Genomic DNA, 219380 nt, shown 5'->3' with positions numbered 1-219380 from the left:
GGCCCTTGCCGGTCTTCTTGACGGCATACCAGCAGGGTTCATGTTGCCAGTGATAATCACCCCGGCTGAGGACAAGGCGGTCCTTGGCCCAGATGATCTGTGACCGGACGGCGAAACCCGCCGCAACCAGGCTCTCGGCCACCTCGCCCGCATGCAGCGCGCCGTGCCAGACATAGGCCACGTCGCCGGGGAACAGCGCCCATGCTTCGCGCCAGTCGGCCCGGTCATCGTTCAGCACCTTGCCGGTGCGCTTGGTCTTGGCTGCGCCCGCCTGATTGCGCCAAGACGGATCGTATTCGACCCCATACGGCGGGTCGGTGACCATAAGCAGCGGGCGAACATCGCCAAGCAAGCGCCCGACCACATCGGCGGATGTGCTATCGCCGCAGATCAGCCGGTGCGATCCAAGCTGCCACAGGTCACCCGCCAACGACACCGGCGTAACCGGCGGTTCGGGAATGTCGTCCTCGCCCTCGACCGCGTCACCTTCCACCTGATCCGGATCCCGCAGCAAGGCGTCCAAGTCTTCGTCGGTGATCCCCAGCAAAGACAGGTCGAAATCCTCGGCCAGCAGCCCCGCGATTTCATCGCGCAGCATCGCCTCGTCCCATTCGCTCAGCTCGGTCAACTTGTTGTCGGCGATCCGGTAGGCCCGTCGTTCGGCTTCGTCGAGGTGACCGAGCCGGATCACAGGCACGTCGGTCAGCCCCAGCATGGTCGCCGCCAACACCCGGCCGTGCCCGGCGATCAGTTCCCCATCGTCAGCCACCAAGCAGGGCACCGTCCAGCCGAACTTGGCCATGCTGGCAGCGATCTTGGCGACCTGGTCCGTGCTGTGGATCTTGGCATTGCGGGCGTAAGGGCGCAGCCGGTCGAGAGGCCAAGTCTCGATCTGGCTCGGCGCAAAGACCAGGTCCATCGGGTCGCTTCCATCTGGGGCAGAGCGGACACGCCGATGCGCGCTAGGCGATGCCAGCGTCAGAATCAGGATCCGCGATGTGGGGAAAACCAAAGCGCCCGCGAGGGGTTCCTCCGGGCGCAATTCTTCGATGATCAAGGGGTAGGTCAAGGGGGGCAGCTTTGTCAAACGAAAAATACACGCGGATTCAATGGCTTCCCGGCAGGTGGCTTCCGCTGGCTGGCTTCCGACAAGGTGGCTTCCGCAAAATGGATTCCGTGGATTCCGCCAAGAATCCAGCGCGCCAAGATCGTGATTCCGCAAGCCTTTGATAATGAGTCGCTTTTTCCAAGATCACCAGGCAGGTGGATTCCGCCTGGCTTCCCCGGTGAAAATGCCTGTCGCTAGCGAAACGCCGCGCTGCGCCCCCCCGCATACACTTGGGGCCAGGGAGGAACCATGCCAAGGGGGGGCCTACCCGCTGTACCCATCACGTAGTTTCAATTCAACCGACTAAGTCCAACAGTGGGCAATCCACCAATCGGCCGTTTTCCTTTCGCAGGGTCCTTGATGCAGGGCGACGGGATCGGCCGGAGTAGATCGATACGAACTAGAGGCCGGTTTGTTCAGGAAGGAGTCAAATCCGCTCGGACGAGAACCCCATAAACCGCAATAAACGATTCAGGTAATTTTGCCCCATCCAAGCGCGCGCTCTGACGTGATATGACGAAGTGGGGCGGAAGTAGCTCCGTTCTGTACTTGCGACCTGAGCCCTACACTTTGTCACTGCCCAATCCACGCCTCGCTAGATCGTCCGCCTGTTCTCGCAGTTCTAACAGATGTTCCTTTGTGGACTTAAGTAGCGCATCACGCACATCGCTGGGTGGAAGCTTATGCAGCTCTGCCTCATAGTCTTCCCCGTTCCGGACAAACCTCATCGTGGCATCCAGCAAAACACGATAACCGCTACGTTCCCTCGTAGACATTAGTGAACTCCATTCCTCTGTTAAAGATCAAGGCCGCCAACGATCTCTGAAGGAAGAATCGCATAGCTTGCTGTTGGGCTAGGATTGTAAGGCAGTTTTACCCCAAAGTGACAATCTGGCCCCCCAACAACCCTATCATGCGAGGCCGTGCCAACGCGAAGTGAAATGGCGTTGCCTCGACGGGCTGGAAAATTAGCATCAGTCGGCAACATGACAACAACATCTCCCACCTCAATTGCTCCGTTTTCTAAATGAAAACAAACAATGTTCCCTCTAAATTTATGTTGCGGGACCCCCAAATTCTGCAAACGACTCTTCTCTGCACTTAAGCGAATTACTTGATCCTCAAACACCTCATGAAGTGCTCCTCCATACATCCGAAGGTGGTCTACTCGATCAAGTAACAACGAGTGATCTTCAATATCATCGATGCTATTTACGCCATGCGCTATTCTATTTCGACGGGTGACAAGATCATCGACAAACAAAAAAACACTCTTTGCTTCCAGATCTCCAACTGTCGGGGCTTCACTGCCATTTCTTTTCAAATAGAAAGCCTGATAACTCTGTGAATTAATAAGTCGCCTGGGTGTAACGGAGATCCCCATGTTTGCAGCTAAAGTAGTCATTCGATCAAAAGACATGTTGGCTGTTCGGAGAGTAAATGCTCTAGAGTTTAACTCATATCGCATAGCCCGCCCACGGCACATTGCAAGTCGCCGAACGATGACATTGACATCCTCCGGCTCGTGGACCCGTTTCATCTTGATCGCAGTCATATATTCAACCGATAGATCATGATGCTTGAGGCGAATTGCCTCGGGTATATTGTCAAAGCGACCGCAAACTTTTGGTAGAAACCTCAAGTATGACAAAAGCATTGATTCGACGTATTGCTCCATGGCTCCGTAAAGCGCTATTATAATGGAGATGTACTGATACTTGCGCTGAGAAGTTCGCCCCTGTAGGAGGTTTCTAGACATTTCAACGATGTCAGTGTAAGGCTCGCCGAGTGCAGAGATCCGCGGATAGAGAGCGTCAGCGCCCAGATGGGAATTAATTAGCGCGGAAATCTCATCTAGCTCACCTTCAAGTGTGAGAAGATCACTCTTCATGCAATGTTCTCTAATAAGTAGGCTCGGTAGGCTTGTTCGCGTGCCGTAAGATCTGCAGCGTTTACGTTTCGACCACCGAATATTTCATAATTCTTCTTGTAGAACTCCGGAAGGCCATCACGAATTGCGGGCGCAGCAGCCCTTAGGTCCATTGCCCGGTAAGTCAGCGTGCTAAAAACAAACATCAAAGGCTCGTAGGCCGCAAGCGTTGCACGCTGCAGCCAATTCCAGGTTTCGCTACCTTCTTTCCCACGCTTTCGATAGAGCCAGAAAGCTTGCTCACCAAGAACATCTTCGATAAGGTTGATCGTATCAATGAAAATTGTCGATAGCGATGAAATCGTCACATCCGAAAAAGAGGCGTTTCCTAACTGTAAGTAGCGATCAAGAAATCGCTTCAATGAATCACCAGATTGCCTGACCTGCAAGCGCTGCCTATTTGCAAAAAATCGAAGCACCAACTCTACATCGTACATTGATCGAAAATCTTCGTTGCCGATAAGTTCGCTAGGCAAGGTGTAGTCTTTTCTTTCCGCTCGGGCTTGCACTTCATCTTCAGTCGGCTCTGCAATGTTCCAAAGACGGCAGAACGCTGGGGTTCTAGATAGACGCAAACACGCTTCATTTAATGGCCCGTTGAATAGTGCGTTCCTAGATTCTTGGTGAGACAGGCGCACACCACCGCTGTTTAACCGCTCAAAAACGAGCTGCTTTAGGCGCAGCGCTTCAGTGTCGTTCCGTGCAGTCTCTTTGAGAAGAATTATGGAAGAAATATAGCGTCGATCAATTCCCTCACGGACCTTATCTGGCAGTTCCCGATATTTTTTACCGTTTAGTTCGGGCCACTCAGAAAGACCAGAGAGAGAGAATTCATTCTTGTAGTACTCACTAACTGCAGTCAGTCGCTGAAGTCCGTCCATCACTTCATATTTCGAGTAATCATATTCATACAAGAATACTGGTGGTATCGGAACGTTCATTATCAAAGATTCTATTAGTCTAGATTGCTGATCACGACTCCAGCGATGCCTCCTTTGATACTCTGGCGAAAGGGTGTACGAGTCACTTTCGGCCATGGCAGCAACGGTATTGATGGGATATCGAGCTTGCTCAGTGACAATGCGAATGTCGCCCTTTACATATTTTTCGTTGATCACAGCATCTGACATTTTTAATTTCACGCCAGAATCTTCGCTTGGAAGCTCCAGCGCTTCGTCGGGGAGGAGTTGGATTGCAATCTCATCTGACATTCGGGTCGTCTCCTCTGCGTGATCATTGATGCCAGCTGTACGTGATTGTGCTCGCTTAGCTGGTGTATCGCTAATCCGTGGTCTTGTTGATGCTCGGTCGAGTCACTCTGCTGCCGCAAGAATTTCTGGTTCAGCAACTGAGGTCTCGGCGAGGATGCTGGCAAGGCGCTTTTCAATATCCTCGAAAGCAAGGCTCTCATGACCAGCAGCAATCAATGCCTGGCTGGCTGCGATGACAAATTGATCCGCACGAGAAAGTTGCAGCCCACCTGCCCTGAGGGTTTGGCCCAATACACTAGTTCGGCCGATAACCTCTTCTTGACAGTACGGTTTCGGCTCAATGCCAGTGCGCTTTCGGCATACCAGGATAGCATCCAAGCTAATCGGGTCTTTGGCGGCACTCTTGGGACTGGCAGCGCGTAGTTCTGCATGAACAGGGTGCGCGGCTACGACGCTCAGTCCAGCATGAGCCAAAGCACAATAAATGGCGGCCCAACCTTCAGGACGAGAGTGATGGAAACTGAATGCTAGAACGCCGTCGTCTTTCAGTACTCGACGGCTCTCAGCAAAAACATAGCTAAGATGTTTCGCAAACGCCTGGGGATCCTTGTCCTGTACCTCGCCTTTGGCCGAAGAATCTTCGCGCTGAAACCACGGATAGGTGGCTTTGAGGGCAGGTGCTAGCCATGCAAAAAAGAAGTCACTGAGCTCACTGTAATGCACAAAATCGAAGTAAGGCGGATCCGTGATTACCGCGTCGATGCTTCGATCTGGAATAGGTAGTGAGGCGCTGTTGCCATTTAGAATAAGCGCTGCACTGCCATCAATTTCCTCTAGGTCTCGCCAGCTTTCTGACAGTGCCGGTGAGATGGGAGCGCTTGCGATGACCTTCGATGTGCCCGCTCTTGCCCCTAGAAGGTCGTTTTCCAATCTTAGCTCGAAGGGCTCCAGAAGGTAGCGTTTGGCGCGCAGAAGGCGTGACTCAAAAAGTGACGTGAAGGTGCCGCTGCTACGGTTGCTGCCCCATATGGAATTTTCCAGGGGCGTTCGCTCTGGTTTTAGAATATGGTTGGAAAACATATGCCGGACTGCTCCAGTGCCTTCACCCTTAAAACTACAGAACAGGTTGTTAAACTCTAGTGTGCTTGAGAATAGGCACAATAGCTGCTCTCGGATGGCCCGGTCTTCCAATCGCATAATTGCCTTGAGGAGAAGACCAAGACAAAGGAGTTGGCGATCGTTAAAGAAATCACGCCAAGCGTAATAATTGTAGCCTCGCGCTTGGTCGGTATTGTGGCCGGGCCGCACAGGGAATGTAGGGAGCGGGATGTCTTCGGTCTTGAGCCGCTCAGCGGCCTCAGTGAAGAGAGAATGGTCTTCTTCACTGGCAGGGACATAGATTTTCGAGCCGTCTGGACGCAGCGCCATCAGGGCATAGAGACGGTGCCGCGGTGGTGCAGATACAGGTAGAAGACTTTTTATCTTGTAAGTTTTGCCTTCGCATGTTGTCAGGCTTTGTCCAGACGCTGGTCCTTGCTGTGGGTTGAAATGATTTCCGCACCCGGTGCAGACAACCTTGGTGGCATCGTAGCGATCCTGAAAAATAGCCCAGCACTCCGGGCAAACGATTTGCGCACGGGGCTTTTTCTTGGGGTACGCGTCTTGGGCGAACACGTAGCGGGCAAAAAGTGGCACTTCCTTGCCACATGGCGTGTCCAACACTTTAACCCAGAAGGCATAGAGCACTGGAATCAGCGATCCTGTTTCGGGGTCCCGGGTCTGGTAGTAACGCCGAATCTGTGGCGCTATCTCAGCTTCCAGATCTTCAAACGCGCTGCGCAATGCGGTTTCCGATACTGGAGTGAGAGCTTGTCGCACTAGAAAGGTGCTCACTGGGTTAATGTCGCAGCCGACGACTTTCGCGCCTAGTTTGAGGCTTTCGCCCAAGGTGGTGCCACTGCCCATGAAAGGATCGAGCACAATTTTGCCTTTCAGATTATGCGTCTGGTAGAAGTCATCCCACATTCCCTTGCCGGGAGGGCTAAGTGCGGCAAGCGTGATGGCTCGGAAAACAGAACCTAGCCGTGTCGCCCACCATTTGTGGATGTGGTAGAGGGGCCTATTTATCTCTTTGCGCCAACTCTCCTGCTCGCCAAGCTGGCTCACTTCCAAGATCGGAAACCCAGTTTCTAGGGCACTCGTAGGCGCGTATGGTGTTAGGCCGCTCATTCATCATCCCCACTATCTGGGTCTAGCAAATCGAGCGGTATGGGTTTTGCGGCACTCATGCTGACGGGCTTATTAGCCTGCGTTTTGAGGCGATATGCGACGAAATGGTGCTGGGTTCCGGCGCGGGGGTTGGGTATCTTCTCGGCTCTTAACTCGTTGGTGCGCAGGTCAAAAGTGTAGCCTGCGACGAGGCTCGGCGCCTCTACTCGGGTGAGGCGACCGACTTCTTGGAAGCGATCATCCTCACCGAAGCCCTCGGGTACAATGAGGGTCATCATGCCGGTCGTGCCCTGCGTTAGGGCGAACGGGGTCGGTGCGACATACATTTTCCGGTCTCGGATCATGATATCGCCGTATGTACCAAATCCCTTCACGCTCTTATTCTTATGAACATAGTTGTGATCGGCGTTCAAAAAATCGCCATGGCAAACGACAAGGTCAACAACTGGATACTGCTTGCGGCCATTCTCTTGGTCGGCATATGGCTTTAGGTCAGCTGGATAGCGTCCGAAAACGTAAAAGATATCACGTCCGTTATGCTGCCCTGTTGGCACTTGGCTATTGGAATCGTAGTCTCGCTCACGTCCAGGCCAGGCTAGACCTTTGATCTCATAGCCTTCAGTAAACTTTACCAAACTGAAGTCAGGATATGTGTTGCGTCCAGATCCTTCGAAATTAAGGCCAAGAACACTCAGACGCTTTTGAAACCAGTTCTGAAAGTGGAACTCTTTATCATTTGCGCTAACGGATTCAATGAGTTCACCATTGTGAACTGCATCGCTGCATTGCGCGAAGACATCAAAACAAGTCGTTTTTGGCACTATGTTCTCTCTGTTCTTATTCATGATCTACTAGCATCAACCTGTGTTGGGATACTCTCAGACAATGCTGTTGGATGTTCATAGATTGACGCCTTCTTGAAAACCCCCAACTGTCGTGGTGGCGATGGAAGATTAACTCTGGTCGGTAGATGGGAGATAGCCTCGCCATGTTCCTGCTCAGCTTCAGCTAGCTCAAACTGCGCTTGAAGACTCAGCCAAAAATGTGGGTCTGTCTCAAACCAATGCCCTAAGCGCAAGGCAGTGTCGCCAGTAATGCTGCGTTTCCCCGCAATTATTTGGGATATCCGGTTTGACGGAACATCTATTTGTCGAGAGAACTCGGTGGGTGAGATGCGAAGCGCTGCAAGTTCGTCTTTCAGTACGATACCAGGATGTACGGATCGCGCGTTGTTCATGGCCTAGCCCCATTCTGGCGTTACTTTTCCGGAGTCTGGATCACCTGCTTGAGCATAGAGGCTATAGACGATGTACGTCAATCGTCGAAGTCAATATGTTGTCCCTGAGGGCATTTCAGACCACTGCATCTGCGATCCAGCGGCATGCGTTTACCATCTGGTGTTCCTGTCAGCCACTTTGCCAAGGTTTCGCCCTTGGCATCGCCGCCGTCACCTCGACTTCCCGCAGCATCGCGCCCGCAAGCAGCCCATCCTGGACCCAATCCAGCGCCTGCCACCAATCCTCATAGCCGCGTCGGGCGGATGCGATCTGTTCTGGATGTGGCCGCCAAGTGACGGGGCACGCTAGGACATCGACCGTTCGCCACTTGCCGCGCGTTTTCACCCGCTCGGTGCCGACGACGATTGTCGTTGCCCGCTCGCCATGCTGGTTGTTCTTGGTTTCCAACGGGACGCAACGTGGGACGACGCCCGGCATCCAGTCCGGGGTCATGCCTGCACGCGCCAGTTCGGCCACCTGGATAGCCATGCGAATGCCGCCGAGGCTGTCGGGCATGCCTGCGACGGTGGCGGCGATCACTTCGGCATCGGGGTGGGTGTAACTGCCCATCTTGTGCTGGCCGCCGTCCACTTTGCATCCAAGCATGGCGCGTTGCAGCAGGACGTATTCGAGGCCGAAGCCGAAGCCTTCCTCGGTCACGTCCTTTGGCGGCGGCAGTTCTAGTTGCGCCTGTTCCACACGGAATGCCCATTCCAGCGCCGCCTGCACGCCCAGCGCCCGCTTCACTTTCGTGCTGCCTGCGGGCCCAATCCGCCCATAGACGCTCATGGCTGCATCCCCTCAAACAGGGACATCTGCGCAGGGTGCTGGGCCTTGTCCATCGGTCGCCAGATCCAGGGACCCAAGGCCATGGGCAGTTGCGAGAGAGCGCCACGCATGTGCTGCTGCCAAAGGGTGAACTCCGTTGCCGAGCAGGCGCAGAGCGCGTGCCCGATGGGCCAGCCCATCAGCCATCCGACGAAGAGAGGGTTCAGCCGCCGCCGTGATCGGCCCTTCAGGATGCGCCGCGAGACGGCGCGCCCATGCGAGGCAATCATCGAAGCCCAGAGCGGGCGCGAGATCGGGGCGTGCGAGCAGAACCGATGCCCACCCGACGTGATCGCCGGGGCCGGGCGGGTGAAGCCCTGTTCCGCCATGTAATGCAGGATATCCATCCGGGACTTGCCATCCGCCCGGGTGATGCTCGCCTCGCTGGATCCCTTCCAGTTCTGGGCGGCCGGTGTCGGCCATTGTGCCGCCTGCGCTGGCAAGGGCGGTGTCCCGCCCGAGCCATAGCTCTGGCCCGGCCCACCCTTCGCGCCATCTGTCGCCTTGGGCGTCGACCAGTTGGTGATGCCCAGCGCCAGCGCCTCCGCCTTGCGGGTGAAGTCGCTGTTCCCGGCCGGGTTGTAGTTCGCGGTGCCGGGATGCAGGCTCATCGGTGTGGGCCAGGATGAAGACGCGCAGCCGCTGGTGCGGCGCGCCAATTTCTGCCGCCGAGAACAAACCCGCCGCAGGCGTGTAGCCCATTGCCCAAAGCTCTCGCAGGACGGTTTCAAGCCCGAGGGTGAAGTGACCGGGGACGTTTTCGAGAAAGACCCATTGGGGGCGGCATTCCCCGATGACACGGGCGACGTCGGGCCAGAGGTGCCGGGGATCGTCGGCACCAGCACGCTTTCCGGCTGCGCTGAACGGCTGGCAGGGATACCCGGCGAGGATGATGTCGAAGGCGCCGCGGAGGGGACGGGCATCGAAGCTGCGGAGATCATCCCAAATTGGGGCTGGGGCGAAATACCCGGCGCGCTGGGCGGCGATGAGGACCGCGCGCGGCCAGTCCTCCCACTCGACAAAGGCGCGGGTGTGATAGCCGGGTTCGGCGAGCATGAGGCCCAGATCAAGGCCTCCGCCGCCTGCGCAGAGGGACAATCCGTGCCGGGGACGTGACACCATGACATTCACCGCACTCCCCGCATCCGGAGGCGTTCGGGCGTGACGAGGCCGCGCACCAGCATCAGGTCACGAATGCTGTTGTTGATCGCGCTGACCGGCAGGTACCCGTCCGCGTTGACCATCTTGGCGTAAAACGCCGCCTTCTCGTCGTCGCTTAGCCGGGGAGGATCCTCGCGTTTGCGCCGCCGTTTGGCCTTTTGACCCTTGGCGGTTGCGATGGCCGCCTGCGCATCGCGCTGGGCGGCACGTTCCATGAACCGGTCTAGGGCTTTTGGCCCATCGGGCGGGTTCGGATGATCGGCCCGGGTCTCGACGGCGACCTCGACGATCCGTTTCGGCGTCAGACCGAGGTCATCGATCCAGCGCCGAACGTGTGTGCGAGCTGGCCAGCCCTGCCACCAGGCGGGCAGGGTGGCGTTGGCGGCAAAGCCCAGCGCAGCGAGCAGTTCTGCGAAGAACCGATCAAATTCGGCCTCGCGCGCAGCCGCGTCCTCCTCCTCCTTTACTGGTTTACTTAGTGGTTCTCTTACAAGGTTAGTGTCCGGATTCCGGACACGGCTTTCGGCATTTTCCGGACACGGGTCAGGGCAAAATCCGGACACGGGTTCTCGCGGATTGCCGTGTGCGATTTCCGGACACGGCTCGGGCAGATCAGCAGGGATGGTGGCGATTTCAGACGCAGTTTCAGCATCATGGCCGAAGGGCAAAAACCCGTGTCCGGTTTCCGGACATGGCTCTGGATCATGTGGTGCAAAGCCTTCCTCGAACCCCAGGATGTAGCGTGTCGGCAGCTGGCGCTTGGTGACGGGATCGATGCGCGGCACCCGCCGCAAAAGATGTTCGGCTTCCAGCCGGTCGAGATGTTCATTCAGGGTGGACCGGCTGATCTCGCAATCATGGGCCAACCGGTCCTGCGAAGGGAAGCAGCCGAAGTCGGGGTTGAAGCGATCACACAGGTGCCAGAGAACGATCTTGGTCGTCGGCTTCAGCCCGCGCCGCTGGATGGCCCAGTTGGTGGCGTCATGGCTCATCGCGCGGCCCTCCGCGCTGGCAGCTGCACACGGCTGGTGAAGCCATTGTCTGCCAGAGCGCCCAGGGCATCGTCGACCGAGCGCACCAGCGCCCAGCCAAAACCCTGCGCGCAGACGGTGTCGCGGAACACCTTTTGCGATTTGCGCAATCGGCCGGTTTCGCTTTTGACCTCGAGAAACAGCACGCGGCCGCCGGAGATCACGATCAGGTCGGCAAACCCGGCATGCACGCCCATGCCGACAAGGATCGACTGGCGCTTCGCGCCGCGGGGCCCAGCCTCGGTCACCTCGTTGACGCAGTGATGGACGATGGCGTCGCGGGGCAGGGCGAAGCGCAACGCTTGCACGATGGCGCGCTGGGCGTCGGCCTCGGGGGTGCTGCGCCGGTTCATGTGGCACCTCCGTTCGGGAACGCGGCCGCCGCGATGGCATGCAGCGGGCGCCGATCCAGCAAGCGCAGCAGTTCGATGGCGTCACCACATTCGCGGGCATCGTCGGTCTGGCCGACGACGACGCGGGCGGCGAGGATGACCAAGGATTCGGGATGCTGGCTGGCGTCTGCCAAGACGCCGCGCGCTTCGGTCAGGCGGTCATGCATCCAGTCGCCGGTGGCCGACGATGGGACAATGGGCGGGTGGGACAGGAGCTGGTTCATTTCCGCCCCCGCCGTGTCCGCGCAGGGCGGATCTGTTCCTGCGCGCTGATCCAGTCCTGGACCGACGTGCGCCGGTAGAGCACCTTGCGGCCGATCCGCGTGCAAGGCGGGCCGAGCTGGCGGGCCTCCCAGCGAGCGAGCGTGTCGCAGGCAAGGCCGAGTTCACCGGCCAGCTGCTCGCGACTGATCCAGTCGGCCAGCAGATTGAGGGGTTGGTCCTGCGGGGCAGGGGCTGTGGTCTGCATTTGGGTCTCCCATCCAGATCCCGGCAGCGGCCGGAGACGGGGCGAGGGAAGCAGACGGGAAGGACCGGAACCTAGGCAGAGACCGGAATTGGGACGAGGCGAACAATTCCGGTCCTTGTTTCATTGGAGTTTTGGCGCGGGACCGGAACGCGAATCGGAAAGGCCGCCCAGTGCAGTTCCGCCGTTTCCGGTCAGCTGTGCCAGATCGCGCCTGATGATCGTGGATGGCAACCATACCAGCCGGATTTCAGCAGCAGCGCGCGACGCAGACCGGGCGGCGCGGGACAGGACGTGCATGCCGGTGTCAGGGCAGGGAAGGGAAATCACTGCGCCGGTGGGCCTCGACGAGGATGCGGAGTTCAGGCGGGGCAATCACCTCGACCACATCACCCCATTGATAGAGGTGCCACGCCATCTCCAGCCAGCCCCCGGCGGCGAATCGGACGGTCAGGCTACCGTCAGCCTCCTCTTGAACCTTCTGGTCGGGGTGGAAGATGAATGTCCGGGCGACATTGGCGGCTGATGGTGCAAACCGCCATTCCACTGGCGCGTACTCCTCGTCAGAATGGAATGACCCGAAGGCCTGGGCGGCGTGCCTGCCAAGATCAAAGTCAGGATCCCGCACGAAGGAATCCTGCAGCAGCCTGGCGCGGCTGATCCTGTCCAACCGGAAATGCCGATACTTGCCGCCGTTGTCGATCTCGCGGGCGATCAGATAGCCGCGCATCCCGAAGAGAACGCCGTAGGGCTCGACCGCCCGCGACCGTGGCGCGGCATCCTGTGCACCGGCATAGTCGATCTGCATCGTGAACGGGCCCTTCAGTGCGTTGTCGATCGCGCCAAGGACAAGCGCTGAATACTGCGCGCGGGGGCCAGGACGGCAGGCATGACCTCGGGCCTCCAGCACAGCCTCGGCATCTACCTCGGCGCGCCGGGCGAAGGTCGGTGGCATCGTCCCGAGGAGGCGGTTGCGCAACGAGGTCAATGCCGTGACCTCCGTGGTCGCGCCATCGCGTTCGGCACGCCGGATGCCCATTTCCAGCGCCGACAATTCGCTGTCGCGAATGCCCTGAAGGTGCAGCAGGCGGCTGTCAGGGAGCTGCCACCACTTGCGCCTTTCCTTGTCGGTGCGGGTCTGCACCATAGGAAATGCCTCTTCGAGCGCGCGTGACATGCGCTGGGCGGTGCGCAGGGTCACGCCGAAGGTGTCCACGATCTGCACCAGGCTGATGCCGCCCGGCCGGGCGGCCGCCTCTTCAGCCAGACGCATGATGTCGAGGGCCTTGCCCAGACGCTTGTTGTCCATCTTCCATCCCTGACCGAACCTGACAGGGACGTTAACGACAATTCGCTTCAAAAGCGATTGGCTGGCTCTGGTCAGCTCAAGCCGATTCCACCTGTGCGTGTTTCCGATCACCGGGGTGCTTTTCACCCGGATCTCCAGACATGGCTGTTTGAAGACACCTTGAGGCGTGTTCCTGCACAGCGAGCCTGCGGGCAAGCTGCTGTTCGGGAACGCGATCCCTGCCATGCCCGGTGCTGACCCGGGTGTCGCTGAATGAAGTAAGGACGCACGACCCATGAGCCTGCCGCCGAGAGCCTTCTATTCCTTGAATGAGACATCCGCCCGTTGGGGTTGCGCCGCCGCCGACCTGGCGGGATGGGCGGCGACCGACCATCTGACGCTGGTCACCAGCATCGCTTCGGTGATCTGCGGCAAGCAGCCAGTGGCGGGCATCGTGGTGGTCAGCGCCGCCGACATGATGCGGATGTTCCGCCGTCATGGTCCGAGCGAAGAGGAATGCCGGATCTATCGCATCCGGCCGCAGGGCAGCGCGGAGTGGCAATACATCACGGAACCGGCGGATGGCGTCGTGATCAAGATCACCGATCTGTTGCTGCTGGCCGAAGAGGTGCAGAAGTTCGAGGACGAGCGGGACTTGTTGCGTCGCCCTGCCGGATCAGCCGGATCTGCGCCGCGATACGATTGGGAGGGCATGACGATCATGCTGTTCCGGCGGGTCAACGAGCAGGGTGTGCCCGCAACGCAGGCCGAACTGATCGCTGAAGTGCAGGATTGGTTCGCACAGAACTCGCCGAACGGCGAAATCCCCGAGGAAAGCACGACGCGCAAGAAGGTCGCGCCAATCTGGCGGGCGCTGCGCGAACGGGAGTGATCGATGCCGATCCTGCCGTTCAGGCGCTTTTTTGATCCTGATCGGCGTCATGCACAAGCTGCGGGCGGGGCCGGAAGATGCTGGCGACAGCGTTGACCCCGTCGCGCAAGGGCGAGTCCATCAAGTGGGCATAACGCTGGGTCGTCTGCATCTGCGTGTGGCCCAGCAGCTTGCCGATCATCTCCAGCGAGGCCCCGCCGCTGACCAGCAGCGATGCAAAAGTGTGGCGCAGGTCGTGGATCCGGACATCGGGCAGTTTGGCCTCGGTCTGGATCCCGATCCAGAAACGGCGGATTTCCTTGACGGGCTGGCCGGGGGTGTCGCCGGGGAACAGCCAAGGATTGCCGCGTGGCACCAGCAGGGCGCGCTGACGCACGATGGCGGCCACATCGCCCGAGATCGGGATGCGGTGGATCTTGCGTTGTTTGGTGGTCGCCGCCGGTTTTGACCAGCTGCCAAGGTCGAGGTTGAACTGTTCAAACCGCGCCTGCCGCACCTCGCCCGACCGCGCCCCGGTCAACATGCAGAGTCGGATGATGCCGGCCGCGCGCTGGTCCTTTGCCGCGTCCAGCGCCTTGGCCAGTCGGCCGATCTCTTCCGGCGTCAGGAACCGCTCGCGTTCGTTCTCGATCCGGCGGCGGAATCCGCTGGCGGGATTGTCGATACGCATGCCCCAGCCGATGGCCAGCGTAAACATCTTGCGCAGCACCTCACCCACCCGGTTGGCGCGCACCGGCGTGGGCTTCGGCCCCTGCAGCTTGCGGGCCCGATTGTTCGGTTTGGCCTTCGAAGGCCGAGCGCGACCGGCGGCAATCTTGGTCAGCAGCTTTTCTACATCGGCCTTGGTGATCTCGGTGACCAGCTTCTTGCCCCAATCGGGCGCCACCAGCTTGTGCATGATGGTGTGCTGGTCGGCGGCATTGCGGGCGGCGAGGTGCGGCGTGTGTTCCGCCAGATATCGGGCGATCATGTCGTTGACCCGGGGCGCCTCGCGCGATGTTTCCCGCAGGCTGAGGGGGTCGATCCCTTCATCGATGTCGCGCCGCAGCTCCTTGGCCCGCTCCCGCGCTGCCACGGTGTTCCATTCAGGCCAGCGCCCGATGGTCATCCGCCGCTGCCGCCCGGCGATCCGGTAGTCAAGCGTGAAGGCTCGGTTCCCCGAGGGGTAGATCGTGATCGAGAACCCTCGCACGTCGGTGTCGAAGATCTGGTAATCCCGCCCCAGGTTCTCAGCCTCGCGGATGGTTTTCTCATTCAGTTTCAGTCTGTTGACCATGGATCTCACTCCTTCGTTCGTCCGACATGAGGCGTGGATTCGCACCCTTATCAAGCAAAGCATGGCGACAGGACCGGAATGCAGGCAGTGACCGGAATTGGGGAGGGGAGGGGCGTTCCGGGAGCGCAAGGCCAAAGGCGCAAAGTGGAAGGGCTGCATTCGCATATTGAGGTCAACTCGTATAAGTTGATCTTCAAAACACCGCATCAAGGCAAAGTCGTCCTCGAAAAGGTCGAATGTGCGATGCTGGTCGCTGTTACAACAGTTCAACTAGTACAGGCAGAACGTTGACCAAAAGAGGAAGATCGAGGCGCAAAGTACACCCGCAGGGAGGTTCGGCGCGGCAGCCTATTCCCGGCTATGGCGAGGTCGACCTTCAATCGATCACATCCTTGCAAGACAATAGCCCCCAACCGACACTGGCCGAAACCATGTCGCATCTACCGTCTGCACTCAGGGGCCGCGACGTCGTAGCGGTGCTCGCCAAGACGGGCGAGCAAATGCTGAAAGAACTGGGGATGCAGATCGGACCGGGTCCCTCCGGCATGGAGCAGGTCCACGCTGAGGTACTTCAAGCATTCGCCCTTTCGGTTGGGCGGGGCACGTTCGTACCCGCTTCCCCGCGCTCGATGGTGCGTATCTGGTCGCTTGTCCAGAGCAACCTCGACGCCTACCTCCGGTCAACTGCGCCGGGACAGGGGGCGGATGATGATACCCAACTCGCGCGGCGTGTCCGCTTGCGAACCATCTATCACCGCAACGTATTCAACAGCGACGACGCGGCGGAAATTGTGCCTGGACTTTTGTCTCTCATGGATCGCGCGTCGGAGCGCGAGCTTGGCTATCGGCTATCTGACCTTGCGAAAGCGATGTTCGCGCTTATCGATGACGTCGCCGACAGGTTCAGCGTCCGGGTCGAAAGAGAGCGTGCGCTGAGAAATCAGCCTGGGGTTGCGGCTGATGGCGTCATAGAGACGATGATTGAAGAGTCACATATCGCGAGGCGGATGTGGCGCATAGGCCGGGGAGGGTCCCTATCTCCCGAAGGCAGGGCTTGGGCCGGATTTCAGATGGCTGAGATGCTTTGCGCCCCAATCTTTACGTTCACAAGGACCGAACTCGTGACGCGTTTCGGCATCCAAATATCAGACGCGCTTTTTACTCTATCATTAAGCTTTGGCTCAATCCGAGAGGAGGACCTCGGCAAAGTCTTTCTTGCCAATCCGGTATGGGGACGGCCGTTTGTGGCGCTCGACAGCGATACCCTTTTTCTCCCGCTGCCGTTCCTTTTCGTGAGCTTCCCGTTCACTATCGTTGAAGGGCTAATGGCCGGTAACGACACGCTGAACGAGGCATACGGGGTCGCCCGCACGCGATATCTCGAAGACGACATCGAGCGTATAGTCCGAAAGTCGTTGCCATCTGCGCGGGTGCATCGCGGGGTAAAGTGGAAGGATCCCGACACCAAGGTTGAATACGAACATGATGTTATCGCGATCCTTGGCATGCAGGTGCTCATCTTTGAAGCCAAGTCGGGTAAGTTATCACCGTCTGCCAAACGCGGCGCGGCAGACAGGCTGCGCAAGAATTTCAAGGCTCTTTTCATAGAGCCGGGAATTCAGGCAACCCGTCTTGAATCTCTCCTCGCATCCAGGCGAAATGACGTTGAGCTAAAGGATCACAAAGGCGAAGTCGTACAGTTTGAGACGGCAGGCCCCAGCCAAGTGCATAAATTCGGTGTTTGCATCGAACAGATCGCGGGGATCACCGGCAGTCGCCGCTTCTTCCGCGAGCTTGGTCTGCTGGAGCAGGACAGCGCGTGGGCACCGATCCTCACCTTGGGCGAGTTGCGCATGATCGCAGATCGGCTCGATACCGAGGTGTCGTTCCTGCACTACCTAACGAGGCGCATGACCGCCGACGACCTTTTCGACTTTTCGGGTGATGAGCAGGACCTACTCTCAATGTATCTCGTCAACAGGTTCATTATCGATCCGCGCGCGCTGGAAGGTCGGCAACTGCTATTCCACGAGGCAGACGCTGCCGTCCGCGGGCGGACTACGCCTCGCTCCGACCGCTCTGAATTTGCTACTCATGGTCCTGAGTTGCCACCCATGTGGAACCTCATCGCGAAAGAGATCTATCACGACGCCGACCGTCACCGGTTCGACATCCTGATTGCCATTCTTAACCAAAGCCCGGGCGCACTCGAAAGGATCGCGCACGCCGTCCGGCGATGGCGGAGCGGAGGAGGAACAGGAAAAGGAAATACCCTGTCTTCGCGGGCGGATATTGGTAATCGCGCCTACGTGGTGGCCGTCCATATGGCGAGCGAGCTTCCCGGCAGCAGCGATGAATGGCGCGACAAGGCGAGGCACATCGCCTATGATCTCCATGAAAAGATGGGCGCGAGTGACTGCGTCGTCGTACTTAAGTCGCGCCGGTCGAGGTCACCAACGTTCGACGGCATTAGCTTTTTTCGATTTCCGCGCATCGGTCCCGTTTGAATGATGTGATCTATTGCGCGCAGTTTTACCTCAACGCCACCTCAACCCACGTATGCAGTTTTGCCCCGGTTTAACCCCCTATGATCCTGCGAAATCCGTTGACCGTCAGCGAACGACGACCGTCGAATTTTGTGATTTCAAAGGCTTGGGGGTTAAGTGGCTGAATTGTATGTATTTGTGAAAATCTGGGTCCATAGGCTCATAACCTGAAGGCCGCAGGTTCAAATCCTGCCCCCGCAACCAGATTTACTACGCTAGATCGACAGCTCAAGAGCCTCCATCGCGGGAGGCTTTATGCGTTCCAAACCGCAGGTCGGTGCGCGGCATGATAAGGCAACTGGCCTTCGATCCCCTCGCGCAGCGTGCGGGCTTTTCAAACCCTGCGGGCAGGGCCTGCATCGCCCGACGAAAGCGGCGCATCTCCAACGCAATCTCGTCGCGGCGGCGTTTGCCGTCCTCGGCTCCGAACAGGAACTCCAGCGCGTCGAGGCAATCGCGGTAATGATCGCCCTCCTAGGGCGCATCCCCTGCCAGTGTCACCATCCGGTAGGGCGTGGCCGAAAGAAGCAGGGTCTTGACGGTGTTGCCCGCGCCCTCGACATGGTTGAACAACTGGCGTGCCAGATCGGCGGCTTCGCTATCGCCATGCAGCAGGTCGTGAAAGCGCTGGAATTTCGTCAAGGATGATCAGATCAGGCTCCAGCGACTGGACTGAGGCCTGTGCCAGCATCCCACGCAATTCGCCGATCAGGGCGACGCAGGCGTGGCGCAAGTCGCCCTCTACGTGGCGATGCCGGGCGACCTCGGCGCAAAGGTCGTCGATCCGCGCGGTCCGGCCGGGGCTGTTGGCCACGGCCATCTGGAACCGGCCTGCGATTTCTGCATCAACGGTTTCGGTCGCGACGCGCGTGCGCTCTCCCAGCACGGCTCGCCTGACCAGCCCAGAAACTGTCGGATCGCGCCCTTTGGGTGGGCCAGTTGCCCCTGCAGAAGCTGCACGATCAGCGCCTGTTCCCGTTCCAGCGCCCGGTCGCCCGAGGACTTAAGATCAAAAGTCGTGCCCGGTGTCAGGCCCGGCTGCGCCGCTTGATCGCGATCCTGGAGCCTTGGGAAAAATGACGCCGGGCGCACTGGAGACCCCGGTTCCGCTGGCCGATCATCACTAAGTCTAAGCTTTCGCCTCTGGCATTCCTGACGCTCGATGCCTCGATCTGGCAAAAGGCGCGGGCCAATCAGGCCCCGCGAACTTACATCCTGTGCCGCAGCAAAAAGGTTGTTGATCTCTCGGTCCTTGCCGCCCGATCGGTCAGCCATGTGCTCAGCCTGCGCAAGCTGCGACAGATCATGCCCGATTCCGTGCCTGTCATCGTGCTGGGGCCTCTGGCCGTCGATGCCAAAACAGGGAAACGACCTTGGCCGGGGGCTGCGATGAGTCTCCAGTCGACCCGATGGTTCTGGTCCTGCGCACCAAAGATATCAACGCCCTGATCGGCGATTGAGCGACGCCACTGGAAGCACGGTCGGCACCCCTCGCCATCTTGACTTCTCTGTCGCGGTAAAATCGCAATGGACAAATATGCAGCCTGCTCGCTCAACCCACGCCAGCCAGGCTGCGCGTCCGCAAGGCCAGTTCCGTCGCCGTCACATGCGGCGCCACCACATCGTCGGCCCCCAGGTCGAAGGCAATCGCGGCATCCTCGGCCTCGGCCGCGCGGCCCACCACGCAGACTGCCGATGAGACGGCGGTCGCCGGTCCGGCGGGCGGCGGGCCTCAGGCCGTTGCGCGCAGTTTGTGCTGCGGGGTGGGGGCATAGCCGCCACGCCGCGAGGTTCGCAGGCCCAGTCCCACCAGCGCCTCGGCCAGTCGGACGGCGCAGGACACCCCGTCCAGGACGGGCAGGCCGTGGTCCGCAGCCAGCCGGTCGGCAAGGTCGGCCATCCCCGCACAGCCCAGGACGATCGCCTCGGCCCGGTCCTCGGCGACTGCGCGACCGATCTCGGCGCTGATCCGGTTGCAGGCGTCCGAGCCGGCATGTTCCAGTTCCAGCACCGCCACCTCGGACGACCGCACCCGGGCACAGCGCGTCGCCAGTCCGTACTTGTGCAGGTTATGCTCCAGCGCCGGGACCGACCGCGCCAGCGTGGTCACGACCGAAAACTTGTTCGAAAGCATCGAGGCAAAGTGGTAGGCCGCCTCGCCGATCCCGATCACCGGGCGGTCGGTCAGGCAGCGCGCCGCGTCAAGGCCGGTGTCGTCGAAGCAGGCGATGATCACCGCGTCGAAGCCGGGCGTCGTCTGGATGACGTGCAGGAGGCCCGGAACCGACAGCGCCTCGTCGTAATACCCTTCAATCGAGACCGGGCCGCCCAGCGGGTTGACCGCGATGACCTCGGTCCCCGGGCTTGCGACACGGCGGGCGGCGTGGCCGATCTTTTCGGTCATCGAGGCGGTGGAGTTCGGGTTGATCACCAATAGGCGCATGTTCAGAGGTCTCCACCAAGGTAGGCGGCCTTGATCCGATCGTCGTGCATCAGGTCTTTGGAAATGCCGGACAGGACGACCTGCCCGGTGGACATGGCATAGGCGCGGTTCGAGATCGACAGCGCCATGCGGCTGTTCTGTTCGACCAGAAGCACCGAGACACCTTCGTCGCGGCTGATCGACACGATGGCGCGGGCGATGTCCTGTACCAGTTTCGGCGCGATCCCCAGCGAGGGTTCGTCCAAAAGGAGCAACTTCGGTTTGGCCATCAGCGCGCGGCCGATCACCATCATCTGCTGCTCGCCGCCCGACAGTGTGCTGGCCTGCTGGTTGAAGCGTTCCTTCAGGCGCGGAAAACGGGTCAGGATGCTGTCCAGCGTCTGTTCGATCCCCTGCTTGTCGGTGCGGGTGAAGGCCCCCATCAGAAGGTTGTCCTTCACGCTCATCAGCGGGAACACGCGGCGGCCTTCCGGCACCATCGCGATGCCGCGCTTCACGATCTCGGCCGCCGGACGGCCGTCGATCCGGTCGCCGAGATAGCTGATCGACCCGCTCTTGATCTTCCGCAGCCCGGTAATGGCCCGCAGGATCGAGGATTTCCCCGCCCCGTTCGCGCCGATCAGGGCCACCGTTTCACCCTCCATCAGCTCGATCGACACGCCTTTCAGCGCATAGACGTGGTCGTAATACAGCTCGACATTGTCGAAGCTGAGCATCTTTTTGGCCGGTTCCAGTTGGGTCGCTGTCTGGGTCATGTCCTACATCCCGATGGCGGCGTCTTCGCTGCCCAGATAGGCCTCGATCACGCGGGGGTTGGCCTGGATTTCGGCAGGCGTGCCCTCGGCGATCTTTTCGCCGAAGTTGATGCAGACGATCCGGTCGCTGATCTTCATCACCGCCGGCATGTCGTGTTCGACGAGCAGGACCGTCAGCCCCCGCTCGTCGCGCAGGCGGCGCACCATGGCGACCATCCGCATTGTTTCGTCATGGTTCATCCCGGCAAAGGGTTCGTCCAGCAGGATGATCTCGGGGTGCGTCGCCAGACCGATGGCCATTCCCAGGGCGCGCAAGTGGCCTTGCGGCAGGTTCGATGCCGTCTCGTTGCGGATCGCCTGCAGCCCCAGGAAGTCAATGATGTCGTCGGCGGACTTGCCGAACTCGGCCTCATCCGCCTTGGCCTGGCCGGTTCCCAAGAAGAACCCCAGAAGCGACGCCTTCGACCGCAGGTGATGCGAGACGATGACATTTTCCCGCACGGTCATCGACTTGAAGATCGTCGTTTCCTGAAACGTCCGCACCACCCCCAGCCGCGCCACCTTGTGCGGCGGCAGGCCGGAGATTTTCGTTCCCTTGTAGATCACCTCCCCGGTCGTCGGCGTGACGAACCCGGCGATCTGCTTGAACAGGGTGGATTTCCCCGCCCCGTTCGGCCCGATCACCGACAGGATCTCCTGCGGGGCGACGTCGAAGCTGATGTCGTTGTTGGCCGTCAGCCCGCCATAACGCTTGGTGACGCCCTTCACTTGCAGGATCGGGGTCATTTCCGGCCCTCCTTCTTGTCCAGTAGGCTGAGGACCCCGTTCGGCAAGACCAGCATCAGGGCGATCAGCGCGCCGGAGTAGATGAGCAACTGATATTCCCGGGCGATGGAGAGCAGGTCCCAGCCGAAGTACAGCAGCAGCGTCCCCAGCATCGGCCCGAAGACGTAGCCCAGCCCGCCAAGGAAGCAGTAAAGCATGAAGTTCACGCTATCCTGCACCACGAAGGACGACGGGTAGATCGACTGCGAGATGGCGACAAAGATCGCCCCGGCCAGCCCGCCGAAGAACGAGGAGATGGCATAGGCCAGCACCCGCAGCATCGCGGTGTTGACACCGATGGAGGCGGACAGTTCCTCGTTCTGTTGCAGCGACCGGCACAGGTGGCCAAGGCGCGAGTTCACGATGCGCCAGAGGACCAGGTAGGTCAGCACCATCAGCAGCGCAGCCATCAGGTAGAAGGCAAGCTTCGGGTTCTCCAGCGTGGCGAAGTCCGGGATGATGGTCAGGCCGAAGATCGACAACTCGCCCGGCAGCGGGATCGAGGTGATCCCCTTCGCGCCGTTGGTGATGGGCAGGGCGAGGGCGGTCAGGCGGGCAACCTCGGTCAGGACCAGCGTGACCATCGCGAAGTAGACGCCCCGCAGCCGCAGGATCGGCAGGCCGATCCCCACGGATACCAGCGCGCAGAAGATGCCGGCCAGCGGCAGCGTCAGCCAGAAGCTGACCCCGTACTGCGTCATCAGGACGGCCGAGACATAGCCCCCCATCAGCGCATAGGCGCCCTGGCCGATGTTGATGCGGCCGATGTAGAAGGTCAGCCAGACCCCCGCCGCAGCCACCGACAACAGGGCCACCGAGGTGAGCGTGTAGTAGAAGTCCCACCGGCCGCTCAGGCCGATGATGACCGGCACCAGGACGAAGACCGCCAGCAGGAAGGTCCCGATCCCCAGGATGCGTGACATGGACATGGCGCTGCCTTTGACGATGGGGGTGGATTGCGTTTGATCGGTCATGGTCTCAACCCCAGGGCTTGCCCATCAGGCCCTGCGGCCGGATGGCGAGGAAGATCATCAGCGTCACGAAGATCACCAGGTAGGTGACATCGCCATAAGCGGCGAGAAGGGTCAGGCCCACGGACTCCATCATCCCCAGGATGAACCCGCCGGCGATGGCACCCGAGATGACGCCCGCCCCGCCGATCATGATCATCAGGAACGCCTTGACCGAGGTCGGCCCGCCCATCCCCAAGTTGATCCCGGTGATCGTCACCAGAAGCCCGCCGACCAGCCCGGCCAGCATCGCACCCAAGGCAAAGCCGATCATCGAATAGCGGTCGACATCCACGCCCATCAGCTGCGCGGCGACCCGGTCCTGCGCCAAGGCGCGCATCGCGCGGCCGGTGCGGGAGTATTGCATGAACAGGATGAAGCCCACGATCAGCGCCACGGCCAACGCGGCGATCAGGATGCGGTCATAGGGCATGATCAGCCGCATGTCCCAGTTGAACACGCCGTCCACCACCTTGGGCACGCCGCGCTGCTTTTCGCCGAACAGCAGCAGGATCACCGCGTCCAGGAAAAAGGCGATACCCGCTGCCAGAAGCATCGTGGACTCGTCGCGTTTCGAGCGTCGGATGACCGGACGGAACAGGAATTTCTCGATCAGCGCGCCCATCACCGCCAGCACGACGGCCGAGGCGATCAGGCCCACGATGAAGGGCAGGCCCAACTGGGCGACCACGGTATAGGTCACGAACCCGCCGAAGACGTACATCTGCCCATGGGCAAAGTTCAGCACGTTCATCAGCGAGAAGATCAGGGTCAGGCCCAGCGCGATCAGGGCGTATTGCGCGCCCAGATACAGGCCGTTGGCAAGGATCTGTTCCATCGGGGGGTCCTTTGCGACAAAGACAGCGGGGCCCAGACCGGGGAGCAAGCCCGGGCCCTGCATGCAACCATGAGACGTCGTGAGGTCTTAGTCGACCTGGGCGACGAACAGGGTCTCGAACTTGCCGTCCTTGAACTCGTTCACCACCAGCGGGACCGAAACCTGGCGCTTCTGGCCGAACGAGGTGGTGCCGACATAGGTCAGCTTCGCGTCACCGACCATGAAGGGGTTCGGGGCCTCGAAGGCGTCCATCGTGGTCTTGAACTCTTCGACATTGTCGATCGCTGCCGGGTTCGCCTTCAGCGTCTCGATGATGTATTCCAGCGCGTAGACCTTGGTGTTCGACTCGTCGTTGTATTCGCCGAACATGTCCGTGTAGCGCTGCACGAATTCCTTCATCGTGTCGCTGGCAAGCTCGGGCGTCGAGGCCCCGCCGACGGAGATGAAGCCGTTCGCCAACTCGCCCGCGCCTTCCGCCAGCACCGCCGCATCCTGCGCCGTTTCGGTCGAGATGAGCCCGGTATAGCCCAGTTCCCGGGCCGAGCGGATCAGCTGCGGCGCGTTGGCAGGCGAGACACCCGACAGGACCAGAAGGTCCGGCGCGGTCTGGATCACCGGCAGCAGGACCGGCGTGAAGTCAGTAGTGTCCATCTGGTAGGTCACCGTGTCGGACACGACCTCAAGCCCCAGCTCACGGGCCGCGGCAGCACCCGAGTCACGCTGGCTCAGCGGGTCGGACTCGTTGCCGGCGATGAAGGCAACCTTCTTCACGCCCTTGTTTTCCATCAGGTATTTATAGATCGCCGGACCCGACTGGTAGTTCGCCACCATCCCGAGAATCGCGTTCGATGCGGGGGCGACATAAAGTTCCTTCGGGAAGGCATAGGGGAAATACATGATCCCGTTCTGCTCGGCCACCGGGCGGACGGCGGCGGCGCCGTCATCGACGTTCGGGCCGACGACATAGTGGATGCCGTCCTGCGCCATCTTTTCCATGCCCGCGATCGCGCGCTTGGGGTCTTTCTGGTCGTCGAAGGGGACGATCTCGATGTCATAGGTGGTGTCGCCGATCTGGACCCCGCCCAGCTCGTTCAGCCAGGCCGCGCGGGCCTCCATCGAGCGCTGGTTGGAAATCCCCCAGGCCGCCGCCGGACCCGAGGTCACGCCGACAAAGCCGATCTTCAGCTTGGCATTCTCGGCCCAGGCGGCTGTCGACGCCGCGACGGCCAAAGCCAGCGACAACCCGGTCGTCGCAAGGAAAAAGCGTCTCTTCATGGTGGTGCTCCCTGTTGTCAGTCCGCGGAATTCAAGTCCGGGCAAGTCGATTGACGGACGTGCTGACACGATTGTCAACAAAAATGTTCCCGATGGTTCACGGAATGCCTCTTGATGGGCGCAGTTATTCCCCTGTAGCGTGGAAACCAAGCAGTCTTGGAACAGGCACCTGGCATGAGCACCCTCGGCACCGCTGCCGAAGCGGACCTTCGCGACGACGAACTTGGGGAGGAAGAGATCGTCGAGCGAATCTTCGAGGCGATCATCGACCAGCGCCTGCCGCCCGGCACGAAGCTGTCCGAAGCCGCCCTGTGCGAGGCGTTTGGGGTCGGCCGGATGCGGATCCGGCAAAGCCTTCTGTTGTTGGCCAGCCGCGAAGTCGTGGACCTTCTGCCGAATCGCGGCGCCTTTGTCGCCTCGCCTACAGCCGAGCAGGCCCGCGAAGTGTTCGAGGCCCGTTTGATGATCGAGCCGAACGTGGCGCGGCTGGCGGCGGAACGTGCGACGGATGAGAATCTTGCCGCGATCCAGCGGCACCTTCGGTTGGAACACGAGGCCCACCACAGCAACAAGCGCCGCGATGCGATCCGGCTGTCCGGCCAGTTTCATGTGCTGCTGGCCGAAATTGCCGACAATGCGGTCGCGCTGCGGATGGTCAAGGAACTGGTCACCCGCACCTCGCTGATCATTGGCATTTTCGGCAGCCCCGGCGTCTCGAACTGCCGCGACGAGGACCATGACGAGATCTATGACGCCTTCCGCCGACGCGACACCGAGGCGGCGTCGCGGCTGATGGCCGACCATCTGCGCCACATCGAACAGCACCTGGAACTGACGGACCCGGCCGAAGGGGTCAGCGACCTGGTGGCAATCTTCCGCAAATAGCGGCAGCGCGGCATCCGTCCGCCTGGGCCGCCGCCAATGGCGGCCGGAATGGCAGCCGCCGTTGATTTCCCTTTCCCGTCGTGGCCCCGGGCATGATAATTGCTCGGCCGGGGCAGGGGGGCCAGATGACAGGCAGGTGGAAAGGCTTGGCATGGGGGGCCATCGCAGTCGCGGTGGCGGTCCTTATGCTGGGGGTCGAGCGTGTCGCCACCCGCAACGCCCTGGGCGAGGGGCAGGTCCGCGCCGAAACGACATTGCGTCAGACCGTTAACGCGCTGGAGGGGCATCTGCGGCGCTTTGAGGCGTTGCCCGCCCTGCTGGCCCGCAACGACAACATCCGCGCGGCTCTGGCAGCACCAGACGATGCGGGGCGGATCGCGGCCCTGAACCGCTGGCTGGACGAGACCAATACGCTGGTCGAAGCCTCGGACCTTTATCTGATCGACCTGACGGGGACGACAATCGCGGCCTCGAACCACGCCCGCCCCGACAGTTTCATCGGCCAGAACTTCTCGTACCGGCCGTATTTCACTGCGGCAAGGGATGGGGCCAGCGGCCATTTCTTCGCGTTGGGCACGACCTCGGGTGTGCGCGGCTACTACTTCGCCTCGCCGGTGCGCGGCAGTCGCGGGGCCATTGCCGGGGTGCTGGCACTGAAGATCGGTGTGGACGAGATCGAGGCCGGCTGGGTCGCGCGCGATTATCGCATCCTGGTGACCGACCCCGACGGGATCGTGTTCATGTCCACCGATCCCGTCTGGCTGTATCACAGCCTGCTGCCGCTGACGGCGGACCAGATCGCCCGGATCGCCGCCTCGCGCCGCTATGCCGAGGCCGGGCTCAGCGTCCTGGCGACCCAGCGGGTGCGCTCGGGCAAGGTCGATCTGCTGCAACTTGTCGATGGCAACGGGACAGAGCGGGAATATGTGATGACCGCGCGCGAGATGCCGCAAGCGGGCTGGACGGTGCGCGTCTTGCTGGAAACCGCGCCCTTGCGGGCACAGGCGCGGCTTGCGGTCGCCGCGTTCGGGCTGCTTCTGGCCGTGGCGCTGCTGCTGGGCTGGACGGTCTGGCAACGCCGCGCGCGGCTGGCTGAACGGCTGGCGATCCAGGCCACGGCCCAGGCCGACCTGGAACGCCAGGTGGCCGAGCGCACCGCCGACCTGACCCGCGCCAATGACGACCTCCACCGGATGCAGGCCGATCTTGTGCAGGCCGGCAAGCTGGCGGCGCTGGGCCGGATGTCGGCGGCGCTAAGCCACGAGATCAACCAGCCGCTCGCCGCCGCCCGGAACTATGCCGACAGCGCCGGCCTTCTGATCGATCGGGGCGACCTGCCACGCGCGCGAGAGAACATCGGTCAGATCCTGACCCTGATCGACCGCATGGCCGCCATCGCCCGCCATCTGCGCAACGTCGCCCGAAAGCCGAACGAGCCGCTGAAGATCGTCGACCTTGCCGCCGTCGTGCAGGATGCGCTGGCCATTGCCCAGGGTCGGCTGACGGCGGCGGGGGCTAGGGTCTCGGTCGCCCTGCCCGCCGACCTGCCCTTGGTCCAGGGCGGCCCGGTGCGGCTGCAACAGGTGCTGGTCAACGTTCTGTCCAACGCCGCCGACGCGGTCGAGGGCACCGCCGACCGCCGGATCGACATCAGCGCCCAGGCCCAGGGTGACGAGGTGACGTTACAGGTCCACGACCATGGCCCCGGCGTCGCCCCGGCCATTGCCGATCGCATCTTCGACCCGTTCTTCACCACAAAGCAGGTCGGCTCGGGCCTCGGGCTGGGGCTGTCGATCAGCTATAACATCATGCAGGATTTCCAGGGCGACCTGCGCGTCGCAAACCATCCGCAGGGCGGGGCGGTGTTCAGCCTGGTCCTGCGCCCCGCGCGGGCCGGGGCGTTGGCGGCCGAATGAAACAGACCGTCCTCCTGATCGACGACGACGAGGCGATGCGCCGGTCCACCGAACAGGCGCTGGAACTGGCGGACTTCACGGTCCAGTCCTTTGCCAGCGCCGAGGCCGCCCTGCCGCTGATCGGGCCCGGTTTTACGGGCGCGGTGATCTCGGACATCCGGATGCCCGGTCTGGACGGGATGAGCCTTCTGGAACGCCTGACCTTGGCCGACCGCGACCTGCCGGTGATCCTGATCACCGGCCACGCCGAGGTCAGCCTTGCGGTCGAGGCGATGCGGCGCGGGGCCTATGACTTCATCGAGAAACCCTTTGCCATCCAGCCCCTGGCCGCCGTGCTGCGCCGCGCGCTTGACCATCGGGCCCTGGTGATCGAGAACCGCCGCCTGCGCGCCGTCGCGGGCCAGCGCGACGACCTGGAGGCGCGGCTGCCCGGCCGCAGCCCCGCCGTCATCGACCTGCGGCGCCTGGTCCGCACCCTTGGCCCGTCCGAGGCCGATGCCCTGATCACCGGGCCGACCGGCGCGGGCAAAGAGGTCGTGGCCCAGGCCATGCACGACCTGTCGCCGCGCGCGGGCCGCCCCCTTATCGCGATCAACTGCGCCGCGCTTCCAGCGCAACTGATCGAGTCCGAGCTTTTCGGTCACGAGGCCGGCGCCTTCCCCGGTGCTTTGCGGCCGCGCTTCGGCCGCTTTGAACATGCGCGCGGCGGCACGATCCTGTTGGACGAGATCGGGTCGATGCCGCTGGACCTGCAAGCCCGGCTGCTGCGTGTCTTGCAGGACCGGGTCATCACCCGGCTGGGGTCGAACGACCCCATCGCGCTGGATGTCCGGTTCCTTGCCACTTCCAAGGCCGACCTGGCGCAGGCCGCCGTTGCCGGGACGTTCCGCCAGGATCTTCTTTACCGCCTTGCTGTCGCCACCATCCGCGTTCCGCCGCTTGCCGGCCGGCGCGAGGATATCCCGCTGCTTTTCCTGCAGCTTGTGCGCGAAGCCGCTGCGCGCCACAGCGTCCCCGACCGCACCCCCGAACCCGAGCTTCTGGCCCAGCTTTCCGCCCGCGACTGGCCCGGCAACGTGCGTGAATTGCGCAATGCCGCCGACCGCTTCGTCCTGGGCCTTGACTGGATGGAGGGGGCAGGCCCGGAAGCCCCGCGCCTGGCCGACCGCGTCGCGGGGTTCGAGCGCAGCGTGATCGCCGGGGCCATCGCCGCGCATCGCGGGCATCTGCGCAAGGTCTACGAATCGCTCGGGATCAGCCGCAAGACCCTGTACGAGAAGATGCAGAAGCACGGTCTGGACCGCCGCCTGATCGTCGACGGGGACGACGCCGAGGGGTAGCCTGCCCACGATGGGTGGAAATCCACCCATGCTTCGGCGCGGGTTGGGGCGATTTCCACCCAACTCCACGCGTCCAGCACGCGAAAGCCGTCCACTCATGACGACTTTGCTTTGCCACGTGGGCAAAACCGGCGCCCCCATGCTCTCAGCCCGCGCGGAGGAGGAAGCCGCGCGGGGACACCAAGCGACGTCTGGGAGGACTTCATGGCACTGACATCGAAACTCGCCGGCCTTGCCGCCGGCGCGGTCCTGACCGCATCCGCCGCCTTCGCGCAGACCTACCCCGAACGCCAGATCACCATGGTGGTCCCGTTTTCGGCCGGGGGGCCGACCGACACCGTGGGTCGCCTGATCGCCGAACGCATGTCGGCCGACCTTGGCCAGCAGATCATCGTCGAAAACGTCGGTGGGGCAGGCGGCACCCTGGGCGCGGGCAATGTCGCCAGCGCCGAAGCGGACGGCTATACGATCCTTCTGCATCACATCGGCATGGCGACCAGCGCCACGCTCTATCGCAACCTGGCCTACAACACGACCGAAGCCTTCGAGTATGTCGGCCTTGTGACTGAAGTTCCGATGACCATCGTCGCCCGCAAGGACTTCGAGCCGGCCGACTTCGCCTCGCTGATCAGCTACGTCAAGGAAAACGCCGACACGATCACGATGGCCAATGCCGGGATCGGCGCGGCCTCGCATCTGTGCGGGATGCTGTTCATGCAGGCGGTCGAGGCCCCCATCGTGACCGTCCCGTACAAGGGCACCGGCCCGGCGATGACGGAACTTCTGGGTGGCCAGATCGACATCATGTGCGACCAGACCACCAACACGACCGAGCAGATCAAGGGCGGCACGATCAAGGCCTATGCCGTGACCTCGCCCGCGCGGCTTGAAATTTTCCCGGACCTTCCGACCGTGGCCGAAGGCGGGCTTCCGGGCATGGAAGTGTCGATCTGGCACGGCCTTTATGCCCCCAAGGGCACCCCGCCCGAAGTGGTCGAGCGTTTGTCGGCCGCGCTGCAATCCGCGCTGGCCGATCCGGGCATCGCCGAAAAGCTGGCCGAACTGGGCACCGCCCCGTCGCCCGCCGCTGACGCAACCCCCGCCGCGCTGAAAGCCAAGCTTGAAGCCGAGATTGCCCGCTGGAAGCCGGTCATCGAAACGGCTGGCGTTTACGCCGACTGACGACGTCGGGGGGCGCGACCTGCGCCCCCCTTCATTCTGGCGAGGGGGAGGCGCCAAGCTACCATGAAGAACATCACCATCGACTGGACCGACGCGCTTGCGGGGATCCTGTTCATCCTGTTCGGCCTGCTGTTCGGCGTGCAGTCTCTGGGGCTGGAGATCGGCACCGCCTTCCGTATGGGCCCGGGCTATTTCCCGCTGGTCTTGTCCGGCATCTTGATCCTTCTGGGCCTAGCCATCATTGCCAGCGCGATCCACGACCGTGGCAGCGAGGCGATCGGCACGTTGGCCTGGCGCGGGGCCTTCTTCATCCTTCCGGCCCCCATCTTCTTTGGCCTCACCGTGCGCGGCCTGGGCTTCGTGCCGGCGATCTTCCTGACCACGCTGATCGCGGCGCTGGCCTCGTTCAAGATGCGCCCGCACTCGGCGCTTCTCCTCGCTGCCGCGGTCACCGTCTTTGCGACCCTCGTCTTTTCCTACGGCCTGGGCCTGCCGTTCCGCCGTTTCGGCCCCTGGCTTCCGTTCTGAGGCGCATATGGACCTGATTTCCAACCTCTCCCTCGGCTTCGCCACCGCAGCCTCGCCCGAGAACCTGTTCTTCTGCCTGATCGGCGTGATCCTGGGCACCCTGATCGGCGTCTTGCCGGGCATCGGCGCGACCGCGACCATCGCGATGCTTTTGCCGATCACCTTCCAGTTGGAGCCGGTCTCGTCCCTCATCATGCTGGCCGGGATCTACTACGGCGCGCAGTATGGCGGGTCGACCACGGCGATCCTGATCAACATGCCGGGCGAAAGCTCCTCTGCCGTGACCGCCATCGACGGCTACCAGATGGCGCGCAAGGGCAAGGCCGGGACCGCGCTGGCCGTGGCCGCGCTGGGGTCGTTCTTCGCGGGCACCGTGGCCACGCTTCTGGTCGCGCTTTTCGCCCCGCCCCTGACCACCATCGCCCTGAAATTCGGCGCGGCCGAGTATTTCAGCCTGATGGTCCTGGGCCTCGTCTCGGCCATCGCCCTTGCCCATGGCTCGATCCTGAAGGCCCTCGCCATGGTCGTCCTGGGCCTGATCCTGGGCCTGGTCGGCACCGACATCTACACCGGAGCCCCGCGCTTTACCTTCGGCATCACGGAATATGCCGACGGGCTTAGCTTCGTCGCCCTGGCGGTCGGCGTCTTCGGCATCGCCGAGATCCTGCGCAATCTGGAAGGCGAGCAGGACCGCACCGTCCTGGGCACCAAACTTGGCGGCCTTTTCCCCTCACGCCAGGATCTGAAACGCATGGTCGCCCCCATGCTGCGCGGGACCGCCATCGGCTCGGTCCTGGGCATCCTGCCGGGCGGGGGCGCGGTGCTGGCCTCCTTCGCGTCCTACACCGTCGAAAAGCGCATCTCCGACCACCCTGAGGAGTTTGGCCAGGGCGCCATCGCCGGGGTTGCAGGCCCTGAATCCGCCAACAACGCGGGCGCGCAGACCAGCTTCATCCCGCTTCTGACCCTGGGCATCCCGGCAAACCCGGTCATGGCGCTGATGGTGGGCGCAATGATCATCCAGGGCATCGTCCCCGGCCCCAATGTCGCCAGCGAACAGCCCGAGCTTTTCTGGGGCATCATCGCCAGCATGTGGATCGGCAACCTGATGCTGGTGATCCTGAACCTGCCGCTGATCGGGCTTTGGGTGAAGCTTCTGAAAGTGCCCTACCACGTCCTTTTCCCGATCATCATGGCCTTCTGTTCCATCGGGGTCTATTCGGTGAACTCGAACGTCTACGACCTCTACGCCGTCGCCTTCTTCGGCCTCATGGGCTATGCGCTGCTGAAACTGCGCTGCGAACCCGCGCCGCTGCTGCTGGGCTTCGTCCTTGGCCCGATGCTTGAGGAGAACCTGCGCCGGGCGATGATCCTGGGGCGCGGCGATCCGACGGTCTTTGTCACCCGGCCGATCAGCCTGACGCTGCTTCTGCTGACCGTCGCGGTGCTGGTCGTCATGCTTCTGCCCGCGATCCGCAAGAAGCGGGACGAGGTCTTTGTCGAAGCCGACTAAAGCAGGTCCGTCTGCCGCAGGTCGGCGGCCGCAAAGTCGATCAGCGCGCGGATCTTGCGCGGCAGGACGCGGCCTTCCAGCCAGACCGCCCCAAGGGGGCTGGTCTCGCCCGGAAGGTCGGCCAGCACCGGCACCACCAGCCCCGCCGCCAGGGCGTCGCGTGCCGCAAAGCGGGGCGCATAGGCAAGGCCCTGGCCCTTGCCTGCCAGTTCCACCGCCGCGCGGGCCGAGTTCACCTGGAACCGCCCCCGCACCGTCACCGCCTGAACCGCCCCCTCGGCGCCAAAACTCCAGCGCCGGGGGGTGCGGCGGTTCAGGTCCAGGATGCAGTCATGCGCCGTCAGGTCAGCCGGGGCCGCCGGCACCCCGCGCCGCGCCAGATAGTCGGGGCTTGCCACCAGGACCGACCTGAAGCTGCCCAGCTTGCGCAGCTTCAGGGACTGCGTCTCGGTCCGGCCCAGACGGAACGCCAGATCGATCCCCTCGGCCGCAAGGTCGACATGCCGGTCGTCCAACCGCAGATCGAAGCCCAGGCCCGGATGCAGCCGGGCGAAACGCTCCAGCATCCCCGCGACCCAGATCTCGCCAAACGACACCGAGGCCGAGACCCGGATCACCCCCTGGAACCCTTTCGACCCTTCCGAAACCTCGGCAATCAGCGCGTCCAGATCGTCCAGCAGGGCAGGGGCGCGGGCCAGCAAATCCGCGCCCGAAGGTGTCAGCCCGACCTTGCGGGTTGTCCGCTGCAACAGCCGCACGCCCAGCCGCCCCTCCAGCTCGGCCACGTATTTCGAGGTCAGGCGGTTCGACACCCCCAACTGCTCTGCCGCCGCGGTAAAGGACCCGGTCTGCGCCGTGGCGACGAAAGCCTTCAACTGGTCGATCAGGTCCATATTCGGAACGCCATGTAGATAGTCATTCCACAAAGTCCCCGTTTCATGCTGAAGCGTCAAGGCGTAAGGTCTGGCCATGCCACCCGCGAAAGGACCGACCATGAGCGCGATCACCGACCTGCACCGCCTGCGCGACCGGCTGAAGCCCTCGGCCCGGATGCCCGTGGTGTTTCTGGGCCATGGCAGCCCGATGAACGCGGTGGAGGATACGCCCTATAGTCGCGCCTGGACCGCGCTGGGCCAAAGCCTGCCGCAGCCCGCCGCGATCCTGGTCGTCTCGGCCCACTGGATGACGCGGGGCACGACGCTGGTCGATGTCTCGGCCCTGCCCAAGACGATCCACGATTTCTACGGCTTTCCCGACACGCTCTATGCGATGGACTACCCCGCCCCCGGCGCGCCGGACCTTGCGCGCGAGGTTTCGACCCTGCTGGCCAGCCACCATTCCGACACCGACGACACCTGGGGCCTGGACCATGGGGCCTGGACGGTGCTGCGGTTCCTCTATCCGCAGGCCAATGTGCCGGTGTTCCAGGTCTCGATCGACATGGGTCGCGGGCTGGAGCATCAGTTGGAGGTCGGTCGCACCCTGTCGCAACTGCGCGACCGGGGCGTGCTGATCCTGGGCTCGGGCAACGTGGTCCACAACCTGCGCGCCATGCGCTTTGGCGGCCAGCCGCTGGACTTCGCGTTGGAGTTCGACCAGCTGTTCGCCAGCCGCCTGCAGGACCGCAACCTGGCCTCGCTGGCCGACCGTGATGCGCTGGGCAGCCTGCTGCGCATGGCCCATCCGACGGTCGATCACTACATGCCGGCGCTGACCATCGCCGGAACCTCGGACGACCGGGACCAGTTGACCTTCATGACAGATGCGATCGATCTGGGCTCGGTGTCCATGCGGTCCTTCGTGTTTCACCAGGGGGCTTGAGATGCTTGTCGATGGAAAATGGACGGCCGATTGGCAACCGGTGCAGAAGGCCGACGAGAAGGGCCGTTTCGTGCGCCAGACCTCGACCTTCCGCAACTGGATCACGCCGGATGGCAGCCCCGGCCCGACGGGGCAGGGCGGTTTCGCGGCCGAAGCCGGGCGCTATCGCCTCTATGTCGCGCTGATCTGCCCCTGGGCCTCGCGCGCGCTGATGGCGCTGGCGCTGAAGAGGTTGGCGGGGCTGATCCCGGTGACGGTGCTGAACCCCACCCTCGGCCCGCAAGGGTGGGAGTTTGGCGGCTATCCCGGTGCCGACGCCGATCCGCTGTTCGGCGTGCAATACCTGCACCAGATGTACACCCGCGCCGATCCGCAGATCAGCGGCCGGGCGACCGTGCCGGTCCTGTGGGACATGCAGCGGAACGTCCTGGTGAATAACGAAAGCGCCGACATCGTGCGGATGCTGGACACCGCGTTCGAGCATCTTGCCCCGTCCGGCTTGCGGCTTTACCCGGCCGACCTGGCCGACGTGATCGACGCGCTGAACCAGCGGCTTTACGACCAACTGAACAACGGCGTCTACAAGGCCGGTTTCGCCCAAAGTCAGGCCGCCTATGACGAGGCCGTCGATGGCGTCTTTGCCATGCTGGACGAGCTGGAAGAGAGGCTGACCGGCGACTACCTGTTCGGGGACCGCCTGACCGAAACCGACATCCGCGCCTTTGTCACCCTGATCCGCTTTGACGCGGCCTATCACGGCATCTTCAAGACCAACCGCCGCCAGATCGCCGATTACCCCCGGCTTTCGGCCTATATGGCGCGCATCCTGCACCTGCCGGGAATCAGGGATACGGTCAGCCTCGACCACATCACGCGCGGCTATTACTCGATCAAGGCGCTGAACCCGACCGGCATCCGGCCGACCGGCCCGGCGCATGTCCACCGCCTGCTGAACGCCTGACGGAACAATCCGCACCCCCGCCGGTTCACCCCCCGGAACCGGCGGAAAGGATGCAGGCATGGCAGGGAAAAGCAGGGTAGGCTGGGTGATACTGGGCGGGGGCATCGCGGCGCTGGCCGTCCTCGCCTATGCCAATGCCGGCCAGAAACGGGGCAACCGCGACAGCGCCCCCGGCCACACCGCGCGCCGCCGCCGCTGGGGCGACTATGCCGTCGAGGCCTATACCGTCACCATCGCCCGCCCAGGATCCGAGCTTTACGCCTTCTGGCGCCGCTTCCAGAACCTGCCGCAGGTGATGGAGAACGTGGACAACATCACCGAGGACGGCGAGACGACGACCTGGACGATCCGCGCCCCGATGGGCCAGACGGTCGAGGTCAAGACCCGCATCGTCACCGACCAGCCCGATGAGGTCATTGCCTGGCGCTCGATTGAAGGGTCCGAGATCGACACCTCGGGCAAGGTCATGTTCGCCGACGCCCCCGCCGGGCGCGGCACGACCGTCACCGCGATCATCGCCTGGGACCCGCCCTTTGGCCCGCTGGGCCAGATCGTCGCCAAGGCTGCCGGTCGCGAACCGGCGATCCAGGCGCGGCATGAACTCAAGCGGTTCAAGATGCTTATGGAAACCGGCGAAATCGCCACGGCGCACCGCCGCCCCGCAGAATAAGGAGGCCGCAATGCGCGCATTGACCTGGCAAGGCACCAAGGACGTCCGGGTGGAAACCGTCCCGGACCCCAAGATCCTGAACCCCCGCGACGCGATCATCGAGGTCACCTCGACCGCGATCTGTGGTTCGGACCTGCACATCTTCGACGGGGTAATCCCCGGGATGCAGGCCGGCGACATCCTTGGCCACGAGTTCATGGGCCGCGTGGTGGACGTCGGCCCCGGCAGCACCCTGAAGAAGGGCCAGCGCGTGGTGGTGCCCTTCACCATCTCGTGCGGCGGTTGCTTCTTCTGCACCGAGGGGCTGTATTCCGCCTGCGACAACTCCAACCCCGTGGAAAAGCAGGACGCCAGCGAAGCCGCGTTTGGCCATGCGATGGCGGGGATCTTCGGCTACAGCCACCTGACGGGCGGATACTCGGGCGGGCAGGCGGAATATGTCCGGGTGCCGTTCTCGGACGTGGGGCCGATCGTGGTGCCCGACGACCTGCCGGACGACCAGGTGCTGTTCCTGTCGGATATCCTGCCCACCGGCTGGATGGCGGCCGAGAATTGCGACATCCGGCCCGGCGACACGGTGGCGGTCTGGGGCTGCGGCCCGGTCGGCCTGTTCGCGGTCCAGTCCGCGCTTCTGATGGGGGCGGGACAGGTCATCGCCATCGACCACCATCCCCGGCGGCTGGAGCTTGCCGCAAGCCTGGGCGCCAAGGTGGTGAACTACCGTGAGACCCATGTGGCCGAGGCGCTGCTGGAGATGACGGGCGGCATCGGCCCGGATGCCGTGATCGACGCGGTGGGGATGGAAAGCCACGGGCTGGCCCCCGACCGGCTGATGGACCGGGCGAAGCAGGCCGTGGGGATCGGTGTCGACGGCATCCACGCGCTGCGCAGCGCGATCCACGCTTGCCGCAAGGGCGGCCGCGTCTCGGTGCCCGGCGTGCATGGCGGCTTTGCCGACAGCTTTCCCACCGGTGCCGTGATGCAGAAAGGCCTGACCCTGCGCAGCGGTCAGACCCATGTGCAACGCTATATGCCCAGCCTTCTGCACCGCATTGCCGAGGGCGAGATCGACACGACCTTCCTCATCAGCCACCGCCTGCCGCTGGAGGACGCCGCCAAGGGCTATCAGCATTTCCGCGACGACCAGAACACCTGGACCAAAGTGGTGCTGAAGACCCCGGCGTCCGGCTGGACCGGCTAAAGCGAAACGGCCCGGTGGTTTCCCCCCGGGCCGTCCGTTACTCGCAAGCAGCCTACTGGTGAATTCCGTTCAGGCGCGCAGGTCGAAGCGGTCGGCTTCCATGACCTTGACCCAGGCCGAGACGAAGTCGCAGACGAACTTCTCGCGGTTGTCGTCCTGGGCATAGACCTCGGCATAGGCCCGCAGGATCGAGTTCGACCCGAAAACCAGGTCGGCCCGCGTCGCCGTCCACTTCACGGCACCAGTTTTGCGGTCGGTCAGCTCGTAAAGGTTCGACCCCTTCGGCACCCACTTGTAGCCCATGTCGGTCAGGCCGTTGAAGAAGTCGGTGGTCAGCGCCCCCACGCGGTCGGTAAAGACGCCATGCGCCGTGCCGCCGTGGTTGGTGCCGATCACCCGCATCCCACCGATCAGGCAGGTCATCTCATGCGCGGTCAGGCCCATCAGCTGCGCGCGGTCAAGCAGCAGCTCTTCGGCCGAGACGGCATAGTCCTTCTTCATCCAGTTGCGGAACCCATCCGCCAGCGGCTCCAGCACGCTGAAGCTGTCGGCATCGGTCTCGGCCTCGGTCGCATCGCCACGACCCGCGTGGAACGGCACGGTCACGTCAACGCCAGCAGCTTTCGCCGCATGCTCGACCCCCACATTCCCGGCCAGCACGATCACGTCGGCCAGCGAGGCGCCGGCTTCCTTGGCGATCGGCTCCAGCACCGACAGGACACGCGCCAGACGGGCGGGTTCGTTGCCTTCCCAGTCCTTCTGCGGGGCCAGACGGATACGGGCACCGTTGGCACCGCCCCGGTTGTCCGAGCCGCGGAAGGTCCGGGCCGAATCCCAGGCGGTGGTGACCATGTCGGAAACCGAAAGACCCGATGCGGCGATCTTCGCCTTCACCGCGTCCACGTTCCAGGCAGTCGGCCCGACCGGAACCGGATCCTGCCAGATCAGGTCCTCAGCCGGAACCCACGGGCCCAGATACCGGACCTTCGGCCCCATGTCGCGGTGGGTCAGCTTGAACCAGGCGCGGGCGAAGGCATCGCTGAATGCCGCCTGATCCTTGGCGAAACGTTCGCTGATCTCGCGATACTTCGGGTCCATCTTCATCGCCATGTCGGCGTCGGTCATCATCGGCATCACGCGGATCGACGGGTCTTCCACGTCAACCGGCATGTCGGCCGGATCGATGTTGATCGGCTGCCACTGGAACGCACCGGCCGGGGACTTCACCAGTTCCCAGTCGTATTTCAGCAGCAGGTGGAAATAGCCGCCGTCCCACTTGGTCGGGTTGGTGGTCCAGGCGCCTTCCAGCCCCGAGGTGATCGTGTCGCGCCCGACCGACCGCTTGGCATGGACGTTCCAGCCCAGACCCGCTTCCTCAAGCTCGGCCCCCTCCGGCTCGGCACCGATCAACGTGGCATCGTTGTTGCCATGCGCCTTGCCGACGGTGTGGCCGCCTGCAGTCAGCGCCACGGTTTCCTCATCATCCATCGCCATGCGGGCGAAGGTCTCACGCACGTCATGCGCGGTGCGCAGCGGGTCCGGGACCCCGTCCACGCCCTGCGGGTTCACATAGATCAGGCCCATGACCACGGCGGCCAGCGGGTTTTCCAGAGACGAGCGGTCCTCTTTCGTGGGATAGCGTTCGTCCTTCAGCCACTCTTTCTCAGAGCCCCAGTAGACGTCCTTCTCGGGTGCCCAGATATCCTCGCGCCCGAAGCCGAAGCCAAAGGTTTTCAGGCCCATGGACTCATAGGCCACGGTCCCGGCCAGGACCATCAGGTCGGCCCAGGACAGCCGGTTGCCGTATTTCTTCTTGATCGGCCACAGCAGACGCCGCGCCTTGTCCAGGTTGGCGTTGTCCGGCCAGCTGTTCAGCGGCGCGAAACGGTGGTTGCCGGTGCCCGCACCGCCCCGGCCGTCGGCCATGCGGTAGGTCCCGGCGGCGTGCCAGCTCATGCGGATGAAGAGACCGCCGTAATGGCCCCAGTCGGCCGGCCACCAGTCCTGACTGTCGGTCATCAGCGCAATCAGGTCACGCTTCAGCGCGTCAAAGTCCAGTTTCTTGACCTCTTCCTGATAGTTGAAGCCGGTCAGCGGGTTCACCTTGGTGTCGTGCTGGTGCAGGATGTCCAGGTTCAGCGTTTTCGGCCACCAGTCGGTGACCGTCTGGGTGGTGGTGGTGATTGCCCCGTGCATCACCGGGCACTTGCCCGTCCGCCCGATATCGTTGCCGTCCATCTTGCTCTCCTCATGGCTGGGGTCCATCGCCGGAAACAGCAGGACGCGGGCCGCCCCCTGGCTACCCGCGACTCACAGTCCCGTCCTTGGTTGCTGGTAGCACCGCCTTGCGATAAAGGGAATTTTCATTTTCCAATCGTCGCGATAGGTTTTGCATATGTCAGCCCTGACCATGAAACACCTGCGCTATTTCGAGGCCCTGGCCCGCCACCGCCATTTCGGCCGCGCGGCCGAGGCATCGTCGATCTCGCAGCCCGCGCTCTCGCTGCAGATCAAGGAGCTGGAGGATATCCTTGGTGCCCCGCTGGTCGAACGCGGGCCGCGCCAGATCCGCCTGACCGCACTGGGCGAGGATTTCAGTCTGCGCGCCCGCGACATCCTGCGCGCGGTGGACGAGTTGGCCGCGCTGGGCCGCGTCGGCACCGGGCCCCTGACCGGCCGCCTGCGCCTGGGCATCATCCCGACCGTCGCGCCCTATTTCCTGCCGCAGCTGATCCGCCAGCTTGGCGCGTGCTTCCCAAACCTCGACCTTCGCCCGCGTGAGGCAGTGACCCCCCGCCTGATGCGCGACCTGGTCGAGGGGCGGCTTGACCTTGCCATGGTCGCGCTGCCGGTCTCTGAACCCTCGCTGGCCGAATATCCCCTGTTCGACGAGGATTTCCTGCTGGTCCGCCCCGCCGCCCAGGCCACCGATCCGGTCCCGACGCTGGACGACCTGCGCCACATGCCGCTGCTTCTGCTGGAGGAAGGCCACTGCTTCCGCGATCAGGCGATCAGTTACTGCAAGCTGCCCCCGGCCCTTGCGGGCGAGATCATGCAGGGCTCCTCGCTTTCAACCCTTGTGCAGATGGTGGGGGCGGGGATCGGGGTCACCCTGATCCCGGAAATGGCGGCGAGGGTGGAAACCCGGTCGGCCGCCGTGGCGCTGCACCGGCTGCCCGACCCGCGACCCAGCCGAACCATCGGGCTGGTGTGGCGCAAGTCCAACCCGCTGGCCCCGCAGCTGCAGACGCTGGCCGCTGCCCTGACGCCCCCGGACCCGTTGCCGCAGGGGGCCGTCGCCGATTGACCCCGTCCGCACTTTGGCGCAAGCAGGGGCCATGCTGGTGCGGATGCTTCTTCTGGTCCAGCGACTGGCGCTGCTGGTCGCCCTCGCGGTCTCGCTGACCGCGACCGCCTATGCCCATCGCGCGCCCAGTCCCCAGGATGCAGCCCTTGCCTTCATCCTGGCCAACGGCGGCGAGATCTGTGGCCAGGACGGCCATGGCGGCCACATGCCGCGCTCGGATTGCGCGGCCTGCCAGATTGCCGCCGCCCTGCAGCTTCCGGTCCCGTCCGGCCTTCCGCTGCGGCTGGTCCTGCCGATCCCGGCCCCGATGCTTGCCGCGCCGGTTCCGCGCGCCGCGGCGCGGGTTCTGGACCCCGGCCATGGGCCGCAGGGCCCACCCCTGGCCTGACGTCCCCCTCCTGTCGCCCCGGTCCTGCCGGGGATTTCCCAACATTTCACGGATGGAGTTCCGTCATGTCCCGCATCCTGGCCCTGCTGGCCGCCCTTGCCCTTGCCGCCCCTGCCTTCGCGCATGAAATCACGGCGGGCGATCTGCAGATCATCCACCCCCATATCCCCCAGCCCCCCGCCAGCGCCAAGGCCGCCGGCGGCTTCATGGCCATCGTCAACAATGGCACCGAGGCTGACCGCCTGATCGGCGTCGAATCCGGCATCGCCGCCAAGTCCGAGGTGCATGAAAGCCGCGTCGACGCGAACGGCGTCGGCACCATGACCCATATCGAGGCGCTGGACCTGCCGCCCGGCGAGACGGTCAGCCTGGAGCACGGCGGCTATCACATCATGTTCATGGGCCTGATGGCTCCGCTGACCGAAGGCGAGATGCACAAGGCCACGTTGATCTTTGAACGCGCCGGCCGGGTCGAGATCGAGTTCCAGATCGATCCGCCGACGGGGCAAGGCGCGATGAACCATGGCGCGATGGGCGATGCCCCGATGGACCACGGCGCGATGCACGGCGCGACCGACTGAACCGGCGGCGGCGACCGGCCCCGTGCCGGTTGCCGCCACCCCCGCGCCGGGCTAAACCCTGCCCAAAGCAGGGGAAAGCGATGCAGGGATTCCATAGCGAGCCGCGTCACGACAGCTATGACGTCGTCATCATCGGCGGCGCGATCATGGGCTCTTCCACCGCCTGGTGGCTGACCCAGATGGGCTTTCCCGGCCGCATCCTGGTCGTCGAACGCGACCCCAGCTATGAGAAGGCCGCGACCACGCTGTCCTTCTCCTGCATCCGCCAGCAATACTCGACCGAGCTGAACATCCGCATCTCGCAGTTCGGCGCGGATTTCGTGCAGAACCTTCGGGCGCGGATGGGTAACGACCCCCGCGTGCCCGAGTTGAAGATCCAGAACTTTGGCTACCTCTACCTCGCCGACACCCCCGCTTTCGCCGATGTCTTGCGCGCCAACCAGAAGGTGCAGGCGGCGGCCGGGGCGGGGACGCGCCTGCTGACGCCGGATGAGATCAAGGCCGAATACCCGTTTTACAGCGTCGACGACCTGGTCCTTGGCAGCCTGAACACGGTGGACGAGGGGTATTTCGACGGTTCCACCGTCTTTGACTGGTTCCGCCGCAAGGCGCGCGAGGCGGGCGTGGACTACCTCGCGGATGAGGTGACGGGACTGGACCTGAGCGGCCCGCGCGTCACCGGCGTCAGGCTGAAATCCGGCCGCACGGTCGCCTGCGGGCTGGTGGTCAACGCCGCCGGCACGCGCGGGGCCGATGTCGCGGCGATGGCGGGCATCGCCCTGCCGATCCAGCCGCGCAAGCGGTTCAACTGGGTGATCCAGGCCGCAACGCCGCTTGACCGGCCGTTGCCACTGACCATCGACCCCACTGGCGCCTATGTCCGCGAGGTCGGCGGCGGCACCTACATGGCCGGGGGCCACGCCGAACCCGACGGGCCGGCTGCGCTGGACGATTTCACGATGCAGGACGAGGTCTGGATGGACCACATCTGGCCCGCCATCGCCACCCGCATCCCCGCCTTCGAGGCGGTGAAGGTCCTCAGCGAATGGGCCGGCCATTATGACTATAACCTGCTGGACCAGAACGCCGTCACCGGCCCGCACCCCGAGGTTGCGAACTTCATCTTCCTGAACGGCTTTTCCGGCCACGGCCTGCAGCAATCGCCCGCCATGGGCCGGGGCACAGCGGAATGGATCATCCACGGCGGCTATCGCACGCTGGATCTGTCAGCCTTCCACTATGACCGCATCGCCGAAGATCGCGCCATGGTCGAAGGTGCGATCATCTAGGCGTCATTCATCCATGAAGACGGCGCCCGACTGGACCGCGATGGTCTCACGCGGGGCCAGCACGACACCCAGCACACCAAGATACACCACGACAAACAGCGCGACGGCGGCATAGGTGCCATAAGTCCGCGCGCGGCGGGGCAGGGTCTGCGACATATCGGTTTCTCCTGACGTGGCAGCGACTCGGGTTTCCGATGCCTTCTGATAGCACCGAAACGCTCGTCTTGCCTCCCGAAGATTCCGGCGTCGGCGGAATTTCTTCCCGCATGGCGGCGATCCGCGCCTGAAACCCTCCCGCTCAGGGGTGGTTTCTGCACCTGCACACGGATTATGTTCCGCTACTTCAGGCCCGCACACCCGAGAATCGCGTCTGCCAGTCGGCGCGTTCCTCGTCGGTGATCTTGCGGAACAGATTCTCCGGCACCTCGAACCCATGCCCCGCGGGCAGGGCGCGCATCGCGGCCGAGATGTCGGCAGGCCAGGTCCAGTCCTCGGACCCCACCGCCTTCATCATCGCGGCCGAGGCATCGGGGATGAAGGGCGCGGACAGGATCGCATAGACCCGGATCAGGTTCAGCGCCAGGCGGACGATGGCCTGCGCCTGTTCGGGGTCGGTCTTGACCACCGACCAGGGCGCGGCCGATTGCAGGTATTCGTTGCCGATCACCCAGATCGCCCGCAACTCGGCGGCGGCCTTGCGGACCTCCATCTCCTGCATCAGGCGGGTATAGTCGGCGATCCGCGCGCCCAGGTCGGCGATCAGCGCGGTTTCCAGCGGGCCGAACTGGCCGCCGGCCGGCACCTCGTTGCCGAACTTGGACACCGCGAACTTGGTCACGCGCGACACAAGGTTGCCCAGCACATCCGCCAGGTCCTTGTTCACGGCGGTCTGGAAATTCTCCCAGGTGAACTCGCTGTCGCTGGATTCCGGCGCATGGGACAAAAGCCACCAGCGCCAGTAATCCGACGGCAGGATCGACAGGGCCTGATCCATGAATACGCCACGCCCCTGGCTGGTCGAGAACTGGCCGCCGTCATAATTCAGGTAGTTGAAGGATTTCAGGTAATCGACCAGCTTCCACGGCTCGCCCGACCCCAGGATCGTCGCGGGGAAGGACAGGGTATGGAAGGGCACGTTGTCCTTGCCCATGAACTGGTAATAGGTCACGTCCGAGGCACCCTTGTCGGTGCGCCACCAGCGTTCCCAGGCGTCATCGTCCAGGCCGTTCGCATCGGCCCATTCGGCGGTCCCGGCGATGTATTCAATGGGCGCGTCGAACCAGACGTAGAAGACCTTGCCCTCCATCCCCGGCCAGGGCTGGTCGCCCTTCTTGACCGGGATGCCCCAGTACAGGTCGCGCGTGATCCCCCGGTCCTGCAAGCCGTCGCCGTCGTTCAGCCACTTCTTCGCGATCGAGGTCGTCAGGATCGGCCAATCCTTCTTGCTGTCGATCCAGGCCTCCAGCTTGTCCTTCAGCGCGCGCTGCTTGAGGTAGAGGTGCTTGGTCTCCCGCACCTCCAGGTTCGTGCTGCCGCTGATCGACGAGCGCGGGTTGATCAGGTCGGTCGGGTCCAGCTGCTTGGTGCAGTTCTCGCACTGGTCGCCACGCGCCGCCTCATACCCGCAATTCGGGCAGGTGCCGGTGATATAGCGGTCGGGCAGGAAGCGGTTGTCGTCGATGGAAAAGACCTGCTTTTCGCTCACTTCCTCGATCAGCCCGTTCTCCGCCAGCTTGCCCGCGAAATGCTGGGTCAGCTTGTGGTTCCGCTGGCTGGAGGACCGCCCGAAATGGTCGAATGACAGCCGGAAGCCCCGTGCGATCTCGGCCTGCACCTGATGCATCTCGGCGCAATACTCCTCGACCGGCTTCCCGGCCTTGGCCGCGGCAAGTTCCGCCGGGGTGCCATGTTCGTCGGTCGCGCAGATGAACATGACCTCATGTCCCATCGCCCGGTTGAAGCGGGCGAAAAGGTCGGCGGGAAGCTGGCTGCCCACCAGGTTCCCCAGATGCTTGATCCCGTTGATATAGGGAATGGCCGAGGTGATAAGGATGCGTGCCATGTCTGCGCCTTCCGTTCCGGACGCGCGCTTTTAACGCGCGACCGGGCGAAGGACCAGAGGTCACTGGGCGCAGTAGCCGCCGTCGATCAGATGGTAGGACCCGGTGATGAAGCTGGCCCTGTCCGACAGCAGGAACTGCGTCAGATCCGCCACCTCGTCCGACCGGCCAAGGCGGCCGATGGGATGCGCGGCCACCAGTGCCTCTTTCGCGCCGGGGGGCAGGGCGGACAGAAGCGGCGTATCGATGAAGGCCGGGCCGATGGCATTCACCCGGATGCCCTTGGCCGAGTATTCCATCGCCGCAGTCCGGGTCAGGCCCAGAAGCGCATGCTTGGCCGCGACATAGGCTCCCGAATTGGCAAAGCCGACCGACCCCAGGATCGAGGCCATGTTGACGATCGCCCCGCCGCCGGCCTTCAGCATCTCGGGGATGGCATAGCGCATCCCGTAAAAGACCGCGTTCAGGTTCACGTCGATCACCCGCTGCCAGCCGTCCAGGGGGTATTCCCCGACCGGCGCCTGCGGCCCGCCGATCCCGGCATTGTTGACCAGAAGCTGCAAGCCCCCGTTCCACGCCGCCGCCTCGGTCACCATGCGCTCGACCTCGGTCGCATCGGCGACATCGCCGGCGGCGGGGCGCGCCTTGCCCCCGGCTGCGGTGATCGCGGCGGCGACCCGTTCGGCCGCGTCCAGCTTCAGGTCCTGCACGACGACGGCCGCGCCGCTGGCCGCCAGCCCCAGCGCGATGGCCTCGCCGATGCCCGACCCCGCGCCGGTCACCAGGGCGGTCTTGCCGGTAAAGGTGATTTCCATGCCGAGTTTCCTTCTTCTGCTACCCGGTCACCAAGCCTGACCCGGCGCGCAGGTTCCATGATCTGGCGCAAATCGCCGGGGCTAAAGGTCCAGCGCCAGCGGTTCCAGCCGCTCGCCCCCCTCGTCCCGTTGCAGCCGCCACGCGGCCGGGGGCGCCAGCCGCGCCCGCAGCCGGGTCAGCCGCCAGCTTTCCCCCTCGGCCCACAAAAGCCGCGCGCTGGGCAAAGGCGCGATGTGCCAGCGGCTTTCCACCCCCGGCGCGCCGCCCTGGCCCGGCAGCAGGACCAGCCCCACCGGCGCCATCGCCCCGTCGCGCCGCGCCGCCTCGGCCCCGGCTTCGGCGGCCAGATGCAGCCGGCGGATCGGCGTCAGCCCCGGCGGGGCCAGCAGTTCGCCCACCACCAGCGGCACCGCGCCCGAGCGCAGCGCCTCTTCCATCGCCCACAGCAACCCCTCATCCCGCCCGGCTTCGGCAAAGATCAGCCGCGCGGGGTTCGCCAGCGCCTCCAGCCCCGAGGCGTTCAGCTTGTCCGAACCCCAGCCCGGCCGGACCCAGACCACCGGCCCCTCGCATTTGCCCATCACCAGCGCCGCCAGCCGCAGGCGCGACGGCCCGCAGACCTCATGCACCCGGCCCCGGCGCAGGGTCAGCTCCCCCACCATCGGTTGCAGGTCCTGCGGCCGGGGGGCGGCCTGGGTGTGGATCGGCAGACTCATGGCGGCAATTCTACGACGTTCGCCAAATGTTCTCAAGCCAGACCCTTTGCCGCGCCGCCGTTCCGCCCTAGCTTGCGCCCGAACCACCCGGAGGCCCCCATGCAGACCCTGACCCTTGGCAAGACCGGCCTGACCGTCTCGCAGCTTTGCCTCGGCACCATGACCTGGGGCAGCCAGAACACCGAAGCCGAGGGGCACGCCCAGGCCGACCTTGCCATGGACCACGACGTGACCTTCTGGGACACGGCCGAGATGTATCCGACCAACCCCGTCCGCGCCGAAACCGTGGGACGCACCGAAGAGATCATCGGCACCTGGCTTGCCGCGCGGGGCGGGCGGGACCGGGTCCAGATCGCCACCAAGATCACCGGCAAGGGCCAGATCGTCCGCCCTGGCCAGCCGATCACCGGGGCCACGATGCGGGCGGCCGTCGAAGGCTCGCTGCAGCGGATGGGGACCGACTACATCGACCTTTACCAGCTGCACTGGCCGAACCGGGGCAGCTATCACTTCCGCCAGGCCTGGCGCTATGCCCCCACCGGCACCGACAAGGCGGCCGAGACGGCGCATATGACCGACGTGCTGACCACCGCGCAGGCGCTTGTCACCGAAGGCAAGATCCGCGCCATCGGCCTGTCGAACGAAAGCGTCTGGGGCGCCGCGCGCTGGTTGCATCTGGCCGACAGCCTGGGCCTGCCGCGCATGGCAAGCGTGCAGAACGAATACAGCCTCCTCTGCCGCCAGTTCGACACCGACTGGGCCGAGTTTTCCCTGATCGAGGATATGCCGCTTCTGGCCTTCTCGCCCCTCGCGGCCGGTCTCCTGTCGGGCAAATATGCCGGCGGGGTGACCCCCGAAGGCTCGCGCCGCAGCTTCACGCCCGATCTTGGCGGGCGGGTGACGCCGCAGGTCTTTCCGGCGGTCGCGGCCTATCTGGGGGTGGCCGCGCGCCACGGGCTGGACCCCTGCCAGATGGCCATCGCCTTCTGCCTCTCGCGCCCGTTCCGCACCATCCCGATCATCGGCGCCTCGTCGGTGGAGCAATTGCGCACCAACATCCTTGCCGCCCAGGTCACCCTGACGCCCGAGGTTCTGGCCGAGATAGCGGAAACCCACCGGGCCTTCCCCGCGCCCTACTGACGGGTCTTGCGGTGCGGGATGGATCAGGGCACTTCTGGCGCGATGTCGAAAATTGCCCTGCTCTTGCCCCGTCTGCTTGTGGTCCTTGGCCTTTCGGTCCTGGTTTCTGCCTGCCAACTGTCCGGCGGCACGGCAGCGGGACCGGACGACGTGACCCCGAACGCCGTCACCGGTGACGCGATCGAAGTGACGGCGCTGGACAGCCCACCCCCCGCCGCCGCGCCGCCGGCCGGGGCCGAGGCTGCCGGGACCGAGGCCGCGCAGGCCCAGACCGCCCCGACCCCAGCCCCCGCCGACCCAGCGCCCGCCAACCCAGCGCCCCAGGCGACCGACCCCGCTCCGCAACCTGACCTAGCGGTCCAGGTGCCAGAGCCGCCGAAATCGGAACAGCAACTGGCCTGCGAACGGAAAAAGGGCCGCTGGTCCCCGACGGGCAAGGGCAGCCTGCGGGTCTGCGTTTTCAACACCCGTGACGCGGGCAAGCAATGCACCCGCGAAAGCCAGTGCGAAGGCGTCTGCCTGGCCCGCTCGGGCACCTGTTCGCCGGTCCGGCCCCTGCTGGGCTGCCACGAGATCCTGCAGGACAATGGCGCGCGGGTGACCCTGTGCATCGAGTGATCCTTGCCCCTTTGCTGGCCATGACGCTGGTCCTTGCCGCCTGCGCCCCCGCCAGCCAGAAGGTCGCAGGCTTCCGCAAGACGGAAACGCCGATCTGGTCGGCCGCCGCCTTCGCGCCCGGCCAGATCGTCGGCGACTGGCGCCAGGTCGCCGCCCATGCCGCAAGGCCCGACGGCTGCGCGGCGGGCGGGCTGACGATCACGCCCACAGGCGCCGGGCTGCGGCTGGACGGCACGCTTTGCCTCAACGGCCAGACGCAACGGATCGCCACCACCGCCCGACCCATTGGCCCCGGCCGCCTTGCGGTCGAAGGGATGGAGGACTGGTGGATCCTCTGGGTCGATTCCGGCTACCGCACGCTGGCCATCGGCACGCCGTCTGGACGCTTCGGCTTTGTCCTTGACCGGGGTGCCCCCGCGCCCGACCGGCTGGCCGCCGCGCGTGAGCTTTTCGACTTCAACGGCTATATCCCCGCCGCCTTCCGCCCCCTTTAGCGCACCCGCTCCAGCAGCCCGGCCAGATGGCCGACCATGTCGCGGGCGCCCACTTCGGCCTCGCGCACCAGAAGGTCGAAATGCTGGGTGATCGTCTCGACCCGCGCCGTGTCGCGGAAGGCCAGGTAATGCCGGCCCAGATAGATCACCGCCAGCAGCGGGCCGAACACCGTCACCGGGGCCGAAAACAGCTTGCGCGCATCGAACAGGCACAACCGAAGCGAGGGGTAAAGCTGCTCGCACAGCCGCATCAGATGCTCCAACTGCGCCCGCCGCACCGCTGGGGCCAATCCCTCGTAATAGCCCGTGCCGGTGGCAAAGGCGGTCAGCTCATGCATCGGCAGCGCGATCTCGTAATCCGACCCCGCGCCGCGCATCCATTTCAGCCGGTCCTCGAACGCCCCGATCGCCTGCTCGGCCGTCCGTCCCAGCTGCGGCTCGTACTCCCATTCGACCACCGCCCGCGTTTTCAGCATGTCGGGCAGCGTCGCCGGCACATGGCGGATCTTGTAGCCCGCCGCCTCCTGGTGCCAGCCGAAGATCCGTTCGTCGATCAACGCGCGCGGCGCTTCCGTCAGGGATAGCGAGGCGGCCAGCAGGTCAGCAATCGGCTCGGGCCGGCCGGACAGGCCCAGCAGCCAGTCCGCGCTGATCCCCAGCGCCCCGGCGCAATCGGCCGCCAGCTGCGCATTCGGCAGCCGCGTTCCCGCCTGCAACAGTGCCGAGATGGTCGAGCGGTCCACCCCCGTCCGCCGCGCCAGTTCCGCCTGGTTCATCTTGCGGCTGGCCATCGCCTCGGCCAGGCGGGCGCGGAACACCGGGGCGCGGTCACGCTTGTCGATCTTTTCCATCACCTGTCCACTTTTCGAAACTTATGTGGTCTTAAGTTTACAATATCCCGAATACCCGCCCCCCGTCGATCTTGATACGCTTGAGCCAGCAGTTCAGTTCCCAGGCCCCATCTTGCAGACCCAGTCCCGCGCCATCGAATGGCCCACGCTTGCCCTTTTCGTCGCCACCTACGCCCTCTGGGCCGGTGCCACCACAGCCCTCTGGACCCTTTCTCCGCCCCTTGCCATCGTTGTTGCCGCCTTGGCCATCGGGCAGTTCTCCTCGCTGACGCATGAGGTTCTGCATGGCCACCCGTTCCGCAACCAGACCCTGTCCGAGGCGCTGGTCTTTCCCGGTCTGACGATCTTTGTCCCCTACCTGCGCTTCAAGGACCTGCACCTGCAGCACCATTTCGACCCGGCGCTGACCGACCCCTATGACGACCCCGAGTCGAACTACCTCGACCCCGCCGTCTGGGCGCGACTGCCGGGGCCGCTCAAGGCGCTCTTGCGCTTCAACAACACGCTGTTCGGCCGGATGCTGGTCGGCCCGGCGATTTCGACCTGGGCACTGGTCAAGGGCGACCTTGCGGCCATGGGCCGGGGCGACCGTCGCGTCTGGCTGGCCTGGGGACTGCACCTGCCCGGGGTCGCACTCGTCGTCGCCTGGCTTTCCTGGGCCGCGATGCCGGCCTGGGCCTATCTGCTGGCCGCCTACCTGGGGTGGAGCCTGCTGAAGATCCGCACCTACCTGGAACACCGCGCGCACCAGGCGGCCCGGGCCCGCACCGTCATCATCGAAAGCCGGGGGCCGCTTAGCCTGCTGTTCCTGAACAACAACTTCCACGTCGTCCACCACATGCACCCGAATGTGCCGTGGTACCAACTGCCGGCGCTTTATTTCGGCAACCGCGAGCATTACCTGCGGCGGAACGACAGCTACCGCTACGCAAGCTATGTCCCGATCTTCCGCCAGTTCCTGTTCCGCGCCAAGGACCCGGTGCCGCACCCGATCTTTCCGGTGGAAAAGGGCGGGGCGCTAGACCAGCCGGCGGAACTGCGGGGTGGGGCCGGAATTGTCGAAGAACGGCACGCCGGGCTGATCGCCGCCCGCCACTAGCGCCGTGACCTCGGCCAGCACGACCTCGGTGATGAAGGGCAGGTCCAAGGCGCGGGCCTCGGGCAGGGGCAGCCAACGCAGATAGGCCAACTCGCCCGAGGCGGCGGAAAGATCATCGGCGTCGCCCGCAAGGCCGGCGGCATCAGCCAGAAAGAAAAAGGCGTCGAACCGCCGTGGCCGCCCGGGCGGGGTGATCGCGCGGAACACCAGCCGCAGCGGTGGGGTGTCGCGGCGCATGGAAAGCCCGGTCTCCTCGGTCAACTCGCGCAGGGCGGCGGCGACAAGCGCGGCGGCGGGAACCGGCGCGTCACGGTCCAGCCGCGCGCGGCACAGGTCCGAAAGGGGCAGGGGCTCATGTCGCAGCGCGGTGTGGGCGGTCATGTCCTCGGGGTCGACCGCGCCGCCGGGAAAGACGAACTTCGACGGCATGAACACCGCCCCGGCCCCGCGCTGCCCCATCAGCACCTGTGCGCCCTGGGGCGTGTCGCGCCACAGGATCACCGTGGCGGCCGGCCGGATCGGCTCAGACATCCGGGGCGGACCCGAAGCCATGCATCCGCTTGGCCCATTGCAGCGCCACCAGCGCGCCCTTCAGCCGTGGCAGAAGATACAGCGACAGCGCCACCGTGCCCAGCGTCAGGCCCACCGCCAGCCCCAGCGGCTCGGGCCGCCAGGTCGAGTAGACGAACATCAGCACCGGGGCCAGCAGGTGGCCGACGATCAGGATCGTCAGATAGGCCGGCCCATCGTCGGCCCGGTGATGGTGCAACGCCTCGCCGCAGACCGGGCAGGCGTCGCGCACCTGCAGATAGCCGCGCATCATCGGACCCGCGCCGCAGTTCGGGCAGCGCCGCCGCCAGCCGCGCAACAGGGCGGGCTTCACCGGGCGGTCGTCGTCAGGCAGGTCGACAGAGGTGGCAAGGGTCATGGCAGACTCATCGAAAAGGCAAGCTTCACACATAGGCGCAAAACCTGCCGCTGCACAGGGGGCGCGCCTGTGTCGTCCTGTCGCAAATCGCCGCGACGGAAATTCCAGCCCCCGGCGTGTGACTGGCATGGGTCCCGAAGACCGGGACTGATGATGGAGACGAAGATGCAGAAATCCACCAAGACCGCCCTTGTGATCCTCTCGGTTGCCGGCGCCCTTTTTGCCACCGCGACCCTGGCGCAGATGGGACCCGGCGAAGGCATGGGCCAAGGCATGGGCGGCGGCATGGGTGAAGGCATGGGCGACGGCATGCGCGGCGGCCAGATGCTGATGGACCAGTTCGACGCGATCGACGCCGACAAGGACGGCAAGATCACCCCGGCCGAGCTTGCCGCCCACCGCCAGGCCCGCTTCACCGCCGCCGACGCCAACGCCGATGGCAAGCTGGACGCCGACGAACTGACCGCCTTCCACACCGCCCAGATGGCCGAACGCATGGCGACCCGCACCGGGCGCATGATGCAGTGGCTGGACGCGAACGGCGACGGCGCCTTGTCGGCCGACGAAATGCCCGATGGCCCCTCGGCCGAACGGCTGGCCCGGCTAGATGCCGATGGCGATGGCGCGATCTCGAAAGAGGAAGCGCAGGCCGCGATGGAGCGGATGGGCGAGCATCGCAAGCACCGCAAGGGGATGATGGGCAACAACTGACGCTTGCGGCCGCGCCCGGTTCGGGCAAGGCTTCCGGGGATGATGATGGCCTTCGACGCGGATACCGGCTCGGACGAGGCGCTGATGGTGCTCTATGCAAATGGAGACCGCGACGCCGCCCTGACGCTATCCCGTCGCATCACGCCCCGGGTCCTGGCCTATGCCACCCGAATGCTGGGCGGCGACCGGGCCGAGGCCGAGGATGTGGCCCAGGAAACCATGCTGCGGCTCTGGCGCATCGCGCCCGACTGGCGGCAGGGCGAGACCAAGGTGACGACCTGGGCCTACCGGGTCGCCACCAACCTGTGCCTCGACCGGCACCGCGCCCGGCGCAGGAAGGCGCAGACCGCGCTGGACGACGCGCCGGACCTGGCCTCGGCCGACCCCAGCGCCGAGGGCCGGCTGGTGCAGGCCGACCGCATGGCCGCGCTGCAATCGGCGCTGGGCGAGTTGCCGGACCGCCAGCGTCAGGCCGTGGTGCTGCGCCATATCGAAGGGCTGACGAACCCCGAGATCGCCGCCGTGATGGAGATCGGCGTCGAGGCGGTGGAAAGCCTGACCGCCCGTGGCAAACGCGCCTTGTCGGCGATCCTTGCGGGCCGGCGCGACGAACTTGGATACAAGGACGACCCCGATGCCGACCGATGATCTTGACGACCTCTTCGCCGCCGCGCGGGCCGACCGGCCGCAGCCCTCGGACGCGCTGATGCAGCGGGTCCTGGACGATGCGCTGGCCCTGCAACCCCGGCCAGAGCCCCTTGCGCCGCCGCGCGCGCCCGCGCCGCGCCCCAGCCTCTTCGCCCGGCTGTCCCAGGCTTTCGGCGGCGGCCCCGCGCTGGCCGGCGTGTTCAGCGCCGCTGTGGCGGGCCTTGTGCTTGGCTACCTTGATCCCATGACCTACGACTACCTCACCGGCGGGCTGACCGGCGCCGAGGCGGTAGACCTGTTCCCGACCACCGACTTCCTGTCCTCCGAAGGCTGATGCCATGACCGAACCCACTGTTCCGCCCTCGTCCTCTGGCCGCGGCCTGAAGATCGCGCTGGCCCTGTCGCTGGCGCTGAACCTTGGCGTGGCGGGCATGGTGGTGGGGGCCTGGGCCTCGGGCCACGGACCCCGCTCCGAGATGCCGAGGGATGTGTCCTTCGGCCCCTTCTCCGAGGCGCTAAGCGACCAGGACCGCCGCGCGCTCCGGCGTGAGTTCCTGTCGCGCGCCCCCGAATTCCGCGCCGCCCGGCAAGAAGCCCGGAAGGAGTTCCAGGCCCTTCTGACCGCGCTGCGCGCCGATCCCTTCGACCCGGCCGCGCTGTCCACGGCCCTTGCCGCGATCGAGACGCGCAACGCCTCGCGGCTGGAACTGGGGCGTGAGTTGATCGAGGCGCGGCTTGCCACGATGGACGAAAGCGCCCGCCTGGCCTTTGCCGACCGGCTGGAACAGGTGCTGACCCGCCGCCGCCCCTAGGCCGCGCTCAGCCGGTAGGTCACCTGGTTCCGCCCCGCGCCCTTGGATTCCAGCAGCGCCAGGTCCGCCTGCTCGACCAGCCGGTCGACCGAGACGCCCGCCCCCCCCTCCAGCGCCGAGACCGCCACCCCGATCGAGACCGTGACCTTCAGGCTTTGCCCCGTGGCCAGCCGGATCGCGCGCTCGTCGATCGCCTCGCACAGCCGTTCGGCCACCAGCCGCGCCTCGGGGGTGGAACTGTGGGGCAACACCGCCAGAAACTCCTCGCCGCCGATCCGCGCCAGCAGGTCACCCTCGCGCAGGTTGGCCCGCAGACGGCGCGCGACCTCAACCAGCACGGCATCGCCGGCGGCATGGCCGTGCTGGTCGTTCACCGTCTTGAACCGGTCCAGGTCCACCACCATCACCGCAAAATCCCGGCCCTCTTCCAGCGCGCGGGCGGCGATCAGCGGCAGTTGCTGCGCGGCGTGACGGCGGTTGTAGAGCCCGGTCAGCGGGTCCACCAGCGCCAGCCGCAGGTTGTCCTCGATCCGCGCCCGCCGCCGGTCGCCCTGCCGCTTGCGCCGCAACAGGCTGCGCGTCCGCAAGGCCAGTTCCGTCGCCGTCACATGCGGTGCCACCACATCGTCGGCCCCCAGGTCGAAGGCAATCGCGGCCTCCTCGCCCTCGGCCGCGCGACCCACCACGCAGACTGCCGAATGCCGCGTCGCCTGGTGGCTTTTCAACTCGGACACCAGCCGCAGCGAGGCGGCAGCATCCGCGTCCTCGTCATGGATGATGAACACATCCGGCACGCCCTCGCCCCGCCCTGCGGTCGAGGCTTCGGCCAGCGCCTGCGCGCGCGACAGGATCACCAGCCGGTCGCGCAACTGCCCCGACAGGTCACGCTGCAACCGCCGCGCCGCCTCGGCCTGGCCGGTCACCACCGCCACTGTCGCGCAAGGCTCATAGGCCAGCGCCGCCTCGGCCATCCCGGCGGGCTGCAACTCTCCGCCCTCGGAATAGGCGATCTCGGCCCGCGCGCGCAAAAGGTTGCGCACCCGCGCCAAAAGCACCTGGTCGCTGGCCGGCTTCACGATCACATCATCCGCCCCGGCGGAAAACGCCGCCAGCCGCGTCTCGCTGTCGCGCGCGGCGGTCAGCACGATCACCGGAATGTCGCGCGTCCGCAGATCGCCCCGCAGCCGCCGCAGCACCTCATGCCCCGAAATGTCGGGCAGGCTCAGGTCCAGCAGAATCAGGTCTGGCCGCAGCTCGACCGCCAGCGTCAGGCAGCTTTCCCCATCCACGGCCAGAATCGGCTCGTAATAGGCAGCCGCCAGTCGCGCCCGGTAGACGATGCGATTTGTCGCCATGTCGTCGACAATCAGGATGCGTCCGCTCATCTTCCGAAGCCGTGCCTACGTTCCAAGGTTAGTGAAGAGTGTGTTACCGAGAGAGTTAAGAAATCCTTTCCGAATTGCGGCGAAGGCCTTATTTCCCGACCCGAGCAGGAAGAAATCACGATGAAAACCCTCCATAATCAGCGGGAATCCGCGCAAACGCTCGCCTTGCGGGCACTTGCCTGGCTTCTGGCCGACGAAGAGCTGACCGGCCTCTTTCTTAACGCAACCGGGGCAGGTCCCGCGGACCTGCGCGCTCGCGCACTGGATGCGGACTTCCATCTGGCGATTCTCGATTTCCTGCTGATGAACGATGACTGGGTGGTTGCCTTTTGCGACGCGCAGACCCTTCCCTATACCGCGCCGATGCAGGCCCGCATGGCGCTGGGCGGAACCGAGGATTGGCAGGGATGATCGACGGATTGCTTTTCGACAAGGACGGCACGCTTTTTGACTTCCGGCAAAGCTGGGGCGGCTGGGCGGCGGGCTTCCTGACCGCCATTGCGCAGGACGCCGGCCACGCGCGACGGCTGGGCCGGGCCATCGGCTTTGACGCGGCCGCGCGCAGCTTTGCGCCCGACAGCCCTGTGATCGCCGGCACCGCCGCCGAAATCGCGACCGCCCTTCTGCCGGAACTGCCGGGGACCGACCTTGACACGCTGACCGACCGGATCAACGCCACCGCCGGCAACGCCCCGATGGCCGAGGCCGTGCCGCTGCGCCCGCTTCTGTCCACCTTGCGCGACCGGGGCTTGCGGCTGGGCGTGGCCACCAATGATTCCGAGGCTCCGGCACGCCAGCACCTTGCCGCCCACGGGCTGACCGCGCTGTTCGACTTCATCGCCGGCTACGATTCCGGCCATGGTGCCAAGCCCGGTCCCGGCATGTGCCTGGCCTTCGCCCGCCAGCTTGGCCTTGACCCGTCTCGGGTCGCCATGGTCGGCGACAGCCTGCATGACCTGCACGCGGGACGCGCCGCGGGCATGCGCACCATCGGGGTGCTGACCGGCATGGCCAGCGCCTCGGTCCTGGCCCCGCATGCCGATGTGGTCCTGCCCGACATCGGTGCAATCCCCGGCTGGCTGGCCGAACTTCCGGCCTGATCGCGCGAAAACGACGCTTTCACGTCGCTCCTGCGGTTCCCATCCTGGCCGCGCTTCCGTCATCTTCGCCCCAAGACAGCGGAGGGACCGATGACCGAAGAGCCAACCCGTAGAAAGCGCGCCGGTGGACGTGCGGGGATGAAGGTCCGTGCCGGTTCGGCCGCCATCGACCAGATGCCTTGGCGCATCCCGGTCAACCCCGACGCGCCCACCGAACCCCTGGATGCCGACGGGGTGCAGCGCGTCCACAAGACCGCGATGCGCATCCTGTCGGATATCGGGATCGAGTTCCTGAACCCAGACGCGGTGGAACACCTGCGCAAGGCGGGCTGCATCGTCAACGGCACCAATGTCCGCTTTGACGAAGACTTCGTGATGGAGATGGTCGCCCGCGCGCCGGAAACCTTCACCATCACCCCGCGCAACCCGGACCATGAGCTGATCATGGGCGGCAAGCACATGCTGTTCGTGAACGTTTCCTCCCCGCCCAACGCCTGGGACATGGAACGCGGCAAACGCTCGGGCGATTTCGAGACGTTCCGCGAATTCATGAAGCTGACGCAGTATTTCAACTGCATCCACATCGCGGGCGGCTATCCGGTCGAGCCGGTCGACATCCACGCCAGCGTCCGCCATCTGGACTGCCTTTATGAAAAGCTGACCCTGACCGACAAGGTCGTCCACGCTTACAGCCTGGGGGCCGAGCGGGTGGAAGACGTGATGGAGATGGTCCGCATCGCAGGCGGTCTTTCGCACTCCGAATTCGACGCCAAGCCGCGGATGTATACCAACATCAACTCGGTCTCGCCGCTGAAGCACGACTTCCCGATGCTGGACGGCGCGATGCGGATGGCCAAGCGCGGCCAGCCCGTCGTCGTGACCCCCTTCACCCTTGCGGGCGCCATGGCCCCCGTCACCATGTCCGGCGCCGTGGCCCTGTCGATTGCCGAGGCCCTCGCCGCCATCGCCCTTTTGCAATACATCGCCCCCGGCTGCCCGGTCGCCATCGGCACCTTCACCTCCAACGTCGACATGAAATCCGGCGCCCCCGCCTTCGGCACGCCGGAATACATGCGCGCGACGCAGATGACCGGGCAACTGGTGCGTTTCTACGGCCTGCCGATGCGTGCCTCCGGCGTCTGCGCCGCCAACGTCCCCGACGGCCAGGCGATGTGGGAGACGTCGAACTCCCTCTGGTCCGCCGTCCAGTCGCGCACCAACATGGTCTATCACGCGGCGGGCTGGCTGGAGGGCGGCCTGATCGCCAGCCCCGAGAAGTTCATCATGGACTGCGAAGTGCTGCAGATGATCCAGCGTTATTTCGAGGAAGCGACCTTCGCGACCACTGACGACGACCTCGCCTTCGACGCAATCAAGGAAGTCGGGGCAGGGGGCCATTACTTCGGCGTCCAGCATACCCAGGACCGCTATCAGCAGGCCTTCTACCAGCCCTTCGTCAGCGACTGGCGCAATTATGAGGCCTGGCAGGCAGATGGTTCGGTCTGGACGGTCGAACGCGCGCACCGGATCTACAAGCAGATCCTGGCCGAATTCGAAGCCCCCGAAATGGACCATGCTGCGCAAGAGGAATTGACCCGCTTCGTCGCGAAACGGAAACAGGAAGGCGGCGCGCCCACCGATTTCTGACCCGCCCCGCGAACCGGGCGCAGCGAACGGGGCGCAGCGGAAATCGAACGATTTCCGACCCGATTTCCGTTCGGAAATCGGCGTTGCGCCTGGGGAAATGCCGCGCCAGAATTGCCCATGACTCTTGTCGAAGCCTCGCTCGCCGACCTGTCCACCGCCCTCGCGCAGGGCCGCACGACCGCCGTCGCCCTTGTTGCCGAATGCCTCCAGCGCATCGCGGCTTATGACCGGTCCGGCCCCTGCCTGAACGCCGTCCCGGTCCTGAACCCGCAGGCCCTGGCCGAGGCGCATGCCTCTGACCTTCGCCGCGCCAGGGGCGAAACCCTCGGCCCGCTCGACGGCATCCCCTACACCGCCAAGGACAGCTTCAAGGCCCAGGGTCTGACCGTCGCCGCCGGCTCGCCAGCCTTTGCCGACCTTGTCGCCAAGGACGACGCCTTCGCCATCGCCCGCCTTCGCGCGGCCGGGGCGATCCTGATCGGCCTGACCAACATGCCACCCATGGCCAATGGCGGGATGCAGCGGGGCCTCTACGGCCGCGCCGAAAGCCCCTACAACGCCGATTACCTGACCGCCGCCTTCGCCTCTGGCTCCTCCAACGGCTCGGGCACCGCCACCGCCGCCAGTTTCGCCGCCTTCGGCCTGGGCGAAGAGACTTGGTCCTCCGGCCGCGCCCCCGCCGCGCTGAACGGACTTTGCGCCTATACCCCCTCGCGGGGCATCATCTCCACGCGGGGCAATTGGCCCCTGGTCCCGACGATGGACGTCGTCACCCCCCACATCCGCAGCATGGCCGACCTGCTGATCCTGCTCGACACCCTCGTCGCCGATGACCCCGAAACCCGGGGTGATTTCTGGCGCGCGCAACCCTGGGTTTCGCTCCCGAAACCCTCCCAGCATCGCCCCGCCAGCTATCCCGCACTCGCCGCCACGGCGACGCTTGACGGCAAACGCATCGCCATTCCCGCGATGTACATCAACGCCGACCCGCAGGCGGGCGGCCCCGGCATCGGCGGCCCCACCGGCCAGCCGATCCAGACCCGCGCCGCGATCCTTGCCCTCTGGGACGTCGCGAAGCAGGCGATGGAGGCGGCAGGCGCGACCGTCCTCACCACCGACTTCCCTGTGGTCTCCAACTACGAAGCCGACCGCCCCGGCGCGCCCTCCATCGCGACCCGCGGCCTTGTCAGCCCCGACTATCTGAAGCGCGAGATCGTGGACCTCTCCGCCTGGTCCTGGGACGACTTCCTGCGCGCCAACGGCGGCACGCCCGGCACTCTGGCGCAGGTGGACGGGGCGGCAATCTTCCCCCGCCCACCCGGCGCGCTGCCCGACCGCTATACCGGCTTTGACGACGACATCGCCAATTATCCCGACCACATCCGCGCCCACCCCTGCGACGACTTCCGCGCCATCCCGCATCTGGAAGCGGGCCTGCAAGGGCTGGAAGCCACCCGCCAGCAGGACCTGGAGGCGTGGATGGACGCCCTGAACCTTGACGCCGTGGTGTTCCCGGCCCTCGCCGACGTGGCCCCGGCGGATGCCGACACCAACCCCGCCAGCGCCGAGATCGCCTGGCGCAACGGCACCTGGGTCGCGAATGGCAACCTTGCCATCCGCCACCTTGGCATCCCGACCGTTACTGTCCCGATGGGAACGATGCAGGACACCGGCATGCCCATGGGCCTGACCTTCGCCGGCCGCGCCTATGACGATACAGCCCTTCTGCAACTGGCCTGCGCGTTTCAGGCGACGGGCCGTTACCGCCAGCCCCCGCCGCGCACGCCCGATCTGCCTGCCCCGCCGGTGATCCTTCCCGATCCGGCTGGCGCCACCGTCCCACCCCAGCTCACGGTCACCTCGCAGGAGGATGGCGAGCACAGGATGCTGACCCTCCACGCCAGCGCGCCGATGCTCTGGGCCTGGGTCGACGGCCAGCCCGTGCCCGGTCTCCCGGCCACGCGGGCCACCGTCCGGTTGCCCCCCACCGCCCGCCCGCTCAGCCCCTGGGGGCCGCCCGGCGCAGGCCTGGTCGTCGCGCTTTTCGCCGACGGGCAGGGGGCGGCCGTCACCTTCTCTGCCTGACCCTCCTCGTTCGACTGCGTCTCCTCGTCCGGGGGCCCGCCCTTGCGAGGAGTGCACGCAGTGCTCGACGAGCCCGCCCAAGGCTCAGACCCGGACCAGCCGCCAGAACCGCCACATCAGGCTGCCCGCCGCGCAGAACAGGCCCACCACCAGCCCCAGCCACAGCCCCACGCCCCCCATGTCCATCGGAAAGGCCAGCACATAGCTGCACGGGATGCCGATCAGCCAATAGCTGACCGCCGCCAGCACCATCGGCACCTTCGTATCCTGAATCCCGCGCAACAGCCCCAGCGCCATGACCTGCATCCCGTCGGCCAGCTGGAACAGCCCCGCCACCATCAGCAGGACCACGCCATAGGCCAGGATCTCGGCGCTTTCGGGCTTCTCCAGGTCCAGGAACAGCGCCACGATCGGCCGGGGCAGCGTCAGGAACAGCGCGACCGAGGCGACCGCGATTACCAGCGACAGCGCCACCGCGACGACCGCCGCCCGACGCAGGCCGGGCCAGTCGCCCCGCCCCTCGAACCGGGCAACCCGGATCGTCGCGGCGCTGGAAAGGCCGACATGCAGCATGAAGGTCAGCGCCGCCACTTCCAGCGCGATCCCGTGTGCGGCAAGCTGCACCGTGCCGATCCACCCCATCATCAGCGCCGAGGCATGGAACAACCCGCCCTCGGCGACCCCGGTCAGCCCGATCGGCACCCCCAGCCGCCAGACCTGCCGCAGCGCGACCCAGTCCGACCGCCAGAAGCGCTGGAACAGATGGAACCGGCGCAGGGCCGGCAACAGCCCGGCATAAAGCGCCAGGACGATCAGTGAAAAGACCTGCACCGTCACCGTGGCGACCGCCGCCCCCTGCGCGCCCAACTCGGGGAACCCCCAGTTCCCGAAGATCAGCGCCCAGTTGACCGCGATGTTCAGCCCCACGGCGGCCAGCGTGACCCAAAGCACCACCTGCGTCCGCCCGAACGCCGACAGATAGCTTTGCAGCACCGTCACGCACAGCGCCGCCACCATGCCCAGCCCGGCGATGCGCAGGTAATCCTGCCCGATGGCCGCAACCTCGGGCTTCTGGCCCAGGGCCAGAAGGATCGGCCCCGACCACCAGAACACCGGATAGACCACCGCGCCAAAGCCGATCGACAGCCACAGCCCCATCCGCGTGTCACGTCGCACCTGGGTCTCGTCGCCCCGCGCCAGGGCGGCCGCGACCATCGGCAGCACCGCCTTGGCAAAGCCCGAGCCAAGGACAAAGACGATGAAGAAACTCGACGCGCCCAGCACGACGGCGGCCAGCGGCACCACGCCATACCAGCCCATCATCACCACATCGGTGACATGCAGCGCCATCTGCGCCAATGAGGATCCGGCAAGCGGCAGCCCCAGCGCCAGGGTCTCCCGCGCGTGGGTCGAGGTCGTCATCTGTGTCATGGCCGCAGGCTTACGCGGGGCCGCGTGGCTTCACAACCCACCCGCTCCGCCGCAGCGCAGCGTCTAAAGCGACTGCCACAACAGCCCCAGCGCGGCCAAAGCCAGCGCCGCGCCCGCCGCAAGTTCCAGCACCGGCATCGCCCGCGCGACCCGGCCGCCGCCCAGGCCCGCCAAGGCCCCCTCGCGCGCCCAGACCGCCAGCAGGGCGACCCCGACCGTCACCAGCGCGGTCCCCAGGCCAATCGCAAAGGCCCCCGCGATGCCCGCCAGCGCGATGCCCAATTGCCAGGTCACCACCAGCACGAACAGGGCACCCGAGCAGGGCCGCATCGCGATCCCCCCCACCAACAGCGCCGCATCCCGCCACCCCGTCACCCGCGCCACCGCCTCGACCGAGGGGCCATGCGCATGGCCGCACCCCGGCCCATGCACATGCCCGTGCCCGTGATCATGTGCGTGTCCATGGTCATGCCCATGCCCCTCGGCAGGCCCCGCGCCCCCCCGCAACCCGCGCGCCCCACGCCAGACCAGCCACACCCCAAGCGCCGCGATCATCGCATGGCCGAAGGGCGTTACCCAATCATCGGCCGCACCCTCGACCCGCCCACGCTCCAGCCCCAGAACCAGGACCACGCCATAGACCAGCGCCACCGCCACCGCCGCCTGCGCCAGGCTGGACGCAACCGCCAGCCCCGCCAGCCGCCCGACCGGCACCCGCCGCGCGACGCCATAGCCGCCGATCACCAGCTTGCCATGCCCCGGCCCCGCCGCATGCAGCACACCGTAAGCCAGGCAAAGCCCCCAGAACGCCGCCAGCGCCCCCGGATCGCCCCGCCGCAAGGCCCGGATCGCGCCCGCCAGCCGCTCCTGCGCCGCCCGCTGCGCGCCCTGCAGCCAGTCCGCCAACCCTGCCAGCGCCCCGGTCGCCCACAACAGGCCCAGGGTCACCACCAGCACCAGCCCCGCCAGCATCAGGGCGCGGCGCATGTCACCCGCACCTCTTCGGCGAAATTCGCCCCCACGGCCGGAAACTCGGCCTCCAGATCGACGTCGGGAGTGTACTCGGACAGCGCCGCCAGCAACGCTTCCTGCGCCGCGTCCAGATCGGGGACAAAGACCTGCGCCGTGCAGCCCGCGCCGCCCGTCAGAACCGCACGTTCGGGGATCGAATAGGCCACATAATACCCCGGATCATAGGCCTGCACGACCAGCGGCACGTCGCCCACCGGCACCGGCTTTGCAAACACCCGCAGATGGGTCGAGGTGATCTTTCCCTCCGCATAGCTTGCGCCAAACTCCTGCGGCCCCGACAATTCCAGCGGCGCCTCGCCCAAAAGGGCATGGGTGTCTCCGGCAAAGCCCGCGTCCCAGTTCATGTCGAACCCGGACAGACGCGCGACCTCATCCTCGGTCAGCATCTCGTCGCCATCCGGGTCCAGCCCCAGGTCGGCGGTGATGTACAGCGAGTACAACTCGTCATAGGTCCAACCGATGCGAACCCCGGTCGCCTCGTTCCGCTCGTTCAGGATGACCTCGACCTTGGTCTCGATCCAGACATGCGGATGGGCCAGCACCGGGCCGGCCAGACCGCATCCAAGAAGAACCACAGCACAGCGCATGGCGCGCAACCTAGTCAGCCCCGACGCCCCTGCCAAGGGGGCCAACCGCAACCGGCAACAACCCCCGCTTTCCCTTCCCCAAATATCCCGGGGAGCTCGAGGGGCAGCGCCCCTCGTCAGCCGAGGAGGAGGCGAAGCCCGACGACGAGACAAAAGCCGCGCGCGCCAGCGCTCAATTCAGCAACCGTCAGCCCCGGTGCATCGCCGGATGCGTGGCCGAGTCGTAGATTTCCGGCCCCATCCCCAGCACCTGCACCGCCCGGCCCACGATCAGCGGGTCGGGCTGGCCGATCACCGCGTGGTCCTTGTTGGGATAGTCCAGCGTCGACAGGAAATGCCGCATGCAGTTCAGCCGCGCCCGCTTCTTGTCGTTCGACTTCACGATCACCCAGGGCGCGTCGGCGGTGTCGGTGTAGAAGAACATCGCCTCCTTCGCCTCGGTATAGTCGTCCCACTTGTCCAGGGACGCCTTGTCGATCGGCGACAGCTTCCACATCTTCAACGGGTCCGTCTCGCGCGCCAGGAACCGCGCGCGCTGTTCCTCGCGCGTCACGCTGAACCAGTATTTGTACAGCCGGATGCCCGACCGGACGAGCATCCGCTCCAACTCCGGGGCCTGGCGCATGAACTCCAGATATTCGGTGGGCGTGCAGAAGCCCATCACCCGCTCTACCCCCGCGCGGTTGTACCAACTGCGGTCGTAAAACACCATTTCCCCCGCCGTCGGCAGATGCGCGATATAGCGTTGAAAGAACCACTGGCCCTTTTCCACGTCGCTGGGCTTGGTCAGCGCGCAGACCCGGGCATAGCGCGGGTTCAGATGCTCCATGAACCGCTTGATCGTGCCGCCCTTGCCGGCCGCATCACGGCCTTCCATCAGGATGACGAACTTCTGCCCGGTCTCCTGCGCCCAGATCTGCACCTTCAGCAGTTCCGCCTGCAGCTTGGCCTTCTCGGCCTCATAGCTGACGCGGCCCATCAGCCGGGCATAGGGGTAGCGGCCGGATTCAAAGGCCTGGTGCAGCGGCGTCTCCGCGACCGGAAACGCCTTTGGACCCGCAGCCTCGGCCTCGGTCTCAAGGGTAAGGGCCTCCGGGGCAAGGGTTTCGGGGGCAAGCGCCTCCGGAACGGGCGTGGCCACTGCAGGCGCATCCGTGCGGGCGTCGATCATCTGGCTGTCGTCCATGGGCATCTCCCGGATCTGCGGCTTGGAAAGGGTTGGTCCCTTCCAGCACGAAATGCCGCGCGACGCCTTGACGCGGATCAAGCCGGGCGGCGAATTCCGTTGGCGCGCAGGCCGACCGCTGCAGAACAGGAAAGGGCGGCAGGTTCCAGATCCTGCCGCCCCCGCCGCTTTCAAGGATTTGTCGGAAAAGGTCCCGCCGCCAATATCGCGCGACCCCTTCCTGTTAGCTGTCGCTGCGTCAGACGGCATACCCCAAGTTGAGTAGACCGGCGAAAAATCAGTGGCCCGTCCCAACCGCAGCGCCCGCTGCCAGCATCCGCTGCACCGCGTCCAGCACCTGCGGCCAGGCGGCAAAGAACAGAAGCTGTCCGGTCTCGGGCAGGAACTCGACGGCCAGATGCGGATACTCCGCCGCCAGTTCGCGGATCGTCTGCACCGGGGATTGCGGGTCCTGGTCGCCCTGCAGCAGCCTGACCGGCACCCGCACAGCCCGCACCACTGCCGACCAGTCCTTCTCGGACCCGATGCATTCGGCCGTAAAGGCCGCATGGGCCGACCACTTCGCCGACATGCAGACGTCCGAGCCTTCCAGCACCGCCGCCTTCACCTCGGCCAGGGCAAAGGTCGCCATATCGGCCGCACTCCCGCCGTTCACCTGCCGGAAGAACGGCTCTTTCCCCAGCCGCCGCGCCAGGCTGAACCCGGCCTGCACCAGGAAGGGCAGCACGCGCGGGGCGTGACGGGCATTGGCCAGGATGAAGCGCTGCCACTTGTCCATCCGCTCGTATTGCGCCGGCGTGCGGATCGGCAACTGGCAGGCCGCGCCGACGATGCCCCGCACGAGGTCCGGCCGCGTGTTGGCCAGGTGCATCGCAAAGCGCAGATCGGCCCCCAGCGGGATCGCCACCGCCCCCTTCAGGCCGAGATGGTCCAAGACCGCCGCATAGTCCTGCGTCACCCCCTCCAGATGGTCGGCACCCTTGGGCAAGGGATCGGTCCGACCATAGCCCGCCCTGACCGGCACGATCACCCGCAACCCCCGGGCCGCCGCCGCGCGCTCCGCCGCCGCCGGCCAGCGGATCAGCCCATAGTCCAGGTGCATGTACAGAACCGGCTGCCCCGCCGGATCGCCAAAGCTGATCCAGGTCAGCCGCCGTCCGTCCACCGCCCGCATCTCGCGCCAGGGCCGCGGCTCCAGCTCGCCGCGGGCGGCAGGTCCGGCCTGACCCGCGACTGGCACCAGCGCCACATCCATCAGCCCCAGCACCACCCGCACCAGTTCCGCCTGGCTGTGCGTCTCGGTCTTGGCCAGGACCGAGCGGACCTGCGTCCGCACCGTCTCCAGCGACCGCCCCCGCGCCTCGGCGATATCGCGCAAGGGCAGGCCCAGCGTCACGCCGCGCACGATCTCGACCTCGGCCGCGGTCAGCCCGAAGGCCTCTTGCACGGTGGTGGCGAACCCCTCGGGCCAGACCAGTTCGGTCGAGACGACCAGCGCCAGCGGCTTCGGCCCCTCGACCGGGCTGACGCGCAGGATCACCGGACTACCCGTGACGGTCGACCGGATGCGCAGCGTCACCACCTTCTCGGCCTTGCGCAGCGCCACCTTGCGGATCACGCCCTGCAACAGTTCACGGTCCTCGGGCTCGAAGGGCAGGGCGGCAAAGGGCCCGCCTTCGGCAATCCCGAAAGCCAACCCCGCCGCCCGGTTGCAGCCCGCCACCTGTGCCCCGCCATCCGCCAGAAACGCGGCCGAGCGCGGGATCTCCTCCAGCACCGAGGGCTGCCCGTCCCGCACCGCCGCCGCGTCATAGCGGTCCAGAAACACCGTCGCCCGCGCCAGATGCGCCTCGATCTCGGCGTCCTCCAGCGCGATGGCACTGTCGCGCAAGGGCGCGACGCGGCCCTCCCAGACCTCCAGCAACTCTTCCAGCCGGATCGGGTCTACCGCCACGTCATACAACCGCTCGACGATCTCGGCCCGGTGGTCGCGATCGGCGAATGAGGCAGTCGTGGAGGTCGGGCCGGTAGAGGTCATGGCACCAGCAGACAGGGTTAGGGCCGCCGCGCAAGCAATCCCATCTCGGACGGCCCTTTTTCTTGCCTTCTACACCCACTAGGCTGCTTTCGTCACCACAGGAGTCACCCGATGGCCACCCTTTACGGAGTCTTCCGCAGCCGCGCCTCGCGCCCGATCTGGCTGCTGTACGAGTTGGGCGAAACGTTCGACCACGTCCCCGTCATCCAGGCCTACCGCCTGCCCCAGGCCAGCGCGCCCGACGCGCCGCTGAACACCACCTCGCCCGCGTTCCTGCAAGTGAACCCGCAGGGCCAGATCCCGGCCTATGTCGAGGGCGACCTGGTGCTGACCGAGAGCCTCTCCATCACCAACCACATCGCCCGCACCCGGGGCGGCGACCTTGGCCCCCGGACCCCGGCCGAACAGGCGCTGATCGACCAGTGGACGCTGCTGGCCGTGACCGCAGTAGAAGGCCCGGCGCTGGAGATCCTGAACATCCAGGGTGCAGGCGGCGACAAGACCCCGGAAGGGCAGGGCGCCATCGCCATCTGCGCCGAGAAACTCCGCCGCCCGCTGAAGCGGCTTCAGGCGCACCTGTCGGCGCATCCCTGCCTTCTGGGCGACCGCTTCACCGTGGCCGACCTGAACCTTGCCGAAACCCTGCGCTACGCCCAGGGCCACCCGACGCTACTGGGCGAATTCCCGGCCGTGAAGTCCTGGCTGGAGCGGTGCCAGTCGCGGCCCGCGTTCCAGAAGATGTGGGCCGCCCGGATGGCCGAACCGGCGTAAGGGTTGCACCTGCGGAGCGGGGGGTTTCACACCCCCCGCACCCCCCGTGGGATATTTGAAGAAGGGAAAGTGGGCAAAGCGGCGGTTGCTTGCTGCGGCCTGCGTATCAGGTGCCACACCCTTGCTGCGGCATGGTCACGGCAAGAGGGTCATTCGCCGACTGTCGCGCCTCATCCTCGGTTATGAAGCCGGCCTTTGCCATTTCTGCAAGCACGAAATCGCGGCGCTGCAAGGCCTTGTCCGGTCCCTGCGCGGAATCGAACAGGGTTGGTGTTCTTGCAAGTGCGGCGAGAAACGCCATCTCGCTCAGGCGCAGTTGCTCTGGCGGCCGGGCAAAATAGGCCATCGCGGCGGCGTCGACCCCGAAGCAGTTCCGCCCCAGATAGATCCCGGCCATGTACCAGGCAAGGATTTCATCGTGGCTCAGGGCATCCGACAGCGCGATACCGACCTGAAGCTTCCGCAGTCGCCGCTTGATCGATCGGTCGCTGCCGTCGGGCGGGTACCATTGCGCAATCGTGGCCGTCAGGGTTGACCTGGCCGGAACCTCGTCGAAAAAGAATCGGTCTTCCGCCGCAACGAATGCCGTGCCCAGCAGCCGAGGTTGCGTGGGCCGTCCTGCTGTAGCCGCATCATAAGCCATATGAACGGCCTCCGGTGTCAGCGCATCTGCCAGATTGTCGTCGAAGTCGGCCAAGGCGGGACTTGCGACGGCGAAAGCCAGGGCGACGGCCCGCATTCCCAGCCGAATGGCCTGCGTCAAGGATTTCCGACTTCGCATGGCGCCACCGCCCGAACCTTGTCTTGATGTGACATCTGCGCCGTGCCACGAACCTCCAGCAAGGATTGCGCGGCGTCAGCCTTCGGTCAACACCCCGCGGGAGGCCAGGCCAAGCCGCGGGGTGTCTTTCCCTTCGCGGTCATCGGCGTCCCCGCCTGTACCGCCCAGCCATGATGGACCGAGTCGGGTAAACACCCGATTAACGTTAACCCGCGCCGTCTCAAGAATGGCTTTCTCTTCCCGAAATATCTCACGGGGGGTCCGGGGGGTGTGAAACCCCCCGGTCCGGCGCCCGATCAAGGCACATACTTCTGCCAGGGATGCGCTTCCTTGAACCCCAGCACCTCCCGGATCTTGCGGTTGGACAAGAGGCCCTCCCGCTCGCCCACCGGCCGCGACAGGGGGACGTTGGGGAAAAAGCGCGGCAGCAGTTCCGAGTTCGGCTGCGGCACCGCGTTCTCGTCGTTCACCGCGTTGAACACCTGGAACCCAAGGCCATCCGTCTTCAGACACAGGTCCACGATCTGCCCCAGGTCCCGCGCGTCGATGTAGCTGAAGGTGATCCGCCGCCGCAGCCCCGGATCGTCCTTCAGCGCAGGGAACAGCGTCGCATATTCATGCGGTTCCACCACATTGCCGATCCGCAACGCATAGACATCCGCCCCGAAGCGGCGTTGCAGGCTGCGGGCCGTGACCTCGTTCACCTTCTTCGACATGCCGTAGCTGTCCATCGGATCGATGTCGTAATCTTCCTCCAGCGGCAGCACCTTGGGGTCCACCACGCCGTCGCTGAAACAGACGCCATAGGTCGTCTCGCTGGACGCGATGATCACCTTGCGGATGCCCATCTTCAACGCCGCTTCCATGACGTTGTAGGTGCCGACCGTGTTCACCCGGTAGGTCTCGGTATCCGGCACCATCAGATGCCGGGGCACGGCGGCGAAATGCACCACCGCGTCGAAAAGCTGCGCGCCCGCGGGGCTTTCCATCTCGTCATAGCCGGCATGGGTGCGCATCGCCGAATAGACCTGGCCCGCATCGGTGATATCGCCCATCAGGTCATGGACCTCGGGATGCCCCAGCGGGACCTTGTCGAAGTTCAGCACCCGATGGCCGCGCTCCACCAGATAGGGCACCACATGCCGCCCCGCCTTGCCCGACCCGCCCGTGAACAGTATCCGCATCGCATCTCTCCTCTTTGTCCGTGAACCTAGGCCGCCCGGCCGCCCCCGACCAGACCCCACATCTTGCGCCTCTCCCCCGCAAGGTGATCTAATGCGGCCACGCCCAGACAGGACATCCCATGCCGAACGACCTTCTCTCCCAGGCCGCGACCACCTATGACGCCTCCTCGATCGAGGTGCTCGAAGGCCTGGAACCCGTCCGCAAGCGCCCCGGCATGTACATCGGCGGCACGGATGAGCGTGCGCTGCACCACATGGTCGCCGAAATCCTGGACAACGCGATGGACGAGGCCGTCGCGGGCCACGCCAACCGGATCGAGGTGGAACTGCACGCCGACAACGCCGTCACCGTCCGCGACAATGGCCGTGGCATCCCCGTCGATCCCCATCCCAAGTTCCCCGGCAAATCCGCGCTGGAGGTGATCCTCTGCACCCTCCATGCCGGCGGCAAGTTCTCGAACAAGGCCTACTCCACCTCCGGCGGCCTGAACGGCGTCGGCTCCTCGGTCGTGAACGCCCTCTCCGACCGCATGACCGTCCAGGTCGCCCGCAACAAGGAGTTGTACGAACAATCCTTCTCGCGCGGCATCCCCCAGGGCCCGATCGCCAAACTCGGCCCCACCCCGAACCGCCGTGGCACCACCGTCACCTTTCACCCCGACCCCGAGATTTTCGGCTCCCAGACCCTGAAACCCGCCCGCCTTTACAAACTCGCCCGTTCCAAGGCCTATCTCTTCTCGGGCGTCGAAATCCGCTGGAAATCCGCCACCCCCGACGGCGACACGCCGATGGAGGCGACCTTCCACTTCCCCGGCGGCCTGGCCGACTTCCTGAACGAGTCCCTCAGGAAACTCACCACCTACGCCGAACGTCCCTTCGCCGGCCGCGTCTCGTTCGAAGAAAAATATCAGATCCCCGGCTCGGTCGAATGGGCGATCAACTGGACCCCCGCGCAGGACGGCTACCTCCACTCCTACTGCAACACCGTCCCCACCCCCGAAGGCGGCACGCATGAGGCCGGGTTCTGGGCCGCGATCCTGAAAGGCATCCGTGCCTATGGCGAGCGCGTCAAGAACCGCAAGGCCGAGCAGATCACCCGCGACGACCTCCTCACCGGCGGCTGCGCACTCCTCTCGATCTTCATCCGCGAACCCAGCTTCGTCGGCCAGACCAAGGACCGGCTCTCCACCGAGGAAGCCGCCAAATGGGTCGAAAACGCCGTCCGCGACCATTTCGACACCTGGCTTGCCGCCGACCCGAAATCCGCAGGCGCGATCCTCGACTTCCTGGTCCTCCGCGCCGAAGAACGCCTGCGCCGTCGAGAAGAAAAGGAAACCCAGCGCAAGACCGCCACCAAGAAACTGCGGCTCCCCGGCAAGCTCACCGACTGTTCCTCGAAAACCCGCGAGGGCACGGAGCTTTTCATCGTCGAAGGCGACTCGGCCGGCGGCTCCGCGAAAGGCGCCCGCAGCCGCGAGACTCAGGCCCTCCTCCCCCTCAAGGGCAAGATCCTGAACGTCCTCGGCGCCGCCTCTGCCAAGCTGAACGACAACGCCGAAATCCGCGACCTCTGTGAGGCTTTGGGCACCGGCATGGGCACCCGCTTCAAGCTGGACGACCTGCGCTATGAAAAGATCATCATCATGACCGACGCCGACGTCGACGGCGCGCATATCGCCAGCCTGTTGATGACCTTCTTCTTCACCCAGATGCGCCCCCTGATCGACAAGGGCCACCTGTATTTGGCCTGCCCGCCCCTCTACCGCCTGACGCAGGGGGCGCGGAGGATGTACGTCGCCGACGACGCCGAGAAAGAGCTTTGGCTCGCCAAGGGGTTGGGAGGAAAGGGGAAAATCGACGTCCAGCGATTCAAGGGCCTGGGAGAGATGGACGCCAAGGACCTGAAAGACACCACGATGAACCCGGCTACGCGGAAGCTGATCCGGGTGTCGATTGACGAGGACGAACCGGGGGATACCAGCGACCTCGTGGAGCGCCTGATGGGCAAGAAGCCGGAATTGCGCTTCCAGTACATCCAGGAGAACGCGCGGTTTGTGGAGGAGTTGGATGTTTGACGGGCGCTCACTATGATCTATGAAAGCTGGCCTTGGCGGCGCGAGCTCACTCGGACAGCGAACCGAATAACGCAGGTCCTGAATTTCAAATACATTCGGAGTGATACTTTCGATCTTCTGGAGCGGGATATCTTCATCGGGTTCTTCTCTGTGAGGAAGTTGATTGAAGCCGGAGCGAAGATTGAGAAAAGAGTTGCTGAAATGCAAATCCCCGTCGAAAGGTGCAAAGCGCTGCGCCCGATGGGTTCCTATGAACGCTTTGAATTCTATGACTACTTCGACTTAGATAGGCCCTACTTGGTGCAGACAAGTGTAAGCTATCTCGCAAACCAAATGATGCACTCACTTTTATTCAGTTTCGGATCTATTCGTGACGACGCCAGTTTAGGCATCTTCTTCGTTTCGGATAAGGACCGCCTAAAGTTCTGCAACTTTGTCGACCTTGCCACAGTGTCGACGATATTCAGTGAAGTTGCATCGAGTCATGCGAAGCACATAACTCTTTCAAGTTTATCTGGTGGCGGACGTAGCCTAATTGCTACGCAATGATCCATGCATCGCGCTGACCCAAGCAAGCTTAGTGTGTGCCAACCTACCGCCCCAAACCCCGTCAGATTTGCCCAAAGCAAATCTGACCGCTCCATACCCGCCCCCCGGTCGCGGTCCGCTTTGCCCCCCGCCGTCATCCAAGACCCCGCCCCGGGCCTGATCCGGGGCCTCCTGTGTCACCGGGAGACCCCGGCTCAAGGCCGGGGTGGGGTGTCTCCAAGCGACCCCCCGTAGGTCGGGCTTCAGATCGGCTCCCCCAAAAACACCCCTACCATCCGGTTAACGCCCACACTCAACCCCTTGCCGCCGCAAGGAAACTCCAACCCACCCACCGTGGACACTTGCCGCGACCCACCCCCGCCCCATATCCCACCCCATGCGGACATTGGCCCTCCTCCTCTGCCTCGCCACCCCCCTCCAGGCCCAGGAGGTGGACCTCGAACTCGTCCTCCTCGCCGACGCCTCCGGGTCGATCACGCAAGGCGAGATCGACTTCCAACGCGAAAGCATCGCCACCGCGATCACCGATCCCGCCGTGCTGGAGGCGATCTCGAACACCCTCACCGGCTCTATCGCCGTCACCTACGTCGAATGGGCCGCCAACCAGGCCACCGTCGTCGGCTGGACCATCATCGACAGCCCCGAGACGGCCGAGGCTTTTGCGGCCGCCCTCCTCGGACCCCCCCGCCTCGCCACCGGCCGCAACGCCATCGGCAACGCCCTTCTCGAAGGCAAGCGGCTGATCGAGACCAACGACATCCCCTCCCTGCGGCAAGTGATCGACTTTTCCGGCGACAGCACCGGCAATTTTTCCGGCGCCAGTATCGAGGACGCGCGGGCCGAGGTCCTTGCCGCCGGGATTGTCATCAACGGCCTGCCGATCCTGGACGAAGGCCCCGACGACCCCCTGCTGCAAGAGTATCAGGACCGCATCATCGGCGGCCCCGGCGCCTTTGCCATCCCCGCTCTCGGGCGGCAGGATTTCGTGACCGCGCTGCGCCGCAAGCTGATCCTGGAAATCGCGGGCCAGGTGCCAAACCAGATCACCCCCGTCTCGGCCCCCTAAGTGCCGCGTGGACAGGTGTTAAGAAACCCCTAACGTCCGCGACCAAGTTTCGGAAAACAAAAGAAAATCCTAGAATGTCCACCGTGGACACTACCGCCAGAGCCAGGCCCACCCGGCCAGCCACCCCTGCAGCTTCGCCAGCCCCCGGTTGACCGCCCCGGCCCCCAGCCCCTGACCCGACTCCAGCCGATCCAGCACCACCTCCACCGGACAGGCCCGCTTCGAGACCGGATCCCAATACCGCGGATATTCAACCAGCGCCGCGTGAACCAGCCGCTCCAGGCTGACCTTGTCCCGCCAGCCCGGCACCGCCCCCAGATCCCGTGTCAGCCCCCGCCCGGCATAGAACGGCGCCCCAAGGCAGGTTACCGGCACCCCCCGAACCAGCGCCTCGAAGCCCAGAAGCGAGGTCATCGTCCAGACCTCCGCCACCGCCCCCAGCAGCGCCGCGGGGTCCGCCCTTTCGATCACAAGATCGGCCAGTCCCCCGTCCATTCCCCCCGCCCGCAACCCGGCCACCACGTCTGGGTGCGGCTTGTAGATCACCACCGCCGAGGGGTTCGCCTCCCGGACGGCCCGCAGCAGGTCCAGGTTCGTCCGCACCGCCCCCGCCCCCCGCAGGATCGAGGCGTCGTCCTCTACCTGGCCCGGCACCAGGATGCGGTGGCCAGGGGGCAGGGGGGGCAGCGGCGGGGCGGGCAGGTTGTATTTCGAAAAGCCCCCCGCCCGCAGCCGCCCGATCAGCGCCGCAGCCCGCACCTCACCCCCGGGCGGCATCGGACGGGACAGGATGTCGTCCAGCCGCGAGGGGCGCGAGGGGTCGTAGTAGATCCCCCGGTCGTCGGTGACCAGTGACAGGGGCGGGACCAAATCCGCCCCCAACCCGCGCGAGCGCAGGAACCCGTCCTCGACCCGCAGGCAAGGGGCCTTGGGCTGAAAGCCGGGCGGCTCTTTCCCCGCCCAGATCAGCAGGCCGCGGCCTGAAGTGGCAGCCAGTCGGTCGGCGGCCACGGGATCGTCGCGGAACCGCAGCGGCCCGAAGAAGTGCTGCAGATGCGGGCGCTTCCACAGCCGCATCCCGGCCGCGACGTGCCCCCTCCGATCCTCGCGGAAGGCGCGGGTCTCGGCCTCCAGCTGATCGATCACGTCCTCGACCTCGCACAGCCGGTCTCGGCAAGGGTCGTACCACAGCGGCGCGAGGATCATCGCACCGGCGAAAAGCTGTTCAGCCGTCAGTCGGGCGGTCCGGCGGGGCAGGGGACGTGCGTCCTGGGTCAGGCCCCAGCCGGCGTAGAAGGGCTGGCCAAGGACATGCGGGCGGTGACCGTGCAGGATCGCCTCGAACCCCATCTGCGACGAGACTGTATAGACTGCAGCCGCCCCGGCCAGCAGGGCATGGGGCGACACAGGATCGGTGAACAGGGTCACGCGGCCCCCGGCGTCTTGCGGGCCGAAATGTCCGGGGCGAAGGCGCGCAGAAGTCTCGGGGTGGGTGCGGATCAGGATGCGGCGGTCGGGATAGTCGCGGCAGGCGGCGTCGAGGAGAGCGGCGAAGTCGGATGCCTTGGCCCCGGAATGACGGATCGATGCGTCGCCCCGGGTCTGGTCGACGACCAGAACAAAGCCTGGCTCGGGCACGGGCAGTGCGATGTCAAAATTGTTGTATTTTGAAAGGTGAAGATGGCGAATTCGCTCAATTAGTTGGGAGGCACGCAGCAGAAGGTTCGAATTCTGCAAATCCTCCGCAAGAAGTTGCTCCAGCCGAGAGGGTGCTGCACTGTCAAAATGCACGCCAACCGGATCGATCAGCAGCCCCAGTGGAGCCTCGCCCAAGCGGCCGGGATGGATCGAGCGAAGGAAGGCGTCCTCGACCCGGATGAGGGGGCAACCGCGCCGTGCGGCAAGACGCTCTCCGCGCCAGGCGGTTGGGCTACGCCCCCAGACCAGCACGCCGTCGCCCGGTCCGGGCAGGCCCAGGTGCAGCTCGTGCCCGGCAAGTTCCAGGATGCGGTGCAGCCGGTGGTTCCGCGCGATGGAAAGGTTCTGGTGCCAGAGCCGCCGGGGAACCCCGGTCAGCCCCAGCTTCCGCCCCGGCCCATCCACGACGCGGTCAGTTGCTGCCGGAATTGGTGGTGTTCGCCAGGTTCGTGGCCGCACCCGCAGTGCCGGTGATCGCGCCCAGCGTCTTTTGCCACTGCACGAAGGGTGCCTCGGTGACATAAAGCGTGTCGCCGTCGCGGATCTGGAAATCCCGCGCCTCGAACAGGCCGGTCGGCTCGGTCAGGTCCAAGACGTAGACGACGCGCTGGTCGCCCACCAGATCGGTGCGGCCCAGAACGGCATTGGCGATGGCCTCGGTCTCGTCGCGCAGCACGAAGACGCCGGTCGGATCGGCTGATGAGGTCGAAAGCCCACCGACAGTCGCGATGGCCTCAAGCGCGGACATCGTTGCACTTTCGAAGGGGACGCGGCTTTGCGCACCGGTCGCGCCAAGGGCGATGAAGCTGCGGCTGTCTTCCTCGATCACGATCTGATCGCCGGGGCGCAGCGCGATGTCCAGCGACGGGTTCTCGTACAGGTCCTGCAGCCAGATCTTGCCAGTCGCCCCGCCGCGCGTCACGCGGACGATGGCAACCGCCGGGTCGATTGTAACGCCGCCGGACTGGGCCAGCATGGCGCCCAGGGTGCGGGTGCCGGGTTCGATCGGATAGACCCCATTGGCGCCCGCCTGACCGGCGATCGACACGGTCGCGCCGTCGCCGGCAAGGCGGGTCACGGTGATCTGCGGATCGGGCGTCTGGTCCTCCAGTTGCCGGGTGATCGCCTGGCGCAGCCCCTCGGGCGTCTGGCCGGCGGCCTTGATGCGCCCGGCATAGGGGATGTAGATGAAGCCTTGGCCGTCAACCTGGACTTCCTGCAGGGGCGTCACGCGCTGGCCGGTATTGCCCAGAAGCGGGTCATCCTTGACGTTCTCGAACACGGTCACGCCCAGGGTATCCCCGGCGCTGATCACGTCCGAGCCGATGACCCCCGCCTTGCGGAACCCGTCGCTGAAGCCGAAGCTGGGTTGCATCGCAGTTGCACGGCTGACCTGCGGCGTCACGGTCACGATGAACGCATCGCCCTTGCGGTCGACCGAGCCGGCCATGATCTCGCGCTTGTTCGGGCCGCTGCGCGGCAGGCCGCAAGAGGCGACCAAAGCCACCGAGGCCAGAAGCACCACGGCCCTTGCCAACTTCGTGCCGGTTACTCGCACTGCCCGTATCCCCTGCGTTCCGCTTTGCTTTTGTGGCGAAAATCTATCCAAAGCCCCGCGACTTGACCAGCGGGCGCAGCCGATTTCAGCGGACGAGCTGCAACTGTTGCCGTGGTGCCGCGTTCCCCGACAAGAGCGCCTGGTACGGATCCTCGGGCGAGAGCATCAGATCTACCACCTGTCGTAGCAGCGCGCGCCGCCCGCGCGAGGAATAGAAGCCGCCGACCACTTGCGAGGTTTCCAGCAGAAACTGCCGATAGTCGCGATAGGCCCGGGTATCCGGCCGCTTGGGCGTGGTGAAGAACTCTTCCAGCGGCTGGTGCGAGACGAATTCGGGCTTGGCATAGACGGCGGTCCCGAAGGTCCGCAGCGGCAGCCCGCGCCACAGCGCCTGTTGCCCGGCGGTGGAATTCACCGTCACGGCCGAGCGCGCGTCGTTCAAAAGCTGCGCCAGCTTGCCACCTCGGACAAAATGGACGCGGTCGGAAATCCCGTGCAGCCGGGCCAGGCGCCGGATCTCGGGCTTCAGCGGCACGCGGCCATCCTCCAGCGGATGGGCCTTGAAGACCAGGTGGTGATGCTGCGGCGCGCCCTTGGCAAAGCCGTCGATCACCAGGGCCAGAAAGTCGGTCATGCTGGCGAAGGGAGAGTGGTCGCGGAAACTGGCGTCATGCTCCAGCTGCAGGATCGCCAGGTGATAGGGAAAGCCGCCATTGCGGATGCGAAGGGTGGCCAGCCGCCGCTCTAGCCGGTGGAACGGCATCAGCAGGAAACGGGCAAGGTGCAGGCGGAATTCCTGGCCCACGGTCAGCGCGCGATGCGGGCGAAAGTTGCGATAGGCGCGGAAGCCAAGCGCGACGAACCCGTGATACAGCGCGCCCCAGAACATGTGCTGGCGCATGTCGCCCCAGGTGCCGGGCGTGTCGGGCAGGTCGCGGTCCACCCGGTCCAGTGCGGCCTGCATCTGGGCCAGGTCCAACTGCATCAGCCGGGAATGGCCGTTCGCGCCGCCGCGTTCATAGGTCACCCAATAGGGGCGCAGATAGCCTTCCTCGAACACATGCACGGTGATCCCCCGCGCCTGCGCCTGCCGCACGGCCTGCGCATGGATCGGCCGCGTATCGCCGTAGATCACGAGGTCGGTGATGCCCAAACGCTCCATCAGGCTGGCGCAGGTCTGGGGCCAAGACTCTTGGCTGTCGTTGAACGGGATATAGCCCGCGCCGGGCCAGGATACCCGGTCGCCCAGGTTGAAGCCGACGCGCCAGGTCTGGACCCCTGCCGCGCGCAACAGCCCGGCCAGCCGGTAAAACCAGGGGCCATGCGGGCCTTGCAGGAACAGGAAGCGGCGGTCGGTCACGGGGTCCCTCGTCTCGCCCGGTTCTTGCGCCGGAATACAGCGGAAATGGCGGGAAATCGTGAAGAGATCAAGGCGGCGCGGACCGTGGGCTTGCCAGCCGCGCGGGGTCGCTTTACCTCGGATGCAAAGAGGAGAGCGCGGATGTTCACCGGAATTGTCACCGATGTCGGCCGGATCGTCGAGACCAGGGTCACCGGCGACCTGCGGGCGCGGATTGCCACGGGCTATGATACCAGCCGCATCGACATCGGCGCCTCGATCGCCTGCGACGGGGTCTGCCTGACCGTGGTCGCCCTGGGCCCCGAAGGCTGGTTCGACGTGGAAATCTCGGCCGAGACGGTTTCGAAAACCAATCTGGGCGGCTGGGTTCCGGGCAAGCGGGTCAACCTGGAACGCGCGCTGAAAGTGGGCGACGAACTGGGCGGGCACATCGTGTCGGGCCATGTCGACGGGCTGGCCGAGGTGGTGCGCGTGGCGCCCGAGGGCGGGTCAGTCCGCATCACCTTCCGCGCCCCCGACGCCCTGGCCCGCTTCATCGCGCCCAAAGGCTCGGTCGCGCTGAACGGGACCTCGCTGACCGTGAACGAGGTCGCGGGGGTCGAGTTCGGGGTCAACCTGATCCCGCACACGCAAGAGGTGACGACCTGGGGCGAGGTTGCCGTGGGGGATTTCGTCAATCTGGAAGTGGATACGATGGCCCGCTACGTGGCGCGGCTGCGCGAATACGACTGAGGCCGCGCCCTTGCCTGGCCCCGGGGGATTTCACATCCCCCCGCGTCCAGTGGTTCTTGAACCAATGGCGCACCACTGGACGCACCTGTGGGATATTTGTGCAAATGTGAAAGACAATTTGAATCAAATGCCACGGAGATTGTGATGGGCGAGATCGGGCATAACGGAGGGCCCTCGCTGGAGGGCGGGGTAAGCTGGCGGAGGCACTGCTGGTCCTCGGCCCGCGCGCGGTTGTTGCCCACCCTGCCGATCGAGGTGGTGCGCCTGCGGGTCAAGCGGGCGCAGGCCTTGGGGCTGGACTACAAGACCTATGCCGGGGTGCGGGCGGCCACGGGGAATGACGTGGTGGCGTTTCTCTTTTCCTCCAACGCGTTGCGGGTGTCAGTCTTGCGGCCGGCCTTGCCCCAGGACCGGGCGGCGAAGCTGGCGGCGGTGCAATGCGGGCGGCTGGCGCTGGCCGTCGCCCCGCTGACGCCGGGCATGGTCGCTGCGGCCAATCCGGTGCTGGATGGGGTCTGGCCTGCGCCGTACGCGCTGGCGGGGTTCGGCGAGATGCGGGATCGCTTGCGGGCGGCGCTGGGCAAGGTGCCGTCGGATCAGGTGATCCTGGTCGGCGACCTTGGGCTGGAGCGCGACTGGTGCGCGGCGGGGCGGTTGGCGGGCTATCTGCCGGCAGAGCGCTATTTCGGATGAGGCGGGCCGGGGACATCGCGCTGCTGGGCGTGCAGTGGGCGCTGGTGCTGGCCGGGCTTTACCTGCTGCTGATTGCCGCTCATCTCTATGCGACGGGAATGCTGTCCGATGGCAGCGCCGCTGCGATTGCGTTTGGCGACTATTTCGTCGTCCCAGTGTATCAAAGGCTGGTGCAGGCGCTTGTCCACGGGCTGTGTGCGCTTGGCCTTGGTGCGGGGCTTTTCTACCTGCGCCGCTTGTCCTTTGGACGCCAATAGAAAACGGCGGCCCCAAGGGACCGCCGCTCTTTCGTGACGGGTCGGTAGTTCAGGCCGCGACGCGACCGACCAGCACCGAGTCGACCTGCTTGGCGGCCCCGGCTTCATCCACACCCGAGACAGCCGCAACTTCGCGGGTCAGGCGTTCAAGGGCGGCCTCATAGAGCTGACGCTCGGAATAGCTTTGCTCGCGCTGGTCGTCGGCGCGGTGCAGGTCGCGAACCACTTCGGCGATCGACAGAAGGTCGCCCGAGTTGATCTTCTGCTCATACTCCTGGGCGCGGCGCGACCACATCGCGCGCTTGACCTTGGCCTTGCCCTTCAGCGTGTCCAGCGCCTTGGTCACCACATCGGGGGCCGACAGGGCGCGCATGCCGATGTCGATGGCCTTGTGCGTCGGAACGCGCAGGGTCATCTTGTCCTTCTCGAAGGAGATGACGAAAAGCTCCAGCTGAATCCCGGCGATCTGCTGTTCCTCGATCGAGATGATCTTGCCCACGCCATGCGCGGGGTAGACCACGAAATCGTTCGGGCGGAATTCAGGCTTCTTCGACTTGGTCATACGGCACATTCCCCAGTTCGGAGGCCTTTCCGCAACAAACTCCGCCCACCCGGGCACCCCAGCCCTGGTGAATGGAGTTGGATTGTCGCAAAATTAGAGGGCCCAGGCGAAGTGCGCTAAGCCGTCAAGACAGGCTTCCATGCTTGTTTGTAAACAAACCATAACACAAATCGCGGCCGATTCCAACTGCCGTGGAAACGGGCGATCAGAGGCTAAAACCTTGAACTGTCAGCACTATTCCTATTCGGGCCGATTCGGCGCCGCACATGTACCCGAATCGGTCGGCGTTCAGCCGCCGGTTCCGGGCGCTTCCGAGAAATACTTTTCGCGCTTGTTTGGTTCCCCATCCCGGTCCTCATAGCCCGGCATCGGGTCCTTCTTTGTCACGATCACCGGCCACTGCACGGCATACTTGCGATTGAAGGCAACCCACTCATCCAGATTCGGTTCCGTGTCGGGGCGGATCGCGTCGGCGGGGCATTCCGGTTCGCAGACGCCGCAGTCGATGCACTCATCCGGGTGGATGACCAGCATGTTCTCGCCCTCGTAGAAGCAGTCGACCGGGCAAACTTCGACGCAGTCGGTGTATTTGCAGGCGATGCAGTTGTCGATGACGACGTAGGTCATGGTCGTGCCCTGGTGCGAAAGCGTTTGCGCCTGACTAAGCCAGGCGGGCGGATCATTCAAGCGCCTCTGGCGTCGCGGGCGGATCAAGGTCCAGATACATCGCCTGCGCCTCAGCGGCCGGGCCGCGCCGTTCCCCCAGTGCCAGGATGCGCACCACCCGGATGCGGGCGCCCTGGGCGAAGGTCAGCACATCGCCGGCGCTGACATCGCGGCCGGGCCGGCTGATCCGGGTGCCGTTCACCCGGACCGCTCCGGCCTCGATCACCTCGGCGGCCAGGCTGCGGCTTTTGAAGAACCGCGCCTGCCACAACCATTTGTCCAGGCGCAGGCCAGGGGCCGCCGAAGGGTTCGGCTTGCCCGAAGGCCCGGGCAATCAGACCTTGCCCTTGAGCGCGAGTAGCGCGGCAAAGGGGTTGTCCGGGTCGATCGGCTTTTCCGCGCGGGGCGGCCGGGCCTCAAAGCTTTTCTGCCGGTCGTCGCGCTGGGGCTTGCCGCCTTTGCGGTCGTCGCGGCGGTCGCCTTTGGGCCGGTCGTGCTTGGGCCGGTCGCCATCCTGCTTCGGACGGTCGCCACGCGGACGGTCACCCTGGGGCCTGTCGCCCTGCGGACGGTCGCCACGCGGCGCGCCGCCTTCCTTGCGCTCGGGCCGGGGGCCGCGTTCGGCATTGCGCTCGGGGCGCTGGTGGCGCGGCTTCGGGGCCCAGGTGAAGGTGTAGAACACCTCCATCTCGGGCGCGGCCTCCGCCTCGGCCTCGGGTGCCGGGGCAGGGGCCAGGATCGAGACCTCTTCCGGGATCGGCACGCCGGCGGCAATCGCAGCGGCGGCTTCTTCCGAAATCTCGGGGGCCTTCGGTGCCTCGGCCGTCTTGACCTTGGCGCGTTCGCCCTTTTCGCCCTTGTAGCCCAGGCCCGACATCAGGTCGGCGAACTGGTCCAGCGTCATGCCGGTGATCGACAGCATGTCCGGCGTCGCCTCGAACCCGGCGCGCGAATCCTTCTGGCGCAGGATGTCGGCCAGGCGTTCCAGCATGTCGATGCGGATCGCCCGTGCGCCTGCGGGGTGATAGCCGGCCAACGTATAGTGCTGCTTCGGCACTTCCTGGACGTTCGGGATCGTCACCAGGCCGGGGGGCGGCGATTCGGGGAACTCTTGCAGCCCGTTCCACAGCGACCACAGCACAAGGCGCAGCCGCGTGGGTGCCGGTTTCAGCAGGGCGGGCAGGAAGATCGTGAACTGGCCAAAGCGCACACCATGCTTGCGCAGGGCGCCGCGCGCGTCCTGGTCCAGCTCTTTCACCTCCGCCGCGATGGCGTCGCGCGGCAGGACGCCCATCGCCTCACTCAGGCGGAAGGCAAAGCCGCGGGCCAGGCCGGTCAGCGTCTCGTCGCGGGCCATGTTCAGAAGCGGCTCGAACTGGGCCGCGACCTTGCGGTCGATGAAGTGCTGCAACCGGCGGCGGACCTTTTCCACCACCTCCGGCCCGGCTTCCTCATCGACGAAAGCCTCGACCCCGGGTTTCGCAGGCTCGGCGCCCTTGACCAGCTTGCCCACCGCGTTGGTGCCCCACATCAGGCCGCCCTGTTCGGTGAAGTCCAGCTCGGTGTCCGGCGCGTTGTAGAAACGGTCGGCGCGCAGATGGAATTCCGGCTTCAGCGCCTGGATCGCGGCCTGCGCCAGTGTGCGGGCGGCATCGGGCGTGGCGCTGGCATCCTGCTTGAAGCGGAACCCCTCCAGCTTGCCGGCGAATTCGCCTTCGACCGTCACTTCGCCCTTGTCGTTCACTTCGGCCACCAGAGCCTCCTTCTGCTTCAACCGGCGAAGCAGCACGCTCGTCCGCCGGTCGACAAATCGTTGCGTCAGCGCCGCATGCAGGGCATCCGACAGGCGGTCTTCTACAGCGCGGGTTTCGTCGCGCCAATGGGTTTCGTCTTCGACCCAGTTTTTCCGCTGAGTGACGTAGGTCCAGGTGCGGATGTAGGCCAATCGGCGCGACAAAGTGTCGATATCGCCTTCGGTCTTGTCGATCCGCTTGATCGCGGTTGCCAGCCAGTCGGAGGGTATCCGCCCGCCGCCCAGGCCACGGCCGACCAGAAACTCATAGATCCGGGTCAAAAGCGTGGTGTGTTCCGCACCGGAAGAGGAGCGGAAGTCGGGAATCCGGCAGACATCCCACAAAAGCTGCACCCGTTTCGGCTCGGTCAGGCGGTCCTGCACTTCGGGCAGGGCGGCCAGCGCCTTCAGGGCCAGAAGGTCGTCGGCATCCCGCGCGCGGGTCAGCCAGTCGTTGTAGGTCGGCTCTTCCAGGCTGCGGATCAGCCGCTCGGCGCTGCCGAACTCCAGCGATTCGTTGCGCCAGTGCAGCTTTTTCACCGGGGCGAAGCGGTGGGTCTCGATGGCCTCGACCAGGTCCTCGTCAAAGGGCCGCGCCTCGCCAGTGACGCCGAAGGTCCCGTCCTCGGTATGCCGACCCGCCCGCCCGGCGATCTGCGCCAGCTCTTGCGGGTACAAGGGCCGCATCCGCCGCCCGTCGAACTTGGCCGTGGCCGAGAAGGCGACGTGCTTGATGTCCAGGTTCAGCCCCATGCCGATGGCATCCGTCGCCACCAGATAGTCCACGTCGCCGTTCTGGTACAAAGCCACCTGGGCATTCCGCGTCCGTGGCGACAGGGCGCCCATGACCACGGCGCAACCGCCCTTCTGCCGCCGGATCAACTCGGCAATCGCATAGACATTCTCGACCGAGAAGCCGACGATGGCTGACCGCGGTGGCATCCGGCTGATCTTTTTCGACCCCGTGTAACTTAGCGTCGACAACCGCTCGCGCTTCAGGAAGGTCACATGCGGCACCAGCGCCGCAATCGCGCTGCGCATGGTGTCCGACCCCAGGAACAGCGTCTCGTTCAGGCCCCGCGCGCGCAGAAGGCGGTCGGTGAACACATGCCCCCGGTCGGCGTCGGCGCAAAGCTGGATCTCGTCCACCGCGACGAAATCCGCCCCGATCTCCAAGGGCATCGCTTCGGTGGTGCAGACCCAGTACTGCGTCCGTTCCGGCACGATCCGCTCTTCGCCCGTGACCAGCGCCACGACCGAGGGGCCGACGCGGGCGACGATCCGGTCATAGACCTCACGCGCGAGGAGACGCAGCGGCAGCCCGATCACGCCGGTCCGATGGGCGAGCATCCGCTCGATCGCATAGTGGGTCTTGCCGGTGTTCGTCGGTCCAAGGACCGCCGTCACACGGCGCGGGGCGTCCATGACTTAAAGCTCCTGACCCGTCTCCTGGGCCTCAAGCCGCTGAATGGCTTCGGGCACGCCTTCCAGATGCGGGTGAATCTCCAGCGCCGCCTTGTAGGCCGCCAGCGCCTTTTTCGGGCTGTCACTCTCTTCCAGCATCGAGGCCAGCCCGGTCAGCGCGCCAAAGTGCCGCGGGTTCAGCGTCAGGACGCGGGCGATATCGGCCAGCGACGGCCCGAACTCTCCCGCCTGATAATAGGCCGTGGCGCGGGCGTTCCAGCCTTCGGCAAAGGCGGGGTCATGGTCGATGACGGCGGTGAAATGGTCGATGGCCTGGGCGGTGTCGCCCATCTCCAGCGCGTCGCGCCCGCGCTGCAGCAAAAGGTCGATGGCGGGGGAACCCGATTTCGACCATTCGATCCAGATTTCCGTCTCGATCCGACCCGCCTCCTGGGCCGGGGCGGTCTTCAGCCGCGTGAACAGATCGTCCAGCTTGGCGGTATCCTCGGCCCAGGCCACGGCGCAAGTCAGGAAAAGCGGCACAAATGCCGCAACGATACGATTGAGAATGGCGGCCCGGACACCCATAACACGAAAGTAACCGATCCGCGGCAGATTGCCAGTGCCGCCGGGGTCACGAAGGAGAGACTTGCATGAGCGAAATGATTGATGCGGCCGTCAAGGCGCTGTCGGCCAAGCTGTCGGGGGGCTATGACGGGGTGGCCAAGTTCGTGATCCCGGGCGAGGGTGCGATCATGCTGGACCACGCCGGCGTCCGCGCCGGGGATGAAGAGGCGGACGTGACCCTTACCGCCGAAGCTGACGTGTTCCGCGCGATCCTGGATGGCCAGATGAACGCCACGATGGCCTTCATGACTGGCAAGCTGAAGGTCGATGGCTCGATGGGGCAGGCGATGAAGCTGGGCGCGGTCCTGGGGTGACAGGGGCCCCGTTCCACGCCGCAGTTGCCGATGGCCCACCCGGCGCAGTCTGCGTCTGGGCCGAGGCCGGGTCGGCCCGGATTCGCCTGGCCTGGTGGCCGGGCGGGACCAAGGGGACCGTGCTGCTGCTGCCCGGCCGCACCGAATGCGTCGAGAAATATGGCCGTGCCGCCGGCGACCTTGTGGCGCGCGGCTATTCGGTCGCCACGATCGACTGGCGCGGCCAGGGGCTGGCCGACCGGGCGCTGCCCGACCGGATGGCCGGGCATATCGGCGATTTTTCCGAATACCAGCAAGACCTTGACGTGATGCTGGACGAGGTGCGGCACGCCGGGCTGCCGGAACCCTATTTCCTCATGGCCCATTCGATGGGCGGCTGCATCGGCCTGCGCGCGCTGATGCGCGGGCTGCCGTTCCGCGCGGCGGTGTTCTCGGCGCCGATGTGGGGGATCTCGATGGCCGCTTGGCTGCGGCCGGTGGCGACCGTGGTGGCGGCGCTCTCCGGCCCCTTGCGCTATGCACACCGCTATGCCCCGACCACGGGCGGCGAAGCTTACCTTCTGACCGCGCCGTTCCAGGGCAATGTGCTGACCACCGACCGCGAGATGTGGGACTATATGGTCCGCCAACTGCGAGAGGTGCCGGATCTTGCCCTGGCCGGTCCGTCGATCGCCTGGCTGCGGGCGGCGCTGAAGGAATGTGCCGCCCTGGCGGCGCTGCCAGCCCCCAAGCTGCCGGCGATCTGCGCCCTTGGCACGGCGGAAAAGGTGGTCGACGTGGCCCCGGTGCATCTGCGGATGGCCGCCTGGGCGAATGGGCAACTCGACCTTTACCCAGGGGCCGAGCATGAAATCATGATGGAAGGCCCGGCGGTCCGAAAACGCTTTTTCGACCGCGCCGCCAGCCTGTTCGACGCCAACCGCTAGGCCGCCGGGGGTGGGCGGATCGCCCACCCTACGCCCGCGCCGGCATCACCCTCGGCTGTCCAGCTTGCGCTCGATCTCGGCCAGCCGCGCCAGCACCTTGTCCTCAAAGGCCTGCGTTTCCTCGCGGGTTTCCTCTGACGCCGCCTCCTGCATCGAGTTCACGATCAGGCCGACGATCAGGTTCATCACCGCGAAGGTGGTCATCAGGATGAAGGGCACGAAGAAGGCCCAGGCATGGGGATAGACCTCCATCACCGGGCGCACGATGCCCATCGACCAGCTTTCCAGCGTCATGATCTGGAACAGCGAATAGGCGCTGGCGCCAAGGCTGCCGAACCATTCGGGGAAACTGAACGCGAACAGCTTGGTCGCGATCACGGCGGCGATGTAATAGATCAGCAGGATCAACAGAAAGACCGACCCCATCCCCGGCAGCGCCCGGCCCAGGCCATCCACCACGCGCCGCAGGCTTGGCGTGACCGAGACGACGCGCAGCACCCGCAAAATACGCAGCGCCCGCAGCACCGAGAACCCGGCCCCTGCCGGGATCAGCGAGATGCCGACGATCACGAAATCGAACAGATTCCAGCCGTTGCGAAAGAACCGGGCGCCTTGCGCGTAAAGCCGGGCCGCCAGTTCGACGACAAAGATCGTCAGGCAGGCCCGATCCACGGCCAGCAACAGGCCGCCGGCCTGCTCCATCACCGCGGGGACCGTCTCCAGCCCCAGGGTCACGGCGTTCAGCAGGATCACGGCGATCAGGAAGCGGGTGACCTGGGGGCGGTCCAGGAACAATCCAACGGCGGCGCGGCTAAGCATGATGTCTTTCTGCAAGGCTGGGGTTCCGACCGCATATGGAGTGCCGTCCCTGCCGCGTCCAGCCCCGTCCGGGATGTGGTGGCCGACCTGCACGGGCGTAGGGTGGGCAATCTGCCCACCTTGCGCCGTCGGCCCTATTTTTTCGGCGGGCAGGTCGCGCAGCGGGTCAGGCTGTTCATCCGGTCGATGACATATTCCATGCTCTGCCCATCGGCCCCGGTCAGCACAAGATTGCGGCCGCCGATCAGCTTGACCTCTTGCATCTGTCCCAGCGCCGTGAAGAAGGCCTGTTCCTCGGCCAACCGGTCGCAGGCCATCCGCGTGGCGCGGATCGGCCCCAACGCCAGCGCGGGCAGGGTCGCGCTGTTGCGGCTGCCCCAACTGTTGCAGGGCGCCTTGCCCGAGACCGCGCCATCCGCCTCGATCTTCAGCGTGGCGGCATAGTCCACGACCACGCCATCCACCGCCAGCAGCTCCCAGGTCCGACCCAGAGGGTCATCGGCCAAAGCGGGAAAGGGAAGCAGGGCCATTGCCAAACTCAACAGGGTCTTGCGCATGTCGCGGGGCTCCTTAGCCAGGTTGCATTCCCCTTGGACGCGTCAGAAAGCCTCGGGCTTGGCCTCGCGTGCCATGTGGTCAAGGACGGCATTGACGAACTTTGACTCTTTTCCCTCGGGGAAGAAAGCCTTGGCCACGTCGACATATTCGTTGATCGTCACCTTGGGCGGCGTGACCATGTCGACCAGCTCTGCCCCCGCCGCGCGGAACAGGGCGCGCAGGACCGGGTCGATCCGGTCGATCGGCCAGGCCGCAACCAGCGCCCGGTCGGTCATCTGGTCGATCTTCGCCTGCCAGTTCACCGCAGCCGCCACCACGGCGCGGAAGTGGTCCACGTCGCCCTCGGCAAATTCGCCCTCGTCATAGGTCGCGCCAAACCGGTGCGTCTCGAACTCGCGCGTGACGGCCTCGACCGTCTGGCCCGAGACCTCCATCTGGAACAGAGCCTGCACCGCATAAAGCCGCGCGGCGGATTTCATCTGGCGCTTTGCCTGTCCCTTGTCCGACGTCATGCCCGGAAACCGATCCCCTTGGATTTTCCGGCCCATTTGCGCGAAAGCGCGATCAGGTGCAAGGCCGCCGCTGCGGCACCGCCGCCCTTGTTCTGACCGGCCGGGTCGGCCCGCACCTCGGCCTGCGCGCGGTTTTCCACCGTCAGGATGCCGTTGCCGATGCAGGCGCCCTGCAGGCCCAACAGGCTGATCGCCCGGCTGCTGTCATTGCACACCGTGTCGTAATGCGTCGTCTCGCCCCGGATCACGCAGCCAAGCGCCACATAGCCGTCATACTCCGCCAGCCGTTCCGCCATCGCGATGGCCGAGGGCACCTCCAGCGCGCCGGGAACCTCGACAAGGTCCACCTCGGCCCCGCAGGCAGCCGCCACGGCCCGTGCCCCGGCGACCAGGTTGTCGGCGATGTCCTTGTAATAGGGCGCGACGACGATCAGCAGCTTCACCGGCTTGTCAAAGCTGGGCAGCGGCAGCGTGTAGTGGGTTTCGGTTCCGGCCATGACCTTACTCCGTGATCGCGCGGGTGCCCGCGATGGTCAGCCCATAGGCGTCCAGCCCCACGAACTTTGGCGCCACCGAATTCGTCACCAGCGTGATCGCCGACAACCCCAGCGAGGACAGGATCTGCGCCCCCAGCCCGTATTGCCGCAGCGTCTGGGGCGAGTGTTCGCCGGGCGCCACCATCTTCATCGTCGTGTCGCGGAGCAGAACGACCACCCCGCGCCCCTCGGCCGCGATCAGCCGCATGGCGGCCGGCAATTCGCCGCCCCCGCCCACGCCCAGCACATCCTCCAGCGGGTTCAGCGCATGGACCCGCACCAGCACCGGGCCGGGGGCGGCAAGGTCGCCCTTGGACAGCACGATATGCTCGTCGCCATGGGTTTCATCGGCATAGACCCGCATCAGCCAGTCGCCGCCATGCACCGACTGGACCGAGGTCACGGCCTTCTCGGTGATCAGGTTGTCGTGCCGGCGGCGATAGGCGATCAGGTCGCTGATCGTGCCGATCTTCAGCCCGTGCTTCTGGGCAAAGCTGATCAGGTCCGGCAAGCGCGCCATGGTGCCGTCGTCATTCATGATCTCGCAGATCACGCCGCTGGCGTTCAGCCCGGCCAGCCGGCTGACATCCACCGCCGCCTCGGTATGGCCCGCGCGGACCAGCACGCCACCATCCCGCGCCCGCAGCGGGAAGATATGCCCCGGCGTCGCAATATCCGCCGCGCCCTTGGTCGGGTCGATCGCCACCGACACCGTCCGCGCCCGATCCGCCGCCGAGATGCCCGTCGTCACCCCCTCACGCGCCTCGATCGACAGCGTGAAGGCCGTCTCGTGCCGGCTGGAGTTCTTCGGGCTCATCAACGGCAGGCCAAGCGCGTCGATCCGCGCCGCCGGCAGCGCCAGGCAGATCAGGCCCCGGCCATGCGTCGCCATGAAGTTGATCGCACTTGGCGTGCACATCTGCGCCGGGATCACCAGGTCGCCCTCGTTCTCGCGGTCCTCGTGGTCCACCAGGATGAACATGCGCCCGTTGCGGGCGTCTTCGATGATCTCTTCGGTCGAGGAGATGGCGTCGGCGAAATCGGACATGGGGCGGCTTCCTGCAGGCTCTCCCGCTTCCTCTAGCGCGGCGTGGCCCCGATTGCCAGAGGCCGCACCCCTGCGCCCGCGCAGCCTTACCCTGCGCGGGCGGCCAGCACGGCCAGGCAGGCGGCCTCGGCCAACTGCTGTGACGCGCCCAGGATATCGCCGGTCTGCCCGCCGATCCGGGCCTGCGCCGACCGCGCCAGCCAGCCCGTCACCAGTGCCACCGCCAGGACCATCGGCAGCATGGCCCAGCCCGCAAAGACCAGCGCCAGCACCAGCGCAAGACCCGTCCCCGCCAGCGCCACGCCGGCCGAGGGGCGGCCGGTCGCATGGGCCAGCCCCGCGCCGCGCGCATTGGGCAGGGCGGACATGACCAGCCCCATCGGTGCCCGCGACAGGGCCCCCACCGCGACCAGCGCCAACAGGTTCCCCGCCGCCAGGATCGTCACCAGCGCCGACCAGCGCGCCAGCGTGACCAGGACCAGCGCCAGCACGCCATAACTGCCGACCCGGCTGTCCTTCATGATCTCCAGCCGCCGCTCGCGCGTCCAGCCGCCGAACAGGCCATCCGCCGTGTCCGACAGCCCGTCCTCATGCAGGCCCCCGGTCATCAGTGCCCCCAGGACCAGGACCAGAACCGCCGCCACGCCGGGCGTCAGCCCCAGCCACAGCGCCAGCCCGCCGGTGAGTGCCGCCAGTGCGCCCAGGACCGCGCCCACCACGGGCCAGGCCCAGGCCGAGGCCGCGCCGCTGGTCTGATGGTTCGGCACCGGCAGCCGCGTCAGCAACGCATAGGCCGACCACAGGTCGGGCAGAATCCGGGGGGCGATGTCGCGGTTGGTGGGCAAGGCGGCTGTTCCCGGCTGGCATTCGCAAGGACCCTGGGGTAGCCCCAAGCGCATCAAGGATCAACAGCCGAGACGCCCATGCCCTTCCAGACCCTCGCCGAGTTTCGCGCCCTCCTGTCCCGGCTTCCCGCCGCCGACCAGACCGCCATCGCCGCGGCCCAGACGCGCAACGGCCAGCTTACCAAGCCGCCGGGGGCGCTTGGCCGGCTGGAGGGGCTGGCGATCTGGCTTGCAGGCTGGCAGGGGACCGAGAAGCCCCGCGCCTCGGCGCCGCAAATCGCGATCTTCGCCGGCAATCACGGGGTTACTGCCAAGGGCGTCTCGGCCTTCCCGGCCGAGGTCACGGTGCAGATGGTCGCGAATTTCGCCCATGGCGGGGCGGCGATCAACCAGCTTGCCCGCGCCTTTGGGGCCAAGCTGGACGTCCATTCGCTGGACCTCGACCGCCCGACCGCCGATTTCACCGAAGCCCCCGCGATGACAGAGGCCGAGGTTGTCGCCGCCCTCCGCACCGGATTTGCGGCCGTGAATCCCAAGGCCGACCTCTTCGTCGCCGGCGAGATGGGCATTGGCAACACCACTGCCGCCGCCGCCATCGCCACCGCGCTTTACGGCGGGCTGGGCTGGGCCGGGCGCGGGACCGGGGTGGATGACGACGGCTTGCGCCGGAAAGAGGCCGCCGTTGCCGCCGGGCTGGAGTTGCACCGGGCGCAGCTTGCCGACCCGTTGCAGGTGCTGCGCTGCCTTGGCGGGCGCGAGATTGCCGCGATGACCGGCGCCATCCTGGGCGCGCGCATGGCGCGGGTGCCGGTGATCCTGGACGGGTTCATCGTCTGTGCGGCCGCGGCCGTGCTGGAAAAGGCGATGCCGGGCGCGCTGGACCATTGCGTCGCCGGCCACCAAAGCGCCGAGGGGGCTCATGCCCGGCTTTTGGAGAAGCTGGGGAAAGAACCGCTCTTGTCGCTGGGCCTGCGGCTGGGCGAAGGCTCGGGCGGGGCGCTGGCGATCGGGGTGGTGCAGGGCGCGGTGGCCTGCCATTCCGGCATGGCGACCTTTGCCGAAGCCGGGGTTGCCGCTGGCTGACGGCTCCTCGTGCGACTTCGTCTTCTCGTCGCGGGGTGCGGTGCGCGCCCCTCGCGAGGAGTGACGAAGTCATCGACGAGCAAACCTTGCCAAACGGTTAATGCCCGCGGCCAAGTTCTTGATTTGATTGCGCAATCAGAAAATGCCCACCGTGGACAGCGTCAGGCCTTCGGCATCTTCAGGCTGATCAGCCGCCCGCCCTTCTGATAGCGGACCTCGGTCTCGGTGATCGCTTTCACCGTCCCCCCATCGATCCGGTCGCCGACCGAGACCTTCTTGAACCGCCCGTTCGACTGCCGGATCAGCGCATACCGGCGCGAGTCGGTGCCATAGGTGCCGATCAGGTTGATCTTCGACAGGTTGATCGCATTCGCGAAGGTCGCCTGCTTGGCGACGCTGGCCCGGGTCGGGATCGACGGCGCCGCCGCCGCCACCTCCGGCTCGTCCGAGGTCGCCTCGTCCAGTTCCTCGGGCTTCAGGTCCGGGGCCGGCGCCGTTGCGGCGACTTCCTCGGGTTCCGGCGCGCGCACGGCGGCCGCCACCGCAGCCTCGACCGCCCTGCTGAAGTCGCGCGGCCGCGCCTCGGGCCGGCGCGAGATGGCCACGACCGAGGGATTGCGCGCCTCCAGCGCGGCGGCGGCGGCCAGCTCGGCCTCGGCCTGCGCGGTCAGCGAGGCACCCTGTGCCCCAAGGTCAGCGGGGGCGGCAGCGGGGGCAGCGGCAGCTGCGGCGGCGAGGATAACCTCGGGCCGGGGCAGGGGGCGCTTGCCGGCGAACTCTGCGGCCACGGCGGGGTCGGGGTCCAGGCTGGCCCCGTCGTCGGTCGCCGGGACAGCAAGGCTCTCAGGCCGGGCGCGGGGGCGGAAGCCGGCCAGGGCCGGGTCGGAGGCAACGGGGGTCTCGGCAGCCCCGGCGACCGTCTCTGCCGCGTCGGTCGCGCCTGTCGTCACCAGCGAGGCGTCTGCGGCGGTGGTCGGTGCGGGTCCGCCAGCGGGGTCGGCGGCGGGGTCGACCGCTGCGGCCACCGGCTCATCGGCGGGGTCGGCAACGACCGGAGCTGCAGCGGCGGCCAGCGCGGCGGCGGCCTCGCTGCGTGAAGGCGGGACCAGCGGCGGCGGGCCCGCGATCAGCAGCACCCCATCCGGGCTGACGATCCCCTCGGGCGTCGGGACCAGCAGACCCTTGGCATCGAAACGATAGACCGTCCCGAAGGCCGGCGGCGGCATGACCGGGGCTGGGGCGGCATCTGCGGTGTCGATCGGCGCGGGCAGCGCCAGGGCATCAAGCGCGGGCGGCGGCGCGTCCATCGCGGACAGGAAGATCTCGTCCTGGTCCTCAGCCGGGGCTTGCGCTGCCGTCACATCGGTGGCGACGGCAGTGCCCGGAGCAGGCTCGGGCGCGGCAGCAGCGGCCTCGGCTTCCGCGGCAGTTTCGGCTGCGATCAGCGCCGGGTCCTCGGCCGCCATGTTGACGGCACCCGGATCGGGAGCCGTCTCGGTGGCCAAGGTGGCGAGATCGACGCCATCTGCCACGGCCTCGGCCTCGGGAAGCGGCTCGGTCAGGCCCTCGGGGTCCTGCATGTCGGCCAGCATCTCGTCCTCGACCGCGGGGGGCGAAGTCCCGGCCGGATCGGCATCGGCGATCGCCGCGACCTCGGTGGCGGATGCTTTCGTATCGTCGGCCGAAAGATAATAGGACGACCAGGCCGCGATCAGTGCCAGGAACAGAAGCAGCAAGGCGACGAGGATGGTGAACACCATGCCGCCGCGACCCCGAGCAGGGGCGGCGGTACCGAACGTGCCGCCGGGCCGCGCCGGGGATCTCACCGTTGTCGGTCCGGGCCCGATCGGCCGGGGAATCTCGGCGCCGGGTTTGGCCTTGGGCTTGCCGCGCGTGCCGGGGATCGACGGTGCCGTCACCAATCCCTGGACGGTCTTGGCCGGGGCCGGACGGACCGGAGCCGGCGTCGCGGAACCAAGCTTGGCCGCGCCAGAGGCGTCGGGCCGGGCGGTGGATGGGGCAGGAACGGCCGGCGCGGCCCCGGCAGTGGCACGCCGACTGGCGAAAGCCACCATCGCGGCCGAAGGCGGTGCGGGCGGAATATCGTCGTCAAGTTCGGTCGCGGTGACGCTGGTCTTGGGTCCGACCCTGGGCGGCGCGGCCGGGGCCGGATCAATGGGGGCGGGACCCTCATCCTCGGCCTGCGAGTCGGGGACATGGGCAAACGGCGCCTCGTCCGCCTCATCAGACTGACGCGAGTCGACCGTCTTGGCTGCGGGTTGCCCGGTTTGGGTGAACAGAAGGCCGCCTGGCAGGTCGTCGGCCAAGTCCTCCTCCGGGGCGGGCGGTTCCGCGGCGGGGGCAGATGCACTTGGGGCCAGTGCTACCGGGGCCGTCGCACTGGGGGCCGATGCAATGGGGGTTGGCTCTGGCTCGGGCAGATCGGCGTTCAATGCCTCTTCGAGACCGGGAAGTGGATCATCGTCGGGCTGGACATGGGCCGGGGGTGGGGCCGGGGCCGGAGTGTCGGGTTCCGGTGCTACGGCTGCGGCTTCGGGCGTCGAGAGATCGGCTGCCGAGCGTTCCGCAGCTGTGGGCTGCGCGGGTTCGACCGATGCCGGTTCAGGCGCTGGTTCCACCGCCTCGGTCACCGGATCTGCGTCCCGAGGTGCGGCAAGTGGTGCGGCGGCGGGAAGTTCGCGTTGCAGGATGCTGACCGGCTCGCGGTCCTTTTCGACGGTCTCACCCTCGGCCAGCAGGGTGGTGGCGGCGGCAGTCGGTCCGAAGAACGGCTCGCCGACGAATTCGTCACCCTCGGGGATCGCGACGAAGCCGACCGGGTTCAGCTTGTGCTGGACGGCAAAGGCCTCGGCCTCGTCCAGGGTCTCGCGGGCGACGACGGCGACCTTGACTGTGGCACCCTTGCCGGACCAGTCGAACACCAGATCGGCCACGTCATAGGGCGTCCGCCCCTCAAGCGCGGTGGCGATCTGGCGGCGCTTCTCGTCGCGGCTGGGGCCGGGGGCGGTGACCTCGGTATACAGGATCTGGCTGTTCGGCAGCACGATCTTGGTGGCAAGGCCCAGCGGCGACAGGCCAAGCGCGGTCTTGCGCAGGTAATCCAGCGCCTCGTCCAGGTCGGGGGCGTCAAAGGCCACCTCGCCGACCGAAAGCCAGCCCTTCGGGGTCCGGTGCAGCAGACCCACGACGTCGCGGGTCAGATCAAGTGCGAAAGTCGGTTTCATGCGGCGGGTCTAGCACGGATTCTTTAGGCGCGGGAACGTGCCGCGCAGGGCTGGCGCAGAACTACAGCAGCTTTTCGCCGAATGAAAGGAAAACGGCCAAGGATCGGCTTGCAGGAAACGTCACAAGTCCGAAATCTGCCGCGCAACCAAGGAGAAACCCGATGCGTGTCCTTTCTGCCCTTGCCCTGGCCTCGGCCCTGGCGCTGCCTCTGTCCAGCCCCGCTTTGGCACAAGACGCCCCGGCCCCGCTGCTGAACGTCACCGGCATCGGCACGGTCGAGGCCGCGCCCGACATGGCCAGCCTTTCGATCGGGGTGACCACCCAAGGCGAGACTGCCGTGGCCGCGCTGGCCGCGAACTCTGCCGCGATGGAGGCGGTGATGGCGCGCCTGGCCACTGCCGGGGTCGAGGCACGGGACATGCAGACCTCGAACCTGTCGGTCAATCCGAACTGGACCGGCTATGACAGCGGCAGCCCCACCATCTCGGGCTATCTCGCGGCGAACATGCTGACGGTGACGATCCGCGACCTTGCCGGGTTGGGGCAGGTGCTGGATGCGGCCGTACAGGACGGGGCCAACACGTTGAATGGATTGAGTTTCGGCTTCGTCAATCCCGGTCCGCTGCTGGACGAGGCACGGAAAGAGGCGGTGGCGGATGCCCGCGCCCGGGCCGAGTTGCTGGCGGCGGCGGCAGGGGTCAAGCTGGGCCGGATCGTGTCGATCAGCGAAGGCACGGCGTCCGAAAGCCCGATCCCGCTCTACAAGGCCGAGCTGGCCGCCGCCCCGGTGCCGGTTGCCGGGGGCGAGATGAACGTCGAGGCGGCGGTGACGATCTTCTACGAGATTGTGCAATAAGCGCGCTAAGCCAAGGGAATCAGGCCGAAATCGCAACTGTTCCGCCGTTTCGGCCTGATTTCGCCCAAGTTTGACGGGATGAGGGCGCTGACGCCGGACAAGGGGCAGGAGCAGGCAGATGGTGCGCGGTCCGATCAGCATGGCAATCGTGGGTGCGATTGCGCTTGCGGCCGTTGCGCTTGTGGTCGGCGGACCCCGGGCTTTCGAAGGCATCTTGCCGCCTCAGGTGCTGGATATGGTCGAGGCCATGGCCCAGCCCACCGACTTTGACCTTGCCGGCCGGTCAGGCGATTCGCCCGCGGACTTTCTGGACGATGACACCGATGGTCTGCAGGCCAAGGGGCCGATCGCTGCGGCCGCAGGGAACGAGCCGGTCTTCATCAAGGATGTGATCACCGGCTATACCACCCGCGCAGGCAGCGATACCCCGGCCGAGATCACGACGATTCGTCAGATCATGGGCTGCCGTCCGACACCACCGCAGGCGGGCAGCACCGTCGCGCATGTGCGGGCCGGGGCCAGCAAGATCGACCTGGCGATGTCGACCTATAACGACAGCCATCTTGCCGCTGCGGTCCAGCAACTGGTGAACGCTTACCGCAGTTCCGGGACGACGGCGCTGCTGAACCTCTCCGGGCCCAGCTATCAGGCCTATGACGTTGCCGTTACGGAAACTGCGGCCCCGATCTATCTGGTGCTGGAAACCGGGCCGGGCCTGCGGATGTGGAACCTGCACCTTGCCCCCGGCGCCCGGATCGAAAGGGTGGTCCTGCTGGGCGGCAGCCAGGCCGGGATCGCCAACCTGGACCCCGTGGTCCCGGTCGAGGTCATTCTGGACGATGGCCTGCAATCCTGCGGTATCCAGCCTGCCTACGCCTTGAACCAGGGCGCCATGTTCTTTCAGTCGGTCGAACTTGGCGTGATCTCGGACGAGGAAGCCGAAACCCGGCTGGCGCAGATCAACGACCGCGTGGCGGCCTATGATACCTGGTTTCGCGATACGTTCGGGATCGAAGCCTCGACCAGCCGCATCGGCTTTGACCAGGGCACCCTTTCGGTTGTCGGGCCGGTCCCCGCGGCAGAGGAGCCGAAAGCCGTCTACGCCTCGATCGAAGGTGCCAAGATCCGCATGACCCAGGACCGCTTCTTCGAAATCCGTGGCCAGGTCGCCGAGGGCGAGGATTTTGCCGCCCGCGTCAAGGCTATCGCCCTGACCTTCGCCTTTGGCGATCTTCAGTACCTGCGCCAGGGGGCAAGTTTCTGATGCTGCGGCTGCTGATCGGAACCGGGGTGCTGTTGATGGCCGTGGGCTTTGGCGCGGCCGGCTGGCAATACTACCAGTCGCTGCCCGCCAGTGCCGCCGAAGCGCCTGAGATATCCCCCGATCCCGCCGTGCCGGTGCCCAGCCAGGACTGGCTGATTTCGCCCTCGGGCGGGCTGGTGCCCCGGGCCGAGGCGTTGGCCTATCTGCGTCAGGACCGGTTCCGGCCCGAACGGACCGCAACGGTCGTCCGGTCCGCCCGGCTGATCGACCTGCTGGCCCAGGGCGAAAAGTTGCCCGACGAACCCTATCTTCAGGTGCTGGCCGATATCCGCGCCCCCATGCTGGCGGCGTCGCTGTGCAAGGTGCTGACCGACTCGGTCGCGGCCGATTGCGCCGTCAATGCCGCCCGTGTCGAAGAGGGCAGCGTCGATCCTATCCAGGGGACGGCGCGCTTTCGGCTGGAACTGGTCTATCGCCTGCAACCCGAGGCCGAGCCGCTGCCCGACCTGGGTGCGCATGTGCTGAACATGAACCGTGTGCAGGTGGAACTGGACCCCGGCGTGGACGGCACGGCGACGGTCGAGGCCGCGCTGGCCGCCGCAGTTTCGCAAGCGCAAGCCGCCTGTCCCGAGGGGGGTCTTACCTGCCGGATGCAGTCGCTGACGGTGGATTGGGCCCCGGGTGCCCCGGCCCGGCTGACGGCCCGGATCGCATGGCTTGCGCCGCTGCCCGACGGTGTTTTCCCCGCCCCGCCGCTAGAGGCAGCCCCTGGGGGCTGACCTCCTGCTTTTGCGGACTTATGCGGTGGCCTTGGCCAGCGCCTGATCCAGGTCGGCGATGATGTCACGCACATCCTCGATCCCGATCGAGACACGCACCACATCCGGCGCGGCCCCCGCCCTGACCTGCGCCTCTTCCGACAACTGCCGGTGCGTGGTCGAGGCCGGGTGGATCACCAGCGACCGGGTATCGCCCAGGTTCGCGACGTGGCTGAACAGTTTCAGGTTGTCGACCAGCTTCACGCAGGCCTCGTACCCGCCCTTGATGCTGAAGGTGAACAGCGCCCCCGGCCCCTTGGGCGTGATCTTCTGCGCCAGATGGTGAAAGGGCGAGGATTTGAGGCCCGGATAGGTGACCTTGCCGACCCGCGGATCCTGCTCCAGCCATTCGGCCACGATCTGCGCGTTCTCGATGTGACGCTGCATCCGCAGGGCCAGGGTCTCGATCCCCATCAGGGTGTAGTGGGCACCCTGCGGGTTCATCGTCATGCCCAGGTCGCGCAACCCGATGGCGATGGAGTGGAAGGTGAAGGCCATGTTGCCCAGCGTCGGGTGGAAAACCAGGCCGTGGTAGGCCGGCTCGGGCTGGGAGAGCGAGGGGAACTTGTCGTCCGCCGACCAGTTGAACTTGCCGCTGTCGACCACGATGCCGCCGGTGACGGTGCCGTTGCCGGTCAGGTATTTGGTCGCCGAATGGACGACAAGGGTCGCGCCGTGTTCAATCGGGCGGCACAGGTAGGGGCTGGCGGTCGTGTTGTCGACGATGAGGGGGATGTGCGCCTGATCGGCCACGCGGGCGATGGCGGGCAGGTCGGACAGCGCGCCGCCCGGGTTGCAGATCGTCTCGCAGAACAAGGCCCGGGTGTCGCCGTCGATGGCGGCCTCGATGGCCTTGGGGTCGTCGAAGTCGACGAATTTGGCCGACCAGCCGAACTTGCGGATGGTATTGCTGAACTGCTGGATGGTCCCGCCGTACAGCTTGGTGGAGGCGACGATGTTGCGGCCGGGGGCCATGATCGGAAACAGCGCCATGATCTGCGCCGCGTGGCCCGAGGAACAGGCGATGCCGCCCGCTCCGCCTTCAAGTGCCACCACCCGGTTGGCGAGGGCCGACACGGTTGGGTTCGTCAGGCGCGAGTAGATGTAGCCGACTTCCTGCAGATTGAAGAGCTTCGCGGCGTGGTCGGCGTCCCGGAAGACGTAGGCGGTGGTCTGGTAGATCGGCACCTGCCGCGCGCCGGTCGCGGGGTCCGGCTCGGCGCCGGCATGGATGGCGAGGGTTTCAAAGGCGAGGGGTCTGTCGGTCATGGGGTCCTCCGATGTTCGGGGCGGGAGGGTAGGGGGGAATGGCCCGGCTGGCAACGGGGTGCTGTCCACGGTGGACAGCCGCCTGGAGATTAGGGAAATCAATGGCTTGGCTTCGGGTGTTTACGGAATTTTCATCCTTTCCGGGGCCTTTCGGCAGAAGGATTGTTGCGGCGGGCAAGCCTTCCTGCTTGGATTGCCCGGCCGAAACCCGGAGTGCGCGCGATGCTGACCCCCTTCCACCTGGCCTATCACGTCACCAGCCTGAACGAGGCGCGCGCCTTCTACGGCGGCATCCTTGGCTGCCGCGAGGGGCGCAGCACCGACACCTGGGTCGATTTCGACTTCTTCGGCCACCAGATCAGCCTGCATCTGGGCGAGCCGTTCAAGACCACGAACACCGGCAAGGTTGGTGACCACCTGGTCCCGATGCCGCATCTGGGGCTGGTCCTGCACCTGCCGGACTGGCGTGTGCTGGCCGACCGGCTGACGGCGGCGGGCGTGGACTTTGTCCTGCCGCCGCAAGTGCGCTTTCAGGGCCAGCCGGGCGAGCAGTGGACGATGTTCGTCCGCGACCCCAGCGGCAACCCGATCGAGGTGAAGGGGTTCCCCGAGATGGAGGCCGTGTTCAAAAGTTAAGCGAAGCGATCCAGCACGCTGACCTGATACTGGGAAAAGGCTGTCGCCTTGATCTGCTCAAGCGCCAGATAAGCCGGGCTTTCAAAGACCTGACGCAGGGCAGCTTCGGACGGATACTCCATAATCGAGACAAAGCGTGCCGGGATGGTGCCAGCCAGGGTATCTGCGACCGAATGACGGCTGACAAGGCGCGCGCCGGCAGCCTGCATCAATGGGCCAACCACATCCAGATAGGATTGCAGGGCCATCTCGCCGCCAGGGCGAGGGGTGGTGAGCGCAAGGACGGTCACGGTCATGCTTGATGGTCCCGAATAAGTTGACTGCCTGGTTCATTCAAGGTGCGCAGGCGCAACGGCAAGTGCGCCATTCCAGACCAGGGCCGCGTGGGCGTCAGTAGTGATACCGGCACTGGGCAATCTGGATGCATTGGTCGGAGCCAGAGCCTGACACGCGATAGACCTGCCGATGTTCCGAGGTGATGCGGCGCGACCACCAGCCGGTGAGGTCGCCCTTCAAGAGTTCAGGCTTGCCGGTGCCGGTGAAGGGGTGGCGGCGACATTCCTCGATCAGGGTGTTGATCCGGGTCAGGATGGGGGGCATTGGCTTGCCATTGCAGGTCATCAGCCCAGGCGTGGGCCGCGAAGATCAGTTTCAACCAAGCGTCCGTCCATCGTCGCCACCGGCGTTCAACTGGGCGATGGCGTCATGCAGACGAGACGCGTTGCGCGGCGAGGACAAGAGATGCAGCGTCGTCTGGATCGCATCCCATTCACTTTGCGCCACCAATACGACGGATTCGCGCCCGGGACGGGTGATTATCGCAGCCTCCCGGTCTTGCACGACGCGGTCCAGTAGGCTGGCGAGGCCGTTGCGGGCGTCGGTATAGGTAAGGATGGTCATCTGCCGGCGTCCTGTGGTTCGTCACTCCTGTACGTACAGAATTCTGTACGGGTCAAACCCTAAGCCCGGTCATCCTTCGGGCTGCCCATCACCACGAAGGTGGTGATCGACTGAACCTGCGGCAGGACGCCAAGGACCTCGGTGTGCCAGTGCTTGTAGGCCGCAAGGTCGGGGGTCTCGATGCGCATAAGGTATTCCACGGTGCCGGTGATGTTGTGGCATTCGCGGACCTGCGGCGCGCGGGCGATGGCGCGTTCAAAGCTTTCCTGCGCCTGCTTGGTATGGGCGTTCAGGCCCACGGTTACATAAGCGACAAAGCCGATCCCCAGCTTTTCGGGGTCCAGCACGGCCCGGTAGGAACGGATCACGCCAGCACGCTCCAACGCCTGCACCCGGCGGAGGCAGGCGGAGGGCGAAAGGCCCACCCTCTCGGCCAGGGCCAGGTTGGGCTGGCGCGCGTCGCGTTGCAGTTCGCGCAATATCCGCTGGTCTGTGTCGTCAAGCTTGGTCATTTGTTGCGAAAGATGCGTCATGGGCCGCATCTTTGCAATCCCGACGCGGTCCGAACGGTGCAGGATTGCGCGCATGACACAAGAACTGCTTCTGGCCCTGCTGGGCTTTGCCTTCGTCACCTCGGTCACGCCGGGGCCGAACAACATGATGCTTCTGGCCAGCGGGGTGAACTTCGGCTTTCGCCGGACCGTGCCGCATATGCTGGGGATCAGCGTCGGCCATTCGCTGATGGTGTTCCTGGTGGGCCTGGGGCTGGCCGGAGTGTTCCAGACCTGGCCGCCGCTGCTGACCGGGCTGAAGCTTGCCTCGGTTGCCTATATGCTGTGGCTGGCCTGGAAGATCGCCCATGCCGGCGCGCCGGGCGAGGGGCGGGTGAAGCCGCAGCCGATGAGCTTTTGGCAGGCGGCGGCGTTCCAATGGGTGAACCCCAAGGCCTGGGCCATGGCGCTGGGCGCGGTAGCGGCCTATGTGCCCGAGCCTTCGGTCGCGGGCTATGCGATGGTGGCGGGGGTGTTTGCGCTGGTGAACCTGCCCTCGGTGTCGGTCTGGGCCGGGGCGGGGCAGGCGGTGCGGCGCTGGCTGGAGGCGCCGGGGCGGCTGGCGCTGTTCAACTGGACGATGGCGGGGCTGCTGGTGCTGTCGCTGTGGCCGGTGGTGACGCTGGAGATGTAGGGTGCGACGCGCCCTACCGCAGCCAGAGGCCCTCGCGTTTCAGGGTGTTGCGGATCACCTGCTCGCGGTGGGGCAGCCGGTCGCGGTCGAACAGCGCGCGGGCCTTGCGGCCCTTGTTCTGGTAGACCATCGCCTTCATCGCCTCCCAGTCGCGCAGGGTGGGACGCAGGGCCTTGTCCTTGGCCACCTCCTCCAGCACGGCGACGGCCAGGTCGCTTTCGCGGGCGTAAAGCAGGGGCAGGGTGCGGTAGTGGCAGGTCGCGGTTCCGTCCAGCGCCGCCAAGTCCGGGCCGGGCCGCCCGCCGCCCAGCGAGTGGATGACCAGCGGCAGGGCGATCTGGTCCAGCCAGGGGAAGATTTCCTGGCAGACCAGTTCGGCGGGCGGGTTGTCGCGAATTTCCTTGGCCCAGGCGAGGAAGCGGTTGCCAAAGCGCGCGGGGCTTTCGTGGAAGAACCAGCCCGCGTTGAAGTAAAGGTGGCGCTGCCAATAGTCGTCGGGCTGTGTCGGGTCGAGCGAGCTTTCGAAGTCCAGCCCGAACCGGTCGTAGAGCGCCTTCCAGGTCTGGGCCAGGCTGGGGCCGTAAAGTTCGACCTTGGGCCAGGTATTCTCGCGCCGCATCGAGGCGGCGGGGCGGGCGAAATCGAAGGGGATCGCGGACAGCGGGCCGGTGATCAGCGTGTCGGTGTCCAGGAACAGGAACGGCGCGTCGGGCAGGGCCTGCAGTGCCTCGATCTTGTTGCCGTGCGGGTAGTCCTGGCCGAAGAAGCGCGCCTCGAACGGCAGGATCTCAGCGCTAAGCTCGGCCAGAAGCGCGCGGCTGCGCGGGGCCATGCGCGGGTCTTTCGGCCATTTGCCGCCCGGCTGCGGTTCGGCGATGAACAGCGTGCCGGCAAAGCCGGGGTCCGCGTGGCGCAGCGAGGCGGCCAGAAGGATCGCCTCGTATTCCAGGCGGCCGGCCTGGCCGACGGCGAGGATGTTGAAGCTCATTTCTGCGGGGTGAAGCGCAGCGAGAGGCAGGACATGCCGCCGTCCAGCTTGGCGCATTCGGAATTGCCGATCTCGCGCACGGTAAAGCCCGCTGCGGCGATGGCGTCGCGGGTCTTGGGAAAGCCCGCGGGCATCAGCACCAGGTCGTTGAAGCGGATCGTATTGGCGGCCGCCTCTTCGCCGTCCGGCACGTCGATGACCCGGTATCCGGCAAAGCAGCCCGAGGCGGACAGCCGGGTGGTCGAAAGGATCGTCTCGGCATCCAGAAGCGAGCAGTCGGTCTTGAAATGCAGCACGCCGGGGGGCGTGTGGACCTCGCGGACCTTGTGGCCCCAGGGGGCGGTCAATGCGGTCAGTTCGGCGATCCCGGCGGCATTGGTGCGGGCCGAGCGGCCGACCAGGATCTCGCGTTCCGTCACCAGGATGTCGCCGCCTTCGATGAAGCTGTCGGCGCCGGTGATCGCGACCACCTGGCCGTAAAGCGCGCGGAGGTGCGGGGCCATCTCGGCCGCCTCGCCGAGGCGCGAGGGCGCGCCGGGGCGCATGACGACGGCGCCCTGCGGCAGACAAAGCGCGGTATCCTCGACAAAGACCGAATCGGGATAGGCCTCCAGCGGCGGCAGTTCCACGACGGTCGCCCCAGTCTCGCGCAGGGTGGCGATATAGGCGTCGTGGTGGGCCTGCATCAGGGCCAGGTCGGGCGTGCCGATGTCGACAGCGCGCAGGCCGCGGATGATGCTGGCCGCCGGGCGGCGGGTGATGGCATGGGTGAAATGGGTCGAGACGGACATGGGGCACCGGGCCTTGCTGGTTTCTGTCTGTGTCGCATCGCTTTGGTGCAGGGCGCAAGGGGCGGTCTTGCAATGGACGCTGGAACCATGGCGACCTGCGGCGGGCAGGACGGCAGGGGCGGCCGTCGGCAAAATGACGGGAACGGCTGCGGCGACGCGACGGACCGAGTACACAGGACGCGCGGCAAGCAGACGGGGATGCAGGGGTCATGAAACCGGCCAAGCAGATGCGCAGCACGCGCGACCGGCTGCGCCATGCGGTGCTGTTCGAGATGATCGCGCTGGCCCTGGTCGCCCCGTTGGGCGGCTGGGTCTTTGGGGTTGCAGCCGGGGAGTTTGGCGTCGTGGCGCTGGTCAGCACGACGCTGGCAATGCTGTGGACCTATGCCTACAACCTGGGTTTCGATCATGCGCTGGTCCGGCTGGGCCTGGACCTGCGCAAGACGCTGCGGATGCGCATGCTGCATGCCGTCCTGTTCGAAGCGGGGCTTCTGGTCCTTTTGGTGCCCTTCATCGCGTGGTATCTGGCCGTGCCACTAGGCCAGGCCCTGCTGATGGACCTGTCGCTGGCCGGCTTTTATCTGGTCTATGCGTTCGGCTTCAATTGGGCCTACGATCTGTTGGTGCCTTTGCCCGGTCCGGCTGATGTGCCGGGACCGGGTGCCAGAGGCGAAGGACAAGCGGCGGGGCCGCAGAAAGGGCGCGCGCCATGACCATCACCCGGGCCGAGGAACTGGCGGGCTTGCAAGCCATCGGCCGCATTGTTGCCGACACCCTGCACACCATGGCCCGCGCGATGGAGCCCGGGATGACCACGCGGGAACTGGACGGCATCGGTCGCGCGCTGCTGGAGGCGGCGGGCGCGCGGTCGGCACCTGAGGCGACCTATGGCTTTCCGGGTGCCACCTGCATCAGCGTGAACGAAGAGATTGCGCATGGCGTTCCCGGTGACCGGGTGCTGGCGGCGGGCGATCTGGTGAACATCGACGTCTCGGCCAGCCGCGACGGCTATTTCGCCGATACCGGGGCCAGTTTCCCGCTTGGCCCGGTGCGCCCCGAGGTGGCCCGCCTGTGCCGCGACGGGCGGCGGGCGATGCAGACCGGTATCGCGGCGGTCCGGCCCGGCCGGCCACTGGCGGACCTGGGCAATGCCATCGGCCGCTTTGCCGAGCGGCGTGGCTATACGCTGATCCGCAACCTGGGCAGCCACGGGATCGGCCGCGCCCTGCACGAGGCGCCCGAGACGATCGCGACCTGGCCGAACCGCGACCGGCGCCGCATCCAGCGCGGGGCGGTCTTTACGGTCGAGCCGTTCCTGTCGCTGGGCGGGCATTGGGCGGACACGGGCAGCGACGGCTGGACGTTGCACGCGCGCCCTGCGGCGCTGGCGGTGCAGTATGAACATACCGTGGTTGCGACCGAGCAGGGCCCGCTGGTGTTGACGCGGCCGAGTGTGGCCTGATCGGCCGTTGATCCGAAGGCGGCGGACAAGCCAGGATGGGGGCGCATAGCCGCAGGCTGATCGCAATCAGCGAATGACTCTGGCAGCAGTCCGCACCAAAAATTCGGAAGTAGGCCCGGCTTTGGAACACCATTCGAAACGAATGGTGGGCGACCCTGGAATCGAACCAGGCGTGGGTCGCCCCGGGGGAGTTACAGTCCCCTGCCGCACCTTGCAGCTCGTCGCCCGCCGGGGGTTCGTCTACTCAAGGGGGCGGGGGGCGTCAAGGGTTGTCGGGCAAGTTTTCGGCTTGCATCGGGACGCGCGGGCAGGCCAAGGTCCGGGCCACAGTTTCGGGGGTTAAGGACATGGCGGCGGGCGGCAAGAAACCGGCCTGGGTGGTCGACAAGGAACGCGGGCAGAAGGCCGAGGCGCGCGAGACCGTCTGGCTGTTCGGGCTGCACGCCGTGCGCGACGCCCTGATGAACCCCCGGCGGGAAAAGCTGCGTCTGGTGCTGACCAAGAACGCGCTGGACAAGCTGGAGGCGGCCGTCGCGGCCTCGGGCATGGCGCCAGAGGTGGTGGAGCCGCGCCGCTTCGACGTGCCGATTGACGAAGGCTCGGTCCATCAGGGTGCGGCGGTCGAAGTGCGGCCGCTGAACTGGGGCCGGTTCCAGGACGTCTGCGCCGCCGGTGAGGGCTTGCCGCTCGTCGTGCTTCTGGACCGGGTGACCGACCCGCACAACGTGGGCGCGATCCTGCGCTCGGCCGAAGTGTTCGGTGCCCGCGCGGTGGTCGCGCCAAAGCACCATTCGGCGCCGGAAACCGGGGCCCTGGCCAAGACCGCCAGCGGCGCGCTGGAGCGTCAGCCCTATCTGAAGGTCACCAACCTGGCCGAGGCGATGGTGGCGCTGAAGGACATGGGCTTTACCCTGATCGGCCTGGATGGCGAGGCGCCGGTGACGCTGGCCGAGGCGGTTGCGGGTGTTGGCGGGCGGCCGGTCGCGCTGGTCCTGGGGGCCGAAGGTCCGGGCCTGCGCGAAAAGACGCGCGAGACCTGCGATGTCCTGGCCCGCATTCCCTTTGCCGGGGCGTTCGGCAGCCTGAACGTCTCGAACGCCGCCGCTGTGTCGCTTTATGCGGCTTCGTCTGCGCTGGGGCAGAAGTGATCACGACTCTGCGACAGGTCTTTAACGGACCGTTCAGCTTTCTAAATGACAGTAAGGAGGCACGGGCCGGAACCCCGTCCTTGACTTCACTGTCCCTCGTTCCGCGACTGGCGTCCGGGGTTTGCCCCGGGCGCCTTTTTCTTTGGGTGATGCCATGCCGTCCGACAGCGAACTCCGCGACATCCTGAGCAGCGTCAAGACCATCGCCCTGGTGGGCTGGTCGCCGAAGCCCGACCGCCCCAGCCATCGGGTGGCCGATTATCTGAGGCGCAAGGGCTATCGGGTGATTCCGGTCAATCCGGGCCAGGCGGGGCAGGAAGCCTTGGGCGAGACGGTCGTCGCGACGCTGGCCGAGGCCGGACCGGTCGACATGGTCGATATCTTCCGCCGCAGCGAAGAGGCGGGGGCCGTGGCAGACGAGGCGGTGCGGCTGGGCGCGAAGGTTGTCTGGATGCAGCTGGGCGTGGTGGACGAAGCGGCAGCCTCCCGCGCGCGGGGGGCTGGGGTGCACGTGGTGATGAACCGCTGCCCGGCGATCGAGATTCCACGGTTGGGCCTGTAGCGCCGCAAAATCCTTGAGTAAGGATTTTGGCAAATTTCTTGCTTAAGAAATTTGGTCAGCGCCCGGCTTTCTCGGCGATGCCCGAGGTGCCCTCACGTCGGTCGAGTTCCGCCAGGACATCGTCAAGCGTCACATCCCGCGCGGCAAGCATGACCAGAAGGTGGTAGAGTACGTCTGCGGCCTCCGAGGTCAGCCGCGCGCGGTCGCCCTTGACCGCCTCGATGATTGCTTCGACAGCCTCTTCCCCGAACTTCTCGGCGCATTTCTCCGGCCCCTTGGCAAGCAGCTTCGCAGTCCAGGAGGTTTCGGGGTCGGCGCCCTTGCGGGCGGCGATGGTGGCGGCCAGACGTTCCAGGGTCATGACAGCCTCACCGGGATGCCGGCAGCGGCCATGTGGGCCTTGGCCTGACCGATCGTGAAGGTGCCGAAGTGGAAGATCGAGGCGGCGAGGACGGCCGAGGCGTGGCCTTCGGTGATGCCCTCGACCAGGTGGTCAAGCGTGCCGACCCCACCGCTGGCGATGACGGGGATATCAACGGCGTCCGCGATGGCGCGGGTGAGGGGGAGGTTGTAGCCACCCTTGGTGCCGTCGCGGTCCATGCTGGTCAGCAGGATCTCTCCCGCGCCCTTCGCGGCGACGGTGCGGGCGAACTCGACGGCGTCGATCCCGGTCGCGCGGCGGCCGCCGTGGGTGAAGATTTCCCACCGGCCGGGTTCGACGGTCTTGGCGTCGATGGCGACGACGATGCATTGCGACCCGAAACGGTCGGCGGCCTCGGCGACCACATCTGGCCGCGCCACGGCGGCGGAGTTGAAGCTGACCTTGTCGGCCCCGGCAAGGAGGAGTTTCCTCACGTCATCCGGCGTGCGGACCCCGCCGCCGACGGTCAGGGGCATGAAGCACTGCTCGGCGGTGCGGGTCACCAGGTCGAACATCGTGGCCCGGTTATCCTCGGTCGCCATGATGTCGAGGAAGCACAGCTCGTCCGCGCCGGCGGCATCGTAGGCTTTCGCGGCCTCGACCGGGTCACCGGCGTCGATCAGGTCGACGAAATTGACACCCTTCACCACGCGGCCGTCGGCCACGTCGAGGCAGGGGATGATGCGGGTCTTGAGCATGGGGGAGAGATGGCCCGAGAGGGGCAAAAAGGCAAGACGGTTTGAATGCCGGGGTGTCCACGGTGGGCAATTCGGGATTGCGTATTGGAATCAATATCTTGGCCGTGGGTGTTAGGGAATTGGAAACCCGATGGTTAACGCCCGGTCGCCATCCGCGCCACCGCCCCGCGCGAGATCAGGATGTGGAAGGGCATCACCAGCCGCAGATAGGCGCGGCCCCAGCGGTTGTGGGGGTGGACCCAGGTGGACATGTAGATGCGCCCCTGGTCGCGGAGCAGCCCGATACGGAAGTTCAGGTGCTTGTCGTCGGTGCCAAGGATGATCTCGTTTTCGGTCTCATGGCAGGTGGGGAAGATCGGGCGGTCGGCTTCTCCGGTCTTGAGGCCGAAGGGGCGGACAAGGGTGTTGCGCAGCCGCAGGAGCGCGCCGGCCCAGCCTGGCATGGCAAGACCCCGGTCCGCCGCCTCGCGCGGGGTGAGGGTCGAGGGGACCGAGTAGCAATCCATGAAGTCTCCGGGCCGGTGCAGGGTCCAGAGGGTCGAGGCGCGGGGCAGGGTGTCGGTGCGGACGGACATGGCGAGAGGGTGGCGCGTCGGCTCGGCTTTGAAAAGAGGGCATAGGGTCGCGTGCCGGACCGCTGGTCGACCTGATGTCCCGCTGTCCTGCCCTTGGAAGTGGGTGGGCGGCGGCACATGCAGGCCGTCGGGTAAAAATCACGGTTCGGCTGCAAATAGACTTGCGTGGCGGCCAGGACGTGCTTTCGTGTAGCAGATGGTGAAGCTGGTTCTTCTGCACAAGGCCGGTTCGATCTACGATGACGAACCGGATCGCGTCTACGACTTTCCCCGCACTTACCTGAGGGCGGTGGAGGAAGGCGTGGGGGATTGGGTCGTCTATTACGAGCCGGTCAAGGCCGGTCCGCGCGGCTATTTTGCGGTGGCGAAGATCGCACGGGTGGTCGTTAATCCCGGGGTCAAGGGGCGGTATCTGGCGCTGATCGAGCCGGGGAGTTTCCTGCCGTTTGACCGCGAGGTGCCCCGGCTGGTCGAGGGGCGGCCCTGGGAAGCAGCGCTGACGGGGCTGGATGGTGGGCCTGCCTTTGGTGGGGCCGTCCAGTTGGCTGTCCGGCGGCTACCGGAGGCGGAGTTTGCGGCGATTGTCCGGGCGGGTCTGCCGGTGGATCTGGAGGCGCTGGAGGCGCGGCGGTATGAGCCGACAGGTCCGATCGTTTATGACCTCACCATACCCTTCGAGCGCCCGGTGATCGAGCGCCTTGTGAGCCGTCCCTACCGAGACGTGGCGTTTCGTCGGAAGGTGCGGGAGGCGTATGACTACCGCTGCGCGATGTCTGGACTGCGGCTGCGCAATGGCGGCGGGCGGCCAGAGGTGAACGCGGCGCACATCCGGCCGGTGGAGCGTCAGGGAAGCGATGCGGTTCGCAACGGCCTTGCGCTCTCGGGAACCTTGCACTGGATGTTCGACCGGGGTCTGCTGTCGGTGGCCGAGGACCATACGATCCTTGTGTCGCGCAACAAGGTGCCGACCGAAGTCTCTGACCGGCTGATTGTTGCAAGCAGGCGATTGGTTTTGCCGAAGGACCAAAGAGACTGGCCGCATCCCGAGAACCTGAAATGGCATCGGGAGAATGTTTTTGGTCAAATCAGCCTGGACGGGCCGTCGCCCTGGGACTGACGGGACTGCTCGTCGATGACTGCGTCACTCCTCGCGCGGGGGATGGGGCGCGGTCGCGACGAGGAGACGAAGTCGCACGAGGAGCAGCGCCGGGCCGAGGCGCAACCGACCGAGGGGCGAGGCTTTCGCGGCACGGCAGGCGGGGGGCAGTGGGCCGCCGGGCATCGTTTGCGCGGCCCGGTGCGGGTGTGCCGGGTGTTCGGCCGCGGGCTTTTGTCGGGGGCGGATGACCACAGGATCCCGCTCTCGCACAACAAGGGTCCGGGTGGGCCGTCAGATCGGCGGATGCTGCTGGAGAGTCGCCACTGGGACTGGGCAACCCGGGAGAACCCGTCCACGGGGCCGAGCAATGCACCCCTCAATCGGTCCGACTTGACCGGCGCGCGGCGGGTGGCCTTAGAGTGCGAGAAAGGCCGGGAGGCAGGAATGGAAGCCTGGCGCTATGCGCTTTTATCGCTGTTACTGGGTGGGCTGACGGTCTGGGGGTCGGAGAACCTGTTCTGGTCGATGCCCGCGGCTGACCTGACGCCGGTGCAATGGGGGCTGACGGTGGTCGCCTATGCCATCGCTGCGGCGGTGGCGCTGTCGGCGGTGATCTGGGCGGGGCTGGGCGGCTGGCCTGCGGTGTTCCTTGGCGCGGCAATCGTCGGCTACATGTCGGAAGGCGTGATCGTGGGGACGATCTACCAGCCGAGCCCGCCGCTGTTCTTCCTGGTCTGGACGCCCTTGGCCTGGCATGCGCTGATCACGGGTGGGGTGGCTTTTGGTCTGGGGCGGGCCGGGGCGGCGCTGGGGCCGTGGCGGATGGCGCTGGTCTGGGGGGCTTATGGTCTGTTCGGTGCCTTCTGGGCGCAGTACTGGGTGTCGGAACGGTCCGACCTTGGCGCGACCCTGGCGCTGGCGGTCTATCTGATCGGCTGCGGGCTGGTGGTGGTGCTGGCGCATGTGGTGATGGACCGGATCGGCACGCTGCCGCGCCCGAAACCCTGGGTCTTGTGGATCGCGCCGGGGATTGCGGCGGCGGTCTGGGTTGCCCAGTCGATCGCGGATCCGAACCCGATGCGGGTGGTGCTGCCAGTGATCCTTGCGCTGATCCTGTGGGTGATGCGGCGGCTGGGCGACCGGTCGCGGCCGGTCAGCCTGGGCGGGCCGGTGCCGGTCTGGCAGCACGGGCTGTTCCTGATCACGCCTGTGCTGGTGGTGGTTCTGGCCCCCATGGGCTGGGCGCAGGGCTGGGGGACGCTGGGCGCGAACTGGATCGTGGCGGTGCTGTCGATCCTGGGGTCGGTGGTCTGGCTGGGGCGGCTGGTGTGGCGGGCGGCGCGGACGGCTCGTCGATGACTTCGTCACTCCTCGCCCCTGCGACGAGGAGACGAAGTCGAACGAGGAGCTATCCCTTGAGGGCGGTGAGTGCTTGGCCAAGGTCGATGGCCCCGTCGTACAGCGCGCGGCCCGAGATGGCGCCGGCGATGACGCCGGTGTCGCGCAGCGCGATCAGGTCCTCCATCCGGCTGACGCCGCCGCTGGCGATGACGGGGATCGTCACTGCGCGGGCCAGCGCCTCGGTCGCCTCGATGTTCGGGCCCTGCATCGCGCCGTCGCGGTCGATGTCGGTGTAGATGATCGCGGCCACGCCGGCGTCCTGGAAGCTGCGGGCAAGGTCGGTGGCCATGACGTCGGTCTCTTCGGCCCAGCCCTTGGTCGCGACGCGGCCCTTGCGGGCGTCGATGCCGACGGCGACCTGACCGGGGAAGGCTTTCGCGGCGTCACGAACCAGGGCCGGGTTCTCGACCGCGACGGTGCCGAGGATGACGCGGGACAGGCCCTTGTCCAGCCACATCGCGATGGTGGCCATGTCACGGATGCCGCCGCCAAGCTGGGCGGGGACCTTGACGGCCTTCAGGATCGCCTCGACCGCAGCGGCATTCACCGGCTGACCGGCGAAGGCGCCGTTCAGGTCGACAAGGTGCAGCCATTCGCAGCCCGCGTCCTGAAACTTCAGCGCCTGGGCGGCGGGGTCGTCGCCAAAGACGGTGGCCGCGGACATCTCGCCGCGCAGGAGGCGGACGCATTGGCCGTCCTTCAGGTCGATGGCGGGGTAAAGGATCATCGGCGGGCCTCCGTTCCGGTCGGGCCGGTCTTTGGCATGGGCCGGGGTGAAAGAAAAGGCCGGGCGCGCGACCCGACGTCACGCTTGATCGGTTTTGCGGTCAGCGCAAAGTCGCGGGCAGGGACATTGCGAGGAGGACGCAAGGATGAAGGTATTCGCTTATGCGGCGGGGTTTGTAGTCATGGCCGGGATGGCACTTGCTGATCCGGTCGAAGGGATGTGGCAGACGAAAAAGGACGACAACGGCAATTTCGGGCATGTGCAGATCAAGCCCTGCGGCCCGGCTTTCTGCGGCACGCTGGTCAAGGCCTTCGACGGCGAGGGTAACGCGATCGACAGCCCGAATGTTGGCAAGCGCATCGTCTGGGACATGCAGGCCTATGCAGGCGGGCTTTACGACGACGGCAAGATCTACTCACCCGACCGGGACAAGACCTACAACGGCGACATGACCCTGGCCGGGGACAGTCTGTCGGTGCGCGGCTGCGTGCTGGGCATCTGCCGCGACGGGGGCACCTGGAAGCGGGTGAAGTAACGCAGGTTTCGGGTCGCCTTTGGCGCTGGCTTAGGCCATGCAGGGCGGATGAAAGCCATCGACTGGATACTTCTGTGGACCCTCTCCCTGCTGTGGGGAGGGTCTTTCCTGTTCAACGAGCTGGCTTTGGCCGGATTGCCAGCGCTGACCATCGTCTGGGGGCGGGTGGGACTTGCGGCGGTGCTTCTGGTGCTGGTGGTGCGGGTGTCCGAACAGGGACTGCCGCCACTGGCCGTGTGGCCGGCGCTGGCGGTGATGGGGGTGTTGAACAACCTGGTGCCGTTCACTCTGTTCGTGCTGGCGCAGGGGCAGATCACCGGGGCGCTGGCGAGTGTCCTGAACGCGACAACACCCTTGTTCACCGTGCTGGTGGCGCATGTCGCGACGGTTGACGAGCGGTTGACGCCTGCGAAGGCGGCGGGGGTGGGGCTGGGGTTCGGCGGCGTCCTGGTGATGATGGCGGGCGAGGATCTGGGCGGCGACGGGCTGGCGATGCTGGCCTGCCTGGGCGCCGCGCTGTCTTATGGGGTGGCGGGGGTCTGGGGGCGGCGGTTCCGCGCGGCGGGGGTGACGCCCTTGCAGACGGCGGCGGGGGTGCTGACCTGCAGCACGGTCCTGCTGACGCCGGTCTGGCTGGCGGTCGACCAACCCTGGGCGCTGGGCTGGCCCGGCTGGGGGCCGGTGGCGGCGGTGGTGGCGCTGGCCAGCCTGTCCTCGGCGGTGGCATACCTGATCTTCTTCCGCATCCTGGCGCGGGCGGGGGCGACGGCAATCTCGCTGGTCACGTTCCTGATCCCGTTCAGCGCCGCGGGGCTGGGCTGGGTGGTGCTGGGCGAACGCCTGGAGTTGCGGCATTTCGCGGGGCTTGCGCTGATTCTGGGCGGGCTGGCGCTGATGGAACGGGTGCGCGCCGCACGGCGTTGAGGCGGCGGTAAGAGGGAGGGGGCCATGACACCTTCGGCAATTCTGGAAACCGCGCTTTATGCCAGGGACCTGGCGGCGGCGGAGGCGTTCTACACCGGCCTGCTGCGCCTGGAGGTGATTGCCAGGGTCGAGGGGCGGCATGTGTTCTTTCGCGTAGGTCCGGGGGTGCTGCTGGTGTTCAATGCCGACGCAACGGTGGTGCCTTCGGGCAATCCTGCAATGCCGGTGCCCGTGCATGGCGCGCGGGGGGCGGGGCATGTCTGCTTTGCCGCATCGCGTGAGGAAATCGAGGGCTGGCGGCTGCGCTTCTTTGCGGCGGGTGTCGAGGTCGAGGCCGAGTTCGACTGGCCGAACGGGGCGCGGTCGCTGTATGTGCGCGATCCGGCCGGGAACTCGGTGGAGTTCGCCGAGCCCCGACTCTGGGACGCCTAGCCGAAGATCGACCAGCCGGTGCGGCGGGCCAGCATCTCCAACGCCTCGGTCCCAAGCTGGGAATTGCCTTGCGCATTCAGGCCCGGCGACCAGACGGCGATGGAGGCGTGGCCGGGCGCGATGGCGAGGATGCCGCCGCCCACCCCCGATTTGCCGGGCAGGCCGACGCGGAAGGCGAATTCGCCCGATCCATCGTAGTGGCCGCAGGTCAGCATCAGGGCGTTGATCCGGCGCACCCGCTCGGGCGCGATCAGGCGTTGGAAGCCGGCCAGAAAGCGGCCGGCGCGGGCGAGTTGCGCGACGTTCATCGCGATGGCGCATTGGTGGAAGTAGGCACCCAGCACAAGGTCGGGCGGGTTCATCAGGTTGCCCTGCGATTTCAAGAAATGCGCCAGGGCAAAGTTGCGGTGGCCGGTTTCGGTTTCCGATTTCGCCACGGCGCGGTCGATGTGGATATCCTCGTCCCCCGCCGCCGTGCGGACGAAGGTAAGAAGTTCGGCCAGATATTCGCGCGGCGGGCGGTTGCCGAGGGCCGCGTCGGTGGTGACGATGGCCCCGGCGTTGATGAAGGGATTGCGGGGGATGCCCTGTTCGCTTTCCAACTGCAGGATGGAGTTGAAGGCCAGGCCCGAAGGCTCGCGCCGGACGCGGGTCCAAAGCTGGTCGCCCAGGCGGCCAAGGGCGATGGCAAGGCCAAAGACCTTGGAGACGGACTGGATCGAGAAGGGCGTGGCGCTGTCGCCGGTGGAGTGTTGCGTGCCGTCGGCCAGGACCACGGACAGACCGAACTGGCCGGGGTCGATCGCGGCAAGTTCGGGGATGTAGTCGGCGACCTGGCCCCGGTCGGTGCTGGAGGCCATTTCCTCGGCGATTTCGCTGAGGATCTGGGGAAGGATCACGGCGTCCAGCGCAGGAAGTTGCCGATCAGGCGCAGGCCGGCGGCCTGAGATTTCTCGGGGTGGAACTGGGTGCCAAGGATATTGTCGCGACCCACGATGGCGGTGATCGGCCCGCCATAATCGCAGAAGGCCAGCCGATGCGCCGGATCGGTGACGCGGAAATGGTAGGAGTGGACGAAATAGGCGTGGTCACCCGTGGCGATGCCACCGAGGACGGGGTGCTGGTGGTCGATGACAAGGTCGTTCCAGCCCATGTGCGGGACTTTCAGCGCGCGGTCGGCGGGTTCGATCCTGACCACGTCGCCGGGAATCCAGCCGAAGCCTTCGGTCAGGCGGTATTCGTGGCCGCGGCTGGCAAGCATCTGCATGCCGACGCAGATGCCAAGGAACGGGCGGGCCTTGCGGAGGACGGCCTCTTCGATGGCCTCGAACAGGCCGCCGTATGCGCCAAGCGCCGCGCGGCAGGCCGGGAAGGCGCCGTCGCCGGGCAGCACGATGCGGTCGGCGCGGGCGACATCCTCGGGGCGCGAGGTCACGAGGATGCTGCCGCCGCCCGTTTCGGCCGCCATGCGCTGAAAGGCTTTCTCGGCGGAGTGGAGGTTGCCGGAATCGTAGTCGACGAGGACGGTCAGGGGCATGTGGGTCGTCTCGTGGTGCGGGCAAGAGTTTTCGAAAACTCTTGCAAATCTTTTCGAAAAGATTTGCGGCGCCCGGTGGTTACAGGGCGCCCTTGGTGGAAGGAAGCGCATTGCCAAGGCGGGGGTCGGGTTCCACCGCCTCACGCAGGGCGCGGGCGACGGATTTGAAGGCAGCCTCGGCGATATGGTGGCTGTTGAAGCCGTGCGGCTTGTCCACATGCAGCGTGATGCCGCCGTGGGTGGCAAGGGCCTGGAAGAATTCGCGCACAAGCTCGGTGTCGAAGGTGCCGATCTTGGGGGTGGGGAAATCGACATTCCAGATCAGGAAGGGCCGGGCCGAGAGGTCCAGCGCGGTGGCGATCTGCGCGTCGTCCATCGCCAGCCGGAAGTGGCCGTAGCGGCGGATGCCGCGCTTGTCGCCAAGCGCCTTGGCGAGGGCCTGGCCGAGGGCGATGCCCACATCCTCGACCGTGTGGTGGTCGTCGATGTGCAGGTCGCCTTTGGCGCGGATGGTCAGGTCGATCAGGCTGTGCCGCGCCAGCTGATCCAGCATGTGGTCGAAGAAGCCGACGCCGGTCTGGCAGTCGTGGCTGCCACTGCCGTCCAGGGTGACGGTGACCGAGATGTCGGTCTCGGCGGTCTTGCGGGTGATCGTGGCGCTGCGCATCGGGGCCCTCCGGCGGTTCCCTGTGGCTGGTAAACCCTTGGGGCGCATGGGGCAAGTCTTTGAGACGCGAAAGGGCGCCCGGTGGGGCGCCCTTTGGCTGGTCCCAGACTGGAGCGGGCGATGAGATTCGAACTCACGACCCTAACCTTGGCAAGGTTATGCTCTACCCCTGAGCTACGCCCGCGCCGGTCTGGACGAGGGGGGATGTATAAAGAGCCGCGGGTGGCTGCAAGAGGGAAAGTGCAGGCGGGGCGAAAATTTCTGCGTCGGGGGGCGGGCCGGGCTGGGGAGGGGTGGATTTCGCAGGGCGAAATCGTTCAGAAGAACCAATGCGGCTGCAGCGTCAATGGCCTTTGCATGCGCAGTAACATCGGCGTGATAGGCGCGTTCGGAAGCGCCGACTCATCTTGGATTCTGTTTTGATTTGAATAGGTTCCGCCGCGAAGGCAGATTGGCCTTCTTGCGCGGCCGCTAATGCTGCGATGCCGCAAACTGGAGAAAGACAATGACGAAATTCGCTCTCGTTCTGGCCGCTTCGGCTCTGACGGCCACCGCTGTGTTCGCTGAAGAAACCGCTGCTCCGGCCGCTGACGCTGCTGCTCCGGCTGCGGAAGTCGTGGACACGGATGCCAACGGGACCTTCTCGCTGGTGGAAGTCCAGGCGGTCTATGCCAACGTGACCGAAGAGACCTTCACGGCCGCTGACACCGACGCCTCGGGCGAGCTGTCGGCCGAAGAACTGGCCGCTGCGGTCGAAGCCGGCGCCTTCGCCGCCTGACCCTACCCGGCCGCAAGGCAAGGGGGCCGTCCTTCGGGGCGGCCCTTTCCATTTGCGCTGTATCCCGCCGACCCCCGACGCGCCGGGGGAACCGGGGGGCGGGGCCGGGCGTCTTTCTGGGGTAGGCCGCAGCAGCGGTGCAAGTCTCAGGAGATGACGATGAACAACGACCAGATCGCCGGCAAGTGGAAGCAGATCAAGGGCGAGGCCAAGGTCCAGTGGGGCAAGCTGACCGATGACGAGCTTGATATCGCGGATGGCCACAAGGACAAGCTGGCCGGCAAGATCCAGGAGCGGTACGGCCGCACCAAGGAAGAAGCCGAGCGGGAAGTCGACGACTTCTTCTCGCGTTACTAAGGCACGGGCGTAGGGTGGGCGATATCGCCCACCCTACTCCCTTACTCCAGTTCGACCAGCAGGTCCTTCGCCTCGATCTGCGCGCCGGGGGTGACGTGGATCGCCTTGACCACCGCTTCGCGGTCGACGTGCAGGCCGGTTTCCATCTTCATCGCCTCGATGTTCAACAGCAGATCGCCGGCGCGGACCTTCTGGCCCACCGTCACCGCGACCGAGGCGATTGCCCCCGGCATCGGCGCGCCGACATGGGCCGGGTTGCCGTCCTGGGCCTTGGGCCGCGCGGCGGTCTTGGCCTTCACGGCGCGATTCGGCACGCGGATGACACGCGGTTGACCGTTCAGCTCGAAGAACACCTTCACTTCGCCGTCGTCCGTCGTTTCGCCCACGGCCTGCAGGCGCACTTCCAGCGTCTTGCCGGGGTCGATCTCGGCCGAAATCTCGTCGCCAGGCTGCATGCCGTAGAAGAAGGTCAGCGTCGGCAGCACGCGCACCGGGCCGTAAAGCCGGTGGCGGGTGCGGTAATCCATGAAAACCTTGGGATACATGAGGTAGCCGTTCAGGTCCTCGTCATCCACGGTTTCGCCCTCGGCCTCCTCAGCGCCAAGGCGCAGGTCCTCGGCCAGACGGGCGCGGGTGGCTTCCAGGTCCACGGGCGGCAGGTGCTGGCCGGGACGGTCGGTCATCGGGGCCTCGCCCTTCAGGACCTTGGCCAGGATGCCATTGGGCCAGCCGCCGGGCGGTTGGCCAAGGTTGCCTTTCAGCATGTCCACCACCGAATCGGGGAAGGCCACGTCGATGGCGGGGTCCTCGACCTGCGCGCGGGTCAGGTTCTGGGCCACCATCATCAGGGCCATGTCGCCGACGACCTTGGACGAAGGCGTCACCTTCACGATATCGCCGAACATCTGGTTCACATCGGCATAGGTCTGGGCGACCTCGTGCCAGCGGTCCTCCAGCCCCAGGGACCGCGCCTGGGCCTTGAGGTTGGTGAACTGGCCGCCGGGCATTTCGTGCAGATAGACCTCGGACGCAGGGGCGGGGATGCCGGATTCGAAGGCGGCATACTGGGCGCGGACCTGTTCCCAGTAGTTCGAGATCTCGCGGATCGCCTTGATATCAAGGCCGGTGTCGCGTTCGGTGTTCTTCAGCGCCTCGACGATGGAGCCAAGGCAGGGCTGCGACGTGCCGCCCGAGAAGGCGTCCATCGCCGCGTCCACGGCATCCACGCCGGCGTCGCAGGCGGCAAGGATCGTGGCCGCGCCCGCGCCCGAGGTGTCGTGGGTGTGGAAGTGGATCGGCAGGCCGACCTCTTGCTTCAGGGCCTTGACCAGAACGCGTGCGGCGGCTGGCTTCAGCAGGCCCGCCATGTCCTTCAGTCCCAGCACATGCGCGCCGGCGGCTTTCAGTTCCTTGCCCATCGCGACGTAGTATTTCAGGTCATACTTGGGTCGCGCGGGGTCCAGAAGATCGCCGGTATAGCAGATCGTGCCTTCGCAGACCTTGCCCGCCTCGACCACCGCATCCATCGCGACGCGCATGTTTTCGACCCAGTTCAGGCTGTCGAAGACGCGGAACACGTCCACGCCACTGACGGCGGCCTGTTTCACGAAAGCCTGCACCACATTGTCCGGGTAGTTGGTATAGCCCACGCCGTTCGACGCGCGCAGCAGCATCTGCGTCATCAGGTTAGGCATGGCCGCGCGCAGGTCGCGCAGTCGCTGCCAGGGGCATTCCTGCAGGAAGCGGTAGGCCACGTCGAAGGTGGCACCCCCCCAGCATTCGACGCTGAAGAGTTGCGGCAGGTTCGCGGCATAGGCGGGCGCGACCCGGATCATGTCGATCGAGCGCATCCGGGTGGCCAGCAGCGACTGGTGTCCGTCGCGCATCGTGGTGTCGGTGAGCAGGACCTTGGTCTGCGCCTTCATCCAGTCGGCGACAGCCTGCGGGCCCTTCTGCTCCAGCAGGTTGCGGGTGCCCATCGCGGGTTCGGCTTTCAGCGCGGGGGGCTTCGGAGCCTTGGCCTCGGCATGGGGTTTCGGGCGGCCGGCTGTTTCGGGGTGACCGTTCACCGTGATGTCGGCGATATAGGTCAGGATCTTGGTCGCCCGGTCCTTGCGGCGCTTGAAGTTGAAAAGCTCGGGCGTCGTGTCGATGAACTTGGTCGTGTAGGTGTCGTTCAGGAAGGTCGGGTGTTTCAGCAGGTTGATGACGAATTCGATGTTCGTCGCGACCCCGCGGATGCGGAATTCGCGCAAGGCCCGGTCCATGCGAGAGATCGCCTTTTCCGGCGTCTGGGCGTGGGCGGTGACCTTCACCAGAAGCGAATCGTAATAGCGCGTGATGACCGACCCGGCATAGGCCGTGCCGCCATCCAGCCGGATGCCGTTGCCGGTGGCGCTGCGATAGGCGGTCAGGCGGCCATAATCCGGGATGAAATTGTTCAGCGGGTCCTCGGTCGTCACGCGGCATTGCAGCGCGTGGCCGTTCAGCTTGACCTCGGCCTGAGAGGCGACGCCGGTGGCTTCGGGCAGGGACTTGCCTTCCTCGATCAGGATTTGCGCCTGGACGATGTCGATCCCGGTGACTTCCTCGGTGACGGTATGCTCGACCTGGACGCGGGGGTTCACCTCGATGAAGTAGAACTTGCCCGAATCCATATCCATCAGGAATTCGACCGTGCCCGCGCATTCATAGTTCACATGGCCGGTGATGCGCTTGGCCATCTCGCAGACTTCCTCGCGCTGTTCCTGCGTGAGGTAGGGGGCGGGGGCGCGTTCGACGACCTTCTGGTTCCGGCGCTGGACGGTGCAGTCGCGTTCCCACAGGTGCCAGACGTTGCCCTGCTTGTCGCCCAGGATCTGCACCTCGACATGCCGGGCGCGGAGGATCATCTTTTCCAGATACCCCTCGCCGTTGCCAAAGGCGGCCTCTGCCTCGCGCCGGCCTTCGCGGACCTTGGCCTCCAGTTCGTCCTCACTCAGGATCGGCCGCATCCCGCGCCCGCCGCCGCCCCAGGAGGCCTTGAGCATCAGGGGATAGCCGACCTCTTTGGCCTGCCGCTTGATCAGGGCCATATCCTCGCCCAGGACCTCGGTCGCGGGGATGACGGGCACGCCCGCCTCCATCGCCACCCGGCGGGCGCTGGCCTTGTCGCCAAGGGCGCGCATCGTCTCGGCGCGGGGGCCGATGAAGGTGATCCCGGCCTGGTCGCAAGCATCGACGAAATCGGGGTTCTCGGACAGAAGGCCATAGCCCGGATGGATCGCATCGGCCCCGGCCATCTTGGCGACGCGGATGATCTCGGGGATCGACAGATAGGCGCCCACGGGCGACAGCCCCTCGCCGATCCGGTAGGCCTCATCCGCCTTGAAGCGGTGGAGGCCCAACTTGTCCTCTTCGGCGTAGACCGCGACGGTCTTCTTGCCCATCTCGTTCGCCGCCCGCATCACGCGGATCGCGATTTCCCCACGGTTGGCAACCAGGATCTTCTTGAACTCGGGCATCTACGGGCCTCCCCCAGGCTGGACGGAAGGACGTTACAGGTGCTGCAATGCAGCGCAAGTGTCTTTGCCGCCGAATCCCTACGGAAATGCGACATGGGCGGCGGGTGTGGTGTTAGCGCAAACATCACGTTGGGCGCTGGCCTGAACAATCGGTGAACGCGGGACTTTCCCCGGGCGGGGATGCGTATATACTGCAAGGCATGACCGGTTGGGATGAAAATGAGGCCTTTGCGGCCGCCGCAGCTGCCCCCGTGCCCCTGTCGCAGCGCGCGATGGCGGGGCGGGCGGCGCCATATCTGGACGACCTGAACCCCGCACAGCGCGCGGCGGTCGAGGCTCTGGACGGCCCGGTGCTGATGCTGGCCGGGGCGGGGACCGGCAAGACCAAGGCCTTGACCGCGCGGATCGTGCATCTGCTGCGCCAGCGGCAGGTCCGCCCGAACGAAATTCTGGCGGTGACCTTCACCAACAAGGCCGCGCGCGAGATGAAGGATCGCGTCGGCCGCCTGCTGGGAGAGGTGGCCGAGGGGATGCCCTGGATGGGCACCTTCCACTCGCTGTCGGTCAAGATCCTGCGGCGGCATGCCGAACTGGTCGGGCTGAAGCCGAACTTTACCATTCTGGACACCGACGATCAGCTGCGGCTGCTGAAGCAGTTGGTGCTGGCCGCGAACATCGACGAAAAGCGCTGGCCGGCGCGGATGCTGGCCGGGCTGATAGACGGCTGGAAGAACCGCGCCTGGACGCCCGAAAAGGTGCCGTCCTCGGAAGCGGGGGCTTACAACAACCGGGGAACCGAGCTTTACGCGGCCTACCAGGACCGGCTGAAAACGCTGAACGCCACCGATTTCGGCGACCTCCTCCTCCATTGCGTGACGATCTTTCAGACCCACCCGGACGTGCTGCAGCAATACCAACGCTGGTTCCGCTATATCCTGGTGGATGAGTATCAGGACACCAACGTCTGCCAGTACCTCTGGCTGCGGCTGCTGGCGCAGGCGCACAAGAACATCTGCTGCGTGGGCGATGACGACCAGTCGATTTATGGCTGGCGCGGGGCCGAGGTGGGCAACATCCTGCGGTTCGAAAAGGATTTTCCCGGCGCCACGGTGATCCGGCTGGAGCAGAACTATCGCTCGACCGGGCATATCCTGGCGGCGGCCTCGGGGGTGATCGCAAAGAACGCCGGGCGGCTGGGCAAGACGCTGTGGACTGATTCACGTTCGGGACAACAAGTTAAGCTGATCGGCCTTTGGGACGGCGAAGAAGAAGCCAGATCGATTGGGGAGAAAATCGAGGAACATCACTCAGGTCGATCACCAGAGGCAAAAGACAGGTTCAATCCTCGGCTTACTAGCTTTCAACAGGAACTCGATCGCAGAGCCAAGGCGGGACTTGGGCCAGTTGACGAGCAACAATACATCAAGGACGCGTTCGAGAGTGGGCGGGTGTATCGAGACCTGAAGACGTGCAACCTCGTGATTAATCTTCTTCGCGACGAGCCGAACGCAGAGAATATGATCGGAGCGCTTCGAGCGTATGGTTTGAAGAAGTTCTCGTTAGACGAAATGGCGATCCTCGTCCGCGCCAGCCACCAGATGCGGGCGTTCGAGGATCGGTTCCTGACCATCGGTCTGCCCTACCGGGTGATCGGCGGCCCGCGCTTCTATGAACGCCAGGAAATCCGCGATGCGATGGCCTATTTCCGATTGGCGGTCAGCCCCGAGGATGATCTGGCGTTCGAGCGGGTGGTGAACCTGCCGAAGCGCGGCTTGGGCGACACCGCGCAGTCCAAGATCAACGTGCTGGCCCGGGCGGCGGGGGTCTCACTCCTCGACGGCGCGCGCGAGGCGCTGGCCAAGGGCGTGATCCCGGGCAAGGGCGCGTCGCAACTGCGCGCCTTTGTCGACGGGGTGGATCGCTGGCACATGGCCACGCTGCACCCGGAGTACGACCATATCCGCCTGGCCGAGACCATCCTGGACGAGAGCGGCTACACCGAGATGTGGCAGAACGACAAGACGCCCGAGGCCCCTGGCCGGCTGGACAACCTGAAGGAACTGGTCAAGGCGCTGGAGCAGTTCGACAACCTGCAAGGCTTCCTGGAACACGTCAGCCTGATCATGGACAACGAGACGGAAGGCGCCGAGGAGAAGGTCACGATCATGACCCTTCACGCGGCCAAGGGGCTGGAGTTTCCGGTCGTGTTCCTGCCGGGGTGGGAGGACGGGTTGTTCCCCAGCCAGCGCAGCATGGACGAAAGCGGGGTGAAGGGATTGGAGGAGGAGCGGCGGCTGGCTTACGTTGGCATTACCCGGGCCGAGGAGCTGTGCACGATCAGCTTCGCCTCCAATCGCCGGGTCTATGGGCAATGGCAAAGCCAGCTTCCCAGCCGCTTCATCGACGAGTTGCCGCCCGATCATGTCGAGGTGCTGACCGCCCCCGGCCTTTATGGCGGGGGCTATGGCGCGGCGGCGCATGTCGGCTTTGGCTCGGCCCTGGAAGAGCGGGTGTCGAAGGCCGATGTCTACAACTCACCAGGTTGGCGGCGAATGCAGGAACATTCCAACGTCCGCCCGATTCGCCAGCCGCAAGAGGCGCGGCATGTGGTGATCGACGCCGAGGCGGTGTCGCCTTACGTGCTGGGGGACCGGGTGTTCCACCAGAAGTTCGGCTATGGTGAGATCATCGGGATCGAAGGCGACAAGCTGGATATCGAGTTCGACCACGCCGGGTCGAAAAAGGTCGTCGCGCGCTGGGTGATCCCGGCGGACCAGGCGGATGAAGTGCCGTTCTAAGGCGCCAAATTCCTTCGATGGAATGTGCAGATCTTTTCGAAAAGATTTGCGCCCGGCCGGTCAGGCGGCGCGACGTGTGGGGTGCGTCGCCTCGGCCTTCGTGGCCAGGCCTTCCAGAACCTTGCGCATCGTCCGCCGGATCATCGGGCGCAGCAGCACCGGCTCGACCAGACGGCCGGCCAGGCCCCAGCGCGGCCGGTAGGTCATGGTCATCCGCAGGACCGCCCCCTGAAGGTCCGGCGCGACCGCAAGTTCGGCCGTGATATCGTCCATCGGCATGGTGCCGCCGAACACCGCGATCCGGTAGGACCGCCCTTCCTGCCAGTCGATGACGCGTTCGTGGATGTAGTTGCTGCCGTCCTTCAGCGTGCATTGCCGCTCGGCCCCCAGACCGATCTCGCAGGAGCCCTCCAGAAGGTGCGATTCCTTGAGCGTCGGGTTGAAGGCGTCGATGGCGCCGAAATCGGACAGCAGCGCCCAGGCGGTTGCCGGAGTGGCGCGGGTCTTGCGGGTGACGGTGATCGCTGGCATGGTCGCTCCTGAGAATGGTTGTTCTCTAGTGGTGGGGAATGATCGTTCTCTTGTCAAGGCGGAGGTTTCAATGCCAGACCTGAAGGAGGATGCTGCCTTGGCGGCTGCGCTGGCGCTGTTCTGGTCCAGGGGCGCCGAGACTGCGGCCTATGGCGAGATTGTCCAGGCGACCGGACTGTCGCGGAAGGCGCTTTACGCGCGTTGGCCCGACAAGCAGCACCTGGTGGCCGAAACGCTGACCCTGTACCGCAACGGCGTTCTGGCCGGGATGCTGGCCACGCTGCGCGACCAGGGGCCGGGGGCGTTCTGGGACCGGCTGGCCCTGGGCGTACGGGCCGAAGGCTGGCGCGGCTGCTATCTGATGCGGACCGGTTCCGGCCCCTTGCGGGGCGAGCCGGCGGTGGCGGCGGCGATGGGCGAATATCTGGACGCCCTGCAATCGGGGTTCGAGGCGGCGCTGGCCGGCCGGGCCTTGCCGGTCCCGGCAACGCTGGCCGCGACGCAATGCGTGGCGCTGTTGACGCTGATCTCGCACCGGGGGGCGGCGGGGGGCGATGTCGAGCCGCTGATCGAGGCCGGGCGGCAGACCTGCGGGGTTTAGCGCCGCAGCCGCTCCAGCAGCTGCACTGCGATGCCGGCCACCAGCCCCCAGAACGCCGCCCCGATCCCGAACGCCGCGACGCCGGATGCGGTGACGGCCAGGGTCAGGGTGGCGGCGAAACGCTGCGACGGTTCGGCGAAGGCGCCGCTCAGGGCGCCCATCAGGGGGGAGAGAAGCGCCAGCGCGACCAGTGCCAGCACCACGGGGGCAGGCAGGGCGGCAAGGAGTTGCAGGACGGTCGGCGACAGAAGCCCCAGGATCACCCAGGCGGCGGCATAGGCCAGGCCGACGATCCAGCGGCGGTCCTTGTCGGGGTGGACGTCGGGGCCAAGGCAGATCGCGGCGGTGATGGCGGCCATGCTGACGGTATGCGCCCCGAACGGCGCGGATAGGGCGGACAGAAGCCCGGTCACGGTCAGGGCGGGGGCGACCGGCGGCTCATACCCCGCCGCGCGCAGGGTGGCGAAGCCGGGCAGGTTCTGGCTGGCCATGGTCACAAGGTAAAGCGGCAGGCCCAGGCCCAGGACCACCGACAATCGGAACTCGGGCAGGATCGGCTCCAAGACCGGGGCGGCGAGGGTGAGGGTCGACAGGTCCGTCCCCGTGACCAGCGCCAGAATGACGCCCGTGGCGAAGGCCGCCAGCACCGCCAGCGCGGGGTTCAGCAAGCGCACCGCCAGAAAGACCGCGACCATCGGCAGGATGATGGCCGGCAAGGCCTGGGCCGCTCCGGCGCCCTTCAGGCAGAAGGGCAGCAGGACCCCGGCCAACATCGCCGCAGCGATGCCGTCGGGGATCTTCGCCACCAGCGCCCCCAGCGGGCGCACCAGCCCGGTTGCGGCGATCAGAAGGCCCGCGACGATGAAGGCGCCCACGCCTTCGGCCAGGGTAATGCCCTCGGTCGCGGCGATCAGGGCCGCACCGGGGGTGGACCAGGCCAGCACCACGGGCACGCGCGATTGCCAGGACAGAAAGGCCGAACCCGCCGCCTTGGCCAGCGAGACGGCCAGCAGCCAGCTTGCCGCCTGTGTCGGCGTGGCCCCCAGTGCGGTCGCCGCCGCCAGCACGATCGCCACGCTGGCCGCATAGCCCACCAGCGCCGCCACCACCGCCGCCGAAATCACCGATAGCCGCATCCCGCCCCCTGCAAAGGTCGCCGGACTATCCGGTGGCAGGTGCTGGTCCGCAAGGGGGGAAGGACGGGGCGAGACGCGCGGCCGTCTGGCTTGACGATGGGCGGTCGGGCGGTGCGGGAAAAAGGCGGCGGTGCCTGGGAGGAGGAGTGGCACCGCCGCGATATGAGCCGCCCAGGGAGGAGGAGAGGGCGCTCAATGACGTGGACCTTGCGGCCCGGAATGGGGGCGGCGGTGCCCAGGGAGGAGGAGGGGCACCGCCGCAGTATCGAACACCCAGGGAGGAGGAGAGGGTGCCCAATGGTTTGGACCTTGCGGCCCGGAATGGGGGCGGCGGTGCCTGGGAGGAGGAGTGGCACCGCCGCAGTATCGAACACCCAGGGAGGAGGAGAGGGTGCCCAATGGTTTGGACCTTGCGGCCCGGAAGAAGATGCGGCGACCCCAGGGAGGAGGAGAGGAGCCGCCGCCTGTTCAGATGCCCAAGGGAGGAGGAGAGGGCATCCAAAGCGGGTGGACCTTGCGGTCCGAAGGTTTTTGCGGCGGCCCCGAGGGAGGAGGAGAGGGGCCGCCGCGGCCAGATGACCCAAGGGAGGAGGAGAGGGTCACCCGGTTTGAAGATGCGGCGATGCCAGGGAGGAGGAGGGCATCGCCGCTGATCGCACAGGCCCCGGGGAGGAGGATCGGGACCTCACGAAACCTTACTTGCCGTAGGCGGCCTCACGGGCGACCTGGGCGATCGACAGACGGCTGATGCCCAGATCGGACAGCTCGCGGTCGGTCAGGGCGTTCAACTCGGCCACGGTGCGGGCATAGACCCGGCGGGTGTGGATCGCGGTCAGGGCCACGGCCTTCAGGTCGGCCAGGCGGTCCAGAAGGCCCTTGCGGGCAAAGCGGGTGCTGTTGACATAAGCCATGGTGTTCGAAGCCTCTATTCGGTTCAGCAACGTTCTGTTGCGCTGTTGCCGGTAACATGGGCCGATTGCTGCGACTGCACAATACCGCCCCATCGCAATGCTGCCATGCAGCATCCGCATGGCTGAGGTCACGAAATTGTCATGCTTTATTAATCCCTTCGCCGAATATTTGAGCGTTTGGTCAACAGCCCTTGCCTAGCTGCGCAAAGATCACGACCTTAGTGGAAATCTTGTGCGACGGGGGAAACGATGGCAGTCGATCGGAACGCGGTGATGCAGGTGCTGGCTGGGGTCGCGCACCCAGGCGGGGGCGATCTGGTCAGCCGTGACCTGATTCGCGCGCTTGCGGTGGACGATGGCGCCGTGCGCTTCGTGATCGAGGCCGCGACCCCTGACGAGGCGCGCGCCCTGGCCCAAGCCCAGGCCGAGGCGGAGGTTCGGCTGAAGGCGCTGGCGGGGGTGACCTCGGTCCAGGTGGTGATGACGGCGCATGGCCCGGCCCCCAAGGCTGCGCCGCCCAGCCTGAAGATCGGCCAGCACCCGACCCCGCAGCAGGGCGGGCCGCAGCGGATCTCGGGGATCGACCGGATCGTCGCCATCGCCTCGGGCAAGGGGGGCGTGGGCAAGTCCACCGTCGCCTCGAACCTGGCGGTTGCCCTGGCGCGTGAGGGGCGGCGCGTGGGCCTGCTGGACGCCGATATCTATGGGCCAAGCCAGCCGAAGATGATGGGCGTCAACCGCCGCCCCGCCTCGCCCGATGGCAAGACGATCGAGCCTTTGGTCGCGCATGGCGTCACGATGATGTCGATCGGCCTGATGCTGAAAGAGGACGAGGCGGTGGTCTGGCGCGGGCCGATGCTGATGGGGGCCTTGCAGCAGTTGCTGGGGCAGGTGGCCTGGGGCAAGCTGGATGTGCTGATCATCGACCTGCCGCCCGGAACCGGGGATGTGCAGCTGACGCTGTGCCAGCGGACCCAGCTGACCGGGGCGCTGGTCGTCAGCACGCCGCAGGATGTGGCGCTTCTGGATGCGCGCAAGGCGCTGGACATGTTTGCCAAGCTGAAGACTCCGGTCCTGGGCCTGATCGAGAACATGTCCACCTTCTGCTGCCCGAACTGCGGGCATGTCACCCCGATCTTCGGCCATGGCGGTGTGAAGGCCGAGGCGGCCAAGCTGGACCTGCCGTTCCTGGGCGAGCTTCCCCTTGCGCTGGATGTGCGGGTTGCCGGCGACAGCGGCACGCCCATCGCCGCGACCGACAGCCCCCTGGCCGAGCCCTACCGCGCCCTGGCGCGCCGTCTGGTCGCCGGCGGCATGGCCTGACCAATCCTTTGCCCGGCAGGCTTTCGCGTGCCGGGTTTTCTTTGGGGTTGAATACATACCAACTGGTTGGTATTGTCTTTGTCAGAGGAGGACCAGACCCATGACCCATTCCATTCGTACTGTCCTGTGGTTCAACGGCCGTGGCCGTGAAGCCGCCGCGTTCTACTGCAGCCTGATCCCGAACAGCCATGTCGGCGCGGTGTTTGTCAGCGACAACGGCGGCCCCGAAGGCAACATGCATTTCGAGGTGATCGACCTGACGTTGAACGGCGTCGCCTATCAGCTTCTGGACGCGGGCCCGATGTTCCCGCTGTCGGAATGCGTCTCGATCATGGTCGAAACGCCGGACCAGGCCGAGACCGACCGCCTGTGGGAGGCGCTGGCCGCCGATGGCGGGAGCCACGGTCCCTGCGGCTGGCTGAAGGACCGCTACGGGTTGTCGTGGCAGGTGGTGCCCGAGGAAGCCTCGCGGCTTCTTGCCTCGCCCGACCGAGAAAAGGCAGAGCGCGTGCTGCAGGCGGTGATGGGCATGGGCAAGATCGACCTGGCGGTGGTCCAGGCAGCGGCGGCATAGGTGGCGATGATGGACGACATTCCCGCAGACCAACGCTATCGCCCCGAGGATCGGGTGATGCAGGGGGTGATCCCCTATCTTTGCCTTGCCGGCCAATCCGGCGCGGCGGCGGATTTCTACATCCGCGCCTTTGCGGCAAAGGACCTGGGCCGGATGCCCTATCCCGACCGGCCGGGCCAGTTCATGCACCTGCAGGTCGAGATCAACGGCGGTGCCCTGATGCTGACGGACGAGACCGGCATGTCCAGCGTGGATGGCGGCGGCGACCCCTTGCCGCGCGGGCATCTGCAACTGGTGGTCCCGGACGGGCAGGCCTGGTGGGACCGGGCCGTCGCGGCGGGCTGCAAGGTTGTCGCCCCGTTCGAGCGGCAATTCTGGGGCGATACCTGGGGGCTCTTGTCCGATCCGTTCGGGCTGAAATGGGCCGTGTTGACACCTGATCCCGCCCTCTGGGACAAGGGGGCATGAGTTTGCCGGTGCCCATGTGACCATAGTGACCCGCGTTCCCCGGGGCGAAGCGCGCGCGCGGCTGTTGGCGGCCGCGCGCAGCCTTGTGCGCCACAAGGGCTTTGCCGCGACCAGTGTCGATGACCTGTGCGCCGCCGCCGGAGTGACGAAGGGCGCCTTCTTCCACCATTTCCCCAGCAAAGAGGCGCTGGGCGTGGCCCTGGTCCAGGACTGGACCACCACCACCGGGGCGATGTTCGCGGCCCATCCCTACAACAGCCTGCCCGATCCGCTGGACCGGGTTTTCGCCTACATCGACCTGCGCCGGCAGCTTCTGGACCAGCCGATCCCCGAATTTTCCTGCGTCGCCGGCACCACGGTGCAGGAAGCCTATGAAAGCTCGCCCCCGATCCGGCAGGCAGCGGCCGAGAGCATCGGCTCGGGTGCCGAGCATGTCCGCCCGCATCTTGTCGCCGCGCTGGCCGCCCATCCGGTGCCGGGCGTCACGGCCGAAAGCCTGGCGCAGCTGTTCCAGGTCGCGGTGCAGGGCGGCGTCGTCGTCGCCAAGGCGCTGGACACCCCCACCCCCGCGCGCGAGGCGTTCGACCACCTGGAACGCTATCTGCGCCTGCTGTTCGACCGCCCGCCGACCTGAGTCTTTCGAATCACATCCCCTGGGAATTTATGGGACCGGCACGGGAAACCGGTGGCCGCGGTGGCTGATTCTGCGCAGATACCGTCTGGAAACCCGGGAAAGCGCCGGTCGCGGCGTGCTTGGCGGGGGCGTCGAGGGAATTCACGGGACGGTTACTGTGCGTGAGGGGCCACTACATCTAGCGGAGACCTGGGGGCATACTTCCTAGAGTTTGCATTTTCCCCCGCCCGCGCAGCCACAAGATGCTGCTTCACCCCCCGGCGCGGTACCAGATGGTGGGGTGATCTCCCAACATTTCCCTTGATTTCCCATACGATCCCAGTCATCACTATCTCACGACGATGAGATGGGCACGTGAAAGTCAGGGGCGGACTAAAGACCCCGAACCAAAGGCGTAAGGCAGCTTCATACAGGCAGCCCCTTTCATCGGACGTACAGATCCGGCGCGCGAGCGAGCAGACATCTCCCCCAGGTGGCGCGCGTAGCTGGACGCCCAGCGATGGGACAGCGGCGGATCGGGTAGTGGCAGCAACCCGGTCCGCCATTTTATTTCCATCGCCTCGGGCTTGACGTGAATTTGAAAAGGCCAGGCAATGGCAGAGGCGTTCAGAGGCGAGTTCTACCAGAAGGTAGACGGAAAGGCGCGGGTCTCGATCCCGGCGGCCTTTCGTGCCGTTCTGAACGCGGACGATCCCCAGAAGGGCGAAAAGGGCGGCGCGCGGCTGTACATGGTCTATGGTGGCAAGTCGCGGACCTTTGTCGAATGCTATTCCAAGCGCGGCGCCGACCAGCTGGCGGCGGATATCGAGGCGATGGACATGGGCTCGCCCGAGCGGATGCGCGCCGAGCGCGACCTGATCAGCCGGTCGGTGATGGTCGAGATCGACGCCGACGGCCGCATCGTCCTGCCGCCGAAAGTGCGCGAGAAGATGGGGTTCGCCGGCGACCTGCCGGCCGAGGCCGAGGCCGCCCTTGCCGGTTTCACCAACCGTTTCCGCCTGTATCGCAAGGAAGTCTACGAGGCTGAACTGGCCGCCGAAGATGACGATGACATCGATCCGCTGACGCTGGTCGGGCGGCACAAGCGGGCGGGGTAGGGCCATGAAGGGTCCGCTGCCCCGGTCTCCTGACGCTGTCCGCTCCTCTGATGATCCCCATGTTCCGGTCTTGATCGAGGCGATCGTGCGGGAGTGTGCCCCGGTCCAGGGTCTTTGGCTGGACGGCACCCTGGGGGCGGGCGGCTATACCCGTGCGCTTTTGGCGGCGGGGGCCGACCGGGTGATCGGCGTGGACCGCGATCCCCTGGCCTTGCAGATGGCCGCCGCTTGGGCCGCGCCCTTTGGCGACCGGGTGCGGCTGGTGGCGGGGACGTTCTCGGACCTGGACAATCTGGCCGGTGAGGCGCTGGACGGCGTGGTGTTGGACCTTGGCGTCAGCTCGATGCAGCTGGACCAGGCGGAACGGGGCTTTTCCTTCATGAAGGACGGCCCGCTCGACATGCGGATGAGTCAGGCCGGGCCAAGTGCGGCGGACCTGGTGAACACCGCCGATGAGGGCGTGCTGGCCGATATCCTGTATCACTATGGCGAGGAGCGTGCCTCGCGCCGGATTGCCCATGCCATCGTCGCGGCACGGGCGGTGGAACCGATCACCACGACGGCGAAGCTGGCCGAGATCGTCTCGAAATGCCTGCCACGCCCGAAGCCGGGGCAAAGCCATCCCGCGACCCGCAGCTTCCAGGCGATCCGCATCGCGGTGAACACCGAATTCCAGGAACTGGCCGACGGGCTGGCCGCCGCCGAACGGGCGTTGAAACCGGGCGGGCTTCTGGCCGTGGTCACCTTCCACAGCCTGGAGGACCGGATCGTCAAACGCTTCTTCCAGCTTGCCAGCGGGCACGAGTCCAACGCCAACCGCTACGCCCCCGCCAAGGCCGATACCGAGGCGCGGTTCCAGATGGTCACCCGCAAGGCCGTGGCCCCGGATGAGGCCGAGGTCGCCCGCAATCCGCGCGCCCGCTCGGCCAAGCTGCGGGTCGGTCGGCGGACGGAAGCCCCGGCAAAGACCCTTTCGGCGGCCGAGCTTGGCCTGCCCGAGATCCAGAAGAAAGGCCGTCGCTGATGCGCCCCGTGTTGTATGTGCTGTCGTTTCTTGCCCTGATCGCGCTGGGATTCTGGGCCTACCGCGAGAACTATGCCACGCAATCGGCGCTGAAAGAGGTGGAAAGCCTGCAACGCCAGATCGTCGGCCTGCGCGAGGCGCTGTCGGTGCAGCGCGCCGAATGGGCCTATCTGAACCGCCCCGACCGCCTGCGCGACCTGGCGACGGTCAACTTCGACCGGCTGGGCCTCTTGCCGATGGAACCCAGCCAGTTCGGCAGTGCCGCCCAGGTCGCCTATCCGCGCCAATCGCTGCCCGCGATCGACTTCCCCGTCGACATCCAGGGCGAAACCCCCAGCGAGGAGGGCCTGTAAGATGCGCACCCCCCTGCGTCCCCTGGCCCGCATCCTGCAGGCCCGCGAGGACGGGCTGAACCCCGACCAGATCGAGAAGGAAAACCTGCGCCTGCGACACGAGGCGCAGCGCGAGAAATCCCGTTCGCGGGCCGAATTCCGCCTGTTGATCCTGTGTGTCAGCTTTGTCTGTGCCTTCGGTGCCATTGGCGCGCGGATGGGCCTGATGGCCGCGACCGACCCGGTGGAACCCCGCGCCCGCGCCCCGGGGGCCGAGATCCTGGCGCAGCGTGCCGACATTACCGACCGCAACGGCCGCATCCTGGCGACCAACATGACCACCCACGCGCTTTATGCGCATCCCAAGGTCATGGTCGACCCCAAGGGCACCGCGCGGAAGCTGGCCGAGATCTTCCCCGACCTTGACCCCGCCGCGCTGGAGCGCCGCTTTACCGACGGGCGCAGCTTTGTCTGGATCAAGAAGGTCCTTTCCCCCGAACAGATGCAACTGGTGCATGAGATCGGCGATCCCGGCCTTCTCTTCGGCCCGCGCGAGATGCGGCTTTACCCCAACGGCACGCTGGCCGCGCATGTCCTTGGCGGCACCTCGTTCGGGGCGGAAGGCGTGCACTCGGCCGAGGTGATCGGCACCGCCGGCGTCGAAAAGGCGCTGGACGCGCGGCTGCGCGATCCGGCCCAGGCGGGCAAGCCCCTGACCCTGTCGCTGGACCTTGGCGTCCAGGCCACGGTCGAGGAAGTGCTTTACGCCGGTATGACCATGCTGAATGCCAAGGGCGCGGCCGCGATCCTGATGGACGCGCGCACGGGCGAGATCATCGCCCTTGCCTCGCTGCCGAACTTCGACCCGAACGACCGGCCGAACCCGCTGGTCGATCCCAAGGCGGAACCGGGTGACAGCCCGCTGTTCAACCGGGCGGTGCAGGGGGTCTATGAACTGGGTTCGACCTTCAAGATCTTTGCCACCGCCCAGGCGATGGAGTTGGGCCTGGTCGGGCCCGAGACGCTGGTCGATGCCAATGCGCCGATGCAATGGGGCCGTCACAAGATCAAGGAGTTCGAGGGCAAGAACTATGGCCCGCTTCTTTCGGTGACGGATGTCATCGCCAAGTCGTCGAACGTCGGCACCGCGCATATCGCGCTGATGATCGGCCCCTTGCGCCAGCAGGCGTTCCTGAAAAGCCTTGGCTTTTTTGAGCCGACCCCGGTCGAATTGGTCGAAGCCCCCGGCGCCCGGCCGCTGATCCCGAAGAAATGGCCCGAGATCGTGACGATCACCACCTCGTACGGGCACGGCATGTCGGCCAGCCCGATGCACCTGGCCGCCGCCTATGCCGCCATCGCCAACGGCGGGGTGATGATCAAGCCCACGCTTCTGAAGCGCGAAGGCCCCACCACCGGCGTCCGGGTGATGAGCGAGACGACTGCGATGGAGTCGGTCAAGATGCTGCGCCGCGTGGTGACGGAAGGCACGGCCAGCTTGGGCGAAGTGCCGGGCTATGAGGTTGCCGGCAAGACCGGCACGGCGGACAAGCCCAAGAAGTCCGGCGGCTATTATGACGACAAGGTGATCAACACCTTCGCCTCGGTCTTTCCGGCCAGCAATCCGCAATATGTGCTGATCGTGACGCTGGACGAACCCATGGACACCACGCTTTCCGAGGCGCGGCGCACGGCGGGCTGGACGGCGGTGCCCGTCGCCTCCGAGATCATCCGGCGCGTCGCCCCGCTCATGGGGCTGCGGCCCAAGCTTGAACCCCCGGCAACGGATGCGGTAACAGCCGCCAGCAACTGACGGGGGCCTTGCCATGACAGCGCGCGCGATACGGCTATCCGACCTTGGGTTGACCGCCCGGGCCGGCCGCGACCCGGCGCTGTCGGGCCTGACGGCCGACAGCCGCGCGGTGCGGGCGGGGATGCTGTTCGCGGCCCTTCCCGGAAGCGCGGTGCATGGGGCCCAGTTCATCCCGGCGGCGCTGGAGCAGGGCGCGGCCGCGATCCTGACCGATGCCGAGGGGCTGCGCCTGGCCGCGCAGTCGCTGGCCGATGGCGATGCGGCCCTTGTCGTGGCCGAAGACCCGCGCGCCGCCCTGGCCGGGGCCGCCGCCCTGTGGTTCGGTGCCCAGCCCGAGGTGATGGTCGCGGTGACCGGAACCAACGGCAAGACCAGTGTCGCGACCTTCATCCGGCAGATCTGGACTGCGCTGGGACACGAGGCGATCAACATCGGCACAACCGGGATCGAGGGGGCCTGGACCGCGCCGTCCAGTCACACGACGCCGGACGCGATCACGCTGCAAAAGCTGTTGGCCGCCGCTGCAAGCTCGGGCGTCACCCATGCGGCGATGGAGGCCTCCTCGCACGGGATCGACCAGCGGCGGCTGGACGGGGTGCGGCTGCGGGCGGCCGGGTTCACCAACCTGACGCAGGATCATCTGGACTATCACGGCACGATGGAGGCCTATTTCCAGGCCAAGGCCCAGCTTTTCACCCGACTTCTGCCCGAGGATGGGGTGGCGGTGGTCAACCTGGACGGCGCGCGCGGCGATGACATGGCGGAACTTGCGCTGGCGCGGGGGCTGCGGGTGCTGACCGTGGGCAAGGGGCCGGGCGCTGACCTGCAGATCGCCGCGACCCGGCCTGATCCGACCGGGCAAGAGGTGCGCTATCTGTGGCAGGGCCGGGCCTTCCAGACCCGGCTGGGTCTGATCGGTGCCTTCCAGGCCGAGAATGTCGCAGTGGCCGCCGGGCTGGCCATCGCGGCCGGCGAGGCGCCCGAGGCGGTGCTGTCCGTCCTGCCACGCCTTGCCGGGGTGCGCGGCCGGATGCAACTGGCCGCGACCCGGAAGAACGGGGCGGCGGTCTATGTGGACTATGCCCATACCCCCGACGCGCTTGAGACCGCGCTGAAGGCGCTGCGCCCGCATGTGATGGGCCGGATCATCGTTGTTTTCGGCGCAGGCGGCGACCGCGACCGCACCAAGCGCCCGCTGATGGGGGCTGCCGCCCGGGCCCATGCCGATGTGCTGTATGTGACCGATGACAACCCCCGGACCGAGGCCCCCGCCTCGATCCGCGCCGCAATCCTGCAAGCCTGCCCCGACGCGCATGAGGTCGGCGACCGGGCCGAGGCGATCCTGCGTGCGGTCGATGCCCTGTTGCCGGGCGACGCGCTGCTGATTGCCGGCAAGGGCCATGAAAGCGGGCAGATCGTCGGCACCGACATCTATCCTTTCGACGATGTGGAGCAGGCTTCCGTCGCCGTTGCCGCTTTGGATAGGGTGATCTGATGCTCTGGACCTCGGCCGATGCGGCGCAAGCGACGGGCGGGCGGGTCACGTCCGACTGGCAGGCCACCGGCGTCTCGATCGACACGCGCACGCTGCAACCGGGCGAATTGTTCGTCGCGCTGAAGGATGTGCGCGATGGCCATGATTTCGTCGCCCAGGCGCTGGAGAAAGGCGCGGCGGCGGCCTTGGTCAGCAATATCCCCGAGGGCCTGTCGCCGGATGCGCCGCTGCTGATCGTGCCAGATGTCCTGCGGGCGCTGGAGGCGCTGGGGGCCTTTGCCCGCGCCCGGACCAGCGCGAGGGTGGTGGGGGTCACCGGATCGGTCGGCAAGACCTCGACCAAGGAGATGCTGCGCGCGATTCTGGCGGGGCAGGGCAAGACCCATGCGGCGGAAGCCAGCTACAACAACCATTGGGGCGTGCCGCTGACCCTGGCGCGTATGCCTGCCGATACGGATTTTGCCGTGATCGAGATCGGGATGAACCACCCGGGCGAAATCGCGCCCCTGGCCCGCCTGGCCCGGCTGGACGTGGCGATGGTCACGACCGTCGCGCCCGCGCACCTGGAGGCTTTCGACAGCGTCGAGGGCATCGCCCGGGAAAAGGCCGCGATCTTCGACGGGCTGGTCCCCGGCGGCGTGGCGATCTTCAACGCCGATATCGCGACGACGCCGATCCTGCGGGCAAAGGCTGCGGCGGTCGGGGCAAAGCCGATTGCCTTCGGCCTGGCCGAGGGCGCGGACTTCCGCCTCCTCGACGCCCGCATCGCCGACGAGGCGACGGTCTGCCAGGCCAGCCGCCGGGGCGAGCCGATGCTGTTCAAGGTCGCGACCCCCGGCCGCCACTTCGCGCTGAACGCGCTGGGGGCGCTGGCAGTGGCCGAGGCGCTGGGGGCCGACCCGATGATAGCCGCGCATGACCTGGGCCGCTGGGCGCCGCCCGCCGGGCGCGGCCAGCGCGAGCGGATCGTGCTGGATATCGTCGAAGAGACCTTCTTCGACCTGATCGACGACGCGTTCAACGCCAACCCCGCCTCGATGGCCGCCGCCCTGGATGTGCTGATCGCCGCCACCCCGACCGACGGGATCGGCCGCGTCGGTGGCGGGCGGCGGATTGCCATCCTGGGCGACATGCTGGAGCTTGGACCGACCGAGGCCGCGCTGCACGCCGACATCGCCCAGCATCCGGGCCTGTCGGCCGTCCACCTGATCCATTGCGTCGGCCCCCGGATGCGGGCGCTGCACGACGCCCTGCCGCGCCAGCAGCGCGGTGACTGGGTCGAGACCGCGGCCGAACTGGCCCCCCGCGCCCGCAGCCTGGTCGATGCGGGGGATATCCTGCTGGTCAAGGGCTCCAAGGGGTCGAAGGTCAGCCTGGTTGTTGACGGCTTGCGCAAAATGGGGCAGGCCGCTGGCCCGAAAGAAGGGACCCTCTAGATGTTTTACTGGCTGGCCGAGTTTGCCGATGGCGGCGGTGTGTTCAACCTGTTCCGCTATATCACCGTCCGGGCCGGCGGGGCCTTCGTGACGGCGCTGATCTTCGGCTTCATCTTCGGTCGCCCGCTGATCGACCTTCTGCGCCGCAAGCAGGGCAAGGGCCAGCCGATCCGCGATGACGGGCCGCAATCGCACCTGTCCAAGGCGGGCACGCCGACGATGGGGGGCCTTCTGATCCTGTCGGCGCTGATGGTCTCGACCCTGCTTTGGGCGCGGCTGGACAATCCCTTCGTCTGGATCGTGATCCTGGTGACCCTGGCCTTTGGCCTGATCGGCTTTGCCGACGACTATGCCAAGGTCACGAAGCAGAACACCAAGGGCGTCTCGGGCAAGGTGCGGATGGGCCTTGGCCTTCTGATCGCGGCGCTGGCCAGCTATGCCGCGTCGATGTTCCACCCACCCGAGTTGACGAACCAGCTGGCCTTTCCCTTCTTCAAGGATGCGCTGCTGAACCTGGGGCTTTTCTTCGTGCCCTTCGGCATGATCGTGATCGTGGGCGCGGCCAATGCGGTGAACCTGACCGACGGGCTGGATGGGCTGGCAATCATGCCGGTGATGATCGCGGGCGGCACCTTGGGCATCATCGCCTATGTGGTCGGCAACTCGAACTTCACCGAGTATCTGGACGTCCACTTCGTGCCCGGGACCGGCGACCTGCTGGTCTTTACCGCCGCCCTTTTCGGGGCGGGGCTGGGGTTCCTGTGGTACAATGCGCCACCCGCGGCGGTGTTCATGGGCGATACCGGGTCGCTTGCCCTGGGCGGCGCGCTGGGGGCCATCGCCGTCTGCACCAAGCACGAGATCGTGCTGGCCATCGTCGGCGGCCTGTTCGTTGTCGAGGCGCTGAGCGTGATCGTCCAGGTCCTGTACTACAAGCGCACCAAGAAGCGCATCTTCCTGATGGCCCCGATCCACCACCATTTCGAAAAGAAGGGCTGGGCCGAGCCGCAGATCGTCATCCGCTTCTGGATCATCAGCCTGATCCTGGCGATGGTCGGCCTGGCGACGCTGAAGGTCCGCTAGACCGCGCAAGGGTGGGTGAATCACCCACCCTACGCCCGCGTCAATTCACCCTTGGGTTGAGTCTCCATCCCGCGCCGCAGCCCCGAGACAAGGAACTGCGGCCCGACCGCAGGCGCGGCGTAGGGTGGGCGATCCGCCCACCACCCGATCCTTGTCCTCGTCCGGCACGAAGTTTCCCATGCGGAAACAAGCTTGGCGATTTCCTTGTTTCTGCCACAGCATTGCAGAAGTATCGGCCCATTCCTGATCATTCCTTGATCCCAAGAAACAATAATCAGGGAGTCTTCATGTCATTCACCATTCACCGCGCCCGCCTTGCGGCCTTTGCCGGCCTTGCGCTGCTGGCACCCCTTGCCGCCGCCGCGCAGGAAGCTTGCACGACCTACACCGTCAAGGAGGGCGACACGCTGGGCGCGATCGCCTTTGCGGCCTATGGCTCTTACAACTATCAGATGATCTTCAACGCCAACCGCGATGCGGTGGGGCGGAACTTCAACAACCTGCCCGTCGGCCTGCAACTGATCCTGCCCTGCGAAGATGGCCGGTTGACCGCCGACAGCGAGCTTTCCGCCATCATCACCGCCGAGACCGAGCGCCAGGAAGCCAATCGTCCGGCCGAGCGCGCCTATGCCCCGGCGGTCAAGTTCGTCACCTCGAACGACTGGAAGCCCTTCACCGACCAAAGCCTGCCGGGCGGCGGGATCTATGTGCAGATGGCCTCGACCGCGATGCAGCGCGGCGGCAATGACCGCGACTACAAGATCTCCTACGTCGATGACTGGGGTTCGCATATCGACACGCTTCTGCCGACGAATGCCTTCGACATGTCGATCGCCTGGTCGCGGCCCGACTGTTCGCGCATCGACCTTCTGGGCGAGTTCGCGGTGAAGATGTGTACCGAGTTCGACTTCTCGCTGCCGATCTATGAGGTGGCCTATTCCTACCACACCCTGGTCGACAGCCCCTATGCTTCCGCCCGCAGCTTTGGCGACTATGCCGGGGCGCGGATCTGCCGGCCCGAAGGCTGGCCGACCTCGGACCTGGAGGTCGAGGGCCTGGCCGCGCCGGCGGTGACTTTCGTCCAGCCGAAAAGCCCGATGGAATGCGCGCAGATGCTGCTGGCGGGCGAGGTGGACCTTTATTCCATCGAGATCGAGACCTCGACCGCGAATTTCGAGGAACTTGATGCGACCGACAAGGTTGCGCTGAACCCCGCGCTTGCGACCTTCAACACGCACCACTTCGTGATCTCGAAGAAGAACCCGCGGGCAGGCGAGTATATGGAGATGGTGAACCGCGGCATCTCTGAAATGCGCGAGACGGGGGAATGGTACGACCTGGTCGCCACCGGCCTGTCCGCCTGGACCAAGTCGCAGGAGTAGCCTTTCCCTTTCCCGCGTCCTGACCTATCCCTGTCCCCTGGAAACAGCAGGGGGCAGGCATGATCCCGGTCAAGGGCTTTGCGGGGGCGAAGGTTGCGGTGCTGGGGCTGGGCCGGTCGGGCCTGGCCACGGCCGCCGCGCTGCGGGCCGGCGGGGCCGAGCCGCTTTTGTGGGACGACAGCCCCGAAGCCCGCCAGAAGGCCGAGGCCGAGGGGTTCACCCTGACCGACCTGACCCGCCATGCCGCGCTGGAAGGGGTGGCGTGTCTGGTCACCTCGCCCGGCATCCCGCATCTTTACGCCGCGCCGAACCCGATCATCGCCCGCGCGCTGGACCAGGGCATTCCGGTCGACAACGACATCGGCCTGTTCTTCCAAAGTGCTGCCAGCAGCGAATGGGCCGAGATGGAGACCCCGCCAAAGGTGATCGCGGTCACCGGGTCGAACGGCAAGTCCACCACGACGGCGCTGATCCATCACATCCTGCAGGTCGCCGGCCGCGCGACGCAGATGGCGGGCAATATCGGCAAGGGGGTCCTTTCGATCGACCCGCCGATCGATGGCGAGGTGGTGGTGCTGGAACTTTCCAGCTACCAGACCGAACTTGCCCGGGCGCTGACCCCGGATGTGGCGGTCTTTACCAACCTGTCGCCCGATCACCTGGACCGGCACGCCGGGATGGGCGGCTATTTCGCCGCCAAGGCGCGGCTTTTCACCATGGGCGGCCCCGACCGGGCGGTCATCGGCGTGGACGAGGTCGAGGGCCGCTTTCTGGCCGGCCAACTGGCGCAGGGCGCTGCCGATGACCGGGTGATCCGCATCTCCTCGGGGCAGAAGCTGGAGGGGTTCGGCTGGTCGGTCTTTGCCCGCAAGGGGTTCCTGTCGGAATGGCGCAAGGGGCGGCAGGTGGCGTCCATCGACCTGCGCGAGGTCAAGGGCCTGCCCGGCGCCCACAACCACCAGAACGCCTGCGCCGCCTATGCCGCCTGCCGCAGCCTGGGCCTGGCACCCAAGCTGATCGAAGGCGCGCTGCACAGCTTTGCCGGCCTGCCGCACCGCAGCCAGCTGGTCGGTGAACGCTCCGGGGTCCGCTTCATCAATGACTCAAAGGCCACCAACGTCGACAGCGCGGCCAAGGCGCTGCAAGCCTTTCCAAAGATCCGCTGGATCGCCGGTGGCCTGGGCAAGGACGGCGGCATCGCCGCGCTGCAGCCGCTTCTGGGGTCGGTCGTGAAGGCCTATCTGATCGGCCATTCCGCCCGCGACTTCGCCCTGCAACTGGGCGAGACCCCGCATGAAATCTGCGAGACGATGGACCGCGCCGTCGCCCGCGCCGCCGAGGAGGCCGAGCCGGGCGAGGTCGTCCTTCTCGCCCCGGCTGCCGCCAGCTTCGACCAGTACCCGAACTTCGAAAAGCGCGGCGAGGATTTCACCGCCCGGGTCAAGGCGCTGCTCTGACACGGTCAAGCACGTCGCGCACGCGTCGCAGAACCGCGAGGAGCGCACGACGTGCCCGAAGAGTAGCCCCTAAAGGTCCAGAAGCCGCCCACCCTCGACCGAAGAGTCCACGGCCCGGTCCAACAGACGCTGCAAACCGGCACCCCGGGCAAAGTCCGGCTCGGACGGCCCCTCGCCCCGGATCGCGGCGATGAAGCGCTGGTAGATCGTCGGCACCGGCGGGCAGTCCACATCATGCCAGACGGCGGTCTGCACATCCGCCCCAAGGCAGGCGCGCAGCCGGCTTTCGGCCTTCTCGAAACTGACCTCCAGCCCGCCGGTCAGACCGTAGAGGCGCAGCCGCAGGTCGTTCAGGTGACCCGTGGCAAAGCGCGTCGCGGCCACCGTTCCCAAGGCGCCGTTGGCCAGCCGCAACTGCATCGTCGCACTGTCGTTGGCGTCCAGCACATACTCCCCGATCCGCCCGCCCGGCGCCTTGTCGAAGGTCTGCAACAGGCAAGAGACCTGCGTCGCCTCGACCCCCGCGATATAGGTGGCGAAGTCCAGGATATGGATGCCCACATCCCCCAAGACGCCCTTCGATCCATGCGCCGTGGACAGTCGCCACAGCCATTGCGGCTCGCGGTCCCACTGGCCCCAGGCGGGCTGGGTCAGCCAGCTTTGCAGGTAGGAGGCCTCGAAATGCCGGATCTCGCCGATGGCCCCGTCGCGCACCATCTCGGCCGCCTTTTGCAAGGCGGCGACGTTGCGGTAGGACAGGTTCACCATGTTCACCACGCCCGCCTTGCGCGCCGCTTCGGCCATCTCGTCGGCATGGGCGGCGTTGGTGGCCAGCGGCTTCTCGCACAACACATGCTTGCCAGCGGCCAGAAGGGGCAGGGTTGTCACATGATGCGCCGCATCGGGCGTCACGTTCGTCACCGCGTCGAACTCGCCCCAGGCCAGGGCCTCGGCCAGCGAGGCAAAGCCATGCGGGATGCCATGCGCCGCCTGAAAGGCCGCCAGCGGCTCGGTCCGCGTGTCGACGCCCCCCACCAGGGTGACGCCGGGAATGGCCGTGAAATGCTCGGCATGGTTCTTTGCCATGCCGCCAGTGCCAAGGATCAGAAGCCGGACAGGACGCATCAGCGGTATCCAGCCTCGCCGTCATGGTGCAGCCGCGGCCCGCGTTCGACGATCGGCTCCAGCGCCTGTGCGACAGGGCGGTTCGGGGCATCGGTCGGGTCCACCAACCGCGCTTCGGGATTGTGCGCCCAGCGGACGGCGTTGGCGATGACCTGCTGCACCAGGGGCTGGTGATAGGTCGGATAGGTCTCGTGCCCCGGGCGGAAGTAGAACACGTTTCCGGCGCCCCGACGCCAGGTCAGGCCCGAGCGGAACACTTCGCCGCCTTGGAACCAACTGACAAAGACAGTCTCCATCGGTTCCGGCACGCCAAAGGGCTCGCCATACATCTCTTCGTTTTCCAGCTCGAAATGGTCCGGGATGCCACGCGCGATCGGGTGCTGGCGGCTGGTGACCCAGATCCGCTCGCGCTCGCCCGCCTCGCGCCACGACAGGTTGCAGGGCGTGCCCATCAACCGCTTGAAGGGCTTGGCGAAATGGGCCGAATGCAGAAAGATCATCCCCATGCCGGACCAGACCGCCTCGGCCACCCGTTCGGTGACCGCGTCCGACACATCGCCATGCGCGGCGTGGCCCCACCAGATCAGCACATCGGTTTCCGCCAGCCGTTCGGCCGTCATCCCGTGTTCGGGGTCCTGCAGGGTGGCGGTGGTGGCGGTGATGCCGTCCTGCCGGTTCAGGGCTTCGGCGATCGTGCCGTGCATGGTCTTGGGATAAATCTCGGCCACGACACGGTTTTTCTGTTCGTGGACATTCTCGCCCCAGACGGTGACGCGGATGGTCATGGCGGTCTCCTTTTGGCTTGGCGCGGACCCTAGGTTCCAAAGCGCTTTGAGTCAACGAGGCCGGCCCCACCTTGTTCCCTCGTGCCGGGTCGTCCGCCCCAACGAACCGGCAAAGGGCAGTCCGGCCGCCAGTGGCCCCCCCTTTTCACCTGGCACCAAATATCCCCGCCGGAGGCCGCCCGAGGTTTTGCGCGTCCTTCACGCGCAAAGCCGACACAAAGGGCTTGCGCCGCAAGGCGCTCAATCTGCTAGCCGCCCTGCACCCACGCAACTGCCAGCCAACCGCCTGCGGGCAGCCCCAGGCCGGGCTTGCGTCGCCCGGCCTGGCGGGGGATGCTGGCGCGCATGACCCCCCCTGACGTGACCCTGCGACTGCGGCTTCTGTTCGGCGACCGGCTGGTCTTTGGTCCCGGCAAGGCCGAACTTCTGGCGCGCATCGCCGAGACCGGCTCCATCGCCGCCGCCGGCCGCGCCATGGGGATGAGCTATCGCCGCGCCTGGACCCTGGTCGAGGAAATGAACGCCGCCTTCCGCGCGCCCCTGGTGACCAGCGCCCGCGGCGGGGCCGGGGGCGGCGGTGCCAGCCTGACCGAAGCGGGGGACGAGGTGCTGGCGGCCTACCGCGCCGTCCTGGCCGCCACCGAGACCGCCGCCGCGCCGGGGGTCCAGCGCATCGCGGCGCTTCTGGCGGATATGTCCGGCGGGAAATAACGCTTGGCCCTGCCAGCCCCATGCCATATGTTTCGCCAAACATATCGGACCGCCATGCGCCTTGCCCTTCTCGCCCTATTCCTCTCGGCCCAGACGGCCCTGGCCGAGGTCACGGTCTTTGCCGCAGCCAGCCTGAAGACCGCGCTGGATCAGGTGGCGGCCGATTTCACCCAGGCGACCGGAACGCCTGTGACCCTCTCCTATGCCGGCAGCCCGGCCCTGGCGCGCCAGATCGCCCAGGGTGCCCCGGCCGACCTCTTCCTCTCCGCCTCGACCGAGTGGATGGACGACCTTGCCGCGCGCGGCCTGATCCAGCCCGCCAGCCGCCGCGATCTTCTGGGCAACCGGCTGGTCCTGATCGGCCCGCCCGATGCCGCGCCGGTGATCCTGTCGCCCGACCTGGACCTGCCCGCCCTGCTGGCCGGGGGCAAGCTGTCGATGGCGCTGGTCGATGCCGTCCCCGCCGGCCAATACGGGAAAGAGGCGCTGACCACCCTTGGCCTCTGGTCCTTTGTCGAAAAAGACGTCGTGCAATCCGACAACGTCCGCGCCGCGCTGCACCTTGTCGCCCTGGGCGAGGCGCCCCTGGGCATCGTCTATGCCTCGGACGCTGCCGCCGAGCCGCGCGTCGCCGTCCTTGCCACCTTCCCGGCCGACAGCCACCGCCCGATCACCTATCCCGCCGCGCTGACCGCCACCGCCGGACCAGAGGCGGCGGCGTTCCTTGACCACCTCGCCAGCCCCCAGGCGCTGCGGCAGTTCACCGCCCACGGTTTCCTTCCGCCATGATCCCCTCCCTCCCGCCCGAGGCCTGGCAGGCCCTGACCCTGTCGCTCAAGGTCTCGCTCTGGGCCACGCTGGCCAGCCTGCCCCTTGGCCTTTTGACTGCCCATGCACTCGCCCGCTGGCGCTTTCCCGGCCACGGGCTGCTGAATGGCCTAGTCCACCTGCCGCTGATCCTGCCGCCGGTGGTCACGGGGTACCTCCTCCTCCTTGCCTTCGGGCGGCAGGGCTGGATCGGCGCACCGCTTTGGGACTGGTTCGGCGTCACCTTCGCCTTCCGCTGGACCGGGGCCGCGCTGGCCGCCGCTGTCATGTCCTTTCCCCTGATGGTCCGCGCCATCCGCCTGGCGATCGAGGCGGTGGACCCAAGGCTGGAACAGGCCGCCGCTACCCTGGGTGCCCCGGCCCCCGTCGTCTGGCTGACCGTCACGCTGCCCCTGATCCTGCCCGGCATCATCGCCGGCGCCATCCTCGCCTTCGCCAAGGCGATGGGAGAGTTCGGGGCCACCATCACCTTTGTCGCCAATATCCCCGGCCAGACGCAAACCCTGCCCACCGCGATCTACAGCTTCCTGCAAATCCCCGACGGCGAAAGCGCGGCCTGGGGGCTGGCCCTGGTCTCGGTCGCGGTGGCCTTCCTCGCGCTGGCGCTGTCCGAGGGGTTGTCGCGCCGGGTCGCGGCGCGGATTGCCGGCCGATGACGCTGGAGATCCGCCTTGCGCATCACTTCCCCGACTTCCGGCTGGAGGTGGACCTGACCGCGCCGCCGGGCCTGACCTGCCTGTTCGGCCGCTCCGGCTCGGGCAAGACCACGATCATCAACGCGGTCGCGGGGCTTTTGCGCCCGGACCAGGCGACGATCCTGCTGGACGGCCAGCCGCTGCACCACCTGCCGCCGCACCGGCGCGGGGTGGGCTATGTGTTTCAGGACGCCCGGCTTTTCCCGCACCTGACCGTCCACGGCAATCTGACCTACGCCGCCCGCATCCGCCGCCGCGCCCCGCGCGATCTGGACCGGATCGTGGCCCTTCTGGGCCTCGCCCCGCTTCTGGACCGCCGCCCCGGCGCGCTGTCCGGGGGGGAACGGCAGCGCGTCGCGATTGGCCGGGCGCTTCTGTCCGAACCCCGGCTGATCCTGATGGACGAACCCCTCGCCGCGCTGGACGAGGCGCGCAAGGCCGAGATCCTGCCCCATATCGAGGCGCTGCGCGACGAATTGCGCCTGCCGATCCTGTACGTCAGCCACGCCCTGCCCGAAGTCGCCCGCCTGGCCACCACCATCGCGGTGATCGAGGCTGGCCGCATGGTGGCGCAAGGCCCGGCGGCGCAGCTTCTGTCCGACCCTGCGACGGCCGCGCTTCTGGGCCTGGCGGATGCCGGCGCAATCCTGAGCGCCCGGATCGCCGCGCAGGAAGCGGACGGTCTGACAAGGGTCGAAACCGGGGCCGGCCCGCTGTGGCTGCCACGCCTGTCTGGCGCGCCGGGCCAACCCGTGCGCCTGCGCATCGCCGCGCAGGACGTGATGCTGGCGCTTGACCGGCCCCTTGGCCTGTCGGCGTTGAACATCCTTCCGGTCCGGGTTCTGTCCCTGCATCCGGCCGATGCGGCGGGCGCGCTGGTGCAGCTTGACCTTGGCGGTCAGTCGCTCTTGGCGCGGGTCACCCACCGCTCGGTCCAGGCCCTGGGGCTGGTGCCGGGGCAGGGGGCCTTTGCCATCGTGAAGTCGGTCGCCATGGCGCGCGATGGGGTAGAGGGTGGCCCGCAATCGCCCCAGGGTTGAGGCGCTGATTCTGTCCCGCTGCCCGAAAACCCGGCAGCTCCCGGCCCCCGACCCCTGGCGATGCCCGCAAAGCCGGCCCGCTGCAGCCTTTGGTTGACTGGCGCATCAATAACCGGTGTCCGGGGGTGGCCGCGACGCATCTGTGCGTTGACAGCATGACCTGCAGCCAGAGTAGACTTTCGCGGCACGGGGCGCGCGCATGGGCGTCGCGCCCGGCATCCAACAACGCCGCGGGCCAACCCGCGCGAGCAACGATGAAACCAGGGAGACCATTCGTGACACACCGCACTTCTGCCTTCAGCCGCCGTCGCTTCCTGCAAGGCTCCGCCGTCGGCGCGGGCGCCCTTGCCGCCCCGGCGCTGATCTCCTCCAAGGCGCTTGCCTCCTCGGGCGAGATCAACTTCGTCGGCTGGGCCGGCTATCCGGGCCTGGTCGAAAACGTGTTCCCCGCGTTCGAGGCCGCGACCGGCATCAAGGTCAACTTCAAGGAACTGCCCGACCAGGACACCATGTTCGGCGAGGCAAAGGTCGCGCTTGAGGCTGGCGGGATCGACGTGATCGAACCGACGATCGACCGCGTCGGCGCCTGGGATTCGAATGGCCTGCTGGGCGCGTTCGACGAATCCAAGCTGGCGATGGACAACTACCTGCCGGGCCTGGCCGATGGCGCGGCCGGGGAACGCTCGCGTCCCGGCGGGATGCTGAAATATGTCCCGTCGAACTGGGGCACGGAATCGCTGGTGGTGAACACCGCCGACGCCAAGCTGTCGACCCCGCCGTCGCTGGGCGACCTATTCAACCCGGAAAACCCCTCGACCGTCCGCCCGCACTCGGCGCTGGCGGCGATGGGCCGCTGGCTGGATGCGACCGGCAAGCTGCCGCGTCCGTGGATGGACGGCTACAGCGACATGGCCGCCATGGTCGAGCTGTGGGACATCGCGCTGGCCGAAGCGATCAAGGCCAAGGGCAACATCGTCCAGTGGTGGTCGGGCGAGAACGAAGCCAACGCCGGCTTCACCGCCAACGGCGCGACCGTGGGCCTGTGCTGGGATTCGACCGGCTACAACCTGCGCAACGACGGCTATGCCTATGTCGCCCCGGTCGAGGGTGCCTTTGCCTGGCACCAGGGCTTTGTCCTGATGAAGAACGCCGCCAACGTCGAACAGGCGCATGAGTTCGTGAAGTTCGTCTCGACGCCCGAAGGGGCTGCGGGCTGGGCCACGGCCTTCTCGTCCAACCCGGTGGCCAAGGGCGCGGCGGACCTGATGAACCCGGACGTCTCCGCCTATTACAACGGCACCTTCAACGAAGATGCCCTGTCCAAGCTGTGGTGGTGGCCCGACCAGTCGGCCGAGTTCCTGGCCAAGCGGGCCGAGTACTCGGACAAGTACAAGGCGGCTTGATGCCAGCCTGATCTGCCACACGCCGGGCCCGTCTTGGGTCCGGCGTGCCTTTTTTCGCGCCTTGCAGGTCGTTCTGGACCGACCAGCCGGCGCCAACTGGCGATAGCGTTTGCGCCCAAGGGGCGGACTGCTAGCCTGAAACAAAAGACCACCAGGGGGACCACACGGGAATGAGCGCCGGAATCGATCTAGAAAACGTGTGCTGCGACTTCGGCACCTTCCGCGCGGTGGACAACGCCAACGTCTCGATCCGGCCGGGCGAGTTCTTCTCGTTCCTCGGCCCCTCGGGCTGCGGCAAGACGACGATCCTGCGCATGGTCTCGGGCTTCATCGAACCGACGCAAGGCGTGATCCGCATCGGGGGCGAGGATGTGCGCGGCAAGCGCCCGAACCAGCGCCCGACCGCGCTGATCTTCCAGAACCTGGCCCTGTTCCCCTTGATGCCGATCTGGGAGAACATCAGTTTCGGGCTGGAGGTCCGCGGCGTCGACAAGGCCACCCGCCGCAAGAAGGCCGAAGACCTGCTGCAACTGGTCGACCTGCCCGGGGCCGCCGACAAGATGGTCAGCCAGCTTTCCGGCGGCCAGAAGCAGCGCGTCGCCATCGCCCGCGCCCTTGCCGTCGAGCCCCAGGTCATGCTGCTGGACGAACCCCTGTCGGCGCTTGACCTGAAGCTGCGCCAGCACATGCGGGCGGAACTGCGCGCCATCCAGCAGCGCACCGGCGTCACCTTCATCTACATCACCCACGACCAGGGCGAGGCCTTGGCCATGTCCGACCGCGTCGGCGTCATGTCCCAGGGCAGCATCCAGCAGATCGCCGACCCGCGCGAGATCTACAACAACCCGGTCAACGGCTTCGTCGCCAGCTTCGTCGGCGAAAACAACGTCTTTCAGGGCGAGGTGCAGCACGCCGCCGCCGGCATGGCCAGCTTCACCACCCCCCACGGCCAGTTCCGCGCCCGGCTGGGCGATCTGTCGGGCAAGATCGGCAAACTCTACGTCCGGCCCGAGCATACGATCATCACCGCCACCCCCGCGGCCGAGAATTCGGTCCCCGTCACCGTCAGCGACATCTCGTTCGAAGGCAGCTTCATCGCCGTCCACGCCACCAGCGACACCGGCGCGCATCTGACGTCCGAACTGCGCAACGACGGGTCCGCCACGGTCCCCGAAAAGGGCGTGCGGGTGCATATGTCCTTCGATCCCGCGCGGGCCGCGATCCTGCCCGATGCCAATGTGCGGGGCTGACCCATGCAGGATCTGATCCGCCGCTACGGTCCGGGCCTGACCCTGCTGATGGGCCTTCTGGTCGCCTTCTGGCTGGTGATGCTGGTCATCGTGCCCAACATCACGCTCTTCGAACAAAGCTTCCGCCCCTACCTGCCGGTGGTCGAGGTCGGCGGCCCGAAGGACACCTACAGCCTCAACAACTACCTCAAGGTCTTTGACGGCAACGTCGACCGCAGCTTCCTGGGGTTCGAATTCTCGATCCCGGTGCATGTGCTGACCTTCTGGCTGACCATCTTCTATTCGATGGTCGTGACCTTCCTGTGCTTCCTGCTGGCCTATCCGCTGGCCTATTACATGGCCAAGATCGTCAACCCGCGCTCGCTGCCGACGCTGATCCTGATGCTCTTCATCCCGCTTTGGGTGTCCGAGGTGCTGCGCGCCTTCGCCTGGTGGATCATCCTTGCCTTCAAGGGCCCGCTCAATGCGCTGCTCCTCGGTCTCGGCCTGATCGAGGACCCGATCCGCTGGACCAACATGGGCTATACCGGCGTCGTGATCGGGCTGATCTACACCTATGTCCTGTTCATGCTGTTCCCGATCTACAACGCGATCCAGTCGCTGGACACCAACCAGATCGAGGCGGCCGAGGATCTGGGCGCCCCCTGGTGGAAGATCCACTGGCGCATCGTCCTTCCCCATTCCAAACCCGGCATCGCCTCGGGCTCGGTCATGGTGTTCATGCTGTCGGCCGGCTCGCTTCTGGTGCCGTCGATCCTGGGCTCGACCACCTCGCAATGGTTCACCCAGACGATTGACCAGTGGTTCAAGGACGCGCTCGACTGGAACACGGCCAGCGCCTATGCCTTCCTTCTGCTTCTCCTTTGCACCGTTTTCGTGACCATCGCGATGCGGCTGTTCCGGGTGAAGCTGTCTGACATCGCGAAGTAAGGGGGGCATCATGCACAAGTTCCGCCAGAACCTCGCGCATCTCTACATGCTGCTGTTCCTCGTGTTCCTGCTGGCGCCGCTGGTGGTGATGTCGGGGGCGGCCTTCAACGACTCCAAACTCCCGTCGGTCGTGCCCTGGCGCGGCTTCACCACCATGTGGTTCTCGGAAATGATCCGGGACGAGCGCATGATGCTGGCCTTTGCCAACACGCTTTGGGTCGCGGCAGCGGTGGCGCTGCTTGCGGTGGTGGTCGGCACAGCGGCCGCGATCATGGTCAATTCCATATCCGGCCGGCTGCGCACCATTCTTTACGGGATGATGATCTCGACGATCCTGATCCCCGGCGTGGTGATCGGCATTTCGACGATGATCCTGTGGACCAAGATGGGCAATGCCATGGGGACGGAGTTCTTCCTGTTCAACCCGGGCCTGCATCTCTCGGTCCTGGGTCAGGTCAGCTATATCGCCGCGATGGTGATGCTTCTGGTGTTGGCCCGGCTGCAAAGCTTTGACTCCGGGCTGGAAGAGGCGGCGCTCGATCTCGGGGCGTCCCATGCCCAGGTGATGCGCCGGATTCTCTTGCCGCATCTTTACCCGGCCATCGCGGCCGGGGCGGCGGTGGCCTTCTTCCAGTCGATCGAGAATTTCAACGTCACCCAGTTCACAAGGGGCGGGTCGGATACGCTGACGGTCTATGTGTTCTCCAAGGTCCGCTCGGGGATCACGCCAACGATCAACGCGCTGGCCTTCCTGCTGATCTGCGTGACGCTGGTGCTTGCCGTGCTGTACGAGATCAACCGCCGGCGCCGGGCAAGGATCGAAGCCGCGCGCGAGGCCGAGGCCCGCCGCGCCGAAGAGGCGGCCCTGCTTTAGGGTATCGGGCGGGGTGGCCCCGCCCGCGCCTTACCCCATTGGCGGCAGCCCACGGCCGGCATGGACATGATAGGCCTTGGTCACGATCTGCCAGCGCCCCTCCGCGTCGGGCCGGTCCTTCACCATGACCAGATAGTCGGTGAAGTCAGTCCCGAAGCAGGTGTCGGTCAGTTTCGCCACCGCCACCGTCCCGGTTACCTCGATGGACAACAGCTCCGCGATGATGGGCGAGCCGGCGGGCGCCGTCTCTTCCGCCTTCAGCCAGTCGATGAACTCCTCCAGCGGAAAGAATTCATAGGTCTCGGCGAAATGCCCGACCTGTAATGCGCCCGGGTGAAAGGCCCGCCGAAGCTTCGCCGCATCGCCCCAGCACATGCCTTCCAGATACTCCACCACGACCGCGCGCACCGCGTCATGTTCGGTTCCCCAGGCCATCCCGTCCTCCGCCGTAACCCCGCATCAGCATGGCGCAACTGGTCGCCGCCGCAAAGCCCTCCAGCCGCCCTTTCATCTTTGCCCAAATATCCCCGCCGGAGGCAGCACCATGTCCCCCTGACACGCGGCCCGCAGACCCGCCCGAGGAGAAGGGCGTCAAGCCCGCCGACGAGACAAGGGACTTCGCGCCGCAAGGCGCTCAATATGAAAACCGCCCGCATCCGGCGGTGCCCTCAGCAGGTTAAGAAATCCTGAACGGCCGCGGCCAAGATGCTGATCGGAAAAGGAAAACGGAAAATGTCCACCGTGGACATGCTCACCCCAGCGCGTAGCCCGCCCCCCGGACCGTCCGCACCGGATCGGACCCGCCGAACTGCATCAGCGATTTCCGCAGCCGGCCGACATGGACGTCCACCGTCCGGGTGTCGACATAGATGTCCCGCCCCCAGACCAGGTCCAGAAGCTGCTCGCGGGAAAACACCCGCCCCGGCCGCTCCATCAGCGTGACCAGCAGCTTGAACTCGGTCGGCCCCAGCTTCAGCACATTCTCGCCCCGATAGACCCGGTGGCTTTCCGGGTCCAGCCGGATATCCTCATGCTCCAGCACCACCCCGGCGGTGGAGGGCCGCACCCGCCGCAACTGCGCCCGCGCCCGCGCCATCAACTCCAGCACCGAGTAGGGTTTGATGACGTAGTCGTCCGCCCCGGTCTCCAGCCCGCGGATCCGGTCCACCTCTTCGGCCCGGGCCGACAGCATGATGATCGGGATGCCCCGCGTCTCGGGCCGCATCTTCAGCCGACGGCATACCTCGATGCCCGAGACCTTGGGCATCATCCAGTCCAGGATGATGATGTCGGGGTCCTCTTCGTCGACCAGGACCATCGCATCCTCGCCGTTGTCGGCCTGGGTGACGGCAAAGCCCTCGGCTTCCAGGTTGTAGGCCAGCACGGTCCGTTGCGCCGGTTCGTCCTCGACCAGCAGGACGCGCGGCTGCCCGCTGCGGGCCATCTCAGGCCACCGTCCCAGTGCTGTCGACCTTCGGCCGCTCCTCGTCCGGCAACTCGCCGGTGACCAGGTAGATCACCTGCTCGGCCACGGCGGTCGCATGGTCGCCCACCCGCTCGATGTTCTTGGCGATGAAATGCAGGTGCATGCAGGCCCCGATGTTGCGCGGGTCCTCCATCATGTGGGTCAGGAACTCGCGGAAGATCGAGTTGTACATCTGGTCGATGTCCCGGTCCCGCTTGCGGACATCCTCGGCCAGGGCAAGGTCGCGCCGGATATAGGCGTCCAGCGCGTCGGTCAGCATCTGCACCACCGCCTTGGCGAGCCGCCGGATCGCACCCGAGGCGCCCGGTATCTGGGCCATCTGCGCCAGCACGGCGGTCCGCTTGGCCAGGTTCTTGGCGTAATCCCCCGACCGCTCCAGCGCGGCGGCGATCTTCATCACCGTCAGCACGGTGCGCAGGTCGGTCGCGGCAGGTGCGCGCAGCGCCAGCAGGCGGGCGCAACCGGAGTGGATCTGTTCTTCCAGCGCGTCGATGGCGGCATCCCCGGCGCGGACCCGTCTGGCCAGCTCTTCATCACGGGTGTCCAGCGCCTCGGCCGCGTCCAGAAGCGCGGTTTCCACCAGCCCCCCCATACGCATCACCAGGGCCTGCATCGATTCAAGGTCGCGATCGAACGCCGACAGGATGTGGGCGGAATTCATGGGCAGTCTCCTTAGCCGATCCGGCCGGTGATATAGGCCTCGGTGCGCGGGTCCTTCGGGTTGGTGAAGATCTGCGCGGTCTCGCCGTATTCGACCAGGTTGCCCAGGTGGAAGAAGGCGGTCTTCTGGCTGACCCGGGCGGCCTGCTGCATGGAATGGGTGACGATCACGACCGAGAAGCTGGCGCGCAATTCGTCGATCAGTTCCTCGACCTGGGCCGTCGCGATCGGGTCCAGGGCCGAGCAGGGTTCGTCCATCAGCAGGACCTCGGGCCCGGTCGCGACGGCGCGGGCGATGCACAGTCGCTGCTGCTGGCCGCCGGAAAGGCCGGTGCCCGAGGCATCCAGGCGGTCCTTCACCTCGTTCCAGAGCGCGGCCTTGCGCAGCGCGGTCTCGACGATCTGGTCAAGCTCGGCCTTGTTGCGGGTCATGCCATGGATGCGGGGACCATAGGCCACGTTGTCGTAGATCGACTTGGGGAAGGGGTTCGGCTTCTGAAACACCATACCGACCTTGGCGCGCAACTGCACCGGATCGACGCGGGGGTCATAGATATCCTCGCCGTCCAGCAGGATCTTGCCGCCAATCCGGGCGGAAGCGACGGTGTCGTTCATCCGGTTCAGGCAGCGCAGGAAGGTCGACTTGCCGCAGCCCGACGGTCCGATGAAGGCTGTGACCGACCGGTCGAGGATGTCGACATCGACGTCGCGCAGCGCATGGTTCTGGCCGTACCAGACCTGCACACCTCGCGCCGAGATCCTGGTCTCCCCGGCGGTCAGTTCCTGCTCCATCGCTCGCATTCCGTCCATCGTTCCGCTCCACGCCGACGCCCCCGGGTCTAGGGACGCTGGGTAAAGCCTATGCGACGAAAGTGTAACAGGCCTGTGACGGCCGGTCACCCACGGGCAAGAAGCGCGTCGATTTCGCTGCGCGCGGGCATGGCGGGTGCGGTGCCGGGGCGGGTCACGCTGATCCCGGCGGTCGCGCAGCCGAAGCGGACGGCCTCGACCACGTCGCGGCCCTCGGACAAGGCGACGGCGAAGCCGCCGTTGAACGCATCGCCCGCGCCCGTGGTTTCCACCACCGGCCCGGCGCTGATCACCGGGACATGCGCGCTGCGCGTCCGGTCCCGATACAGCGCGCCGTTGCCGCCCAGCGTGATGACCACGGCGCCCACGCCGCGCGCCAGCAACGCATCGGCAGCGCGTTCCGCCTCATCCAGGTTGGTCACAGGCAGGCCGGTCAGGGTCTCGGCCTCGGATTCGTTGGGGGTGAGGTAGTCGCACAGTGCCAGAAGGTCGTCGTCGAGTTCAGCGGCCGGGGCGGGGTTCAGGATCGTGGTGACGCCTGCCGCCCGTGCGATCTCCAGCCCGCGGCGGGCGGCGGGGATCGGTTGCTCCAACTGGGTGACAAAGACCGCGGCGCTGCGGATCAGCGCGGCCTTCGCCTCCAGATCCTGGGGGGTGATCCGGGCGGCGGCACCGGGGGCGACGATGATGGCGTTGTTGCCGGTGGCCTCTTCCAGGAAGATGAAGGCCGCGCCGGTATAGCTGTCGGCATCCTCGGTCACCTCGGCGATGACGCCGGCCTTGTCCCAGGTCGAGCGCGCGATCTGGGCAAAATCATCGCGGCCAAGCCGCGTGATGATATGCGTGCGCCCCCCCGCCATGGCTGCGGCCACCGACTGGTTCGAGCCCTTGCCCCCCGGCCCCAAGGCGAAGGTCCGCCCCAGGATGGTCTCGCCCATCTTGGGCATGCGGTCGGCGCGATAAGAGGTGTCGGCAACGAAGATGCCAAGGATGACAATGGGTTTCATGGTTCAGCCCTCCGGTGGGATCACGCCCTTGCGCAACATGAAGCAGCCATAGAACCGGCGCTCTCCGGTCTGGATCACGGCATAGGACTGGCGGGCCAGATCATAGAAGGCGAAGCGTTCGATGCTGACCATCTTGCGCGGGCGGCCTTCGGCCCGGTCGACCTGGGCCTGCACCTCTTGCTGGACCGGAGGGATCTCGTCCGGGGCGCCCACCACTTCCATCCGGCCGGCGAAGTCCTCGACGAAGGTGTCCAGCGGCAGGACCGACAGGATCGCACCCACCGCTTCGGCGGCGGTCAGATTCTCCATGGTCAGAAGCTTGCCCGCGACGGTGGCCCGCGCCACCTGATCGGCGGGAAAATTGGTGTCGGCGATGATCAGCACGTCGCCGTGGCCCATGGCCCGCAGACAGCCCAGCACCTCGGCGTTCAGCCGGTTGTCGATCCCCTTGAGCATGTCAGGCCCTCCCCAGCATTTTCTGTCCACAAATATCCCACGGGGGTGCGGGGGTGTGAAACCCCCGCTTCGCCGCTTGCCCGGGGCGCACGCTCGGGGCCTTGCCGTAGAGATGCACCTTTTCCGCGTCGGGTGCAAAGGTCGGCTGCGCCCTGAACCGCCGGACCTAAAGCCGGGCCCGAATCGCCTGTTCGTCGATCTGGTGGCGCTGTTCGGGTGACAGGCTGACATGCAGCGCAGCCGCCGCCTGGCCGAAGGCAGCCGCCTCGTCCGGTGCAGCCCCCCGGCCCCATTCCGCCGCAAGCGCCCCCACAAACGCATCGCCCGCGCCCTGGGTCGAGATCACCGGGACCGGCTTGGCCGCCTGCCGCTTTACCCCGCCGGAATGCGCGACGACCAGGCCGTCACCGCCCAATGTCACGATGACCGAAGCCGGGCCATGGCTGGCCAGATCCTCTGCGGCGCGCAGGGTGTCCAGGTCGCCCTCGGGCCTGCCAAGCAAATTGGCGGCTTCGCTGCGGTTGACGACCAGAAGGTCGGTCAGTGCCAGAAGCGTCTTATCCACGTTGCGGGCTGGTGCAGCGTTCAGGACGGTGCGCACCCCCGCCTCGCGCGCGCGGCGGGCAAGGTGCAGGTTCGCCTCCTCGGGGAGTTCGCTTTGCAGCAGCAGGACGCGGCAGTCGCGCGGAAAGCTGACTGATTCGGCGCGCAGAAGCAGGTTCGCACCCGAGACGATCACCGCGCCGTAATTGCCGTCGGGCAGGCTGATCGCCACCGACATGCCCGACGGGCCGGGATGGGTCTGCACGGCGGCGCGCCGGACGCCCGCATCCTCCAGCGCGTTGCGCAGGATGATGGCGTGGTGGTCCGAGCCGACGGCGCCGGCCATGTGCACCTCGGCCCCGGCGCGGGCGGCGGCGGCGGCTTGGTTGCCGCCCTTGCCGCCAAAGGCAGTACGGACAGAGTGCCCGGCGAGGGTCTGATGGGGGACGGGCAGGGCCGGCGCATCGACGATCACGTCGTGGTGCAGCGAGCCTGCGCAGAGAATCACGGGTCTAGACGGCATGCGCATTCGGGACTGGGGTGGCGTGCCTTTCGGCAGGTCGGAACATTGATATCAAGCGGTTGCGCATGATGCGGCTGCAGATTGTAGGCGGCGCTAGAATTTAGGCAAGAGGGCGCGAGAAAGCAGCAGTGCGCCAGTTGCAGCGCGGCCATCACGAAGGTCGTACTTCGGGATGCACGTTGGCCAAGGGCAAAGGCTGGAACGGTCGTGGATGGCCGCATGGCGCGGGTGGTTCTGGACTAGGCCAGGGATTTGGCCGGGTTGAAAAGGTCGGGGCGGTCCCGCTCCAGCGGTTCCAGATAGGTGACCAGCTGGCGCAGATGGTGCTGCACGGCGGCCCGGGCGGCGGCGGGATTGCGGGCCTCCAGCGCGGAGAGGATCGCCTGATGTTCGGCCAGGGTCGCCGGGACCCGGCCGGGGACCGGCAGGATCAGCTGGCGGGCGCGGTTGACGTGCAGCCAGGCGGTCTCGGCCACCTGGGCGAGTTTCGGAAAGCCGGTGAAGGACAAGAGCAACTCGTGCATGGCGGCATCCAGGGCATAGAAACCAGGCGCGTCGCCATCGGCGGCAAGCGCGGCCTGCACCGTCAGGTTCCGGCGCAGGAGTTGAAGCTGGTCGTCGGTGATCTGTTCCGCGACCCGCTCGATGGCGGCGACCTCGATCGCCTCGCGCAGGAAGGCGCCTTCGCGGATCTCCTGCATGGAAAACCGCGCGACGAAGGTGCCGGCCTGGGGGATCACATCGACCAGCCCCTCGGCCTGAAGGCGCGCGACCGCGTCGGCCACCGGGCTGCGGCTGACCCCCAGCGCCTCGCAGATGTCTGGCTTGCGCAGGATCTCTCCCGGGCGGTAGGCGAGGGACAGGATCGCGTGGCGCAGGGTCTGGTAGACCCGCTGGCCGAGCGAGCCGGAAAAGGCGGATAGCGGCCGCAGACGGTCGGCGGCGGATGGGTCTTGTTCGGCGGGCACGGGTGGTTGTAACATGCTAACATGTTAGGCGACTGCAACGCGGTGTCAAGGAAGGGGCTGCCATGGCGGAGGGGGTGATCCGGCTGCACGGGTCGGACAGTGTGGTGGTGGCGCTGAAGGATCAGGCGGCAGGCGCGCAACCGGAGGGGCTGGCGGTGCCGCTGCCGGGGCCGGTGCCGCGCGGCCACAAGATTGCGGTCCGGGCGATTGCGAAGGGCGAGCAGGTGGTGCGCTATGGCCAGATCATCGGCCAGGCGACCGAGGATATTCCGGCCGGTGCCCATGTCCACAGCCACAATCTGGGCATGGGGCCGCATTCCAGCGATTATGCCATCGGGTCCGAGTGCCGGCCGCTGCCGCCTTTGGAGCCCCGGACCTTCCAGGGCTATCACCGCCCGGATGGGACGGTGGGCACACGGAACTATCTGGGGATTCTGACCTCCGTCAACTGCTCGGGGTCGGTGGCCCGCTTTATCGCGGAGGCGGCCGAGAAGGACCCGGTGCTGGCGGCGGCGAACATCGACGGGATCGTGCCCATCGTTCACCAGACCGGCTGCGGCATGTCCGGCACGAACGAGGGCTATCAGACCCTGATGCGGACGTTGAAGGGCTATGCGCGGAACCCGAATTTCGGGGGTATCCTGCTGGTTGGCCTGGGATGCGAGGTGATGCAGGTTCCCGATCTGGTGGGCCAGGGCCGGCTGCGGCCGGACGGCAACTTCCGCTACATGACGATCCAGGGCGAGGGCGGCACCCGCGCCACCATCGAGCGCGCGCTGACCGTGCTGCGCGAGATGGCCGAGGTCGCGGGCCACGTCACCCGCCAGCCCGCGCCGGTGTCGAAGCTGATGATCGGGCTGCAATGCGGCGGGTCGGACGGCTATTCCGGCATTACGGCCAATCCGGCGCTGGGCCATGCCAGCGACCTGCTGGTGCGGATGGGCGGGACGACGATCCTGTCCGAGACCCCGGAAATCTATGGGGCCGAACACCTTCTGACCCGCCGCGCGGTCAGCCGCGAGGTGGGCGAAACGCTGTTGGAGCGCATCCGCTGGTGGGAGGATTACACCGCCCGCAACGAGGGCGAGATGGACAACAACCCCAGCCCCGGCAACAAGCGGGGCGGGCTGACCACGATCCTGGAAAAGTCGCTGGGCGCAGTGGCGAAGGGAGGCACGGCGCCGCTGGCGGGGGTCTACAAATTCGCCGAGCCGATCACGACCCACGGCTTCACCTACATGGACAGCCCCGGCTATGATCCCTGTTCCGTCACCGGCCAGATTGCCAGCGGGGCGACGATGATCGTCTTTACCACCGGCCGCGGCTCGGTTTCGGGCTACAAGCCCAGCCCTTGCATCAAGCTGGCGACGAACTCGGAAATGTATGCCCGGATGAAAGAGGACATGGATATCAACTGCGGCGATATCCTGGACGGGGTCAGCATCGAGACAAAGGGCGAGGAGATCCTGGAAAAGATCATCGCGGTGGCGAGCGGTCAGCAGACCCTGTCCGAGGAGTTGGGCTTTGGTGGGGCCGAATTCGTGCCGTGGCAGATCGGGGCGGTGATGTGATGGGGCCGCTTTTCGGGGCCTCTGGCCCTCATCGCTGGGGTGGCGCATGAGCCGGCCGGGGTACGCCTGGCCCGATCCCGACCGCGACTATGCCAACGGGGCCTTCATTCCGGGGGCGGCAGACTATCCGGGGCGCTGGGCGGCGAAGGCGGCGGCGTTTCGGGCGGCGCTTGGGGCGCGGGCGGAGGTGGACCTTGCCTACGGCCCGGTTGAGCGGCAGCGGCTGGACCTGTTCCTGCCGGAAGGCGTGCCGCGCGGGGTCGTGGTCTTTGTCCATGGCGGCTATTGGCATCTGTTCGGAAAGTCCGACTGGTCGCATCTGGCGGCCGGTCCCTTGGCGCATGGGTTCGCGGTGGCGATGCCGGGGTATACGCTGGCCCCCGCCGCCCGCTTGTCCGAGATCACGGCCGAGATTGCCCGGGCCTGCCGGTTCGTCGCGGGCCGGGTGGCGGGGCCAATGGTGGTGACGGGTCATTCCGCCGGGGGGCATCTGGCGGCGCGGATGGGCTGCGCGGACCTTGACGTGCCGGTGGCGCGGGTGGTGCCGATTTCTCCGTTGGCGGAACTGGGGCCGCTGATGGCGACCGGGATGAACGCGACGCTGCGGATCGACGCCGAGGAGACTGCGGCGGAAAGCCCGGCGCGGATGGGCTTGCGGCCGGGGGTCTCGGCCCATGTCTGGGTCGGGGCGGAGGAGCGGCCAGCCTTTCTGTGGCAGGCGCGGGTCTTGGCCGAGGAATGGTCCTGCCCTTGGACCACCAGCCCCGGACGGCACCATTTCGACGTGATCGACGGGCTGGAGGATGCCGGGTCGGACCTGTGCCGGGTGCTGCTGGCGGGGCTTTAGACCCCCGGCAGGATACGGTCGAGCGTGGTCAGCACCTGGTCCACGTCGGCCAGCGAGAAGGGCAGCGGCGGTCGGATCTTCAGGCTGTCGCCACGTGGGCCGGTGGAACTGATCAGGATGCGCGCGTCGCGAAGCGCGTTCACCAACCGGGCGGTGCGGGCGGGGTCGGGCTGGCCGTCGGTCAGGATGGTCTGGCCGATGAAAAGGCCGGCGGCGCGGGTCTCGCCCAGGGTTTCATGCCGCTGGGCCAGGCTGCGCAGCCCGTCCGCAAAGGCCTGGCCCACGGTCGCGGCGTTCTGCTGCAAGCCCTCGTCCCGGATCACGTCCAGCACGGCAAGACCCACGGCCGCGGCCACGGCATTGCCGCCGAAGGTGTTGAAATACCGCGCCTTCGCGCCGAACTCGGCGATGGTCTCGGGCTTCAGGACCAGACCGGCCAGCGGATAGCCGTTGCCCATCGGCTTGCCCATGCTGACCATGTCGGGGAGGATGCCGTGGCGCTGAAAGCCCCAGAACTGGCCGCCGGTGCGGCCGAAACCCGGTTGCACCTCATCCGCAAGGAAGAGGCCACCTCGCGCGCGGATCGCGGCTGCGGCGGGGGCAAGGAAGCCCTGTGGGTCGGGGTAGACGCCGTCCGAGGAGAAGATCGTGTCGACGATCAGAAGGGCGGGTTTGGTGCCTTGCGCCTGCATCCGGTCACAGGCTTCGCTGACGGCGGCGGCGAAGCCTGCGGCGATGCCGTCGGGATAGTTCTGCGCGCTGGGTGCGGGGATCGGAAAGACCGAGGGGCCGGGGGCGACGGTGGGGCCGATCGACATCGACATCTCGGCCGTGGCCAGCGTCACGCCGTGATAGGCGTTGTCGGTGACGATGACCCCGGTCCCCCCGGTCGCGGCGCGGGCGATGCGCAGGGCCAGGTCATTCGCCTCGGACCCGGTGCAGGTGAACATGACGTGGGCCAGTTCAGGCGGGAAAAGGGCCAGAAGGCGCGTCGCATAGTCAAGGATGCCGACGTGCAGATAGCGGGTGTGGGTGGCCAGGGTCGCGGCCTGCGCCGCCAGCGCCTGCACGACGCGGGGGTGACAATGCCCGACCGAAGCCACGTTGTTGTAGCAGTCGAGATAGGCATTGCCTTGCGGGTCGTAAAGGCGGGTGCCCTCGCCCCGGACCAGGTGGACCGGGGTTTCGTAAAACAGTCGGTAGGCCGGGCCAAGCGCCTTGGCGCGGCGCTGGGCAAGAGCCTCATCCGCTGGGGACAGATGGCCCGCGCCGGGGGTGTAGGCGTTCAGCATGGTGGTCTGTCGGGTCATGGCACAGGGCTTTCGCAGGCGTTCAGCAGGATCGTCGCAAGGGCGGCAGGGTCGGGCAGGGCGGCAAGTCCCGCGCGTGAGGTTGGGGCGTTCCGCAGGATGTAGGTTGCGTTCTCGGGATAGCGGGCCGCGCGCCAGGCCGAGATCGTGAGGGTCGTGGCGAGGCGGGCCGTGATCAGATCGGGCAGAAGGGCGACTTCGGCCGGGGTCAGGGGGTTGGCCCGATGGTAGGCGATGACAAGCGGGATCAGGAGGGACGCAGGCTCTGACGGCGCAATCAGGTAGGAGGCGGCGACGGCCAGATCGCAGATCCTGTGGCTTAGTGTCATGTCACCGAAGTCGAGAATCCCGGTCAGGCGGGTGGGCTCGTCAGGGTCGCCAAGCAGGTTGTGCGGGTTGAAATCGCCGTGGATTACCTGGCGGGGAAGCTGCGCCAGCAGAGGGGCGGTCTGGTCCCGGAAGTGGTCCAGGAAAGCCGTGATGCGAGGGCGCAGGGCATCAGGCAGCGCCGGCAGCAGGGGTTCCAGGTCCAGCGCGTTGCGGATGTCCCACAGCAGGTGATGGTCGGCGGCGGGGTGTGTGAACCCGGCCAGGGCCGCGTCGATCTGGCCAAGCGCCGTGCCAATGGCCTGCGCCAGCGCCGGACTGCGGGGCAAGTGGGCCAGTGGCGTCCCGGGAAGCCAGCCCAGAAGCCGCAGTGCGCCGTCAGGCGTGGGGATCACGTTGCGACCGTCCAGCGCAGAGATAACGCGGGGAACGGGAAGCGCGGGCGCGGCGGCTGAAACGTGGATAAGGGCGGCGGTCTGGAATTCGGTCAGCGCAACGGGTTCGGCCGGGTTGGCCAGCTTCAGCGTGAAACTGCCTGCGTCGGTTTCCAGCCGGTGGTTCTGGTCCCGCTCGGAGGTCAGCGGATGCAGCGTGCCGGTCAGGCCCCAATGCGCGGCGACAAGGGCGGCAAGCGCCGGCACGGGCACTTGCGGTGGGGGAAGGGACAGAAGGCTGCCGGCGGGGTCTTGGGTCATCTTGCGTCTCGCCCGGCAGGATAGCGGTTGCGGCGTGGGGGGCCAGCGGAATATGCGTTGACATGGTTGAGTGTTTTAGTAAGGATAATTTCAGAAGCCTAGCCAGCCCGGTTCGGGTCCGCCCGGTGTGTCGATCATCAAGAGGTCATCATGCCCGAACGTCACGCCTTGCGGGGCGATATTGTAGAACTGCTGTCGGGCGCTGCGGGGCTGTTCCCCAGCGCGATGCTGGAGGCGCTGATCGCGCGACTGGAGGGCACGCGATGAACGCCCATGTCGAGCCCTGGCTGACCACGGACGCGACCCCTGTCCATGACGCGCGCGCCTTGACCGAGGGCGGTTCACTGGCGCGGATCGTGCTGGACGGACAGGTCTATTCCCTTCGCATCACGCGGGCGGGCAAGTTGATCCTGACGAAATAAGGCGTGCCGGTCGGGCCGGGGCAAATTCCTGACTCAGGGAATTTGGGTCATCAGCCGCCGGTGTGGCTCATGTGGCGGGTGATCTGACCGGCGACTTTCTGACGGCTGTAGTCGAAGTCATGGCCCTTGGGCTTGCGCGCGATGGCGGCGCGGATCGCCTGTTCGACCACTGCGTCGTCCGGGCTTGCGCGCAAGGGGGCGCGCAGGTCGGCCATGTCCTCTTGCCCGAGGCACATGTAGAGTTGCCCGGTGCAGGTCAGCCGCACGCGGTTGCAGCTCTCGCAGAAATTGTGGGTCAGCGGCGTGATGAAGCCGACCTTCTGGCCGGTCTCCTCGATGCGCACATACCGGGCCGGGCCGCCGGTGCGTTCGGTCAGGTCGGTGAGGGTCAGGCGTTCGGCGAGGCGGGCGCGAAGGTCCTTCAGCGGCCAGTACTGATCCAGGCGCAGCGCGGTCATATCCTCGCCCATCGGCATGACCTCGATGAAGGTAAGGTCGTGGCCTTCGATGGCGCACCAGTCGAGGAGGGGGAAAACCTCGTCCTCGTTGAAGCCTTTCAGCGCGACGGCGTTGATCTTGACGCGCAAGCCGGCGGCGCGGGCGGCCGCGATCCCCTCCAGCACCTGGGGCAGGCGGCCCCAGCGGGTGATCTGCGCGAACTTGTCGGGGTCCAGGGTGTCCAGCGACACGTTCACCCGGCGGACGCCGAGGTCGGCCAAGGGTTGGGCGAACTTCGCCAGCTGGCTGCCGTTCGTCGTCAGGGTCAGTTCCTTCAGCGCGCCGCTTTGCAGATGCCGGCCGATGGCTTCGAAGAAGGTCAGGATGCCCTTGCGGACAAGAGGTTCGCCCCCGGTGATCCGCAGCTTCTGCACGCCCATGCGGACGAAGGTGGAGCAGAGGCGATCCAGTTCCTCAAGCGACAGAAGGTCGGCTTTGGGCAGGAATGTCATGTGTTCCGACATGCAATAGGTGCAGCGGAAATCGCAGCGGTCGGTGACCGAGACGCGCAGGTAGCTGATTGCGCGGGCAAAGGGATCGACAAGCGGCTGCATGATTGGAAGGTAGGGGTGGGCGGCCCCCCGCACAAGCCGGAAAGCGGCGATTGCGGGGCCGGCAGCGGCGGGCTAGTCTGACGGCATGAGACATATTCCGCTGATTTCGCTTCTTGTCCTTGGCCTTGCCGGCTGCGCCGCGTTGCAGGGCGAGGGCAATGGCCCGGTGACCGGGCCTTCGGCCCCGCAACCGGCAACCGAGTTTGCGCCGGCTGTGACCACGACGGCGCTGGGGGCGCAGGCTGTCAGTGCGGATGCGCTGGACAGCACCACGGCCGAGGAGAAGGCCGCCGCTCTTGCCGCGCCGGCCGCCGGGGGCGAACGGGCGCTGGGCAAGGTCGTGGTGGCGCTTGGCCCGCCGGCCGAGCAGGGGATCTGGCTCTCGACCACGCTGGTGGACAAGCTGGTTCAGGGCCGGATCGAAACCTCGGCGGGCAAAAGCCTGACGCTGGAGTTGCGGCCGGGCAGCGGCGGGGCGCTTCTGTCGCTGGCGGCGTTCCAGGCGTTGGGGCTGTCGCTGACCGACCTGCCCGAGGTGACGGTCTACGCGCGCTGAGGGTCTAGCCCGTCAGGAGGCGCGCGGCTTCGTTCCGGGCAAAGGGTTTCAGACGCTCGCCATGTTCCGCCATGAAGGCGCGGGCGCGCGGCGCGTCGTGCTTTGACAGGTCGCGGACCCACCAGGCGACGGCCTTCTGGATGAACCAATCCGGGTCGGAGGCCAGGGTCGCGCACCAGCCCAGCACCCGGTCGCGCACCGCAAGCTCGTCCGGTTTCGGGAAGTTCTGCTTGGTCCAGGGCAGCGTCATCACCAGTGCCGCGCGGCGGGTCCACATGTGTGGGCTGGTCACCCAGGTCTCAACCCAGTCCAGCCGGGATGGATCGGCCACCAGCCGCTTTTGCCCGGCGATGCTGGCGTGGTCGGCGATGGCCCAGGCGTCGAAGTCCGGCACCCAGGTGACGATCAGATCCCACGCAGCGTCGTCGGGGCGGATGCGGGCCTGGGTCAGAAGTTTCGCGGCGGCAATCCGCGCCTCGTGGATGTTTGTGCGCCAGAGGTCCGCCGCCAGCGCCAGCCGGTCGTCCAGCGACAGGTCGGCGCGCCAGCGGTCGGTCAGTTCTTCGACCTGCGGAACGGCTATGCCGAGATAGGGGCGGTCGATCTTGTGATAGGCCCGCATCTCCTGCGCCTTGGCGAGGTCGGACAGGACGGAAAGTTCGTCAAGCGGGGTCACAGGTTGGCCTCGATTCCGGTCGGCAGGCCGTCGATGGACTGGCGGTTGCGGGTGTCCCAATAAGTGCGCAGGCCATCGGGTCCCTTGTCGGTCGCCCATTTTTGCAGAACGAGGCGGTCCTCGACGAAGTTCATGAAGGGGACGGCAAACCCGCATGAGGATTGCACCAGGTCGATGGCGACATCGACGATCTGTCGCGCGCCGGGCTGGTCGGGCAGGTGCGGGGCAAGGGCGGACCAGTCGGCATCCCCGCGATGGACCACACGGGCGGTGCCATAAGCGCGCAGGATCAGGGGCCGGGTGGTGAAGCTGCACCACATCAGCGTGATCCGGGGATCAAGCGGCAGATGTGCCGCCGTCTCGTTCCCCGAGCCGGTGAGGTTCAGCCACAGGATGCGGCTGGGCGAGAGAACGGCAAGCGAGTCCATCCCCTTCGGCGACAGGTTCACCCGGCCTTCGGGGGCGGCGGTGCCCACGAAATACAGGTGCTGTTCGCCGATGAAGGCGATCTGGTCGGGTTGCAGGTCGTCGTAACGCTTGCCCATCGGCCCCTCCGGCTGTCGCGGGGGACAGTGCCAGCGGGCCGGGGGAAGGGCAAGTCAGCGCCGGATGACGAAGCGGACCGAGGCGACGGGAATCCCCGCGCGGCTGACCACGGCGTCATTTATGATCGTGCCGTCGGGCGCGGCATAAAGGATGTCCTGGAACCCCAGCCGGTTCACCCCGGACGGTGAGCGGAAATCGGCGGTATAGGTCAGGGTGATCCGGCCATCGGCCTCGATCACGGTGGCTTCGCCCACGGTATCCTCGCGCTTGCCGGTCCAGCGGCCGGGGCCTTGTTGGCGGAAAACCCAGGTCAGCCGGTCCTTCTGGCCGTCATCGTAGAGGAAATCCTCGACCACGGTCAGGGTGCGCGCGCCGTCGCGGCCGGTCACGGTGCCGTTCAGCCGCGCGGTGAAGCGGCGTTCGTCGCCGGTCAGCCAGACGCGGAAATGGCCCCGCCCGGTGGTGCGGCCCCGAAAGGCGGAAACAAGGTCAATCGCCGGGCCTTGGGTCGCGGGTGGCGTGGGCGCGGCGGCGCAGGCGGCCAGGGGCAGGGCGGCCAGGCCGAGAAGTAGGGTTCTGCGCTGCATCGTGTCCTCCACAGGGTTCCAAGGTGATACGCGGGCCGGGGCGGTGCGGATCAGCCGGCTCGCGGTGGCGTGGCTTGACCTTTCCCCCCCACTCGCCGAAGGTCGCGCGGCATAAAGGCGGGGCAAATGGCAGCGAAAACGGCACCTTTCTCGGGCTTCGAATTCATGATCGCCTGGCGTTACTTGCGCGCGCGGCGGGCGGAAGGCGGGGTCAGCGTGATGACCTGGATTTCCCTGATCGGGATCACGCTGGCGGTCTTTGCGCTGATCCTGACGCTGGCGGTCCGCGCCGGTTTCCGGGCCGAGTTCGTGGACACGATCCTGGGCGCCAACGCCCATGTCACGGTCTATTCGGCAGGCGAGGTCGGGGCCGAGGGGCAGTTGGTCCGCGGTTTTTCGCAGCCCGACGCGATGGCCGCCGCGATCCGCGAGGTGCCGGGCGTGGTCCGCGCCGCGCCGTTGATCCGCGGCAAGCTGATGGTCTCGGACGGCGAGGACACCACGGGGGCCGAAGTCTATGGCCTGCTGCCGGAAGATTTTGCCTCCATCCCCAGGATCGGCCGCGGATCGGACGCGATTGGCGAGTTGGAGCGGTTCCCGGACGGCATCGCCCTGGGGTCGGGTGTGGCGCGCGAGTTGGGGGTGACCGTCGGCGACCGGGTGCGCCTGATCGCGCCGGGGGGCGTCAAGACGGCGATGGGCACCAGCCCGCGCGTCAATGCCTATGAGGTGGTCTATATCTTCACCGCCGGGCGCTATGACATCGACACGACCCGCATCTACATGCCCTTCACCGAGGCGCAAAGCTACTTCAACAAGGAAGGCCTGGCCGACGAGGTCGAGGTGATGGTCGAAAACCCCGACGCAATTGACGACTATGGTCTGTCGATCCTGCAGGCGGCGGGGCCGACGGCGATGCTTTGGACCTGGAAGGACAGTTCAGGTGCGTTCCTGCGCGCCCTGGATATCGAGGATAACGTGATGTTCGTGATCCTGTCGGTCCTCGTGTTGATCGCGGCGATGAACATCGTGTCGGGCCTGATCATGCTGGTGAAGAACAAGGGCCGCGATATCGGCATCCTGCGGACCATGGGTCTGACCGAAGGCAGCGTGCTGCGGGTGTTCTTCATCTGCGGGGCGTTTACCGGGGTGATCGGCACCATTGCCGGCGTCGCGCTGGGCTGCCTTTGCGCGATCTACATCGACCAGATCATGTCCTTCATCAACTGGCTGAACGGGGCCGAGGTCTGGGACCCGTCGATCCGCGGCATCTACTCCCTGCCGGCCAAGCTGCAGATGGCGGATGTGCTGTCGGCCGTGGCGCTGTCTCTGGGGCTTTCGTTTGTCGTCACCTTCTTCCCGGCGCGGCGTGCCGCGCGGATGAACCCGGTCGAGGCGTTGCGCTATGAGTGAGCCGATGCTGGAGCTTGCGGGGATTGAAAAGGGTTATAACCGGGGCAAGCCGTCCGAGGTTCTGGTCCTGCGCGGGGCGACGCTGACCGTGGCCAAGGGCGAGGTGGTGGCACTGGTGGCCCCCTCGGGCGCGGGGAAATCGACGCTTCTGCATATCGCGGGGCTTCTCGACGTGCCGGATACCGGCAGCGTGCGGCTGGACGGGCGCGAGATGGGCAACCTGTCCGACCGCGCCCGAACCGAGGCGCGGCGGGCCGAGGTCGGATTCATCTACCAGTTCCACCATCTTCTGCCCGAGTTCACGGCGCTGGAGAATGTGGTGATCCCGCAACTTGCAAATGGCGTGCCGAAGCCGCAGGCCGAGGCGCGGGGGCGCGAGCTTCTGGAGAAGGTCGGCGTCGGTGCGCGCGCCACCCATCGCCCGGCGGCCCTGTCGGGGGGCGAGCAACAGCGGGTGGCCTTCTGCCGGGCGCTGGCCAATGCACCAAAGCTTTTGCTGGCGGATGAGCCTACCGGCAACCTGGACCCTGCCACTTCGGACCAGGTGTTCGGGGTGCTGATGGACCTCGTCCGCTCGACCGGGCTGTCGGCGCTGATTGCCACGCATAACCTGGAGTTGGCGGCCCGGATGGACCGGGTGGTGCGGCTTTCGGCGGGGCGGGTGACCTAGATCAAGGCGGCTGGCCGGCGCGCTGCGCAGGCTGGCGAAACGGAGGGATAGCACATGCGATGGATCATTCTGGCCCTGCCCCTGGCGCTGGCTGCGTGCATGGAACCCGACCAGCCGACCGGGGCCGAGGATTTTGCCAATTTCTGCGCCAGTTGCCACGGGATGTCGGGCAAGGGCGACGGCGATGGGGCGGCATTCCTGGACCGCAAGCCTGCCGACCTGACCCTGATCGCAGCCCGCAACGGCGGAACATTCCCAAGCACCAAGGTGATGGCAAAGATCTGGGGCTATACCGGGGGGCGCGATGGATCTTCGGTGATGCCAGAGTTCGGGCCACTCTTGCAGGGCGACCTGGTGCCCTATGATGGCGGCGACGGCATCCAGACGCCGACCCCGGTCCGGCTGGTGCAACTGGCCGAATACCTCAAATCCCTGCAACGGGAGTAGGGTGGGCGATATCGCCCACCTTACGCCCGTGTATAGCGGATGAACGGGGTTACCTTGGCGATGCGGTCATAAAGCTGCCGTGCCTGGCTGTTGAACTCTTGCGTCAGCCAGTAGACCGAGGGGCAGCCCGCCGCATCGGCCCGGGCATAGACAGCCTCGATCAACGCGCGGCCCAGTCCAGTGCCCCGCGCCTGGGGGGCGACGAACAGGTCCTGCAGGTAGCAGACATTCTCGATCCGCCAGCAATGCCGGTGAAAGAGGTAATGCGCCAGACCCAGGGGCCGGCCGTCCACCTCGGCGATCAGCGCGCTGAAATCCTGCGGATCATCGCCCAGAAGCCGGGCAAAGGTGGTGGCGTAGACGGGTTCGGCGACGCTTGCTTCATAAAAGGTCAGATAGTCGGTCCACAGCCGACGCCAGTCGGCTTCGTCGCCGGGCAGCAGCGGACGGATGAGGATGGTCATTGGCAGGCCTTTCCTTGCTCATGCCAGAATCCGCCAAGGCAAGAGGCTTGGCAAGCGGTTGGAAATCCTGACTATGTTGCCCAAGTCCCGGCTTGATAAGGGACTGCAACAACGAGGGAATGGTATGACGGGTGCATTGCAGGCCCGGTGGACCCTGACGCTGGTCGGGGCGCTTGGTGGTGTCCTGGCCTGGGCGTTGGTCGAGGCGACGTCGCGCGGTCTTATGGACGAACGCCCGGCCCTTGCGCTGTCGGTGCTTGTGGCCGTGGGCTTTGCGGCAACGCTGGCGATGGCCGGCCCGATCGGCCTGGCCCGCGCAGCCCCGCGCGGCGCGGCTCTGGGCGTGGTCGTGGGGGGGCTGACCGGCCTTTCGCTCTTGCGCTATGCACTTGTCGGCGAGTTTCTGGTCACCCCGATGCCCGGCCTTGCGGTCATCGTCCTGGCAACCCTGCCGGTTCCCTTCCTGATCGCGGCAGCGCAGCCCGGCTGGCGCGATTATCCTGCCCTGTTTCAGGAGGCCTGGTCGATCCTGGTGCGCCTTGTCGCGGCCCTGGCCTTTACCGGGTTGGTCTGGCTTGTGGTGCTCTTGTCCGACGCGGTCTTGCAGATCGTCGGTCTGGATGTGATCGCGCAGCTGCTGGACCATGGCTTGGCCGGCTATGTGCTGACCGGCGCGGCCCTTGGCCTTGGCACCGCTGTCGTCTGGGAGTTGGCCGGTCCAGTCGCGCCGCAATTGATCCTGCGATTCTTGCGTCTGCTTCTGCCGGTGGTGCTGGCGGTGACGCTGGTCTTTCTGGCCGCCCTGCCGTTTCGTGGGCTGCAGGGGCTGGTCACCGGCGTATCGCCGGCGCTGCTGCTCTTGACCATGGTCGGCGCGGGCATCGCGCTGGTCTCGGTCGCCGTCGACCGCAGCGATGCCGATGCTGTCGATGGCCCGCTGCTTTTGCGCGCGACGCAGGCCATGGCGCTGATCCTGCCAATCCTGGCCGCCCTGGCGCTGTGGGCGCTGTGGCTGCGGGTGGACCAGCGCGGTTGGACGCCCGAGCGGTTGTTCCTGTCGGTGGTCGCCCTGATCGGTCTGGGCTACGGGCTGACCTATGCCGTCTCGGTTCTGCGCGGGGCCAGCTGGATGGCGCGCATTCGGCGCGGCAACCTGGCGATGGCGCTGGTGGTGATCGTGGCGGCGGCGCTGTGGCTGACGCCGCTCTTCAATGCCGAGGCGATCTCGGCCCGCGACCAGTTGGCCCGATACGAGGCGGGCCGCACGCCGGTGGCAGAGCTTGATCTTTGGACCATCGGCCGCTGGGGCCGGCCGGGCGAGGCGGCCGTTGCCCGCCTGACCGAGCTTGCGTCTCAGCCCGGGCACGAAGCTCTGGCTGCGCTTCTGGCCGGCACCGATGCACCGACCGAGGACCAGCGCGCTGCTGATCAGGCCGCCCTTGCCGCGCTTATTCCGCTGCAGCCGCCCACCGCCACCGGTACCCGCGACATGCTGCTGGCCGCCGCCGAAGGCTATCAGCTGCGCAGCTGGATCGAGGTTTGCAGCCGCACCCTGGAAACCGGCCAGCCCGCCTGCGTGCTGGTGGTGGCCGATCTTCTGCCCGCAGTTCCGGGGGAAGAAGCCATGCTGTTTCTGGAGCATCGACCGGATTGGGCCGAGGTGCTGGGGCTGTATCTGGACGCCGATGGTCGTCTGGCTCAGCGCGCGGTGACGCAGCCCGATCTGGGCTTTTTGCCCGCCACGACCGCAAGTGAACTGCTGCGCGCGGCCCAGGCCGCCCCGCTGCCGCTGACGCCCGCGCTGGTCAACCAGCTTGGCACCGGCGAGGGCGGCCTCCTGATGGTGCCCTGAGCGATGAAAGCCGTTTGTTAACCGATGCCCGCTAAGGTCATAGTCAAAGGTGCCGAAGGATCGTTCATGGACGCGCTGATGCTGCGTTTTCTGCAAGGCTATGTGCGCGAGACCTTCGGCGCACCTGTCTGGCAATCCGTCTGCCGCCGCGCCGCCCTGCCGGTCGAGACTTTTGAACCCATGCTGCGCTATCCCCCCGGCCTTGCCGATGATGTTGCGGCCCATGCGGCCGCTGTGCTTGGCAGACCGGCCGACACCATATGGGAGGATATGGGTACCTACCTGGTCACCAGTCCTGGCCATGAAGGTGTTCGGCGCCTGCTGCGGTTCGGCGGCGTGGGTTTTGCCGATTTCCTGCACTCGCTTGAGGAATTGCCGGGCCGGGCGCGTCTGGCGATGCCGGACCTCGACCTGCCCGAAATCCACTTGACCGAACGCGCCGCCGACCGGTTCGTGCTGGAATGCCGCTCGCATCTGAAAGGCACATTGCGGGTGATGAGCGGGATGCTGACAGCCATGGCTGATGATTTCGGTACGCTGTGCCTGATCGAACCTGCCGGCGATGACCGGATCTCGATCCGCGTCCTGGACCAGGATCACGCTGCCGCGCGTCCGTTCGACCTTGCCCGGCCGGAGGAGTGACGGTGGTGCTTGCCCTGCAAGGTCCGTTGGTTGCCCTCGACAGCAGCGTGCTGGCGCGCTTCATGCCGATGCACCTGCTTCTGGATGCCGGGGGGCGGGTGCAAAGCGCCGGGCCGACGCTGGCCCGGATGCTTTCGGGCACCCCTCTGATGAACGCCCGGTTCGAGGATCTGTTCGAGGTCCGCTCGCCCGGTGGCGCGGTCACCGCAGATGAGGTGCTGGCCCGTGCAGGGCACCGGTTCCGCCTGATCGCGCGCAATGGTGTGCGGGCCGGCCTGCGGGGTCTGGGCCAGCGGTTGCCGGATGGGCAGATGCTGCTGAACTTCAGCTTTGGCATCGACCTGATCGCTGCCGTCCGCGACCTGGGCCTGACCGATGGCGATTTCGTCGCGACCGACCTCGCGATGGAACTGCTGTATCTGGCCGAGGCGAACTCGGCCGTGACGCGCGAGTTGCGGGGGCTGAACCTGCGGCTGGAAGGTGCGCGCATGGCGGCCGAAGAAGAGGCGCTGACCGATCCCTTGACCGGCCTGCGCAACCGCCGCGCGGCGGACCTGGTGCTGGAGCGGCTGTGCCTGACGCAAAAGCCCTTCGGCGTGCTGCATATGGACCTGGATTTCTTCAAATCCGTCAACGACACGCTGGGCCATCCCGCGGGCGACTTCGTGCTGGAGCAGGTCGGACGCATCCTGCGCGAAGAGTTGCGGGCCGAAGACTGCGCCGCCCGGGTTGGTGGGGATGAGTTTCTGGTGCTGCTGACCAGCCGGATCGACCCCCATGTGCTGCAAGGGATCGCCGACCGGATCATCCAGCGGATCAACCAGCCGATGGCCTTTGGCGATGAACAGGCCCGCGTTTCGGCAAGCATCGGCATCATCCGCTCACCGGACGCGCAAACCGACGATCCTGTGAAGTTGATGGCCCTGGCCGACCGGGCGCTTTATGCCGCCAAGGATGCCGGGCGGGGCCGGGCGGTGCTGCTGGTGGCCAGGGCGCCGGGCGCACCCTAGCCGGGTAGCCGCCACAACGCCTCGGCCGGCAAGTCCAGCGCCACATCGGCGCCCACCGCTGGTCCCTCTGACCCGAAGGCCTGGACCAGGGCCATCAGCGGTTGCCCCGCCACCGAAAGCTCGACCCGGTATTGCGTGCCCAGGAAGGTGACCCCGGTGACACGCCCCCGCAACTCGCCGCGCCCCAGGCGCAGCGCCTCGGGGCGGATCGTGACCCGGGCCGGGCCCTTCGGACCGGGAGTGGCCAGCGGCAGCGACCCCAAGGCGCAGGTGAAGGTTCCGCCCGTCACCTGTCCGTCAAGGAAATTGACCCCGCCAAAGAAGCGCGCCACGGCCTCGGTGGCGGGGCGGCGGATGATTTCGGCGGGACCGGCCACCTGCGCCAACCGACCCTCCAGCAACAGCGCGACCCGGTCGGCCATGACGACGGCCTCGGACTGGTCGTGCGTCACGATCAGCGTGGTTACTCCGGTCTCGGCCTGCAGGCGGCGGATCAAGCTGCGCATCTCGTCGCGCAGGCCCGCGTCAAGGCTGGCCAGTGGCTCGTCCAGGAGGAGAAGGTCCGGCCGCAAGACCAAAGCGCGGGCCAGGGCCGCGCGCTGCTGCTGACCGCCCGAAAGCTGGTGCGGGCGGCGCGCGCCCAGGCCCGCAAGCTGCACCCGGTCCAGCATCGTCTCGACCTCGGCCGCGACCTCAGCCGGGGGCAGGCCGCGCAGCTTCAACCCGAAGCCCACGTTCCCGGCCAGCGTCAGATGCGGGAACAGCAGGGGGTCCTGGAACACCATCGCCACCCGCCGACGTTCGGGAGGCAGGCCCAGAAGCGAACGCCCGCCCAGCCGGATCTCGCCCGCATCGGGGGCCAGATGGCCCGCGATCAGCTTCATCACCGTGGTTTTTCCACTGCCCGAGGGGCCAAGGAGCGCGGTCAGGCTGCCAGCCTCGACCACCAGGTCCAGGTCGCGGATCGTTGCCAGCCCGGCGCCAAGATAGGCGAGGCGCAGGCCCTGAACCTCCAGCCTCATGGCCGCAACTCCAATCCGACGCTGTGCCCGGTGATGCGGCGGGCGGTGAACAGCAGGATGACAACACCCGGCAGCAGGTAGATCAACGCGATGGCACCCGCGACATCGTTCCGCCCCGCGGCGGCGTAGCTGTACAGGACCAGGGGCAGCGTCTGCACCCGCCCGCCGCCGATGGCCAGCGTCAGCAGGTATTGCGACCACGACACAAGGAAGGCGAATAGCGCCCCGGTCAAGAGGCCCGGCAGGATCACGGGCAGGGTCACGGTCAGGAAGGTCCGCCAGGGCCCCGCGCCCAGACTGCGGGCCTGCGCCTCGATCCTGGTGTCAAAGCCGGTGAATACAGCCGCCATCACCAGTGTCATGTAGGGCAGGACCGGCACCAGATGCGCCAGGATCACGCCCCCGGCGCTTCCCACCAGCCCCAGCCGCAGGAACAGGTCGTGCAGCCCCAGGACCAGCGCGATCCCCGGCAGGATGGCTGGGGCAAGGAGCAAGAGCAGCACCGCCCGCTTGCCGCGGAACTGGTACAGTCCCAGCGCGCGGCCCGCAGGCACCCCGACCAGCGCCGCCAGCGCCGTGGTGGCCAGTGCGATGCCCAGCGTCAGGCCGAAGCTTTCCAGCACGCCCCCCCGCTGCGAAAGCGCCAGCGCCCAGGCCTTGCCCGACCACGCCTGCGGCAGCAGATCGGGAAAGCGCCAGCCATGCGCCACCGACCAGATGGCCAGCGGCACCAGTGGCAGGACCAGGGCCAGCGCCACCACCAGACCGGCCAGCAGCCGCAAGGTCTCAGCCCGCATCGCGGTCTCGATTTGGCAGGATCAGGCGGGCGTAAAGCCACAAGAGGCCCGCACCCAGGGCCGCCACCAGGACCGAGATCGCAAAAGCCTCGGGCCGGGCGGAAAGGTCCACGTCGGTAAAGCTGCGCCAGGCGCGGACCGGCAGCGCCTCGGGTGCATGGGCGCCCAGGATCAGCGGGATTTCATAGGCGCCGAAGGCAAAAGCAAAGACCAGGGCCGAGGCGGCGGCCAGGGCCGGCAGCAGTTGCGGCAGCAGGACCAGGCGGAAGGACTGCCAGCCAGTGGCACCCAGGCTGCGGGCCACCTGCTCGGCCCCGTCGCCAAGGGTCTGCAGTTTTGCCAGCAGGATCAGGGTGATGAAGGGCACCTCCTTCCAGACATAGGTCAGGATGATGCCGATGGCATAGGGGTCTTGGGTCAGGACCGGAAACTCGGAAGGCCGTGCGATCAGGCCCGCCGCATGGGCCAGCCGCGCAAAGGCGCCCGATTGCGAGACAAGGTAAAGGATGCCGACCGCGCCCACGACATGCGGCACGGTCAGGTTCAGCTGCACCAGAACCGACACCACTTTGAGCCCCGGAAACCCGCGCCGCAACAAAAGCGCAATCGCCAGCGCCAGACCCGCCGCCAGCGCGGTCGAGACGGTCGCGATCCAGGTCGACAGCGCCAGCGCGGCCAGAAACCCCGGTGAGCCAAGGACCGCGACATAGGCCGACAGGTCCGGCGCAAGCTGTGGGAAAAGATGCAATGACCGCAGAAGCGCCAACCCGAGGGCAGACAGCACCATGCCGCCTACCAGCAACAGCGCCGGGCCGAGAAGCAGCAGGATGCGGGTCCGGTCGGTCACGTCATGTCCCTTGCGATTGCCCCAAGGGTGCCGCGCCAGCCGGGCCTGCGCAAGGCTCAGTTCCCGACGTTTGCCCGCCAGCCGTCCTCGATCGCGGTCAGCCAGTCGGCCTGAAGTTCCGGCAGCGCGGCCTTGGCAAGGTCTTCCGCCTTGACGACCGAGGGGTGGCCAGTGATGGCGGCAAAGCCGGCCTGCACTTCGGCCGACGTGCGGCCTATCTCGACGGCCGGGGCGGCGCCCCAGACCTCGGTCTTGGCCTTCTCAAGCTGCGCCTCGCCCGACAGCAGCAGATTTTGCACCACCATCGCTGCCGCCTTGTTGGGCGAGTTGAACGGGATCAGCGTGTAGTTCGTGTTGCCGATGGTCCCGTCCGCCAACCCGTAAGAGCGCACCGTTTCCGGCCAAAGCCCGTCCTGCACCGCCAGGCCGAACTGGGCGGGGTCATAGTTGAAGCTGAAGGCCACCTCGCCGTTGGCAAAAAGCTCATTCAGCTGGGTGACGGTGGTCGGATAGGTCGCGCCCTCGCGCCACAGGAACGGCTCCAGCTCGTTCAGGATTGCCCAGGTCTTGGCAGATACCTCGTCGAACCTGGCCTGGTCGAAGGGGCCAAGCAGGGCGTCCGGCCCGCCCGCCGCGTGGTAGAACACATGCCGCACAAAGACCGAGCCGGTGAAATCCGGCGGCGCGGGATAGGTGAAGCGGCCGGGGTTGGCCTTGATCCAGTCGATCAGCCCGGCCATGTCGCGCGGCGGTTCGGCCACGGCGGCACTGTCATGGGCAAAGGCAAACTGGACGGTGTTCCAGGGCACCTCGCATCCATCGACCGGGACGCCGAAGTCATTGGCGATGGCCGGGTTGTCCCAGTTCACCAGCGCGTCGTTCGGCAAAAGCGTGGTATAGCCACAGAAGGCAAGGTCGGCCGCCTTCATCGAGCGGAAGTTCTCGCCGTTGATCCAGATAAGGTCGACGGTCCCCGCATCAGTGATGCCGGCCTCTTTCTCGGACAGGATCAGGTTCACGATCTCGGCCGCGTCGGTGATCGGCACGCGATTCAGGGTAATGTCGTATTCGGCTTTCAGCTGACCCGCGACATAGTCCGAGACATAGCTGTTGATGTTGTCCGCGCCGCCCCACATGAACCAGTTGACCGTACCGCCGCGCGCTTCCGTCACGATCTGGTCCCAGGTCATGCCCTTCAGCGCCTCGCCATCGGCGGTGTCGGCGGTCGCAGTGGTGGTCAGCAGCAGCAGGGCGGCAAGGGGGCGCAGCATCGGGAGCTCCAGTTCAAAGATCGCGCCCATCAAAACGATATGGCCTTGAAACGCCAGTCACATGGCCGTTTTCAGGCTGTAACCTTTCTACGGCAGCAAGTGCTGGCACGGCAGGGACAAAATGGTTTCCAGCTGGCAGAGGACTTGAATGCGCGGTCAGCGGCGCACTCCGAGAAATCAGCAAAGGTCGCCAACCCCGACGCATGCCTGCGGCATGACGATCCACCAACAGTCTGGGCGCAGAATCCCCACCTGTCTGGACCTTGGCAATCTTGGAGAGATGGTGGCAGCCCGTAGGGGAGTCGAACCCCTCTTACCTGGTTGAAAACCAGGTGTCCTAACCGATAGACGAACGGGCCACTGGCGCGGTTCCTACCCGGCCACGCGGCCGGGCGCAAGGGGTCAGCTGTCGATCTTTGCTGCCATGATCGCGATGGCCTGCTGATAGACCTTGGCCGCGTTCCATTCCTTGATCACGGCAAAGTTCGGCTCGCCTTCCTGATAGCCCTTGCCGGGCTTCCACCCCTTCTTCTTCAGGTAGTTGGCCGTGGTCGCCAGCGCGTCGGCCTGGTTGTAAAGGTCGACCACCCCGTCGCCGTTGCCGTCCACGCCATAGGTATAGGCATTGCCGGGCAGGAACTGGGTATGCCCCAGCTCGCCATGCTTGGCGCCCACCGTCTTGGCCGAGATCATGCCCTTGTCCACCATCTTCAACGCGCCGATCAGGTGCGGGCGGAAGAAGTCAGAGCGGCGGCAGTCATAGGTCAGCGTGGCGATGGCGGCGACGACATTGGTGTCGCCCATGAAACCACCGAATCCGGTCTCCATTCCGTGGATCGCGATCAGCACGCCGGCCGGGATGCCATAAGCCGCTTCCAGGCTGTCGTAGAACCCAGCGTTCTTCGCCTTGCGGCTGCGACCCTGCTGCACGATCGTATCCGCGCCGCGCACCTGCAGAAACTTCTCCAGGCTGTACTTGAAGCTTTTCTGGTTGCGGTCGGCCCCGATCGTGGCCTTGGAATACGAGGTCGCCATCAGCGCGTCGATCCCGCGCTTGCCGACGCCTTCGGCCTTGGCCTCGGCCGCCATTTCCGACTTCCAGTCGTTGTATTGGCCGCCGGTATCGCTGCAGCTTGCCGCCTGGGCAGCCAGCGGCAGGGTCGAGATCAGAAGGGCAGCGGCAAGACGCGGAAGGATATTCACTGTGGCACCCACATGATGGTTTTTGGCAGAATATTGATAAGGCTGAAACAATCAAGCATCGCACCGGGGGCGGTGCTGGAAAGCTATCTGACAAAGTGGTGAAGTGGTGAAGTGGCAGCCCGTAGGGGAGTCGAACCCCTCTTACCTGGTTGAAAACCAGGTGTCCTAACCGATAGACGAACGGGCCGCGCTGTCGGTGCGCGGTGTCTAGAATCTGCGCCCGCGTTCTGCAAGAGGAAAAATGCACCTCATGCCGGGGCGGCGTCGTCCAGTCGCAGTTGCACCCGCGTGCGGCCATTCCACTGGTTCAACTCCAGCTTGCCCGCCAGGTGAAAGCGCCGGTGGCTGGGGGTCTCCAGCGCGGGGCCGAGGGGGCCGTCGAAAGCACCGAAGGCAATTGCGTCCAGGGCCGGGCCAGTGCCGTCGCTGATCGACAGCTTCAGGTGGCTGTCCCCGATCCGGCGGGCGCTGACCGCGACATTGGCGAAAGCAAAGCGCGGGGCGGGGGCGGCGGCGCCGAAGGGCCCGGCATTTTCGATCTCTTCCACCAGCGCGACGGTGGCGGCCGTCGGGGTCAGCAGGCTGTCGATCCGCAGGTCCTGCGGCCCGCCCGCGCCGGCACCCTGTCGGGCCAGCACTTCACCCAGCCGGCCCATGGCGGGCTCCAGTTGGCTGCGGGTCAGGGTCAGGCCGGCGGCCATCTTGTGCCCGCCACCCTTCTGGATCATGCCCTCGGCCGCCAGGCGCTGGATCGCGGCGCCAAGGTCCACCCCCGGCACCGAGCGGGCCGAGCCCTTGCCGATCTCACCCTCGAAGCCGATCACGACCGAGGGGCGGTTCGCAGCCTCTTTCAGACGGGCCGCGACGATGCCGACGACGCCCGGATGCCAACCCTCGGCTGCGGCCCAGACCAGCGGGCCGTCCAGCCCCCGGGCCTCGGCCTGGGCCATGGCCTCGGTCCGGACGGCCTCGGTGATGGTGCGGCGGTCGGTGTTGAGTTGGTCGAGGATCGCAGCCAGGCGAGTCGCTTCCATCTCGTCCGCCGTGGCCAGCAGGCGCGCGCCCAGGTCGGCCTGGCCGATCCGCCCGCCGGCATTGACCCGAGGGCCAAGAAGGAACCCCAGGGCATGACAAGTCGGGGCCTGGTCCATCCGCGCCACATCGGCCAGCGCGCGCAGGCCGGGGCGGTCGCGGCGGGCCATGACCTTCAGACCCTGACGGACGAAGGCCCGGTTGACGCCGGTCAGGGGGGCCACGTCAGCCACGGTGGCCAGCGCGACAAGGTCGAGAAGGGCCATGAGGTCCGGGCCTTGTTGGCCCTGGGCCTTCAGCCGCCGGTTCGCCTCTACCAAGAGCAGGAACACCACGCCGGCCGCGCAAAGATGGGCCAGTGCCCCATCTTCGTCCTGGCGGTTCGGGTTCACCACGGCCAGCGCGGGGGGCAGGGTCTCCAGCGCGAGGTGGTGGTCCAGGATCACCACGTCTGCCCCTTTGGCCGCCGCGATCGGCTCGTGCGAAAGGGTGCCGCAGTCGACGCAGAGGATCAGATCATGCGCGGCGGCAAGTTGGGTCATCGCGGGGACGTTGGGCCCATAGCCTTCGTCGATGCGGTCGGGGATGTAGAGGGTCGCGGCCAGGCCAAACCCGCGCAGCCAGGTCAGAAGAAGCGCAGCGGAGGAGCCGCCGTCGACGTCGTAATCGGCGAAGATCGCGACCCGCTCTTTCCGCGCCACGGCCCGCAGCAGCCGGTCGGCGGCGGGGGCCATGTCCTTCAGGGTGAGGGGGTCGGGCAGAAGGTCGCGCAGGGCCGGGGCCAGGTAGGCGGGCGCGGCCTCTGGCAGGATCCCGCGGGCGGCCAGGATCCGGCAGAGGGGGAGGGGCAGGCGGGTCTGCTGGACCATCGCCTCGGCCAGGCGGTCGGCCTGGGGGTCGGGGCCGACCCAGCGGCGGCCGGTGAGAGAGGTCTCGACGTTCAGGAAGGAGTTCATGGGCAAGGGGTGCCGCAAAGGGTCGCCCCGCGCAAGGGGGTGCCGGCTGTCCACGCTGGACAGGATGTGTCGTTGGTTTGAAATCAAAGGGTTGGGCGTGGGCGTTTACAATGCGTTAGGCACGATTGTGCTGGTTGGGCAGGCCGAGGGCGGCGGCTCGTCGTGCGACTTCGTCTTCTCCTCGCGGGGTGGAGAAGGTTCGTCGTGGGACTTCGTCTTCTCCTCGCCGGGGCGCGCGCACCGACGAGTGACGAAGTCATCGAGGAGGGGGGCTAGGAGCGACCCTACGGCGCGGGGGCTGTGACCTTCATCACGAAACCGCCGGTCGCCTCGCCGGGGCCGAAGGGGCCGGGGACGGCGTTGGCGACGGCGGGCAGCGTCTTGAGGTAGGCCGCAATGGCCAGGGCGTCCTGGTCAGTCAGCGCGGCATAGCCCATCCAGGGCATCGCGGGGGCAAGCTGGCGGCCATCGGGGCGGATGCCGGTTCGGATCGCGGTCACGATCTGATCCTCGGTCCAGCCGCCCAGGCCGGTCTGATCGGGCGTCAGGTTCGGGCCGTGAAAGGTGCCAAGGCCGGGAATCTCGAACCCGACGTCAGAGCCGCCAAGGAAGCGGGCCATGTCGGGCTGGCCCAGGAAATGGCCGGGCGTGTGGCAATCGGTGCAACCCATGATGGCGACGAGGTATTGGCCGCGCGCCGCGTTCTGAGCCTGGGCGGCATGGGGCAGGAGGGCGAGGAGGAGGGCGGAAAGTCGGGTCATGTCAGACTCCTGGAAGTGGGCGCCCGAGGGGGCGGGCGCCGTTTGGGTCAGACGGCCTGGGCCGCGTCGAAGACGAAGCGCAGGTTGAACTGTTCGCCGATCTGGCAAATCCGGTCCGGCGTCGCACCAGCTTCGCGGGCCACGGCGGGGAAGAACCCCTCGAACCCGCCGGGGGTCATCACCACCATAAGCCGGCCCATCGACTGGCCGATGTTCTGGAAGCGATGGATCGCGCCGCGCGGCACGCAGATTACCGCGCCCTCGGCCAGATCGACGCGGGCACCGTTGCACCAGAAGGCAAAGCGCCCCTCAAGCACGCGAAAGAATTCCTCTTCCTTTTCATGGATATGGAACGGAGGGCCTTCGCCTGCGGGAACCTCGGCCTCGAAGCAGCCAAGGCTCCCGCCGGTCTGATCCGCAGTAATGCGGATGATGTGGCGCCCGAAGGCAAGGGCCTCGACCCCCGCGCCGGAATGGGAAAAGGCAGCCTGATCAAAGGCGGTCATTCTGTATCTCCTGATGAAAAAACCGTTGCGAAATCGCTTTGGTGGGTGGCGTATAGGGCAAAAGGCCGCAGCGGATAAATCCCGTGGACCTTGCAGGATTGTCTGGATGATTTGACAGATGAAAACAGTTGATCCCTTGCATGGGTTGGCCGCCTTTCTGGCCGTGGCCGAGCATGAAAGCTTTACCGCTGGTGCGGCGTCGCTGGGGCTGACGCGGGCCACGGTCAGCGCGCAGGTGGCGGAGCTGGAGGCGCGGCTGGGGGTGCGGCTTTTGCACCGGTCGACCCGCAGCGTGCGGCTGACACCGGCCGGGGCGGCCTATCGCGCGCGACTGGTCGACCTGCCGGCCAGGATGGCCGAGGCCGAGCGCGCGGCGCGGGCCGAACAGACCGCGCCGGAGGGGCGGCTGCGGGTGACGGCACCGCCCGATCTGGCGATGCGGTTCCTGGTGCCCTGGGTGGCGGAGTTTCTGGCCTTGCATCCCGGCATTTCCATCGAGATGGAACTGTCGAACGCGCCACGGAACCTGATCGAAAGCCGGTTCGATCTGGCGATTCGGGGCACGCTGGAGGTGGGGCCGAACCTGATCACCCGGGCGCTGGGGCAGTCGCGGCTATATACCTGCGCGCGGGCGGATTACCTGGCGCGGCACGGGGTGCCGGAGGCCCCGATGGACCTAGCGGCGCACGACCTGCTGCATTTCGCGGGCCTGCGGCAGGGGCGAAGCTGGACCTATCTGCGCGGGGAAGAACGGGTGGATGTCCCGATTTCGCCCCGGCTGGAACTGTCGGACGGCTGGGCGCTGCGGGCGGCTGCGCTGGAGGGGGTGGGAGTGGTGCAACTGCCGGCTTTCATCATCGGGCATGACCTGCGCGAAGGGCGGCTGGTACCGATCCTGCAGGGCTGGCAGGGCAGGCCGGTGCCCTTGCACGCGGTCTATCCCGACAATCGGCTGATCGCCGCGCGGGTCAGGGCCTTTGTCGGGTTTCTGGCTGGCAAGGCGAAAGCGGAAGCGGACCTGCAGCCGGGGTGAGGTTCTGCGCCCGGTCGGGGTGATCCCGACCTACTTGACCGGCGTCTTGTAGGTCATCCGGCGGATCGAGCCGGATTTGGAGCGCATCAGGATCGTCTCCAGCGTCACCCAACCCGGATCGCGTTTGATACCGGCGAGAAGCGAGCCGGAGGTGACGCCGGTTGCCGCGAAGATTACGTCGGCGCGGACAAGGTCGTCGCGGGTGTAGACGCGGTCGAAGTTGGTAATGCCGGCCTTGCGGGCGCGGGCTTTCTCGTCCTCGTTGCGGAACAGAAGCTTGCCGTAGAACTGGCCGCCCATGCATTTGAGGGCCGCCGCCGCGAGGACGCCCTCGGGTGCGCCGCCAGAGCCCATGTACATGTCGATGCCGGTGATCTCGGGCTCGGCGCAGTGCATGACGCCGGCGACGTCGCCGTCGGTGATCAGGCGGATCGCGGCGCCGGTGGAGCGGACCTCGGCGATCAGGTCCTCATGCCGGGGGCGGTCGAGGATGCAGACGGTGATATCCTCGGTCGAGCAACCCTTGGCGGCGGCAAGGGCCGAGACGCGTTCCGAGGGGGTCATGGAGAGGGTGACCGTGCCGGGTTTCAGGCCGGGGCCGATGGCCAGCTTTTCCATGTAGACGTCGGGGGCGTGCAGAAGCGTGCCGCGCGGGGCCATCGCGATCACGGTCAGCGCGTTCGGCATGTCCTTGGCGGTGAGGGTGGTGCCTTCCAGCGGGTCGAGGGCGATGTCGACCTCCGGCCCGTTGCCGGTGCCGACTTCTTCGCCGATATACAGCATCGGAGCCTCGTCGCGCTCACCCTCGCCGATGACGACGACTCCCTTGATGTCCAGAAGGTTAAGCTGGTCGCGCATGGCGTTGACGGCGGCCTGGTCGGCGGCCTTTTCATCGCCGCGGCCGATCAGGCGGGCAGAGGCGAGGGCGGCGGCTTCCGAGACGCGGCCAAGGCCGAGGGATAGGAGACGGTCCTGGAATTGCAGCTTGTCAGACATGGGTCCCCCGGGGCTTGGCGCGATTTTGCCCCGTGTAGCCGGGGGTTGGGAACGCGGCAAGCGTGGTGGCGCTAACGGCGTCAGACTTCCTCGATGCGGATCGCGACGGGGGCGCCCACCAGCACTCCGGTCGCGGCGAAGCGGGTCATGGCGTGGGCGACGTCGTCGGGGGCGGCCTTGTGGGTGACGATCAGGACGGGGGCGTTGGTGCCCTGGTGGCCGTACTGGCGCATCTGGTCGATCGAGACGCCGGAATCGCCCAGGCAGGTGGCGATCTTGGCCAAGGCGCCGGGTTTGTCGAGCAGCGTCATGCGCAGGTAGTAAGGGGCCGGGGTGGCCGATTTGGCGGGTTGGGCGGCGGCAAGCGTGCTGGCCGGCTGGCCGAAGGTGGGCAGGCGGAAGCCGCGGGCGATGTCGATGACGTCGGCCATGACGGCGCTGGCGGTCGGGCCCATCCCGGCGCCGGGGCCGCGCAGGACGATCTGGCCAACCGAGTCGCCTTCCAGGACGACCATGTTGGTGCCGCCCTGAAGCTGGCCGAGCGGGCTGTCGGCGGGGACAAGGCAGGGGGTCATGCGCTGTTCAAGGCCCCGGCCGGTCATCTGCGCGACGCCCAGAAGCTTGATGCGATAGCCCATGTCCTCCGCAAGGCGGATGTCGTCGATCGAGACATTGCCGATGCCTTCCAGTTCCACGGCGTCGAAGGCGACCTTGGTGCCAAAGGCGATGGAGGCGAGGAGCGAAAGCTTGTGGCCCGCATCGATCCCGCCGACGTCAAGGTTGGGGTCGGCTTCCAGATAGCCAAGCTGGCGGGCTTCCTCGAACACGGTCTCATAGGGCAGGTTCTCGGACTGCATCCGGGTCAGGATGTAGTTGCACGAGCCATTCATCACGCCCATCACCCGTTTCATGCGGTTACCCGCCAGCCCCTCGGTCAGGGCCTTGATCACCGGGATGCCGCCCGCAACGGCGGCCTCGAACCGCAGGGCGAGATTTGCCGCCTCGGCAGCTTCGGCGAGGGCCTGGCCGTGGTGGGCCAAGAGCGCCTTGTTGGCGGTCACAACATGTTTGCCTGCGGCAAGGGCCGCTTCGGTCGCATCCTTGGCCGGGCCTTCGTGGCCCCCCATTACCTCGACGAACAGGTCGATGTCGGCCCGGCGGGCCAAGGCAACCGGATCGGTTTCCCAGGCATAGCCGGACAGGTCGGCGTCGCGGTTCTTTTTCGGGTCGCGCGCCGAGACGGCGGTGATCACCACCGGGCGACCGGCGCGGGCGGCGATCAGGTCGGCGTGGGCCTGCACGATCTTGACGACACCGATGCCGACAGTTCCCAGACCGGCCAGACCAAGACGCAAAGGGGCAGACATGGGGAACCTCGGGCTTCGAAACAGGCTGAAGTCTGTTAGCCCGAAGCCGGCCGGGGTGCAACGTGGTCCGGTCAGGTCATGGGGCAGGGGCCCTGGCCGCAACGTCGGCCTGGGCCAGAATCTCGTCCATCGGAATCAGTTGGGGATACTCGGCCTTGCTGTCCGGGGCCGTCCAGGGCAGCGCGCATCCAGCCAGCAGCGGCACCAGGGCCGCAAGGGCAAGACCTGCAAACAGCCGCGCCGGCCGTCCGGGGGATGCGCTGCGGGTCACGGCATCAGGTCCGGTCAGATCCCGACCGGACAGCCCGCCGCCTGCAGGCAGATCGCCGTGCGGAAGCGCGGTGGGGTCACCACAAACTCGTCGAATACGCTTGATCCCAGGGCATCGGAAAGGTTGAAAAGCCCGGTGTCGAACGGCGGCATATAGTCAACCAGCGTCTCGACGACGACGACCGAGTCGTTGTCGTTCATGATTGGAATCCGGTCCCGGAGGGACTCAAGATCCGTCTCGACGTACGGCGTCAGTCTGTTGCCAGGCGAGACTGAGAAGATCAGCCGGTATTCGTCGTCGTCCGCATCATAATACAGGCTGGTGATCCGCATCCGGCTGTTCTGCGCGGTGTTCAATGTCAGATAGTCGAACACATCCTGCATGCCATCCACGAAAGAAGTCGACAGGTTGTCCTCTTGCCGCGAGATCAGGTCCGAAACGGAATAGGCCGCCTTTTGCGCGGTATTGATCGTGCGAAACACGTCCCAGAACACCACGACGGCGATCATCGTCCAGATCAGGAACGGGAAGAACAGCAGGAATTCCAGCAGCACGCTACCGCGTTCGTTCCGAAGAAAGCGTTTGAAACTGGTCCGGATCATCCTGCGTCCTCAGGTCCTGGGTTCGTTCACGAAGGTCGAGGTCGAGATCAGCGAGTAGTTGCCATCCGCCCCGGTGCGGTTCATCCGGGCACCAAAGACGGTGGTTCGGAACATCGGCTCGGACTGAAAGCACACCCGCATCAGCATGATCTGGTTGCCGTCGCCCAAGGCATATTCGTCGGTGCTGGGTTCGACCGCGGGGTCGATCGGTTGCCGCCGGTCGACACAGGCGTTGGGGACGGTGGGCATTGCGAAGCTGGCCGTGTCGATCGGCTGCAACTCGATCCGCATCCGTTCGACGCAATCCGCCGGCTCGCCCAGGACGGCAGCGCGGCTGCAGATCTGGGCCTTGAGCTGGTTGTGCGAGATCGACCCCAGCGTGCCAAGGCGCAGGTCGCGGATCACAAGGTCAAGGCTGCGCTCAAGGCTGACGCTCTTGATCATGTAGAAGCTGCTTTCGAACGCGGCGCAGAAGATCACGATGACCACCGGGAAGGTCAGCACGAACTCCATCGTCGGGTTGCCGTCCTCGTTCGACAGGAAGCGGCGGAAGGACTGCGGCAGGCGGATCATTGCGTCAGCCTCAGCTTCGAGATCTGCGAGGCGATGTCGCGGAACACCGTTGCCAGTTCGGCGCTGGTCTGCGGCTGGAAGTAGTAGCCGGTCTTGTCGCTGGGATCGCTGCCCTTGGCCGAAGCGCAGCCGCGGATCTGGGTTTCCCCGCTGGATCCGGCACCGAAAGCGATGCCGTAGACTTCCATCCCCGTGGCCTTGGCGGCCGCGCAGTTGGTTTGCAGCAGAGAGTTCATGGTCGCTACCGGCACATAAGCGGTGGCGTTGCTGCTGTCGTCGCCTTTGAACGCCAGCATCTGGTTGTTGTAGATCGTGCTTACGCCGGTGCCGTTATAGTTCGAGCGACCGTAAAGCTGGCGCGCCACCCAGGTGATGCGCACGGACTGCCAGACCTCGCTCCAGTCCAACTGGCGGAAGGTGCCGCTGTTGCTGGAGTTGGACCAGGGCTGCGCGCGCCATCCGGCGGTGCAGGCATGGCTGCCGGTGCACAGGTGCGGAACCCAGTAGTCCAGGGGGGTGCCGGCACGATCGTGGAAGATCGAGAAGTTGTTGTCGACATCGCTGCGGTAGATCGGCGAGATGCCGGTCTTGTAGGGTTCGCGCACATAGCTGGTGGCGACGTGCGCGCCGTCGGTCATCAGCACGATGATCTTGCGGGTCTCCGCGTCGGTGTTGTTGGCCGGGCGGCCGACCATGGAGGATTCACCCGCCCGCAGGTCGCTGTAGATCGGACGGGCGGTTTCATCCAGAAGGGCCACGCCCCAGCGCATCCCCATCATGATCGACGTCCGACCGCCGGGCCGCAGGCTGTTGATCTTGTCCAGCATCGCCGTCTTGTCCATCGTCGGCAGAAGCACTTCGGAATAGGCGTTGGCCGGGCACATGTAGTTGCTTTGGCCACCCACCGTGGTCCAGTTCGTCAGGACGGCGCTGCCGGTGTTGTTCCAGGCGACATAGTAGGATGTGCTACCCGTCGAAGTGCCGCCTTCCAGGTCGGCATGGACCGACATCGGCAAGGGAAGGTCCGTCGGGATCGCGGTCTGCTGGAAGAAGGTGGTGGTGGTCGGCACCTCAAGGCAGTTCACGTTCGTCACGCCGGCGTTGGCAATGCCGGCGACGGTGGGGATGTTGGTGGCGGCGAATTTGGCGCGCAGGGCCGGGCCGAGGTTGACCTGGGTGTTGTAGGGGACGATCCCGATCGAGACCTGGTTCAGGTCGTCGTTATCCTTCACCTCGTTCACGAACAGGGTCGCGGCTTCGATCAGGCCGGTGATCTTCTTCTTGGTGTCGTTGGGCAGGGCCGAATCCATCGAGCCGGTGATGTCGAGGACCAGCATGACCTCGACCTGGCTGGCACCCTGGACCGCCTTGGTCAGCGCCGGGCCTTCCAGATAGTCGACCGGCATGAAGCCCATGCCCATGAAATAGTTGTAGGACCGCACATCCGCGCGGATCGACACCTGCTTGGACGAGTTGTTCTGGCCCTCCAGAACGGTGACGACCGGGGTGGAATACTCGGCCTTGACCAGGCCTTCGCCCAGCTTGGCCTTGGCCCAGTAGTCGTTGACCACGTCCTGCGGGTTGCGGGTGTTTTCCAGGTTGGCGGCGGCCAGCGCGGCACGGTCCATGGTCTGCTGCAGGGCGACGCGCCGGATCTCGAACCGCATGTAGTCGACCGCGATGCCGCCGAAGACCAGCATCAGGAAGAACACGGTAATCATGAAGATCGCCATCGCGCCGCGTTCGTCGTCGCGGAAATCGCGCAGCGATGCGGCAAAGCGGGTCGACAGGGTTGCAGAGCCCGGAGCAATCGGTTTCGGCATCATTACACCTTCCCACATGGCAAACTAACCCCGCCGGAAGGCAGGGATTCCCGCAGCCATTAAGACATAACTTCTGGCAGAAGTGTGGCATTTACTCTGGAACAACCGGAAATCGCGCGTTTTTGGAAACAATTTCCACGCTGTGCTGCGCGTCTGTTCAGCGAAAGCGCAAAATCCGGGGCAAAGGCGATCCGACCCGGGATCGGACGATTCGCCTTGTCGGCCGGGCAATTGGCCAGGTCAGTGCCGGTCACACGCAGCCAGGTGCAGGCTTCACAGAAGGCAATTGTGCGATAGGCTGCTCCGGGGCACCGCGCGTGTCCGGTCTGCAAGGAGGGATCACATGCAACATGCCGCCGAGCCGAGTTTCCGCGAATCCGTCGACCTGATGTTCAACCGCGCCGCCCGGCTTATGGACCTTAGCCCGGGGCTGGAGCAGAAGATCCGGGTCTGCAACTCGACCTACACGGTGCGCTTCGGGGTGCGGCTGCGCGGCAAGATCGAGACCTTCACCGGGTATCGCAGCGTCCATTCCGAACATATGGAACCCGTGAAGGGCGGCATCCGCTATGCCCTGTCGGTCAACCAGGATGAGGTCGAGGCGCTGGCGGCGCTGATGACCTATAAATGCGCGCTGGTGGAAACGCCGTTCGGGGGATCGAAGGGCGGATTGTGCATCGATCCGCGTCAGTGGGACGAACACGAACTGGAGCAGATCACCCGCCGTTTCGCCTATGAGTTGATCAAGCGCGACCTGATCCATCCGGCGCAGAACGTCCCCGCCCCCGACATGGGCACGGGGGAGCGTGAGATGGCCTGGATCGCCGACCAGTATGCGCGGATGAACACGACGGACATCAACGCCAAGGCCTGCGTGACCGGGAAACCTCCGCATGCCGGCGGCATCCAGGGGCGGGTCGAGGCGACCGGCCGCGGGGTGCAGTTCGCCCTGCGCGAGTTCTTCCGGCATCCCGAGGATGTGGCCAAGGCGGGGCTGGCCGAGGGGCTGGAAGGCAAGCGGGTCATCGTCCAGGGCCTGGGCAACGTGGGCTATCACGCGGCGAAGTTCCTGAGCGAGGAGGATGGCTGCAAGATCATCGCGGTGATCGAGCGGGATGGGGCGGTCCTGGACCCGAAGGGGCTGGATATCGAGGCGCTTCGGCAGTGGATGACCAAGAATGGCGGGCTTCTGGCCGGCTATCCGGGCGCGCGCCACGTTCCCGACGGCGCTGCTGTGCTGGAGGAGCCGTGCGACATCCTGATTCCGGCCGCACTGGAAGGCGTGATCCACCTTGGCAATGCCGGGCGGATCAAGGCCCCGCTGATCATCGAGGCGGCGAATGGCCCGATCACCTTTGGCGCCGACGCGATCCTGCGCGAGAAAGGCTGTGTCATCATCCCCGACATGTATGCCAACGCGGGCGGCGTCACGGTCAGCTATTTCGAATGGGTGAAGAACCTGAGCCACATCCGCTTTGGCCGGATGCAGCGGCGGGCCGAGGAAGCGCGGTCACGGCTGCTGGTCGAAGAGTTGGAGCGTCTTTCGGCCGACCAGCACCTGGGATGGACCCTGTCGCCCGACTTCAAGCAGAAGTTCCTGACCGGGTCGGACGAACTTGCGCTGGTGCGGTCGGGTCTGGATGACACGATGCGCACGGCCTACCAGGCGATGCGCGAGGTCTGGCACAATCGCGAGGGGGTCGAGGACCTTCGGGTTGCGGCCTATATCGTCTCGATCAGCCGGGTGGCGGCGACCTATCGGTCCAAGGGGCTGTAAGGCGGTGCCGGGGGGCGTTGGCGGCTGTGGATCGGGTCGCCCCCCGTGCCGTTGTCAGGGCTGTGATCGGGGAAAGCGCCGTCTCCGACACATCATGTCGCGGCCAGCCAAGGATTTCGCGGCGGCGTCTTGAATATCCCCCCAGCTGCCGGTCTTATGGTGGCCAGGGGGACGCTGACGCATGCGCTATTCCGGTCTGAAAGTCATCACCGAGGGTCTGTTCGGCAACAAGGGCTGGACGCCGGCCTGGCGCGATCCGTCGCCCAAGGCGGATTACGATGTGGTGATCATCGGTGGTGGGGGGCATGGGCTGTCCACGGCCTATTATCTGGCGAAGAACCACGGGATCACCAATGTTGCGGTGCTGGAGAAGGGCTATCTGGGGTCTGGCAACATCGGGCGGAACACGACCATCGTGCGGGCCAACTACTTCCTGCCGGGGAACAGCGAGTTCTACAGCCATTCGATGAAGCTGTGGGAGGGGTTGGAGGCCGACCTCAACTACAACGTGATGCATTCGCAGCGCGGGCTGATCAACCTCTTCCACAGTGATGGCCAGCGCGATGCCTTCGTGCGGCGCGGCAATGCGATGATCAACCAGGGCGACGACGCGATCCTTCTGGACCGCGACGGGGTGCGCGAGCATCTGCCCTATCTCGATTTCGACAACACGCGGTTCCCGATCAATGGCGGGCTGTTGCATCCCCGGGGAGGAAGCGCCCGGCATGACGCGGTGGCCTGGGGCTATGCGCGCGGGGCGGACCAACGCGGGGTGGACCTGATCCAGAACTGCGAGGTCACCGGGATCGACATCCAGGGCGGGAAGGTCGTGGGCGTCCAGACGACTCGCGGGGCGATCCGGGCGAAGAAGGTCGGGATCGTGGTGGCGGGGCGGTCGTCCCAGGTCGCGGCGATGGCCGGGATGCGGTTGCCGATTGAAAGCCATGTGTTGCAGGCCTTCGTGACCGAGGGGCTGAAGCCGGTGATCAACCATGTGATCAGTTTCGGGATGGGACACTTCTACATCAGCCAGTCGGACAAGGGCGGGTTGGTGTTCGGCGGGGACCTGGATTTCTATGCGAGTTACGCCGCGCGGGGGAACCTGCCGATGGTCGAGCATGTGATGGAAGCGGGCATGACCCTGATGCCGATGATCGGGCGGGCAAAGGTGCTGCGGTCCTGGGGCGGGATCATGGACATGTCGCCGGATGGCAGTCCCATCATCGACAAGACGCATGTGGACGGGCTCTTCATCGACTGCGGCTGGAACTACGGCGGGTTCAAGGCGGTGCCTGCGTCGGGCTGGTGCATGGCGCATCTGATGGCGACCGGCGAGCCGCACGAGGTCGCCGCCAAATTCCGGCTGGACCGTTTTGCGACGGGGCATCTTCTGGACGAAGAAGGCACCGGGTCGCAGCATAACCTGCATTGAGGGGGCGCATGATGACGGACCACCTGCGCCTAGCGCCGATTGCGGGAGCCTCCGGCGGGGATATTTTTGGACAGAAAATGAGGGTTGGCCGATGCGCCTGACATGCCCCCTTTGCGGTGAGCGGGACCGGCGGGAGTTCTACTATTATGGGGCGGAGGATTATCTGCACCGGCCCTCGGAGGGCGCGCCCTTGGCGGAGTGGGACAGCTACCTGCACCTTCGGGACAATCCGGCGGGGGTGACGAAGGATCTTTGGTATCACGAGGCGGGGTGTTCGCAGTGGCTGTTGGTCACGCGGAACACGGTGACGCATGAGATTTCCAGCGTCGAAATGGTAGCGGGGCGCAAGGCATGAGGATCGACGGCAAGGGGCTGATCGACCGGACGAAGCCGGTGCGTTTCCGTTTCGACGGGAAGGATTACGCCGGGTACAAGGGCGACACGCTGGCCTCGGCGCTGCTGGCCAACGGTGTGCGGCTGGTAGGGCGGTCGTTCAAGTATCACCGGCCCCGGGGCGTGCTGACCGCTGGGTCGGAGGAGCCGAATGCGCTGGTCGAGGTCGTGGGGCCGACGAACCAGACGCCGAACGTCCGCGCCACGATGCAGGAGGTGTTCGAGGGCCTCGTGACGCAGTCGCAGAACCGGCTGGGGTCGCTGCGCTTTGATTTGATGGCCGTGAACGACTACCTGTCGCCGTTTCTGTCGGCGGGGTTCTACTACAAGACGTTCATGTGGCCCCGCGCCTTCTGGGAAGGCCTCTACGAGCCGATCATCCGCCGCGCGGCCGGGCTTGGCAGTCTGTCGGGCAAGCATGACGAAGGGACCTACGAGAAGGCCTTTGCCTTCTGCGACGTGCTGGTCATTGGCTCCGGTCCCTCGGGCCTGATGGCGGCTTTGACGGCGGGGCGCGCGGGCGCGGATGTGATCCTGTGCGAGGAAAGCCATGCGCTGGGCGGGCGTTTGCTCTCGGATGGCGGGACCATTGGGGGGGTGCCTGCGGGCGAGTGGGTGGCTTCGGTTGTGGCCGAGTTGCAGGCGCTGCCGAACGTGCGGATCATGCTGCGGACCTCGGTCACCGGGGCCTATGACCACGGCACCTATGGTGCCTTGGAGCGGGTGGGTCTGCACAAGCCCGCGCGTCCGAACCTGCCGAGGGAGTGTTTCTGGCGGATCGTCGCGCCCCATGCGGTGCTGGCCAGCGGCGCGCTGGAGCGGCCGGTGGCGTTCGAGAACAACGACCGGCCCGGGATCATGATGGCCTCGGCGGTGCGGACCTACCTCAACCGCTATGGCGTGGTGCCCGGCCAGCGGGTGACGCTGTTTGCCAACACCGACCAGGCGCGGGCGACGGCGCGCGATCTGATGGCAGCGGGCGTCCAGGTAGCGGCAATCATCGACCCGCGCCCCGATGCCTTCAGCGTCGAGGATTGCCCGGTCCATGTCGGGGCCGAGGTGATCGGCACGCGCGGGCGAATGGGCCTGCGCGGGATCACGGTGCGCAAGGGCAGCGAGACGTTCGAGGTCGAGACCGATTGCCTGGCGATGTCGGGCGGCTGGAACCCGACGATCCACCTGACCTGCCACATGAACGGGCGGCCGCGCTGGAACGAGGATCTCGCGGCCTTTGTCCCGATGGAGGGCGCGGTTCCAGGGCTGGTGGCGGTGGGGGCGGCCAATGGCTCCATGTCCACCCACGGTGCATTGGTCACGGGCCATGCGGCGGCGGTGCAGGCGGTGGAGGCTTTGGGGCGAAAGGTATCCGTCCCGCTGCCCGAGGCGGAAGATGCGCCGTATCGGCTCAGGGCTTTGTGGGCGGTCGAGGGCAAGGGCCGGGCTTGGTTGGACTTTGCCAATGACGTGACGACGAACGACGTGAAGTTGGCCGCGCAAGAGGGCTTCCGCAGCGTCGAGCACATGAAGCGCTACACGACGCAAGGGATGGCGCCGGATCAGGGCAAGAACTCCAACGTTGCGGCTTTGGCGGTGCTGGCGGATGCGACGGGCAGGGGGATTGCCGAAACCGGGGTCACGACCTTCCGGCCGCCCTATGTGCCGGTGTCGATCGCGGCGATGGGCGCGGGGGGCCGGGCCGAGGGGTTTGCGCCCCAGCGGTTCCTGACCAGCGACCAGGCCAGCCGCGACCGGGGCGCGCCGATGATCGAGGCGGGGCTGTGGTATCGGCCCAGCTATTTCCCGAAGCCGGGCGAGACGACCTGGCGTGAGGCCTGCGACCGGGAAGTGAACATGGTCCGGCAGGCGGTGGGGGTGGCCGATGTCTCGACCCTGGGGAAGATCGACATTCAGGGGCGCGATGCGGGGCGGTTCCTGGACTTCGTTTATACGAATACGTTCAGCACCTTGCCGGTTGGCCGGGTGCGCTATGGGTTGATGCTGCGCGAGGATGGGCTGGTGCTGGATGACGGCACCAGCGCCCGGTTGGGGGATGACCATTACCTGATGACCACCACCACTGCCGCGGCGGGGCTGGTGATGCGGCATCTGGACTTTGTGCATCAGGCGTTCTGTGCGGATTGGCAGGTGCGGTTCATCAGCGTGACCGAAAGCTGGGCGCAGTTTGCCGTCGCGGGGCCAAAGGCGCGGGCGCTGGTGAATTCCTTCCTGGAAGAACCTGTGGAGCTGCCGTTCATGGGGGTCGCCCCCGTGCGGATCGGGGGCGTCGATGGGCGGCTGTTCCGCATCTCGTTCAGCGGCGAGGAGGGGTATGAACTGGCCGTGCCGACGCGCTTTGGCGAGGCATTGTTCCGCGATCTGGTCGCCCGGGCCGAGACGATGGGCGGCGGCCCCTACGGGATGGAGGCGCTGAACGTCCTGCGGATCGAAAAGGGATTCATCACGCATGCCGAGATTCATGGCCGGGTGACGGCGCATGATATCGGGATGGAGAAGATGGTTTCGGCCAAGAAGGACTGCATCGGCAAGGCGGCGGCGACGCGGCCCGGCCTTTGGGGGCCAGAGCGGGAGCAGCTGGTCGGCCTGAAGGCCAGCGCGCCGATCAGCGCGGGGGCGCATCTGTTCGTGCCGGGGACCGAAGTGCATCGCGAGACGGATCAGGGCTATGTGACCTCGGTCTGCTGGTCGCCAACCGTCGATGCCTGGCTGGGCCTGGCCTTCCTGAAGGACGGCCGCGCCCGACAAGGCGAGAGGGTGCGTCTGGTCGATCACCTGCGAGGCCTCGACGTGATCTGCGAAGTCTGCCACCCCGTGTTCCACGACCCGGAAGGGGAGAAGCTGCGTGCCTGAGCTTATCGCGAAATCCGCCCTTGAGGGGCGCAGCCTGACCCTTGGCGGCGTGACACTGGCCGAAGTCGACGTCGGCCCGATCACCAGCATCGCCCTATTGCCCGGAGGGGCGAAGGCGGTGGCCAAGGGGTTGAAGCCGCTGGGGTTGTCGATGCCCGAGCCGAACAGCTTTGCCGAAAAGAAGGGCGCGCGGATCGTCTGGACCGGGCGCGATCAGGCTTTCCTGACGGGCGCGGACTGCCCGGATATGGAGGGCGCGGCGGTGACGGACCAGTCGGACGGCTGGGCGGTGCTGGCGCTGTCGGGGGCCGCGGCGGTGGATGTTCTGGCGCGCTGGGTGCCGGTGGACGTGCGGCTGGCGGCCTTTCCGGTCGGTCGGGCGCTGCGGACGCAGTTGAACCATATGAACGTGATCCTGTTGCGCTCGGGCGACTATGCCTTCGAGATCATGGTCTTTCGGTCCATGGCCCGGACCGCCTGGCACGAGCTGGAAGCCGCTACCCATATGGTCGCGGCGCGTGCCGGGGTGAAAATCTAGGCGGAAACGCGCAGGCAGCGGAAATTGTCACTGGCATGTCGCCAAGCGGGTGTTTACACCTTTCCTGAACCTGAGTTTCAGAAAAGGTGCAGGAATGGCCCCCGACGGTCAGATCATCGCCCCCAACGTTTACGACTCCGAACCGATCCCCGAGGCCGCACGGGCCGAGATCGACCGGCTGCTGCTGTCTGGTGACCTCTTCCGCTATACCGCGCCGGCCGATGCCCCGGTCGCGCTGCTGGAAAAGGAATTCGCCGAGCTTCTGGGCGCACGCTACGCGCTGGCCGTGTCGTCCTGTTCGGCGGCGCTGTTCCTGTCGTTGAAGGCGCTGGACCTGCCGAAGGGCGCCAAGGTTCTGATCCCGGCCTTCACATTCGCTGCCGTGCCGTCGTCGGTGGTGCATGCAGACTGTGAGCCGGTGCTGGTCGAAGTGGGCGAGAACTACCGCGTCGACATGGCCGATTTCGCGGCGAAGCTGCCGCAGGCACAGGCGGTGATGATCAGCCACATGCGGGGGCATACCTCGGACATGGACGCGATCATGGCGCTGTGTGATGCTGCCGGCATCCCTGTGATCGAGGATGCGGCCCACAGCCTGGGGACGGTCTGGGCGGGGCGGAACATCGGGACGATCGGCAAGGTCGGCTGCTTCAGTTTCCAGTCCTACAAGCTGGTGAACGCGGGCGAAGGCGGCATCATGGTCACTGATGACCCCGAGATTGCCGCGCGGGCGATCATCATGTCGGGGGCCTATGAGACGAACTGGAAGAAGCATCCGGGCCTGACCAATTCCTGCGCGCACTGGCAGAACAAGCTGCCGCTTTATAACCTGCGGATGCAGAACCTGTCGGCGGCGGTGATCCGGCCGCAACTGCCGCTGGTGGCCGAGCGGGTCGCGAAGGGCCGGGCAGGGCATGACCGGGTGGCGGCCGCGCTGAACCTGTCGGCGCATCTTGCCGTGCCGGAGGCCCTGGGGCCGGAGGAACGTGCGCCCGACTCGATCCAGTTCAATCTGGTCGGGGGCTGGACGGACAGCCAAGCGCTGGACTTCCAGGCGGCGGCGAAGGCGCGGGGCGTGTCGGTCCAGGTCTTTGGTCTGAGCGAGGGCAATGCGCGGGCCTTCTGGAACTGGCAGTTCCTGGGCGAGGTGCCGGACCTGCCGCAAACCCGCGCCATGCTGATGCGGGCCTGCGACGTGCGGCTGCCGACGCGGCTGACCGAGGCCGAGCTGGACTATATCGCGGCGGCCATCACCGATGCGGCGGCCGAGGTTCGGGGCTGACTCTGTCCACGGTGGACAGATCGTGAGAACGTCATCATTTCAAGGGCTTGACGATTTCCGTTAAGGAATCGGAAAGGTTTCCCAGTGGCCCGTTCATCCCCTCCCTACGGAGGGGGCAGCGGCTTTTTGCCGGCCTGCGGTCCCGGGTGGCCGGGGCTGCGCCTGGAGCAAAGGAAAAGGCCTCCGGCGGGGATATTCGGGCAAGGATGAAAGGCTGGGGGCTTGGCCGATGGGGGAAGAAGAGCCTCCGGCGGGGATATTTAGGCCAGTATGAAAGGCGGGCCTGGGGTTTTTCGGCTTTGGCGGGTCAGAGGACGCGCAGCGCCGGGGCGAGCCAGGGGGTCGCCTTCAGCGCGGGGGCGATGACCACCTCGGCGATCAGCGGTTTCAGGCGCTGGGCGATCTGGGCAGGCACGTCGTGCAGGATGCCGGCGCGGGCCGAGAGCGACAGGGTGCGGGCCAGCGCCGGAAAGGGCAGGGGGCGCACCTCGACCTGAGAGCGGAAGGCGCGGGCCTGGTGGAGCGCGAGCGGGGTCAGGATCGTCCAACCCTCGCCCCCCGCGACCATGGCAAGGATCGCGGCGTAGCTGTCCAACTCGAACCGGTGAGCGGGTTTCAGGCCCTGGCGGGTAAGGTGCGTGGCGATCTGGCGGCCCATGAGGTGGCGCGCGGTGTAAAGGATCAGCGGCAGGTCGTCGATCCTGGCGCCGGGGGGCGCGACGGCGACGAAGGGTTCGGACATCAGGGGGTGGACCTCGCGCCAGGCGGCGTCGGTTTCGGTCGCGGCATCGGCTGCCACGACGATGTCCAGCGCGCGGGCCTCAAGCTGGTCCATCAGCCGGTGGCTGGCCCCGGTTTCCAGAAGGAAGCGGCAGCCTTTCAGGTCGCGGGCCAATGCGGACAAGAGGCGGGGCGTTACGTCGCTGTCGAAATCCTCGATCACCCCGATGCGCAGCGTGGTCAGGCCGGAGAGGTCGGCCATTGCCAGTTCGGCCTTCGCCTCGGACGCGGCGTTCAGGATGGTCTGGGCGTGGCGGCGGAACATCGCGCCGGCGGGCGTCACCTGCATCGGGCGGCCGGAGCGATCCAGAAGGACCGCGCCCAACGCGGCTTCCAGACCGGAAAGCTGCTGGCTGACCGCTGAGGGCGAGACGCCCAACCGCCGCGCGGCGGCCGAGATCGAGCCTTCCTCGGCGGCGGCGACGAAAACCTCGACCCCCCAAAGCGTGACGCGGCCCTCGGCTTCCGGCATCGGTCAGAGCTTGGAGAGTTTCTTCTGCAACTCGGCCAGCTGCTTCTTGATCTCGGCGATATCGTCGGCGGGCGGGGCGTCTTCCGACTTGGCCGGACCCGAGCCGGACCAGCCCGGCATGCCACCCATGACCGATTTCAGAAACGCCTCTTGCTGCTTGCGCATCGCCTCGAACCCCGGCACGGCGGCCATCGGGTTCGGGAAGGCGGTCAGATTCTCCATCATCTTGCTTTGGCTGTTGCGCAGCATCTCGAAGCTGGTGGCCAGGAACTGCGGCACGATCGAATTCATGCCGGAAGTGTAGCTGCGGACAAGGTCGGTCAGCACATCGACGGGCAGGACGCTTTCGCCCTTGGATTCATGTTCGGCGACGATCTGCAGAAGGTATTGCCGCGTCAGGTCATCGCCGGTCTTGAGGTCGACGATCTGCACCTCGCGCCCCTGGCGGATGAAGCCGGCGATGTCTTCCAGCGTGACGTAATCCGAGGTTTCGGTGTTGTAGAGCCGCCGGCTGGCATAGCGCTTGATCAGCAGCGGCTTGTCGGTATCGGCCATGGTTCCCCCCCGGGATTATGCGCTTGCAGAGAAGTCTAGGGGAGGCTGCGGCAAAAAGAAAGCTTAGCCTTTGGCCGGTGCAGCATCGGCCGCAGCGAAGTGGTCAAGCTGGTCCTGGTGGGCCTTGCGGAAGGCCGGGCGGTCCAGCGTGCGGGTGATGAAGGCGGAGAGGGCGGGGTAGGCGTCAAGTTCGGCCCGCAGTTTCGGGACGCGCAGCACGTCGGCCATCAGAAGATCGGCGACGGTAAAGCGGTTCGCGGCGAGGTGGTCGCGGCTGGCGAGGACGGCGTCCAGCCGGGCCAGGCGGGACTGAAGCCAGCCTTCGAGTGGGTTGTCGGGCGGGCTGGACAGGCCGATGAACCACCAAGGGACCGAGACCATCTCGATCGAGTTGAGGCCGGCGATCAGCCATTCCAGCGTCTCGGCCCGGCCTTGCGGGTCGCGGGGCATCAGGGTTTCGGACTTGTCGGCCAGGTGCAGCAGGCAGGCGCCGCTTTCAAAGAGGGTGACCGCGCCGTCCTGCAGGGCCGGAACCTGGGCAAAAGGCTGGCGGGCCAGGTGTTCGGGCGCGGTCCGATCTTCGAACCGGACGGGGTTGATGCGGTAGGGCAGGCCAGCCTCTTCGCAGGCCCAACGCAGGCGGATGTCGCGGACATGGCCGCGCGGGGGCGGCGGCACCCAGTCATAGGTCCAGATCACCAGCTTCGTCATGCGCCAGAGCCTGGACGCGAATGGCCGAAAAAGGAAGGGCCCAGGGTTGCCCCCGGGCCCGATGCGCGAAACTGCGCGGTACTTGTTAAGCAAGTGCCTTACTTGGCAGCCGCAGCGGCCTTTTTGGCAGCGGTGGTCACGTCAGCGGTGGCTTTCTTGACGGCGGCGGTCGCGTCTTCCGACATGTCCTTGCCCGCAGCCAGCATCAGCTCGACGGTTTCCATCTGGACCTTCTTGGCCACTTCGGCGAAGGCGGCCATGTTCTCGGCAGCCATCTCGGCAGCGGCCGAGGCGAAGTCGGTCATCGACTTGGTGTAGTCGGCCGGTTCGGTCTTGGCCTTGGAGACGTCCGACAGCTTGGCGATGGAGTCCTTGGCCCACTTCGAGGTGATCTCGGTGGACTTTTCGGCGGCTTCCAGCGCGACTTTCGAGAACTTCTCGGCGAAGGCGGCCTGGGTCTTGAAGGCGTTCTGGAACGCCGAGGCGTCAACCGGAATGGAGGCCATCATGTCCTGCACGACCTTGGTGAAGTCAGGGGTCTTGGTCATTTCTATTCTCCGTTATGTCCGGGTATCAGCCGGGTTCGACATGACAGAGATATAGATGCTGCAGCGCAGCATTTCAAGTATTATTCTGCGGTGCAGCAAAACTGACGGTTGCGGCGGTTAACCTTGCGGAAAGCCGGTGAAATGTCAGCTGTCGGGCTGGGCCACCACATAGGTTCCGGGCGCGGCGGCCAGCGAATCGCCTGGCACGCGGGCCTTGATCAGGGGGCCGGAGCGGGCCTTCAGCCAGTCGGCCCAGCGCGGCCACCAGCTGCCCTTGTGGAAGGTCGCGGCCTTCAGCCAATCCTCGGGCGCGCCGTCGACGGGGGCGTCGTTGGTGTAGTGGCCGTACTTGTCCTTCGAGGGCGGGTTGATGATCCCGGCGATGTGGCCGCTTTCGGACAGGATGAAGGTCTTGTCCCTGGAGCCCATCTGCCGGATGCCGTTGAAGCTGCCCTTCCAGTGGGCGATGTGGTCGGTCTCGCAGGCGATGGCGCAGATCGGGAGTTTCACGTCCGCAAGGCTGACCGGATTGCCGAACACCTGGAACTCGCCCTTGGCAAAGCCGTCACCCTGGCAGAGGCCACGCAGGTATTCGACGGCCATCTTCGCGGGCAGGTTGGTGCCGTCGCCGTTCCAGTAGAGGAGGTCAAAGGCCGGCGGCGCCTCGCCCAGCATGTAGGACTTAATGGCGGGGGTGTAGATCAGGTCGTTCGAGCGCAGGTAGGAGAAGGTCCGCGACATGAAGAAGCGGGACAGGATCCCGTCCTGCTGCGTCTGGCGTTCGATCCCGTCGACGAAATCGTCGTTCAGGAACACGCCGACTTCGCCGGGATCGGAGAAATCGGTCAGCGTGGTGAAGAAGGTCGCGGACTTCACGCTGTCGTCGCCGGCCTTTTGCAGATGCGCCAGCGTCAGGCCCAGCGTGGTGCCGGCGATGCAATAGCCGGTGGCGTTGATCTGCTTTTCGCCGGTGATCCGCCGCACCTCGGCCATGGCGCGCAGATAGCCGTCGCGGATGTAGTCGTCCATCGCGGTCCCGGCATAGCTGGCATCGGGGTTGACCCAGGAGACGACGAACAGCGTGAATCCCTGGTCCACGATCCACTTGATCAGCGAATTCGCCGGCTTCAGGTCCATGATGTAGAACTTGTTGATCCACGGCGGGAAGATCAGGAGCGGGGTCTTGTGGACCTTTTCGGTCGTGGGTTCGTACTGGATCAGCTCCATCATCCGGTTGCGGTAGACGACCGCGCCGGGGGTGGTGGCGATGTTCTGCCCGACGTGGAACGCTTCCTTGTCGGCCAGCGTGACGAGGAGATCGCCGTGGTTCGATTCGATGTCGCGGACCAGATTCTCCAGCCCCTGGACCAGGCTTTCGCCATCGGTCTCGACCGCCTTTTCCAGCGCATCGGGGTTGGTGCCCAGGAAATTCGTCGGGCTGAACATGTCGACGATCTGCTTGGTGAAGTACTCCACCCGCTTGCGGTCGGCGGGGTCAAGGTTGTCCATGTCGCCGACCGCGGTGCTGATCGCCTCGGCGTTCAGCTGGTACTGCTGCTTGAGGTAGTTGAAGAAGGGATGCGTTTCCCACAGCGGATTGGAAAAGCGCCGGTCGCGGGGGTTCGGATCGGGCGGGGCCTTGAACTCGCCCTTGGCAAGGGTCTGTTGCGCCTCGACATAATGCTTCAGGGTCTTGCCCCAGTAGTTGATCTGATGCTCGACCACCTTGGCGGGGTTCGACATCATCTCGGCCAGATAGGCGGCGGCGGCCTTCATGTAGACGTCGGGCGCGGGGCCATGCAGCGCGGGGTCGACGGTGCGGCGGTGGGTCAGCGCGGCCGTGAGGCGCTTTGACAACTCGTCAACCTTTGCAAGGTTAGCGTTGAGCCTTGCAAGGCGCACTTCGCCGTCATCAAGGGCAGGGGGCTTCTCTTCTGTTGTCATGCGAATGGTTCCCCCCTATTCTTGCCGCTATGCAGCATTGCGTCGCCCGTTCCAAGCCCGCTGTGTGAAATTCGCCCGCGAGGGTCAGGAGACACCATGAAGTATATGTTCACCTATGACCTGATGGAAAGCGCCCGCAACACGAATGAGTGGTTGGGCGCCTCGGCCAGGGCCTTTGCCAGTTATCCTGCCTTCGCCATGTCGATGAACCCGATGCTGCCGATGATGGCCGCCTGGGGCGAAGTGACCGAGCGGACCTTCGGCCGCATGATCGCCAAGCCCGACTGGGGCATCCGGTCGATCGTCGGCCCGGATGGCCAGGACCACCTGGTCGATGTGAAGCCGGTGATCCAGAAGCCCTTTGGCGACCTGGTGCAGTTCTTTGTCCGCCGCCGCTCGCCCATGGCGCGCAAGGTGCTGCTGGTGGCGCCGATGTCGGGGCACTATGCCACGCTGTTGCGGTCCACCGTGGCCTCGCTGCTGCCGGATGCCGATGTCTATGTGACCGACTGGCACAATGCGCGCGACATCCCGGTCAGCGCCGGCAAGTTCGACGTCGAGGATTACACGCTGTATCTGGCCGAGTTCATCAAGGAACTGGGGCCGGAGACCAACGTGATCGCGGTGTGCCAGCCGGTGCCGCTGACGCTGGCCGCGACGGCCTATCTGGCCGCCGAACACCCCGAGGCGCAGCCGCGCAGCCTGGTGCTGGTCGGCGGGCCGGTCGATCCGGACGCCGCCGCGACCGAGGTCACCGATTTCGGCCGCCGGGTCACCATGGGCCAGCTGGAGCATTGGGCAATCCAGCGCGTCGGGTTCAAGCACAAGGGCGCGGGGCGGCTGGTCTATCCGGGGCTGTTGCAGCTGCAAAGCTTCATGACCATGAATGCGGAACGCCACGGCAAGGCCTTTACCGAGCAGATCTTCCGCGTGGCGCGCGGCGAGGCGTCGGACCACGATGCGCACAACCGGTTCTACGACGAATACCTGGCCGTGATGGACATGACGGCCGAGTTCTACCTGTCCACGGTCGAGCGGATCTTCAAGAACCGCGAGATCGCGCGGAATGAATTCGTGGTCGCGGGCCGCAAGGTCGATTTCAGCGCAATCACCAAGGTTTCGGTGATGACGGTAGAAGGGGCGAATGACGATATCTCGGCCCCCGGCCAGTGCGTCGCGGCGCTGAACCTGCTGACCGGGTTGTCGGATGCGAAGAAGGCCCATCACCTGGAGCCGGGCGCGGGCCATTACGGCATCTTTGCCGGCAAGAGCTGGCGCCTGAACATCCGGCCACTGGTGCTGAACTTCATGGATCAAGCGGCGGGCAAGCCGAAGGCGAAGATCGCGCTGGCCTCGGCCTAACGGGCTGCTCGTCAAGCACGTCGTGCACTCCTCGCGGGGGTTGCGCCGACGGGTGCATGAAAGGGCTTTGGCAGGGTTAGCCGAGCATCAGGGTCGGCAGCCGCCCGGCGAGGAAGGTCTGCAGCGCCTGGGTCACGGCCTCGGGCTGTTCCAGTTGCGGCAGGTGGCCGGCCTCGGCGATGACCTCAAGACAGCCCTGCGGCATCATCCCGGCCAGGAATTCCGCCCGACGGCGGGGCACGATGCTGTCGCCGACGCCGGACAGGATCAGCGTCGGCACATTGGCCTTGCGCAGGGTCTTTTGCTGGTCCGGGCGGCGCTGCATCATCCGAAGCTGGCGCTGGAACTGCTCGGGCCCCAGGGTCGCGGCCATGTCCTGGACCAGCGCCAGCACCTCGGCCCGCCAGGGGGCGTCGTGCAGGGCGGCGACGGGCAGGAGTTGCGCGATGCAATCGGCCATGCGGCCGGTCTTGGCGGCGACAATCAGCGCCTCTTCCCGGGCGGCCTGTTGCGGGGGTTCTGGCAGGGGGTCGGTGGACAGAAGCGCGATGCGGCTGACCGATTGCGGCGCCTTGCGCAGGATCTCGATCGCGATGTTGCCGCCAAGGCCGTGACCGACAAGGGCAAAGCGCGGGGGAAGGATGGGCAGGGCGGCGGTGGCCACCTGTTCGACCGTGTCGCCCTGGGCGGTGGTCAGCAGGATCACCGGCCGCGCGGTTCCCAGCGCGACAAGCTGCGGCATGAAGCTGCGCGCATCGGCCATGAAGCCGGGGATCAGGACGACGGGTTCGGTCACCATTGGGCCTGTTTGTAGGATTTGTGAAAATAGCCCGGTACTGCCAGGAGCGAAGGGTAATCTACAACGGTCTGATAGAGAAGCGGAATTTTGTGAAGCGTCTTTTTTGGGCCAGAGATTGTTTTGCAGGATCTGTCTGGATCAAGTGGTGGAAAACGACCGCGCAAACTCCTCCATCAGCCGTTGCGCCGCGCTGCCCATGATGTGCGAACGGCGGCGGCAAAGGCACATCCGGGTGTCGGTCTTTTCCGCCCCCTCCAGCGCAAGGACCACCAGATCGCCCGAAGCGGCATCGGCCAGCACCGTCAACTCGGGCACGATCGCGGCGCCGAGGCCGGCCAAGGCATAGGCCTTCAGCGCGGCGGTCGAACTGGCTGTCATCTGCGGTTGCAGGTCGCGCAGGCTGTCGGGCACCAGGCTGTTGAAGGCGACGCGGCTGTTATAGGTGGCGGGCAGCGCGGCGAAGGGGGTTGTCACCAGCTCGGCCGCGCTGATCCGGCCGCGCGCGGCGAAGGGGTGGGTCCGGTCAACGATGGCCACAACGCGGTTGCTGCGCTCGGCCACGATTTCGATGTCGGGGTGGGTGGGCACAGTGATGATGACGGCGAAATCGGCCCCGTCCGTCAGCAAAGCACGTTCCGCTTGCCGGCCGACGGCGACTTGCAGGTCGATTTTCACCTCGGGGAACTCGGCCGCCATTTGCAGGACACGGGGCATGACGATGTGTTCGACCAGCGCCTGCGAGGTATAAAGCCGCACCGACCCCCGCCCGACCGCGCAGATGTCGTCGATGTCGCTGGCCAGCCGCTCCATCCGGGTCAGCATCTGGCGGGCGGCGTCGATCACCAACTCGCCCGCGTCTGTGGGCCGCATCCCGCGTGAGTGGCGTTCGAAGAGGGCGACGCCAAGCTCATGCTCCAGCAGCGCGATCTTCCGGCTGAGCGAGGAGGAGGTGAGGTTCACCGTCTGCGCCGCCGCCAGGGTCGAGCCTTTCTCGGCGATCAGGACGACATAGCGCAGCACCTCTAGCGGGAGGCGGGGAAGCGCCCCGACGATCTTGGTGCGGCCCATGCCCATTCCCCCTATCCGGCTGGTCTGGTTTGCAGGATGCGCAAAGCAGTTGTCAACATTAACGAGTTGTCACCCGGGGGGCGGGGTGCAGATAGTCGTGCAGCCGAAGGGGGAGGGGCTGGCGCAATGGTGACGATTTCCGTAGCGACCTGGGACCATGACCGGTCGCTGCCCGTGCTGAACGGCGACGTGCCGGTGCCCGGTTTCACGGTAGAGCCGCATATCCTGCCGACCACGCAGCTGTTTCCCATCGCCGTGCAGGAAGCCCGGTTCGACGTGACCGAGTTGTCGCTGTCCAGCCATATCCTGCAGGTCGCGCGGGGGGACAACTCCTATCTGGCGATCCCGGCCTTTCTGGCGCGGGCCTTCCGGCACAACGGCTTTTACCGCCGCGCTGGCAGCGGGATCGAGACGCTGGCCGATCTGGCCGGGCGGGCGGTCGGGGTGCCGGAATACCAGATGACGGCGGCCCTGTGGATGCGGGGGCTTCTGTCGGACGAGTTCGGGGTTCCCGCCGAGGCGATCCGCTGGCGGACGGGCGCGCTGGACAAGGGCGTTCGGCACGAGCGGCTGGCGTTGCAGCCGCCGCCGGACCTGTCGATCACCCCGATCAAGGATGGCGAGACCTTGCAGCAACTGTTGTTTGCGGGCGAGGTGGATGCGCTTTTGGCCCCGAACCCGCCTGCGGCGTTTCTGGCGGGCGACCCGCGGATCGAGCGGATCATCCCGGATTTCGAAGCGGCCGAGCAGGACTATCACCGGCGCACCGGCTTTTTCCCGATCATGCATGTCGTGGCGGTGCGGCGCAGCTTGTGCGACCAGCACCCGGACCTGCCGGGCCTGTTGTTCCAGGCCTTTTCGGCGGCGCGCGACCGGGCGCTGGGGCGGTTGGTCGATGTCTGGCTAGGCTCGGCCAATCGGCTTAGCCTGCCTTGGCTGAACGCCTGTCTAGAGCGGACCCGCGCCACGATGGGCGCGGACTATTGGCCCTATGGCTTTGGCGGTGCCCGGGCCGAGTTGGAAGCGGCCTGCCGCTATTCGGTCGAACAGCATCTGGCCGGGCGTCTGGTCGCGCCGGAAGAGCTGTTTCACCCATCCGTGCTGAGCACCTGAGGAGGAGGGCCCGGCCGGCAATCAGGAAAGACACTTGACCTTGTTTCTGGGAGGAGACTGACAATGTCGAAGATGTGGAGTTTTTGCGGGACGCTGGCCTTTGCGGCCGCCGTCGCGGTGACGGCGCAGGCGCAGGACATGCGGGCACCGGAAGGACCGATCGAGTTCACGGTCGGGGCGGGTGCGGGGGGATCGCCCGACGTGATCATGCGCACCATCGCGCAGATCATGAACGAGGAGGGGATCGTCGAGAACCCCATCGTCATCCAGAACCGCAGCGGGGCCGGGCACTCCAACGCCTATAACCATGTGCTGGGCCTGCCGGGGGACGAGAACACGCTGCTGACCATGGCCTCGCCGGTCTTTACCACGCCGATCGTGCAGGGCACACCCTCGGTCGTGGATCAGGTGACGCCGATTGCCGGGTTCATCCAGTCCGAGCTGATGCTGCTGACCACGCCGGACAGTCCCTGGGGCAGCCTGACCGACATGGTCACGGCGGCGACGGCCGAGCCGGGCCGGGTGCGGGTTGCGGGCGGGGCCTCGGGCGGCAACGACCACATCGCGACCGGGCTGATCGAGACGGCGGCGGGGATCACGCTGACCTATATCCCGCATGAAAGCGGGGGTGCGGCGCGGGCGACCTTCCTGGGCGGGAATGTGGAGCTGCACTTTGCCACCCTGGCCGAGGGGATGGAGCAGATCGCGGCCGGCACGGCGAAGCCGCTGGCGATCCTGTCCGAAGTGCGGCGCAGCGAGGAAGCCCTGGCCAATGTGCCGACCGCCAAGGAGCAGGGCGTGGACGTGGTCTATACCCAGTTCTGGGGCGTGGCGGGGCCGGCGGGGCTTGACCCGGCGGTGGCGGCCTGGTGGGCCGACAAATTCCGCAAGGCGACCGAGACGCAGACCTGGCAGGATGGCCTGAAGGCCAACATGCAGCTGGGCCAGTTCTATGCGCTGGACGAGGCCGGGGCCTATTTCAAGGCCGAGCAGGAGACCTTCCGCACGGTGCTGACCAAGATCGGCCTGGCCAAGTGACGGACCGGGGGGAAGGGCCGATGCGCAAGCTGGAGATGGTGCCGGCGCTGTTCATGATTGCCGCCTCGCTGGCGGTGATCCTGGGCACGGCCGGGCTGGCGGTCTGGGACGGCTTCACGCCGGGCGCGCGGTTCTTTCCCCTGTTCGTGGGCGGGGTGGGGCTGCTGCTTGCTGCCCTGCTTCTGTGGCAGCAATGGCGCGGGGCGGACACCGGGTTGGTGGACCGCCCCGGCCGCGACGCCCTGGTGCGGGTGGGGCTGACCGTCGTGGCGCTGGTGGCGCTGTCCGCTGGCGCGCCGGTGATCGGGCTGGTGCCGATGCTGGCGGTGTTCGCGCTGTTCCTGCTGCTGGTGGTGCTGCGGCAACGTCTGCTGCCGTCGGTGGTGACGGCGGCCGTGATCGCAGGCGGCACGCATGTCGTCTTTGTGCGGCTGCTTTCCGTGCCGCTGCCCGCGCCCTTCGGACTGTAAGGACCGCCGATGTTTGACCTTCTCTTCCAGGGCTTTGCCATCGCGCTGCAGCCGGAGAACCTGCTTTTCATCTTCCTTGGTGTGGTGATCGGACAGGTGGTCGGGGCCTTGCCGGGGCTGGGTCCGGCGGCGGGCATGGCGCTTTTGCTGCCGCTGACCTTCGGGCTGGAGCCGGTGACGGCGATCATGATGCTGGCCGGGATCATGTATGGCGGGCAGTACGGCGGGACGCTGACCTCGGTCCTGATCAACGTCCCGGGTGAGGCGTCGGGCGTGATGACGGCGCTGGACGGGCACGCGATGGCGCGGCAGGGACGGGCAGGGGCCGCGCTGGCGATTGCGGCCATCGGGTCGTTCCTGGCCGGGATCTCGGCGGTGGCCGCCGTGGCGCTGATCGCGCCGCCCCTGGCCGATTTCGGGCTGAACTTCAACGCGCCGGAGTATTTCCTGCTGGCGGCGCTGGGCATCATTGCCACTGGGTCGCTTGGTGGCTCGCCGGTCCGGTCGCTGATCGCGGGGGTGATGGGGCTGATGATCGCGCTGATCGGGGTCGATCCCCTGACCGGCGCGCCGCGGCTGAGTTTCGACATGCCGGTCCTGTTCGAGGGGATCGACTTCATCCCCGTCGCGATCGGTGTCTTCGGGATCGCCGAGGTCCTGTCCTCGATGGAGCGGATCGCATCGGTGCAGCCGATCAAGACGCGGCTGAAGGACATGTGGCTGACCAAGGCCGACTGGGTGACCTGCCGGTTGTCCATCGTCCGGGGCGGGATCATCGGCCTTTTCGTCGGGATCATGCCAGGGGCGGGGGCCTCGGTCGCCTCTCTGCTGGCCTACTTGAGCGAGCGGAAGTTCAGCAAGGCGCCGGAGAAGTTCGGGCATGGAGCGATTGACGGCGTGGCGGCGGCCGAGGCTGCGAACAATTCGGCGGCGCATGGCGGGCTGATCCCGATGCTGTCGCTGGGGATTCCGGGATCGGCCTCCAGCGCGGTGCTGCTGGCGGCGCTGATCCTGCATGGCATCCGCCCCGGCCCGATGCTGATGACACAAGAGGCGCCGTTGGTCTGGGGGCTTATCGCCAGCATGTTCATCGGCAACATCATCCTGCTGGTGCTGAACCTGCCGCTGGCACCCCTGTTCGCGGCGATCCTGCGGGTGCCGTATGTCTATCTGGCGCCCGGTATCCTGGCGGTGTCGCTGGTCGGGGCCTATGCCGCGACGCTGGACATGGGCGAGGTGTGGAAATGCATCCTGTTCGGCGTGCTGGGCTGGCTGATGATGAAGTTCGACATTCCCCGCGCGCCATTGGTTCTGGCGCTGGTGCTGGCCTCGCTGATGGAAACGTCGCTGCGGCAGTCGCTGCTTTTGTCCTTCGGCAGCCCGATGATCTTTGTGGAACGCCCGATCTCGGCGGTGCTGCTGGTGGCTGTGCTGATCGCGCTGTTCCTGCCGCTGATCGGTGCCTTGCGGCGGCGGCGGCGGGCTTAGGCGCTGGCGTCCCGCATCGTCACGGTGACCGCACCGATTCCGTCGATCACAACGCTGACCTCGTCCCCCGCCTTGACCGGCCGCGCGCCGATCGAGGTGCCGACGGCGATCACATCGCCGGGCGACAGGGTCATGTCCTGCGACAGAAGCCGGACGATCTCGACCGGCGACAGGATCATGTCCGACGCTGGGTAGGCCTGCCGCTCTCGCCCGTTGACCAGGGTGCGGACCGTCAGATCGCGCCAGTCCAGGCCCGTCGCGATGACCGGACCGATCACGCCAAAGCCGTCAAAGCCCTTGGCCCGCGTCCATTGTGGAAAGGCCGGGTCAGCGTTCAGGATGTCCAGCGAGGTCAGGTCGTTGATGCAGGTATAGCCGAAGATCGCCGCCTCGGCCTCGGCCGCTGAGGCGTTGTGGCAGGGGGCGCCGATGACGATGCCAAGCTCGCCCTCAAAGACGACGCGGCCGGCGGACGGCGGCAGGACAACCTGCGCGCCGTCGCCGGTGATGCTGGAGGCGGGTTTCATGAACCAGAGCGGATGCGTTGGAGCCGCCCAGCCGTTGCGGGCGGCCGAGGCGTGGTAGTTGTTCCAAAGCCCGATGAACTTGGACGGCACGCAGGGGGGCAGCAGGCTGGCCCCCGCCAGCGGGATCGCCGCGCCAAGGGCCGTGTCGCTGCCAAGGGCCGCCATCGGGCGCAGATGCTCGCCGTCGACAAGCCCGGTCAGGATGCTGCCGTCAGCCGCCTTGATCCGCGCCCAAGCCATGTGTCCCCCGATGTGCTGTGGTGGCCAGACCCCGGCGGGCGGGGTCTGGCTTGCCGTTTTAGCCGATGATGTCGGCGAAGGTCTTGGAGGGCCGCATCACCGCGTCCGTCTTGGCCGGATCGGTGTGGTAGTAGCCGCCCAGATCCGCCGCCTTACCCTGATCGCGGGCCAGCTCGGCCACGATCTTCGCCTCATTCTCGGCCAGCGCCTTGGCGACGGGGGCGAAATGGGCGGCTAGGTCCTTGTCCTCGGTCTGCGCGGCAAGGGCCTGGGCCCAGTAGAGCGCAAAGTAGAAGTGGCTGTCGCGGTTGTCGGTCTGCCCGACGCGACCCTTGGGCGACTTGTCGTGGTCCAGGACGCCCTGCGTTGCCACGTCGACCGCCTTGCCCAGCACGCGGGCCTTGGCGTTGCCCTTCACGTCGGCCAGGAACTTCAGGCTTTCCCCCAGCGCGCAGAATTCGCCCAGCGAATCCCAGCGCAGGTGGTTTTCCTCGACCAACTGCTGGACGTGCTTCGGGGCCGAGCCGCCCGCGCCGGTTTCGAACAACCCGCCGCCGTTCATCAGCTTGACGATGGACAGCATCTTGGCCGAGGTCCCAAGCTCCAGGATCGGGAAGAGGTCGGTCAGGTAGTCGCGCAGCACGTTGCCGGTGACGGCGATGGAGTTTTCGCCGTTGCGGATCGTTTCCAGCGACACCCGGGTCGCTTCGCGCGGGGCGAGGATCTGGAACTTGTCCGCAACCCCGGCGGCCGCAAGGATCGGGGTGACGTATTTGATCAGTTCGGCGTCATGCGGGCGGGCGGCGTCCAGCCAGAAGATCGCCTGGCAGCCCTCGGCGCGCTGGCGGTCGATGGCCAGACGGACCCAATCCTCGATCGGGGCCTTGCGGGTCGAGGCGGCGCGCCAGATGTCGCCGGCCTGAACCTCGTGCTGGTGCAGCACGTCGCCGTTGGCGGCGATCAGGCGCACGGTGCCGGCCTTGGCGATCTCGAACGTGGTGGGGTGCGAGCCGTATTCCTCGGCCTTCTGGGCCATGAGGCCGATGTTCTGCACGGTGCCTGCGGTGGCAGGGTCCAGCGCGCCGGTCGCCTTGAAGTAGCTGATCGCCTCGTCATAGATCGATGCGTAGGAGCTGTCGGGGATCACGCATTTGGTGTCGGCGGCCTTGCCGTCCGGGCCCCAGCCCTTGCCGCCGGCGCGGATCAGCGCGGGCATCGAGGCGTCGACGATCACGTCCGAGGGGACATGCAGGTTGGTGATGCCCTTGTCCGAGTTCACCATGTACAGCGCCGGGCGGTCCTGCATCGTGGCGGTGATGTCAGCCTCGATCGCGGCGGCGTTGGGCAGGGTGGCGACACGTTCCAGCAGGGTGCCGAGGCCGGAGTTTGCATCGACGCCCGCCGCGTCCAGCGCCGCGCCGTGCTTTGCGAACACTGGGGCCAGGAAGGCCTTGACCGCATGGCCGAAGATGATCGGGTCCGAGACCTTCATCATCGTGGCCTTGAGGTGGATCGAGAAGAGGACGCCTTGCGCCTTTGCCTCATTGATCTGGGCGGCGAGGAAGTCCTGCAGCGCGCGTGCCGACATGAAGGTCGCGTCGACCACGGTGCCGGGCAGGTAATTCACGCCGTCTTTCAGGACGGTGACGCTGCCGTCCTTGGCCGTCAGCTCGATCTTCGCGGGCCCGGCCTGGGCGGCGCTGACTGTCACCGACTTTTCGTTCGACCGGAAATCGCCAGCGGACATGGTCGAGACATGGGTCTTGCTGTCGGCCGCCCAGGCGCCCATCGAATGTGGGTTGGCCTTGGCGTAGTTCTTGACCGCAACGGCGGCGCGGCGGTCGGAGTTGCCTTCGCGCAGCACCGGGTTCACGGCCGAGCCCTTGACCGCGTCATAGCGGCGGCGGGCTTCCTTTTCCTCGGCCGTCTGGGGGTCTTCGGGATAGTCGGGCAGGTCGTAGCCCTGGCCCTGCAATTCCTTGATCGCGGCGACCAGCTGCGGGCCGGAAGCCGAGATGTTCGGCAGCTTGATCACGTTCGCCTCGGCCGTGGTGACCAGCGCGCCAAGGACGGCCAGGTCATCTTCCTGGCGCTGGGCGGGGGTCAGACGCTCGGGGAAGGCGCTGATGATGCGACCGGCGAGGGAAATGTCGCGCGTGCCGACCGTCACGCCAGCCGCGGCGGCGAAGGACCGGATGATCGGCAAAAGCGAGGCGGACGCCAGTTGCGGGGCCTCGTCAACCTTGGTGACGATGATGTCGGGCACGGAATGGTCGGTCATTTGCAGCCTTGCTGTTGCTTGTCCATCAGGCGGACGGGGCCGCGCGATCTGCGCCGCCCCATCCTTGCGCGGAACCTAAACCGCTTGCCATCGCTGCGAAAGCGGCAAGTCGCCGGTTCGGCGGCCCCGCGTCCGGTCAGAGGACCTTGACGACCAGGGTGCCGAGACCGTCGATCGTGGCTTCCATCGTGTCGCCGCGGACGACGGCGCCCACACCGGCGGGGGTGCCCGACATGATCACGTCGCCGGCCTGCAGTTCGAAGTACTCGGACAGGTACGAGATCATTTCCGGCACTTTCCAGATCATCTGGTTCAGGTCGCCTTCCTGCCGCAGCGCGCCGTTGACCTTCAGCTCGATTCGCCCGTGGTCGGGGTGGCCGACCTCGGACACCGGGCGCAGCGGGCCGACCGGGCCGGAGCGTTCGAACGCCTTGCCGATTTCCCACGGGCGGCCCATCTTCTTGGCCTCGCCCTGCAGGTCGCGGCGTGTCATGTCCAGCGACACGGCATAGCCCCAGACATGGTTCAGCGCGTCGGCGATGGCGATGTTCGTGCCGCCGGACTTCAGCGCGACGACCAGCTCAACCTCGTGATGCACGTCGCTGGAATGCGGCGGATAGGGGAACTCTCCGGTCGAATCGAGGTTGTTGGGGTTCTTCTGGAAGAAAAACGGCGGTTCGCGGTCCGGGTCGTGGCCCATTTCGACAGCGTGGGCGGCGTAGTTCCGCCCGATGCAATAGACGCGACGCACGGGAAACGCCCCGCCGCCGCTGGCAGGAATGGAGGGGGTCGGGGGCTGCGGGATCACGTAGTCGGTCATGTTTCACCTTTTGCGGGATGTTCCGGCCGGGACGCTATCGCAGCGCCCGGGTGAAATCAATCGGGATGGTTCAGCATGAAGCCGGTTTTTCGAACCAATTTGCGATTGATTTTGAATCTTGCGGGGTCTAACGTCAAAAAATCAAGTGAATTGGTTGACCAATGCGGGGCGGTAGATGCGCGATCAGACGTCCGAAGTGCTTGACCCCGTGGCGCGGTTGCGCGGGTTCATCCTGGACGGCGGCTATGCCGGCGGGGCCAAGCTGCCGCCCGAGCGGGACCTGTCGGACCAGTTGGGCCTGTCCCGCGCCACGCTGCGCAAGGCGCTGGACGCGCTGGAGCGGGACGGGATGATCTGGCGGCATGTCGGCAAGGGCACCTTCGTGTCCGGTGATCTGCCGAAGTCCGCGCCCTCCAGCGCCATGGTGGAACTGGGGCGGCAGTTGACGCCCTTCCGCATGATGCGCGCCCGGCTTGCAATCGAGCCGGCGATTGCCCGCGAGGCGGCGGTCAATGCCTCGGGCGAGGCGATGCACAAGATGCAGCGCGCGATCGAGCGGGCGAAGGCGGCGACGACCTGGAACGAATACGAGGTGCAGGACGACCTTTTTCACCGCGCTATCGCCGAGGCGAGCGACAACCTGCTGCTGCTGGCGCTGTTCGACCAGTTGAACGAGGTTCGGCGTGCGGTGGTCTGGGGCAGCGTCACCCGCCAAAGCACCAAGCCCTCGCCCGACCATTCCAGCTTTGCCGAACATGACGCGATTGCCGCCGCGATTGCCAGCCGTGATCCGGGCGCCGCCTATGACGCGATGCGGCGGCATCTGGGATCGGTGGCAAACCGGCTTTTTGGCGAGGTGTGAAGCAGAAAGACCGTCCGGGCCAAGGACGAAAGGAAGCCAAGCCCGGACATATCGGTAGTGAACTGAATTCTCAGGGAGGAGAATCATGAACGCCTTCATCGCAAGACTTGCAGGGGTCGCCCTTGCAACCGGCATGACCCTGTCGGCCGCGCAGGCCGAGACGATCCGCATCGCGCTGGCCGAGCCGCCCTCGGACGAAATGGCGGCCTTCTTCGTGGCGCTGGACCGCGCCAAGGCCAATGGGCTGGACTATGAATGGACCGCCTTCGCCGAGGAAGAACTGGCCATTCAGGCGGTTCTGAGCGGCGACATGGATATCGCCTTCGGCACGCCCTACGCCGCCATGCAGCGGTCGAAAGCGCCTGTGCGGATCATCTTCCAGTTGTCCAAGCTGGTGTTCTTCCCGGTCACCACCAAGGAATTCACCACGCTTAAGGACCTGGATGGCCAGCCGATCATGCTGCACTCGCGCGGGGGCGGGACGGATTCCATCGCCAACGTGATCGAGCAGAAAGAGGGCATCACCTTCGGTGAGCGGTCCTATGTGCCGGGCTCGGGCAACCGGGTTGCGGCGATGCTGGCGGGGCAGGGGAACGCCACCATCCTGGATCTGTCCAACCGCAACAAGATCATCGAGGAGGCGGGCGACCGCTTCAACTCGCTGCCGATGTTCGAGGTGAAGGCCAGTGACGAGGCGCTGTTCGCCAACCTGGACTGGATCAAGGAAAACGAAGAGGCGGTGAACATCCTGGTCAAGGCGCTGCACAGCACCTGGTCCGACATGGCGAAGGACCCGACGATCATCCGCCGCGAGACCAGCCCGGACGGCCCGATCGGCCAGCTTCCGGCCGAAGTGCTGGCCGAGATCGACGAGTTCTACACCGAAGCGGTGGCCGGTGGTCTGTACGATCCGAACGGTGGTGGCCGCGAGGCGGCGAAGGCCGACATGGAATGGTATGTCGAAGCCGGCCAGCTGGAAGGCGATCCCGCGACGCTGAACCTGGAGGACTTCTGGTACTTTGCCCCGCTTGACGCGGCGATGGCCCAGTAAAGTCCCTGACCGTCGGCGGCCCGGCTGCCGACGGTTCCCCTTCCCTGGCCCAAGGCGGACCGCGACGTGCTGAAACACCGTCCTCTCATGCTGAAGCTTCTCTCGGCCCTGATCGTGTTCGGGGCCTGGGAGATCGCGGGGCGCGTCCCCGTCAGCTATGCCTTTCCCACCTTCATCGACTCGATGGCCGCGCTGGCGCGGATGACCTTCGACGGGTCCATTTTCGTGGCCTATGCCGAAACCCTGCAACCCCTGGTGGTGGGCGTCCTGATCTCGGCCGTGTTCGGCATCGGGCTTGGCCTGTGGATCGGGCTGAGCAAGGGGTTCGAATGGCTGTTCTCGCCGATCTTCATCGTCATGCAGGCCGCCCCGCTGGCGGCGCTGATCCCGCTTCTGGTGATGGTCTATGGCATCGGCCTGACCTCCAAGGTCTTTGTGGTCTGCATCATGGCGATGCCGGTGATCGTGTTGAACACCGCCTCGGCCGTGCGCAACACGCCGGCGTCGCTGAAGGAAATGGCCACCTCGTTCCTGGCGCATGACCGGGACGTGCTGTTGAAGATCATCCTGCCGGCGGCCTCGCCCGTCATCTTTTCGGGCCTGCGCCTGGGTGTTTCGGCGGGGTTCATCGGGGCCATCCTGTCCGAACTGAAAATCACGCCGACCGGAGTTGGCGATATCATCACCTACAGCCGCTCGATCGCCGACTATCCCAGCATGTATGCGGCGATCTTCTCGATCATCCTTCTGGCAGTGATCTTCCTGAACCTGCTTGAGAAGCTTGAAGACATCCTCTTCGAAGGGAACAACCGTGGATATGCAGCCGATTAAGCCAGATACACGGCAGGCCGTGACCGATAGCGCCGTTTCAGTCCGCAACGTCTCGAAGGTCTATGGCGACGTTCAGGCGCTGAAGGACCTGTCGCTGGAATTTCCGCGCGGCGAGTTGACCTCGCTTCTCGGCCCCTCGGGCTGCGGCAAGACCACGCTGCTGAAGATCATCGCGGGCCTGTTGCCGGCGACCTCGGGCGAGATCGAGGTGAACGGGGTCAAGGTTACCGGCCCCGGCCCCGACCGGTCCTTCGTGTTCCAGGACTTTGCGCTGTTGCCCTGGGCCAGCGTGATCCGCAACGTGGCCTTCGGGCTGGAATTGCGGGGCGTGGCCAAGTCGGAACGCGAGGCGATTGCCGAGAAATACATCCGCGAGGTCGGGCTGGCCGGGTTCGAGAAGAAGTTCCCGCACCAGCTTTCCGGCGGCATGCGCCAGCGCGTGGGCCTGGCGCGGGCGCTGTCGGTGAATGCGCAGGTGCTGCTGTTGGACGAGCCGTTCTCGGCCGTCGACGAGCAGACCCGCCGCAAGTTCCAGGAGGACCTGCTGGAACTGGTGAAGAACGAGAAAAAGACCTTCATCTTCGTCACCCACTCCATCGAAGAGGCGGTCTATGTCTCGGACCAGATCGCCATCCTGCTGCCGCGCCCCAGCCGGGTGTCCGAGATCATCCGCCCCTCCAGCTTCCGCGACAAAAGCGTGGACAACATCCGCCGCGACCCGGAATACCTGGATATCGTCGACCGGATCTGGGCCTCGCTGCGCAGCTATGTGGAGTAGGGTCCAATGACGCTTTATGGCTTCAAGCTGCCGGCTCTGTCGTCGCTGCTCATCTGGGCGCTGTTGTGGGAGGTGGTGGGTCGCCTGGAACTGACCTTCTTCATTCCGCCGTTTTCCGAAGTGCTGGCAACCCTGATTGGCCTGATCCCGACCCCGGCCTTCCTGAACGCGCTTTGGGTCACGTCCTATGCCTTTCTGGCGGGGGTCTTTTTCGCCATCGTGATCGGTATCCCGACCGGCATCCTGATGGGCAAGAACCGCATCGTGGACGAGCTTTTGTTGCCTTGGGTCAACATCTTCCTGTCGGCGCCGCTGACCGCGCTGGTGCCTGTGCTGATGGTGCTGTTCGGCTTTGGGACCAAGACGGTGATCATCACCACCACGCTTTTCGCGATCTGGATCATCATTCTGAACGCCCGCGCCGGGGTGCGGCAGATCAACCGGTCGCTGGTGGAGATGGCGCGCAGCTTCGGGGCCTCGCCGATGGATGCCTTCGTCAAGGTCTACTTCTGGGCCGCCCTGCCGGAAATCCTGGGCGGCGTGCGGATCGGGGTGATCCGGGCGGTGAAGGGGGTGATCATCGGCCAGTTGCTGATCTCGATCGTCGGGTTCGGCGCCCTGTTCGAACTTTATTCCAGCAAGTTCCTGATGGCCGAATTCTGGGCGGTGCTGATCGTGCTGTTCGGCCTGGCCTTCGCCCTGTCGGAATTCCTGGCTTATCTGGAGCGCAAGGTTTCCTACTATGCCGCATCGCGCTAACTCCGTCTGGCTGACCCTGTGAACGAAAGAGAACACCCATGACCGCCACAGTTTCTGCGTTGCTGGCCGACACGCCGGCCGGGTCAAATGCCATCGGGGCACCGGGCCGCGCCTGGCTGACCTATGGCGGCCTGCGGTCCCTGGCGGCCGAGGTGGAAGCCGACCTGCGCCGCTTTGGCATTGGCGCTGCGGACCGGGTGGCGATCGTGCTGCCGAACGGGCCAGAGATGGCCACGGCCTTCATCACCATCGCGCAGGCGGCGGTGACGGCACCGCTGAACCCAGCCTATCAGGAGAAGGAGTTCAGCTTCTATCTGGAGGATCTGAAGGCCAAGGCCATCGTCGTGCCCGACGGCTATGACGGGCCGGCGCTGGCGGCGGCGAACCCGCTGGGGATGACCGTCCTGCGCCTGCACAGCGATGCGGGCGCCCCGGCCGGCCAGTTCCGGCTAAGCGGCCCGCAGTCCGCCACGCCCGCCCCGGCCGGCCAGCCCGGGCCGGATGCGACGGCGCTGATCCTGCACACCTCGGGCACCACGTCGCGGCCGAAGATCGTGCCCTTGTTGCAGTCGAACCTTGTCGCCTCGGCCCGGAACATCGGAGCGTCGCTGGCGCTGACCGCCGGGGATCGCTGCCTGAACGTGATGCCGCTGTTCCACATCCACGGCCTGATCGCCGCCGTCACGGCCTCGCTCGCCGCTGGCAGTTCGGTCTGGTGCGCGCCGGGGTTCGACGCGCTGAAGTTCTTCGGCTGGATGAAAGAGGCAGAGCCGACCTGGTACACCGCCGTCCCGACCATGCACCAGGCGATCCTGTCGCGTGCCGCCCGCAACCGCGACGTGATCGAGGCGCATCCGCTGCGGTTCCTGCGCTCCTCCTCGGCCTCGCTGCCGGCGCAGGTGATGCTGGAACTGGCCGAGACCTTCCAGGCTCCGGTGATCGAGGCCTATGGCATGACCGAGGCCACGCACCAGATGGCCTGCAACCCCCTGCCGCCCCGCGCGCAGAAGCCGGGGTCGGTCGGTGTGGCCGCCGGTCCCTTGCTGCGCATCGCGCATGAGGTGGAGAACCGCCTGATCGATGGCACGGGCGAAGTGGTGATCTCGGGCCCGAACGTGACGCCGGGCTATGAAGGCAACCCCGACGCCAACGCGAAGAATTTCTTTCAGGCCGACGGTCTGCGCTGGTTCCGCACCGGCGACCAGGGTGCCCTGGACGACGAGGGCTATCTGCGTCTGACCGGGCGGCTGAAAGAGATCATCAACCGTGGCGGCGAGAAGATCAGTCCGCTGGAGGTGGATGGGGTGCTGCTGGATCACCCGGCGATCCAGCAGGTGGTCGCCTTTGCCATGCCGCATCCGAAACTGGGCGAAGAGGTCGCCGCCGCCGTCGTCCTGCGCGAAGGCCAGACCGCGACCGAACGCGAAATCCGGGATTTCTGCGCCAGCCGCATGGCCGATTTCAAGGTGCCGCGCCGGGTGGTGATCCTGGAGGAGATTCCCAAGGGGGCGACCGGCAAGCTGCAGCGGATCGGGCTGGCCGAGAAACTGGGGCTTGGCCAACCGGCCTGAAGGAACGGCACATGAAAATCTGCATCTTCGGCGCCGGCGCGATCGGCGGTTACATGGCGGCCAAGCTGGTGCAAGCTGGGGCCGATGTCAGCATCGTCGCCCGCGGGCCGCATCTGGCGGCGATCCAGTCCAAGGGCCTGACCTTGCTGGAAGAGGGCGCGGAGCCCGTCACCGTCCCGGTCCGGGCCAGCGCCAATGCCGCCGACCTTGGGCCGCAGGACTATCTGATCGTCACCCTCAAGGCCCATTCGGTGCCGCCGGTGGTCGGCGCGATGCAGCCGCTGATCGGGCCAGAGACGACCATCGTCAGCGGCGTGAACGGCGTGCCCTGGTGGTATTTCCACAAGATCGGCGGCCCGTTGGAGGGCACACGCCTGCACAGCGTCGATCCCGGCAATGTGCAGTGGGAGGGCTTCGGCCCCGACCGCGTGCTGGGCTGCGTCGTCTATCCGGCTGCCGAGGTCAGCGAGCCTGGCACGATCCGCCATATCGAGGGCAACCGCTTTTCGCTGGGCGAACCGGACGGGTCGAAATCCGACCGCGCGACCGCCTTGTCGCAGGCCTTGCAGGCGGCGGGGTTGAAGGCCCCGGTCCGGCCCCGCCTGCGCGATGAGATCTGGGTCAAGCTGTGGGGCAACCTGTCCTTCAACCCGATCTCGGCCCTGACCCATGCCACTCTGGACGTACTTTGCACCGACCCCGGCACCCGCGACGTGGCGCGGCGGATGATGGTCGAGGCGCAGGTGGTGGCCGAAAAGCTGGGCGTCAGTTTTCCGATTGATGTGGAGCGTCGGATCGACGGCGGGGCGGCAGTCGGGGCGCATCGCACCTCGATGCTGCAGGATCTGGACGCCGGCCGCCCGATGGAGATCGACGCGCTGGTCGGCTCGGTGCAGGAGTTGGGCCGGATCACCGACACGCCGACACCCACTATCGACACGGTTCTGGCTCTGGTCGCCCTGCGCGGCCGGGTGGCGGGGCTGTATTAAGGGGCTGCGGGCATGAAGATCGCGATTGTCGGGGCTGGCGTGGCCGGGCTGACCTGCGCCCGGGCTATGGTAAAGGCCGGGCTGGCGCCGGTCATCTTCGACAAAAGCCGGGGGGTGGGCGGACGGCTAGCCACCCGCCGGGCCGAGCCGGGGTTGCAGTTCGACCACGGCGCGCCCTATCTGACCGCGACCGGGTCGGGCTTCGCCGAGGTCTTGCGGCAGGCCGAGGAGGCCGGTGCGCTGGCGGGGTGGCAGGGGCCGTTGCGCGCCGCCGATGCCGGGGCGGCGGCCTTTGTCGGGCTTCCGGGGATGTCCGGTTTCGCGCGGTATCTGGCCGAGGGGCTTGAGGTTCAGGCGGGTGCCACGGTGACTGCCGTGACGGCGGAAGGCTCCGGTTGGCGCGTGGCTTGGGGCGATCAGGCCCAGGTCTTTGACCGCGTGATCCTGACGCTGCCCGCGCCGCAGATCCTGCGGATGATCGCCCCGGACCTTTCTTTGGCCTCGGCGCTTCGTGCGGTCGAGATGGCACCCTGTCTGACGCTGATGGCGGCCTTCAAAGGGGTGTGCGCATCGCCCGCACCTGAGCGGACGGAGACTGACGATCTCGACTGGATTGCGCTGGACAGCGCCAAGCCGGGGCGGGACGGGGGGCGGCAGTGCTGGGTCGCGCAGGCCAATGCCGCGTTCAGCCGCCGCCACCTGGAGCTTGAACCGCCGCAGATCGCCGAACGGATGCTGCCGCTTCTTTGCCGCCATATCGGCAGGCGGCCGGCCGAGGCGACCCATGCGGTCGCGCATCGCTGGCGCTTTTCCCAGGCCGAGCGGCCCCTGGGCCAGCCCTTCCTGGCCGATCCGTCGCAAGGCTTGTTTGCGGGCGGGGACTGGTGCCTGGGTCGAACGGTCGAGGATGCCTGGACCAGCGGCCGGGCGCTTGCGGCGCAGTTGCTGGGCGCCTGACGCCTAGCCCAGGTGCGTCAGCGACAGGACCTCGGTCCCCTCGGCGCCCTGGCCAGCGTCGCGGACGGCCAGCACCTCTTCGACGCTCTGGGTCAGCAGGGCCAGGCAGGCGGGGGTCGAGAAGCGGTGGTCCGCCTCCTTGACCAGCGTCAGCCGCAGGTCGGGGCTGGAGATGTGGTCCAGAAGACCGACCGCCACGGCCGGGGGCACGTCCACATCTGCGGTGCCCTGCAACAGGCGTACCGGGATCGGCAGGTGCAGCGGGCTGCGCAGAACCAGGTTCTCGCGCCCGTCCTCGATCAGCCGGCGGGTGATCGGGTAAGGGTCGGCGGAATAGTCCGAGGGGCGATAGAAGATGCCGTCCTCCATCAGCCGGGTCCGTTCGGCCAGGGTCAGCTCTTCGTCCCACATCCGTTCGGTGAAATCCGGTGCGGCGGCGATGCCGACCAGCCCGGCCACCTTTTCCGGCATGTCGCGCGCCAGCAACAGCGCGATCCAGCCGCCCATGGACGACCCCACCAGGACCTGCGGCCCTTCGGTCAGCACCTCCAACAGCGCGGCCGCATCCGCGCGCCAGTCCGACAGGGCCAGTTCCTCGAACACCCCGCGTGAGGCGCCGTGGCCGGAATAGTCGAACCGCAGGAAGCTGCGGCCCGTCGCCTCGGCCCAGGCTTGCAGGTGCAGGGCCTTGGACCCGGTCATGTCCGAGCGGAAGCCGCCCAGAAAGACCACGCCCGGCTCGCGGCCGGGGGTGCGGTGATAGGCGATGTGGCGGCCTTGCGGGGTGGTGAGGAAGGTGGTCATGGGGGTGAATATAAGCCGCATCGCGGCGGACGTGAGGCAGGCCGCGACCGCCGGGCGAAGTTCCGCGCATGGCTTGACTTCGCCCCCCCGCTTGGGCAAGACGATGCGACATAACCCGCAACCGGGCGTTTCGTAGGCGCCAAACTGACGAGGAGACGGCCATGAGCCAGATTTCCCTGACATTTCCCGACGGCAACATCCGCCAGTATCCGGCGGGCGTGACCCCTGCCGAAGTGGCGGCAAGCATTGCCCCCTCTCTGGCCAAGGCGTCGATCTCGGCGCAGGTCAACGGCAAGCACTGGGACCTGGCCTGGCCGATCCCCGCCGACGCGACCATTGCGCTGAACACGCTGAAGGACGACGCCCCGGCGCTGGAGCTGATCCGGCACGATCTGGCCCACATCATGGCCCGCGCGGTGCAGGAAATCTGGCCGGACGTGAAGGTCACCATCGGCCCGGTCCGCGACTATGGCTGGTTCTATGATTTCGACCGGGAAGAGCCGTTCACGCCCGAGGACCTTGGCCAGATCGAAGCGCGGATGAAGCAGATCATCAACGCCCGCGACCCGGTGCGGACCGAGGTCTGGGACCGCGCCCGCGCGGTGGAATATTACCGGGGCCGGGGCGAACCCTTCAAACTGGAGCTGATCGACCGCATCCCCGAGGGCGAGGATCTGCGGATGTATTGGCACGGGCCCTGGCAGGACCTGTGCCGGGGGCCGCACCTCCAGCACACGGGCCAGGTTCCGGCGGATGCGTTCAAGCTGACGCATGTCGCGGGGGCCTACTGGCTGGGCGATGCTTCGCGGCCCATGCTGCAGCGGATCTACGGCGTGGCGTTCAAGAACCGCGACGACCTAAAGGCGCACCTCACGATGCTGGAGGAGGCCGCCAAGCGCGACCACCGCAAGCTTGGCCGTGAGATGGAACTGTTCCACCTGCAGGAAGAAGCGCCGGGCATGGTGTTCTGGCACCCGAACGGCTGGACGATCTA

At 66.3% G+C, this 219380-nt stretch carries 222 protein-coding genes, 4 tRNA genes and 1 pseudogene (2 of these 227 cut by a window edge); 108 read left to right on the top strand and 119 right to left on the bottom strand.

The window, feature by feature from the left end; translation table 11 throughout:
- The 14 genes and pseudogenes from CXR42_RS07995 to CXR42_RS07940 form a co-directional block, all read right to left on the bottom strand.
- Positions 1-919 carry the 5' portion of a site-specific DNA-methyltransferase gene (locus CXR42_RS07995; protein ID WP_103257099.1) on the bottom strand. It extends 341 nt beyond the left edge of the window, so only the first 919 of its 1260 coding nucleotides appear in the window; its start codon is at positions 917-919; its stop codon lies off the left edge, out of view.
- A gap of 985 nt (positions 920-1904) precedes the next feature.
- Positions 1905-2999, bottom strand: a complete 1095-nt coding sequence (locus tag CXR42_RS19295; protein WP_146038016.1) for an MAE_28990/MAE_18760 family HEPN-like nuclease — start codon at positions 2997-2999, stop codon at positions 1905-1907.
- Positions 2996-4249, bottom strand: coding sequence for a DUF262 domain-containing protein (locus CXR42_RS07990; protein WP_103256880.1), 1254 nt, complete (start codon positions 4247-4249; stop codon positions 2996-2998). Before CXR42_RS07990 ends, CXR42_RS19295 begins: the two co-directional genes overlap by 4 nt.
- A 102-nt stretch (positions 4250-4351) precedes the next feature.
- Complete coding sequence (locus CXR42_RS07985) at positions 4352-6415, bottom strand: DNA methyltransferase (protein ID WP_245875390.1); 2064 nt, start codon at positions 6413-6415, stop codon at positions 4352-4354.
- Positions 6416-6474: 59 nt separating this feature from the next.
- On the bottom strand, positions 6475-7299 hold the full coding sequence (locus CXR42_RS07980) for a hypothetical protein (protein WP_219727924.1): 825 nt from the start codon (positions 7297-7299) through the stop codon (positions 6475-6477).
- A gap of 20 nt (positions 7300-7319) precedes the next feature.
- Positions 7320-7715 (bottom strand): HigA family addiction module antitoxin, encoded by a 396-nt coding sequence (locus CXR42_RS07975; protein WP_103256878.1) that lies wholly within the window; start codon positions 7713-7715, stop codon positions 7320-7322.
- Positions 7716-7884: 169 nt separating this feature from the next.
- On the bottom strand, positions 7885-8544 hold the full coding sequence (locus CXR42_RS07970; protein WP_103256877.1) for a hypothetical protein: 660 nt from the start codon (positions 8542-8544) through the stop codon (positions 7885-7887).
- Positions 8541-9194 carry a DNA methyltransferase gene (locus CXR42_RS19735; RefSeq protein WP_245875366.1) on the bottom strand — a complete coding sequence of 218 codons (654 nt, stop codon included), beginning with the start codon at positions 9192-9194 and terminating at the stop codon, positions 8541-8543. Before CXR42_RS19735 ends, CXR42_RS07970 begins: the two co-directional genes overlap by 4 nt.
- Before the next feature lie 49 nt (positions 9195-9243).
- Positions 9244-9639, bottom strand: a pseudogene (locus CXR42_RS19730) (DNA cytosine methyltransferase); the annotation flags it as partial.
- Between the two features lie 71 nt (positions 9640-9710).
- Positions 9711-10736 carry a helix-turn-helix domain-containing protein gene (locus CXR42_RS07960; RefSeq protein WP_103256875.1) on the bottom strand — a complete coding sequence of 342 codons (1026 nt, stop codon included), beginning with the start codon at positions 10734-10736 and terminating at the stop codon, positions 9711-9713.
- Complete coding sequence (locus CXR42_RS07955; RefSeq protein ID WP_103256874.1) at positions 10733-11128, bottom strand: VRR-NUC domain-containing protein; 396 nt, start codon at positions 11126-11128, stop codon at positions 10733-10735. Before CXR42_RS07955 ends, CXR42_RS07960 begins: the two co-directional genes overlap by 4 nt.
- The gene (locus CXR42_RS07950) at positions 11125-11391 is read right to left on the bottom strand and encodes a hypothetical protein (protein ID WP_245875365.1); all 267 of its coding nucleotides are present in this window, start codon (positions 11389-11391) and stop codon (positions 11125-11127) included. Before CXR42_RS07950 ends, CXR42_RS07955 begins: the two co-directional genes overlap by 4 nt.
- Positions 11388-11636, bottom strand: a complete 249-nt coding sequence (locus tag CXR42_RS07945; protein ID WP_103256873.1) for a helix-turn-helix transcriptional regulator — start codon at positions 11634-11636, stop codon at positions 11388-11390. Before CXR42_RS07945 ends, CXR42_RS07950 begins: the two co-directional genes overlap by 4 nt.
- Positions 11637-11940: 304 nt before the next feature.
- Entirely contained in the window at positions 11941-13167 is a 1227-nt protein-coding gene (locus tag CXR42_RS07940; RefSeq protein WP_180995991.1) for a helix-turn-helix transcriptional regulator, read from the bottom strand.
- A gap of 49 nt (positions 13168-13216) precedes the next feature.
- On the opposite strand from CXR42_RS07940, the gene CXR42_RS07935 reads away from it, so the two are divergent.
- Positions 13217-13813 carry a hypothetical protein gene (locus CXR42_RS07935; protein WP_103256871.1) on the top strand — a complete coding sequence of 199 codons (597 nt, stop codon included), beginning with the start codon at positions 13217-13219 and terminating at the stop codon, positions 13811-13813.
- A gap of 19 nt (positions 13814-13832) precedes the next feature.
- Here the strand turns inward: CXR42_RS07935 and CXR42_RS07930 are convergent, their stop codons facing one another.
- On the bottom strand, positions 13833-15089 hold the full coding sequence (locus CXR42_RS07930; RefSeq protein WP_103256870.1) for a tyrosine-type recombinase/integrase: 1257 nt from the start codon (positions 15087-15089) through the stop codon (positions 13833-13835).
- 500 nt (positions 15090-15589) lie between these two features.
- Here CXR42_RS07930 and CXR42_RS07925 point away from each other — a divergent pair, with 500 nt between their 5' ends.
- Positions 15590-17596 (top strand): hypothetical protein, encoded by a 2007-nt coding sequence (locus CXR42_RS07925; RefSeq protein ID WP_146038015.1) that lies wholly within the window; start codon positions 15590-15592, stop codon positions 17594-17596.
- Positions 17597-18109: 513 nt separating this feature from the next.
- On the opposite strand, the gene CXR42_RS19485 is transcribed toward CXR42_RS07925, so the two are convergent.
- The 8 genes from CXR42_RS19485 to CXR42_RS07895 form a co-directional block, all read right to left on the bottom strand.
- Positions 18110-18277, bottom strand: coding sequence for a hypothetical protein (locus CXR42_RS19485; protein WP_180995990.1), 168 nt, complete (start codon positions 18275-18277; stop codon positions 18110-18112).
- 910 nt (positions 18278-19187) lie between these two features.
- Positions 19188-19316 (bottom strand): hypothetical protein, encoded by a 129-nt coding sequence (locus tag CXR42_RS19885; RefSeq protein ID WP_281256721.1) that lies wholly within the window; start codon positions 19314-19316, stop codon positions 19188-19190.
- Between the two features lie 51 nt (positions 19317-19367).
- The gene (locus CXR42_RS07920; protein ID WP_103256868.1) at positions 19368-20078 is read right to left on the bottom strand and encodes an aspartate/glutamate racemase family protein; all 711 of its coding nucleotides are present in this window, start codon (positions 20076-20078) and stop codon (positions 19368-19370) included.
- Positions 20079-20080: 2 nt separating this feature from the next.
- Positions 20081-20833: an ABC transporter ATP-binding protein gene (locus tag CXR42_RS07915; RefSeq protein WP_425444846.1), complete on the bottom strand. Its 753-nt coding sequence runs from the start codon at positions 20831-20833 to the stop codon at positions 20081-20083.
- A gap of 3 nt (positions 20834-20836) precedes the next feature.
- Positions 20837-21619, bottom strand: a complete 783-nt coding sequence (locus CXR42_RS07910; protein ID WP_103256867.1) for an ABC transporter ATP-binding protein — start codon at positions 21617-21619, stop codon at positions 20837-20839.
- Positions 21616-22587 (bottom strand): branched-chain amino acid ABC transporter permease, encoded by a 972-nt coding sequence (locus tag CXR42_RS07905; RefSeq protein ID WP_103257095.1) that lies wholly within the window; start codon positions 22585-22587, stop codon positions 21616-21618. The genes CXR42_RS07910 and CXR42_RS07905 overlap by 4 nt, the downstream gene beginning before the upstream one ends.
- Positions 22588-22636: 49 nt before the next feature.
- Positions 22637-23506, bottom strand: coding sequence for a branched-chain amino acid ABC transporter permease (locus CXR42_RS07900; RefSeq protein WP_103257094.1), 870 nt, complete (start codon positions 23504-23506; stop codon positions 22637-22639).
- 87 nt (positions 23507-23593) lie between these two features.
- Complete coding sequence (locus tag CXR42_RS07895) at positions 23594-24781, bottom strand: ABC transporter substrate-binding protein (protein WP_103256866.1); 1188 nt, start codon at positions 24779-24781, stop codon at positions 23594-23596.
- A 174-nt stretch (positions 24782-24955) separates the two neighbouring features.
- Here CXR42_RS07895 and CXR42_RS07890 point away from each other — a divergent pair, with 174 nt between their 5' ends.
- The 6 genes from CXR42_RS07890 (at position 24956) to CXR42_RS07865 (ending at position 32145) form a co-directional block, all read left to right on the top strand.
- On the top strand, positions 24956-25666 hold the full coding sequence (locus CXR42_RS07890; protein ID WP_103256865.1) for a GntR family transcriptional regulator: 711 nt from the start codon (positions 24956-24958) through the stop codon (positions 25664-25666).
- A gap of 125 nt (positions 25667-25791) precedes the next feature.
- Complete coding sequence (locus CXR42_RS07885; RefSeq protein WP_219727923.1) at positions 25792-27582, top strand: sensor histidine kinase; 1791 nt, start codon at positions 25792-25794, stop codon at positions 27580-27582.
- On the top strand, positions 27579-28922 hold the full coding sequence (locus tag CXR42_RS07880) for a sigma-54-dependent transcriptional regulator (RefSeq protein ID WP_103256863.1): 1344 nt from the start codon (positions 27579-27581) through the stop codon (positions 28920-28922). The genes CXR42_RS07885 and CXR42_RS07880 overlap by 4 nt, the downstream gene beginning before the upstream one ends.
- 204 nt (positions 28923-29126) lie before the next feature.
- Positions 29127-30104, top strand: coding sequence for a tripartite tricarboxylate transporter substrate-binding protein (locus CXR42_RS07875; RefSeq protein ID WP_103256862.1), 978 nt, complete (start codon positions 29127-29129; stop codon positions 30102-30104).
- A gap of 63 nt (positions 30105-30167) precedes the next feature.
- Entirely contained in the window at positions 30168-30632 is a 465-nt protein-coding gene (locus tag CXR42_RS07870; RefSeq protein WP_103256861.1) for a tripartite tricarboxylate transporter TctB family protein, read from the top strand.
- Between the two features lie 7 nt (positions 30633-30639).
- Complete coding sequence (locus CXR42_RS07865; protein WP_103256860.1) at positions 30640-32145, top strand: tripartite tricarboxylate transporter permease; 1506 nt, start codon at positions 30640-30642, stop codon at positions 32143-32145.
- On the opposite strand, the gene CXR42_RS07860 is transcribed toward CXR42_RS07865, so the two are convergent.
- Positions 32142-33038, bottom strand: coding sequence for a LysR family transcriptional regulator (locus tag CXR42_RS07860; RefSeq protein WP_103256859.1), 897 nt, complete (start codon positions 33036-33038; stop codon positions 32142-32144). The genes CXR42_RS07865 and CXR42_RS07860 overlap by 4 nt on opposite strands.
- Before the next feature lie 100 nt (positions 33039-33138).
- Between CXR42_RS07860 and ygiD the strand changes: the two genes are divergently transcribed.
- The 4 genes from ygiD to CXR42_RS07840 are packed head-to-tail and all read left to right on the top strand — an operon-like array spanning position 33139 to position 36798.
- Positions 33139-33966 carry a 4,5-DOPA-extradiol-dioxygenase gene (gene ygiD, locus CXR42_RS07855; RefSeq protein ID WP_103256858.1) on the top strand — a complete coding sequence of 276 codons (828 nt, stop codon included), beginning with the start codon at positions 33139-33141 and terminating at the stop codon, positions 33964-33966.
- A gap of 1 nt (position 33967) precedes the next feature.
- A complete protein-coding gene (locus CXR42_RS07850) occupies positions 33968-34927 on the top strand; it encodes a glutathione S-transferase family protein (RefSeq protein WP_103256857.1) in 960 nt (319 codons plus the stop codon).
- 58 nt (positions 34928-34985) lie between these two features.
- Positions 34986-35597: an SRPBCC family protein gene (locus CXR42_RS07845; RefSeq protein ID WP_103256856.1), complete on the top strand. Its 612-nt coding sequence runs from the start codon at positions 34986-34988 to the stop codon at positions 35595-35597.
- 10 nt (positions 35598-35607) lie between these two features.
- The gene (locus CXR42_RS07840; protein WP_103256855.1) at positions 35608-36798 is read left to right on the top strand and encodes a zinc-dependent alcohol dehydrogenase; all 1191 of its coding nucleotides are present in this window, start codon (positions 35608-35610) and stop codon (positions 36796-36798) included.
- Positions 36799-36867: 69 nt separating this feature from the next.
- On the opposite strand, the gene katG is transcribed toward CXR42_RS07840, so the two are convergent.
- Positions 36868-39036 (bottom strand): catalase/peroxidase HPI, encoded by a 2169-nt coding sequence (gene katG / locus CXR42_RS07835; protein WP_103257093.1) that lies wholly within the window; start codon positions 39034-39036, stop codon positions 36868-36870.
- A 157-nt stretch (positions 39037-39193) separates the two neighbouring features.
- Between katG and CXR42_RS07830 the strand changes: the two genes are divergently transcribed.
- The 4 genes from CXR42_RS07830 (at position 39194) to CXR42_RS07815 (ending at position 42363) form a co-directional block, all read left to right on the top strand.
- A complete protein-coding gene (locus tag CXR42_RS07830; RefSeq protein ID WP_103256854.1) occupies positions 39194-40105 on the top strand; it encodes a hydrogen peroxide-inducible genes activator in 912 nt (303 codons plus the stop codon).
- Positions 40106-40142: 37 nt separating this feature from the next.
- Positions 40143-40493, top strand: a complete 351-nt coding sequence (locus CXR42_RS07825; RefSeq protein ID WP_146038014.1) for a hypothetical protein — start codon at positions 40143-40145, stop codon at positions 40491-40493.
- 65 nt (positions 40494-40558) lie between these two features.
- Positions 40559-41074, top strand: a complete 516-nt coding sequence (locus CXR42_RS07820) for a copper chaperone PCu(A)C (protein ID WP_103256852.1) — start codon at positions 40559-40561, stop codon at positions 41072-41074.
- An 80-nt stretch (positions 41075-41154) separates the two neighbouring features.
- The gene (locus tag CXR42_RS07815) at positions 41155-42363 is read left to right on the top strand and encodes an NAD(P)/FAD-dependent oxidoreductase (RefSeq protein ID WP_103256851.1); all 1209 of its coding nucleotides are present in this window, start codon (positions 41155-41157) and stop codon (positions 42361-42363) included.
- Positions 42364-42366: 3 nt separating this feature from the next.
- Here the strand turns inward: CXR42_RS07815 and CXR42_RS19480 are convergent, their stop codons facing one another.
- From CXR42_RS19480 to CXR42_RS07800, 4 genes are all read right to left on the bottom strand, one after another.
- Entirely contained in the window at positions 42367-42519 is a 153-nt protein-coding gene (locus CXR42_RS19480) for a hypothetical protein (protein WP_180995989.1), read from the bottom strand.
- A gap of 187 nt (positions 42520-42706) precedes the next feature.
- The gene (gene metG / locus CXR42_RS07810; RefSeq protein ID WP_103256850.1) at positions 42707-44425 is read right to left on the bottom strand and encodes a methionine--tRNA ligase; all 1719 of its coding nucleotides are present in this window, start codon (positions 44423-44425) and stop codon (positions 42707-42709) included.
- 60 nt (positions 44426-44485) lie between these two features.
- Positions 44486-45238 (bottom strand): SDR family NAD(P)-dependent oxidoreductase, encoded by a 753-nt coding sequence (locus CXR42_RS07805; protein WP_103256849.1) that lies wholly within the window; start codon positions 45236-45238, stop codon positions 44486-44488.
- Positions 45239-45319: 81 nt separating this feature from the next.
- The gene (locus CXR42_RS07800; RefSeq protein WP_103256848.1) at positions 45320-45955 is read right to left on the bottom strand and encodes an ImuA family protein; all 636 of its coding nucleotides are present in this window, start codon (positions 45953-45955) and stop codon (positions 45320-45322) included.
- Between the two features lie 99 nt (positions 45956-46054).
- Here CXR42_RS07800 and CXR42_RS07795 point away from each other — a divergent pair, with 99 nt between their 5' ends.
- Genes CXR42_RS07795 through CXR42_RS07785 form a run of 3 tightly spaced genes read left to right on the top strand, consistent with a single transcriptional unit; the run spans position 46055 to position 48207 of the window.
- The gene (locus CXR42_RS07795) at positions 46055-47095 is read left to right on the top strand and encodes an aldo/keto reductase (RefSeq protein ID WP_103256847.1); all 1041 of its coding nucleotides are present in this window, start codon (positions 46055-46057) and stop codon (positions 47093-47095) included.
- A gap of 42 nt (positions 47096-47137) precedes the next feature.
- Entirely contained in the window at positions 47138-47713 is a 576-nt protein-coding gene (locus CXR42_RS07790; RefSeq protein WP_146038013.1) for a hypothetical protein, read from the top strand.
- On the top strand, positions 47710-48207 hold the full coding sequence (locus CXR42_RS07785; RefSeq protein ID WP_245875364.1) for a lipocalin/fatty acid-binding family protein: 498 nt from the start codon (positions 47710-47712) through the stop codon (positions 48205-48207). Before CXR42_RS07790 ends, CXR42_RS07785 begins: the two co-directional genes overlap by 4 nt.
- Here the strand turns inward: CXR42_RS07785 and CXR42_RS07780 are convergent.
- On the bottom strand, positions 48204-49061 hold the full coding sequence (locus CXR42_RS07780; RefSeq protein ID WP_103256844.1) for a helix-turn-helix domain-containing protein: 858 nt from the start codon (positions 49059-49061) through the stop codon (positions 48204-48206). The genes CXR42_RS07785 and CXR42_RS07780 overlap by 4 nt on opposite strands.
- 109 nt (positions 49062-49170) lie before the next feature.
- Between CXR42_RS07780 and CXR42_RS07775 the strand changes: the two genes are divergently transcribed.
- Positions 49171-50157: a fatty acid desaturase gene (locus CXR42_RS07775; protein ID WP_103256843.1), complete on the top strand. Its 987-nt coding sequence runs from the start codon at positions 49171-49173 to the stop codon at positions 50155-50157.
- Here the strand turns inward: CXR42_RS07775 and CXR42_RS07770 are convergent.
- Positions 50077-50688: an NUDIX domain-containing protein gene (locus CXR42_RS07770; protein ID WP_245875363.1), complete on the bottom strand. Its 612-nt coding sequence runs from the start codon at positions 50686-50688 to the stop codon at positions 50077-50079. The genes CXR42_RS07775 and CXR42_RS07770 overlap by 81 nt on opposite strands.
- Positions 50681-51085: a DUF983 domain-containing protein gene (locus CXR42_RS07765; protein ID WP_103256841.1), complete on the bottom strand. Its 405-nt coding sequence runs from the start codon at positions 51083-51085 to the stop codon at positions 50681-50683. Before CXR42_RS07765 ends, CXR42_RS07770 begins: the two co-directional genes overlap by 8 nt.
- A 165-nt stretch (positions 51086-51250) precedes the next feature.
- Here CXR42_RS07765 and CXR42_RS07760 point away from each other — a divergent pair, with 165 nt between their 5' ends.
- From CXR42_RS07760 to CXR42_RS07745, 4 genes are read left to right on the top strand one after another with little or no spacing between them, the layout of a single operon-like run.
- A complete protein-coding gene (locus CXR42_RS07760; protein ID WP_245875362.1) occupies positions 51251-51796 on the top strand; it encodes an EF-hand domain-containing protein in 546 nt (181 codons plus the stop codon).
- Between the two features lie 39 nt (positions 51797-51835).
- The gene (locus CXR42_RS07755; protein ID WP_103256840.1) at positions 51836-52444 is read left to right on the top strand and encodes an RNA polymerase sigma factor; all 609 of its coding nucleotides are present in this window, start codon (positions 51836-51838) and stop codon (positions 52442-52444) included.
- Complete coding sequence (locus CXR42_RS07750) at positions 52431-52778, top strand: dihydroorotate dehydrogenase (RefSeq protein WP_103256839.1); 348 nt, start codon at positions 52431-52433, stop codon at positions 52776-52778. The genes CXR42_RS07755 and CXR42_RS07750 overlap by 14 nt, the downstream gene beginning before the upstream one ends.
- Positions 52779-52782: 4 nt before the next feature.
- Positions 52783-53256 carry a periplasmic heavy metal sensor gene (locus CXR42_RS07745; protein WP_103256838.1) on the top strand — a complete coding sequence of 158 codons (474 nt, stop codon included), beginning with the start codon at positions 52783-52785 and terminating at the stop codon, positions 53254-53256.
- On the opposite strand, the gene CXR42_RS07740 is transcribed toward CXR42_RS07745, so the two are convergent.
- Positions 53253-54641, bottom strand: a complete 1389-nt coding sequence (locus CXR42_RS07740; protein WP_103256837.1) for a diguanylate cyclase — start codon at positions 54639-54641, stop codon at positions 53253-53255. The two genes, CXR42_RS07745 and CXR42_RS07740, sit on opposite strands and share 4 nt — an antisense overlap.
- 120 nt (positions 54642-54761) lie before the next feature.
- Between CXR42_RS07740 and CXR42_RS07735 the strand changes: the two genes are divergently transcribed.
- The 4 genes from CXR42_RS07735 to CXR42_RS07720 all read left to right on the top strand — a co-directional run bounded on the left by CXR42_RS07735 (position 54762) and on the right by CXR42_RS07720 (position 59473).
- A complete protein-coding gene (locus CXR42_RS07735; protein ID WP_103256836.1) occupies positions 54762-55052 on the top strand; it encodes a DUF3572 domain-containing protein in 291 nt (96 codons plus the stop codon).
- Positions 55049-55741, top strand: coding sequence for an HAD family hydrolase (locus CXR42_RS07730; RefSeq protein ID WP_103256835.1), 693 nt, complete (start codon positions 55049-55051; stop codon positions 55739-55741). The genes CXR42_RS07735 and CXR42_RS07730 overlap by 4 nt, the downstream gene beginning before the upstream one ends.
- Positions 55742-55831: 90 nt before the next feature.
- The gene (locus CXR42_RS07725) at positions 55832-57388 is read left to right on the top strand and encodes a trimethylamine methyltransferase family protein (protein WP_103256834.1); all 1557 of its coding nucleotides are present in this window, start codon (positions 55832-55834) and stop codon (positions 57386-57388) included.
- Positions 57389-57505: 117 nt separating this feature from the next.
- A complete protein-coding gene (locus CXR42_RS07720) occupies positions 57506-59473 on the top strand; it encodes an amidase (RefSeq protein WP_103256833.1) in 1968 nt (655 codons plus the stop codon).
- An 84-nt stretch (positions 59474-59557) separates the two neighbouring features.
- On the opposite strand, the gene CXR42_RS07715 is transcribed toward CXR42_RS07720, so the two are convergent.
- The 5 genes from CXR42_RS07715 to CXR42_RS07690 all read right to left on the bottom strand — a co-directional run bounded on the left by CXR42_RS07715 (position 59558) and on the right by CXR42_RS07690 (position 65747).
- The gene (locus CXR42_RS07715; RefSeq protein ID WP_425444845.1) at positions 59558-60904 is read right to left on the bottom strand and encodes an MATE family efflux transporter; all 1347 of its coding nucleotides are present in this window, start codon (positions 60902-60904) and stop codon (positions 59558-59560) included.
- 63 nt (positions 60905-60967) lie between these two features.
- Positions 60968-61891 carry a nickel/cobalt transporter gene (locus CXR42_RS07710; protein ID WP_103256832.1) on the bottom strand — a complete coding sequence of 308 codons (924 nt, stop codon included), beginning with the start codon at positions 61889-61891 and terminating at the stop codon, positions 60968-60970.
- A complete protein-coding gene (locus CXR42_RS07705; RefSeq protein ID WP_103256831.1) occupies positions 61876-62523 on the bottom strand; it encodes a DUF1007 family protein in 648 nt (215 codons plus the stop codon). Before CXR42_RS07705 ends, CXR42_RS07710 begins: the two co-directional genes overlap by 16 nt.
- 187 nt (positions 62524-62710) lie before the next feature.
- Positions 62711-63709: a polyphosphate kinase 2 gene (ppk2, locus tag CXR42_RS07700; protein WP_103256830.1), complete on the bottom strand. Its 999-nt coding sequence runs from the start codon at positions 63707-63709 to the stop codon at positions 62711-62713.
- A 277-nt stretch (positions 63710-63986) separates the two neighbouring features.
- On the bottom strand, positions 63987-65747 hold the full coding sequence (locus tag CXR42_RS07690; protein WP_103256828.1) for a bifunctional helix-turn-helix transcriptional regulator/alpha/beta hydrolase: 1761 nt from the start codon (positions 65745-65747) through the stop codon (positions 63987-63989).
- A 111-nt stretch (positions 65748-65858) separates the two neighbouring features.
- Here CXR42_RS07690 and CXR42_RS07685 point away from each other — a divergent pair, with 111 nt between their 5' ends.
- The gene (locus tag CXR42_RS07685) at positions 65859-66518 is read left to right on the top strand and encodes a glutathione S-transferase family protein (protein ID WP_103256827.1); all 660 of its coding nucleotides are present in this window, start codon (positions 65859-65861) and stop codon (positions 66516-66518) included.
- A gap of 106 nt (positions 66519-66624) precedes the next feature.
- On the opposite strand, the gene CXR42_RS07680 is transcribed toward CXR42_RS07685, so the two are convergent.
- Complete coding sequence (locus CXR42_RS07680; protein ID WP_180995988.1) at positions 66625-67215, bottom strand: biosynthetic peptidoglycan transglycosylase; 591 nt, start codon at positions 67213-67215, stop codon at positions 66625-66627.
- A gap of 380 nt (positions 67216-67595) precedes the next feature.
- Complete coding sequence (locus CXR42_RS07675) at positions 67596-68483, bottom strand: NAD-dependent epimerase/dehydratase family protein (protein WP_103256825.1); 888 nt, start codon at positions 68481-68483, stop codon at positions 67596-67598.
- A gap of 119 nt (positions 68484-68602) precedes the next feature.
- Here CXR42_RS07675 and parE point away from each other — a divergent pair, with 119 nt between their 5' ends.
- The 3 genes from parE to CXR42_RS07660 all read left to right on the top strand — a co-directional run bounded on the left by parE (position 68603) and on the right by CXR42_RS07660 (position 72173).
- Positions 68603-70558 carry a DNA topoisomerase IV subunit B gene (parE, locus tag CXR42_RS07670; protein WP_103256824.1) on the top strand — a complete coding sequence of 652 codons (1956 nt, stop codon included), beginning with the start codon at positions 68603-68605 and terminating at the stop codon, positions 70556-70558.
- Positions 70559-70570: 12 nt separating this feature from the next.
- Positions 70571-71107 (top strand): hypothetical protein, encoded by a 537-nt coding sequence (locus tag CXR42_RS07665; RefSeq protein ID WP_103256823.1) that lies wholly within the window; start codon positions 70571-70573, stop codon positions 71105-71107.
- A gap of 376 nt (positions 71108-71483) precedes the next feature.
- Complete coding sequence (locus CXR42_RS07660; RefSeq protein ID WP_103256822.1) at positions 71484-72173, top strand: DUF1194 domain-containing protein; 690 nt, start codon at positions 71484-71486, stop codon at positions 72171-72173.
- Between the two features lie 90 nt (positions 72174-72263).
- On the opposite strand, the gene CXR42_RS07655 is transcribed toward CXR42_RS07660, so the two are convergent.
- The 3 genes from CXR42_RS07655 to CXR42_RS07645 all read right to left on the bottom strand — a co-directional run bounded on the left by CXR42_RS07655 (position 72264) and on the right by CXR42_RS07645 (position 76789).
- Positions 72264-74276: a capsular polysaccharide biosynthesis protein gene (locus tag CXR42_RS07655; protein ID WP_425444844.1), complete on the bottom strand. Its 2013-nt coding sequence runs from the start codon at positions 74274-74276 to the stop codon at positions 72264-72266.
- A 7-nt stretch (positions 74277-74283) separates the two neighbouring features.
- Complete coding sequence (locus tag CXR42_RS07650; protein ID WP_103256820.1) at positions 74284-75429, bottom strand: polysaccharide biosynthesis/export family protein; 1146 nt, start codon at positions 75427-75429, stop codon at positions 74284-74286.
- A gap of 85 nt (positions 75430-75514) precedes the next feature.
- Complete coding sequence (locus CXR42_RS07645) at positions 75515-76789, bottom strand: capsule biosynthesis protein (protein WP_103256819.1); 1275 nt, start codon at positions 76787-76789, stop codon at positions 75515-75517.
- A gap of 141 nt (positions 76790-76930) precedes the next feature.
- On the opposite strand from CXR42_RS07645, the gene CXR42_RS07640 reads away from it, so the two are divergent.
- From CXR42_RS07640 to CXR42_RS07630, 3 genes are all read left to right on the top strand, one after another.
- Positions 76931-77521: a riboflavin synthase gene (locus tag CXR42_RS07640; RefSeq protein WP_103256818.1), complete on the top strand. Its 591-nt coding sequence runs from the start codon at positions 76931-76933 to the stop codon at positions 77519-77521.
- 144 nt (positions 77522-77665) lie between these two features.
- Positions 77666-78214, top strand: coding sequence for a hypothetical protein (locus CXR42_RS07635; protein ID WP_180995987.1), 549 nt, complete (start codon positions 77666-77668; stop codon positions 78212-78214).
- Positions 78211-78471 (top strand): hypothetical protein, encoded by a 261-nt coding sequence (locus tag CXR42_RS07630; protein WP_103256816.1) that lies wholly within the window; start codon positions 78211-78213, stop codon positions 78469-78471. Before CXR42_RS07635 ends, CXR42_RS07630 begins: the two co-directional genes overlap by 4 nt.
- Positions 78472-78520: 49 nt before the next feature.
- Here CXR42_RS07630 and CXR42_RS07625 read toward each other — a convergent pair whose 3' ends face one another.
- The 5 genes from CXR42_RS07625 to CXR42_RS07605 all read right to left on the bottom strand — a co-directional run bounded on the left by CXR42_RS07625 (position 78521) and on the right by CXR42_RS07605 (position 83483).
- Entirely contained in the window at positions 78521-79033 is a 513-nt protein-coding gene (locus CXR42_RS07625) for a CarD family transcriptional regulator (protein WP_103256815.1), read from the bottom strand.
- Positions 79034-79321: 288 nt separating this feature from the next.
- Entirely contained in the window at positions 79322-79660 is a 339-nt protein-coding gene (fdxA, locus tag CXR42_RS07620; RefSeq protein WP_103256814.1) for a ferredoxin FdxA, read from the bottom strand.
- Between the two features lie 52 nt (positions 79661-79712).
- Complete coding sequence (locus tag CXR42_RS07615) at positions 79713-80033, bottom strand: RNA-binding S4 domain-containing protein (RefSeq protein WP_103256813.1); 321 nt, start codon at positions 80031-80033, stop codon at positions 79713-79715.
- On the bottom strand, positions 80034-82916 hold the full coding sequence (locus CXR42_RS07610) for a helicase-related protein (RefSeq protein WP_103256812.1): 2883 nt from the start codon (positions 82914-82916) through the stop codon (positions 80034-80036).
- 3 nt (positions 82917-82919) lie between these two features.
- A complete protein-coding gene (locus CXR42_RS07605) occupies positions 82920-83483 on the bottom strand; it encodes a tetratricopeptide repeat protein (protein ID WP_103256811.1) in 564 nt (187 codons plus the stop codon).
- A gap of 65 nt (positions 83484-83548) precedes the next feature.
- Between CXR42_RS07605 and CXR42_RS07600 the strand changes: the two genes are divergently transcribed.
- Entirely contained in the window at positions 83549-83836 is a 288-nt protein-coding gene (locus tag CXR42_RS07600; RefSeq protein WP_103256810.1) for an SCP2 sterol-binding domain-containing protein, read from the top strand.
- Positions 83833-84762, top strand: coding sequence for an alpha/beta fold hydrolase (locus CXR42_RS07595; protein WP_103256809.1), 930 nt, complete (start codon positions 83833-83835; stop codon positions 84760-84762). The genes CXR42_RS07600 and CXR42_RS07595 overlap by 4 nt, the downstream gene beginning before the upstream one ends.
- Before the next feature lie 45 nt (positions 84763-84807).
- Here CXR42_RS07595 and CXR42_RS07590 read toward each other — a convergent pair whose 3' ends face one another.
- From CXR42_RS07590 to cobS, 6 genes are all read right to left on the bottom strand, one after another.
- A complete protein-coding gene (locus CXR42_RS07590) occupies positions 84808-85581 on the bottom strand; it encodes an ion transporter (RefSeq protein WP_103256808.1) in 774 nt (257 codons plus the stop codon).
- Positions 85582-85715: 134 nt separating this feature from the next.
- Positions 85716-86138 carry an META domain-containing protein gene (locus tag CXR42_RS07585; protein ID WP_103256807.1) on the bottom strand — a complete coding sequence of 141 codons (423 nt, stop codon included), beginning with the start codon at positions 86136-86138 and terminating at the stop codon, positions 85716-85718.
- A 42-nt stretch (positions 86139-86180) separates the two neighbouring features.
- A complete protein-coding gene (gene nusB, locus CXR42_RS07580) occupies positions 86181-86651 on the bottom strand; it encodes a transcription antitermination factor NusB (protein WP_180995986.1) in 471 nt (156 codons plus the stop codon).
- A complete protein-coding gene (locus CXR42_RS07575) occupies positions 86648-87148 on the bottom strand; it encodes a 6,7-dimethyl-8-ribityllumazine synthase (RefSeq protein ID WP_103256806.1) in 501 nt (166 codons plus the stop codon). Before CXR42_RS07575 ends, nusB begins: the two co-directional genes overlap by 4 nt.
- A gap of 4 nt (positions 87149-87152) precedes the next feature.
- Positions 87153-88235: a 3,4-dihydroxy-2-butanone-4-phosphate synthase gene (ribB, locus tag CXR42_RS07570; RefSeq protein WP_103256805.1), complete on the bottom strand. Its 1083-nt coding sequence runs from the start codon at positions 88233-88235 to the stop codon at positions 87153-87155.
- An 86-nt stretch (positions 88236-88321) separates the two neighbouring features.
- Positions 88322-89080, bottom strand: coding sequence for an adenosylcobinamide-GDP ribazoletransferase (gene cobS, locus CXR42_RS07565; RefSeq protein ID WP_245875360.1), 759 nt, complete (start codon positions 89078-89080; stop codon positions 88322-88324).
- Positions 89081-89158: 78 nt separating this feature from the next.
- On the opposite strand from cobS, the gene cobT reads away from it, so the two are divergent.
- A complete protein-coding gene (cobT, locus tag CXR42_RS07560) occupies positions 89159-90163 on the top strand; it encodes a nicotinate-nucleotide--dimethylbenzimidazole phosphoribosyltransferase (protein WP_103256803.1) in 1005 nt (334 codons plus the stop codon).
- Between the two features lie 161 nt (positions 90164-90324).
- On the opposite strand, the gene CXR42_RS07555 is transcribed toward cobT, so the two are convergent.
- Entirely contained in the window at positions 90325-93408 is a 3084-nt protein-coding gene (locus CXR42_RS07555; RefSeq protein WP_103256802.1) for a translation initiation factor 2, read from the bottom strand.
- A gap of 161 nt (positions 93409-93569) precedes the next feature.
- Between CXR42_RS07555 and CXR42_RS07550 the strand changes: the two genes are divergently transcribed.
- The 3 genes from CXR42_RS07550 (at position 93570) to CXR42_RS07540 (ending at position 96308) form a co-directional block, all read left to right on the top strand.
- On the top strand, positions 93570-94265 hold the full coding sequence (locus tag CXR42_RS07550) for an SIMPL domain-containing protein (protein ID WP_103256801.1): 696 nt from the start codon (positions 93570-93572) through the stop codon (positions 94263-94265).
- 118 nt (positions 94266-94383) lie between these two features.
- Positions 94384-95529, top strand: coding sequence for a hypothetical protein (locus tag CXR42_RS07545; protein ID WP_103256800.1), 1146 nt, complete (start codon positions 94384-94386; stop codon positions 95527-95529).
- On the top strand, positions 95529-96308 hold the full coding sequence (locus CXR42_RS07540) for a hypothetical protein (protein ID WP_103256799.1): 780 nt from the start codon (positions 95529-95531) through the stop codon (positions 96306-96308). The genes CXR42_RS07545 and CXR42_RS07540 overlap by 1 nt, the downstream gene beginning before the upstream one ends.
- Before the next feature lie 18 nt (positions 96309-96326).
- On the opposite strand, the gene CXR42_RS07535 is transcribed toward CXR42_RS07540, so the two are convergent.
- A complete protein-coding gene (locus tag CXR42_RS07535) occupies positions 96327-97616 on the bottom strand; it encodes an O-acetylhomoserine aminocarboxypropyltransferase/cysteine synthase family protein (RefSeq protein WP_103256798.1) in 1290 nt (429 codons plus the stop codon).
- Positions 97617-97838: 222 nt separating this feature from the next.
- Between CXR42_RS07535 and CXR42_RS07530 the strand changes: the two genes are divergently transcribed.
- A complete protein-coding gene (locus tag CXR42_RS07530) occupies positions 97839-98252 on the top strand; it encodes a VOC family protein (protein WP_103256797.1) in 414 nt (137 codons plus the stop codon).
- Here CXR42_RS07530 and CXR42_RS07525 read toward each other — a convergent pair.
- The 4 genes from CXR42_RS07525 to CXR42_RS07510 all read right to left on the bottom strand — a co-directional run bounded on the left by CXR42_RS07525 (position 98249) and on the right by CXR42_RS07510 (position 99664).
- Complete coding sequence (locus CXR42_RS07525) at positions 98249-98548, bottom strand: DUF1330 domain-containing protein (protein WP_103256796.1); 300 nt, start codon at positions 98546-98548, stop codon at positions 98249-98251. The two genes, CXR42_RS07530 and CXR42_RS07525, sit on opposite strands and share 4 nt — an antisense overlap.
- Before the next feature lie 94 nt (positions 98549-98642).
- Complete coding sequence (locus CXR42_RS07520) at positions 98643-98852, bottom strand: Txe/YoeB family addiction module toxin (RefSeq protein WP_425444843.1); 210 nt, start codon at positions 98850-98852, stop codon at positions 98643-98645.
- A gap of 51 nt (positions 98853-98903) precedes the next feature.
- Entirely contained in the window at positions 98904-99152 is a 249-nt protein-coding gene (locus CXR42_RS07515) for a type II toxin-antitoxin system Phd/YefM family antitoxin (protein WP_103256795.1), read from the bottom strand.
- A gap of 59 nt (positions 99153-99211) precedes the next feature.
- Positions 99212-99664: an Lrp/AsnC family transcriptional regulator gene (locus CXR42_RS07510; protein WP_103257089.1), complete on the bottom strand. Its 453-nt coding sequence runs from the start codon at positions 99662-99664 to the stop codon at positions 99212-99214.
- A 73-nt stretch (positions 99665-99737) separates the two neighbouring features.
- Between CXR42_RS07510 and CXR42_RS07505 the strand changes: the two genes are divergently transcribed.
- A complete protein-coding gene (locus CXR42_RS07505) occupies positions 99738-100337 on the top strand; it encodes a LysE family translocator (protein WP_103256794.1) in 600 nt (199 codons plus the stop codon).
- Positions 100338-100350: 13 nt separating this feature from the next.
- Here the strand turns inward: CXR42_RS07505 and CXR42_RS07500 are convergent, their stop codons facing one another.
- Positions 100351-101325 (bottom strand): hypothetical protein, encoded by a 975-nt coding sequence (locus tag CXR42_RS07500; protein ID WP_103256793.1) that lies wholly within the window; start codon positions 101323-101325, stop codon positions 100351-100353.
- Positions 101322-102116 (bottom strand): dimethylarginine dimethylaminohydrolase family protein, encoded by a 795-nt coding sequence (locus CXR42_RS07495; RefSeq protein WP_103256792.1) that lies wholly within the window; start codon positions 102114-102116, stop codon positions 101322-101324. The genes CXR42_RS07500 and CXR42_RS07495 overlap by 4 nt, the downstream gene beginning before the upstream one ends.
- Before the next feature lie 209 nt (positions 102117-102325).
- Here CXR42_RS07495 and CXR42_RS07490 point away from each other — a divergent pair, with 209 nt between their 5' ends.
- Together CXR42_RS07490 and map are read left to right on the top strand one after the other, a co-directional pair.
- Positions 102326-102829 carry a PACE efflux transporter gene (locus CXR42_RS07490; RefSeq protein WP_342749208.1) on the top strand — a complete coding sequence of 168 codons (504 nt, stop codon included), beginning with the start codon at positions 102326-102328 and terminating at the stop codon, positions 102827-102829.
- Entirely contained in the window at positions 102826-103578 is a 753-nt protein-coding gene (gene map, locus CXR42_RS07485; RefSeq protein WP_103256791.1) for a type I methionyl aminopeptidase, read from the top strand. The genes CXR42_RS07490 and map overlap by 4 nt, the downstream gene beginning before the upstream one ends.
- Before the next feature lie 143 nt (positions 103579-103721).
- Here map and CXR42_RS19475 read toward each other — a convergent pair.
- Positions 103722-103805 (bottom strand) — tRNA-Tyr (locus CXR42_RS19475).
- 120 nt (positions 103806-103925) lie between these two features.
- On the opposite strand from CXR42_RS19475, the gene rlmB reads away from it, so the two are divergent.
- Together rlmB and CXR42_RS07475 are read left to right on the top strand one after the other, a co-directional pair.
- Complete coding sequence (gene rlmB / locus CXR42_RS07480; protein ID WP_103256790.1) at positions 103926-104726, top strand: 23S rRNA (guanosine(2251)-2'-O)-methyltransferase RlmB; 801 nt, start codon at positions 103926-103928, stop codon at positions 104724-104726.
- A gap of 154 nt (positions 104727-104880) precedes the next feature.
- On the top strand, positions 104881-105288 hold the full coding sequence (locus CXR42_RS07475; protein WP_103256789.1) for a CoA-binding protein: 408 nt from the start codon (positions 104881-104883) through the stop codon (positions 105286-105288).
- 55 nt (positions 105289-105343) lie between these two features.
- Here CXR42_RS07475 and CXR42_RS07470 read toward each other — a convergent pair whose 3' ends face one another.
- The 3 genes from CXR42_RS07470 to CXR42_RS07460 form a co-directional block, all read right to left on the bottom strand.
- Complete coding sequence (locus tag CXR42_RS07470; protein WP_103256788.1) at positions 105344-105649, bottom strand: phosphoribosyl-ATP diphosphatase; 306 nt, start codon at positions 105647-105649, stop codon at positions 105344-105346.
- Positions 105646-106407 carry an imidazole glycerol phosphate synthase subunit HisF gene (hisF, locus tag CXR42_RS07465; protein WP_103256787.1) on the bottom strand — a complete coding sequence of 254 codons (762 nt, stop codon included), beginning with the start codon at positions 106405-106407 and terminating at the stop codon, positions 105646-105648. The genes CXR42_RS07470 and hisF overlap by 4 nt, the downstream gene beginning before the upstream one ends.
- Positions 106408-106541: 134 nt before the next feature.
- Positions 106542-106982: a DUF2867 domain-containing protein gene (locus CXR42_RS07460; RefSeq protein ID WP_103256786.1), complete on the bottom strand. Its 441-nt coding sequence runs from the start codon at positions 106980-106982 to the stop codon at positions 106542-106544.
- Between the two features lie 196 nt (positions 106983-107178).
- Here CXR42_RS07460 and CXR42_RS07455 point away from each other — a divergent pair, with 196 nt between their 5' ends.
- Together CXR42_RS07455 and CXR42_RS07450 are read left to right on the top strand one after the other, a co-directional pair.
- On the top strand, positions 107179-108099 hold the full coding sequence (locus CXR42_RS07455) for an HNH endonuclease (protein WP_103256785.1): 921 nt from the start codon (positions 107179-107181) through the stop codon (positions 108097-108099).
- Between the two features lie 426 nt (positions 108100-108525).
- Entirely contained in the window at positions 108526-109440 is a 915-nt protein-coding gene (locus CXR42_RS07450; protein ID WP_103256784.1) for a hypothetical protein, read from the top strand.
- Between the two features lie 49 nt (positions 109441-109489).
- Here the strand turns inward: CXR42_RS07450 and hisA are convergent, their stop codons facing one another.
- Positions 109490-110209: a 1-(5-phosphoribosyl)-5-[(5-phosphoribosylamino)methylideneamino]imidazole-4-carboxamide isomerase gene (hisA, locus tag CXR42_RS07445; RefSeq protein WP_103256783.1), complete on the bottom strand. Its 720-nt coding sequence runs from the start codon at positions 110207-110209 to the stop codon at positions 109490-109492.
- A 145-nt stretch (positions 110210-110354) separates the two neighbouring features.
- Between hisA and CXR42_RS07440 the strand changes: the two genes are divergently transcribed.
- Genes CXR42_RS07440 through CXR42_RS07430 form a run of 3 tightly spaced genes read left to right on the top strand, consistent with a single transcriptional unit; the run spans position 110355 to position 112100 of the window.
- Positions 110355-110744 (top strand): DUF2147 domain-containing protein, encoded by a 390-nt coding sequence (locus CXR42_RS07440; protein ID WP_103256782.1) that lies wholly within the window; start codon positions 110355-110357, stop codon positions 110742-110744.
- Positions 110745-110792: 48 nt separating this feature from the next.
- Positions 110793-111668, top strand: a complete 876-nt coding sequence (locus CXR42_RS07435) for a DMT family transporter (RefSeq protein WP_103256781.1) — start codon at positions 110793-110795, stop codon at positions 111666-111668.
- A gap of 24 nt (positions 111669-111692) precedes the next feature.
- Positions 111693-112100 (top strand): VOC family protein, encoded by a 408-nt coding sequence (locus CXR42_RS07430; protein WP_103256780.1) that lies wholly within the window; start codon positions 111693-111695, stop codon positions 112098-112100.
- Here the strand turns inward: CXR42_RS07430 and CXR42_RS07425 are convergent.
- The 4 genes from CXR42_RS07425 to CXR42_RS07410 form a co-directional block, all read right to left on the bottom strand.
- Complete coding sequence (locus CXR42_RS07425) at positions 112097-112999, bottom strand: glutaminase (RefSeq protein WP_103256779.1); 903 nt, start codon at positions 112997-112999, stop codon at positions 112097-112099. The genes CXR42_RS07430 and CXR42_RS07425 overlap by 4 nt on opposite strands.
- Positions 112996-113637 carry an imidazole glycerol phosphate synthase subunit HisH gene (gene hisH, locus CXR42_RS07420; protein ID WP_103256778.1) on the bottom strand — a complete coding sequence of 214 codons (642 nt, stop codon included), beginning with the start codon at positions 113635-113637 and terminating at the stop codon, positions 112996-112998. The genes CXR42_RS07425 and hisH overlap by 4 nt, the downstream gene beginning before the upstream one ends.
- 79 nt (positions 113638-113716) lie before the next feature.
- Positions 113717-114304 (bottom strand): imidazoleglycerol-phosphate dehydratase HisB, encoded by a 588-nt coding sequence (hisB, locus tag CXR42_RS07415; RefSeq protein ID WP_103256777.1) that lies wholly within the window; start codon positions 114302-114304, stop codon positions 113717-113719.
- A gap of 109 nt (positions 114305-114413) precedes the next feature.
- Positions 114414-114488, bottom strand: a tRNA-Gly gene (locus CXR42_RS07410).
- A gap of 321 nt (positions 114489-114809) precedes the next feature.
- On the opposite strand from CXR42_RS07410, the gene CXR42_RS07405 reads away from it, so the two are divergent.
- Positions 114810-115082: an EF-hand domain-containing protein gene (locus CXR42_RS07405; protein ID WP_245875359.1), complete on the top strand. Its 273-nt coding sequence runs from the start codon at positions 114810-114812 to the stop codon at positions 115080-115082.
- 159 nt (positions 115083-115241) lie between these two features.
- The gene (locus tag CXR42_RS07400) at positions 115242-115439 is read left to right on the top strand and encodes a CsbD family protein (RefSeq protein WP_103257086.1); all 198 of its coding nucleotides are present in this window, start codon (positions 115242-115244) and stop codon (positions 115437-115439) included.
- Positions 115440-115480: 41 nt separating this feature from the next.
- On the opposite strand, the gene CXR42_RS07395 is transcribed toward CXR42_RS07400, so the two are convergent.
- Positions 115481-118942, bottom strand: coding sequence for a pyruvate carboxylase (locus tag CXR42_RS07395; RefSeq protein WP_103256776.1), 3462 nt, complete (start codon positions 118940-118942; stop codon positions 115481-115483).
- A 200-nt stretch (positions 118943-119142) separates the two neighbouring features.
- Here CXR42_RS07395 and CXR42_RS07390 point away from each other — a divergent pair, with 200 nt between their 5' ends.
- Positions 119143-121740 (top strand): ATP-dependent helicase, encoded by a 2598-nt coding sequence (locus CXR42_RS07390; protein WP_103256775.1) that lies wholly within the window; start codon positions 119143-119145, stop codon positions 121738-121740.
- 60 nt (positions 121741-121800) lie between these two features.
- Here the strand turns inward: CXR42_RS07390 and CXR42_RS07385 are convergent, their stop codons facing one another.
- The gene (locus CXR42_RS07385; RefSeq protein ID WP_103256774.1) at positions 121801-122271 is read right to left on the bottom strand and encodes an SRPBCC family protein; all 471 of its coding nucleotides are present in this window, start codon (positions 122269-122271) and stop codon (positions 121801-121803) included.
- Positions 122272-122341: 70 nt separating this feature from the next.
- Between CXR42_RS07385 and CXR42_RS07380 the strand changes: the two genes are divergently transcribed.
- On the top strand, positions 122342-122872 hold the full coding sequence (locus CXR42_RS07380; RefSeq protein WP_180995985.1) for a TetR/AcrR family transcriptional regulator: 531 nt from the start codon (positions 122342-122344) through the stop codon (positions 122870-122872).
- On the opposite strand, the gene CXR42_RS07375 is transcribed toward CXR42_RS07380, so the two are convergent.
- Both CXR42_RS07375 and CXR42_RS07370 read right to left on the bottom strand, forming a co-directional pair.
- A complete protein-coding gene (locus CXR42_RS07375; RefSeq protein ID WP_103256772.1) occupies positions 122869-124008 on the bottom strand; it encodes a benzoate/H(+) symporter BenE family transporter in 1140 nt (379 codons plus the stop codon). The two genes, CXR42_RS07380 and CXR42_RS07375, sit on opposite strands and share 4 nt — an antisense overlap.
- A 695-nt stretch (positions 124009-124703) precedes the next feature.
- Entirely contained in the window at positions 124704-124919 is a 216-nt protein-coding gene (locus tag CXR42_RS07370; protein ID WP_103256771.1) for a DUF1127 domain-containing protein, read from the bottom strand.
- A gap of 249 nt (positions 124920-125168) precedes the next feature.
- Here CXR42_RS07370 and CXR42_RS07365 point away from each other — a divergent pair, with 249 nt between their 5' ends.
- The 13 genes from CXR42_RS07365 to murD all read left to right on the top strand — a co-directional run bounded on the left by CXR42_RS07365 (position 125169) and on the right by murD (position 139037).
- The gene (locus CXR42_RS07365; protein ID WP_103256770.1) at positions 125169-126242 is read left to right on the top strand and encodes an Mrp/NBP35 family ATP-binding protein; all 1074 of its coding nucleotides are present in this window, start codon (positions 125169-125171) and stop codon (positions 126240-126242) included.
- 100 nt (positions 126243-126342) lie between these two features.
- On the top strand, positions 126343-126816 hold the full coding sequence (locus tag CXR42_RS07360) for a VOC family protein (protein ID WP_103256769.1): 474 nt from the start codon (positions 126343-126345) through the stop codon (positions 126814-126816).
- Positions 126817-126825: 9 nt separating this feature from the next.
- Positions 126826-127284 carry a VOC family protein gene (locus CXR42_RS07355; protein WP_103257085.1) on the top strand — a complete coding sequence of 153 codons (459 nt, stop codon included), beginning with the start codon at positions 126826-126828 and terminating at the stop codon, positions 127282-127284.
- 25 nt (positions 127285-127309) lie between these two features.
- Complete coding sequence (locus CXR42_RS07350) at positions 127310-127918, top strand: TetR/AcrR family transcriptional regulator (protein ID WP_219727922.1); 609 nt, start codon at positions 127310-127312, stop codon at positions 127916-127918.
- 593 nt (positions 127919-128511) lie between these two features.
- Positions 128512-129015, top strand: a complete 504-nt coding sequence (locus CXR42_RS07345) for a division/cell wall cluster transcriptional repressor MraZ (protein WP_103256767.1) — start codon at positions 128512-128514, stop codon at positions 129013-129015.
- Between the two features lie 4 nt (positions 129016-129019).
- The gene (gene rsmH / locus CXR42_RS07340) at positions 129020-130039 is read left to right on the top strand and encodes a 16S rRNA (cytosine(1402)-N(4))-methyltransferase RsmH (protein ID WP_103256766.1); all 1020 of its coding nucleotides are present in this window, start codon (positions 129020-129022) and stop codon (positions 130037-130039) included.
- Positions 130039-130392: a cell division protein FtsL gene (ftsL, locus tag CXR42_RS07335; protein WP_103256765.1), complete on the top strand. Its 354-nt coding sequence runs from the start codon at positions 130039-130041 to the stop codon at positions 130390-130392. The genes rsmH and ftsL overlap by 1 nt, the downstream gene beginning before the upstream one ends.
- A 1-nt stretch (position 130393) precedes the next feature.
- Complete coding sequence (locus CXR42_RS07330) at positions 130394-132184, top strand: peptidoglycan D,D-transpeptidase FtsI family protein (RefSeq protein WP_103256764.1); 1791 nt, start codon at positions 130394-130396, stop codon at positions 132182-132184.
- A 13-nt stretch (positions 132185-132197) separates the two neighbouring features.
- Entirely contained in the window at positions 132198-133679 is a 1482-nt protein-coding gene (locus CXR42_RS07325) for a UDP-N-acetylmuramoyl-L-alanyl-D-glutamate--2,6-diaminopimelate ligase (RefSeq protein WP_103256763.1), read from the top strand.
- Entirely contained in the window at positions 133679-135115 is a 1437-nt protein-coding gene (locus CXR42_RS07320; RefSeq protein WP_103256762.1) for a UDP-N-acetylmuramoyl-tripeptide--D-alanyl-D-alanine ligase, read from the top strand. Before CXR42_RS07325 ends, CXR42_RS07320 begins: the two co-directional genes overlap by 1 nt.
- Positions 135116-136198: a phospho-N-acetylmuramoyl-pentapeptide-transferase gene (gene mraY / locus CXR42_RS07315; protein ID WP_103256761.1), complete on the top strand. Its 1083-nt coding sequence runs from the start codon at positions 135116-135118 to the stop codon at positions 136196-136198. It begins immediately after the preceding gene.
- A gap of 287 nt (positions 136199-136485) precedes the next feature.
- Complete coding sequence (locus tag CXR42_RS07310; RefSeq protein WP_103256760.1) at positions 136486-137580, top strand: LysM peptidoglycan-binding domain-containing protein; 1095 nt, start codon at positions 136486-136488, stop codon at positions 137578-137580.
- 59 nt (positions 137581-137639) lie between these two features.
- A complete protein-coding gene (gene murD, locus CXR42_RS07305) occupies positions 137640-139037 on the top strand; it encodes a UDP-N-acetylmuramoyl-L-alanine--D-glutamate ligase (RefSeq protein WP_103256759.1) in 1398 nt (465 codons plus the stop codon).
- Between the two features lie 69 nt (positions 139038-139106).
- Here the strand turns inward: murD and CXR42_RS07300 are convergent, their stop codons facing one another.
- Together CXR42_RS07300 and CXR42_RS07295 are read right to left on the bottom strand one after the other, a co-directional pair.
- On the bottom strand, positions 139107-140162 hold the full coding sequence (locus tag CXR42_RS07300) for a Gfo/Idh/MocA family protein (protein WP_103256758.1): 1056 nt from the start codon (positions 140160-140162) through the stop codon (positions 139107-139109).
- Entirely contained in the window at positions 140162-140947 is a 786-nt protein-coding gene (locus CXR42_RS07295) for a ThuA domain-containing protein (RefSeq protein ID WP_103256757.1), read from the bottom strand. Before CXR42_RS07295 ends, CXR42_RS07300 begins: the two co-directional genes overlap by 1 nt.
- Before the next feature lie 345 nt (positions 140948-141292).
- On the opposite strand from CXR42_RS07295, the gene CXR42_RS07290 reads away from it, so the two are divergent.
- From CXR42_RS07290 to CXR42_RS07255, 8 genes are all read left to right on the top strand, one after another.
- Positions 141293-141658 carry a winged helix-turn-helix domain-containing protein gene (locus CXR42_RS07290; RefSeq protein WP_103257084.1) on the top strand — a complete coding sequence of 122 codons (366 nt, stop codon included), beginning with the start codon at positions 141293-141295 and terminating at the stop codon, positions 141656-141658.
- Between the two features lie 54 nt (positions 141659-141712).
- Positions 141713-142447 (top strand): molybdate ABC transporter substrate-binding protein, encoded by a 735-nt coding sequence (gene modA, locus CXR42_RS07285; RefSeq protein WP_103256756.1) that lies wholly within the window; start codon positions 141713-141715, stop codon positions 142445-142447.
- Positions 142444-143142, top strand: a complete 699-nt coding sequence (gene modB / locus CXR42_RS07280) for a molybdate ABC transporter permease subunit (RefSeq protein WP_103256755.1) — start codon at positions 142444-142446, stop codon at positions 143140-143142. The genes modA and modB overlap by 4 nt, the downstream gene beginning before the upstream one ends.
- Positions 143139-144221 carry a molybdenum ABC transporter ATP-binding protein gene (gene modC / locus CXR42_RS07275; RefSeq protein WP_103256754.1) on the top strand — a complete coding sequence of 361 codons (1083 nt, stop codon included), beginning with the start codon at positions 143139-143141 and terminating at the stop codon, positions 144219-144221. The genes modB and modC overlap by 4 nt, the downstream gene beginning before the upstream one ends.
- Positions 144222-144496: 275 nt before the next feature.
- Positions 144497-145624 carry an extracellular solute-binding protein gene (locus CXR42_RS07270; RefSeq protein ID WP_180996005.1) on the top strand — a complete coding sequence of 376 codons (1128 nt, stop codon included), beginning with the start codon at positions 144497-144499 and terminating at the stop codon, positions 145622-145624.
- 170 nt (positions 145625-145794) lie between these two features.
- Positions 145795-146874: an ABC transporter ATP-binding protein gene (locus CXR42_RS07265; RefSeq protein ID WP_103256752.1), complete on the top strand. Its 1080-nt coding sequence runs from the start codon at positions 145795-145797 to the stop codon at positions 146872-146874.
- A 3-nt stretch (positions 146875-146877) separates the two neighbouring features.
- Entirely contained in the window at positions 146878-147804 is a 927-nt protein-coding gene (locus CXR42_RS07260; RefSeq protein ID WP_103256751.1) for an ABC transporter permease, read from the top strand.
- Between the two features lie 10 nt (positions 147805-147814).
- Positions 147815-148678, top strand: coding sequence for an ABC transporter permease (locus CXR42_RS07255; protein WP_103256750.1), 864 nt, complete (start codon positions 147815-147817; stop codon positions 148676-148678).
- 30 nt (positions 148679-148708) lie between these two features.
- Here the strand turns inward: CXR42_RS07255 and CXR42_RS07250 are convergent, their stop codons facing one another.
- The 8 genes from CXR42_RS07250 to CXR42_RS07215 all read right to left on the bottom strand — a co-directional run bounded on the left by CXR42_RS07250 (position 148709) and on the right by CXR42_RS07215 (position 155146).
- Positions 148709-149113, bottom strand: a complete 405-nt coding sequence (locus tag CXR42_RS07250) for a nuclear transport factor 2 family protein (RefSeq protein WP_103256749.1) — start codon at positions 149111-149113, stop codon at positions 148709-148711.
- 316 nt (positions 149114-149429) lie between these two features.
- The gene (phoB, locus tag CXR42_RS07245) at positions 149430-150122 is read right to left on the bottom strand and encodes a phosphate regulon transcriptional regulator PhoB (protein WP_103256748.1); all 693 of its coding nucleotides are present in this window, start codon (positions 150120-150122) and stop codon (positions 149430-149432) included.
- A gap of 1 nt (position 150123) precedes the next feature.
- Complete coding sequence (phoU, locus tag CXR42_RS07240; protein WP_103256747.1) at positions 150124-150825, bottom strand: phosphate signaling complex protein PhoU; 702 nt, start codon at positions 150823-150825, stop codon at positions 150124-150126.
- Between the two features lie 11 nt (positions 150826-150836).
- Positions 150837-151634 carry a phosphate ABC transporter ATP-binding protein PstB gene (gene pstB, locus CXR42_RS07235; protein ID WP_103256746.1) on the bottom strand — a complete coding sequence of 266 codons (798 nt, stop codon included), beginning with the start codon at positions 151632-151634 and terminating at the stop codon, positions 150837-150839.
- 86 nt (positions 151635-151720) lie between these two features.
- The gene (gene rbsK, locus CXR42_RS07230) at positions 151721-152641 is read right to left on the bottom strand and encodes a ribokinase (protein WP_103256745.1); all 921 of its coding nucleotides are present in this window, start codon (positions 152639-152641) and stop codon (positions 151721-151723) included.
- A gap of 3 nt (positions 152642-152644) precedes the next feature.
- Positions 152645-153097, bottom strand: coding sequence for an RbsD/FucU family protein (locus tag CXR42_RS07225; protein ID WP_103256744.1), 453 nt, complete (start codon positions 153095-153097; stop codon positions 152645-152647).
- Between the two features lie 166 nt (positions 153098-153263).
- Complete coding sequence (locus tag CXR42_RS07220; protein ID WP_180995984.1) at positions 153264-154163, bottom strand: PfkB family carbohydrate kinase; 900 nt, start codon at positions 154161-154163, stop codon at positions 153264-153266.
- A 239-nt stretch (positions 154164-154402) separates the two neighbouring features.
- Positions 154403-155146, bottom strand: coding sequence for a GntR family transcriptional regulator (locus CXR42_RS07215; RefSeq protein ID WP_103256742.1), 744 nt, complete (start codon positions 155144-155146; stop codon positions 154403-154405).
- A 47-nt stretch (positions 155147-155193) separates the two neighbouring features.
- Between CXR42_RS07215 and CXR42_RS07210 the strand changes: the two genes are divergently transcribed.
- Together CXR42_RS07210 and CXR42_RS07205 are read left to right on the top strand one after the other, a co-directional pair.
- Positions 155194-156702, top strand: coding sequence for a UxaA family hydrolase (locus CXR42_RS07210; protein ID WP_103256741.1), 1509 nt, complete (start codon positions 155194-155196; stop codon positions 156700-156702).
- A gap of 46 nt (positions 156703-156748) precedes the next feature.
- The gene (locus CXR42_RS07205) at positions 156749-157549 is read left to right on the top strand and encodes an alpha/beta hydrolase (RefSeq protein ID WP_103256740.1); all 801 of its coding nucleotides are present in this window, start codon (positions 156749-156751) and stop codon (positions 157547-157549) included.
- Here the strand turns inward: CXR42_RS07205 and CXR42_RS07200 are convergent.
- Complete coding sequence (locus tag CXR42_RS07200; RefSeq protein WP_103256739.1) at positions 157546-158859, bottom strand: aspartate aminotransferase family protein; 1314 nt, start codon at positions 158857-158859, stop codon at positions 157546-157548. The genes CXR42_RS07205 and CXR42_RS07200 overlap by 4 nt on opposite strands.
- Positions 158856-159881 (bottom strand): phosphotransferase, encoded by a 1026-nt coding sequence (locus CXR42_RS07195; RefSeq protein WP_103256738.1) that lies wholly within the window; start codon positions 159879-159881, stop codon positions 158856-158858. Before CXR42_RS07195 ends, CXR42_RS07200 begins: the two co-directional genes overlap by 4 nt.
- 263 nt (positions 159882-160144) lie before the next feature.
- Here CXR42_RS07195 and hemP point away from each other — a divergent pair, with 263 nt between their 5' ends.
- Complete coding sequence (hemP, locus tag CXR42_RS07190; protein ID WP_103256737.1) at positions 160145-160303, top strand: hemin uptake protein HemP; 159 nt, start codon at positions 160145-160147, stop codon at positions 160301-160303.
- A 50-nt stretch (positions 160304-160353) separates the two neighbouring features.
- Here hemP and moaA read toward each other — a convergent pair whose 3' ends face one another.
- Positions 160354-161355, bottom strand: a complete 1002-nt coding sequence (gene moaA, locus CXR42_RS07185; protein WP_103256736.1) for a GTP 3',8-cyclase MoaA — start codon at positions 161353-161355, stop codon at positions 160354-160356.
- 85 nt (positions 161356-161440) lie between these two features.
- Here moaA and CXR42_RS07180 point away from each other — a divergent pair, with 85 nt between their 5' ends.
- Positions 161441-161911: a D-galactarate dehydratase gene (locus CXR42_RS07180; RefSeq protein ID WP_103256735.1), complete on the top strand. Its 471-nt coding sequence runs from the start codon at positions 161441-161443 to the stop codon at positions 161909-161911.
- Between the two features lie 4 nt (positions 161912-161915).
- Here the strand turns inward: CXR42_RS07180 and CXR42_RS07175 are convergent, their stop codons facing one another.
- Genes CXR42_RS07175 through CXR42_RS07165 form a run of 3 tightly spaced genes read right to left on the bottom strand, consistent with a single transcriptional unit; the run spans position 161916 to position 163720 of the window.
- Positions 161916-162587, bottom strand: coding sequence for a DNA alkylation repair protein (locus CXR42_RS07175; RefSeq protein ID WP_281256717.1), 672 nt, complete (start codon positions 162585-162587; stop codon positions 161916-161918).
- The gene (locus CXR42_RS07170; RefSeq protein WP_103256733.1) at positions 162584-163132 is read right to left on the bottom strand and encodes a pyridoxamine 5'-phosphate oxidase family protein; all 549 of its coding nucleotides are present in this window, start codon (positions 163130-163132) and stop codon (positions 162584-162586) included. Before CXR42_RS07170 ends, CXR42_RS07175 begins: the two co-directional genes overlap by 4 nt.
- A gap of 54 nt (positions 163133-163186) precedes the next feature.
- Positions 163187-163720: a DUF3833 family protein gene (locus tag CXR42_RS07165; RefSeq protein WP_103256732.1), complete on the bottom strand. Its 534-nt coding sequence runs from the start codon at positions 163718-163720 to the stop codon at positions 163187-163189.
- Between the two features lie 126 nt (positions 163721-163846).
- Between CXR42_RS07165 and CXR42_RS07160 the strand changes: the two genes are divergently transcribed.
- From CXR42_RS07160 to CXR42_RS07150, 3 genes are read left to right on the top strand one after another with little or no spacing between them, the layout of a single operon-like run.
- Entirely contained in the window at positions 163847-165133 is a 1287-nt protein-coding gene (locus tag CXR42_RS07160) for a lipoprotein-releasing ABC transporter permease subunit (protein WP_103256731.1), read from the top strand.
- A complete protein-coding gene (locus tag CXR42_RS07155; RefSeq protein WP_103256730.1) occupies positions 165126-165803 on the top strand; it encodes an ABC transporter ATP-binding protein in 678 nt (225 codons plus the stop codon). Before CXR42_RS07160 ends, CXR42_RS07155 begins: the two co-directional genes overlap by 8 nt.
- A 54-nt stretch (positions 165804-165857) precedes the next feature.
- Positions 165858-166250, top strand: a complete 393-nt coding sequence (locus tag CXR42_RS07150) for a c-type cytochrome (RefSeq protein WP_103256729.1) — start codon at positions 165858-165860, stop codon at positions 166248-166250.
- A 20-nt stretch (positions 166251-166270) separates the two neighbouring features.
- Here the strand turns inward: CXR42_RS07150 and CXR42_RS07145 are convergent, their stop codons facing one another.
- Complete coding sequence (locus CXR42_RS07145) at positions 166271-166714, bottom strand: GNAT family N-acetyltransferase (protein ID WP_103256728.1); 444 nt, start codon at positions 166712-166714, stop codon at positions 166271-166273.
- 124 nt (positions 166715-166838) lie between these two features.
- Here CXR42_RS07145 and CXR42_RS07140 point away from each other — a divergent pair, with 124 nt between their 5' ends.
- The 3 genes from CXR42_RS07140 (at position 166839) to CXR42_RS07130 (ending at position 170218) form a co-directional block, all read left to right on the top strand.
- Entirely contained in the window at positions 166839-168566 is a 1728-nt protein-coding gene (locus CXR42_RS07140) for a DUF4153 domain-containing protein (protein ID WP_180995983.1), read from the top strand.
- 66 nt (positions 168567-168632) lie between these two features.
- Positions 168633-169208, top strand: a complete 576-nt coding sequence (locus CXR42_RS07135) for a heme NO-binding domain-containing protein (RefSeq protein WP_180995982.1) — start codon at positions 168633-168635, stop codon at positions 169206-169208.
- A 2-nt stretch (positions 169209-169210) separates the two neighbouring features.
- A complete protein-coding gene (locus tag CXR42_RS07130) occupies positions 169211-170218 on the top strand; it encodes a GGDEF domain-containing protein (protein ID WP_245875358.1) in 1008 nt (335 codons plus the stop codon).
- Here the strand turns inward: CXR42_RS07130 and CXR42_RS07125 are convergent.
- The 10 genes from CXR42_RS07125 to CXR42_RS07080 all read right to left on the bottom strand — a co-directional run bounded on the left by CXR42_RS07125 (position 170215) and on the right by CXR42_RS07080 (position 178613).
- Positions 170215-171240, bottom strand: coding sequence for an ABC transporter ATP-binding protein (locus CXR42_RS07125; RefSeq protein ID WP_103256725.1), 1026 nt, complete (start codon positions 171238-171240; stop codon positions 170215-170217). The genes CXR42_RS07130 and CXR42_RS07125 overlap by 4 nt on opposite strands.
- Positions 171237-172037 carry an ABC transporter permease gene (locus CXR42_RS07120; protein ID WP_103256724.1) on the bottom strand — a complete coding sequence of 267 codons (801 nt, stop codon included), beginning with the start codon at positions 172035-172037 and terminating at the stop codon, positions 171237-171239. The genes CXR42_RS07125 and CXR42_RS07120 overlap by 4 nt, the downstream gene beginning before the upstream one ends.
- Complete coding sequence (locus CXR42_RS07115) at positions 172027-172884, bottom strand: ABC transporter permease subunit (protein ID WP_245875357.1); 858 nt, start codon at positions 172882-172884, stop codon at positions 172027-172029. The genes CXR42_RS07120 and CXR42_RS07115 overlap by 11 nt, the downstream gene beginning before the upstream one ends.
- A gap of 56 nt (positions 172885-172940) precedes the next feature.
- Entirely contained in the window at positions 172941-174155 is a 1215-nt protein-coding gene (locus CXR42_RS07110; RefSeq protein WP_103257081.1) for an ABC transporter substrate-binding protein, read from the bottom strand.
- Positions 174156-174439: 284 nt separating this feature from the next.
- Positions 174440-174514 (bottom strand) — tRNA-Glu (locus CXR42_RS07105).
- A 43-nt stretch (positions 174515-174557) separates the two neighbouring features.
- Positions 174558-175352 (bottom strand): lytic murein transglycosylase, encoded by a 795-nt coding sequence (locus CXR42_RS07100; RefSeq protein WP_281256724.1) that lies wholly within the window; start codon positions 175350-175352, stop codon positions 174558-174560.
- A 118-nt stretch (positions 175353-175470) separates the two neighbouring features.
- Positions 175471-175545, bottom strand: a tRNA-Glu gene (locus CXR42_RS07095).
- 61 nt (positions 175546-175606) lie between these two features.
- Positions 175607-177346 (bottom strand): single-stranded-DNA-specific exonuclease RecJ, encoded by a 1740-nt coding sequence (gene recJ, locus CXR42_RS07090; RefSeq protein ID WP_103256723.1) that lies wholly within the window; start codon positions 177344-177346, stop codon positions 175607-175609.
- Between the two features lie 284 nt (positions 177347-177630).
- Positions 177631-178107 (bottom strand): c-type cytochrome, encoded by a 477-nt coding sequence (locus CXR42_RS07085; RefSeq protein WP_103256722.1) that lies wholly within the window; start codon positions 178105-178107, stop codon positions 177631-177633.
- Positions 178108-178154: 47 nt separating this feature from the next.
- The gene (locus tag CXR42_RS07080) at positions 178155-178613 is read right to left on the bottom strand and encodes a cupin domain-containing protein (protein WP_103256721.1); all 459 of its coding nucleotides are present in this window, start codon (positions 178611-178613) and stop codon (positions 178155-178157) included.
- Positions 178614-178731: 118 nt separating this feature from the next.
- Between CXR42_RS07080 and CXR42_RS07075 the strand changes: the two genes are divergently transcribed.
- Positions 178732-179646 carry a LysR family transcriptional regulator gene (locus CXR42_RS07075; protein WP_103256720.1) on the top strand — a complete coding sequence of 305 codons (915 nt, stop codon included), beginning with the start codon at positions 178732-178734 and terminating at the stop codon, positions 179644-179646.
- A 30-nt stretch (positions 179647-179676) separates the two neighbouring features.
- Here the strand turns inward: CXR42_RS07075 and glpX are convergent, their stop codons facing one another.
- From glpX to CXR42_RS07045, 6 genes are all read right to left on the bottom strand, one after another.
- Entirely contained in the window at positions 179677-180642 is a 966-nt protein-coding gene (gene glpX / locus CXR42_RS07070) for a class II fructose-bisphosphatase (protein ID WP_103256719.1), read from the bottom strand.
- A gap of 80 nt (positions 180643-180722) precedes the next feature.
- Positions 180723-182009: a homoserine dehydrogenase gene (locus CXR42_RS07065; protein WP_103256718.1), complete on the bottom strand. Its 1287-nt coding sequence runs from the start codon at positions 182007-182009 to the stop codon at positions 180723-180725.
- 76 nt (positions 182010-182085) lie between these two features.
- On the bottom strand, positions 182086-182280 hold the full coding sequence (locus CXR42_RS07060; protein WP_103256717.1) for a hypothetical protein: 195 nt from the start codon (positions 182278-182280) through the stop codon (positions 182086-182088).
- 14 nt (positions 182281-182294) lie between these two features.
- A complete protein-coding gene (locus CXR42_RS07055; RefSeq protein WP_103256716.1) occupies positions 182295-182882 on the bottom strand; it encodes a hypothetical protein in 588 nt (195 codons plus the stop codon).
- Between the two features lie 9 nt (positions 182883-182891).
- Positions 182892-183455, bottom strand: a complete 564-nt coding sequence (locus CXR42_RS07050; protein WP_103256715.1) for a TadE/TadG family type IV pilus assembly protein — start codon at positions 183453-183455, stop codon at positions 182892-182894.
- Positions 183452-185278, bottom strand: coding sequence for a pilus assembly protein TadG-related protein (locus tag CXR42_RS07045; protein WP_180995981.1), 1827 nt, complete (start codon positions 185276-185278; stop codon positions 183452-183454). Before CXR42_RS07045 ends, CXR42_RS07050 begins: the two co-directional genes overlap by 4 nt.
- A 343-nt stretch (positions 185279-185621) precedes the next feature.
- Between CXR42_RS07045 and CXR42_RS07040 the strand changes: the two genes are divergently transcribed.
- The 6 genes from CXR42_RS07040 (at position 185622) to CXR42_RS07015 (ending at position 193568) form a co-directional block, all read left to right on the top strand.
- Positions 185622-187055, top strand: coding sequence for a Glu/Leu/Phe/Val family dehydrogenase (locus CXR42_RS07040; RefSeq protein ID WP_103256713.1), 1434 nt, complete (start codon positions 185622-185624; stop codon positions 187053-187055).
- A gap of 181 nt (positions 187056-187236) precedes the next feature.
- A complete protein-coding gene (locus CXR42_RS07035; RefSeq protein WP_103256712.1) occupies positions 187237-188487 on the top strand; it encodes a sarcosine oxidase subunit beta family protein in 1251 nt (416 codons plus the stop codon).
- Between the two features lie 91 nt (positions 188488-188578).
- A complete protein-coding gene (locus CXR42_RS07030; RefSeq protein WP_103256711.1) occupies positions 188579-188842 on the top strand; it encodes a sarcosine oxidase subunit delta in 264 nt (87 codons plus the stop codon).
- Complete coding sequence (locus CXR42_RS07025) at positions 188839-191748, top strand: sarcosine oxidase subunit alpha family protein (RefSeq protein ID WP_103256710.1); 2910 nt, start codon at positions 188839-188841, stop codon at positions 191746-191748. Before CXR42_RS07030 ends, CXR42_RS07025 begins: the two co-directional genes overlap by 4 nt.
- Positions 191741-192286: a sarcosine oxidase subunit gamma gene (locus tag CXR42_RS07020; RefSeq protein WP_103256709.1), complete on the top strand. Its 546-nt coding sequence runs from the start codon at positions 191741-191743 to the stop codon at positions 192284-192286. The genes CXR42_RS07025 and CXR42_RS07020 overlap by 8 nt, the downstream gene beginning before the upstream one ends.
- A 94-nt stretch (positions 192287-192380) precedes the next feature.
- Positions 192381-193568 (top strand): DegT/DnrJ/EryC1/StrS family aminotransferase, encoded by a 1188-nt coding sequence (locus tag CXR42_RS07015; protein ID WP_103256708.1) that lies wholly within the window; start codon positions 192381-192383, stop codon positions 193566-193568.
- Positions 193569-193875: 307 nt separating this feature from the next.
- Here CXR42_RS07015 and CXR42_RS07010 read toward each other — a convergent pair whose 3' ends face one another.
- The 5 genes from CXR42_RS07010 to CXR42_RS06990 all read right to left on the bottom strand — a co-directional run bounded on the left by CXR42_RS07010 (position 193876) and on the right by CXR42_RS06990 (position 198578).
- Entirely contained in the window at positions 193876-194820 is a 945-nt protein-coding gene (locus tag CXR42_RS07010) for a LysR family transcriptional regulator (protein ID WP_103256707.1), read from the bottom strand.
- Positions 194821-194823: 3 nt separating this feature from the next.
- On the bottom strand, positions 194824-195375 hold the full coding sequence (gene phaR / locus CXR42_RS07005) for a polyhydroxyalkanoate synthesis repressor PhaR (RefSeq protein ID WP_103256706.1): 552 nt from the start codon (positions 195373-195375) through the stop codon (positions 194824-194826).
- Between the two features lie 63 nt (positions 195376-195438).
- Positions 195439-196086, bottom strand: a complete 648-nt coding sequence (locus tag CXR42_RS07000; RefSeq protein WP_103256705.1) for a glutathione S-transferase family protein — start codon at positions 196084-196086, stop codon at positions 195439-195441.
- A gap of 98 nt (positions 196087-196184) precedes the next feature.
- Positions 196185-196634 (bottom strand): Phasin, encoded by a 450-nt coding sequence (locus tag CXR42_RS06995; RefSeq protein ID WP_103256704.1) that lies wholly within the window; start codon positions 196632-196634, stop codon positions 196185-196187.
- A 144-nt stretch (positions 196635-196778) separates the two neighbouring features.
- Positions 196779-198578 (bottom strand): PHA/PHB synthase family protein, encoded by a 1800-nt coding sequence (locus CXR42_RS06990; protein ID WP_103256703.1) that lies wholly within the window; start codon positions 198576-198578, stop codon positions 196779-196781.
- A gap of 96 nt (positions 198579-198674) precedes the next feature.
- On the opposite strand from CXR42_RS06990, the gene phaZ reads away from it, so the two are divergent.
- On the top strand, positions 198675-199940 hold the full coding sequence (gene phaZ, locus CXR42_RS06985; RefSeq protein ID WP_103256702.1) for a polyhydroxyalkanoate depolymerase: 1266 nt from the start codon (positions 198675-198677) through the stop codon (positions 199938-199940).
- Positions 199941-200016: 76 nt separating this feature from the next.
- Here the strand turns inward: phaZ and CXR42_RS06980 are convergent, their stop codons facing one another.
- Together CXR42_RS06980 and CXR42_RS06975 are read right to left on the bottom strand one after the other, a co-directional pair.
- Entirely contained in the window at positions 200017-200739 is a 723-nt protein-coding gene (locus CXR42_RS06980) for an alpha/beta fold hydrolase (protein ID WP_103256701.1), read from the bottom strand.
- A 138-nt stretch (positions 200740-200877) separates the two neighbouring features.
- Positions 200878-201807 carry a LysR family transcriptional regulator gene (locus CXR42_RS06975; RefSeq protein ID WP_180995980.1) on the bottom strand — a complete coding sequence of 310 codons (930 nt, stop codon included), beginning with the start codon at positions 201805-201807 and terminating at the stop codon, positions 200878-200880.
- Between the two features lie 126 nt (positions 201808-201933).
- Between CXR42_RS06975 and CXR42_RS06970 the strand changes: the two genes are divergently transcribed.
- From CXR42_RS06970 to CXR42_RS06955, 4 genes are all read left to right on the top strand, one after another.
- Positions 201934-202920, top strand: a complete 987-nt coding sequence (locus CXR42_RS06970) for a substrate-binding domain-containing protein (protein ID WP_103256699.1) — start codon at positions 201934-201936, stop codon at positions 202918-202920.
- 63 nt (positions 202921-202983) lie between these two features.
- Positions 202984-203958: a Bug family tripartite tricarboxylate transporter substrate binding protein gene (locus tag CXR42_RS06965; RefSeq protein WP_219727921.1), complete on the top strand. Its 975-nt coding sequence runs from the start codon at positions 202984-202986 to the stop codon at positions 203956-203958.
- Positions 203959-203978: 20 nt separating this feature from the next.
- The gene (locus tag CXR42_RS06960; RefSeq protein WP_103257078.1) at positions 203979-204428 is read left to right on the top strand and encodes a tripartite tricarboxylate transporter TctB family protein; all 450 of its coding nucleotides are present in this window, start codon (positions 203979-203981) and stop codon (positions 204426-204428) included.
- A 9-nt stretch (positions 204429-204437) separates the two neighbouring features.
- Positions 204438-205916 carry a tripartite tricarboxylate transporter permease gene (locus CXR42_RS06955; RefSeq protein WP_103256698.1) on the top strand — a complete coding sequence of 493 codons (1479 nt, stop codon included), beginning with the start codon at positions 204438-204440 and terminating at the stop codon, positions 205914-205916.
- Here CXR42_RS06955 and CXR42_RS06950 read toward each other — a convergent pair.
- The 3 genes from CXR42_RS06950 to CXR42_RS06940 form a co-directional block, all read right to left on the bottom strand.
- Positions 205913-206683: a fumarylacetoacetate hydrolase family protein gene (locus tag CXR42_RS06950; protein WP_103256697.1), complete on the bottom strand. Its 771-nt coding sequence runs from the start codon at positions 206681-206683 to the stop codon at positions 205913-205915. The genes CXR42_RS06955 and CXR42_RS06950 overlap by 4 nt on opposite strands.
- Positions 206684-206741: 58 nt before the next feature.
- Positions 206742-208964, bottom strand: coding sequence for an NADP-dependent isocitrate dehydrogenase (locus CXR42_RS06945; RefSeq protein ID WP_103256696.1), 2223 nt, complete (start codon positions 208962-208964; stop codon positions 206742-206744).
- 136 nt (positions 208965-209100) lie between these two features.
- Positions 209101-209784 carry a fumarylacetoacetate hydrolase family protein gene (locus CXR42_RS06940; RefSeq protein ID WP_103256695.1) on the bottom strand — a complete coding sequence of 228 codons (684 nt, stop codon included), beginning with the start codon at positions 209782-209784 and terminating at the stop codon, positions 209101-209103.
- Between the two features lie 175 nt (positions 209785-209959).
- Here CXR42_RS06940 and CXR42_RS06935 point away from each other — a divergent pair, with 175 nt between their 5' ends.
- The 8 genes from CXR42_RS06935 to CXR42_RS06900 all read left to right on the top strand — a co-directional run bounded on the left by CXR42_RS06935 (position 209960) and on the right by CXR42_RS06900 (position 217582).
- The gene (locus CXR42_RS06935) at positions 209960-210646 is read left to right on the top strand and encodes a FadR/GntR family transcriptional regulator (protein WP_103256694.1); all 687 of its coding nucleotides are present in this window, start codon (positions 209960-209962) and stop codon (positions 210644-210646) included.
- A gap of 85 nt (positions 210647-210731) precedes the next feature.
- Positions 210732-211697, top strand: a complete 966-nt coding sequence (locus CXR42_RS06930) for an ABC transporter substrate-binding protein (protein ID WP_103256693.1) — start codon at positions 210732-210734, stop codon at positions 211695-211697.
- A gap of 66 nt (positions 211698-211763) precedes the next feature.
- Positions 211764-212528, top strand: a complete 765-nt coding sequence (locus tag CXR42_RS06925; protein ID WP_245875356.1) for an ABC transporter permease — start codon at positions 211764-211766, stop codon at positions 212526-212528.
- A gap of 19 nt (positions 212529-212547) precedes the next feature.
- Positions 212548-213306, top strand: a complete 759-nt coding sequence (locus CXR42_RS06920) for an ABC transporter ATP-binding protein (RefSeq protein ID WP_245875355.1) — start codon at positions 212548-212550, stop codon at positions 213304-213306.
- Between the two features lie 6 nt (positions 213307-213312).
- Positions 213313-214065 carry an ABC transporter permease gene (locus CXR42_RS06915; RefSeq protein WP_103256691.1) on the top strand — a complete coding sequence of 251 codons (753 nt, stop codon included), beginning with the start codon at positions 213313-213315 and terminating at the stop codon, positions 214063-214065.
- Between the two features lie 38 nt (positions 214066-214103).
- A complete protein-coding gene (locus CXR42_RS06910; protein WP_103256690.1) occupies positions 214104-215636 on the top strand; it encodes an acyl--CoA ligase in 1533 nt (510 codons plus the stop codon).
- 11 nt (positions 215637-215647) lie between these two features.
- A complete protein-coding gene (locus tag CXR42_RS06905) occupies positions 215648-216625 on the top strand; it encodes a 2-dehydropantoate 2-reductase (protein WP_103256689.1) in 978 nt (325 codons plus the stop codon).
- Positions 216626-216637: 12 nt separating this feature from the next.
- Positions 216638-217582, top strand: coding sequence for an NAD(P)/FAD-dependent oxidoreductase (locus CXR42_RS06900; RefSeq protein WP_103256688.1), 945 nt, complete (start codon positions 216638-216640; stop codon positions 217580-217582).
- Positions 217583-217585: 3 nt separating this feature from the next.
- Here the strand turns inward: CXR42_RS06900 and CXR42_RS06895 are convergent, their stop codons facing one another.
- On the bottom strand, positions 217586-218386 hold the full coding sequence (locus CXR42_RS06895) for an alpha/beta hydrolase (protein ID WP_103256687.1): 801 nt from the start codon (positions 218384-218386) through the stop codon (positions 217586-217588).
- Between the two features lie 161 nt (positions 218387-218547).
- On the opposite strand from CXR42_RS06895, the gene thrS reads away from it, so the two are divergent.
- A protein-coding gene (gene thrS, locus CXR42_RS06890) for a threonine--tRNA ligase (RefSeq protein WP_103256686.1) crosses the window boundary here: on the top strand, positions 218548-219380 show its beginning. 1108 nt of this gene lie beyond the right edge of the window; only the first 833 of its 1941 coding nucleotides appear in the window; its start codon is at positions 218548-218550; its stop codon lies off the right edge, out of view.

Source organism: Tabrizicola aquatica (assembly GCF_002900975.1).
In the GTDB taxonomy this organism is placed as follows: Bacteria; Pseudomonadota; Alphaproteobacteria; order Rhodobacterales; family Rhodobacteraceae; genus Tabrizicola; species Tabrizicola aquatica.
This window is presented reverse-complemented; position numbering and strand designations above follow the sequence as displayed.

What these genes read in the sequence shown, in the direction of transcription:
- CXR42_RS07735 (WP_103256836.1), top strand. Translation starts at nt 54,762, where the DNA reads ATGAAAACCCTCCATAATCAGCGGGAATCCGCGCAAACGCTCGCCTTG.
- CXR42_RS07805 (WP_103256849.1), bottom strand. Translation starts at nt 45,238, where the DNA reads ATGGAAATCACCTTTACCGGCAAGACCGCCCTGGTGACCGGCGCGGGG.
- CXR42_RS07290 (WP_103257084.1), top strand. Translation starts at nt 141,293, where the DNA reads ATGACCCCCCCTGACGTGACCCTGCGACTGCGGCTTCTGTTCGGCGAC.
- CXR42_RS06910 (WP_103256690.1), top strand. Translation starts at nt 214,104, where the DNA reads ATGACCGCCACAGTTTCTGCGTTGCTGGCCGACACGCCGGCCGGGTCA.
- CXR42_RS07390 (WP_103256775.1), top strand. Translation starts at nt 119,143, where the DNA reads ATGACCGGTTGGGATGAAAATGAGGCCTTTGCGGCCGCCGCAGCTGCC.
- CXR42_RS07470 (WP_103256788.1), bottom strand. Translation starts at nt 105,649, where the DNA reads ATGACCCTGGAACGTCTGGCCGCCACCATCGCCGCCCGCAAGGGCGCC.
- CXR42_RS07220 (WP_180995984.1), bottom strand. Translation starts at nt 154,163, where the DNA reads ATGCCGTCTAGACCCGTGATTCTCTGCGCAGGCTCGCTGCACCACGAC.
- CXR42_RS07155 (WP_103256730.1), top strand. Translation starts at nt 165,126, where the DNA reads ATGAGTGAGCCGATGCTGGAGCTTGCGGGGATTGAAAAGGGTTATAAC.
- CXR42_RS07800 (WP_103256848.1), bottom strand. Translation starts at nt 45,955, where the DNA reads ATGAGTCTGCCGATCCACACCCAGGCCGCCCCCCGGCCGCAGGACCTG.
- CXR42_RS07440 (WP_103256782.1), top strand. Translation starts at nt 110,355, where the DNA reads ATGAAGGTATTCGCTTATGCGGCGGGGTTTGTAGTCATGGCCGGGATG.
- CXR42_RS07585 (WP_103256807.1), bottom strand. Translation starts at nt 86,138, where the DNA reads ATGCGCAAGACCCTGTTGAGTTTGGCAATGGCCCTGCTTCCCTTTCCC.
- CXR42_RS07180 (WP_103256735.1), top strand. Translation starts at nt 161,441, where the DNA reads ATGAGACATATTCCGCTGATTTCGCTTCTTGTCCTTGGCCTTGCCGGC.
- CXR42_RS07055 (WP_103256716.1), bottom strand. Translation starts at nt 182,882, where the DNA reads ATGATCCGGACCAGTTTCAAACGCTTTCTTCGGAACGAACGCGGTAGC.
- CXR42_RS07590 (WP_103256808.1), bottom strand. Translation starts at nt 85,581, where the DNA reads ATGCTTAGCCGCGCCGCCGTTGGATTGTTCCTGGACCGCCCCCAGGTC.
- CXR42_RS07170 (WP_103256733.1), bottom strand. Translation starts at nt 163,132, where the DNA reads ATGGGCAAGCGTTACGACGACCTGCAACCCGACCAGATCGCCTTCATC.
- CXR42_RS07575 (WP_103256806.1), bottom strand. Translation starts at nt 87,148, where the DNA reads ATGGCCGGAACCGAAACCCACTACACGCTGCCGCTGCCCAGCTTTGAC.
- CXR42_RS07745 (WP_103256838.1), top strand. Translation starts at nt 52,783, where the DNA reads ATGACCGAACCCACTGTTCCGCCCTCGTCCTCTGGCCGCGGCCTGAAG.
- CXR42_RS07435 (WP_103256781.1), top strand. Translation starts at nt 110,793, where the DNA reads ATGAAAGCCATCGACTGGATACTTCTGTGGACCCTCTCCCTGCTGTGG.
- mraY (WP_103256761.1), top strand. Translation starts at nt 135,116, where the DNA reads ATGTTTTACTGGCTGGCCGAGTTTGCCGATGGCGGCGGTGTGTTCAAC.
- CXR42_RS07400 (WP_103257086.1), top strand. Translation starts at nt 115,242, where the DNA reads ATGAACAACGACCAGATCGCCGGCAAGTGGAAGCAGATCAAGGGCGAG.
- katG (WP_103257093.1), bottom strand. Translation starts at nt 39,036, where the DNA reads ATGGACGGCAACGATATCGGGCGGACGGGCAAGTGCCCGGTGATGCAC.
- CXR42_RS07830 (WP_103256854.1), top strand. Translation starts at nt 39,194, where the DNA reads ATGTCAGCCCTGACCATGAAACACCTGCGCTATTTCGAGGCCCTGGCC.
- CXR42_RS07510 (WP_103257089.1), bottom strand. Translation starts at nt 99,664, where the DNA reads ATGACCAAGCTTGACGACACAGACCAGCGGATATTGCGCGAACTGCAA.
- CXR42_RS07345 (WP_103256767.1), top strand. Translation starts at nt 128,512, where the DNA reads ATGGCAGAGGCGTTCAGAGGCGAGTTCTACCAGAAGGTAGACGGAAAG.
- CXR42_RS07640 (WP_103256818.1), top strand. Translation starts at nt 76,931, where the DNA reads ATGTTCACCGGAATTGTCACCGATGTCGGCCGGATCGTCGAGACCAGG.
- ftsL (WP_103256765.1), top strand. Translation starts at nt 130,039, where the DNA reads ATGCGCCCCGTGTTGTATGTGCTGTCGTTTCTTGCCCTGATCGCGCTG.
- phoU (WP_103256747.1), bottom strand. Translation starts at nt 150,825, where the DNA reads ATGAATTCCGCCCACATCCTGTCGGCGTTCGATCGCGACCTTGAATCG.
- CXR42_RS07450 (WP_103256784.1), top strand. Translation starts at nt 108,526, where the DNA reads ATGGAAGCCTGGCGCTATGCGCTTTTATCGCTGTTACTGGGTGGGCTG.
- CXR42_RS07885 (WP_219727923.1), top strand. Translation starts at nt 25,792, where the DNA reads ATGACAGGCAGGTGGAAAGGCTTGGCATGGGGGGCCATCGCAGTCGCG.
- CXR42_RS07110 (WP_103257081.1), bottom strand. Translation starts at nt 174,155, where the DNA reads ATGCTGCGCCCCCTTGCCGCCCTGCTGCTGCTGACCACCACTGCGACC.
- CXR42_RS07795 (WP_103256847.1), top strand. Translation starts at nt 46,055, where the DNA reads ATGCAGACCCTGACCCTTGGCAAGACCGGCCTGACCGTCTCGCAGCTT.
- CXR42_RS06960 (WP_103257078.1), top strand. Translation starts at nt 203,979, where the DNA reads ATGCGCAAGCTGGAGATGGTGCCGGCGCTGTTCATGATTGCCGCCTCG.
- CXR42_RS07140 (WP_180995983.1), top strand. Translation starts at nt 166,839, where the DNA reads ATGACGGGTGCATTGCAGGCCCGGTGGACCCTGACGCTGGTCGGGGCG.
- CXR42_RS06930 (WP_103256693.1), top strand. Translation starts at nt 210,732, where the DNA reads ATGAACGCCTTCATCGCAAGACTTGCAGGGGTCGCCCTTGCAACCGGC.
- CXR42_RS07380 (WP_180995985.1), top strand. Translation starts at nt 122,342, where the DNA reads ATGCCAGACCTGAAGGAGGATGCTGCCTTGGCGGCTGCGCTGGCGCTG.
- CXR42_RS07880 (WP_103256863.1), top strand. Translation starts at nt 27,579, where the DNA reads ATGAAACAGACCGTCCTCCTGATCGACGACGACGAGGCGATGCGCCGG.
- CXR42_RS07165 (WP_103256732.1), bottom strand. Translation starts at nt 163,720, where the DNA reads ATGCAGCGCAGAACCCTACTTCTCGGCCTGGCCGCCCTGCCCCTGGCC.
- CXR42_RS07950 (WP_245875365.1), bottom strand. Translation starts at nt 11,391, where the DNA reads ATGAACCAGCTCCTGTCCCACCCGCCCATTGTCCCATCGTCGGCCACC.
- CXR42_RS07635 (WP_180995987.1), top strand. Translation starts at nt 77,666, where the DNA reads ATGGGCGAGATCGGGCATAACGGAGGGCCCTCGCTGGAGGGCGGGGTA.
- CXR42_RS06945 (WP_103256696.1), bottom strand. Translation starts at nt 208,964, where the DNA reads ATGACCGACCATTCCGTGCCCGACATCATCGTCACCAAGGTTGACGAG.
- CXR42_RS07125 (WP_103256725.1), bottom strand. Translation starts at nt 171,240, where the DNA reads ATGAGGCTGGAGGTTCAGGGCCTGCGCCTCGCCTATCTTGGCGCCGGG.
- murD (WP_103256759.1), top strand. Translation starts at nt 137,640, where the DNA reads ATGATCCCGGTCAAGGGCTTTGCGGGGGCGAAGGTTGCGGTGCTGGGG.
- CXR42_RS07760 (WP_245875362.1), top strand. Translation starts at nt 51,251, where the DNA reads ATGCAGAAATCCACCAAGACCGCCCTTGTGATCCTCTCGGTTGCCGGC.
- CXR42_RS07260 (WP_103256751.1), top strand. Translation starts at nt 146,878, where the DNA reads ATGCAGGATCTGATCCGCCGCTACGGTCCGGGCCTGACCCTGCTGATG.
- CXR42_RS07385 (WP_103256774.1), bottom strand. Translation starts at nt 122,271, where the DNA reads ATGCCAGCGATCACCGTCACCCGCAAGACCCGCGCCACTCCGGCAACC.
- CXR42_RS07030 (WP_103256711.1), top strand. Translation starts at nt 188,579, where the DNA reads ATGCGCCTGACATGCCCCCTTTGCGGTGAGCGGGACCGGCGGGAGTTC.
- CXR42_RS07770 (WP_245875363.1), bottom strand. Translation starts at nt 50,688, where the DNA reads ATGTCTGAGCCGATCCGGCCGGCCGCCACGGTGATCCTGTGGCGCGAC.
- CXR42_RS07725 (WP_103256834.1), top strand. Translation starts at nt 55,832, where the DNA reads ATGACCGAAGAGCCAACCCGTAGAAAGCGCGCCGGTGGACGTGCGGGG.
- CXR42_RS07505 (WP_103256794.1), top strand. Translation starts at nt 99,738, where the DNA reads ATGACACAAGAACTGCTTCTGGCCCTGCTGGGCTTTGCCTTCGTCACC.
- CXR42_RS07375 (WP_103256772.1), bottom strand. Translation starts at nt 124,008, where the DNA reads ATGCGGCTATCGGTGATTTCGGCGGCGGTGGTGGCGGCGCTGGTGGGC.
- CXR42_RS07690 (WP_103256828.1), bottom strand. Translation starts at nt 65,747, where the DNA reads ATGACCTCTACCGGCCCGACCTCCACGACTGCCTCATTCGCCGATCGC.
- CXR42_RS07010 (WP_103256707.1), bottom strand. Translation starts at nt 194,820, where the DNA reads ATGCCGGAAGCCGAGGGCCGCGTCACGCTTTGGGGGGTCGAGGTTTTC.
- CXR42_RS07665 (WP_103256823.1), top strand. Translation starts at nt 70,571, where the DNA reads ATGATCTATGAAAGCTGGCCTTGGCGGCGCGAGCTCACTCGGACAGCG.
- CXR42_RS07820 (WP_103256852.1), top strand. Translation starts at nt 40,559, where the DNA reads ATGTCCCGCATCCTGGCCCTGCTGGCCGCCCTTGCCCTTGCCGCCCCT.
- CXR42_RS07135 (WP_180995982.1), top strand. Translation starts at nt 168,633, where the DNA reads ATGGACGCGCTGATGCTGCGTTTTCTGCAAGGCTATGTGCGCGAGACC.
- CXR42_RS07935 (WP_103256871.1), top strand. Translation starts at nt 13,217, where the DNA reads ATGAGCCTGCCGCCGAGAGCCTTCTATTCCTTGAATGAGACATCCGCC.
- CXR42_RS07040 (WP_103256713.1), top strand. Translation starts at nt 185,622, where the DNA reads ATGCAACATGCCGCCGAGCCGAGTTTCCGCGAATCCGTCGACCTGATG.
- rbsK (WP_103256745.1), bottom strand. Translation starts at nt 152,641, where the DNA reads ATGAAACCCATTGTCATCCTTGGCATCTTCGTTGCCGACACCTCTTAT.
- CXR42_RS07310 (WP_103256760.1), top strand. Translation starts at nt 136,486, where the DNA reads ATGTCATTCACCATTCACCGCGCCCGCCTTGCGGCCTTTGCCGGCCTT.
- CXR42_RS07940 (WP_180995991.1), bottom strand. Translation starts at nt 13,167, where the DNA reads ATGGCAGGGATCGCGTTCCCGAACAGCAGCTTGCCCGCAGGCTCGCTG.
- CXR42_RS06915 (WP_103256691.1), top strand. Translation starts at nt 213,313, where the DNA reads ATGACGCTTTATGGCTTCAAGCTGCCGGCTCTGTCGTCGCTGCTCATC.
- modA (WP_103256756.1), top strand. Translation starts at nt 141,713, where the DNA reads ATGCGCCTTGCCCTTCTCGCCCTATTCCTCTCGGCCCAGACGGCCCTG.
- CXR42_RS07250 (WP_103256749.1), bottom strand. Translation starts at nt 149,113, where the DNA reads ATGGCCTGGGGAACCGAACATGACGCGGTGCGCGCGGTCGTGGTGGAG.
- phoB (WP_103256748.1), bottom strand. Translation starts at nt 150,122, where the DNA reads ATGGCCCGCAGCGGGCAGCCGCGCGTCCTGCTGGTCGAGGACGAACCG.
- CXR42_RS07075 (WP_103256720.1), top strand. Translation starts at nt 178,732, where the DNA reads ATGAAAACAGTTGATCCCTTGCATGGGTTGGCCGCCTTTCTGGCCGTG.
- CXR42_RS07120 (WP_103256724.1), bottom strand. Translation starts at nt 172,037, where the DNA reads ATGCGGGCTGAGACCTTGCGGCTGCTGGCCGGTCTGGTGGTGGCGCTG.
- CXR42_RS07025 (WP_103256710.1), top strand. Translation starts at nt 188,839, where the DNA reads ATGAGGATCGACGGCAAGGGGCTGATCGACCGGACGAAGCCGGTGCGT.
- CXR42_RS06935 (WP_103256694.1), top strand. Translation starts at nt 209,960, where the DNA reads ATGCGCGATCAGACGTCCGAAGTGCTTGACCCCGTGGCGCGGTTGCGC.
- CXR42_RS07540 (WP_103256799.1), top strand. Translation starts at nt 95,529, where the DNA reads ATGCTGCGGCTGCTGATCGGAACCGGGGTGCTGTTGATGGCCGTGGGC.
- CXR42_RS07080 (WP_103256721.1), bottom strand. Translation starts at nt 178,613, where the DNA reads ATGACCGCCTTTGATCAGGCTGCCTTTTCCCATTCCGGCGCGGGGGTC.
- CXR42_RS06990 (WP_103256703.1), bottom strand. Translation starts at nt 198,578, where the DNA reads ATGACAACAGAAGAGAAGCCCCCTGCCCTTGATGACGGCGAAGTGCGC.
- phaR (WP_103256706.1), bottom strand. Translation starts at nt 195,375, where the DNA reads ATGGCCGATACCGACAAGCCGCTGCTGATCAAGCGCTATGCCAGCCGG.
- CXR42_RS07870 (WP_103256861.1), top strand. Translation starts at nt 30,168, where the DNA reads ATGAAGAACATCACCATCGACTGGACCGACGCGCTTGCGGGGATCCTG.
- CXR42_RS07150 (WP_103256729.1), top strand. Translation starts at nt 165,858, where the DNA reads ATGCGATGGATCATTCTGGCCCTGCCCCTGGCGCTGGCTGCGTGCATG.
- CXR42_RS19480 (WP_180995989.1), bottom strand. Translation starts at nt 42,519, where the DNA reads ATGTCGCAGACCCTGCCCCGCCGCGCGCGGACTTATGGCACCTATGCC.
- CXR42_RS07320 (WP_103256762.1), top strand. Translation starts at nt 133,679, where the DNA reads ATGCTCTGGACCTCGGCCGATGCGGCGCAAGCGACGGGCGGGCGGGTC.
- CXR42_RS07625 (WP_103256815.1), bottom strand. Translation starts at nt 79,033, where the DNA reads ATGACCAAGTCGAAGAAGCCTGAATTCCGCCCGAACGATTTCGTGGTC.
- CXR42_RS07360 (WP_103256769.1), top strand. Translation starts at nt 126,343, where the DNA reads ATGACCCATTCCATTCGTACTGTCCTGTGGTTCAACGGCCGTGGCCGT.
- CXR42_RS06900 (WP_103256688.1), top strand. Translation starts at nt 216,638, where the DNA reads ATGAAGATCGCGATTGTCGGGGCTGGCGTGGCCGGGCTGACCTGCGCC.
- CXR42_RS07295 (WP_103256757.1), bottom strand. Translation starts at nt 140,947, where the DNA reads ATGACCATCCGCGTCACCGTCTGGGGCGAGAATGTCCACGAACAGAAA.
- ygiD (WP_103256858.1), top strand. Translation starts at nt 33,139, where the DNA reads ATGAGCGCGATCACCGACCTGCACCGCCTGCGCGACCGGCTGAAGCCC.
- CXR42_RS07895 (WP_103256866.1), bottom strand. Translation starts at nt 24,781, where the DNA reads ATGAAGAGACGCTTTTTCCTTGCGACGACCGGGTTGTCGCTGGCTTTG.
- CXR42_RS07860 (WP_103256859.1), bottom strand. Translation starts at nt 33,038, where the DNA reads ATGGACCTGATCGACCAGTTGAAGGCTTTCGTCGCCACGGCGCAGACC.
- CXR42_RS07930 (WP_103256870.1), bottom strand. Translation starts at nt 15,089, where the DNA reads ATGGTCAACAGACTGAAACTGAATGAGAAAACCATCCGCGAGGCTGAG.
- rlmB (WP_103256790.1), top strand. Translation starts at nt 103,926, where the DNA reads ATGGCGGCGGGCGGCAAGAAACCGGCCTGGGTGGTCGACAAGGAACGC.
- CXR42_RS07015 (WP_103256708.1), top strand. Translation starts at nt 192,381, where the DNA reads ATGGCCCCCGACGGTCAGATCATCGCCCCCAACGTTTACGACTCCGAA.
- rsmH (WP_103256766.1), top strand. Translation starts at nt 129,020, where the DNA reads ATGAAGGGTCCGCTGCCCCGGTCTCCTGACGCTGTCCGCTCCTCTGAT.
- CXR42_RS07920 (WP_103256868.1), bottom strand. Translation starts at nt 20,078, where the DNA reads ATGCGCCTATTGGTGATCAACCCGAACTCCACCGCCTCGATGACCGAA.
- modB (WP_103256755.1), top strand. Translation starts at nt 142,444, where the DNA reads ATGATCCCCTCCCTCCCGCCCGAGGCCTGGCAGGCCCTGACCCTGTCG.
- CXR42_RS07555 (WP_103256802.1), bottom strand. Translation starts at nt 93,408, where the DNA reads ATGAAACCGACTTTCGCACTTGATCTGACCCGCGACGTCGTGGGTCTG.
- phaZ (WP_103256702.1), top strand. Translation starts at nt 198,675, where the DNA reads ATGAAGTATATGTTCACCTATGACCTGATGGAAAGCGCCCGCAACACG.
- CXR42_RS07520 (WP_425444843.1), bottom strand. Translation starts at nt 98,852, where the DNA reads ATGCCCCCCATCCTGACCCGGATCAACACCCTGATCGAGGAATGTCGC.
- CXR42_RS07865 (WP_103256860.1), top strand. Translation starts at nt 30,640, where the DNA reads ATGGACCTGATTTCCAACCTCTCCCTCGGCTTCGCCACCGCAGCCTCG.
- CXR42_RS07960 (WP_103256875.1), bottom strand. Translation starts at nt 10,736, where the DNA reads ATGAGCCATGACGCCACCAACTGGGCCATCCAGCGGCGCGGGCTGAAG.
- CXR42_RS06975 (WP_180995980.1), bottom strand. Translation starts at nt 201,807, where the DNA reads ATGGGCCGCACCAAGATCGTCGGGGCGCTTCCCCGCCTCCCGCTAGAG.
- CXR42_RS07210 (WP_103256741.1), top strand. Translation starts at nt 155,194, where the DNA reads ATGGCGGAGGGGGTGATCCGGCTGCACGGGTCGGACAGTGTGGTGGTG.
- CXR42_RS07535 (WP_103256798.1), bottom strand. Translation starts at nt 97,616, where the DNA reads ATGACCGACAGACCCCTCGCCTTTGAAACCCTCGCCATCCATGCCGGC.
- CXR42_RS06995 (WP_103256704.1), bottom strand. Translation starts at nt 196,634, where the DNA reads ATGACCAAGACCCCTGACTTCACCAAGGTCGTGCAGGACATGATGGCC.
- CXR42_RS07945 (WP_103256873.1), bottom strand. Translation starts at nt 11,636, where the DNA reads ATGCAGACCACAGCCCCTGCCCCGCAGGACCAACCCCTCAATCTGCTG.
- CXR42_RS07750 (WP_103256839.1), top strand. Translation starts at nt 52,431, where the DNA reads ATGCCGACCGATGATCTTGACGACCTCTTCGCCGCCGCGCGGGCCGAC.
- CXR42_RS07200 (WP_103256739.1), bottom strand. Translation starts at nt 158,859, where the DNA reads ATGACCCGACAGACCACCATGCTGAACGCCTACACCCCCGGCGCGGGC.
- CXR42_RS19295 (WP_146038016.1), bottom strand. Translation starts at nt 2,999, where the DNA reads ATGAAGAGTGATCTTCTCACACTTGAAGGTGAGCTAGATGAGATTTCC.
- CXR42_RS07850 (WP_103256857.1), top strand. Translation starts at nt 33,968, where the DNA reads ATGCTTGTCGATGGAAAATGGACGGCCGATTGGCAACCGGTGCAGAAG.
- CXR42_RS07265 (WP_103256752.1), top strand. Translation starts at nt 145,795, where the DNA reads ATGAGCGCCGGAATCGATCTAGAAAACGTGTGCTGCGACTTCGGCACC.
- CXR42_RS07205 (WP_103256740.1), top strand. Translation starts at nt 156,749, where the DNA reads ATGAGCCGGCCGGGGTACGCCTGGCCCGATCCCGACCGCGACTATGCC.
- CXR42_RS07365 (WP_103256770.1), top strand. Translation starts at nt 125,169, where the DNA reads ATGGCAGTCGATCGGAACGCGGTGATGCAGGTGCTGGCTGGGGTCGCG.
- CXR42_RS07990 (WP_103256880.1), bottom strand. Translation starts at nt 4,249, where the DNA reads ATGTCAGATGAGATTGCAATCCAACTCCTCCCCGACGAAGCGCTGGAG.
- CXR42_RS07500 (WP_103256793.1), bottom strand. Translation starts at nt 101,325, where the DNA reads ATGAGCTTCAACATCCTCGCCGTCGGCCAGGCCGGCCGCCTGGAATAC.
- CXR42_RS06980 (WP_103256701.1), bottom strand. Translation starts at nt 200,739, where the DNA reads ATGGTGACCGAACCCGTCGTCCTGATCCCCGGCTTCATGGCCGATGCG.
- CXR42_RS06965 (WP_219727921.1), top strand. Translation starts at nt 202,984, where the DNA reads ATGTCGAAGATGTGGAGTTTTTGCGGGACGCTGGCCTTTGCGGCCGCC.
- CXR42_RS06950 (WP_103256697.1), bottom strand. Translation starts at nt 206,683, where the DNA reads ATGGCTTGGGCGCGGATCAAGGCGGCTGACGGCAGCATCCTGACCGGG.
- CXR42_RS07715 (WP_425444845.1), bottom strand. Translation starts at nt 60,904, where the DNA reads ATGACACAGATGACGACCTCGACCCACGCGCGGGAGACCCTGGCGCTG.
- CXR42_RS07815 (WP_103256851.1), top strand. Translation starts at nt 41,155, where the DNA reads ATGCAGGGATTCCATAGCGAGCCGCGTCACGACAGCTATGACGTCGTC.
- CXR42_RS07845 (WP_103256856.1), top strand. Translation starts at nt 34,986, where the DNA reads ATGGCAGGGAAAAGCAGGGTAGGCTGGGTGATACTGGGCGGGGGCATC.
- CXR42_RS07370 (WP_103256771.1), bottom strand. Translation starts at nt 124,919, where the DNA reads ATGGCTTATGTCAACAGCACCCGCTTTGCCCGCAAGGGCCTTCTGGAC.
- ribB (WP_103256805.1), bottom strand. Translation starts at nt 88,235, where the DNA reads ATGTCCGATTTCGCCGACGCCATCTCCTCGACCGAAGAGATCATCGAA.
- CXR42_RS07495 (WP_103256792.1), bottom strand. Translation starts at nt 102,116, where the DNA reads ATGTCCGTCTCGACCCATTTCACCCATGCCATCACCCGCCGCCCGGCG.
- CXR42_RS07705 (WP_103256831.1), bottom strand. Translation starts at nt 62,523, where the DNA reads ATGCGCTGTGCTGTGGTTCTTCTTGGATGCGGTCTGGCCGGCCCGGTG.
- CXR42_RS07195 (WP_103256738.1), bottom strand. Translation starts at nt 159,881, where the DNA reads ATGACCCAAGACCCCGCCGGCAGCCTTCTGTCCCTTCCCCCACCGCAA.
- CXR42_RS07225 (WP_103256744.1), bottom strand. Translation starts at nt 153,097, where the DNA reads ATGCTCAAGGGGATCGACAACCGGCTGAACGCCGAGGTGCTGGGCTGT.
- parE (WP_103256824.1), top strand. Translation starts at nt 68,603, where the DNA reads ATGCCGAACGACCTTCTCTCCCAGGCCGCGACCACCTATGACGCCTCC.
- metG (WP_103256850.1), bottom strand. Translation starts at nt 44,425, where the DNA reads ATGGCACGCATCCTTATCACCTCGGCCATTCCCTATATCAACGGGATC.
- glpX (WP_103256719.1), bottom strand. Translation starts at nt 180,642, where the DNA reads ATGTCTGACAAGCTGCAATTCCAGGACCGTCTCCTATCCCTCGGCCTT.
- hisF (WP_103256787.1), bottom strand. Translation starts at nt 106,407, where the DNA reads ATGCTCAAGACCCGCATCATCCCCTGCCTCGACGTGGCCGACGGCCGC.
- hisB (WP_103256777.1), bottom strand. Translation starts at nt 114,304, where the DNA reads ATGCGCAGCGCCACGATCACCCGCAAGACCGCCGAGACCGACATCTCG.
- CXR42_RS07490 (WP_342749208.1), top strand. Translation starts at nt 102,326, where the DNA reads ATGAAACCGGCCAAGCAGATGCGCAGCACGCGCGACCGGCTGCGCCAT.
- CXR42_RS07630 (WP_103256816.1), top strand. Translation starts at nt 78,211, where the DNA reads ATGAGGCGGGCCGGGGACATCGCGCTGCTGGGCGTGCAGTGGGCGCTG.
- fdxA (WP_103256814.1), bottom strand. Translation starts at nt 79,660, where the DNA reads ATGACCTACGTCGTCATCGACAACTGCATCGCCTGCAAATACACCGAC.
- CXR42_RS06970 (WP_103256699.1), top strand. Translation starts at nt 201,934, where the DNA reads ATGGTGACGATTTCCGTAGCGACCTGGGACCATGACCGGTCGCTGCCC.
- CXR42_RS07000 (WP_103256705.1), bottom strand. Translation starts at nt 196,086, where the DNA reads ATGACGAAGCTGGTGATCTGGACCTATGACTGGGTGCCGCCGCCCCCG.
- CXR42_RS07395 (WP_103256776.1), bottom strand. Translation starts at nt 118,942, where the DNA reads ATGCCCGAGTTCAAGAAGATCCTGGTTGCCAACCGTGGGGAAATCGCG.
- CXR42_RS07145 (WP_103256728.1), bottom strand. Translation starts at nt 166,714, where the DNA reads ATGACCATCCTCATCCGTCCGCTGCTGCCCGGCGACGAAGCCGACTGG.
- CXR42_RS07515 (WP_103256795.1), bottom strand. Translation starts at nt 99,152, where the DNA reads ATGACCATCCTTACCTATACCGACGCCCGCAACGGCCTCGCCAGCCTA.
- CXR42_RS07675 (WP_103256825.1), bottom strand. Translation starts at nt 68,483, where the DNA reads ATGCGGATACTGTTCACGGGCGGGTCGGGCAAGGCGGGGCGGCATGTG.
- CXR42_RS07325 (WP_103256763.1), top strand. Translation starts at nt 132,198, where the DNA reads ATGACAGCGCGCGCGATACGGCTATCCGACCTTGGGTTGACCGCCCGG.
- CXR42_RS07970 (WP_103256877.1), bottom strand. Translation starts at nt 8,544, where the DNA reads ATGAGCGTCTATGGGCGGATTGGGCCCGCAGGCAGCACGAAAGTGAAG.
- CXR42_RS07045 (WP_180995981.1), bottom strand. Translation starts at nt 185,278, where the DNA reads ATGCCGAAACCGATTGCTCCGGGCTCTGCAACCCTGTCGACCCGCTTT.
- CXR42_RS07765 (WP_103256841.1), bottom strand. Translation starts at nt 51,085, where the DNA reads ATGACCCTTGCCACCTCTGTCGACCTGCCTGACGACGACCGCCCGGTG.
- CXR42_RS06940 (WP_103256695.1), bottom strand. Translation starts at nt 209,784, where the DNA reads ATGACCGACTACGTGATCCCGCAGCCCCCGACCCCCTCCATTCCTGCC.
- map (WP_103256791.1), top strand. Translation starts at nt 102,826, where the DNA reads ATGACCATCACCCGGGCCGAGGAACTGGCGGGCTTGCAAGCCATCGGC.
- CXR42_RS07875 (WP_103256862.1), top strand. Translation starts at nt 29,127, where the DNA reads ATGGCACTGACATCGAAACTCGCCGGCCTTGCCGCCGGCGCGGTCCTG.
- CXR42_RS07720 (WP_103256833.1), top strand. Translation starts at nt 57,506, where the DNA reads ATGACTCTTGTCGAAGCCTCGCTCGCCGACCTGTCCACCGCCCTCGCG.
- CXR42_RS07085 (WP_103256722.1), bottom strand. Translation starts at nt 178,107, where the DNA reads ATGACCCGACTTTCCGCCCTCCTCCTCGCCCTCCTGCCCCATGCCGCC.
- CXR42_RS07685 (WP_103256827.1), top strand. Translation starts at nt 65,859, where the DNA reads ATGGCCACCCTTTACGGAGTCTTCCGCAGCCGCGCCTCGCGCCCGATC.
- ppk2 (WP_103256830.1), bottom strand. Translation starts at nt 63,709, where the DNA reads ATGGACGACAGCCAGATGATCGACGCCCGCACGGATGCGCCTGCAGTG.
- cobT (WP_103256803.1), top strand. Translation starts at nt 89,159, where the DNA reads ATGCCCTTCCAGACCCTCGCCGAGTTTCGCGCCCTCCTGTCCCGGCTT.
- CXR42_RS07600 (WP_103256810.1), top strand. Translation starts at nt 83,549, where the DNA reads ATGAGCGAAATGATTGATGCGGCCGTCAAGGCGCTGTCGGCCAAGCTG.
- CXR42_RS07065 (WP_103256718.1), bottom strand. Translation starts at nt 182,009, where the DNA reads ATGTCTGCCCCTTTGCGTCTTGGTCTGGCCGGTCTGGGAACTGTCGGC.
- CXR42_RS07605 (WP_103256811.1), bottom strand. Translation starts at nt 83,483, where the DNA reads ATGGGTGTCCGGGCCGCCATTCTCAATCGTATCGTTGCGGCATTTGTG.
- CXR42_RS06895 (WP_103256687.1), bottom strand. Translation starts at nt 218,386, where the DNA reads ATGACCACCTTCCTCACCACCCCGCAAGGCCGCCACATCGCCTATCAC.
- CXR42_RS07475 (WP_103256789.1), top strand. Translation starts at nt 104,881, where the DNA reads ATGCCGTCCGACAGCGAACTCCGCGACATCCTGAGCAGCGTCAAGACC.
- CXR42_RS07900 (WP_103257094.1), bottom strand. Translation starts at nt 23,506, where the DNA reads ATGGAACAGATCCTTGCCAACGGCCTGTATCTGGGCGCGCAATACGCC.
- CXR42_RS07160 (WP_103256731.1), top strand. Translation starts at nt 163,847, where the DNA reads ATGGCAGCGAAAACGGCACCTTTCTCGGGCTTCGAATTCATGATCGCC.
- CXR42_RS07035 (WP_103256712.1), top strand. Translation starts at nt 187,237, where the DNA reads ATGCGCTATTCCGGTCTGAAAGTCATCACCGAGGGTCTGTTCGGCAAC.
- modC (WP_103256754.1), top strand. Translation starts at nt 143,139, where the DNA reads ATGACGCTGGAGATCCGCCTTGCGCATCACTTCCCCGACTTCCGGCTG.
- recJ (WP_103256723.1), bottom strand. Translation starts at nt 177,346, where the DNA reads ATGAACTCCTTCCTGAACGTCGAGACCTCTCTCACCGGCCGCCGCTGG.
- CXR42_RS07915 (WP_425444846.1), bottom strand. Translation starts at nt 20,833, where the DNA reads ATGACCCAGACAGCGACCCAACTGGAACCGGCCAAAAAGATGCTCAGC.
- CXR42_RS07550 (WP_103256801.1), top strand. Translation starts at nt 93,570, where the DNA reads ATGCGTGTCCTTTCTGCCCTTGCCCTGGCCTCGGCCCTGGCGCTGCCT.
- CXR42_RS07610 (WP_103256812.1), bottom strand. Translation starts at nt 82,916, where the DNA reads ATGGACGCCCCGCGCCGTGTGACGGCGGTCCTTGGACCGACGAACACC.
- hemP (WP_103256737.1), top strand. Translation starts at nt 160,145, where the DNA reads ATGAACGCCCATGTCGAGCCCTGGCTGACCACGGACGCGACCCCTGTC.
- hisH (WP_103256778.1), bottom strand. Translation starts at nt 113,637, where the DNA reads ATGCCCCTGACCGTCCTCGTCGACTACGATTCCGGCAACCTCCACTCC.
- pstB (WP_103256746.1), bottom strand. Translation starts at nt 151,634, where the DNA reads ATGGACGGAATGCGAGCGATGGAGCAGGAACTGACCGCCGGGGAGACC.
- CXR42_RS07355 (WP_103257085.1), top strand. Translation starts at nt 126,826, where the DNA reads ATGGACGACATTCCCGCAGACCAACGCTATCGCCCCGAGGATCGGGTG.
- CXR42_RS07330 (WP_103256764.1), top strand. Translation starts at nt 130,394, where the DNA reads ATGCGCACCCCCCTGCGTCCCCTGGCCCGCATCCTGCAGGCCCGCGAG.
- CXR42_RS07215 (WP_103256742.1), bottom strand. Translation starts at nt 155,146, where the DNA reads ATGTTACAACCACCCGTGCCCGCCGAACAAGACCCATCCGCCGCCGAC.
- CXR42_RS07740 (WP_103256837.1), bottom strand. Translation starts at nt 54,641, where the DNA reads ATGAGCGGACGCATCCTGATTGTCGACGACATGGCGACAAATCGCATC.
- CXR42_RS19735 (WP_245875366.1), bottom strand. Translation starts at nt 9,194, where the DNA reads ATGAGCCTGCATCCCGGCACCGCGAACTACAACCCGGCCGGGAACAGC.
- CXR42_RS07905 (WP_103257095.1), bottom strand. Translation starts at nt 22,587, where the DNA reads ATGTCCATGTCACGCATCCTGGGGATCGGGACCTTCCTGCTGGCGGTC.
- CXR42_RS07525 (WP_103256796.1), bottom strand. Translation starts at nt 98,548, where the DNA reads ATGACCGTGACCGTCCTTGCGCTCACCACCCCTCGCCCTGGCGGCGAG.
- CXR42_RS07975 (WP_103256878.1), bottom strand. Translation starts at nt 7,715, where the DNA reads ATGAACAACGCGCGATCCGTACATCCTGGTATCGTACTGAAAGACGAA.
- CXR42_RS07530 (WP_103256797.1), top strand. Translation starts at nt 97,839, where the DNA reads ATGCTGACCCCCTTCCACCTGGCCTATCACGTCACCAGCCTGAACGAG.
- CXR42_RS07910 (WP_103256867.1), bottom strand. Translation starts at nt 21,619, where the DNA reads ATGACCCCGATCCTGCAAGTGAAGGGCGTCACCAAGCGTTATGGCGGG.
- CXR42_RS07840 (WP_103256855.1), top strand. Translation starts at nt 35,608, where the DNA reads ATGCGCGCATTGACCTGGCAAGGCACCAAGGACGTCCGGGTGGAAACC.
- CXR42_RS07955 (WP_103256874.1), bottom strand. Translation starts at nt 11,128, where the DNA reads ATGAACCGGCGCAGCACCCCCGAGGCCGACGCCCAGCGCGCCATCGTG.
- CXR42_RS07255 (WP_103256750.1), top strand. Translation starts at nt 147,815, where the DNA reads ATGCACAAGTTCCGCCAGAACCTCGCGCATCTCTACATGCTGCTGTTC.
- CXR42_RS07925 (WP_146038015.1), top strand. Translation starts at nt 15,590, where the DNA reads ATGCTGAAAGAACTGGGGATGCAGATCGGACCGGGTCCCTCCGGCATG.
- CXR42_RS07405 (WP_245875359.1), top strand. Translation starts at nt 114,810, where the DNA reads ATGACGAAATTCGCTCTCGTTCTGGCCGCTTCGGCTCTGACGGCCACC.
- CXR42_RS07430 (WP_103256780.1), top strand. Translation starts at nt 111,693, where the DNA reads ATGACACCTTCGGCAATTCTGGAAACCGCGCTTTATGCCAGGGACCTG.
- CXR42_RS07730 (WP_103256835.1), top strand. Translation starts at nt 55,049, where the DNA reads ATGATCGACGGATTGCTTTTCGACAAGGACGGCACGCTTTTTGACTTC.
- hisA (WP_103256783.1), bottom strand. Translation starts at nt 110,209, where the DNA reads ATGATCCTTTACCCCGCCATCGACCTGAAGGACGGCCAATGCGTCCGC.
- CXR42_RS07790 (WP_146038013.1), top strand. Translation starts at nt 47,138, where the DNA reads ATGTCGAAAATTGCCCTGCTCTTGCCCCGTCTGCTTGTGGTCCTTGGC.
- CXR42_RS07890 (WP_103256865.1), top strand. Translation starts at nt 24,956, where the DNA reads ATGAGCACCCTCGGCACCGCTGCCGAAGCGGACCTTCGCGACGACGAA.
- CXR42_RS07455 (WP_103256785.1), top strand. Translation starts at nt 107,179, where the DNA reads ATGGTGAAGCTGGTTCTTCTGCACAAGGCCGGTTCGATCTACGATGAC.
- CXR42_RS07755 (WP_103256840.1), top strand. Translation starts at nt 51,836, where the DNA reads ATGATGATGGCCTTCGACGCGGATACCGGCTCGGACGAGGCGCTGATG.
- CXR42_RS06955 (WP_103256698.1), top strand. Translation starts at nt 204,438, where the DNA reads ATGTTTGACCTTCTCTTCCAGGGCTTTGCCATCGCGCTGCAGCCGGAG.
- CXR42_RS07050 (WP_103256715.1), bottom strand. Translation starts at nt 183,455, where the DNA reads ATGATCCGCCTGCCGCAGTCCTTCCGCCGCTTCCTGTCGAACGAGGAC.
- CXR42_RS07660 (WP_103256822.1), top strand. Translation starts at nt 71,484, where the DNA reads ATGCGGACATTGGCCCTCCTCCTCTGCCTCGCCACCCCCCTCCAGGCC.
- CXR42_RS06905 (WP_103256689.1), top strand. Translation starts at nt 215,648, where the DNA reads ATGAAAATCTGCATCTTCGGCGCCGGCGCGATCGGCGGTTACATGGCG.
- CXR42_RS07460 (WP_103256786.1), bottom strand. Translation starts at nt 106,982, where the DNA reads ATGTCCGTCCGCACCGACACCCTGCCCCGCGCCTCGACCCTCTGGACC.
- CXR42_RS07300 (WP_103256758.1), bottom strand. Translation starts at nt 140,162, where the DNA reads ATGCGTCCTGTCCGGCTTCTGATCCTTGGCACTGGCGGCATGGCAAAG.
- CXR42_RS07545 (WP_103256800.1), top strand. Translation starts at nt 94,384, where the DNA reads ATGGTGCGCGGTCCGATCAGCATGGCAATCGTGGGTGCGATTGCGCTT.
- moaA (WP_103256736.1), bottom strand. Translation starts at nt 161,355, where the DNA reads ATGCAGCCGCTTGTCGATCCCTTTGCCCGCGCAATCAGCTACCTGCGC.
- nusB (WP_180995986.1), bottom strand. Translation starts at nt 86,651, where the DNA reads ATGACGTCGGACAAGGGACAGGCAAAGCGCCAGATGAAATCCGCCGCG.
- CXR42_RS07710 (WP_103256832.1), bottom strand. Translation starts at nt 61,891, where the DNA reads ATGCGCCGCGCCCTGATGCTGGCGGGGCTGGTGCTGGTGGTGACCCTG.